This is a genomic window from Agromyces sp. NPDC058136 (genome assembly GCF_042884375.1).
Classification (GTDB): domain Bacteria; phylum Actinomycetota; class Actinomycetes; order Actinomycetales; family Microbacteriaceae; genus Agromyces.
The window spans coordinates 502519-712541 of the sequence record NZ_JBHVUA010000002.1; the positions used below are offsets into that span (position 1 = coordinate 502519).

A 210023-nucleotide genomic window follows, 5' to 3' on the forward strand; every position below is an offset into this window, starting at 1 on the left:
CGGCGGTGACGATCTCCTGGCCGTTCAGCGCGGCGACGGGCACGAGGCAGGCGTTGACCGCCGTCCAGGTGGTGCCTCCCTGCTCGTCGGGCGCGGCGACGAGCATCGCGCACGCGCCGCACTCGCCTTCGGCGCAGCCCTCTTTGCTGCCCGACAGGCCGTGCTCGCGGAGCCAGTCGAGGGCGGTGGTGTGTACGGGGGTGTCGTGGAGCGGGCGCGTCTGCCCGTTGACCGTGACGGCGATCTCGTCCATGGGATCTCCTCAGTTGCGGCGTCGGCTTCGACACCTGCGGCACCGGGGCCCCGGTGGCCCCACCTCGCGCCGCGCCTGCCTCGGGCAGTCACTTCGATAGTACTGCGCCGACGACAGAAAGTTCTTACGATTCGAAATCGTGATTCCGCACTGCGGATAACTCGGTCAGTGTGCGAGCCAGCGGAGCCCCGGCATCCGGCGGAGGAGGCGCGCGAGCGCACCCGGCCGGTCGACCCGTGCGGGCATGTGGATGTCGGGGTCGATCACGTTCGAGGCGGTGAAGGCGTACGGGCGGCGGGCGACGCCCGCGGCCTCCTGGTCGGCATGGTGCATCATCGTTCGCTCCTCTCCATCGAGACAAATTCCGAAATACGGAATTTGAATTCTGAACTGCGAAAAGAGTAAAGCGATTTCGGCGGTCGCGTCAAGGCCTCGGGCGGGATGCGGGGCGCGGCGGGGTGCGGAAAGGTGCGCGCGGCGAAGCGTGCGGCGGTGGCGCGGAAGGCGCGCGGAGAAGTGCGGCTGGCGACCGCCTCGGTCAGGCGGCGGCGGTGACGGCTGCGATCTCCTGCACCGCTTCGGTGAGCACGGGGATGGCCCGGGCGGCGAAGTCCTCGTCGACGCGGGCCACCGGGCCCGACACCGAGACGGCGGTCGGGATCGGTGCGCCGGGGACGGCCATGGCGTAGCAGCGCACGCCGATCTCCTGCTCGCCGTCGTCGATCGCGTAGCCGCGCTCGCGGATGACGGCGAGGTCGGCGAGCAGCGCGTCGAGCGTGGCGATCGAGTGCGGGGTCGACTGCGGCATCCCGGTGCGGGCGATGATCTCGCGCACCGTCTGGTCGTCGAGCGTCGCGAGGATGGCCTTGCCGACACCCGTCGCGTGGAGGTGCGAGCGCCGGCCGACCTCGGTGAACATGCGCATCGCGTGCGGCGACGGGGCCTGCGAGACGTAGATGACCTGGTCGCCGTCGAGCGTCGCGAGGTTCGCCGTCTCGCCGAGGCGGTCGACGAGTTCTTTCAGCTGCGGCTTCGCGAGCTGCCCGAACTGCCGGTTGGCGACCTCGCCGAGGCGCACGAGCCTCGGTCCGAGCGCGTAGCGGCGGTTGGCGAGCTGGCGGGCGTAGCCGAGTGCGACGAGCGTGCGGAGGAGGCGATGGATCGTCGGGAGCGGCAGCTCGGCCATCGCCGAGAGCTCGCTGAGCGTGACATCCCCGCCGGCGTCGGCGATCAGCTCCAGGAGGTCGAAGACCCTCGCAACGGACTTGACGCCTTCGGTCGGGCTCTCCGCCATCCGATGCTTCTCCTTCTTCGTCTTCATGGCAGCAGGTATCCGCAGAGCGGAAAACCTGCCGGATTCAGCCAAGATACCGCACCGACTGCCGAGAGGCGGCCGAATGGGCGGGCGACGGTGCGTCGCACCGAAGAAGCGGGTTGATTTTCCGAACTGTAGATATTAACCTCCGTAATACGGAAACCGCCGCGGGTGAAACACCGCGGGCAGTCAAGAAGGTCGATCAATGGCGAATCCCAGTCCCGGTTACTCCATCCAGCTCCGAGTCGAGGCGCCGGCCGGTGTCACGGCGACGAGCGAACTCGTCGTCGCGGCCGCCGACGCCGGCGCCGTCATCACGGCGGTCGACGTGAGCGAGTCCAGCACCGACCGCGTGCTCGTCGACCTCACCTGCTATGCCGTGAGCGCCGAGCACGCCGGCCAGGTGGCCGACGCGCTCGCCGCACGCGAGGGGGTCGTCGTGCACGACGTCGCCGACCGCACCTTCCGCCTCCACGCGGGCGGCAAGCTCGAGATCGTGCCGAAGACGCCGCTGCGCAACCGCGACGACCTCTCCCGCGCCTACACCCCGGGGGTCGCCCGCGTGTGCCTCGCGATCGCCGAGAACCCCGCCGACGCGAGGCGGCTCACGGTCAAGGGCAACACCATCGCGGTCGTCACCGACGGCTCCGCCGTGCTCGGCCTCGGCAACATCGGGGCGACCGCCTCCATCCCGGTGATGGAGGGCAAGGCCGCGCTGTTCAAGCAGTTCGCCGACGTCGACGCCTGGCCCGTCGCGCTCGACACCCAGGACACGGAAGAGATCATCTCCATCGTGAAGGCGCTCGCCCCGGTCTACGGCGGCATCAACCTCGAGGACATCGCGGCTCCCCGCTGCTTCGAGATCGAGCGTCGCCTCCGGGAGGAGCTCGACATCCCGGTCTTCCACGACGACCAGCACGGCACCGCGATCGTCACGCTCGCCGCGCTCATGAACGCGCTGCGCGTCGTGGGCAAGCGGCTCGACTCCGTGCGCATCGTCGTCTCGGGCGTCGGCGCAGCCGGCTCCGCGATCATCCAGCTGCTGCAGGCCGAGGGTGCGCGGCACATCGTCGCCTGCGGGCGCAACGGCGCGATCCACCACGGCGAGCAGTACGGCGACCCGCACCGCACCTGGATCGCCGAGCACACCAACGAGCGCGGGGTGAGCGGCAGCCTCTCCGAGATGCTCGTCGGGGCCGACGTGTTCATCGGCGTGAGCGCCCCCGACCTCATCGGGGAGCAGGAGATCCGAACCATGGCCGACGACGCCATCGTCTTCGCGATGGCCAACCCCGACCCAGAGGTCGACCCCGTCGTCGCCGCGCGGCACGCCGCCGTCGTCGCCACCGGCCGCAGCGACTTCCCCAACCAGATCAACAACGTGCTCGCGTTCCCCGGCTTCTTCCGGGGGCTCCTCGACGCGGGCGCCGTCGACATCACCCCCGCGATGCTGGTCGCCGCAGCCGAGGCGATCGCGTCGTGCGTGCGAGATGATGAGTTGAACGCGAGTTACATCATCCCGAGCGTCTTCGATCCCGATGTCGCCCGAGTCGTCGCCGAAGCCGTCGCCGATGCGGCCCACCGTGCGCCGGCCGAGCAGTCCACCGCCGTCGAGACGCAGGAAGGCGCCGCCGCATGAGCACCGACATCCGTTCCATCGAGATCACCCGCACCGCCGCCGTCGAGGGCGCCGACGAGATCCTGACGCCCGAGGCGCTCGACTTCGTCGCCGCGCTCCACCGCGAGTTCGACGGGCGTCGCCGCGAACTGATCGCGGCCCGCCACGAGAAGCGGGAGCGCATCGCTGCGGGGGGAACGCTCGACTTCCTCCCCGAGACGCGCGAGATCCGCGACGGCGACTGGCGCGTGGCGCCCGTGCCCGACGCCCTGCTCGACCGCAGGGTCGAGATCACCGGCCCTGCGGCGCCGCCGAAGATGGCGATCAACGCGCTGAACTCCGAGGCCCGAGTGTGGCTCGCCGACCTGGAGGACGCCACGAGCCCGACCTGGGAGAACGTCGTCGGCGGCGTGAAGAACCTCCGCGACGCGGCACGCGGCACGCTCGCCCACACCTCGCCCGCAGGCAAGGCGTACGCGCTCCGCACCGACGTGCGCCGGCCCACCGTCGTCACCCGTCCGCGCGGCTGGCACCTGCCCGAGCGGCACGTCCTCGTCGACGGCCGCGCGGGCAGCGGGTCGCTCGTCGACTTCGGCCTGCACTTCTTCCACACCGCGCAGCAGCTCATCGAGAACGGCGAGGGCCCGTACTACTACCTGCCCAAGCTCGAGAGCCACCTCGAGGCCCGGCTCTGGAACGACGTGTTCGTGTTCGCGCAGCAGGAGCTCGGCATCGCCCGCGGCACCGTGCGTGCGACCGTGCTCATCGAGACGATCCCGGCGGCGTTCGAGATGGACGAGATCCTCTACGAGCTGCGCGAGCACGCCTCCGGCCTGAACGCCGGTCGCTGGGACTACCTGTTCAGCCTGATCAAGGTCTTCCGCGACGCCGGCGAGGAGTTCATCCTGCCCGACCGTGCCGCCGTCTCGATGACCGCGCCGTTCATGCGCGCGTACACCGAACTGCTCGTGAAGACCTGCCACCGCCGCGGCGCCGCGGCGATGGGTGGCATGGCCGCGGTCGTGCCGAACCGCAACGACCTCGAGGTCACCCGCGCGGCGTTCGACAAGGTGCGGGCCGACAAGACGCGCGAGGCGAACGACGGCTTCGACGGTTCGTGGGTCGCGCACCCCGACCTGGTGCCCGTGTGCCGCGAGGTCTTCGACGAGGTGCTCGGCGACCGGCCGAACCAGCTCGACCGGCAGCGCCCCGAGGTCGAGGTCACGGCGGCGCAGCTGCTCGACGTCGCCTCGGCGGGCGGCGAGGTCACCGAGGCGGGGCTCCGCAACAACCTCTACGTCGCGGTCGCCTACACCGCGGTCTGGCTCTCGGGCAACGGCGCGGTCGCGATCCACAACCTCATGGAGGATGCTGCGACCGCCGAGATCTCGCGCTCGCAGGTGTGGCAGCAGCTGAAGAACGGCGTCGTGCTGGCCGACACCGGTCAGCGGATCACCCCCGAGCTCGTGCGGACCGTGCTGGCCGAAGAGGTCGAGCGGCTGCGCGGCGAGGTGGCGCCCGAGGCCTTCGCCGCGCACTACGAGCCCGCCGCGAAGCTCGTCGCCGACATCTGCCTATCTGGCGAGTACGTCGACTTCCTCACCCTGCCCGCCTACGAGCTGCTGGGCTGAGCATGGTGACCGGCAACATCTCGGGCGGCGTGCGCACCGCCCTCTCCGCGGCCGACCTCGCCCGGGTCGAGGAGCGGCTCGTCGCCACCGACGAGCTGCTCGCCACCGCCTACCCGGGCGACGACGGCTCACGCCAGCCGGTGCACACCGTGTACGTACCGGCCGACCGCTACACGCCCGAGCTGTCGACCATGTGGGGGCGGGCCGCGCTCGCCGCCGTCGAAGAGGCCGGCGGGCTCGAGGCGATCGCGGCCTCGGTGGGTCTCGACAGCGGGATCGCGGCCGCCGTGGTGCCGCGCGTTCGCGACAAGCTCGAACGGGAGCCGATCGAGGACCTGAGGATCGACTTCGAGGACGGGTACGGCGATCGCGGCGACGACGTCGAGGACGCCGATGCGGTACGAGCCGCCAAGCGGGTCGTCGCCGCCGCCGGCGCCGGATTCGCCCCGCCGTTCATCGGCATCCGCTTCAAGTGCTTCGAAGCGCCGACACGGGCGCGCGGCATCCGCACGCTCGACCTCTTCGTGACCGCCCTCGTCGAGCACGGCGGGCTGCCCGACGGTCTCGTGCTGACGCTGCCGAAGGTGTCGACGGTCGCGCAGGTCGAGGCGATGGCGGAGGTCGTGGGCGCCCTCGAACGCGCGCACGGCCTGCCCGACGGCCGGCTCAGGTTCGAGGTGCAGGTCGAGACGCCGCAGCTCATCCTCGGCGCCGACGGCACCTCGCCCGTCGCCCAGCTCGCGCTGGCGGCACCGGGCAGGATCAGCGCCCTGCACTACGGCACCTACGACTACAGCGCCTCGCTGCAGATCGCGGCGCGCTACCAGTCGATGGAGCATCCCGTCGCCGACCTCGCGAAAGAGGTGATGCAGCTCGCCGTCGCCGGAACCGGCATCCGCCTCTCCGACGGCTCGACCAACATCCTGCCGATCGGCGATCGCACCGAGGAGGCATGGCGGCTGCACGCGCGCCTCATCCGCCGGTCGCTCGAGCGCGGCTACTACCAGGGCTGGGATCTCCACGCCCACCAGCTGCCGACGCGGTACCTCGCCACGTACGCCTTCTTCCGCGAGGGCTGCCCCGAGGCATCCGGACGGCTGCGGAACTACCTCGAGCGCACCCCCGGCGCCGTGCTCGACGAGCCGGCGACGGCGCGCGCGCTCGCCGACTTCGTGCTGCGCGGCGTCGAGTGCGGCGCCGTCGGCGAGCGCGAGATCGTCGCCGACCTCGGCATCGATCGGCGTGCACTGACCCTGCTCGCGCATCCCAAGCTCGCGAAGGGCTGAGCGGATGCCACGACCCACCCCGAATCGCAAGGAACGAGCATGAGCTACTTCACCCCGCAGGGCGGTCTGCCGCCGCAGACCGAGCTGCTGACCGACCGCGCCGTCGTCAAGCAGGCGTACACCTTCATCCCGAAGGGCGTGCTGCGCGACATCGTCACGAGCAACCTGCCCGGATTCACGGACACCCGATCGTGGATCATCGCGCGACCCGTCGCGGGCGGCGCGACGACGTTCTCGCAGCTCATCGTCGAGATCGCCCCCGGCGGCGGTGCGGCGAGACCCGAGGCCGAGGCGGGCGTCGAGGGCGTCGTGTTCGTCACGACGGGGGCGCTGACGCTGACGCTCGAGGGCGAGCGGCACGTGCTCGAGGCGGGCGGCTACGCCTTCCTCGCCGCAGGCGCCGACTGGTCGCTCGCCAACGAGGGCGACGAGCTCACGAGCTTCCACTGGATCCGGAAGGCGTACGAGGTCCTCGAGGGCACCCCGCCGCCGGCCTCCTTCGTGACCCGCGACCAGGACATCGAGCCGGTGCCGATGCCCGACACCGACGGCGCATGGGCGACGACGCGGTTCACCGACTCGAACGACCTCGCGCACGACATGCAGGTGAACATCGTCACCTTCCAGCCGGGCGGCTCGATCCCGTTCGCCGAGACGCACGTCATGGAGCACGGACTGTTCGTGCTGCAGGGCAAGGCGGTCTACCGGCTCAACGACGACTGGGTCGAGTGCGAGGCCGGCGACTACATGCTGCTGCGCGCGTTCTGCCCGCAGGCGTGCTACGCGGGCGGCCCCGAGCCGTTCCGCTACCTGCTCTACAAGGACATGAACCGGCAGATCCGGCTCACCTGAACCTGCCGCGCGAGGCGACACCCTCGCGCGGCATGCGTGCGAAGCGCCCGGCGGCGAAGAGGTCCGTTGCCGGGCGCTTCGTCGTCTCCGGGGGGCTCTGCGACCGAGCGTTCGTCACAGGGTTGACGCGCCGAGTTTCACCACCTACGATTTCATCCAGCAAAAGAATTCTTCCGAATTACGGAAGTCAGCATCACGAAGTCAGTGAAGGAAGCCACGATGACGTACACGGTGAACTGCTCGATCCTCCTCACCGAGCTGCCCCTGCTCGAGCGCCCCGCCGCGGCCAAGGCCGCCGGCTTCGACGCCGTCGAGTTCTGGTGGCCGTTCGCCGAGTCGGTGCCCGCCGACCGCGACGTCGACGCCTTCATCGGCGCGATCCGCGACGCCGGCGTGCAGCTCACCGGGCTCAACTTCAACGCCGGCGACATGCCGGCCGGCGACCGCGGGCTCGTCTCCTGGCCGGCCCGCTCCGGCGAGTTCCTCGACAACATCGCCGTCGTCGCCGGCATCGGCGCTGCCCTCGGCACGAAGGGGTTCAACGCGCTCTACGGCCTCCGCCAGGACGGCGTCGACGCCGCCTCGCAGGACGCGGTCGCGATCGAGAACCTCGCCGCGGCGGCAGCAGGCGTCGCCGCGATCGGCGGCACCGTGCTGCTCGAGCCGGTCTCGGGCGCTCCGGCGTACCCGCTGAAGACCGCGGCCGACGCCCTGCGGGTGATCGAGGCCGTGCGCGAGGCATCCGGCACCTCGAACCTGAAGCTGCTCGCCGACTTCTACCACCTCGCCGTGAACGGCGACGACGTGGCCGCCGTCATCGAGGCGCACGCCGGCTCGTTCGGCCACATCCAGATCGCCGACGACCCCGGTCGCGGCGCGCCCGGCACGGGCGCACTTCCGCTCGACACCTGGATCGCCCGCAGCCGCGAACTCGGCTACGACGGCCCGATCGGCCTCGAGTACAAGGCCCCCATCGACTCCGCGTTCGCCTGGCTCGCCGCAGAACCCGCGGCCGCCGGCGACGCCCGCTGAGCGCGACGGCGACCCGCCGCCGCACCGCTCGACCCGACGCCCCCGGCATCCCCGGCGGGGCGTGAACACCGACTCTCAGAATCGAAGGACCCCACCATGACGAACATCGCTGTCATCGGACTCGGCATCATGGGCCTCCCCATGGCCGAGAACCTCATCAAGGCCGGCTACACCGTCGCCGGGTACAACCGTTCGCCCGAGCGCACCGAGCGGCTCACCGACGCGGGTGGGCGCGGCGCGACGAGCGTCGCCGACGCCGTGGCCGACGCGGACGTCATCATCACGATGGTGCCCGACTCGCCCGACGTCGTCGCGGTCGCGTCCGGCGCTGACGGCCTCATCGCCAACGCGAAGTCCGGCGCGATCTGGATCGACGCCTCGTCGATCCGTCCCGACATCGCCAAGCAGGTCGCCGAGGACGCACGCGCTGCGGGCCTCCGCCCGCTCGACGGCCCCGTCTCGGGCGGCGAGCAGGGCGCGATCGACGGCGTGCTGTCGATCATGGTCGGCGGCGAGGCATCCGACTTCGAGGCGGCGAAGCCCGTGCTCGAGGCCATCGGCAAGACCATCGTGCACGTCGGCCCCTCGGGCGCCGGCCAGACCGTCAAGGCCGCCAACCAGCTCATCGTCGCGGTCAACATCCAGGCGCTCGCCGAGGCGATCCTCTTCCTCGAGGCCTACGGGGTCGACACCGACGCCGCACTGCAGGTGCTCGGCGGCGGGCTCGCCGGCTCGAAGGTGCTCGAGCAGAAGGGGCGCAAGATGCTCGATCGCGACTTCGCCCCCGGGTTCCGGCTGGCCCTGCACAACAAGGACCTCGGCATCGTCACGAGCGCCGCCCGCGAGGCCGGCATCATCGTGCCGCTCGGCGCCCACGTCGCCCAGCTCGTCGGCTCGACCGTCGCCCGCGGCGACGGCGGCCTCGACCACTCGGGCCTCTTCAAGCTCACCCTCGACGCCGCCGGGCGCGAGTAGCCGCGCCGCGGCATCCACCCCACGTCTTCTCACACTCTCTCCGAAGGAGCACTCCCATGACTCGCATGCGAGCCGTCGACGCCATCGTGCAGATCCTGATCAAGGAGGGCGCCACCGAGGCGTTCGGCCTGCCAGGTGCCGCCATCAATCCCCTCTACTCCGCGATGCGCGCGAACGGCGGCATCCGGCACACGCTCGCCCGCCATGTCGAGGGCGCCTCGCACATGGCCGACGGCTACAGCCGCACGGCCGACGACCGCATCGGCATCTGCATCGGCACGTCGGGCCCCGCGGGCACCGACATGATCACCGGCCTGTACGCCGCGATCGCCGACTCCATCCCGATGCTGTGCATCACCGGCCAGGCGCCGGTCGCGAAGCTCGACAAGGAGGACTTCCAGGCCGTCGACATCGCCTCGATCGCGAAGCCCGTCACGAAGTTCGCGAAGACCGTGCTCGAGGGCGCGCAGGTCCCCGGCGTCTTCCAGTCGGCGTTCCAGATCATGCGCTCGGGCCGCCCAGGCCCCGTGCTCATCGACCTGCCGTTCGATGTGCAGATGACCGAGATCGAGTTCGACATCGACACCTACGAGCCGCTGCCGGTGGCGAAGCCGGTCGCGACCCGTGCACAGGCCGAGAAGGTGCTCGACCTGCTCACCGCCTCGAAGCACCCGGCGATCATCGCGGGCGGCGGCGTCGTGAACTCGGGCGCCTCGGCGAAGCTCGTCGAACTGGCCGAGACCCTCGGCGTGCCCGTGTTCCCGACCCTGATGGGCTGGGGCGCGATCGGCGACGACCACCCGCTGGCCGCGGGCCTCGTCGGCATCCAGACCTCGCAGCGCTACGGCAACGCGAGCTTCCTCGAGAGCGACTTCGTGCTCGGCATCGGCAACCGCTGGGCCAACCGTCACACCGGCGGCCTCGACACGTACCGCACGGGCCGCACCTTCGTCCACGTCGACATCGAGCCCACCCAGATCGGCCGCGTGTTCGCGCCCGACTACGGCGTCGTCTCCGACGCGGGCGCGTTCATCGACGCCCTCCTCGAGGCCGCCCGCGGCCGCGTCGCCGAGCTGCCCGACTACCACGGCTGGGCCGAGGAGTGCCGCGATCGCAAGGCGCGACTGCAGCGCAAGACGAACTTCGACGACGTGCCGATGAAGCCGCACCGCGTGTACCAGGAGATGCTCTCGGCGTTCGGCCACGACACCACCTACGTGACCACGATCGGCCTGTCGCAGATCGCCGGCGCGCAGCTGCTGCACGTGTACGAGCCCCGCCAGTGGATCAACGCCGGCCAGGCGGGCCCGCTGGGCTGGACGCTGCCCGCGGCGCTCGGCGTCGTGCGCGGCAAGCCCGATGCGAAGGTCGTCGCGCTCTCGGGCGACTACGACTTCCAGTTCATGGTCGAGGAGCTCGCCGTCGGCGCCCAGCACCAGCTGCCGTACGTCCACGTCGTGGTGAACAACAGCTACCTCGGGCTCATCCGCCAGTCGCAGCGCGGCTTCGAGATGGACTACGAGGTCTCGCTGGCCTTCGACAACGTCAACACCCCGCTCGACCCCGAGAGCGTCGCGACCGGGTACGGCGTCGACCACGTCAAGGTGGCCGAGGGACTCGGCTGCAAGGCGATCCGCATCGAACGCCCCGAGGACCTCGCGGCGGGCTTCGCCGAGGCCGAGCGGCTGAAGGCGGAGTTCCAGGTGCCGGTGGTCGTCGAGGTGATCCTCGAGCGCGTCACCAACATCGCGATGGGCGCCGACCTCGACACCATGAACGAGTTCGAGGACCTCGCGACGTCGCCGGCCGACGCGCCCGAGGCCGTCTACGCCCTGCTCGACTGAGTCGCGCCGGCCTCTGCCCCTTCCGCTCCGAACCGCCCGCAGAAAGACTGGGAACATGCGCATCGTGATCGCGCCCGACAAGTTCAAGGGGTCGCTCTCGGCTCCCGAGGTGGCCGCTCGCGTCGCCGAGGGCGCTCGCCGCGTCGATCCCGCGATCGAGATCGACGCGATCCCGGTGGCCGACGGCGGGGAGGGCACGCTCGACGCGGCCCTCGCCGCCGGGTTCGAGCGCCGGACGGCGCGCGTCACCGGCCCGCTGGGCGAGCCGGTCGACGCCGCCTTCGCGCTGCGGGGCGACGAGGCGGTGGTCGAGATGGCGCAGGCGTCGGGTCTCGACCTGGTCCCCTCGGGCGGGGCGGATGCCTCGGCCGCGACGAGCCTCGGCACCGGTCAGCTGCTCGTGGCCGCACTCGACGCGGGCGCGCGGCGCATCGTGCTCGGCATCGGCGGCAGCGCCTCGACCGACGGGGGAGCCGGGCTGCTGCGCGGGCTCGGTGCGCGCCTGCTCGACGGGTCGGGCAGCGAACTGCCCGACGGCGGCGGCGCCCTCGCCGGCCTCGCGCGCGTCGAGCTCGACGGGCTCGACCCGAGGCTCGCCGACACCGAGATCGTGCTCGCGAGCGACGTCGACAACCCCCTGCTCGGGCCGAGGGGCGCCGCTGCGGTCTTCGGCCCGCAGAAGGGGGCGACGCCCGACGAGGTCGTCCGGCTCGACGCCGCGCTCGGGAACCTCGTGGAGGCGCTCGCCGCCCACGACTCCGTGCCCGCGCGAGCGGCCGCCGAGCGCCAGGGCGCGGGCGCGGCCGGCGGCGTCGGCTTCGCCGCGCTCGCGGTGCTCGGCGCCGAGCGCCGGCCCGGCATCGACGTGGTGCTCGAGTTCACGGGCCTCGAGGCCCGGCTCGCGGGTGCCGACGCAGTGATCACCGGTGAGGGCAGCCTCGACGCGCAGAGCCTCATGGGCAAGACGCCGATCGGCGTCGCCCGTGCCGCGCGACGGGCGGGCGTGCCCGTCTACGCGGTGAGCGGCCGACGCCTGCTGAACGACGACGAGGTGCACGCGGCGGGGTTCGCGGGCGCCAGGGCGCTCGCCGAGCTCGAGCCCGATCCGGCACGCAGCATGGCCGAGGCATCCGATCTGCTCACCCGACTCGCGGAGGAACTCGTGACCGAACTCATCACCGACCAGGCGGCCGACCGCCCCGGCGCCGCGCCCGCGGCGTTCGACGTCGTCTTCCGCGCGGCGAGGGCGCTCGTCGCGGGCGAGGGCTCGCCCGTCGAACGCGCCGTGGAGATCGGCGTGCGCGACGGCCGGATCGTCGCGATCTCGCCGCTCGGCACGGGGCTCGCCGGCGCGGACGTCGTCGAGCTCGCCGCAGACGAGGTGCTGCTGCCCGGCCTCGTCGACACGCACGTCCACGTCAACGAGCCCGGCCGCACCGAGTGGGAGGGATTCGCCTCGGCGACCCGCGCCGCCGCGGCCGGCGGCGTCACCACGATCGTCGACATGCCGCTCAACAGCATCCCGCCGACGGTGTCGGTCGCGGCGCTCGACGAGAAGCGGGCCGCGGCGGAGGGGCAGACCTTCGTCGACGTCGGCTTCTGGGGCGGCGTCGTGCCGGGCAACCTCGACGAGCTCGCACCGCTCGTCGCCGAGGGCGTGTTCGGCTTCAAGTGCTTCCTCCTGCACTCGGGCGTCGACGAGTTCCCGCAGGTCACCGCCGACGAGATGGAGCAGGCGATGCGGGTCATCGCCGAGCACGACTCCATGCTCGTCGTGCACGCGGAGGACGCGCACGTCATCGACGCCGCGCCGCACACCGGCGGCCCCGGCTACGCCGACTTCCTCGCCTCGCGTCCGCACGAGGCCGAGGACACGGCGATCGCCGAGGTCATCGAACGAGCCGCGCGCACGGGCGCCCGCGCCCACATCCTGCACCTCTCCTCGGCGGACTCCCTCGGGCAGATCGCCGCGGCCAAGGCCGCGGGCACGGACCTCAGCGTCGAGACGTGCCCGCACTACCTCACCCTCTTCGCGGAGGACGTGCCGGCGGGGGCGACGGCGTTCAAGTGCTGCCCGCCCATCCGCGAGGACGCGAACCGCGACCAGCTCTGGGCGGGGCTCCGCAACGGGGTCGTCGACTTCGTCGTCTCCGACCACTCGCCGTCGACCCCCGAGATGAAGTACGCCGGCGACGGCGACTTCGAGCTCGCGTGGGGCGGCATCGCGAGCCTCCAGCTCGGCCTTCCGCTCATCTGGACCGAGGCGCAGGGGCGCGGCATCGGCCTCGATCGGGTCGTCGAGTGGATGGCGCAGAAGCCGGCCGAGCGGGTCGGCCTCACGTCGAAGGGCCGGATCGCGCCGGGCGCGGCCGCCGACCTCGTCGTGTTCGCGCCCGAGGACCGCTTCACCGTCGATGCCTCGCGACTCGAGCATCGACACCCCGTCACGCCGTACGACGGTCGCGAACTGATCGGCGGGGTGCGGCGCGCGTACCTCGCCGGCGCCCCGATCGACCGCGAACGGGCACAGGGCCGGATGCTCCGGAAAGGGAACGCGTAGCATCCCGGGGCGGCCGTGGGCCGGGCGGTCCGATATCGCTCCGGCCCCGGCCGCATCATCTCTTCCGAACCATCCACCCGTCGATCCACTGCCACTCGGCGGACCACGAGGCTTCCGCCGACCGATGAAACGGAGCACCGCATGATCAACTCGTCCGACGAACTCGAACCGGGCCAGCTCGCCCCCGACTTCGCGCTGCCCGACGGGCGGGGCGAGGAGCGCCGGCTCGGCGACCTCCGCGGCGCACCGGTGATCGTCTACTTCTACCCGGCGGCCTTCACGCCCGGCTGTACGACCGAGGCGTGCGACTTCCGCGAGAACCTCGCGTCGTTCCAGTCGGCCGGGTACACCGTGCTCGGCATCTCGCCCGACCCGGTCGCCCGGCTGGCGGAGTTCGCGGAGGCCGAGCAGCTGAGCTTCCCGCTCCTGTCCGACGCCGACGCCCAGGTCGCGCGGGCGTGGGGGGCGTGGGGGCAGAAGACGGTCGCCGGCCGCACCTTCGACGGCCTCATCCGCTCGACGGTCGTCGTCGACGCCGAAGGGCGCGTCGCGTCGGTCGAGTACAACGTCGACGCGAACGGCCACGTCGGCCGCCTGCGCGCCCAGTTGGGGCTCTGACGGGCCGGATGCCACGGGGCGGGTTTCCTCGGGAACGTTGCCTCCGTGGCATCCATTCGATAGAATTGTCGCATGCTGAAATAACAGTTCCACGATACGAAACAGCCGTCTCGTATTTCCATACGCCGTGGATGCCAGCAGAATGAGAAAGTGACTCAAGCGATGTTGCTTGAACAGTTCAACGGAGCGGATCGCACGGAGGCGATCGCGAGGCTCCGACCATGCATCGATGTGACGCGGTGGTGCGAACACCTCGCCGATCACCGACCGTACGGCTCGATCGACGAGCTCCTCCGCGAGGCCGGCGTCGCCGCGTCGCCGTTCACGGGCGACGAGGTCGCGCAGGCGCTCAGCCATCACCCGCGCATCGGGGAGCGCGCGAGCGGCGACAGCACCGAGGCGACGCTGTCGCGATCCGAACAGGCCGGCCTCGGCTCGGTCGACGACGAGATCGCGCAGGCGCTCGCAGAGGGCAACGCGGCCTACGACGCACGGTTCGGGCGGGTGTTCCTCATCCGCGCCGCCGGGCGTTCGCCGCGCGAGATCCTCGACCAGCTCACCGCGCGGCTCGGCAACGACGACGCCACCGAGGACGGCATCGTCGCCGAGCAGTTGCGGGAGATCGCCGTCCTCAGACTGAAGGGGATCCTCTCACCATGACCGTTTCGCAGATCACGACGCACGTGCTCGACGCCGTGAAGGGCCGACCAGCCGCCGGAGTTCCCGTCGAACTCCTGCAGCGCACGGGCGACACCTGGGCGAGCATCGGCACCGCCGTGACGGACGACGACGGGCGGGCGAAACAGCTCGGCCCCGAGACGATCCCGAACGGCGAGTACCGGCTCCGGTTCGACACCGGCGCCTACTTCGCCGCCACGCAGACCGACACCTTCTATCCCGAGATCCAGCTCACGTTCCTCGTCGCAGAGGAGGGACGGCACTACCACGTGCCGATCCTGCTGAGCCCCTTCGCCTATTCGACCTACCGAGGAAGTTAGATCCGACATGACCGACACTCTCATCAACACCGTGACCCTCAGCGACGGCGCCGAAGCCGGCTCGATCGTGCTCGGCCCGAACCAGTACGGCAAGGCCGAGGTCCGCGTCGTCAAGGTCACCCGCGACACCGACCGCCACGAGATCGAGGACCTGAACGTCACCTCGCAGCTGCGCGGCGACTTCGCCGGAGCACACCTCGACGGCGACAACGCCCACGTCGTCGCGACCGACACGCAGAAGAACACGATATTCGCGTTCGCCCGTGACGGCGTCGGCTCGCCCGAGGCGTTCCTGCTGCGCCTCGCCGACCACTTCGTCGGCTCGTTCGACTGGGTGACCGGCGGCCGCTGGCTCGCCGAGAGCTACGCCTGGGAGCGCATCATCGCCCACGGGAAGCCGCACGACCACTCGTTCGTGCGCAAGGGCCAGGAGATCCGCACGGCCGCGGTCGTCGCCGACGGCGAGGTGCGTCACGTGATCGCGGGCCTCAAGGACCTCACGGTGCTGAAGACCACCCAGTCGGGCTTCGAGGGCTACCCGAAGGACCGCTACACGACCCTGCAGGAGACGACGGACCGCATCCTCGCGACGAGCGTCGCCACCCGTTGGCGCTATCAGCCGGGCGCCGAGGTCGACTACAACGCCGTCTACGCCAGCGTGAAGGCGATCCTGCTCGAGGCGTTCACGGAGCACTACTCCGCAGCGCTGCAGACGACGCTCTTCGAGATGGGCCAGGCCGTGCTCGAGGCGCACCCCGAGATCGCCGAGATCCGCTTCTCGATGCCGAACAAGCACCACTTCGTCGTCGACCTCGCCCCGTTCGGCCTCGACAACCCGAACGAGGTGTTCTACGCCTCCGACCGCTCGTACGGCCTCATCGAGGCGACCGTCACGCGCGAGGGCCTCGCGCCCGCGCCCGGCGCGTGGGAGTCGACCGGCGCGTTCTGCTGATCGGCCCGTCTCGCCGACCCGCGCCCCGTCCGGCCTCGCCGGGCGGGGCGCTCGCGCATTAGCCTCGAGGCATGGACCACGACGTCTCCGGCGCTGCCGCCGCCGATCGCGCCGACCTCGCCGCGGGCGTCGTCACCCGCGAGGCCTCCGAGCACGAGATCACCGCGGTGCTCGAACGGTTCGAGGCGACGTGGGGCGAGGGGCGCGGCCCCGACGACGCGATGATCCGCGCGCTCCTGCACGCGGGCGCGACGGTGCTCGTCGCGGTCGTCGTCGACGAGGGCGGGGTTGATGCCTCGGCGACGCCGCCGTACGCGGCACCCGGCGAGCTGCTCGGGGCGACGCTCGGGTTCCTCGGGTGGAACGAGGGGCTCCACCTGCACTCGCACATGAACGCCGTCTCGCCCGCCGCCCGCGGGCACGGCATCGGGCTCGCGTTGAAGCTGCGCCAACGGGCGCTCGCGCTCGCCCACGGCGTCGACGAGATCCGGTGGACCTTCGACCCGCTCATCCGCCGCAACGCGCGCATGAACCTCGTGCGCCTCGGCGCCGAGGTCGCCGCCTACCTGCCCGAGTTCTACGGCGTCATCGGCGACGCGATCACCGGCGCCGACCGCAGCGACCGCTTCGAGGTGCGCTGGCGGCTCGACTCGGCGCGCGTCGCACGGGCGCTCGCGGGGGAGCCCGCACCGTCGTGGGCGGCGGAGCACGGCTTCGCGCTCGATGCCGACTTCGAGACGCTGCGCCGCGACGACCCGGTGGCGGCGTCGCGGCTCCGCGCCGCCTCGGTCGAGGCGTTCACCGCGATGGCGCGGCAGGGGCTCCGCCCCGAGCTCGACGCGCACGGCGACTACGTCTTCACCGCTGATGATGCCGACCGAACCGACGACCCCGACGACCCCGACCGCCCCGAACAGGAGACGAGATGAGCGAGACCGCGAGCCGCATCGAGGCGATCGAGCTGCACCGCATCGAGGTGCCGCTCGTGCGGCCCTTCGAGACGAGCTTCGGGCGCGAGACCGTGCGCGAGGCGCTGCTCGTGCACGTGCGAACCGACGCCGGCGAGGGCTGGGGGGAGTGCGTCGCCGGTCGCGACCCGTTCTACTCGGCGGAGTACGTCGACGGCGTGGCATCCGTCATCGAACGCTACCTGGGGCCCGCACTCCTCGACGCGCCGTCCGTGCACGCGGCGACGCTCGCGGACGTGGACGCCGAGGGGCCCGGCCGCCGCGGCGTCTCGCTGCCCCTCGCCCACTCGATCGCGGGCACCCTCGGCTTCGTCGCCGGGCACCGCATGGCGAAGGGCGCGCTCGAGGCGGCTGTGCTCGACGCCGAGCTGCGGGCGCAGGATCGCTCGATGGGCGAGGCGTTCGGCGCGGTGCGCGAGTGGGTGGACTGCGGCGTCTCCGTCGGCATCGCCCCCACCCTCGAAGAGCTGCTCGACGAGGTGACCGGCTACCTCGAGGCGGGCTACCGGCGCATCAAGCTGAAGATCAAGCCCGGCTGGGACATGGTGCCGGTCGGCGCCGTCCGCGAGCTCATGGGCCGCGCGGGGCTCCTGCAGGTCGACGCGAACACCGCGTACACGGCCGACGACATCCCGCTGCTCGCGAGCCTCGACGCCTTCGAGCTGCTGCTCATCGAACAGCCCTTCGCCGAGGAGGACCTCGCCACCCACGTCCGTCTCGCCGAGGCGTGCGAGACGCCGGTGTGCCTCGACGAGTCGGTCCTCGACGTCGCGACCGCGGTCGACGCGATCGACCGGGGCGCGACCTCGATCGTGAACATCAAGCCCGGGCGCATGGGCGGCTACCTCGAGGCGCTGCGGGTGCACGACGCGTGCCGCCGGCTCGACGTGCCGGTCTGGTGCGGCGGCATGCTCGAGACCGGGGTCGGGCGCGCCGCGAACGTCGCGCTCGCCGCCCTCCCCGGGTTCCTCCTCCCGGGCGACACCTCCGCATCCGACCGCTACTACGCCGAGGAGGTCACCGAACCGTTCGTGCTCGGCGAGGGCGAGCATCGCGGCCAGTTGAAGGTGCCGGATGCCCCGGGCACGGGGGTCACCGTGCGCACCGAGCTCGTGCGCGAGTGGGCGACCGGCGAGCCGGTGCTGCTCACCCGCTGACGCGGGCGAGGTTCAACCGGGCGAACCGGCCGAGCCGGGCGACCCGGGCGGATCGAGCAGCCCGAGCGCACGTTCGCCGATGCGGGCCGCGGTCTCGGCGTGCGCCGGGTCGTCGTCGAGCGAGAACCAGGTCGACGAGAGCGCGCACCACGCGACGAGCCACCGGGCGAAGCGGTCGGGCTCGAGGGGTGCGCCGGCGCGCGCGGTCGCGTCGAGCACCGCGGCGAACTGCCGTTCGAGGCGGCCCGGAGCGAGCGCGCGCTCGTGCGAGGGGTTGCAGAGCAGGTTGCAGTAGTCGAACGCCGCCTCGCCGAGGAGTCCCTTCGGGTCGATCGCGAGCCAGCCGCGCTCGCCGAAGTCGAGCACGTTGCCGTGGTGCACGTCGCCGTGCAGCACCCGTTCGTCGCGGGGCGACGCGAGCAGCCGCTCCGCGAACTCGGCGCCGCGGCGGTGCAGCGGCGCGAGTCCGTCGGCGTGCGCGAACAGCTCGTGGAACCACGTCGCGAGGGGCACGAGCAACGGCTCGCCCGACTCGGTGAGCAGGCTGCCGTTCCCGGCCGCGAGCTCCGCCGCCGGGAGGTGCAGCCGTGCCGCCGCCGCGCAGAGCACACGGGTCGCGTCGTCGTCGTAGCCCGCGAGCACGAGTCGCACGAGGTCGTTCGGGCCGGTCGCGCGTTCGAGCAGCATCGCCGCGCCCTCTCGACGCAGCACGCGGGCGACGCCCCGACCGTCGAGACGCTCGAGGAGTTCCCCGCCGCGCTCCTCCTCGTCGAGGTGGGCGAGCTTCAGCATGGCCGGTGCGCCGTCCGCCGTGCGGACCGGGATGAGCGTCGACGACGCCGTCGTGCGCACGTCGCCGTCGGCGCGCAACCGCCAGTGGTGCAGCCATTCGAGGTCGGCCCCGTGGCCGGGGTCGACGGGACCGAGGTCGCTCACGAGCGCCGCTCGGTCGCGGCGTCGTCGCCCGGGGCGGCGTCGCGGAAGCGCGCCCACGGGTCGTAGTCGACCTCGAGCGGCTCCTGCTCGGGGCGGTCGGGCTCCGGCACGTGCTGCAGGTTCACCCGGATGCGGTACCAGAGCGAGGAACTCCCGCGCATGCCGTCGACGAGCACGTCGGCCGGTTCGAGGTGCGACACGATCTCGGCGTGCCTGGCCTTCCACCGCCCGAGCCCGTCGAGGGCCTCCGCCTTGGTCTTCGCGCGGGCGATCTCGATGAGCGGCATCGTCGACTGCCGTCGGCCCGAACCGGTGCCGTTGCCGGTGCCGCGCGGCGGTTTCTCGGCGGGGCCGAGCTCGTCGGCGAGCCGCAGCAGCCCGTCGAGGCGGCCGACGGCGTCGTCGATGCCTGCGGCGGGGTCGCCGCGCTCGGCGTAGCGGGCGAGCACGGTCGGCACCGTGAAGCGTTCGGGGCGGCTGCCGGCCACCTCCGACCAGTCGAGCGGCGTCGAGACGCGGGCGTCGGGCAGCGGCCTGACGGAGTACGCCGAGGCGACCGTGCGGTCCTTCGCGTTCTGGTTGAAGTCGACGAAGACGCTCTCGCCGCGCTCCTCCTTCCACCACCTCGCCGAGGCGAGGCCGGGCGCGCGGTTCGCGACCTCGCGTGCGAGGGTCTCGGCGGCGAGGCGCACTTCGGCGTAGCTCCACTCGGGTGCGATGCGCACCGAGATGTGGATGCCACGTGAGCCCGACGTCTTCGGCCACCCGACGAGCCCGTGGTCGACGAGCACCTCCCGCGCGACGAATGCGACGTCGACGATCTGCGCCCAGTCGACGCCGGGCATCGGGTCGAGGTCGACGCGCAGTTCGTCGGGGTGCTCGAGGTCGCCCGCCCGTACGGGGTGCGGGTTGAGGTCGATGCAGCCGAGGTTGACGACCCACGCGAGCCCCGCGGCATCCGTGACGACCGCTTCTTCGGCGGAGTTGCCCGAGGCGTAGTGCAGCGTCGCGGTCTCGAGCCAGTCGGGCCGGTTCTCGGGGACGCGCTTCTGGAAGAACGCCTCCTGATCGATGCCCTTCACGAAGCGCTTCAGCACCATCGGCCGACCGCCCGCACCGCGGAGCGCCCCGTCGGCGACCGCGAGGTAGTAGCGCACGAGGTCGAGCTTCGTGAGGCCGGGCCCGGGGAACACGACCTTGTCGGGGTGCGAGACCCGCACCTCGCGGCCCTCGACCTCGATGACCTCCGCCGCACGCGCTGCCGGGCTCACCCCTTCACCCTACGGCGGCGCCCCCGCCCCCGAAACCCCCGCCCTGGTTCGGCCACCGTTCCTCAACCACCGGCCGCAGCGCGGATCCGCGATCGTTTCGCCCTCCTCCCCGTCCCACACCGCTCCTCGCGCGAGAGAGTGTCCTCGGGAGCGGCGCGGTACTTCGGTACTTCGGTACCGGTTCTGCGGAGGGAACGGTCGCTGACCGTGGACGACGAGGAGGCCGACATTCCCGAGAAGCCGATCAAGGTCGATCTCGCGACCGACGAACTCGTCAGTGAGCTCGCCTATCTCCTGAAGACGACCAAGAAGGCGGTCGTGCGCGAAGCCGTCATCGAGTTCGCCGAGTCACGACGACCCGATCGCGACGAAGGCGGACGCGTCGCGTATTCTGCGCTTCCGCTCGACGAGCGGCTCGCGCTGCGCCGCCCCGAACTCCTGCGACTGTTCGACAAGCACGGCGCCGCGAACCCCCGGGTGCTCGACGACGAGTACCGCGAGCACGCCGACCACCTCGTCCTGCTCGTCGAGACCGATCTCGCGATGGGCGGTGGCGCTGCCCCGTTCCTCGCCGAGCAGGTGCAGCGGATGCTCGGGTCGCCGGTCGAGGTGATCTCGGCGACGGGGCTCAGCCTGTTCAACCCGGCTGGGCTGACCCGCGCGATCGCGGAGTCACGTCCGCTGTGAGGAGGGCGCAGCCGCGGGCGTCAGTAGGATCGGCACATGTCGGACGACGCGGTGAAGCAGGCACAGGAGGCGGCGGCTGCGGCCGCCGCGGCGGCGAAGGCGCTGCAGGCGCAGGCCGAGGCGGCGATCAAGGCCGCCGAAGAGGCGGCGGCGCTCGCGCAGGCCGCCGCCGCTGCAGCCGCAGCGCAGACGGCGGCAGCACCCGCTCCCGCTCCCGCTCCCGCTCCCGCCCCGGCCGAGCCGGATGCCGCCGCACCGGCCGGCCCCGCGGCATCCGGCCCGCTCGAACCGGCCGAGGTCGATGCGGTGCGCGCCGGCTACGCCTTCGAGGGCCCCGCGCTCGAGATGGGAGCGCTCGTCAACGGCGAGGCGCTGCCGGATGTCCCGGTGCGCATCCCGCTCGCGATGACGAACCGGCACGGGCTCGTCGCCGGCGCAACGGGCACCGGCAAGACGCGCACGCTGCAGGTGCTCGCCGAGCAGCTCGCCGCGAACGGCGTCGCCGTGTTCGCCGCCGACATCAAGGGCGACCTCTCCGGCGTCGCGACGCCGGGCGAGGGCAACGAGAAGCTCCTGAAGCGCACCGAGGGCATCGGGCAGGCGTGGAGCGCCGCGAGCTTCCCGACCGAGTTCTTCTCGCTCGGCGGCGTCGGCCGCGGGGTGCCCATCCGTGCGACGATCTCGGGCTTCGGGCCGCTGCTGCTCTCGAAGGTGCTCGGCCTCAACGACACGCAGGAGTCGAGCCTCGGGCTCGTCTTCCACTACGCCAACAAGAACGGGCTCGCCCTCCTCGACCTCGACGACCTCCGCGCCGTGCTCGCCTACCTCGTGAGCGACGACGGCAAGCCCGAGCTCGAAGGCCTCGGCGGGCTGTCGAAGGCGACCGTCGGCGTCATCCTCCGCGAACTCATCACCTTCGCCGACCAGGGCGCCGACGTGTTCTTCGGCGAACCCGAGATCGACACCGCCGAGTTCCTGCGCACCGCCGCCGACGGCCGCGGCGTGATCAGCCTGCTCGAGGTGCCCGGGGTCGCCGACAAGCCGGCGCTGTACTCGACGTTCCTCATGTGGCTGCTCGCCGACCTGTACTCCGGCCTCCCCGAGGTCGGCGACCTCGACAAGCCCAAGCTCGTGTTCTTCTTCGACGAAGCGCACCTGCTCTTCGCGGACGCGTCGAAGGAGTTCCTCGCGCAGGTCGTGCAGACCGTGCGGCTCATCCGCTCGAAGGGCGTCGGCGTGTTCTTCGTCACGCAGACCCCGAAGGACGTGCCCGGCGACGTGCTCGCCCAGCTCGGCTCGCGCGTGCAGCACCAGCTGCGCGCCTTCACGCCCGACGACGCCAAGGCGCTGCGCGCGACCGTCTCGACCTACCCGACGTCGGGCTACGACCTCGAAGAGACCCTCACCGTGCTCGGCACGGGCGAGGCGATCGTCACCGTCATGAACGAGAAGGGCGCCCCCTCGCCCGTCGTGTGGACCCGCCTCCGTGCGCCCCAGGCCTCCATGTCGCCGAGCGCCGACGCCTCGATCGACGCCGCCGTCGCGGCATCCCCGCTGATGGCGAAGTACGGCACCGCCATCGACCGCGAATCGGCCCACGAACTGCTCACGAAGCGCATGGCCGACGCGGCGGCCGCAGCCGATGCCGCCGAGGCGGCCGAGGCCAAGGCGAAAGCCGATGCCGAGTACGCGAAGATGCAGGCGAAGATCCAGGCCGACGCGGCGAAGGCCGACAAGAAGGCGCAGGCCGAGTACGACCGGCTGCTGAAGAAGACCTCCGGCTCCGCGCGGGCGGGCGGCTCGCGGTCGCGTTCGTCGCAGCGCTCGACCCTCGAGCAGGTGCTCGGCTCGAAGTCGACGCAGAAGGTCATCACCCAGGTGCTGACCGGCATTTTCGGGATGGCGAAGCGCCGCTGAGCCCGCCCCTGCTCCGTCGGTCGAGGAGCGCCGCCGCAGGCGACGCGTCTCGAGACCCCTCACCGATCGGGAAAGATGGACACGTGTTCGAGATCCGCCCGTACCACCCCGACGACCGCGAGGATGTCGCGCTGATCTGCCTGCGCACCGCGGCGGCCGGCGGCGACGCGACGGGGGTGTACTCCGACGACACGCTCATGCCCGAGGTGTTCGCCCTGCCGTACGTCGAGTACGCGCCCGAACTCGCGTTCGTCGTGGCCGACACCGACACCGGCCGCGCCTACGGGTACGTGATGGCGATCGCCGACACCGCCGCCTTCGTCGAGTGGTGGCGGCGCGAGTGGGCGCCCGGCTTCGCGGCGAGGCATCCGGCCGCGGGCTCGCCCACCGTGCACGCGCCCGCGTTCACCGAGGCCGAACTCATCGACGCGGGCCTCCGACCCGAACGGATGCTCGTGCCCGAACTCGCCGAGTACCCCGCACACCTGCACATCGACCTGCTGCCCGATCTGCAGGGGCAGGGCTTCGGGCGACGGCTCATCGACACCGTCCGCGCCGAACTCGCCGCACGCGGCGTGCCGGCGCTCCACCTCGGGCTCGCCGCGGAGAACACCGCGGCACGGGCGTTCTACGACCGGCTGGGGTTCCACGAGCTGCCGTCGAGCACGCCGCAGTCGCCGCGGCTCGGCATCGCGACGAGCTGACGAGCCGCTCGCGACGAGCTGAGCTCAGGCGAGCAGCGAGCGCCGCTCGAACCAGTAGAGCAGCGACGGGTCGCTCTCGCGCAGCTCGGCGAGCGTCACCGGTTCGCTGCGGGTCGTCTCGTCGACACCGAGGGTCTCGGCGACGAGGTCCATCGTCGGTGCGTCCCAGAAACGGCCCCGCATGCGGAATCGGCCGCGCCCGCCTCGGCACACCACGAAGAGCTCGTCGGTGGTGTCGAGGCTGTTCGGCCGGTACAGCTGCAGGCGGAGCACTCGGGCGACGTCGCGCGCGGCGACCGTCGTCGTCGAGCCGAAGAACCCGCGCTCGACGATGCCGTACCGGCTGACCGACACGTGCGCGCGGCGATAGGCGACCCACGCGAGTCCGAGCACGACGCCGAGCATCGCCGCGGTGGCCGCGACGATGGGCCACGCCTTCTGCGGATCGAGGATCCACAGCTCGGCTGCGAGCAGCGGCACGACGAGTGCGGTGAGGGCGAGCCCGTAGCTCCAGCCCAGTGAGCGACGCGGCCTCAGGGTGATCACCCTGAGGCCGTCGCCCCCTGCTGCCGCGGTGCCGATGAAGGAGCCCCCTGCGTCCCCGCTCCTCGTGTTCATCGGTGCCGCTGACATCTCTCACATCATGCGCTGCATCGGGAGACACCGCTATTCCGCATTAATGAGGACACGGGATGCCTCGGGGTGCGCGCAGCGCGGAAATCCGGGTGAGAGCGGGGCTTCGCGGGGCGTGGCGACGGTGCGCGGGAGCGGGGCGGCGCCGGTGTCGTGGGGTCAACGAGGCTGCCGTCGTCTTCGTCGACACCTCGGGCCCTCACGACCCGGCTCAGGACAGCCTAGGCGGTTCCGCCGACGATGCAATCCACCCGGGGGAGGAGAAGCCGTTGCGCCTTCGGGCGCACCCGTGGCGCAGGGGCCGCGCGGGCCGATAGCATCCTCCTGATCCACCGCTCGAGCCGCGCTGTTGCGGCGGGCGTCCCACGCAACTCCACCCGAATGGAGCCGCATGTCGCAGCCTCCTGCGCCCATCGCCCCGCCTGAAACCGTCGACGCACGCACGATCCGACTGCTCGATGAACTCGTCGCCCTGCTCGACGACGCCGACCGGGCCGCATGGGCACGGAACCTCCGGTTCGAGAGCGAGCGGATGCGCAACGGCGAGAGCGCTGCAGCGGCGATGGCGCTGCGCCGCCTCTTCACCGATGAGCCGCGGCTGCTGGCGGTGCAGCTCTCCGACGCCGACGCCCAGCGCCGCTTCGAGTCGATGGTGATGCAGTTGCACGCGTTGCTCGACGAACGCGACACGCAGCGCGCGTGGGCGGAGGATCCGCGGCGGGAAGTGCCGGGCAAGACGCTCGGGATCGTCGGCTTCGTGCTGGCGCTCGTCGGCGGACTGAACCTCGTCGGCCTCATTCTCAGCTGGGTGGCGCTCGCCCAGTCGAAGAAGGCAGGAGTGAAGAACCCGCTGGCGCTGGCAGGCGTCATCATCGGGGGTGCGGGCGTACTGTGCGCCGTCATCCTGCTCGCGCTCGCCGCGGGGTCGTTCGTCGACCTCTTCCAGACCTGCGGTCGGCTCGGCTCGGGCGTGCACGAGATCGGCGACGCCGTCTACACCTGCACGCCGACCTCGGCGCACGTCAGCACCCGGCCGCAGTAGCCGCGAGCGGTACGAGAAAGCCCCTCTGCACCGAACAAGAATCGGTGGGAGGGGCTCAATCGGCTTGGCGGAGGATAGGGGATTCGAACCCCTGAGGGCTTTCACCCAACACGCTTTCCAAGCGTGCGCCATAGGCCACTAGGCGAATCCTCCAGTGACCCCCCACGCACCCGCCAGAGCCCGGTTACCCTTGCTGCGTTTCCGCCCTGGGGGAGTTGGCCTGGATGGCGCCACGTGGGGAGCCGCAGGCAAGTCTACCCGAGCGGAGGGGCGTCGATGAACCACGGTCGTCCGGGCGCGCGGCGGGGTAGCTTGGGCTGATGCCAGATCCCATCGTCACGGCCGATCCCGCCGTCGTCTTCGAGCGGGTGGCGGTTGCCCGGGCGGCGGCCGGTCGGCCGATCGTGGTCGGCGTCTCTGGCTTCTGCGGTGCGGGCAAGTCGACGCTCGCGCGCCCTCGTCGAACTCGGTGCCGGTGCGGGTGCGGGTGCGGGCGCCGGCGTCGCGCGGATGCGCGGCGACGACTTCCTCGATCCGGTGCGGTCGCACCTGCGGTCGAGCGACTGGGACGGGGTCGAGCGCGGCCGCCTCGCCGATGAGGTGCTGCGTCCGTTCCGCGAGGGGCGCCGCAGCGAGTTCCGCCCGTTCGACTGGAGTGCGCGGCGCCTCGGCGAGCCGCGCCCGTTGCCGAGTGCCGAGGTGCTCGTCGTCGACCTGATCGGGCTCTTCCACCCCGAGACGGTCGATCTGCTCGACCTCCGCGTCTGGGTCGATCTCGATCTCGAGACGGCCGCGCGGCGCGGCAAGGCGCGCGACGAAGCACTGGGGCGCCGCCACGATCGGCTCTGGGACGAGGTCTGGGTGCCGAACGAACGAGACTTCGCCAGGCGGTTCGGGCCGCGCGATCAGGCGCACCTCATCGTCGACACGCGTTGAGCCGGGCCCGATGCCCCGCACATTTCAGGACGAGACGGTCGATGGGGTCGCCTCTCACCGCAGCTGACGGCTGGTCCTGAGAAGCGCGAGCGAGTGGGATGCCTCGGAGTGCACGCCGCACGAGGCATCCGGCCCCTTCGCCCTACCCGCGCGCCGACTCGAGGCGCTCGTTCGCGAGCACCGGCCGGTACCGCAGGAACCCGACCCCGTCGCGTCGCGCACGTCATCCTCCCGACGGATGGCGCGGTCATGAGGATGGACCCCGGGTGCCACCACGACGGCACCCGACGCCGACGACACCGTGCAGTCGTGTTCCTAGCGTGGAATGATGCCCCACTCGAACGTCTCCCCGCCCACCGCACGCTGGCTCGGCGGCCCGACGGCGATGGCCCTGCGTCTCGTCGGCCCCGGCCTCGTCCTGCTCGCGCTCGGCATGATGTGGGCGGCGCGCATCGTCTTCCCCGGCAACACCTACGTGAGCGGGCTCGGCGCCGCCGGCGAGATCACCGCGACCGCGTTCAACCTCTCGCTCGGGCTGGTGGCGCTCGGCGGCGCCGCCTCGGCGATCGGGCTCTGGGGCATGCGCAGCGGGCGCGGGCTGTTCGGCGCATGGGCGGTGAGCACGAGCCTCATCGGCGCCAGCGCGATGTTCGCCGTCGGCGCGGCCGTGCCGTGCACGACGGGCTGTCCGATCCCGTTCAGCTCCGCCGCCGCCCCGCAGGACGCCGTGCACACCATCGCCGCCGTCACCGGCTTCGCCCTGGCGGGCGTGGCCATCATCCAGACCCTCCGGCTCGGGCGGGCCTATGCGGCCCTCGCCGCCCCGAGCATCCTGCTGGTCATCGCGACCTCGGCGACCGGCGGCATCCTCTCGCTCGCCGGCGTCGCGACCGACCTCGGCGGTTGGCTCGAACTCGTCGCGACGACGGCGGCGCTGCTGTGGCTCGCCGCCCTGTCCTGGCTGACGCAGCACCGCATCGTGACCGGGCGGCCGACTGACCGGAGACTCTCAGAACCGACGGCGCACACGCCGAATAGGCTGGGTGCGTGGCGCACAGCATCTACATCTGCTCGGCCGAGGGCAACACCGGCAAGTCCACCGTCGCCCTCGGGACGCTCGACACCCTGACCCACCGCGCGACGCGCGTCGGCGTGTTCAGGCCGATCGCCCGGTCGACCGCCGAGCGGGACTACGTGCTCGAACTGCTCCTCGCCCACGACGGCGTGGTGCCGCTCGACTACGACGAGGCGATCGGCGTCTCCTACGAAGAGGTGCACGCCGACCCCGACGCCGCCCTCGCGACGATCGTCCGTCGGTTCAAGGCCATCGAGGGACGTTGCGACGCGGTCGTCATCATCGGTTCCGACTTCACCGACGTCGGCAGCCCCACCGAGCTCGCCTACAACGCGCGCATCGCCGCGAACCTCGGCGCCCCCGTGCTGCTCGTGCTCGGCGGCCGCGTCGGCGAAGGCCAGGGGCGCGGGCGCAGCGAGCACCTCGGCGACACCGAGGCGCGCACCGCCGACGAGCTCGCCCAGCTCACCGAACTCGCGCTGGAGGAGCTCGAGCGCGAGCACGCCTCGCTCCTCGGCATCGTCGTGAACCGCGCCGACCCCGAGCACCTCGGCGAGATCGTGGGGGCGGTGCAGACCGCCTCTGAATCGGGGCGCGCCGGGGCGCCGGCCGCGCGGCCCGTGGGCGGGGCATCCGTCGCCGTCTGGGCGATCCCCGAAGACCAGTTCCTCGTCGCGCCCTCGATGCGCTCGATCATGCACGCCGTCGACGGCGAGCTGTACGCGGGCGACCCCGACCTGCTCGACCGCGAGGCGCTCGGCGTCGTGATCGCCGCGATGTCGATGGAGAACGTGCTCGCGCGCCTCATCGAGGGCAGTGTCGTGATCGTGCCGGGCGACCGCACCGAGGTGCTGCTCGGCGTGCTCACCGCGCATACCTCGGCGACGTTCCCGTCGATCTCGGGCATCGTGCTGAACGGCGGGTTCCCGCTCTCGGGCGACATGGAGCGCCTCATCGACGGGCTGAAGGCGGGCCTGCCGATCATCCGCACCCCGCTCTCGAGCTACGAGACGGCCCTCGCGATCACCCACACCCGCGGGCGCCTCGCCGCCGAGTCGCAGCGCAAGCGCGACACCGCGCTCGCCCTCTTCGAGCAGCACGTCGACGGCCCGGCGCTGCTCGACCGCCTCGAGATCGCTCGGCCCGAGGTCGTCACGCCCCTCATGTTCGAGTACGGCCTCCTCGAGCGTGCGCGCAGCGGGCGCAAGCACATCGTGCTGCCCGAGGGCGACGACGACCGCATCCTGCGGGCCGCGGCCACGCTCCTCGCCCGCGATGTCGCCGACCTCACCATCCTCGGCGAGGAGATCGAGGTGCGGTCGCGCGCGATCGGCCTCGGCCTCGACATCTCGCGGGCGCAGGTGCTGTCGAACCACGACTTCGTCTACGTGACCCGCTTCGCCGAGGAGTACCAGAAGCGTCGCGCGCACAAGGGCGTCACCCTCGAGCAGGCGCGCGAACGCGTGCAGGACGTGTCGTACTTCGGCACGATGATGGTCGAGCTCGGCTACGCCGACGGCATGGTCTCGGGGGCGGCGCATACGACCGCGCACACGATCCGCCCCTCCTTCGAGATCATCAAGACGAAGCCGGGCGTCGAGGTCGTGTCGAGCGTGTTCCTCATGGCGCTCGCCGACCGCGTGCTCGTCTACGGCGACTGCGCGATCGTGCCCGACCCGACGGCCGAGCAGCTCGCCGACATCGCGATCTCCTCGGCGGCCACCGCGGCCCAGTTCGGCATCGAGCCGCGCATCGCGATGCTCTCGTACTCGACGGGGGAGTCGGGCGCAGGCGCCGACGTCGACAAAGTGCGGCGCGCGACCGAGCTCGTGCGCGAGCGCGCGCCCGAGCTCGCGGTCGAGGGGCCGATCCAGTACGACGCCGCCGCCGACGCCGCGGTCGCGCGCACGAAGCTCCCCGATTCGGATGTCGCGGGGCGGGCGACGGTGTTCGTCTTCCCCGATCTCAACACGGGCAACAACACGTACAAGGCGGTGCAGCGCTCGGCGGGCGCCGTCGCGATCGGGCCCGTGCTGCAGGGCATGCGCAAGCCCGTCAACGACCTCTCGAGGGGGGCGCTCGTGCAGGACATCGTGAACACCGTGGCCATCACGGCGATCCAGGCGGCGGATGCCTCGTGAGCATCGTCCTCGTCATCAACTCGGGCTCGTCGTCGCTGAAGTACCAACTGGTCGACACCGCCTCGGGCGAGGCGGTCGCGAGCGGGCTCGTCGAACGCATCGGCCTCGAGGGCGGTCGGGCCAGACACCGCCACGAGGGGCCTGAGAACGACAGTCTCGCCACGACGTGGGACGCCGCGTTCGACGTCGCCGACCACTTCGCCGCGTTCGAGGTCATGCTCGAGGGCTTCGCCGCGCACGGTCCGTCGCTCGAACGGTACGCGCCGGTCGCGGTCGGCCACCGGGTGGTGCAGGGCGGCGCCCGCTTCTTCGAGCCGACGATCGTCACGCCCCTCGTGAAGATCAACATCGACGAGCTCTCGACGCTGGCACCGCTCCACAACCCGGCGAACCTCGCGGGAATCGAGGCGGCGCAGCGGGCGTTCCCCGAGGTGCCGCACGTGGCGGTGTTCGACACGGCGTTCCACCAGACGATGCCGGCGGCGGCCTACAGCTATGCGATCGACCGCGAGGTCGCGGCGAAGCACCGCATCCGCCGGTACGGGTTCCACGGCACCTCGCACCGCTACGTGTCGCGGGCCGCGGCCGCATTCGTCGGTCGCCCGGTGCAGGAGCTCGCGCAGATCGTGCTGCACCTCGGCAACGGCGCCTCCGCGTGCGCGGTCGCCGGTGGCGAGTCGGTCGACACGAGCATGGGCATGACGCCGCTCGAGGGGCTCGTCATGGGCACCCGCTCGGGCGACCTCGACCCGGCGATCCTGCTGCACTTGCAGCGGCGAGCAGGCTTCGACGCCGATGCGCTCGACGACCTGCTCAACCGGCGCAGCGGCATCCTCGGGCTCGGCGGTCACGCCGACATGCGCGACCTCGTCGCCGCCGCGGAGTCGGGCGACGAGAAGGCGACCCTCGCGCTCGAGGTGTACGCGCACCGCCTCAAGGCGTACATCGGGGCGTATCTCGCCCAGCTCGGCGGCGTCGACGTGATCTCGTTCACCGCAGGAGTGGGTGAGAACTCGGCGCCCGTGCGGGCGGCGGCGCTCGCCGGGCTCGAGCGGCTCGGCATCGAGCTCGACCCCGAGCGCAACGCCGAACACTCGGGGGAGACCCGGGTGATCTCGAGCGACGCCTCGGCCGTGACGGTCCTCGTCGTGCCGACGAACGAGGAGCTCGAGATCGCGCGCCAGACCCTCGAGGCCGTCTCCGCCTGAGCGCCGCTCACCTGGTTTCGAGACGCGTCCGACTCCGTCGGGCGCTCCTCAACCAGCGAACCCTTCCCGGTGGTTGAGGAGCGCCGGCGCGCAGCGCGACGCGTCTCGAAACCCGGTGAGGTGGTCTCGAGACGCGTGCTCCTTCGTCGCGCGCTCCTCGACCAACGGGATGCTCCTCGACCAGCAAGGAATTACGCAAGAAGTATTGTGCAAGAAGTCTTGCAGAGTTACGATCGACCTGTGAGCGAACACGAGAACTCGATCGGCCTGCACGACGCGGGCTCCATGCGCGCACTCGCGCACCCGCTGCGCCTGCGCATCCTCGGCCTCCTCCGCATGGACGGCCCGCACTCGGTCGGCATGCTCGCCGAGGCGACGGGCGCGGCATCCGGCTCGATCAGCTACCACCTGTCGACCCTTGCGAAGCACGGCTTCATCGAGCCGGCGCCCGAGCGCGAACGCGACGGCCGCGAGCGATGGTGGCGTGCGGCGCACGAGATGACGACGCTCGACGCCGGCGACTACCTCGGCGACCCCGAGCGGCGCGAAGCGGCCGAGGCGATGCGGCGCACCGTGCTCGACTCGTACCACCGCGACCTCGTCGCCGCGCTCGACGCCGAGCTCGGCCTCGACGACGCGTGGGTCGCCGCCTCCGACTCGAGCGACGGCGGCGGGCACCTCACCCTCGACGAGTTCCGCGAGCTCACCGCCGAGCTCGCGGCCGTGCGCGAGAAATGGCAGCGATACGGCCGCGAGCCCCGCGAGGGCACCCGAGCCGTGCGCTGGATCACCCACACCTTCCCGAGGAGCGAGGCATGAGCGAGACGCAGATCGACGGGCCTCGATACCGCGCTGGCGCGCCTACTCGACCGGCTGAGAGCGCCGGCGCGCCTGCTCGACCGGCTGGGAGCGAAGCACCGCGCCGTCGCCTGCCGCTCCTCGCGAACCTCGCCGCGGCCCTCTTCTCGATCGGCGGCAACGCGATCGCGCTCGTGGCGCTGCCGATCATCGCGCTGCAGCAGACGGGTTCGCCGCTCGCGGCGGGCGTCGTCGGCGTCTTCGCCACGGTGCCGATCGTCATCGGCGGCGCGCTCGGCGGAGTGCTCGTCGATCGCTTCGGCTACCGGCCGTCGTCGATCGTCGCCGACCTCGCGAGCGCGGTCACGGTGCTCGCGATCCCGCTGCTCCATGCGACCGTCGGCCTGCCGTTCGGCGCGATGCTCGCCCTCGTCTTCCTCGGCGGGCTCCTCGACCCGCCCGGCGACACGGCGAAGACGTCGATGACGCCCGACCTCGCGAAGCTCGCGCACTGGCCGATCGAACGGGCCGCGGGAGCCCAGTCGGCCGTGCAGCGCACGGCGATGATGCTCGGCGCGGGCACGGCGGGCGCGCTCGTCGCTTTCCTCGGCCCGATGCCGGCGCTCGTCGTCGACGCCGGCGGCTTCGTCGTCTCGGCGCTGCTCGTGCTCTGCTTCGTGCCGCGCCGCCTCGACGCGGAGCGAGCGCGGCCCGAGACCGCCGAGCCGCGGGAGGGCGCCCCGCGCGGCGGGTTCCTCGAGGGGCTCCGCTTCGTGGCATCCTCGCCCCTGCTGCGCTCGATCGTGCTGCTCGTGACCCTCACGAACGCGATCGACGCGGCCGGCATGACGGTGCTGAAGCCCCTCTATGCGACCGAGGTGCTCGGCGACCCGGCCATGCTCGGTTTCATGGTCGGATGCTTCGCCGCGGGCGCGCTGACCGGCTCGCTCCTCTTCGGGGCGATCGGGCACCGGTTCTCGGGGCGGCTCATGTTCGCCCTCTGCTTCACCTTCGCCGGCACGGTGCCGTACCTCGCGATGGCGCTCGGCGCTCCCGCGCCCGTGCTGCTGCCCGTGCTCGCCCTGTCGGGACTCGCGGCGGGGGCGATCAACCCGATGATCCAGACCGCGATGTACGGGCTCGTGCCCGACGGCATGCGGGCGCGCGTGTTCGGCGTGACGACGGCCGGCGTCGCCGCGACGATGCCGCTCGGCGCCCTGCTCGGCGGTCTCGCCGCCGAGCAGGCGGGGCTCGTGCCGACGGTCACAGTGTGCGCCGTCGTGTACCTCGTGCTCGCGACGAGCCCGCTCTACCTCCGGTCGTTCGGGGCGCTGCGCTCCGAACGGGCCGCGGCCTGAGGCATCCGGCCGCCGCTCATGGCGTTCGTACCCCCTACCGCGGTAGGGGGTGCGAATGGCTCAGCCGTGTGATGCGCCGCACGGAATGAGGTTCGTACGCTCACGGAGCGATCGGAAACCCCCGCCGGTCGAAGCCCCACGACGAGATGAGCGCACGTGAGCCTGCAGGTCGACGACCGCCCCGACACGAACCTGGGCACGTTGTCGCCCGTCATCCTCACGGCGGGCCGTCGCCGCGAGGACGCGGTCGATCCCGCGCAGAGCGGCTTCGCCCGGCTCTCGCGGCAGATCAAGGCCGAAGGGCTGCTCGACCGCTTCGTCGGGTTCTACGTCCGCAAGGCCGTGTTCTGGACCCTCGTGCTCGGCGCAGCGATCACCGCCTCAGTCCTGCTCGGCGACTCGTGGTGGCAGCTCGCCGTCGCGGCCGTGCTCGGCGTCGTGTTCACCCAGTTCGCCTTCATGGCGCACGAGGCCTCGCACCGGCAGATCCTCCGTTCGGGTCCTGCGAACGACTGGGCCGGGCTCTTCCTCGCCGACCTCGTCGTCGGCATCAGCTACAGCTGGTGGATGAACAAGCACACCCGCCACCACGGCAACCCCAACGTGATCGGTCGCGACCCCGACATCGCGAAGGACACGATCTCGTTCCTCGAAGAGGACGCCGCGGCGAGCCGGGGCCTCGTCAGGCTGATCACGCGCAAGCAGGGGTACCTGTTCTTCCCGCTGCTGCTGCTCGAGGGCCTCAACCTGCACGTGCACGGCATCCGGCACCTCGTCGACCGCCGCAACACCGTGAAGCGCCGCGGGCTCGAGCTCACGCTCGTCGCCGTGCGCCTCATCGCGGTCACCGCGATCGTGTTCTGGGCGTTCCCGCCGCTCCTGGCCGTCGCCTTCCTCGCCGTGCAGCTCGGCGTCTTCGGCGTCTACATGGGCGCCTCGTTCGCGCCGAACCACAAGGGCATGCCCCTCATCCCGCGGGGCGTCCGCGTCGACTTCCTCGAGCGTCAGGTGCTCACGAGCCGCAACATCCGCGGCGGGCGCTTCATGGACTCGCTCATGGGCGGGCTCAACTACCAGATCGAGCACCACCTCTTCCCGAGCATGGCGCGTCCGGCGCTCAAGCGCACGCAGGAGATCGTGCGCGAGTACTGCCGCGAGAACGACATCCCCTACACCGAGACCGGATTGTTCGAGTCGTACGGCATCGTCATCGCCTACCTCAACCGGGTCGGGCTCGCCGCGCGCGACCCCTTCGACTGCCCGATGATCCAGTCGTACCGACGGCGCGACTGAGGGCGCGCGGGCGCGGGGCGCGCGGGCGCTTGCGCTGCGTTCGCTGCGCGCTCAGCGCTCGAGGCGGGCGCAGTCGATGCAGAGCGTCGCAGTGGGGCGCGCGTCGAGGCGGGCGACCGTGATGCGCTTGCCGCATCGGCTGCACACCCCGTAGCTGCCGTCGGCGATGCGGGCGAGCGCGAGGTCGACCTCGGTGAGCTCGTGCTGGGCGTCGGCGAGCACGGCGGTGCGCTGCGACCACTCCTGCGTCATCGTCGGGCCCTCTGGGTCGTGCTCGTCGTCGGCGCTCGCGCCCGAACGGGCGGCGCGGACCTCGCCCATCACATCGCCGAACTCGGCGGCGCGCTCGGCGGCCTCCGCGCGTTCGGCCAGCAGACGGGCCTCGAATCGTGCGAGCTGAGCCGGAGTCATCGTCGTCACCGTGATCACGCTCCTTCCGTGCGTGCATAGTACGCCCGAGGCATCCGGAAGCGGTGTCGGACGCGGCAACTACGATTGATTCGTGGTCACCGCCCTATATCGCCGCTACCGGCCAGAGACGTTCGCCGAGATGATCGGCCAGTCCCAGGTGACGGAGCCGCTGATGACGGCGCTCCGCACCGATCGGGTCAATCACGCCTACCTGTTCAGCGGCCCGCGCGGCTGCGGCAAGACGACGTCGGCGCGCATCCTCGCGCGCTGCCTGAACTGCGCAGAAGGCCCGACGGATGCCCCGTGCGGGGTGTGCCCCAGCTGTGTCGAGCTGTCCCGCGGCGGGGGCGGGTCACTCGACGTCGTCGAGATCGACGCGGCCAGCCACGGCGGCGTCGACGATGCGCGCGACCTGCGCGAGCGAGCGATCTTCGCCCCGGCGCGCGACCGCTACAAGATCTTCATCATCGACGAGGCGCACATGGTGACCTCGGGCGGGTTCAACGCGCTCCTCAAGATCGTCGAAGAGCCGCCCGAGCACATCAAGTTCATCTTCGCGACGACCGAGCCCGACAAGGTGCTCGGCACCATCCGCTCGCGAACCCACCACTACCCGTTCCGGTTGGTGCCGCCCGCGCCGATGCTCGAGTACGTGCAGCAGCTCTGCACTGAAGAGGGCATCTCGGTCGAGCCGGGCGTGCTCGCACTCGTGGTGCGCGCCGGCGGCGGCTCGCCCCGTGACACGCTGTCGCTGCTCGACCAGCTGATCGCCGGCTCCGAAGGCTCGTCGATCGACTACGAGCGGGCGGTCGCCCTGCTCGGCTACACGCACGGCGCCCTCCTCGACGAGGTCATCGACGCGATCGGGGCGCATGACGCCGCCGGGGCGTTCGCCGCCGCCGACCGTGTCGTGCAGACGGGCCAGGACCCGCGCCGATTCGTCGAAGACCTGCTCGAGCGGCTGCGCGACCTTATCGTCGTCGCCGCATCGACACCCGAGGCGGCCGCCGCCGTGCTGCGCGGCGTGCCCGAAGACGAGCTCGCCCGCATGGCCGCCCAGGCCCGGGCCTTCGGCCCCGCCGAGCTGTCGCGTGTCGCCGATCTCGTCAGCCAGACCCTCACCGAGATGACCGGTGCCACCTCGCCGCGCCTGCACCTCGAGCTCATGCTCGCGCGGGTGCTCGTGCCCGCGAGCGACGACTCCGCGCGCGGCGCGCTCGCCCGCGTCGAGCGGCTCGAGCGGGCCGTCGAAGGCGGTGTCGTGGCGGCGGCGCCCGCACCGGCGACCGCGCCTCCAGCAGCCGCTGCCCGCGCGGCCGAGCCCGCGGCAGGTGTGCCCTCGGCACCGGCACCGGCACCGGGTCCCGCTCCGGCTTCCGCACCGGCACCGAGTCCCGCTCCGGCCCCCGCTCCGGCTTCCGCACCGGCTTCCGCACCGGCTTCCGCACCCGCCGAACCGGTCGCGGCCGAGTCGGCCCCGGTCGAGCCGGCACCGCGCTCGCGCCCGACCGGCCCCGTCACGGTGCAGCAGATGCGCGATGCGTGGCCCGAGGTGCTGAGCGTCCTCCAGCGGACGAAGCGCACCGCGTGGATGGCGGCGCTCGCCGCCCAGGTGCTCGAGTACCGCACCGACGAAGCCGTGCTCGTGCTCGGCTTCGCGAGCCCCGGCGACCTCAACGGGCTGCGCTCGGGCAGCGGCGGCCAGACCGCCGCCGATCTCCTCCGCACCGCGATCGCCGAGGTGCTCGGCGTGACGGTCAAGTTCGTGCCGCGGGTCATCGGCGGCGGCGGAGGGGGCGGCCAGAATGCGCCGGCGCCGGACCGACCGCCCGGAGGCGACGGGGGAGCGGCTTCGGCCCCGAGCGCGCCCGCGCCCGATGCGGGCGGAGCGAGCGCGACGGGTTCGTCGCCGACCTCGTCGGGGTCGACGACGGCGCCCGCCGCGTCGGCACCGGGCTCGGCTCCGGCCCCGAACTCCGCCTCGGCCGAGCGGCCGAGCGGCCCGGTCGACTCATGGGCGACCGTCGCGATCCCGCGCGACCCCGAGCCCGAGGGCTCCGGCGACACGGCAGCGGCGCCCGCCTCCGCGCGTACCGCGACGGCGCTCGCCGAGCGCCCCGTCCCCGAGCCCGGGCCGTCCGCGGCGACGGCACCGGGAGCTCCGGTGACACCTGCCGCCGAGCCGGCCGGCGGCATCCCCGAGTTCGTGCCCGACGACGCAGATGCGCCACCGCTCGACGAGGAACCGCCGTTCGACCCGGGCCCCGAGCCCGAGCCGTTCGATGCGCCTCCGCCCCCGGCCGACCGCGCTCGCACGGCCCCCGCCGGGCCTCCCGCTGCCTCGCCGCGCACGCCGCCCGCCGCCCCGCGCCGCGCCCCCTCGCGTCCGGTCGCGTCGACGACCGACGGCGGAATCCAGCGCTACGGCGAGGCCGTTGTACGCGAGGTGCTCGGGGCCGCCTTCCTCGAAGAGGTCGAGGCGCCCGTCCGCGGCTTCGGGGAGCGTGGCTAGACCATGTACGAAGGCATCGTCCAAGAACTGATCGACGAGCTCGGCCGCCTGCCCGGCATCGGGCCGAAGTCGGCGCAGCGCATCGCGTTCCACATCGTGCAGACCGAGCACTTCGACGTCTCCCGGCTCGCCGAGATCCTGTCGACCGTGCGCGACAAGGTGCGGTTCTGCGAGATCTGCGGCAACGTCAGCGAGCAGGCGACCTGCTCGATCTGCCGCGACCCGCGCCGCGACCCGTCGCTCATCTGCGTCGTCGAAGAGGCGAAAGACGTCGTCGCGATCGAACGCACCCGCGAGTTCCGCGGGCTGTACCACGTGCTCGGCGGCGCGATCAGCCCGATCGACGGCATCGGTCCCGACGAGCTCCGTATTCGTCAGCTCATGCAGCGGCTCGCCGACGGCACCGTCGTCGAGGTCATCATCGCGACCGACCCCAACCTCGAGGGCGAGGCGACGGCGACCTACCTCAGCCGGCTGCTCACCACCCTCGAGATCAAGGTCACGCGTCTCGCCTCGGGCCTGCCGGTCGGCGGCGACCTCGAGTACGCCGACGAGGTCACCCTCGGCCGCGCCTTCGAGGGGCGGCGCACGGTCGGCTGAGCGACGGCACCCCGTTGACGCGGCCGGCCGCGAGGCGTAGACCGGGGCGATGAGCGAAACCGCCGACGGCACCGCGAACCGCACCCCGAGCGACCGCACGACCGCGTGGGTCGACGGCTACCTCCGCGCGTGGCGAAGCAACGACCCCGCCGAGATCGGCGCCCTCTTCACCGACGACGCCGTCTACCTCACCGCGCCCGACGCCGCGCCGCGGCGCGGCCGGGCGGCGATCGTCGCGGGCTGGGTTGACGACGCCGACGCCCCGGGCGAGTGGAGCTTCGAGTGGCACCTCGTGCACGAGACATCCGCTCTCGCGATCGTGCAGGGCCGCACCGCCTACCCGGCCGAACGCGACTACCTCAACCTGTGGGTGATCCGCTTCGCGCCCGACGGGCGAGCGAGCGAGTTCACCGAGTGGTACATGCCGCGAGCGCACGAGGAGTGACGACCTCGACCCTCTCGGACGACGCGGAGTCCGCCTCCTTCACTCGTCGGGCCGGGTGTGGTTCGATGAAGACCATGGCCGCTCAGACGCCGAGGGGGAGCATGGACGGGCGCACACCGAATCGACGTCTCACTCGCAGTATCGCCGCGTTCGCGGCGGTTCTGCTCGCGAGCGGTGCCGCCCTGACGGTGGCCGCGTCGGCGGCGGCCGACGTCATCCGGGCGGACGCCCCCCTCCCGTTGTCGGTCACCTATGTCGCGAGGGTGTGCGACGAGTACACCGACGTGATGGCGAACAAGGCCCGCAACAACATCATGGAGTCGCTTCGCGACCTCGGCCCCGATTCGAACTACGACGTGGCCGACAGCGTCGACCCCGACTCCGAGGCCGCGGGCTCGCCGAACTGCCGTCCGCTGCAGGGCTGGACGTTCTCGCTCGGCCGTGGACTCACCGGAAAGACCGAGGCGGCGCACTACCTCAGCAAGGTCACCGGCCCCTTCATCGGCGGACCGCCGATCACGACCACGGCCTCCGTCCCGCGCCTCGATGAAGACGGGCAGCCCACCGGCGGCGAGATCGAGGGCGCCGTCACCGTCGGGCTCACTCCGGCCGAGGCCGAGTTCGTGCAGTCGGGCCGTCGGATCGTGGCGCAGGGCGGCGTGGGCGACGACACCCTCAACGGGCTGCAGACGAGCTTGGGGTTCGCCGCACTGCGCTGCTCGAACGATGCGCTCAACGGCGACAACGTCGACTACATCAGCTTCCCCTCCGGAGCGCGACACGTCTTCTGCTACTACTACGCGGTGGCGCCCCCGCCCGATGCCGGCACGATCACGATCAGGAAGCAGCTCGCCGACGGGACCGCCGCGGGACCGACGACGTTCTCGTTCGAAGGGTCGCTCTCGTACGACCACGTCGAGGGCGAACCGGGCCAGCTTCAGCTCACCGCCTCACCGGCGGCGGCCGGATCGGTCACCCTGGTGCGCGGGGCTGTCGGGCCCGGTGATGAACCGTGGACGCTCGAGGAACTGCCGCTCGCGGGGTGGTTGCTCGACGATCTCCAATGCACCGGCGGGGCGAGCACCTTCGACATCTCCGGCCCGAGGGTCGAGATCACCCTCGCGCCCGACGACGACGTCGTCTGCACGTACACGAACAGCCGAGTGCCGACCGGACCGGCCGCGCTCTACAAGGAGACCCTCGACGGCGTCGGCTCCTTCCCCTTCACCGTGTCCGGCCCGAGCAGCGTCACCGAGGCGACCGCGGTCACGACCGTGCCCGGTGCGCCCGTCGAGGTCGTCTCGACCGCCGGCGCCGCACCCGGCGTCTACACGGCGCAGGAGACCCTGCCGCCGCCGAACGGCGCCGGCAGGTGGACGCTCGAGGCCGTGAACTGCGACGACGGCGAGCTTGTACCGGTCGAGGGGCCCGGCGGCACCTGGTCGGCGTCCTACGAGATCGTCTCGGGGCAGTCGACGACCTGCCTGTTCACGAACCGGTTCATCCCGACGGCGTCGCTCTCGATCGAGAAGATCACCAACGGTGGAACCGGCCTGTTCGAGTACGACGTGGTCCCGGTCAACGCCGAGGGCGCGGCGATCCCGCGCGGCGCGGTGTTCACGACCTCGGCGACGACGACCGAAGAGGGCGTCGCGACCCCGGCCGAGGCGTCGCTCGTCGGGATCAACGTCTTCGAGCACCAGATGTACACGATCCTGGAGTCGCTGCCGGCACCGTCCTCCGAGGGGTTCTGGCGCATGACCGGTGCCGACTGCGGGGGCGCCGAGCTCGGCGTCGACGTGGCCCTCGCCTCCGCGACGGTCGCGGTGAACACCGAGACCCCGAACCCGGTCTGCACGTTCACCAACGAGTTCGTGCCGGCGGGCACGCTCACGATCACGAAGAACACGAGCGATGACGAGGCCCAGCGGCCCGACCCCGTCGTGCTGCGGCTCGACTGCGGCGTGGGCATCATCGACATCTCGATCGGTCCGGGAACGAGCACGGCGACGAGCTCGCCGTACCGCGTGCTGGACGATGACGAATGCACGCTCACCGAGATCGCCACGGGCGCCGCGGACGGCTGGTCCGTCGTGACCACGGCGACGATCAGCGTCAACGGCGGCCCGCCCGAGCCGTTCGACGAGCTCGGCACCTTCGCGGTCGGGCCGGCGCTGGACGTCGTGGTGATCGTCGACAACACCTTCAGTGCCGTACCCCCGCCGACGCCGACACCGACGCCGGGAGGCGACCCGTCACCCCCGTCGAGCAGTCTCGCGGAGAGCGGCGTCGAGGAGCCGACCGCGGCGCTCGCCGTCGGCCTCGCGATGCTGGTGCTGGGCGCCGCCCTGCTGGGGGCGGTGCGGCGTCGCCGCGCGGGCTGATCGGAGCGGGTCGGAGCACCCTCAGCGCAGCACCTCGATGAGCACGACCCACGAATAGAGGAGCGCCGAGGCGATCGCGAGGATCGTCGCGACGCCCACGAGCCACAGACCCGCGGCGGGCGCGCCGGCGATGAGCGCGACGCCGCCGGCGAGGTACGCGAGGATCGGGAGCCCGCCCGCGGCCGACTTCAGGAAGCGGTCCAGCGCGGTTCCGGCGTGCGCGGTCCTGTCGCGGCGGATGATCCGGATCGCGTGCGACTCGAACACCGCCGCGACCGCGGCCGCCACGAGCACTTCGAGACCGTACGCCCACAGCGGCTGGCCGGGGGCGAGGGCGAGCGCGGTCACCGCGATCGCGGCGACGAGGGTCGCGATCGACGCGGCCGCCCGGGCGGGCAGCGTCGCCGAATCGAGGATCGAGCGGATGTTCACCGACATCGCCACGATGAGGAGACCCGCGAGGGCCGCCGTGGCGCCGACCATCGCGACGTTGAACTCCGACCAGCTCTCGAGCAGCTCCGGCATGGCCGCATGCTACTCCCGAAGCGCCGACGGCCGCACCGGACGGCAACGGGGCCGCGGCAGTCGCCACGTGGCATCCGTGCACCCGTTCGTCACATGGCGGGGGCCGTATGCGGGCCGCCGTATGATGAAGACTCCGACGACGGGCCCGTCGGCCCGCGCGCGCCCAGAATCCCCGGGAGGCCACGTGAGCTTGATCGTGCAGAAGTTCGGCGGCTCGTCCGTCGCCGATGCCGAGAGCATCAAACGCGTCGCGAAGCGCATCGTCGAGACCCGCAAGGCGGGCAACGACGTCGTCGTGGCGGTCTCGGCGATGGGCGACACGACCGACGAGCTGCTCGACCTCGCGAACGAGGTGTCGCCGCTGCCGGCCCCCCGCGAGCTCGACATGCTGCTGTCGGCGGGCGAGCGCATCTCGATGGCGCTGCTCGCGATGGCGATCAAGAGCATGGGGCACGAGGCGCGCAGCTTCACGGGCAGCCAGGCCGGCATGATCACCGACGCGCAGCACGGTGCGGCCCGCATCGTCGACGTCACGCCGGTGCGTCTGCGCGAGGCGCTCGACGACGGCGCGATCGTCATCGTCGCCGGCTTCCAGGGCTTCAACCGCGACACCCGCGACATCACCACCCTCGGCCGCGGCGGCAGCGACACGACCGCCGTCGCCCTCGCAGCGGCCCTCGAGGCCGACGTGTGCGAGATCTACACCGACGTCGACGGCGTCTTCACCTCCGACCCGCGCGTCGTGAAGAAGGCCCGCAAGCTCGACCGGGTCACGAGCGAAGAGATGCTCGAGCTCGCCGCTTCGGGCGCGAAGGTCCTGCACATCCGTGCGGTCGAGTACGCGCGCCGTCACGGCGTCACCCTGCACGTCCGTTCGTCGTTCAACAACAGCGAGGGGACGATCGTCTACGACCCCTCGCGTCTTCCCGAAGGAGCAGCTGTGGAAGAGTCCGTCATCGCCGGAGTCGCGATCGACCTGTCCGAGGCGAAGATCACGGTCGTCGGCGTGCCCGACAAGCCGGGCGTCGCCGCGAAGATCTTCAAGATCGTCGCCGGCACGAACGCGAACGTCGACGTCATCGTGCAGAACGTCTCGGCCGCGGCCACCGGTCGCACCGACATCTCGTTCACCCTGCCCAAGGCCGACGGCGAGAAGGCGCTCACCGCCCTCGCCGGTTCACAGGACGCGATCGGCTTCGAGTCGCTCCAGTACGACGACCAGATCGGCAAGCTCTCCCTCGTCGGCAACGCGATGCGTTCGGCGACGGGCGTCTCCGCGCGGCTCTTCGAGGCGCTCTACGAGGCGGGCATCAACATCGAGATGATCTCGACGAGCGAGATCCGCATCTCGGTGGTCACGCGCGCCGACAGCGTGCAGGCCGCGGCGCAGGCCGTGCACACGGCGTTCGAGCTCGACGGCGACCAGGACGCCGTCGTGCACGCGGGCACCGGCCGCTAGGCGCAGCCGCCGCGGCGCGCGCCGCGAGGCATCCCGGCCTGAATTCAGGAGAAAGCTGCCAATTCAGGACGGATTCACCGACTACGCCCTGAGCGGCGTGCGAAGTCCTGCAGACTGAAATGAACTCGAAGATCAAGAGGGTGAAATGAGCAACGGTGTGAACATCGGCGTCGTCGGCGCCACCGGTCAGGTCGGCGCGGTCGTGCGCCGCCTCCTCGAGGAGCGAGACTTCCCGGTCGCGCAGATCCGCTTCTTCGCGTCCGCGCGTTCGGCGGGCACGACGCTGCCGTTCAAGGGCGAAGAGATCGTCGTCGAGGATGCCTCGACCGCCGACCCCTCGGGCCTCGACCTCGCGATCTTCTCGGCGGGTGCGACGCTCTCGAAGGCGCAGGCCCCGCGCTTCGCCGCCGCCGGCGTGACCGTCATTGACAACTCGAGCGGCTGGCGCATGGACCCCGAGGTCCCGCTCGTCGTGAGCGAGGTCAACCCGCATGCGATCGACGAGGCCGTGAAGGGCATCATCGCGAACCCGAACTGCACGACGATGGCCGCGATGCCCGTGCTGAAGGTGCTGCACGACGAGGCCGGTCTCGAGCGGCTCATCGTTTCGACCTACCAGGCCGTGTCGGGTGCGGGTCTCGCGGGCGGCGAAGAGCTCCTCGAGCAGGCGAAGGCCGCCGTCGCACAGGACACGATCGACCTCGTGCACGACGGCGCAGCGGTCGAGTTCCCCGAGCCGGTCAAGTTCCCGCGCCCGATCGCGTTCGACGTGATCCCGCTCGCGGGTTCGATCGTCGACGACGGCGACAACGAGACCGATGAAGAGAAGAAGCTCCGCAACGAGAGCCGCAAGATCCTCGAGCTGCCGGGCCTGCTCGTCGCGGGCACCTGCGTGCGCGTGCCGGTGTTCACCGGCCACTCCCTGTCGATCCACGCCGAGTTCGCGAACCCGATCACGCCCGAGCGCGCCACCGAGCTGCTCGCCGCAGCTCCCGGCGTCGAACTCAGCGACGTGCCCACCCCGCTGCAGGCGGCGGGCAACGACCCGAGCTACGTGGGCCGCATCCGCCAGGACCAGTCGGCCCCCGAGGGCAAGGGTCTCGTGCTCTTCGTCTCGAACGACAACCTCCGCAAGGGCGCAGCACTGAACGCGGTGCAGATCGCCGAGCTCGTCGCGGCGAAGGTGCCCGCGCGCGCGTAGCGCGCAGCTCTGCACGCACAACTGGATGCCCCGTGGCCGGTCGGTCACGGGGCATCCGTCGTTCTCGGGGCCGGAGTCGGTCGATTGGCGTGGTTTCGAGACGCGTCCGACTCCGTCGGGCGCTCCTCAACCAGCGAACCCTTCCCGGTGGTTGAGGAGCGCCGACGCGCAGCGTCGACGCGTCTCGAAACCACGCCGACTCGTCCGGCTGGAGGTGTGCCGTTGCGGGTTCGTGACACTTCAGACCTTGACGTGATTGAGTTTTGTATACAGAATAATGACGAGCATCCCCTCAACGCCGACCTCCCCAGTCGGCACCTCCTGCAATGACGAAAGAGGTAGCGGAATGGCCCGCGCGAACTCGAAGATGAGGCGTCTCCTGGCGATCGGCGCGGCAAGCGCCCTCGCCGTCGGACTGGCAGCGTGCAGCGGCGGGGGAGGTGCGAAGGACGAGAACACCGTCGTGTGGTCGACCTGGGGCACCGCCGACGAGCTGACCCGCTACAAGGAGTTCAACGAGGCGTTCATGGAGCGCCACCCCGACATCACCGTGAAGCTCCAGCCGGTCGCGAGCTACGAGGAGTACCACTCGAAGCTCCTCGCCCAGCTCGCGAGCAACACCGCACCCGATGTGTTCTACGTCGGCGACGACAAGATGGGCCAGTTCGTGGACTCCGGCCGGCTCATGGCGCTGAAGGACCTCATGGAGTCGAAGGACAGCGAGACGAAGCCCGACGACTTCTTCCCGGGCCTCTTCGGCGCAGCCGAGAAGGACGGCGAGTACTACGGCGCCCCCAACGACTCCAACCCCGACGTGCTCTGGTACGACAAGCAGGCGCTCGAGGCCGCGGGCATCACCGAGGACCCGGCCGCACTCGCCGAGAACGGCGAGTGGACGACCGCGAAGTACCTCGAGATGAACGACAAGCTGAAGGACGCCGGCCTCACCGGCTCGATGTTCTGGAACTACTGGGCGACCCACTGGAGCTGGCTGTCGTCGCAGGGCCTGCCCGCTCCGTACGACGAGTCGGGCGCCTTCGTCGCGAACACCGACCCCGCGAGCGTCGCGGCGATCGACGAGCTCGGCGAGAACTTCCAGGACGGCACCTTCGTGGTGGCCGACACCCTGCCCGACGGCGCCGGCGCCGACAGCGTGTTCGTGACGCACAAGGCCGGGTTCTTCGTCCAGGGTCGCTACACGATCGGCACGGTCGAGGCGACGGGCGAGCAGGACAGCTACGACATCGTGCGCTGGCCGACCCCCGACGGGCAGGCCGCCCCGACCGGCGTCGCGGTCTCGTTCCTCGCGATCAACGGCAAGACGCAGGCGGAGGACGCCGCGTTCACCTTCTGGACCGAGTTCCTCTCGGCCGAGGGCCAGACGTTCCGACTCGCGGGCGGCGGCAACGCGGTGCCCTCCATCAAGGGCGCCGACGAGGTCGTGCTCGACGGCGACTACCCGGCGCACGCCCAGACGTTCCTCGACATGCGCGACGTCGGCTTCACCAACTACGCCGCCGAGGCCCGCGTGCCGGGTCTGTCGATCGACATCAGCGACCAGTTCCTGAAGCTCTACGAGGGCAAGGCCGACGCTCAGCAGACCCTCGACGCGGCCGCCGATCTCGTCGCGGAGAAGTCGGGGAAGTAGCGTGACCGACCTCGCCACTGGCGAGCGGATGCCGCAGGCGCTGCCTGCGGCATCCGCCCCGCCCCCCGGACCCCGCAGGGAGTCGGCCTGGCGGCGGCGCGACCGCCGCTGGGGCTACGTGTTCGTCGCCCCGCAGCTCATCGGCATGGCGGTCTTCGTCATGCTGCCGTTCGCCGCGAGCCTCGTGCTGGCCTTCGCGAGCTGGGACGGCCTCGGCGAGCTCAGCTGGGTCGGCTTCGAGAACTTCACGGCGCAGTTCCAGGACGAGCTGCTCTGGCGTTCCATCGTCAACACGCTCATCATCGCGCTCATCACCGTGCCCATCGGGCTCGGGCTCGCGGTGGTCATCGCGGTGGCGCTCGAGAAGCTGAAGACCCGCACGCTGTACCTGATCCTGTTCTTCGCACCGGTGGTCACCTCGACCGTCGCGGTCGCGATGATCTGGCAGCAGATGTTCCGCGTCGACGGGGTGCTCTCGACGACCATCGCGACGGTGTTCGGCGTCGCCCCGCCCGACTGGCTCGGCGACCCGAGGCTCGCCCTCCTCGCGGTCTGCATCGTCACGATCTGGTCGTCGGTCGGCCTCAACGTCGTGATCTTCCTCGCGGGCCTGCAGAACATCTCGCCCTCGGTCATCGAGGCGGCCCGCATCGACGGCGCGGGCGCATGGCGGCTGTTCACGAGCATTCGACTGCCGCTGCTCTCGCCGATCGTGTTCTTCTCCTCGGTCGTCGCGTTCATCTCGTCGCTGCAGACCTTCGACACGGTCTACGTGCTCGTCTCGAACGCCGGCCCCGACAACGCGACGCGCACGATCGTCTACCACATCTACGATCTCGGCTTCGGGAAGTTCGAGATCGGTCCGTCGAGCGCGGCGAGCATGATCCTGCTCCTCCTGACGCTCGTGATCACGGCGATCCAGTTCGGCGCCCAGAAGAAGTTCGTGCACTACGAGGACGACGCCGCATGAGTCTCACGAATCCGCGCCTGGACGACGGCACCCAGACGCCGCCCACCGATTCGACGATCGCGCTCAGCGCACCCGGCTACCGGCCGCCGGCGCCGCGAACCGGCCGCGGTCGGCGCCGGCTGAGCGGGGCCGCCCTGCACGTCGCGCTCGTCGTCGCCGGCATCGCGATGGTGTTCCCGTTCGTCTGGATGCTGCTCACTTCGTTCAAGACGCTGCCGCAGCTGCTGCAGGACCCCCTGGCGTTCCTCCCGCAGCCGTGGACCCTCGACAACTACGCCGAGGCGTGGAACGCGGTGCCGTTCGGGCAGGCGTACCTGAACAGCATCTACATCGCGGTGCTCGTCGTGGCCGGCACGCTGCTCACCGCGTCGATGGCGGGCTACGCCTTCGCGCGCATCCGGTTCCGCGGGGCGAAGACGATCTTCATCGTGTTCCTCGCGACCCAGATGATCCCGAAGCAGGTCACGCTGATCCCGTTCTACCTGCTGATGACGCAGCTCGGCTGGGTCGACTCGCACCTCGCGCTCATCGTGCCGGGGCTCCTCGCGAACCCCTTCGCCGTGTTCCTCATGCGCCAGTTCGTGCTGTCGCTGCCGAAGGAGCTCGAGGAGGCCGCGCTCGTCGACGGCGCCGGCCGCTGGCGCATCTTCTGGAGCATCATCCTGCCGAACCTGAAGCCGGGTCTGGCCGCCCTCAGCATCATCGTCGCCCTCGACGTGTGGAACGCGTTCCTGTTCCCGCTCGTTCTGCTGAACACGCCCGACCTGTTCACGGTGCCGCTGCTGCTCTCGAGCTTCCAGGGCCAGTTCGGCTCGATCAACTACGGCCTCGTGATGGCGGCCAGCGCCATCTCGACGATCCCGATGCTCATCGTGTTCATCATCGGGCAGCGCCGGATCCTCAACAGCATGGCCGCCTCGGGATTGGGAGGACGATGATGTCGGCCGGTCGAGTAGGCGCGCAGCGCCGTATCGAGACCCCGGATGCCACCGGACTGGCGGCCCTCGCCGGCCGCCACCTCGACCTCGTGCAGGCTCCGTTCACCCTGCCGCGCTCGCGGGTGCTCGTCTTCCGGGAGGATCGCGCCGAGTGGGCCGAGCAGGACGGCACCGCGGGAGCGCCCCCGGCCACCGCGCTGCGGGTGCACACCTCCGAGTACGAGCGGTGGCTCGACGAGTGCCGGGTGATCGACGAGCTCAGGGTCGTGGATGCCTCGGGGCGGGCGCTGCCCGTCACCTCGGTGCTGCCGCACGCGATCGAGTTCGGTGGGGGAGCGGCGACGCTCACGTTCGCCGGGGCGGGCGCGCTGTCGATCGGCCTCGGTCGGTCGAGTAGCGAAGCGCATCGAGGCCACCACGCCGATGGTCTCGATACGGCGCTGCGCGCCTACTCGACCGACGGGATCGCGGTCGAGTGGACGACAGCCGACGGCGCGACCACGAGGGTCGGGCTCACGGCCGAGGCTCCCGCGGTGCGCCTCGAGGTCGACGCCGACCGCGGCGTCGCGCACGAGGCATCCGACTCGCACGACGACGACCTCGCCGCGACCGAGCGCCTCTGGCTCGACTGGTTCGCGAAGTGCCCGATCGTGCGCGGCGATCTGCAGCAGATGGCCGCGTTCTGCTGGTGGGTGCTCGGCGCGAACATCGTGGAGCTGCCCGCGCTCGGCGACGCCCGCGGCGTCGTGCCGTCGAAGATCGGCTACGTCGGCGTGTGGCAGTGGGACGCCTACTTCATCGCCGTCGGCCTCCGACACGGCGACCCGGCGCTCGCACGCGAGCAGCTCGGGATCGCGTTCCGCTTCGCGAGCGCCGACGGGCAGCTGCCCGACGTCGTGCACGAGGAGGGCGTGCTCGCCACGAGCGACGACCTGCCGCAGGCCGACCGCGACCGCTTGCGCCGCGCGGGCTCGCAGATCGCCGACCCCGGCGCGCCGGTGCCGCTCACGAAACCGCCGCTCGCGGCGTGGGCGCTGCGCAAGGTGCTCGAGGTCGAGGACGCCCCCGAGTGGGCGCGCGAGCAGCTCGCGATCGTGCGCCGCTCGCAGGACTGGTGGTTCGCGGGCAGCGACCTCGACGGCGACGGGATGCCCGAGTACGGGCACCCCTACTCATCGGGCCTCGACGACAGCCCCATCTTCGACGGCCCCCTGCCGACGACCGCGCCCGACCTCGGCGCCTACCTCGTGCTGCAGGACCTCGAGCTCGCCGCGCTCGCCGAACGATACGGGGCGGATGCCGCGGGCGACCCCCGCGGGCACCGCGAGCGCGCGGCGCGCACGCTCGACCTGCTGCTCGGGATGTGGGACGAGCCGAGCGGCCGGTTCCGCGCTCGCGCGGCGGGCGAGGAGGTTGCGAGCGACGCGATCGTCGGATTCATGCCGCTGCTCACCGGGCGTCTGCCGCGGAGCGTGGCCGACGCACTCTTCGCCGCGCTCGGCGACCCCGCGCGCTACGCCCTGCCGTGGTCGGTGCCCACGGTCTCGGCCGCCGATCCCGACTTCTCCGCCGAGCGGATGTGGCGCGGCCCCGTGTGGGTGAACACCAACGCGCTCATCGTCGAGGGGCTGAACGCCTCGGGGCATCCCGAGCTCGCGCGCGAACTCGCCGAACGCACCGTCGCGCTCGTCGTCCACGGCGGCGGGCCGCACGAGTACTTCAACCCGCTCACGGGGAGGAAGGCGCGCACGGCGACGACCGCGTTCGGATGGTCGGCGGCGCTCTTCATCGACCTCGCCGTCAGGCTCTCCACCTCGCCGGTCGAACGCTCGACTTCGCCGGTCGAGTAGCGCGCAGCGCGTATCGAGACCACCTTTCCGTGGTCTCGATATGGCGCTGCGCGCCTCCTCGACCGACCTCACCCAATGCAATTCCGACCAGACAAGGAAGTCCAGATGAGATCACGCACCCTGCTCGCCCCCATCGTCGCCCTCGGCGCGGCCGCGCTCCTCGCCGGTTGCGCCATGGGCGGCGGCCAGCCGACCGGCCAGGTCGTCCTCGACCCCGAGGCGAAGCTCGACGGCGAGATCACCGTGTGGTCGTGGGACGTCGCCGCGACCGCGCTGGACCGGCTCGGCGACGAGTTCGAGGCGGCGCACCCCGGCACGACCGTGAACGTCGTCGACGTCGGCTACGACAACGCCTACGACAAGCTCTCGGTGGGCCTCCAGGCCGGCAGCGGACTGCCCGACGTCGTCACGATCGAGACCGACCGGGCGCCCGGCTACATCAACGAGTTCCCCACCGGGCTCGTCGACCTCGACCCCGTGCTCGGCGACGACGAAGCCGACTTCGACCCGTTCAAGTGGCAGGCCCAGTCCGACGCCGACGGCGCGCTCAAGGTCGCGCCGTGGGACTCGGGCACGGTCGGGCTCTTCTACCGCACCGACTACTTCGCCGACGCCGGCGTCGACCCCGCCTCGATCGCCACGTGGGACGACCTCGTCGCCGCAGGCGAGGTCATCAAGGCGAAGACCGGCCACACCCTGCTCTCGCTCGACGTCGCCACGGGCGGCGGATTCCAGATGCTGCTGCAGCAGCAGGGGCAGGGCCTCTTCGACGAGAACGGCGACATCACCGTCAACTCGCCCGAGGCCGTCGAGGCGCTCACCCTGCTGCAGACCCTCAACCAGAAGGGCCTGCTGAAGAACGTCAAGGGCTGGGACGGCCGGGTCACGAGCGCGAAGGACGGCGACTCGGCCGTCACCCCCGAGGCGGTCTGGTGGATCGGCACCCTCCTCGGCGACGCTCCCGAGCTCTCGGGCACGTACGGCGTCACCGAACTGCCCGCATTCGAGGAGGGTGGCGTGCGCACCTCGAACAGCGGCGGCTCGGGCCTCGCGGTGCCGACGCAGGCGAAGAACCCGCAGCTCGCGGCCGCGTTCGTGGCGTTCGCGCTCGCCGATGCCGACAACCAGGTGTCGATGATGCAGAACGAGGGCCTGTTCCCCTCCTACCTGCCCGCGCTGCAGGCCGACTACTTCGCCGAGCCGCAGGAGTACTTCGGCGGCCAGCCGGTGTACGAGCTCTTCGCCGAGCAGACCGCGAACATCCCCGCGATCACCTTCACGACCGACAACGCCGAGGCGAGCGACATCGTGGCGAACGCCGTCGTCGCCGCCGTGCTGAACGGCGCCGACCCGCAGCAGGTGCTCGACGACGCGGCGCAGCAGATCGCGACCGCCACCGACCGCGAGATCGCCGAGTAGGCGGAGCCGACATGACCGCACCGACGCTCGCCGCAGGCGAGCGCGACGGTCGGGGCGCGAACCCGGGGCGCGGCATCCGTCGAAACGAGACGGATGCCGCCCCTCGCCGCTCCCGGACGCTGGGGCGCAGGCTCCAGCGTCCGGGAGCGTGGTTCGCGCTGCCCGCCGCAGCGCTCCTCGCGATCTTCTTCGCCTACCCGCTCGTCACCTCGCTCTGGCAGAGCTTCTTCGCCACCTCGGGCGGTGTCTCGACCTGGGTCGGGCTCGAACAGTACGCCCGCCTCTTCGAGGACCCGCTGATCGGCAAGAGCCTCGTCAACGCCGGGATCATCCTCGTCGTGCAGGTGCCGCTCATGATCGCGCTCGCGGTCGGACTCGCGTACCTGCTCAACCAGTCGTGGCTGCGCTTCCGCTCGGGGTTCCGGCTCCTCACGTTCCTGCCCGCCGTGACGACGCTCGTGGCCTACGCCGTGGTGTTCCGGGTGATGCTCGCGACCGACGGCGGCGCGGTGAACCAGATGCTCGCGCTCGTCGGCATCGCGCCCGTCGACTGGCTCAACAACGAGTGGTGGGCGCGCGTCGCCCTGATCGCGGCGATCACCTGGCGGTGGACCGGCTATAACATGGTCATCATCCTCGCCGGGCTGCAGGCGATCCCGGGGGAGCTCTACGAGGCGGCGCGCATCGACGGCGCCGGGCGCTGGCAGATCTTCACGAAGATCGTGATCCCGCAGCTGCGGCCCGTGCTCATCTTCACGACCGTCACCTCGACGATCGGCGCGCTGCAGCTCTTCGACGAGAACTGGATCCTCACCGAGGGCGGGCCGAACGACGCCACCCTCACCCCGGTGCTCCACCTGTACAAGGTCGGGTTCCGGCAGTTCGACTTCGGCTACGCCTCGGCCATCGCCTGGATGCTCGTGGCCATCACCGCCGTCATCGCCATCGTGCAGTTCCGCATCATGAGGGAGAAGCCATGACCGCGACGAGCGCCCTGACCGCCGTCAACCCCGTCGTCGGCGGCCCTCGCGAGCCGCGGCAGCGGGGCGCCCGTGCGGCGGCGCGACGAGGCATCCTGCACCTGCCCGTCTACCTGCTGCTCGCCGTCGCGAGCATCTTCTCGGTGCTGCCGTTCCTCTGGATGGTGATCGCCTCGACGCACACGACCGCCGACCTGTTCGGCACGCCGCTGCCGGTGCTGCCCGGCGGCGAGCTGTGGGAGAACCTCGCGCGACTGCAGGAGTCGGTGAACTTCAGCCGGGTCATGCTGAACAGCCTCGGCATCGCCGTGGTCTACACGGTGTTCTCGTCGATCGTGAGCGTCATGGCCGGGTATGGGCTCGCGACGTACCGTTTCCGTGGTCGCGGGGTCCTCCTCGGCGTCGTGCTCGTGACGATGATGATCCCGATGCAGGTGCTGCTCGTGCCGCTGTTCCAGATGATGGCGAGTGCGGGATGGATCGACAGCTACCAGGCCGTGATCCTGCCGTTCCTCGCGAACGCGTTCGGCATCTTCCTGATGCGGCAGGCGTTCCTCGACTTCCCGGTCACGCTGATCGAGGCGGCGCGCATCGACGGTGCGAGCGAACTGCGCACGTTCTACCGCATCGTGCTGCCGGTGGCCCGGCCGCAGATCGCCGCACTCGTCATCTACACCTTCATCAGCCAGTGGAACGCGTTCATCTGGCCGCTGCTCATGCTCAACACCGAGGACAACTACACGGTGCCGGTCGCGCTCAACACGATGATCGGCATGTCGCGCGTCGACTACTCGGGGCTCATGCTCGGATCGCTCCTCGCGACGCTGCCGCTCCTGCTGCTGTTCCTGGTCTTCCAGAAGCAGTTCGTGTCGGGGCTGCTCGGCGGCGCGGTCAAGGGCTAGGTCTCGGTCGGTCGGGCGCGCTCCGCGCCCGCTCGACCGGGCCCTACGCGGTGAAGTAGGGGCTCGAGGCGTTGTCGAGGATGCGCTGCATGCCGTGCATCCAGTTGACCTTGAGGGCGGCGATCGCGCCCGGCACGTCGCCGTCGGCGAGGCACGCGGCGATCGCGGCGTGCTCGGCGGCCACGCGTTCGACCATGACGTCGTTCGGCACGAGCAGCGACTCGTAGCGGTGGAACGAGCCGCGCACGCTCTCGATGACCTCGAGCAGGCGCCGGTTCGGGCAGGCCGAGAGCATGATGCCGTGCCACTCGTCGTCCTTGGTGACGACGAGGGAGTGCTCGACGACCTCCTGGTGGAATTCGGCGGCGAACGCCGAGAGCCGCTCGCCGATGGCGCGGAGCTCGTCGACCGGGCTGAGCTCGAGGGCGAGGCTCTCGAGCGCGGCCATCACGGGCGCGAGCTCCTGGAACTCGCTTGCGCTGAGCGGGACGAAGCGGAATCCCTTGCCGTTCTCGCTCTCGATCTGGCCTTCGCTCTCGAGGGCGATGAGCGCCTCGCGAAGCGGGGTGCGGCTGACGCCGAGCTCGCCGGCGAGCTGCACCTCGTTGATGCCCTCGCCGGGCTGCACCGCGCCGGCGCGCATGCGCGCGAGCAGTTCTTCGCGGACCTGCGAGCGCAGGTTCTTGCGTTCGATCGCCATGTTCTCGCCCTTCGGGCCGTTCGGCCGTCGCGGCAAGCCTAGGGCTCCGCCCGGGCTTGACCGCTTCCGGCATCCGGTTTACGGTGTCTGTATACAGAATACATTCTGCATCGCAGACATGTAATCCCCGCGCACACTCAGAGAGGAGCAGGTGTGACCGACGAGTCCCCACGCGCGATCCGCCTCGAGGCGCTCGCCTACGGCGGCGACTACAACCCCGACCAGTGGTCGGAGGAGGTCTGGCACGAGGACATCCGCCTCATGCAGGAGGCCGGCGTCAACATCGTGAGCCTTCCGGTGTTCTCGTGGCCGCAGCTCGAGACCGCGCCGGGCGTCTACGAATGGGGCTGGCTCGACCGCATCATCGACCTCCTGTGGGCGGCCGGCATCAAGGTCGACCTCGCGACCGCGACCGCGACCCCGCCTGCGTGGCTCATCCGCAGCCACCCCGAGATGCTGCCGTGGAACGAGGACGGCCAGCGCCTCGAGTTCGGCTCGCGCCAGGCGTACTGCCCGAGCTCCCCGGTGTGGCGCGACCACGTCGCGAGGATGACCCGCGCCATGGCCGACCGCTACGGCGACCACCCCGCGCTCGCCCTCTGGCACGTCTCGAACGAGTACGGCGACCACGTCTCGCGCTGCTGGTGCCCCGAGTCGTCGGCGCACTTCCGTCGGTGGCTCGAGGCGCGCTACGGCGACCTCGACGGACTCAACGAGGCGTGGGGCGTCAACGTCTGGGGGCAGCGCTACACCGACTGGGCGCACATCGAGGCGCCCCGGCGCTCGACCGGGCCGGTCAACCCCACGCAGCTCCTCGACTTCGAGCGGTTCTCGTCGGACGCGCTCCTCGAGCTCTTCCAGCTCGAGGTCGACCTCCTCCGCGAGGTCACGCCCGAGATCGGCGTGACGACGAACTTCATGTCGATCCTCCGCGACCTGAACTACTGGGACTTCGCCGCGGCCGAAGACCTCGTCACCGACGACGCCTACCCCGACCCCGCCGACCCGCTCGCCCACGTGCCCGCGGCGCTCAACTACGGGTACATGCGCTCGCTCAAGGGCGGGCAGCCGTGGCTCCTGCTCGAGCAGGCGCCGAGCGGCGTCAGCTGGCGCGACGTGAATGTGCCGAAGGCGCCCGGCCAGTACCGCATCGGCAGCCTGCAGGCGATCGCGCACGGCTCCGACGGGGCGATGGTGTTCCAATGGCGGCAGGCCAAGTACGGCCAGGAGAAGTTCCACTCGGCGATGGTCGGGCACCGCGGCGAGGCATCCCGCAGCTTCCAGGAGGCGAAGGCGTTCGGCGCCGAACTGCCGCACCTCGCGCCTGTGCGCGGCACGCGCGTTCGCTCGCGGGTCGCGCTCGTCGTCGACCACGACTCGTGGTGGGGCTCGTCGGCGACCGAGTCGCTGCCCTCGCAGCGCCTCCAATGGCTCGCGCAGGCCCGCGCCTGGCATGCAGCGCTGCACACGCTCGGCCACGCGGTCGACACGGTGCGCGCGTCCGGCCCGTTCGACGGCTACGACGTGGTCGCGGTGCCGAATCTCTACGTGACGGATGCCTCGCAGGCCGAGGCCCTCTCCGACTTCGTCGCCCGCGGAGGGCAGCTCGTGGTCGGCCCCTTCTCAGGCGTCGTCGACGCGACCGAGAAGGTGCACGACGGCGGCGCCCCCGGCCCGTTGCGGGGGCTCCTCGGGGTCGAGGTCGACGAGTACTGGCCCGTCGCCGACGGCCTCGCCGAGCGGGTGCGCTTCACCGAGGACGGCGCCGAGTTCGACGCCCCGACCTGGGGCGAATGGCTCGAGGTACCGGACGGCACCGAGGTGCTCGCACGCTACGCCTCGGGCGAGCTCGACGGCCGCGCGGCGATCACGCGTCGAGCGGCCGGGGCCGCGGCATCCGGCGCCGCCCGGTACGCGAGCTGCGTGCTCGAGCCCGCCGGCCTCATCGCGCTCTTCCGCGCGGTGCTCGCCGAGGCCGGCCTGCCGGCCCGCGAGCGCATCGACCTCGATCTCGAGGCCGTCACCCGCAGCGACGCCACGACCGACTACACCTTCGTGCTGAACCACGGCCGCCGCGAGCTCACGGTCGACGTGCCCGCGGGCGCGCGCGAGCTGCTCGGCGGTGCCGCGCCCCGGGGCACCACCCTCACCCTGCCGCGCTTCGGCGCCGCAGTGCTCGCGACCCCGCGGGCCGAGGCGCCGCCCTTCATCACCCTGTCCGACTCCACCGACACCACCGTCACGAACGACTGAGGCACCATGACCGACTCCTTCGTCCATCCGTACATCCCGAACACCGCGCCCGCGACGAAGCAGGCGATGCTCGACGCCGTCGGCGCGGCCTCGATCGACGAGTTCTACGCCGACGTGCCCGCGGAGCTGCGGCTCGGCCGTGCGCTCGAGTTGCCGGTCCCGCTCGTCGCCGAGCAGGACCTGGCGCGCCACGTGCGCGGTCTCCTCGCGAAGAACCGCTCGACCGACGAGCGCCTGAGCTTCCTCGGCCACGGCACCTACCACCACTACGTGCCCGCCGTCGTCGACGAGGTGATCAACCGCAGCGAGTTCCTCACGGCGTACGCCGGCGAGCCCTACGAGGACCACGGCCGATTCCAGGCGCTGTTCCAGTACCAGTCGCTCATGGCCGAACTGCTCGCGATGGACGTCGTGAACGTCCCCACCTACGACGGATACCAGGCGACCGCAACCGGTCTCGCGATGGCGGGCCGAATCACCGGCCGCCGCCGCGTGCTCGTCGCGAGCGACGTGCTGCCGGCGAAGTACTCGAAGGTGCTCGACTTCGTGCGCGTGCACCTCGATCTCGAGGCCGTTCCGACGGTGAACGGCACGGCGGATGTCACGGGGCTCGCCTCGCGGCTCGGCGACGACGTCGCCGCCGTGTGGGTCGAGACGCCGAGCGTCACCGGTGCGGTGGAGGCCTCGCTCCGGGCGATCGCCGACGCGGCGCACGCCGTCGGCGCCGTCCTCGTCGTCGGCACCGACCCGATCGGCTACGGCGTGCTGACGCCGCCCGCCGAGCAGGGGGCCGACATCGTGTGCGGCGACATCCAGTCGCTGGGCCTCCACCAGTGGTTCGGCGGCGCCCACGGCGGCTTCATCGCCGTCGCCGACGACCCGAGATTCATCATGGAGATGCCCTCGCGCCTCTTCGGCCTCGCGACGACCGACGTGCCAGGCGAGGTCGGCTTCGGGGACGTCGCCTACGAGCGCACCTCGTTCGCCCTGCGTGAAGAGGGCAAGGAGTGGGTCGGAACGGCCGCCGCCCTCTGGGGCATCGCCGCGGGCGTCTACCTCGCGCTGATGGGCCCGCAGGGCATGCGCGAACTCGGGGAGCTGCTCCTCGCCCGCACCCGCTACGCGCAGCAGCGGCTCGCCGCGATCCCGGGCGTCGCGCTCGGCGACGACGCGCTGCACCTGCGCGAGTTCACGATCGACGTCTCGGGCGCGGGGCTCACCGCCGCCGGCGTCGTCGCGGCGCTGCGCCTCGAGGGCATCGAACCCGGCGTGCCCCTCGGCGTGCACACACTCGCGGTGTGCGTCACCGAGCTCACCGGCCAGGCCGACATCGATCGGCTCGCGGCCGCCCTCGCGACCCTCGCGGTCGGCGCCGGCACCGAAGCATCCACCACCGTCACCGAGGAGACCCGAGCATGAGCCTGCCTCTCGCCCCCAAGCCCGCCGTCCGCCGCTTCCACCAGGCGAGCTGGGACGAACCCGTGATCTTCGAGCTCTCCACCCCGGGCGAGCGCGGCGTGCTCGTGACCCCGATCGAGCCGGGCGTGCGCGACGCCGTCGGCGACGTCGTCGCGCTGCCCGATGGGCTCCGCCGCGCGACGCCGCCCGCCCTCCCCGAGATGGGCCAGCAGCGGGTGCTCAAGCACTACCTCCGGCTCTCGCAGGAGAACCTCGGCGCCGACTTCAACGTCGACATCGGCCAGGGCACCTGCACGATGAAGTACTCGCCGAAGATCAACGACCAGCTGATCGGGGTGCCGCAGCTCACCGCGATGCACCCGCTGCAGGACCCGGCCGACGCGCAGGGCGTGCTCGAGATCACCTGGAACCTCGAGCGCATGCTCGCCGAGATCTCGGGCATGGCCGAGGTGTCGCTGCACACGCAGGGCGGGTCGGCCGCGATCTGGGCGAACATCGCCATGATCCGCGCGTACCACGAGGCCAACGGCGAGGGCGAGCAGCGTCGCGAGGTCATCACGACGATCTTCAGCCACCCGTCGAACGCGGCGGCGGCGAAGGCCGCCGGGTACGAGATCATCACGATCCACCCCGACGCCGAGGGCTACCCCGACCTCGCCGCCCTGAAGGCGGCGCTCTCGCCGCGCACCGCGGCGATCATGGTCACGAACCCCGAGGACACGGGCATCTACAACCCCGCGATCAAGCAGTGGGTGGATGCCGCGCACGAGGTCGGCGCTCTCGCCTCCTACGACCAGGCGAACGCGAACGGCATCCTCGGCATCACCCGGGCCCGCGACGCCGGCTTCGACGTCTGCCACTTCAACCTGCACAAGACGTTCTCGACGCCGCACGCCTGCGGCGGACCGGGCGCCGGGGCGAACGCCGTGAGCGAGGCGCTCGCGCCGTTCCTGCCGGGACCGCGGGTCGTCCGCTCGACCGATGCCTCGGGTGCGGTGTGCTTCGATGTGCAGGAGGCCGGGCCGCAGTCGATCGGCACGGTCGCGCCGTTCCATGGCGTCGTGCCGAACATCGTGCGCGCGTACTCGTGGATCATGGCGCTCGGCGCCGAGGGCCTGCTCGCCGCCGCCGAGATCGCGGTGCTCAACAACAACTACCTGCTCGCGAAGGTGCTCGAGATCCCCGGGGCCTCGGCGCCGTACGCCGAGGGCCGTCGGCGCATCGAGCAGGTGCGCTACTCGTGGCAGGAGCTCTTCGAGGAGACCGGCATCTCGTCGGAGGAGATCGGCATCCGCCTCTCCGACTTCGGCATGCACTACTGGACGAGCCACCACCCCTACGTCGTGCCGCAGCCGTTCACGCTCGAGCCGACCGAGTCGTACTCGATGGCCGAGATCGACGAGTACGTCGGCGCGCTCGCCGAGGTCGCCCGCGAGGCGCGCGAGACCCCCGAGGTCGTGCGCACGGCCCCGCACAACCAGACGGTGCACCACACCCACCACGACGACCTCGACGACCCCGAGCGCTGGGCGATCACCTGGCGCGCCTACCGCCGGAAGTACTTCGGCGAGGCCGCTCCCGCTGCGGTCGACGTCGCGGAGCCGGCCGCCTGAGCATGCTCGCCCTCGTCGTGAATCCCGTCGCCGGGGTCGGCGGGCCCGCCGGGCTCGCCGGCTCCGACGGCGCCGACGTGCAGGTCGAGGCCGCCGCGCGCGGCTCGCACCCGCGCGCGGCCGAGCGCGCCCGGCTCGCGCTCGAGGTCGTCGCGACGACGGCGGATGCCATGAGGCATCCCGTGCTCACGGCGGCGGGCCCGATGGGGGAGGACGCGGTGCGCGCCGCAGGCCTCGAGCCGCACGTGGTCTATCGACCGGGCGGCGACGACCCCGGGGCATCCGCCCCGGCGACGACCGCGGACGACACGACCGCTGCGGTGCGTGCACTCGTCGCCGCCGGGGCGACGCTCGTGCTCTTCGCCGGCGGCGACGGCACCGCCCGCGACGTCGCCGCCGGGCTCGGGGCGACCCCACCTGTCCCGTCCGTCGGCGCTCCGGTGCGGCGCGCCGCCGAACCCGCGACACCGCCCGGTGTGTCGGCCGCGGGTGCCGACGAACGGCACGGCGTCGCCGCGGCGCTCGGCATCCCCGCCGGCGTCAAGATGTACTCGCCCGTGTTCGCCGTGAGTCCGCGCGCGGCGGGCGCGCTCGCCGCGGCGTGGGCCGAGGCATCCCCGACGGCGCCCCTGCCCGTGCAGGAGCGCGAGGTGCTCGACGTCGACGAGGCCGCGATGCGCCGCGCCCGCGTCGAACCGCGGCTCTACGGCACCATGCCGGTGCCGTACCGGGCGGGCCGCACCCAGTCGCGCAAGGCGGCGACTCCGGTCAGCGAGCACGCCGCGGTCGCCGCCGCGGCGCGCGGCGCCGCGGGCGCGATGCGGCCGGGCGTCCGCTACCTGCTCGGGCCGGGCGGCACCATGGCCGAACTCGCACGCGAGCTCGGCGTCGCGAAGACTCCGCTCGGCGTCGACGTCGTGCTCGACGGCCGCGTCGTGCGGGCGGGAGCGAGCGAGCGCGAGCTCGTCGACGAGATCTCGCGCGGCCCCGCGAAGGCCGTGGTCAGCGTCATCGGCGGGCAGGGGTTCCTGCTCGGCCGCGGCAACCAGCAGCTCTCGGCGAGGGTGCTGCGCCTCCTCGGCGACGCGCCGCTCGTGGTCGTCGCCCCCGAGCAGAAGCTCATCGACCTCGGCGGGCGGCCCCTGCTCGTCGACACCGGCGACCCGCGCGTCGACGCCCGCATCGCGGGATTCGCGCGCGTGATCACCGGCCCCGGCGCATCCAGTTTCTATCCTGTCCACGCACCCGAAATCGAAGGAGAAGGCCATGCGCCTTGAGAACAAGCAGGCCATCGTCACCGGCGGCGCGGGCGGCATCGGCCGCGCGACGTCGCTCGCGCTCGCGGCCGAAGGCGCCGCCGTCGCGGTCGTCGACCTGAACGCCGAGGCCGCGCAGGCCGTCGCCGACGAGATCGTCGCGGCCGGTGGCCGGGCGATCGCGATCCCGGCGGACGTCTCGGCCGAGGCCGACATCGAACGCGTCGTCGCGGCGACGGTCGAGGCCTTCGGGGGTGTGAACGTCGTCTTCAACAACGCGGGCATCATCCGCCGCACGACCGCCGTCGAGACGACCGTCGAGGAGTGGGACCGCGTGTTCGGCGTGAACGTGCGTTCGATCTTCCTGATGTGCAAGCACGTCGTGCCGATCATGGAGGCCGCTGGCGGCGGCTCGATCGTCAACACCGGCTCGGGCTGGGGGCTCAAGGGCGGCGGACAGGCGATCTCGTACTGCGCCTCGAAGGGCGCCGTCGTCAACATGACCCGCGCGCTCGCGATCGACCACGGGCCGCAGGGCATCCGCGTGAACTCGGTGAACCCGGGCGATGTGAACACCGGGATGCTCCGCGAGGAGGCCCGCCAGCTCGGGCAGGCGGAGTCGGGGTTCCTCGCGGAGGCCGCCGACCGGCCGCTGCGCCGCATGGGCGAACCGCGCGAGATCGCCTCGGCGGTCGTGTGGCTCGCGAGCGACGAGTCGAGCTACGTGACGGGGTCGGCGCTCGTCGTCGACGGCGGCGGGATCGCGTAGCGCCCTCGCCGGTCGAGGAGCGCCGACGGAGTCGACGCGTCTCGAGACCTGATGCGTCGGTCTCGAGACGCGTCCTCCTCGGTCGGGCGCTCCTCGACCAGCGGGTGCGGGTCGGGCGCTCCTCGACCGACCGAGCGGGTCAGGCCTGCGGGATCGCGGCGACGACGTCGATCTCGACGAGGATGTTCGCGAGACGCGAGCCGACCGTCGTGCGCACGGGGTACGGCTCGGTGAAGAACTCGGCGTACGCCTCGTTGTACTCGGCGAAGTCGGCGAGGTCCTCGAGGTGCGCGGTGACCTTGACGACGTCGTCGTGGGTGAGGCCGTACTCCGCGAGCACGGCGCCGATGTTGCGCAGCACCTGGCGGGTCTGCTCCTTCACGCCGCCCTCGACCACGAGTCCGGTGGCCGGGTCCTGCGGGCCGAATCCGGCGGTGTACAGGAATCCGTTGGCGACGACGCCGTGGCTGTAGGGTCCGGCGGGCTTCGGCGCGTTCGAGAGCGTGACGGCGGTCTTGGACATGGGTTCCTCCTGTGTTTCGTGGGTGTCGTGGGTCGTGCAGGGCGGGCCGGATGCCACGGGGCGGACCCTGTGGCATCCGCTCACCCGAGTTCGCGGGCGATGAGCTCGGCGGTCTCGCGCATCGCGGGCAGTTCGGCCTTGAGCCGTTCGAGGTCGGCGACCATGCGGATCGCCGTGACCGACAGTGCGCCGACGACGCCCATCGGGCCGTGGATGGGCACGGCGATGCAGTTGACGAACGCCTCGAACTCGCGGTCGTCGACGGCGTAGCCGCGCGCCGCGGTGATCGCGAGCTCGCGGTCGAGCCGCTCGCGCGAGTCGATCGTGAGCTCGGTGTAGCGCTGCCAGACGACCCCGTCGAGCACAGCGTCGCGGCCCGAACGGTCGAGGTCGGCGAGGATCGCCTTGCCGACCGCCGAGCAGTAGGGGATCACGGCACGGCCGATGCGCGAGTACATGCGGACCCCCGACTCGTCCTCGGCCTTGTCGACGTAGACGATCGAACGGTCCATGAGGGCGGCGAGGTGCACGGTGTTGCCGGTGCGGCGCTGCAGGCGGCGCACGTGCTCGGCGCCGACCTCGCGCAGGTCGAGCGAGTCGAGCGCCTGCTTCGAGAGCGCCGCGAGCCGGGTGCCGAGGGTGTAGCGGCCCGAGCCGCGCTTGCGCACCCAGCCGACCTGTTCGAGCGCCTGCAGCTCGCGGAACATCGTCGATCGGTGCAGTCCGAACTCTTCGGCGAGTTCGGCGACGGTGCGCGGGTCGGCGGCGATCGCGTCGATGATGCGCGCGGCGCGGGTCACGCTCTGCGACATGTCAGTCCTCCCGTTCGGTCGGTCGATGGCGGATGCCGCGGCCCGGCGTCGCACCGGTGAGCTCGCCGTCCGCGAGCACCCGGACCCCGGCGACGAACACGTCGTCGACGCCGTCTGCGAGGGCGAGGGGCTCGGCGTACGATGCGCGGGCGCGCACCTCGCCCGGGTGGACGAGCACGAGGTCGGCGACGGCGCCCTCGCGCACGAGCCCCCGGTCGCCGAGCCCGAACCGGCGTGCCGCGCGGCCCGAGACGAGCGCCGAGGCATCCGGCCAGTCGATCGCCTGCTGCTCGCGCACGAGCAGTTCGAGGTACCGTGCGAACGAGCCGCGCGCCCGCGGGTGCGGGTGCCGCCCGAGGAAGATGCCGTCGGAGCCGCCCGTCGCCGCCGGGTGGGCGAGGATCGCGGCGAGCTCGGCGTCGCTGCGCTCGTGCTGCACGGCCATGACGACATTGACCTCGAGCCGCGAGGCGACGAGCACGTCGAGCGCGAAGTCGATCGCGTCGACACCGGCGCGCACCGCGCCTTCGGCGAGGGTGAGCCCGTGCGCCCAGTCGAACTCGGGCGCCGCGATGTGGGCGAGCGTGAGCATCGACGGCCAGTCGGGCCCGAGGCTCGCATACCCCGTGATCGTCGGGAACCAATCGGCCCGGAGCCGCGCCCGCTCGGCCGGATCGGCGAGCACGGCGAGCACCTCGTCGGCGGGCCGCACGGTGAGGGCGGCGGGCAGGATCGGCATCGCGAGGATCGAGCACCCCCGCGTGTACGGGTACGCGTCGAAGCTCGCGTCGACGCCCGCTGCCGCGAGCCGCTCGAGCTCGCCGTGCACGACCGCGGGAGTCGCGTGGAAGTGCGACACGTGCACGCGCACCCCGCTCGCGGCGGCGATCGCGGCGATCTCGTCGATGCCGGCGGCCGAGTTCGCCTCGTAGCCGCCGCGCATGTGCGTCACGTACACGCCGTCGGCGTCGGCGACGGGCCGGGCCAGTTCGGCGAGCTCCGCCGCGTCGGCGAAGACCCCGGGCACGTAGTCGAGTCCGGTCGAGAGGCCCGCAGCGCCGTCGGCGAGGCCGGATGCCACGAGCGCACGCATCTCGTCGAGCTCGTCCCGGGTCGGGGCCGCGGTGGAACGGCCCATGACCGCGAAGCGCACCGTGCCCGCCGGCACGAGCGTCGCGACGTTGAGCGGGGTGGTGCCGTCGTAGCCGGCGAGCAGCTCGGCGACGCCGCCGCCCGAGTAGCTCGGGTGGCGTCCGTTGATGGCGGCGAAGTACTCGGTGCCGTAGGCGCCGTCGCCGGGCGCGAAGCCGACGCCGTCCTGCCCGCCGATGACGGTCGTGACGCCCTGGCGCAGCAGCGCGCGCTGCACCTCGGGGTCGAAGACGGCGCCGTCGGCGTGCGAATGGGCGTCGATGAAGCCGGGCATCAGCAGGCGGCCGCGGGCGTCGACGACCTCCGCTGGTCGAGGAGCGCCCGACGAAGGAGGATCCTCCGCTGGTCGAGGAGCGCCCGACGAAGTCGGATCCTTCGGTGGTCGAGGAGCGCCCGACGAAGTCGGACGCGTCTCGAGACCGACCACCGGACGCGTCTCGAGACCCCCGCCCCCGGCCGCCGCGATCTCGATGATGCGCCCGCGCGCGAGCCGGACGTCGTGGAGCCCGGGCCGCTGACCCGTCTCGTCGACGATGCGCGCGTTCGTGATGAGGGTGGACACGGGCGCCTCAGAAGTGCGTGCGCACGAGGTCGACGACGAGGTCGCTGCCGCGGTGCTCGACGACGGGGATCCAGCGCCACTTGTCGAACGCGGTGCACGGGTGCGAGAGGCCGAGCGTCACCACCTCGCCGATCGCCACGGGGAGCGCGCCGCCCGCGTCGGCGCGGAGGTACGCGTGCTGGTCGTTCACGGCGGTGATGGATGCCCCGGCGAGCGGCCGCTCGCGGTCGGCCGCCCCGAGCTCGCTCGAGACGGCGAGCGGCACCGGCAGGCCCTCGTCGTACGGCAGGTCGCGCTTGCCGCCGTCGAGCAGGGCGAGGCCCGGTTCGGGGTGCGAGACGACGCGGGCGCAGGCCCGCATCGCCGAGGTCAGCGAACCGTGGATGGGGGAGATGCCCCGGTAGAAGCCGTCGTCGTGCACGAGCGAGGCGCCCGAGCGCAGCACCCAGCGGGTCGTGTGCGCCGCGCCCGCCGCTCCGGCCGCTCCGGCCTCGATCGCGGGGGCGAACACGTCGGCGACGAGATCGAGGTAGGCGCTGCCGCCCGCGGTGACGACGAGCGCGCCGTCGGCGGGGTCGGCGAGGGAGGCCGCCGCCTCATGCAGTTCGACGAGGTCGCCCAGATAGTCGCGCACCGCGGCGACCGCGACCGAGGAGCGGTCGTGCCCGAGGCTGCCCTCGTACCCGGCGACGCCCGCGAGGCGCAGCACCGGGGAGTCGGCCACGCGCCGGGCGACCGCGATCGCCGCGTCGAGGCCGCGTGCACCGGTGCGCCCGCCGCCTGCGCCGAGTTCGACGAGCACCGCGAGCGGGCGGACGAGGGCGGCGTCGCGCCCGGCGGATGCCGCGGCGAGGCCCCGCTCCATCGCCTCGACGGTCTCGACCGAGTCGACCCACGACCAGAACTCGAAGTCGGGGTCGTCGTGCTCGGCGGCGACCCAGGCGAGCGCGTCGGGGGCGACGAGCGCATTCGCCAGCATGATCGAGCGCACCCCGAACGCGCGCGCGGCGCGCACCTGGCCGGGCGTCGCGAGGGTGAGCCCGGTCGCGCCGCCGTCGAGCTGCAGCCGCCAGAGCGCGGGGGCCATCGTCGTCTTGCCGTGCGGCATGAGCTCGAAGCCGCGTTCGTCGCACCAGTGCTGGATCGTCTCCGCGTTGTGCTCGAGCGCGGCGCGGTCGAGCACGAGGAGCGGGGTCCAGAACTCGCCGAGCCGCGGGGCGGTGCCCAGGAACTCGCGCACCGTCAGCCCCGCGGCACGCGTGGGCAGACCCTTGTCTGCCGCGGTCAGGCGGGTGTCGGCGGACTCGGCGAGCGGGGCGAGGCGAGGCATCCGATGCTCACTTTCGATTGTTGCGTATTCTGCAACGCGTTTGCGCAGCAGTTGCACATCAGCCAGCATAGGCGCTGTGACCGACGCCCCGCATGCCGAACTCATCGCCATCGGCGAGACGATGGTGCTCGTCGTGCCCGCGCTCGCCGAACCCCTCGAGCACGCCGTCGACTTCCACCTCGACGCCGGCGGCGCAGAGGCGAACGTCGCCTCCCACCTCGCCGCGCTCGGTCACCCCGCCGCGTGGGCGGGCCGGGTCGGCGACGATGCGCTCGGCCGCAGGCTCGTCGCCCAGATCGCCGCCCGCGGCGTCGACGTCCGACTGGTCGAACGCGATGCGGAAGCGCCGACGGGGCTCTACGTGAAGAACCCCGGCAGCGGGGTGCAGTACTACCGCGCGGGCTCCGCCGCCTCGAAGATGTCGCCCGCGTTCGTCGACGCGCTGCCGCTCGACGGCGTCCGCATCGTGCACCTCAGCGGCATCACCGCCGCGCTCTCGGGCTCGTGCGACGCCGCGCTCGACGCCGCGATCGACCGTGCGCGGGCGAACGGCGTGCTCGTGAGCTTCGACGTGAACCACCGGGCGGCGCTCTGGCCGGCGCCGGGCGACGGCGATGCCGACGAGGCATCCGCGGCGCCCGACGCCCCGACCCGCCTGCGTGCGCTCGCCGAGCGCGCCGACCTCGTCTTCGTCGGCCTCGACGAGGCCGAGCGGCTGTGGGGCACCGCGACGCCCGCAGCGGTGCGGGCGCTGCTGCCCGGCCCCGCGCACCTCGTCGTGAAGGACGGCGACGTCGGGGCGACCGAGTTCGCACGCGAGGGCGACGCGCGAGGCGCCGACGGTCCCGACCTCGTCGCGCACGTCCCAGCCCACCGGGTCGAGGTCGTCGAGGCGGTCGGGGCGGGCGACGCGTTCGCGGCCGGGTACCTCGCCGCGCTCCTCGAGGGGCGCGACGCCCGCGAGCGGCTGCAGGCCGGACACGACCGCGCCGTGCTCGTCCTCCGCGAGACGAGCGACTTCCCGCGCGAACCGCGCACCGACTGACCGCCGTGCACCACCACTGAGAGGCCCGCCATGACCACGATCGACAACGCCGCATTCGACACCATGCTCGCGGGGCGCCCGCTGATGGCGATCTTCCGCGGGTTCGGCGTCGAACGCAGCCTCGCGCTCGCCGAGCAGGCGTGGAGCCTCGGCATCGACGTCGTCGAGCTGCCCATCCAGTCGGAAGCCGACCTCGAGGCGCTCGCCGCCGTCGCCGAGGCCGGCCGCGCCGCGGGGCGCATGGTCGGGGCGGGCACCGTCGTGTCGCTGCGGCACGTCGCGCAGGCCGCGGAGGCGGGGGCGGCGTTCACCGTGAGCCCCGGATTCGACGAGCGGGTCGCGCGCGCCTCGTTCGAGGCCGGCCTGCCGCCGCTGCCGGGCGTCGCCACGGCGACCGAGGTGCAGGCGGCGATGTCGATCGGGCTGACCTGGCTCAAGGCGTTCCCCGCAGCCCTCCTCGGGCCCGCCTGGTTCGGCGCGATGGCCGGGCCGTTCCCGGGTGCGCGATTCGTCGCCACTGGCGGCATGGATGCCACGAACGCGGGCGCGTTCCTCGCCCGCGGGGTGCGCACGGTCGCCGTCGGTGCGGCCCTCGAGGACCCCGAGCAGCTGCCCGCGCTCGCCGCACTTCTCGCGCGCTGACGCGCGAGGGCGCTCGTCACTGCCGAGCTCGTCACCACCGACTGAATCGAGTGGGCAGCGGTTGCTCCTCCCGCCGCGCTGCGGGTTCATCTGTGCCCACTCGATGCGTCGTTGTGGTGTGCCACGGGGCATCCGACGCGCAATTGAAATAGTTGTTTCCGATTAGTTCCCTTTCTGTTAGGGTCGCTTCCAGTAACGCCTGCACCGAGGTTCCTGCACGCGGCGTCACTGCTCTTCCCACGCAACGAAGCACTGAGAGGAAATGTCGGAACGATGATTCGATCCAAGCGCCGCATCGCGGTCGCGCTCGCCGCAGGAGCGGCAGCGCTCGCCCTCGGCCTGACGGGCTGCACGCCCTCCACCGGTTCGGACGGAGGCGGCGACTCCAGCGCGGCGCTTCGCGTCTGGGCCGGCAGCCAGACGCCGATCGTGGCGAACTTCAACCCCTACGCGCCGACCGTGCTGCACGCAGCGCTCGGCCCGATCTACGAGACGCTGTTCTTCTTCAACAAGACGGCCGACGAGGCGCCCACCGGGCTCGTGGGCGACAGCTACGAGTTCAACGAAGACGGCACCGTCATCACGGTCACCCTCAAGGAGGGCGTGAAGTGGAACGACGGTGAGGACTTCACCGCCGACGACGTCGCGTTCTCGTTCAACTACGAGGCGAACGACTTCGCGAACTCGCTCGGGCTCGTGAGCGCCGAGGCGAGCGACGACACCACCGTCGTGCTCACCTTCGCGACGCCGCAGTTCACGAACGAGTTCCGCATCCTCGGTGCGACGTGGATGATCCCCGAGCACGTGTGGAGCGAGGTCGACGACTTCACGACCTTCACCGACGAGCAGCCCGTCGGCACCGGCCCGTACGTCGTCGACTCCGTGACCGACGCCTCGTACACCGTCGTCGCGAACGAGCACTTCCGCGACGAGGGCAAGCCCGCCGTCAAGAAGGTGCAGTACGTCGGCCTCGACGCCAACCAGTCCGCGCAGGACCTGCTCACCGCGGGTGAGCTCGACTGGGCCGGCATGTTCGTGCCGAACCCCGACGACGTGACCGCGAACGGCATCATCTCGACGATCAACACCCCCCAGGACCCGACGGTGCTGTACACCTGCTCGAACGCGGCCCTCGGCTGCGTCGGCGAGCAGACCGACGTCGCGGTGCGCCAGGCGCTGAACCTCGCCGTCGACCGCGGCACCATCAAGGAGAAGGCGTTCGTCGACCTGACCGGCGAGATCTCGCCGACCTTCGCCCTGCTGCCGCGCGACGCGAAGTGGGTCGCCGACCCGGCCAACGAGGTCAGCCCGCAGTCGTCCGACGCGGCCGCCGCAGGCGCCGTGCTCGAAGCGGCCGGCTACGCCAAGGGCGCCGACGGCTTCTACGCGAAGGACGGCGCGACCATCGAGCTCGACCTCATCTCGGTCGACGGCTGGACCGACTACAACGACGCCGCGAAGCTGATCTCCGAGCAGGCCGCCGAGGCCGGCATCAAGGTCAACGCGACGACGGTGCAGTGGCAGGAGTTCTCGGACGCCCGCCAGACCGGCCAGTTCGAGCTCATCATGGGCGGCGTCATCGGCACCTCGGTCGCCGACCCGTACCAGATCTACAAGGACTGGTTCGCGGGCGGTTCGACGGTCGCCGTCGGCAGCGAGCTCGCACCCGGCACGTGGAACTTCTCGCGCTACAGCAACCCCGTCGTCGACGGTGCGGTGGCCGAGGCGGCCGCGACGAACGACGAGGCCGCGAAGCAGGCCGCGTACGCGACCATCCAGACCGAGATCGTGCGCGACCTGCCGTACATCCCGCTCGTGATCAACGCCACCCAGACCTTCTACAACTCGAAGGACTTCACGGGCTGGCCGACCGAGAGCGACCTGTACGCCTTCCCGCCCGCCTGGGGCGCGTCGGCCGCCGGTTTCGTGCTCGCGAACCTCGAGCCGGTGAAGTAACCGCACCCCCGCAGTCGGTCGAGTAGGCGCGCAGCGCCGTATCGAGGCCCGTCTCCGTGGTCTCGACACGGTCGCTCCGCTCCCTGCTCGACCGACGACCCGACCCCACTCAGGCCGAGCAGACAGGGAAGTCGCCGAAACGCCATGAAGTTCTATGCACGACGGATCACGTTCTACCTCGTGACCCTCTGGGCGACGATCTCGCTCAACTTCCTGCTGCCGAGGCTGATGCCCGGCAACCCGGCCGACATCATCATCGCGAAGATGCAGCGGCAGGGCGAGGTCTCCGAGACCACGATCCGCAACATCGAGCTCATGCTCGGCACCGGCGGCGACGAACCCCTCTGGGAGCAGTATCTCGCCTACTGGGGCCGCCTCTTCCAGGGCGACCTCGGCATCTCGGTGACGAAGTACCCCGCACCGGTCTCCGAGCTCATCGCGAACGCCCTGCCCTGGACGATCATCCTCGTCGGCGTCGCGACCGTCATCTCCTTCGTGCTCGGCGTCGCGATCGGCGCCTGGGTGGGCTGGCGTCGCGGCACGTGGGTCGACCACCTCGTGCCGTCCACGACGGTGCTGCAGTCGATCCCGTACTTCTGGCTGGCGCTCGTGCTCGTCGCGATCTTCGCGGTGAACCTCCGCTGGTTCCCGATCGTCGGCGGCTACGACGTCTTCGACTTCCCGAACGGGCCCGAGTGGAGCTGGGAGTTCTTCGTCGACGCGGTCGAGCACGCCACACTGCCCGCGATCACGATCGTCCTGAGCTCGGTCGGCGGCTGGCTGTTCGGAATGCGCAACATGATGGTGTCGACCCTCAGCGAGGACTACCTCGTCACCGCCGAGGCGAAGGGGCTCCGCCCGCGTCGCATCCTCAGCGCCTACGCCGCCCGCAACGCCGCGATCCCGTCGATCGCCGGCTTCTCGATCACGCTCGGCTTCGTGGTCGCCGGCTCCATCGTGATGGAGCAGGTGTTCACCTACCCGGGCGTCGGCAAACTCATGTTCCAGGCCGTGCAGAACAACGACTACGCGCTCATGCAGGGCGTGTTCCTCGTGATCACCATCACGGTGCTGGCCGCCAACTTCATCATGGACCTCGTGTACGGGTTCATCGACCCGAGGGCACGCCACAATGTCTGACACCGAACTCGCCGAGCGCGAGCACGAGCGCGAACTCGCGCGCGAGGTGGAGCGTGAGCTCCACGACGTCCAGGTCGCGGAGGTCATCACGCCGCTGACGGTCGCGAGCGCCGCCGTCGAAGACGCAGGGCGGCGGATGCCTCAGCAGAAGCCGCGCCGCGGCCTGCGCGCGCTCATGCCGCGCTGGTCGGGCAAGCTCGCCGTCGGCGTGGGCCTGCTCGTCGCGATCGTCGCCTTCGGCGTCCTCGGCCCGCTGTTCACCCAGGACCCGCGCGACAGCGACAACCCCTCGCTGCAGCCGCCGTCGCCCGAACACCTCCTCGGCACGACGAAGCTCGGCTACGACGTGCTCGCACAGCTCGCGCAGGGCACCCAGGGCTCGCTCATGATCGGGCTCGTCGCGGGCCTCATCGCCCTCGGCCTCTCGATCGTGTTCGGCATCCTCGCCGGCTACCTCGGCGGATGGGGCGACGAGGCGCTCTCGCTCGTGACGAACATCATGCTCGTGATCCCCGGGCTCCCGCTCGTCATGGTCATCGCGACGTACTTCCCGGCGCGCAGCTGGTTGCTCGTCGCCTTCGTGCTCGGCATCACGAGCTGGGCGGGCTCGGCGGTGGTGCTGCGCGCCCAGACGAGGTCGTTGCGCTCGCGGGACTACGTCTCGGCGGCCCGCGTCGCGGGGGAGCGCGCGCCCCGGGTCATCCTCGTCGAGGTACTGCCGAACCTGCTGCCGCTGCTCGCCGCGCAGTTCCTCTTCGCGATCATCTTCGCGATCCTCGGCGAAGCCGGCCTCTCCTATCTCGGCCTCGGCGCGACCGATTCGATCACCTGGGGCACGATCCTGAACGACGCCCAGACCGGGCAGGCGCTCGGCACCGGCGCCTGGTGGTGGTTCGTGCCGCCGGGGGTCATGATCGCGCTGCTCGGCTGCGGGCTCTCGCTCATCAACTTCTCGATCGACGAGATCATCAATCCGAAGCTCCGCATCGCGCCCGAGAACGCGCGACGGCAGCGCAAGGCGGCGAAGGCCGGCCGCGGCATCGCGGGGCCCGAGCTGGCGACGGCAGGGGAGGGTCGCGCATGACCGGCCACGAAGCATCCGCCCGGTTCGGCGAACCGGTGCTCACGGCACGCAACGTCTCGATCGAGTACGAGGTCGAGCCGCCCGTTCTCGCGGTGCGCGACGTGTCGCTCACCCTGCACCGCGGCGAGATCCTCGGGCTCGCGGGCGAGTCGGGTTGCGGCAAGACGACGCTCGCGTACGGGTTGAACCGGCTGCTGAAGCCGCCGGCGCTGCTCACCTCGGGCGAGATCGTGTTCCACGATCGCGACGGCGACGACATCGACGTGGTCGGGCTCTCCGACGAGAAGCTGCGCGCATTCCGGTGGAGCAAGCTGTCGATGGTGTTCCAGGGTGCGATGAACTCGCTGAACCCGGTGCTCAACATCCGGGCGCAGCTCGACGACGTGCTCCGCACCCACCGGCCCGGCATGAAGAAGGCCGACCGCCTCGCCCGCAGCCGCGAACTCCTCGAGCTCGTCGGCGTCGACCCCGATCGCATCTCGAGCTTCCCGCACGAACTGTCGGGCGGCATGCGGCAGCGCGTGATGATCGCGATGGCGCTCGCCCTCGACCCGCAGGTGATGATCATGGACGAGCCGACGACCGCGCTCGACGTCGTCGTGCAGCGCGGCATCATCCGCGAGATCATGCGCCTGCGCGAGCGGCTCGGCTTCGCGGTGATCTTCATCACGCACGACCTGCCGCTGCTCATCGAGATCAGCGACCGCATCGCGGTGATGCTCCGCGGCGAGATCGTCGAGCTCGACACCGCCGAGACCGTCTACCGCGATCCGCAGCACGAGTACACGAAACGGCTGCTGTCGAGCTTCCCGAGTCTGCGCGGCGAGCGCGGCGGGTTCCTCCGCGGCACCGGCACGAACCAGGAGGTCGCGTCATGAGCACGACGGTCGAGCAGCAGCCGGATGCCACGACGGCGGGCCGCCGGGAGGGCACGCGCGGGTCGCTGGAGGCGCGCAACCTCGTGAAGGACTTCCGCCTGCGCAGCGGGCTGAAGACGAGCACCCTGCACGCCGTGAAGGACGTCTCGTTCACCCTCGAGGCGGGTCGCACGATCGCGCTCGTCGGGGAGTCGGGCTCGGGCAAGTCGACCATCGCCCGCATGCTCGCGAAGCTCGAGACGCCGACCTCGGGCGGCGTCTACATCGACGGGGCGGCGAGCGGCAGCCGCGGGCGGGCGCTCGAGCGCTACCGCAGCGACGTGCAGATGGTCTTCCAGGACCCGTTCGCCTCGCTGAACCCGTTCCACTCGATCGCGCATCACCTCGAACGGCCGATCCGCCTACACGATCGCGGACTCGGGCGGGCGGAGGTCGCGGCGCGGGTCGAGGCCCTGCTCGAGCGGGTGCAGCTCTCGCCCGCGAGCCGGTACCTCGAGCGTCGCCCGCACGAGCTGTCGGGCGGGCAGCGGCAGCGCGTCGCCATCGCCCGGGCGCTCGCGCCGGGGGCGCGGTTCATCATCGCCGACGAGCCGGTGTCGATGCTCGACGTCTCGATCCGTCTCGGGGTGCTGAACCTGCTCGCCGAACTGCAGCGCGAAGCGCAGCTCGGGGTGCTGTACATCACGCACGATCTCGCGACGGCGAGGCACTTCTCCGACGAGATCCTCGTGATGTACCGCGGCGACATCGTCGAGCGAGGGCCCGCCGACGAGGTGATCCTGAACCCGCAGCACGAGTACACGATGCGCCTGCTCGAGGCGGCGGCCGACCCGGATCGGCATGGGGCGCTGCGCGACGAGGTGCGCGGCGCCGAATGAGCAGGATCTTTTAGTAAATAATCTTTTTAGATAAACTGGGTCGACCGCAGAGGAGGGGACACCATGCTGAACCAGAACGACGCCGGCACGCCGACGTGGCTCGCCGCGCACAACGACCGCGCGGCGTTCCGGCTGCTGCTCGAGCACGGGCCGCTCACCCGCAGCCAGCTCGGCGCGCTCTCGGGGGTGTCCAAGCCGACCGCCGGGCAGATGATCACCCGGCTCGAACGCGTCGGGCTCATCGGCCCGGCCGGCATCGTCTCAGGCGGCCGCGGGCCGAACGCCGTCAGCTACGGCGTCCGCATCGACCGCATCACCGGCGTCGCGGTGAGCATCACCGCCCGCAGCATCCAGGCGGTCGTCGTCGATGCAGCCGACACCGTGCACCCGGTCGCCGAGCTCGCCGCCGACGCGGAGACCCGCGGCCCCGAGGCCGACGTCCGTCGCGCGGTCGGCGCGGCCTGCGAGGCGGCCGGGGTCGGCGTCGACTCGGTCACGCTCGTCGTCGTCGGCGTGCAGGCGGCGGTGTTCATCGAGGGCGACGAGCTCTCGCACACCGACACCCTGCCCGGCTGGCCCGGCGTCGGCGCGCGCAAGCGCATCGAAGGCGCGCTCGGCCTCGACGTCGTCCTCGAGAACGACGCCAACCTCGCGGCCATGGCCGAACGCGTGGCGGGCATCGCGCAGGGCGCGTCGAGCTTCGTGCACTTCTGGATCGGCGAGGGCCTCGGCGTCGGCATCGACCTCGGCGGAGTCGTGCACCGCGGCGTCTCGGGCGGTGCGGGCGAGATCGGCTACCTCGAGGTCTCGCGCAGCGCGCTCGAGCTCGAGCCCGAGGCCGGCAACCTGACCCGACTCGTCGGCGGCCCGGCCGTCGTGCGGCTGCTCGGCGGCGAACCCGGTCAGCAGCTCGCCGAGGTGCTGCCGCGTCTCGCCGGCGACGACGCGGCGCTCGAGGCGGTCGCGACGCGCGCGGCGCTCGCGATCGAGCCGCTGCTCACCGTGCTCGACCCGGCGATGGTCGTGCTCGGCGGGCCGACCGGCATCGCCGGCGGTGAGCGCCTCGCCGAGCTCGTCGCCGAACGGGTCGACGCCGAGGCGCACCCGAAGCTCGTCGTCGCCACGAGCACCACCGGCGACGAGCCCGTGCTCCTCGGCGCCCGGCAGCTGCTCGTCCAGCAGATCCGCGAACGACTCGAGGCCGACATCACCCCGGCCGCGTAGCCGCAGCACCGGCGAGCGGCGCCGGCACGAGGCATCCGAACCGTTCGTCACCATCACCGACCGAACCGGCAGCGACGTTCGAGCGCGCCCGCGCGCCCGAACGCCGGATCGGCGCGCCCGAGACCCGGCTCGCGAACGCCCCACGCACCACGAAGAACGCACCACGCACAACGCACCACACGGAATGAGGACCTGATGAAGCTCGCCATCGTCGGCGGTGGATCCACCTACACCCCCGAACTCATCGACGGCTTCGCCCGGCTCCGCGGCACGCTGCCGATCGACGAGATCCGTCTCGTCGACCCCGACGCCGAGCGGCTCGCGCTCGTCGGGGGGATGTCGCGTCGCATGCTCGCGCACGCCGGCCACCCGGCGCGGGTCACCGGCACGAGCGATCTCGTCGCGGGCGTCTCCGACGCCGATGCGGTGCTCATCCAGCTGCGGGTCGGCGGGCAGGACGCCCGCCATGCCGATGAGACCTGGCCGCACGAGGTCGACTGCATCGGGCAGGAGACGACCGGGCCCGGCGGGCTCGCGAAGGCGCTGCGCACCGTGCCGGTGGTGCTGCGGATCGCCGAGGTCGTGCGGCGGCACGCGAAGCCCGACGCGTGGATCGTCGACTTCACGAACCCCGTCGGCATCGTGACCCGGGCTCTGCTGGAGCACGGCCATCGCGCGGTGGGGCTCTGCAACGTCGCCATCGGGTTCCAGCGGCGCTACGCCGCGCTCTTCGGCGTCGCGCACGACGAGGTGCAGCTCGGGCACGTCGGGCTCAACCACCTCACCTGGGAGCGCAGCGTCACGATCGCCGGAGAAGACCGGCTTCCGGGTCTCCTCGCCGACCACCTCGAGACCGTCGCCGGCGAGGTGCACCTCCCGCCCGAGCTGCTCGCGGGCCTCGGCGTCGTGCCCTCCTACTACCTGCGCTACTACTACGCCCACGACGAGGTGCTGCGCGAGCAGCGCACCGAGCCGAGCCGGGCCGAGGCGGTGCGGGCGATCGAGCGCGAGCTGCTCGGCCTCTACGCCGACGAATCGCAGCGGGAGAAGCCCGCCGCGCTCGAGGGCCGCGGCGGGGCGTTCTACTCGGAGGCCGCCATCGAGCTGCTCGCCGCCATGCAGGGCGGCGCCGACCGGGCTCGCGTGGTGAACCTCCAGAACGATGGCGTGCTGCCGTTCCTCCCGGACGATCACGTCATCGAGGTGCCGGCCGTGTTCCGCGACGGGGGATTCGTCGCGGAACCGGTCGCACCGCTCCCTCCGGATGTCGCGGGGCTCGTGTCGGCGGTCGCGGCCTACGAGCGGCTCGCGCTCGATGCGGCCGTGCACGGCGGGCGCGACCGGGTGCTGCAGGCCATGCGCGCGCACCCCCTCGTGCTGCAGCACGACCGGGCAGAGCGGCTCACCGACCTCCTGATGGCCGAGAACGCGCGCTTCCTGGAGTGGGCGTGAGCGGGGCGGCGCCGATCGGCGCGCCCGTCGTCGTCGGCGTCGACGGCGGCGGCTCGAAGACCGACGCGGTCGCGCTGACGCTCGACGGCGAGGTCGTCGCGCACCGTCGCGGGCCCGGGTCGAGCCCGCACTTCGAGGGCCTCGACGCGTCGGTGGGCGTCGTCGGCGCGCTCGTGCACGCGGTCGCGGGGGAGCACCCGGTGGTCCACGCCGGGCTCTACCTCTCGGGCCTCGACCTGCCGATCGAGGTCGAGCAATACCGGGCGGCGCTCGACGGCGTCGACTGGGCGGTGGGCGCGACCATCGAGAACGATCTCTTCGCCCTGCTGCGAGCGGGCACCGACTCGCCCGACGCGGTCGCCATCGTCTGCGGCACCGGGGTCAACGCGATCGGGGTGCGGGCCGACGGCGCGGTCGCCCGGTTCCCCTCGCTCGGGCCGCTCTCGGGGGACTGGGGCGGCGGCGCCGGGCTCGGCGAGCAGGTGCTCTGGCACGCCGCCCGTGCGATCGACGGGCGCGGCCCGGCGACGCTGCTCGTCGACGAGATCATCGTCAGGCTCGGCGTCGGCTCGGTCGGCGAACTCATCGAGGCGATCCATTTCGGGCGTCGGGATGCCTCGGAGCTGACCTCGCTCGCTCCGGCGGTCTTCGAGTCCGCCCGGGCGGGCGACGCCGTCGCGATCTCGCTCGTCGAGCGGCAGGCCGACGAGCTCGCCGACTTCGCGTGGGCGTGCCTGACCCGCCTCGGGCTCCTCGAACGCGAGGTTCCGATCGTGCTCGGCGGAGGCATCGCGACCGCGCGCGACGAGCGCCTGATCGGCGGGGTGCGCGACCGAATCGCGGGGTTCGCGCGCCACGCACGGCTGACGATCGCCGGGGAGGCGCCCATCGTCGGGGCCGGCCTGCTCGCCCTCGATGCGGCGGGCGCCTCGGCGTCGGCGCTCGCCCGCGCCCGCGTCGGGGTGGCCGCCGCGACCGCGGCGCCTGCGCTCGTGCGAGCGCGCTGAACGGTGCGAGCGCACTGAACAGACGCGTGACGGCGTCGGCCGTGAGGCGTACGCTCGGGCCCATGGGCATCCCGCAACGGTTCTCACTCGTGACCCTCGGCGTCGCCGACGTCGAAACGGCCACCGCGTTCTACCACCGGCTCGGTTGGCGCGAAGCGCGTTCCTCGGTCGCCGGCGAGATCACCTTCTTCGCGACCCCGGGCGGGGTCGTCGCCCTCTGGGAGACGGCGGAGCTCGCGAAGGACGCGGCGCTGCCGACGTTCCACGCGAACGCCCCCGGCTTCAGGGCGGTCGCGCTCGCCATCAACCTCGCCTCGCGCGAGGAGGTCGACGACGCCGTCGGCGACTGGGTGCTCGCCGGCGGTTCGATCGCGAAGGCCGCGGCCGAGACCGAGTGGGGCGGGTACAGCGGCTACGTCGCCGACCTCGACGGCAATCTCTGGGAGCTCGCTCACAATCCGGGTTGGCCGCTCGACGAGCGCGGCCTGCCGCAGCTGGGCTGAGCGCCCGACAGCACGGGCGAGCGGGCGGCGCGAGCGCGTGGCATCCCGAAATGGCCCGGTCAAGGGCACCCTCGCAGCGCATCTACACTGGAGACCGTGAATTCAGAGGAAACCGTCGACGTCGTTCTGATCGGCGGGGGCATCATGAGCGCGACGCTCGGCTCCCTCATCTCCCAATTGCAGCCCGACTGGTCGATCCGCGTCTACGAGCGTCTCGGCGAGGTCGCGCAGGAGTCGTCGAACGCGTGGAACAACGCGGGCACCGGTCACGCGGCGCTCTGCGAACTCAACTACATGCCCGAGAACGCCGACGGCACCGTCAGCGCGGCGAAGGCCGTCTCGATCAACGAGCAGTTCCAGGTGAGCCGCCAGTACTGGGCGTACCTCGTCGAGCAGGGTGTGCTGCCCGAGCCGCACAACTTCATCAACTCGACCCCGCACATGACCTTCGTCCGGGGCAAGGCGAACATCGAGTACCTGAAGAAGCGGGTCGCCGCGCTGAAGGACGAGGCGCTCTTCCCCGACCTCGAGTACACGGAGGACCTCGAGCGCATCGCCGAGTGGACCCCGCTCCTCGCGAAGAAGCGCAACCCGAAGGCGCGCGTCGCCGCGACCCGCATCGCCGCGGGCACGGACGTCGACTTCGGCGCGCTCACCAAGTACCTCATGCAGGGCATGGCCGCCGGCGGCGCGTCGATCCAGACGAACCACCACGTCACGTGGCTCAAGCGCCAGAAGGACGGCACGTGGAAGCTGCGGCTCCGCCACACCGTCGGCAACACCCCGAAGACGGTGCGGGCGCGCTTCGTGTTCGTCGGCGCCGGCGGCGGGGCGCTCGCCCTCCTGCAGCACTCGGGCATCCCCGAGATCAAGGGCTTCGGCGGGTTCCCGATCTCGGGCCAGTTCCTGCGCACCACGGACCCGAAGATCGTCGCCCAGCACCAGGCGAAGGTGTACGGCAAGGCCGCCGTGGGCGCTCCGCCGATGTCGGTGCCACACCTCGACACCCGCGTCGTCGACGGCGAGACGGCGCTGCTCTTCGGCCCGTATGCGGGCTTCACGCCGAAGTTCCTGAAGACGAGCACGTGGTTCGACCTGCCGTTCTCGATCCGCCTGCACAACATCTGGCCGATGATCCAGGTCGGCCTCAAGAACTTCGATCTCGTGAAGTACCTCGTCGGCGAGCTCATGGCGAACCGCGAGAAGAAGATGCAGGCGCTGCGGGAGTTCATGCCCACGGCGAAGACCGAGGACTGGGAGCTCATCACCGCCGGTCAGCGCGTGCAGGTCATGAAGAAGGACCCTGAGAAGGGCGGCATCCTGCAGTTCGGCACCGAGGTCATCACGGGCGCCGACGGCACGATCGCGGGCCTGCTCGGCGCCTCGCCGGGTGCCTCGACGGCCGCGCCGATCATGCTCGACGTGCTGTCGCGCTGCTTCCCCGACCGCATGGCCGAGTGGGAGCCGAAGCTCCGCGAGATGATCCCGAGCTACGGCACCGAGCTCTCGAGCGACCCCCCCGTCGCGGCCGCGTCGCTCGCGGCGACCGCGAAGGCGCTCGACCTCACGGCCTGAGCGTTCCCGCCGGTCGAGGAGCGCCGCGCGAAGCGCGACGCGTCTCGAGACCATTACCGGTTTCGCCTCGGATGCCCCGCCCGTGCTTGCACACCGGCGGGGCATCCTGCTATGGTCGTCCACGCTATGAAGTGAGTACACCCCCTCGTCCCGCGCCTGAGGCGCCGTTGACGTCGGGTGTGCACACGGTCCTGATCGACCCGTGCTGATCGCGACAGCGTTCGCGCGCACCCACGCCCGGCAATGCCCGGCGGGATTCATTCCGCTCCCGAACGGTCGCCGCATCCGCAGCGAACTGCGCGGGCCGGGCTGTCTCCGATGACGCCCCGGCACCGCCGGTGCACCGTCGGACCGCGTCGTCGCCGTGGCATCCGGCGGCCGTTCGGGGGCTTTCGCGGAAGGCGGCCCCCTTGGCTGTGCACCTTTCCTTCTCTGACCATCTGCGCGTCGACGGCCTGTCGGTCGCGTACTCGGATCGCCGGGTCTTCGCCGACCTCGGCTTCGCCGTGCCGCCGGGCGAACGCATCGGCCTCATCGGCGAGAACGGCGTCGGCAAGTCGACGCTGCTGCGAGTCCTCGCAGCAGCTGCGCGGGCGGATGCCACGACGGGCGAGCCTCTCAACGGGGCATCCGTCGACGGGGCGATCGTCGGCGGGCGCATCACGCGACCGCGTCGAACCGGGCTCCTCCTCCAGGAGGTGCCGTTCGCACCCGACGAGCGCATCGACCGGGTGCTCGAGCACGCTCTCGCCGGGGTGCGTGCGATCGAGCGCGAGCTCGACGAGGCGGCGGCCGGGCTCTCGCTCGGGGCGAGCGGCGCGGGCGACGCCCGCATCGCCGCCGACGCCGCGTCCGCGCGCTACGCAGCAGCCCTCGACGCAGCCGAGCGCGCCGAGGTCTGGACGGCCGAGGCGCGACGCGACGAGCTGCTCGACGGGCTCGGTGTGGCGGGGCTCGGACTCGATCGCCGCATCGACGAGCTCTCGGGCGGGCAGCGTTCGCGCTTCGCGCTCGCGGCGCTGCTGCTGTCGGCGCCCGAGGCATTGCTCCTCGACGAGCCGACGAACCACCTCGACGACGCTGCGGCCGAGTTCCTCGAAGGCCGGCTGCGCGCCTGGCGGGGTCCCGTGCTGTTCGCGAGCCACGACCGCGCGTTCCTCGACCGGGTGGCGACCGGACTGCTCGACCTCGACCCGGGGCAGCACGGGGCGTCGACGGTCTTCGGCGGCGGCTTCAGCGAGTTCCTCGGGGTGAAGGCCGACGAGCGCTCGCGCTGGCAGCGCCGCTACGAGGACGAGCAGCAGGAGCTCCGGCGTCTCCGCGAGACGGTCTCGGGGTCGGCGCGCAACGTCTCGCACGGTCGCGCGGCGACCGACAACGACAAGTTCCTCAAGTACTTCAAGGGCGAGAACGTCGAGCGCTCGATCGCCCGCCGGGTGCGCAACGCCGAACTCCGGCTCGCGACGCTCGAACGCGAGCAGGTGCGGAAGCCCCCGGCTCCGCTCGAGTTCGCGGGCATCCCGTCCGGGTCGCACGCCCTCGAGGAGTCGAGCGGGTTGCTCGTGCAGTTCGACGACGTCGAGGTCGCGGGCCGCCTGCGGCTGGGCCGCCTCCGGCTCGGCCCGCTCGCTCGGCTGCTCGTCACGGGCGCGAACGGCGCGGGCAAGTCGACCCTGCTCGGGGTGCTCGCAGGCCGGCTCGCCGCCGACGGCGGTTCGGTGCTGCGGCGCAAGGGCCTGCGGGTGCAGCTGCTCGAACAGGACGTCCGCTTCGCCGACGCGCTGGCGTCGCCGCGGGCGCTCTACGAGCGTGCGCTCGGCGAGCGTCGTGCCGAGCAGGTGCCGCTCGCGGGCCTCGGGCTCATCGCACCGCGCGATCTCGACCGACCGGTCGGGGCGCTCTCGGTCGGGCAGCAGCGCCGGCTCGCGCTCGCGCTCGTGATCGCCCGGCCGCCGCACGTGTTCCTCCTCGACGAGCCGACGAACCACCTCTCGCTCGCGCTCGCGACCGAGCTCGAGGAGGCGCTCGGCGGCTACCCCGGCGCGGTCGTCATCGCGAGCCACGACCGGTGGCTGCGCCGCCGCTGGGCGGGGGAGCGGCTCGAGCTGCACGCGGGCGCCGAGGTGCCCGCCGCAGTCGGGTAGGGCGGCGGGATGCCACGGGCACGCCCCGTGGCATCCCTCGCCCTGCTTGCGCGAGATTCGAACATGTGTTCGAATGTCAGGGTGAGATGGAGCGGGCAGGAGCTGGGGGTCGACCAGGTCGACGCGCTGCCCGGTCTCGCCCGGCTCAACAACCTCGTGCGTTCGGTGCAGACCCCCGAGTTCGCGGGCGTCACCTTCCACGAGGTGCTCGCGAAGTCGGCCCTCAACCGGGTGCCCGGCCAGTCGATGATGCCCTTCGGGTGGACGATCAACCCCTACCGGGGCTGCAGCCATGCTTGTGTCTACTGCCTGGACCCTGCGACGTCGATCACACTCGCGGACGGTCGGTCGAAGCCTTTGTCGGCCATCGAGGTCGGTGACGAGGTCATGGGCACGCGCGTCGTCGGCGATCTCCGGCGATACGTGCCGACCACTGTGCTCGCGAAGTGGTCGACGACGAAATCCGCGTATCGAGTCCGGCTCGCGAACGGCACGGAGATCATCGCGAGCGGCGATCATCGGTTCCTGACGGAGCGCGGCTGGAAGTATGTGACCGGCGCGATGATCGGCCGCGCGCGCCGCCCCCACCTCACACTCAACAACTCGTTGATCGGGTTCGGCGAGAGAGGAAGGAGAGCAGCCCCGTCGATCGAATCGTCCGAGTATCGCTCTGGGTACCTCACCGGAATGATCCGCGGCGACGCGATGATGCTGCGTCGTTCGTACGGCCGGGCGGGCGGAGGTTCATACCTCGCCCACAGGTTCCGGCTCGCGCTCGCGGACGAGGAAGCGCTGAGCCGTTCGCGTCGCTACCTCGATGCGATCGGAGTCCATACGACGACGTTCCAGTTCGCGCCTGAGACGCCGACGCGTCGAGAGATCACGGCGATCCGCACGTCGAAGGCCGCTGACTACTCGGCGATCCTCGGGGCGATCGCTTGGCCCGAGTCGCCGAGCGACGAGTGGCTCGCGGGGTACCTCGGCGGCGTCTTCGATGCGGAGGGCAGCTGCTCTCGTGGAGTGCTCCGGATCAGCAACTCCGACGAGTCGATACTCGCGATGATCGAGCTCGCTCTCGATCGGTTCGAGATCCCTCATGTTCGTGAGAAGGCTCGTGCCAACGGCGTCGCGGTGATTCGTGTTCGTGGAGGCCTCAACGCACGGAACAGGTTCTTCTCGATCAGCCAACCTGCGATCAGCCGCAAGCTCGCGCTCGCCGGCGCCGCCGTCAAGACGACGGCCGACCTCGGGGTCGTCGCGATCGAGCCGCTCGGGGTCGAGCTCGAGATGCTCGACATCACGACGTCGACGGGTGACTTCATCGCGAACGGGGTCGTCAGCCACAATTGCTTCGCCCGGCCGACGCACAGCTACCTCGACCTCGACGCGGGCGACGACTTCGATCGGCAGATCATCGTGAAGGTGAACGTCGCCGAGGTGCTGAAGCGCGAGCTCGTGCGCCCGTCGTGGCGGCACGAGCCGGTCGCGCTCGGCACGAACACCGACCCGTATCAGCGCGCCGAGGGTCGCTACGAACTCATGCCGGGCATCATCGACGCGCTCGCGACGAGCGGGACCCCGTTCAGCATCCTCACGAAGGGCACGCTGCTGCGCCGAGACCTGCCGCTCATCGCGGCGGCCGCCGAGCACGTGCCCGTCGACCTCGCGATGTCGATCGCCGTGCACGACCACGATCTGCAGCAGTCGATCGAGCCCGGCACTCCGTCGACCAAGGCGCGCCTCTCGACCGTCACCGCGGTGCGCGAGGCGGGGCTCGACTGCGCGGTGTTCCTCATGCCGGTGCTGCCGTACCTCACCGACACGCGGGCGCACCTCGACGAGGCGTTGCGCCAGGTGAAGGCGGCGGGGGCCACCAGCGTGCTCTACGCGGCGCTCCACCTCCGCGGTTCGGTGAAACCGTGGTTCATGCAATGGCTCGAGCGGGAGCACCCTGAGCTCGTGCCGAAGTACCGTTCGATGTACTACGGCAACAACGCCTACGCCCCGAAGGAGTACCGCCGCTGGCTCGCGCAGCGCATCCACCCGCTGATTCGCGCCCACGGGCTCGAGCGGGGCTTCGAAGACCCGGTCACCGGCGGAATCCGGTCGACCGCACCCGAAGCGGACACGCGGTGGGTGAGACCCGGCCGGGCCGCGCAGAGCGCGCGCTCGCGAGACGCGGCGAGCCCGCGGCATCCGGCCCTCGAACTGCCCGCCGAGCTCGGTGCGCTCGCCGACCCGGCCGCCCTCTTCTGACGCGGACTGCGTGAAAGGGTGCGCGCGCCGTGCGTGAAGATGCGCGGAAAGCCACCGGACTGAGATAATTCGCTGAGTCCGATCGGCTCGCGAAGGTCGGGCGCTGCTCGCGAGTGGAGGTTCACGATGAGCCTGGGGTTGCCGGGGCACCTCGCCCGCGACAGTCTGAGTCGCTCGCTCGCGTTCGCAGGGCACTGCGCCGCATTCGCGTGCCTGACGATCACGATCGTCGTCAGCCTCCTCGTCGCAGCAGTCGGCGACTACCCCGGCGGGTGGATCGGGGCGGGGCTCGCCGCAGTCATGGCGCTCGCGCTCGGCGCGGCCGCCGTGTTCCCGACGGTCACGCTCACCGTCGTCGCCCTCGTGGTCGGCACGGGGACGACCCTCGCCTACACGATGCTCGTCATGGAGCCCATCGGTTTCGCGACGACCAACAATGCGCTGCTCGCCCTTCCGCGCATCGCGCTGCTGCTCATCGGCGGCGCAGGCAGCGGGTCGCTCATCGCGATCGTGTGGGCCTCGCTCGGGTACGCGCTCGGTGAGGCGGCCACGTTCCTCGGGGTCGCGATCGTCGGGGGTGCCTACGCGCCGAGCACCGCGGCCGCCGCCGCATTCGGCATCCTCGTCGTCGTCCGACTCTTCGACGGCATCTCACGGCGCTCCGACCCTCGCCAGGAGACCGGACTGCACCGCGCGAGGCAGCAGACCCGCGAACTCGCCATCCGCCACGACTACGAACTGCGCGCGACCGCGCGACTGCACGACACCGCGCTGAGCCACCTCGTCGCGATCGCCGCGGCAGGGTCGGGTGCCGTCGACGAGCGGCTGCGCGCCGGGATCCGTCAGGACCTCGGGCTCATCGTCGGTCGCGACTGGGCGATCGACCACGCGGGCCAGCCGGCCGCCGACGGTGCGCGGAGCGCGGGCCGGGTCGCCGAGACCGCGGGCGACGCGGGTCGCCGTCAGTCGGCGCGAGGCCGGAGCCGGTTCGCCCGCCGCAGCGCGACCGGCCTCATGGCCGGGCCGGCGGCGAACGCCGAACCGGTCGAACCGTACCGCACCGGTGCGTCGATGCTCGTGCAGTCGTTCACCGCCGCGGCGAACGCGGGTCTCGAGGTGCGGGTCACGGGCGACCCCGAGATCCTGCAGGTGCTGGGGCCGGTGCGCGCGGAGGCCCTCGACGCCGCCGTCGCGCAGTGCCTCATCAACGTCGCCCGGCATGCGGGCGTGGCTGAGGCGGAGCTCGCGCTCGGGCTCGGCGGCGGCGAGGTGACGATCGCCGTGATGGACAGCGGCGCCGGTTTCGACGAGAGCGAGGTGCCCGACGACCGCATCGGCCTGCGCACCTCCATTCGTGCACGCATCGAGCAGCAGGACGGAGCCGTCAGGCTGTGGTCGACGAAGGGGATCGGCACGACGATCGTGCTCACCGTGCCGGAGGGCGGCGCATGATGCGGCTGACGCAGCAGGAGGCCGATCCGATCGGCGGAATCACTGCGGCCCCGATCGTGGTGATCGGGGCCGCGCTCTCGGTCGGCAGTGCCGTCGCGCTCACGTGGGTGCACCGCAGCGAGGTGGTGTCTCCCGCCGCGGCCGTCATCGCGATCCTCCTGGTCGCCGCGGCCGGGGCGGTCGCGGCGATCTCGTCGGCGCCGTCGCGGGCTCCCTTCACCGCCGAGCGGCTGTGGCTCGTCGTCACGCTCGCCGTGGGCGCGGCGATCGCCGAGTACATGAGCACGGTCGGCTCGAACAAGTACCTCTACGACGATTTCGGCCCGGTCGTGATCGGCATGCTCATCCTCTCGGTGGCTCCGTACTGCACGTGGGTGTCGCTCGCGCTCGCGGGCGTGCTCGCCTCGATCGTGCTGTCGATCCTCGTCGTGGGGGCGTCGAGCTACATCGCCGCCGATGCGCCCGTGGGCGCGCTCGTGGCGGTGAACGCGGCGCCGGTGATCGCGCTGGCGGCCGCGGCCGCCGGGTATGCGTACGCGATCGTCGCGGAGACGCTCGCATGGCAGCGCGAGGCGAATCGCGCGGCGCTGCACCGCGACACCGAGTTGCGCGCGGGCATCGCCCGATCGGTGCAGCAGAGCCGCGTGTCGGTGCTCGGGCGCGAGGTGCTGCCGTTCCTCGCGGGGGTGATGACGGCCGAGCGCATCACGGTCGCCGAGGCCGACCGGGCCCGCGAACTCGCCGAGGAGCTGCGTCGAGCGCTCCGCGCCGGCCTCGAGTCGACCTGGCTCGACGATCTCGCGGCGAACCTCCGGCTCGCGCGCGGCAGCGAGACCTACGTCGACGACCCCGCCGGTGCGGCGGATCTCCTCGACGACGACCAGCGTTCGGCGCTCACCGCGCTCATCACCTGGCTCGCCCAGCCCGCGCGTTCCGAGCGGGTCACGGTGTCGCTCGTGACCGATCTCGACGGGGGCCGGATCCTCATTCTGGCCGCCCCTGAGGGCCGTCCGCCGGCGAAGCGGGAGATCGATCGGTTCGTCGCGGTGGCCCGTGCGGTTTCGTTGGGTGCCGAATCGGCGATAACGCGCGAGAATGTAAGAGTGGAGTTGAGTTATGTCATCGACTGATGTGCCGGGCGCGCGGTACCGCCTCGCGATCCTCGACGACCACAGCCTGATCGTCGACGGTCTGGCGCGGTGGTTCGCCGACGGTGCGCCCGAGTTCGACGTGGTGGTTGCAGCGACCTCGTGGATGGATCTCGTGCGGAGCCCCGAGTTCCCGGTCGACCTCGTCCTGATGGACCTCCAGCTGCCCGACGGCGTTTCGATCGAGGCGCGGGTGCGGGCCTGCCGCGCGGCAGGTGCCCGCGTGATCGTGGTGACCGCGCTCGACGACGACGAGTCGCGCGAGCGCTGCATGGCCGCGGGTGCCGCCGGCTTCGTCTCGAAGACGCTGCCGGCCGAGGTGCTCGTCGACTACGCCCGCAGGGTCATGCGCGGCGAACGGCTGCCGCGCCCCGTTTCCCGTCTCGGCGCCTCCCGCGGCGACGAGTCCCGGGTCGGTGCGCCGGTTGCGACGATGTCGGGAGTGCACCTGAGTCCCGCCGAGGAGAAGGCCCTGCGGTACTACGCACAGGGCCTCAGCACGCTCGAGGTGGGCCAGCGCATGGACGTCGGGTACGAGACCGCGAAGACGTATCTGCGGCGGGTGCGTGAGAAGTACGCGAAGGCCGGCCGTCAGGCGAGCCGCAAGGCCGAGCTGATCCGGCGTGCGGCGGAGGACGGGTTTCTCGAGTAGATGGCGAAGCTGTATTTCCGTTACGGAGCGATGAACTCCGGCAAGTCGACGGCGCTGCTGCAGGCGGCATTCAACTACGAAGAGCGAGGCCATCGCGTGCTCCTCGCGAAGCCTGCGGTCGACACGAAGGGCGACCACGACATCGTGTCGCGCCTCGGTGTCGTGCGCGAGGTCGATTTCGTGATCGAGGCGGATGCCCCCGTGCTGGACCGCTTCCAGTCGCATCGCACGCGAGTCGTCGAGGAGTCGGGTCGCGACGTGAGCTGCCTGCTCGTCGACGAGGCGCAGTTCCTCACCTCCGAGCAGGTCGACGACCTGCTGCGCATCGCCCTCATCGACGGCATCCCGGTGCTCGCGTACGGCATCCGCACCGACTTCCAGACCGTGGCGTTCCCAGGCAGCAGGCGGCTGCTCGAGGTGTCGCACTCGCTCGAGGAGCTGAAGACGATCTGCCGGTGCGGCCGCAAGGCGATCTTCAACGGGCGCAGTGTCGACGGGCGTTTCATCTTCGACGGCGAGCAGGTCGCGATCGACGGCGTCGAGGTCGAGTACGAGTCGCTCTGCGGCGTCTGCTACCTGCAGGAGTCGGGCGGCGTGCTCAACGGGCGGCACTGAGCCGGTCGGACGTCTCGGGCGCGGGGCGGCCGCGTGAATGGTGCTGGTGCCGAGGACCCATCCGCGTGAAGATTGTGTGGAGGGGGTCGCTGCATGAGCGAGATCGTCGTCGGAGTCGGGGCCGCGCACGGCGCCGGTCTCTCTGCAGTGCGCTGGGCGGCTGAGCGAGCAGCGGCGAACGGTGCGAGCCTGCGGCTCGTGCACGTGGTCGACGACGCGATCGAAGCGAGCGGTGACGCCGATCTCCTGCTCGCGATACTCGACGCGGCCCGCGGATCGCTCGCGACGGCCGCCGACGTCGTGCGCACCGTCGACCCCGGGATCGAGGTGATCACCGAACTCGAGCAGGGCTCGCCGGTCTCGGTGTTCGAGGTGCGTTCGCGGGGCGCGGAGTCGGTCGTGGTCGCGAGCGACTGGCACGGCGGCAGGCGCCCGAGCGTGCGGGGGGTCAACAGCCTGCGCATCGCGGCCGCCAGCCACGCGCCCGTCGTCGTCGTGCCCGACATCGACGTCTCCGCACGATCCGGCGTCGCCGTCGGCGTCGACGGGTCCGACGTCGGGGCTCGGGCGCTCGAGTTCGCTGCGCGCGAGGCAGAGCGCCTCGGGTGCCCGCTCATCGCCGTCCACGCGTGGGATCTCGCGCTCATGGCCGGCGGGGAGTACGGCTACGGAGTCTCCGCATTCGCCACCGACGACCTCGCGCGCGCGGCCGAGGAGGTGCTCGTCGTGGCGCTCGCCCCCCTCGAGTCGACGCATCCAGGCCTCGAGATCGAGCGCCGGGTCGTCGCGGGCGACCCCGTCGGAACATTGGCCGATGCCGCCGCGTCGGCGGAACTGCTCGTCGTCGGAAGCCATGGTCGAGGCGCCCTCGCCCGGTTCCTGCTCGGGTCGGTCAGCCACGGAGTGCTCGCCCGCCTCGAAGCACCGACGGCCGTCGTCCGGTGACGATCGCGCCGGGCGTGCTCGTGCGCGACCGTCCTGCACCCCGGGTCGACGGCATCGACGCGGCACGCGGGCTCGCCCTCATCGGCATGTTCGTCGCCCATGTCGCGCCCGCCGCCGCGACGCCCGAGGCGGCCGAGCTCCTCGCGATCGCCGACGAGCGCCCGCGACTGCTGTTCGCGCTCACCGCCGGCTTCGGCCTCGGGTTCCTCACCGGCGGCACCCGACCGGTCGCCGAGGGTCGGGGCGCGATCTCCCGCCAACTGGCGATCCGCGCGATCATCCTCATCGCGCTCGGCCTCGTGATCGGGGCGACGCTGCGCCCGCTCGTGTTCATCATCCTCGACGTCTACGGCGTCGCATTCCTCCTCATGCTGCCGCTGCTGTTCGTGCCGGCTCGCGTCGCGCTCGTGCTCGGCACCGGCCTGCTCGCAGTGACGCCGGGGCTCGCAGCCGCCGCAGCCTACGATCCCGTGCTCGTCGACGCCCGCGGGGGCGAGTGGGGGCTGGTCCTCGACTGGGCGCTCACCGGCGCGTACCCCGTGATCGTGTGGGTGCCCGTCATGCTGATCGGTCTGGGGCTGGCGCGACTCGGGGCGTCCGAGCCGTCAGTGGTGCCGCGATACGCCCTCGCAGGGGCGCTGACCGCGGTGGTCATGCTTCCGCTCACGAGGGCGCTCCCCGCAGAGTCGGATGCCACGGCGTCGGTCTTCGAGCACGCGGTCTCCGCTTCGGCGCTCGCGCTCGGCAACGTCGGTCTCGGTCTCGTGATCGTCGCGGCGATGGTCCTGCTGACGGCGCTCGCACGACCCGCAGTGACCCGCGTCGCCGGGTGGGTGCTGTCGCCGGTCATCGCCATGGGGGCGATGCCGCTCACGATCTACACCCTGCACCTCGTCGTCATCTCCGCTGCCAAGCGCGTCGAAGGCGGCTTCATCACCGATGACTCGTGGGAGCTGACCGTCGGGCTGATCGTCGGCGGCATGCTGTTCGCCTGGTTCTGGCGGCGATATCTCGGCCGCGGCCCGCTCGAACGACTCCTGCGTGCAGCGAGCGGGCGCAGCAGAACGCGTGGTCTCGATCCGGTCGATCGCACGCCGCCGACCGCATGACCACTCGCCGACGTCACGATGAACGCTCGGTCGCGCGGGCGTGCTCCCGGCATCCGCGGAGCCGCATGCGGGAGAATGGGACTCCTCGGTTCGAAAGGGACGATCGATGCGCATCTCGGTGATCGGCTGCGGCTACCTCGGGGCGGTGCACGCCTCGGCGATGGCCGAACTCGGCCACCACGTCGTCGGCATCGACGTGGACGAGGCGAAGATCGCCGAGCTCGCGGGCGGGCGCCCACCGTTCTTCGAACCCGGGCTCGCCGAGATCCTCACCTCCGCGACGGCGACCGGGCGGCTGCGCTTCTCGACCGACATCGCCGACGCCGCCGACGCAGAGGTGCACTTCCTCGCGGTCGGCACCCCGCAGGCTGCCGACACGCAGGCCGCCGACCTGCGCTATGTCGATGCCGCGTTCGATGCGCTCGTCCCGCACCTCGCCGATGGCTCACTCGTGGTGGGCAAGAGCACGGTGCCGGTCGGCACGGCCGGGCGCCTCGCCGGGCGGCTCGCCGAACGCGCGCCCCACGCCGCCCTCGCCTGGAACCCCGAGTTCCTCCGGGAGGGCTTCGCCGTGCGCGACACCCTCGAGCCCGACCGGCTCGTCTACGGGGTCGGCGACGACCACGCCGCATCCGTGCTCGATCGGGTCTACCGCGCCGCGATCGAGGCGGGCACCCCGCGGATCGTCACCGACTATGCGACCGCCGAACTCGTGAAGGTCGCCGCGAACGCGTTCCTCGCGACGAAGATCAGCTTCATCAACGCGATGAGCGAGATCGCGGATGCCACGGGCGCCGACGTCACCGCCCTCGCCGACGCCATCGGCCACGACGCCCGAATCGGTCGACGGTTCCTCAACGCCGGCGTCGGTTTCGGCGGCGGCTGCCTCCCCAAAGACATCCGCGCCTTCTCGGCACGCGCCGAAGAGCTCGGCAAGGGCGAAGCCCTCGGATTCCTGCGCGAGGTCGACGCGATCAACCTGCGACAGCGGCGACGCGCCGTCGACCTCGCCGTCGCGGCGCTCGGCGGCAGTGTGCACCGCAAGCGCATCGCCGTGCTCGGAGTGACGTTCAAACCCGAGTCCGACGATGTGCGCGACTCGCCCGCGCTCGATGTGGCGGTGCAGCTCAAGGGCCTCGGCGCCGACGTCATCGCGACCGACCCCGAGGGCATCGGCAATGCCCGTGCGCGGCACCCGCAGCTCGAGTACCTCAGCTCGACGAGCGAGGCCCTGCGCGGCGCCGATCTCGTCATGCTCGTCACGGAATGGCGCGAGTACCGTGCGCTCGACCCCGTCGAGACCGCCCGCCTCGTCGCGGGCAGGCGAATCATCGACGGCCGCAATGTGCTCGACGCCGCAGCCTGGCGCGCGGCCGGCTGGGAGTACCGGGGGATCGGCCGCCCCTAGGGGCGCGGTGCGGGCGTACGTGCGATTCCACCACCACACGTACTCGAGGGGTGCCAGCTCGACCTGCTCGACTGTTCACCATGGTCCGTGCTGACGGATCAGTTCGGTCTTGTAGAGGTTGCTCATCGCTTCGGCGAGGGAATTGTCATAACAGTCGCCAACGGTCCCGGTCGATGGAATCGCACCGAGTTTCGACGACCCGGTCGGTGACCTTCCTTCGAGGCCGTGGTGGCGCGGGCGTCGTGCAGGTCGAAGGCGCCGGAGCATCCTCTAGCAGCCGCCCCTTTTCGGCCCGACGATCCAGTCGAGCGGCGCCGGTGGGAGAGGTAACAGCCCGTGGTCTCTGGCGCTCTATTTATCGGCTATGGTTGTAGAGGCCCGAAAGGGCAGCGGGGTGTGGCGCAGCTTGGTAGCGCGCGTCGTTCGGGACGACGAGGTCGCAGGTTCAAATCCTGTCACCCCGACTGTAGGTTGTAGGGCCCGCTGAGGCGGGCCTACAACTTACTCCCGCAGGCTCAGAGCATCCGACCTTGGGGCGCATGCCGGGGTCGCGGATGGTTCGGCTTTGAAGAGCGAGTTGAACGCTTCGGCCATTTCATTTTCATATGAATCGCCCGTGGTTCCGATGGATGCGACGGCGTCGGCTTCAGTGAGCCGCTCGGTGTAGCGAATCGCACGGTACTGCACGCCCATCTCGCTGTGATGGATCAGGCTGGTGATGTCTTGCCCGGCTCGGCGGCGTTCCCAGGCCCATGTCCAGGGCATCCAGGGCGAGGTCGGTGCGCATGTTCGTCGAGGTCTGCCAACCGACCGCGCGCCGTGAGTAGACGTCGAGGATGTACGACGCGTACACCCAGCCGGAATGCGAGCGAATGTCGGTGAAGTCCGCGACCCACAACCGGTTCGGGGCGCCCGCGACGAAGGCGCGCTTGGCGAGACCGGCAAGCTCGGCGATCTCCGCACTGTCGCCGTGCATCGAGCGGGTCGCCTTGTCGCGGCGGGTGCCTCGCTGCCCGGTCTGTCGCATCAACCGCTCGACCGTGCACCGGGCCACCACCACGCCCCCACGATTCAGTGCAGTGTGGATCGTCCTGCGCCGAGGGGACCGACCTCAATCAGACCGCGAGGCCTGCTCGGCGAGCCCGATTGACAGCATCAAGCCGCGACGAAGCATTCAGCACCCGGTACGCTTCGAACAGATGCCGTTTCACGGTGCCCTCGCGAATCCCGAGTTGAGTGCCAATCTGGTAGTTCGTCAATCCAGAGGCCACCATGCGAAGAACCTGTGTCTGTCGCGACGAGAGCCCCGAGCGATCTCGGCCCATCTCGTTTCCGTCGAGCAATTCGTTCGCGACGCAAATGAAGTCGCGCATTCCGATCGTCGTTGGCAGTAAGGCTCCAGTACCCGGGCGCGGAGGAAGGAACTCGTTCGGTACCGATCTGCTTCCAACGAGGCCAAGCAGTTTGAGGGGGGAAGCGCGCTGTGACAGGAGATTCCAGTTGTGGTGGTCGTGAGCATCCGCCGCATCAAGAACCCAAACCAAGAGATCGAGTGGCGTCGGACCTATGCGCGACGCAAGATCTGTCACACCAAAGGCAAGCGTGACTGACTGTACGTGGGCGCGCTCTACGAGCACCGTTTCGAGGGTTTCCGCGACGAGTTTCCACTTCGAGACGATTCCAACTCGGCGGAAAGGTTCGGCCAGGTGTGCCTCCATAAGTAGTAAACCTTCATGCTGGACTTCCTGACGCAGCCTAACAGATAAAGTCGGTCGCCCGGTATGTTTCTCGTGTCCTTCACGTGACGTGCGTTGCGTCGTGCGGATTGACCTTGGCCACCGTCCTGACCGCTCGTACATCAGCGGCTTTTGATAGCGGCGCAGCACCAGCTGACCGAGGAAGTGGGAAATCTCCCGAGCATGGGCCTCGAACGAGGAGCGCGAGGGTCTTGTCAGCCTGGCTCGACCCCTACAACCTGGACGGGGCCCGCCTCGGCATCGAAGGCGAGCCCCAATCGACCGAATCACTCACGATCGTGGTCAGTACAGCTGGAACCGAGATGCTCATCGATTCGAGACCGCGCCAGCGCTACGGTCAGGACCCCTCAATCCTTGAGCAGTCCCGAATGAGAGTCTCGTCGATTCGAATGATTGCCGAGGGAGGTGCTTCTTCGGAAGTACCACGTTCCGAAGAAGCACCTCTTGTCGGCCTCAGTCAGTGAAGAAAGCCAGACGAACCGCATGATTGAACCCAGCCCAGCTGTTCGAGCCCATGTCACCGTCGATCAGGCCACCGTACGCGCCGACACTCTTCGCCCAGCGCTGCATGGCCTTGAAGGTGTTGGTTCCGGGTACGCCATCGATGGGGCCACCGTAGTCGTAGTGAGCCGCGAGGTAGGCCTGCAGGCCTTTCCAGCTGTTGGTCCCCATGATGCCGTCTACCGGGCCGGTGTAGGTGAAGGCCTGCGAAGTCATCCGGGCAGGGCCTCCTTGGATCCGACACTGTGCTGTGCGGGTGAGGCTGGTGTCGTACGGGGCGCCGTCGTAGACGTGTGCCTGACAGTACGGGTCCCAGGTTGTCGCCGCTTGAGCGGGCGCAACGACGCCGCCGATCGCGAGTACAAGCCCGAATCCTGCCGCTGCCAGTCCGCTGACAATTTTCCTGTTCACGAGGTCTCCAACGCTCCGAGTCGAAAGGCTTCTTCTTAGAAGCTGCTGAGATTCCACCATTCGGTGAACAGAGCACGCCATGTGTCAAAGGTCGCACTATGGCGATTTGGGGTGCAACTGATATCTGCCGATGTGAGTTGAACGCCGGCGACCTGCAGGCTTGCCGTCCGTGCACCCAAAGACACATGTCAACAGCGTGGTTTTCGAAGTACTTTCGCTCTAGAAGAACCACCAGAGTCCACTCGGCGACGGACAGGCGCGCTCCGCGGCCGACTTGCGATTGATCAGTGATCGGATCGCAGTTCTGCTCGTCCGCGGGCCGAGGGATGGCGGGAGTCGTGTGGGGCGCGGCTCGGTGGACGGAGGAGTCTGTGTTCCTCTGTCCTGGCTTGCGCGACGTAGGGATGCACGTGGTGCCCCGACAGAAGGCCCGTGTAGTCGCTTAGTACGCAGATGGAACGAGGGTGACGAGCGTCGCCTCGGGCGGGCACGCGAATCGCACCGGAGCGAAGATCGAGGTGCCGAGCCCGGCGGAGACGTTGAGGAATGCCGAGCGGAGCCCGTGCCGCCAGACGCTCAGCCCCTTCACCTGCCGGCGGGGGATGTCGCAGTTCGTGACGAGTGCCCCGAACCCCGGCACGCAGACCTGGCCGCCGTGCGTGTGCCCGGCGAAGATGAGCTGCGCTCCGTGGTTCACGAAGGAGTTGAGCACCCGCTGGTACGGTGCGTGCGCGACGCCGATCGTCACCGTCGGGCGTGTGACGACCTCAGGGGTCTCATCGAGCCAGCTCTCGTCGCCCAGCGGGTCGTCGGCGCGGAGTTCGTCGATCGCCGCGGTGATGAGGTCGAGCCGATCGTACCCCTTGTGCGGGTCGTCGACGCCGAAGAGCTCGAAGTGCGTCCCCTTGAGGTCGAGGACGGCGGCGGTGTTGTCGAGGTCCTGCCAGCCGAGTTCTGCGAAGTAGGCGTGCAGGGCCGCGATGTCGAGCGATATCGCATCGGGGCGGTGGCGCGACGGCCCGGCGAAGTAGCGCAAGGGGTTCTTCACCACCGGCCCGAAGTAGTCGTTCGAGCCGTTGACGAAGACGCCGGGCGTGCCGGCGAACGGCTCGAAGGCGCGCTTGATCCCCTCGAGACCGCGCTCATGCCCGAGATTGTCGCCCGTGTCGACGATGAGGTCTGGCTCGAGCCGGGCGAGTTCTCGCACCCACTCCTGTTTGTCGTGCTGCCAGGGAGCCATGTGCAGGTCGGAGAGGTGCAGGACGCGGATCGGCGTCGCCCCGGTTGGGAGCACCGGCACCTCGACCCGGCGGAGGGTCCAGCGGGTCCGCTCGACGAGCGATCCCCATGCGAATGCGGCGGCGCCCGCCGCGCCGATCGCCAGGGCGATCGACGCGGCGGGCGAGAGACGGGTCTTCGACACGAATCAGCCGCTAGTCGTTGTCGGGTTGGCTGTTGCCGCCGAGCCCGAGCTTGCCCACGGTGATCGTGACCTGGTCGCCGGGCTTCGCGGCCCCGCCGCCGGCGGGGGTCTGCGAGAGCACCACCCCGACCTTGCTCGGATCGCTCGTGTCCTGGTTCTGGCGTTGCACCTTGAAGCCGGCTTGCTTCAGTGCGTCCTCGGCTTGGCGCTCGGTCATGCCGACGACGTTCGGGACACCGGTCATCGTTCCGTTGCTCGTGAAGACCCGGATGGTCGAACCGCGTCCGGCCTGGCCGGTGGGGTCGGTTCCGGAGACCTGGCCGGCGGGCAGGTTCGAGTCCTGCTGGCCGCCGTCCTCGACGACGAAGCCGGCGGCCTCGAGCGCCTTCTTCGCGGCGTCGAACGTGAGTCCGGCGACCTGTGGGATGTCGACGAGGACGTTCTTGAAGGCCGACTGGTCGGGCTCCGTGAAGTCGTCGCCGCCGTACTTGTTATCGGCGAGCTCCATGATCGCAGGCCAGATGCGGTGTCGGGCGGTCGCGGCGGCGCCACTGTCGAAGCGCACATCACGGAGGTTCTGCCGGTTGTTGCCGCCAGTGATGTTGCCCACCCAGACGGCGGTCGACGTGGTCTTGCTTGCACCGACCATCCAGGTGTCGAAGGCGTTGTCGGTCGTGCCGGTCTTGCCGATGTGCTCGACCCCGGTACCGGTGTTCGACGCATATGCGGTTCCATCGCCCTTGAAGGTCTGCTGCATCGCATACTGCATCGCGTAGGCGACCTGCGGGGTGACCGCTGCCGTGCACGTCGACTTCGGCGCCTCCACCGGGGTTCCGTCGGCGAGCGTGATCGAATCGATCGCGATCGGCGAGCACGCGACGCCGTCGTTCGCGATGCCCGCGAACGACACCGCCATGCTCAGCGGCGACACCTCTTCGGTACCGAGCACCGCGGACGGCTGGAACGTCTCATCGGGGTCGAGCGCCTGAGTGCCGTCGGGGTTGAGCACCGGGGTGCCGTCGTCGTTCCAGGCGTAGCGGGTGCCGAGCTCGAGACCGTCGGCGCGCTTGATGCCGAAGGCCTGCGCGGTCTCCTTCACGCCGCACAGCCGGAGCTGCTGCGCCATCGCCATGAACGAGGAGTTCACCGAGTACTTCGTCGCGTCGACCGCGTTGTTCGCCGTGCGTGCGTCGTCGTTCTTCGGGTTGAAGTTGCCCGACCAGGTGCTGCCGTCGCAGAGCCCGGGGAAGGTGGTGAAGGCACGTCGTGAGCCGTTGAACGACTCGAGCAGCGAATGCCCCTCGTTCAGCCATTCGCCGAGGGTGAACACCTTGAATGTCGAACCCGGCTGGAACCCGCTCGACCCGCCGTAGGCGAAATCAGTACTCAGATTGATCGCGCTGTATGAGCGATCCGCGGCGAGCACCTCGTCGGCCTGCGAGTAGTTCTTGTTCTGCGCCATGGCGAGGATCCGACCGGTGCCCGGCTGGACGGTGACCGCCGACGTGCCGACATCGAAGCGATCGTCGGTGTAGGGCACGTTCTCGGCCACAGCGGTTTCGGCACGGTTCTGCAGTTCGAGATCGATCGTCGTGTAGACCTGCAGACCGCCCTCTTCGAGCATCTTGCGTCCTTCGTTGACGTCGCCGGTGGTCGGGTCGTCGTAGTGGCGCAGAATGACGTTCTTGACGTAGTCGCAGAAGTACGCGCTGCCTTGCGCGGTCTGGCAGCCGGTGCTCGGCTCCGTGATGATCGGGGCGACCGGGGTCGCCACCGCAGCATCGTGCTCCTCCTGGGTGATCTTGCCGAGCTTCAGCATCTCGCCGAGGATGTAGTCGCGGCGGTCCTTGTTCGCCGCGTAGGGCGTCGGTTCGCCGGCCTCGTTCACCGAGGCGACGCCGTTCTCGGGGTCGTCGGGCTGATCGAGGCGGAACTTCTCGGGGTGGTTCACGATCGCGATGAGGCTCGCCGCCTCAGGGAGGGAGACCGTCGCCGCGGTCTTGCCGAAGTAGAACTGCGCGGCCGACTCGATACCGTAGACGCGCCCGCCGAACGCGGCGATGTTGAGGTAGCCGCTGAGGATGTCGTTCTTCTCGTACTTCTTCTCGAGCGCGATCGCGTACTTCATCTCCTTGAGCTTGCGCGAGATGCCCGCGTTGCCCGAGGACTCGGTCGCCGCCTCGTACGCGGCCTGCTTCTCCTCCTCGGTCTTCGCAGCCTGTACACCGTTGTTGATGAGCACGTTCTTCACGTACTGCTGCGTGATCGAGGAGCCGCCCTGCGTGTCGCCACCGATGATGAGCTCGTTCATCACGGCACGCGTCGTGCCTTGGATGTCGATGCCCGCGTGGTCGTAGAACCGCGGGTCCTCACCTGAGACCGCGGCGTCCTTCACGTACTGGCTGATCGCCTCGAACGACACGACCTCGCGGTTCTCGCTGAAGAACGAGGCGAGGGGCACGTGCGAGCCGTCGGGCTGCGTGGCGTAGATGTCGGTCTTCGCCGAGAGCTGCGTGATCTCGAGGTAGTCGGGGATGTTCTCGAACATCGCGATGCTGTTGTTCGCAGCCATACCGGTGACGGCGAGTGCAGGGGTCACCGCGGCAGTGACGAGCACGCCGGCGAGAGCGCTCATGCCGACGAAACCGAGGATCCCGGAGCCGACGTCGCTCATCGTACGTTTTTGGGCAGACATATAGTGGAGATTAGCGGAGAAGGCTGGCAAATCCCGATACGTGCGCTGGGCGTCGCATCCGGGTACGACACGCCGAGAACCGTGATCCTGCACGCATCGTGCACGAGACATCCATCGAGGGAGCCCACATGCCGGCCTGGGAGTACATCACCACTCCGCTGCTCATCCACAACACCGCCGCGATCCTCAACAACTGGGGTTCGGAGGGCTGGGAGCTCGTGCAGATCGTGCAGGGCCCCGAGGGCGGTCTCGTCGCGTACCTGAAGCGCCCGAAGGGCGGCGAGAGCTCGGCGGCGGCGTCGGCAGGTGCCGCAGCCGCCGCGCAGGCGGCGAAGCAGTTCGAGGGCGACGCCTGATGGCCGGCTTCGAAGCGCGCCTCGCCGAGCTCGGCATCGAGCTGCCGGGCGTCGCCGCACCGGTCGCGGCCTACGTGCCCGCCGTCGCCACGGGCTCGTACGTGTACACCTCGGGCCAGCTGCCCTTCGTCGCCGGCGCACTGCCCGCGACGGGCAAGGTCGGCGACGGCCACGGTCTCGTTCCCGCCGACGACGCGAAGGCGTACGCGCGCACCTGCGTGCTCAACGCACTCGCCGCGGTGCGCGCCGAGATCGGTTCGCTCGACCGCGTCACCCGCATCGTGAAGCTGGTCGGCTTCGTCGCGAGCGACCCGGCGTTCACGGGTCAGCCCGGCGTCATCAACGGCGCGTCCGAGGTGCTCGGCGAGGTCTTCGGCGACGCGGGTCGCCACGCGCGTTCGGCGGTCGGCGTCGCCGTGCTGCCGCTCGACTCGCCCGTCGAGCTCGAGCTCGTCGTCGAGTTCGCGTAGTCTCACCGCACAACGAAACAGGATGCCTCGGCGGGAATCATTCCCGCCGAGGCATCCGTCGTTCTGCGCCCTGACTGCGGCGGCTACTTCACCTGCTCGCTGATGATCTGCATGATCGAGGTGTCGGCCAGCGTCGTGGTGTCGCCGATCTGGCGGCCCTCCGCGAGGTCGCGCAGCAGTCGCCGCATGATCTTGCCCGAACGGGTCTTCGGCAGCTCGTTGACGATGAACACCTGACGCGGGCGGGCGATCGCGCCGATCTGGGTCGCGACGTGCTTGCGCAGTTCCTCCGACGCGGCGGCGACGTCGTCGCCGTGCGCGGCCTGGCTCGCCTTGAGGATGACGAACGCGACGACCGCCTGACCCGTCGTCTCGTCGGAGGCGCCGACCACGGCGGCCTCGGCCGTCCAGGGGTGGGCGACGAGCGACGACTCGATCTCGGCCGTCGAGAGGCGGTGACCCGAGACGTTCATGACGTCGTCGACCCGGCCGAGCAGCCAGATGTCGCCGTCCTCGTCGTGACGGGCGCCGTCGCCGGCGAAGTACTTGTCGCCGAACTTCTCCCAGTAGGTCTCCTTGAAGCGCTCGGGATCGCCCCAGATGCCGCGGAGCATCGACGGCCACGGCTCGGAGACGACGAGGAGGCCGCCCTCCTCGCCCTGCACGGGCTCGCCGTCGTCGGTGAGGATGTCGATCGAGACGCCGGGCACGGCGACCTGCGCCGACCCCGGCTTGAGGTCGGTGACGCCCGGCAGCGCCGAGATCATGATCGCCCCGGTCTCCGTCTGCCACCACGTGTCGACCACGGGGATCGAGCCGCCGCCGATGACGTGGCGGTACCAGATCCAGGCCTCGGGGTTGATCGGTTCGCCGACCGAGCCGAGCAGGCGCAGCGAACGCAGGTTGAACTGCTGCGGGATCTGCCGGCCGAGCTTCATGAAGGAGCGGATCGCAGTGGGCGCGGTGTAGAGGATCGAGACCTTGTACTTCTCGACGATCTCCCACCAGCGACCCGGGTGCGGGGTGTCGGGGGTGCCCTCGTAGACGACCTGCGTCGCACCGTTCGCGAGCGGGCCGTAGACGACGTACGAGTGGCCGGTGATCCAGCCGATGTCGGCCGTGCACCAGTAGACGTCGGTCTCGGGGTGCAGGTCGAACACGTTCTTGTGCGTGAACGCCGCCTGCGTGAGGTAGCCGCCGCTCGAGTGCACGACGCCCTTCGGCTTGCCGGTCGTGCCGCTCGTGTAGAGGATGAACAGCGGGTGCTCGGCGTTGAACGCCGCGGCCTCGTGCTCGGCGGACGCCTCGGCGACGCTCTCGTGCCACCAGACGTCGCGGCCGGCCTCGACCTCGACCTCGTTGCCGGTGCGCTTGACGACGAGGACCTTCTCGACCGAACCGGCGGTCTTCGCGATGGCCTCGTCGACCGTCGGCTTCAGCGGGAAGACGCGGCCCTTGCGGTAACCGCCGTCGGCGGTGATGACGAGCTTCGCCTCGGCATCGTCGATGCGCGAGGCGAGGCTGTCGGAGGAGAAGCCGCCGAACACCACCGAGTGGATCGCGCCGATGCGCGCGACGGCGAGCATCGAGACGATCGCCTCGGGGATCATCGGCAGGTAGATCGCGACGCGGTCGCCCTCGCCGACGCCGAGGCCTTCGAGCACGTTCGCGGCGCGCTTCACCTCGTCGGTGAGTTCGGCGTAGGTGATGTCGCGGCTGTCGCCGGGTTCGCCCTCGAAGTGGATGGCGACGCGGTCGCCGAGGCCGGCCTCCACGTGGCGGTCGAGGCAGTTGACGGCGACGTTGAGCTCGCCGTCGTCGAACCACTTCGCGAAGGGCGGGTTCGACCAGTCGAGTGTGCGGGTGAACGGTTTCTGCCAGGTGAGGAGCTCGCGGGCCTGCTCGGCCCAGAAGCCGAGACGGTCGGCGCGGGCCTGTTCGTAGAGCTCTTCACCGGCGACGGCTTGGGCGGCGAACTCGGGGCTCGGACGGAAGCGCCTGATCTCCTCGAGTGCGTGATCGATCTGAACGGTCATGGTTCTCCGGTCGCTCCTTCGCGATCTGTTTCATCGGTTGGGTCGCCTGCCCCAAGCAGCACACTACCCCGGGCTCGCCGCTCGTTCCGACGCGCTTCGAAACACATCGTCCGTTTGCTCTTCCGTGCACGCAATGTAGGGATTACTGTGCCTTTGCGCAGAGAAATCTGTATGTCCGCACAAATGAGGACAAAAATGCTTGCGCATCCTTTCTGAGGCCCTACACTGAATACCGCCCGAACACTGCGTTTCGAGGCCTGCAGCGCTCGCGATTCCCCCCAATCCTTGCGCTGCCGAGGCGGCACCTGTTCCCCCCAATGGGTGCCGCCCCCTTTCGTTAACAGCATCCGCGGGTGCCATGAGTCCTCCTCCACAACGGCGTGGAGGAGGACTTCTTCGTTCTCTCCTCCAACCGGATGCCACGGGGCGGGCGCCGCTCCCTACGCTCGCCGCATGTCCATCCCCACCGCGGCGACCTCCTTCGGGTCGACCGCCGCCCCGCCGACGCCCTTCGTGGCGTCGCCCTCCTGGTCGGCGGCAGCGCCGGCAGTGCCCGCCGGTGCGTCGTCGCGGTCGCCTCGGCCGTCGGCGGCCGAGACCGAGCAGCGATTCGCGGAAGTCCTCTCGGGCTTCGACTCCGCGGCCGAGCCGGGGCCGTCCACATCGCACCCGGCGGCCCAGGCCCGGCCCGACCTCGCAATGCCCGACCTCGCCGTGCTCGACCTGCTCGCGCCCTTCGCCGCCGACGGGCCCGTCACCGATCTCTTCGTCAACGGCGCAGCCGGCCTCTGGGTGGATCGGGGCGAGGGAGCCCGCCGTGAGCCGGGCTGGGAGTGCGATGAGGCCGTGGTGCGCGCGCTCGCGGTGAAGCTCATCGCCCGCGGCGGTCGACACGTCGACGAGGCGACCCCGACGGTCGACGTCCGGCTGGGGCTCGGAATCCGGGTGCACGTCGTGCTGCCGCCGGTCTCGACCGCGGGAACGCTCATCTCGGTGCGCATCCCGAGGGCCGCCGGCCGCTCGCTCGCCGAACTGGCCGGCACCGGCATGCTCGACGACGCCCAGCGGGCGACGCTCGAGCAGGCGGTCGCCGAGCGCCGCAACCTCCTCGTGACGGGGGCCGGCGGCACCGGCAAGACGACGATGCTCGCCGCGATGCTGAGCGGCGCGCCCGCGCACGAACGGATCGTCGTGATCGAGGACGTCGCCGAGCTTCGTCTCTCGCACCCGCACGTCGTGTCGCTCGAGGCGCGGCAGGCGAACCTCGAGGGCAGCGGGCGCATCGGGCTCGACGCCCTGCTGCGCGAGGCGCTGCGCATGCGTCCCGACCGGCTCGTGGTCGGCGAGTGCCGCGGCGCCGAGCTCCGCGAGCTCCTCGCCGCGCTCAACACCGGCCACGACGGGGGTGCGGGCACCCTGCACGCGAACTCGCTCGCCGACGTCCCCGCGCGGCTCGAGGCACTCGGTGCGACCGCCGGCCTCACGCCCGACGCGGTGGCGAGGCAGACCGCGAGCGCCTTCGACCTCGTGCTGCACCTCGAACGCGTCGGCGGCCGCCGACGGCTCGCGAGCATCGGCCGTTTCGTACTCGGCGACGACCGCCTCGGGGTCGAACCGCTGTGAACCTCGTGTCGAAGCTGAGACGTCGACGCCCGACCGACCCGGGCGCTGCCGTCGACGCGATCGCGGCGATCAGCGAACGCCTCGCGGTGCTGCTCGCCGCGGGGGTTCCGGCCTCGAGCGCGTGGCAGCACGTGTCGGCGGGTCGGGAGGCCGCTCCGGCCGATGCACTGGTGCTCACCGCGGCGGCGGGCGCCGCGGCGCAGGGGGAGTCGGTCGCCGATGCCATCGCCGCGGCGCGAGGCGCCCACCCCGGGGCATCCGTCGCCTGGCCGGTGCTCGCCGCCGCATGGTCGGTGGCAGCCGAGTCGGGTGCGCCGCTCGCCGCGAGCCTGCGCAACCTCGCGGTGGTGCTGCGCGACGAGGCCCAGCTGCGTCGAGACGTCGGCACCGCGCTCGCGGGCCCCGCCGCGAGCGCCCGGCTCGTGACGGCCCTGCCCGTCATCGCGCTGGTGTTCGGCGCCACCCTCGGGTTCGACACCGTCGGCGTGCTGCTCGGCAATCCGATCGGTGTCGGGTGCCTCGTCGGCGGGGCGCTCCTGCTCTGGGCCGGAGCCCGGTGGAACCGCCGTCTCGCCCGCGCGGCCTCGGTGTCGCAGGCCGACGCCGGGCTCGAACTCGAACTGCTCGCGATCGCCATGTCGAGCGGTGCGTCGATCGAGCGGGCCAGGGCGCTCGTCCGCGAGACCGTCCGCGCGCACGTGCCGCACTCGGGCGACGGCCGGGCCGTCGACGAGGTCGTCGGGCTCGCCGCGCGCGCCGGGGCGCCCGTCGCCGAACTCCTGCGAGCGGAGTCGTTCAGGGTGCGCAGGGCGGCCCGCTCGGCCGGGGCCGCGCGTGCGGCCGCGCTCGGCGTGCGGCTCATGCTGCCCCTCGGTCTGTGCGTGCTCCCGGCCTTCGTGCTGCTCGGCGTCGCACCGCTCATGATCTCCGTCGTCACCGGCACCCTCGGCGGTGCCTCGTGACGCCCCAGACCTCGTGCCGCCGATCCGCCGGCCACCCGGCACCACCGAAAGGAACCCCATGCAGAGCACTGAACCCCGCCCCGACGCGGAGCGACCCGCGCAGCACGCACCGCACCGCTCGCCCGCCCGTCGTGCAGCCCGTCTTCTCCTCCGCAGGCTCGCCGGAGAACGCGGCGCCGCCACCGCCGAGTACGCCGTCGCGACGATGGCCGCGGTCGGCTTCGCCGGCCTCCTCGTCGTCATCCTCCGAGGCGACGAGGTGCGCGGCATCCTCACCGATCTCGTGCGGAATGCGCTCACGGTGGGCTGACCGCGAGCGGGGCAGCGTGACGGCGGAGTTCGCCGTCGCGCTGCCTGCGATCGCACTCGTGCTCGCCGGTTGCCTCGCCGCCGTGCTGCTCTCGGCGCAGCAGGTCCGGCTCACGGATGCCGCGGCCGACGCCGCACGCGCGCTCGGGCGCGGCGAGTCCAGTGCGGCGGCGCAGGCCATCGCCGTGCGGGTGGCGGGTGCGGTGTCGCTCGAGACCGCGGCCGACGGCGAGTTCGTCTGCGCCCGGCTCAGCGCCTCGGGCGACGGGTTGCTCGCGGCCGTCCGGTTGAGCGCCGAGTCGTGCGCGGTCGGGGGCGGCCGATGAGCGGCCGCGGTCGAGGCATCCGACGCATGGAGCCGTCGGGCCGCGACGGCCGCGACGGCCGTGACGACCGCGACGACCGGGGCGCCGCCTCGGTCGTCGCACTGGGCCTCGTCGGCGCGGTCGTCGGGCTCACCGCACTCATGGTGCCCGCGCTCGGCGCGTTCGTGGGTTCGCAGCGGGCGGCGAACGCCGCCGACGCCGCCGCGCTCGCCGCCGCCGACGTCTCGAGCGGCGCGGTGCCGGGGGTGCCGTGCGCGCTGGCCGCCGCGATCACCGCGCGCAACGGCGCCGAACTCGCGTCGTGCGAACTCGACGGACCGGTGGCCGAGGTGCTGGTGCGCGTCGGGGTGCTCGGCTTCACGGTCGACGCCCGGGCCCGCGCCGGACCGCCCGGATGGACCGGGTGAAGGGCATGAGCTCGCAGAGCAGTGCCGCCGCGGTGGGGCGCGGCCGCGGCTCAGTCGAAGACGGTCTCGATGAAGCGGTAGTCGACCGCCGATGGGCGGGAGTCACCCGGCGTCTCGAATTCGAGGCCGGCCGCGCGGGAGTAGACGTAGTGCTTGCCCGCGTCGGTGTTGAGTTCGAGGCGCGGCCTGGGGTCGCCGGAATCGAGGAAGGCCGTCGCGACGGTCTTGCCCTCGAGCGGCCCGTCGATCAGTTTGGCCGTGTACGAGCCGTGAGATGACGTGTCCATGCCGCCATTCTCCTCCCGGCCCAAAGAAGCGCAAGGGGTGCGCGGCGAGTCGCCGCGCACCGACTCGACGCGGTGGAGTGGGCGTACTCCCGGTGGGGGTGTGTATCGTGTGGCTGTCGGCGGAGCGTTCCGCCGGCCATGGCACACCGCTCGGGGGCGCGGCAAGCGAATGTGCGTTCTCGTCTCATTAAGTGGAACAAGAGGAGTCTGGTGTCAGGCGCGAAGAAATTGGTCATCGTTGAGTCGCCGACCAAGATGAAGTCGATCGCCCAGTATCTGGGTGACGGGTACGAGGTGCTGTCCTCGGTCGGCCACATCCGCGATCTGATCGAGCCGAAGAATCTCCCGGCCGAGCTCAAGAAGGGCCCGCTCGGCAAGTTCTCGGTCGATGTCGACAACGGCTTCGAGCCGTACTACGTCGTCTCCGATGCGAAGAAGAAGACGGTCGCCGAGCTCAAGCGCGCGCTGAAGAACGCCGACGAACTCCTGCTCGCCACCGATGAGGACCGCGAGGGCGAGGCCATCGCGTGGCACCTCCTCCAGGAGCTGAAGCCCAAGGTCCCCGTTCGCCGCATGGTCTTCCACGAGATCACGAAGGACGCGATCCAGAAGGCGAAGGACAACACCCGCGAGCTCGACACCGCACTCGTCGACGCGCAGGAGACCCGCCGGATCCTCGACCGTCTCTACGGCTACGAGGTCTCGCCGGTGCTCTGGCGCAAGGTCGGCCCCGGCCTCTCGGCCGGGCGCGTGCAGTCGGCCGCGACCCGCCTCGTCGTCGACCGCGAGCGCGAGCGTCTCGCCTTCGTCGCCGCCGGGTACTGGGACCTGATCGGCACCTTCGCCACGGATGCCGCCGGGAGCGCGTTCGACGCGAAGCTCGTGCGCGTCGGGGGTCAGCGCGTCGCGACCGGTCGCGACTTCGACGACTCCGGAAAGCTGACCTCGAAGGCCGTCGTCATCGACGAGGCGACCGCGCAGGCGCTCGCCGCGGCGCTCCGCGACGACACCGTCGCCCGCCGGGTCTCGAAGCTCGAGCAGAAGCCCTACTCGCGCCGTCCGGCGGCGCCGTTCACGACCTCGACCCTCCAGCAGGAGGCCGCGCGCAAGCTCCGCCTCTCCGCGAAGGACACGATGCGGGTGGCGCAGTCGCTCTACGAGAACGGCTACATCACCTATATGCGTACCGACTCGAACTCGCTCTCGCAGCAGGCGATCTCGGCGGCACGGGCGCAGGCGACCTCGCTGTACGGCGCCGACTCGATTCCCGACAAGCCGCGCGTCTACGCGGGCAAGTCGAAGAACGCCCAGGAGGCGCACGAGGCGATCCGCCCGTCGGGCGAGGTGTTCCGCACGCCGTCGTCGCTGCAGGGCGCCCTCCGCGGTCGCGAGTTCGAGCTCTACGACCTCATCTGGAAGCGCACGGTCGCATCGCAGATGGCCGACGCGAAGGGGCAGACCGCGACGGTCACGATCGAGGTCGGCCCCACGGATGCCTCGGCGCCGGCGCCGGCCGAAGCGACGACGAAGATCGGCGGCACGATCGCCGAGTTCACCGCGAGCGGCACGGTCATCACCTTCCGCGGCTTCCTCGCCGCCTATGAAGAGGGCCGTGACGAGGAGCGCAACCGCGACGACGCCTCCGGCGACGCGAAGCTGCCGCAGCTCTCGGAGGGTCAGGAGCTCTCGCTCGACGAGCTCGAGGCCAAGGGCCACGAGACGAGCCCGCCGCCGCGCTACACCGAGGCCAGCCTCGTGAAGCGCCTGGAGGAGCTCGGCATCGGCCGTCCGTCGACGTTCGCCTCGATCATCTCGACGATCATCGACCGCGGCTACGTCACGCAGCGGGGTCAGGCGCTCGTGCCGAGCTGGGTCGCGTTCTCGGTCGTGCGCCTCCTGGAGGAGCACTTCGGCGACCTCGTACAGTACGACTTCACCGCCGAGATGGAGGACGACCTCGACCACATCGCCGCGGGCGAGGCCGACCGGGTCGACTGGCTCTCGAGCTTCTACTTCGGGTCCGACAAGCACCGCGGCCTCCGCCAGGTGGTCGACAACCTCGGCGACATCGACGCCCGTGAGATCAACTCGGTGGCGATCGCCCCCGACATCACGCTCCGCATCGGCAAGTACGGCCCGTACCTCGAGACCGTCGACCCCGACGCCGCACCGTCGGCGACGGGCGAGCCCACGCCCCGCCGGGTGAACCTGCCCGAGGGGCTCGCCCCCGACGAACTCACCGAGGCGAAGGCCCGTGAGCTCATCGAGGCGCCCGTGCAGAGCGACCGCGTGCTCGGCGTGAACCCCGCCAACGGCAAGCAGGTCGTCGCGAAGGACGGCCGCTTCGGCCCGTACGTCACCGAGCTCGAGCCCGAGCCCGAGGCGCCCGCAGCGGTGGTCGACCCGGCCACCGGCGAGGTCGTCGAACCTGAGAAGCCCAAGCGCGGCGCGAAGAAACCCGCCGCGGTCAAGCCGCGCACCGCGTCGCTCTTCAAGAGCATGCACCCCGAGGAGATCGACCTCGAGACGGCGCTGAAGCTCCTCGACCTGCCGCGCGTCGTCGGCGCCGACCCCGAGTCGGGCGTGGAGATCACCGCGCAGAACGGCCGCTACGGCCCGTACCTCAAGAAGGACGCCGACACCCGCACCCTGCCGAGCGAGGATGCGATCTTCGACATCGACCTCGCCGGCGCACTCGAGCTGTTCGCGCAGCCGAAGTACGGTGCGCGCCGCGCGTCGAGCGCGCTCAAGGAGTTCGACAACGACCCGGTGAGCGGCAAGCCGATCAAGGTGAAGGACGGCCGTTTCGGGCCGTACGTCACCGACGGCACGACGAACGCGACGATCCCGCGGGCCGAGTCGGTCGAGGACATCACCTTCGAGCGTGCCGTCGAGCTGCTGCAGATCAAGCGCGACAAGGGGCCCGCAGCTCCCCGCAAGAAGGCTCCCGCGAAGAAGCCGGCGGCCAAGAAGCCGGCCGCGAAGAAGCCCGCTGCGAAGAAGTCGGCGCCGAAGGAGTGAGCGACACCGGCCTCTTCATCACGCTCGAGGGCGGCGACGGTTCGGGCAAGACCACGCAGGCCGAACTGCTCGGCGAATGGCTCGCAGGGGAGGGACGCACGGTCGTGCGCACCCGTGAGCCCGGCGGCACCGACGTCGGCGTGGAGGTGCGCGAGATCGTGCTGCACCACCGCGGCGACATCGCCCCGCGCGCCGAGGCGCTGCTCTACGCCGCCGACCGGGCGCATCACATCGCGACGGTCGTCCGGCCAGCGCTCGCGCGCGGCGAGGTGGTGCTGCAGGACCGCTTCATCGACTCCTCGGTGGCGTACCAGGGTGCCGGGCGCGTGCTCGACGCCGATGAGGTGCGCAGCCTCTCCGAGTGGGCGACGGAGGGACTCGTGCCCGACCTCACCGTGCTGCTCGACCTCGATGCCGCCGCGGCGCGCGGCCGGCTCGACGAGGCGCGCACGCGATACGACCGGCTCGAGGCCGAGGCATCCGAGTTCCACGACCGCGTGCGTGCCGCCTACCTCGAGCTCGCCGCGGCCGAACCCGGGCGGTTCCTCGTCGTCGATGCGGCGCAACCGGTTGACGTGATCGCGCTGGCGATCCGCGAGCGCGTCGCCGCGGTGCTGGGCGCCCGCTGAGTCCGCCGTCGGCGGCGGAGGGTAGCGTGGAATCGTGAGCGTGTGGAATGAGCTGACCGGCCAGGACGCGGCGATCGCCGTGTTCCGTGCGGCGGCCGAGGCCGCGCGCGGCGGCGGCGCCGAGGCATCCGCCGGTGCTTCGCAGCAGATGACCCATTCATGGCTCGTGACCGGCCCGCCCGGCTCGGGGCGCTCGAACCTCGCGTACGCCTTCGCGACCGCGCTCATCTCGGGCGACCCCGACGGCGACGACGTGACCCGAGCCCAGGTCGACGCGCGCAGCCATCCCGACCTGCACGTGCTCGCGACCGAGGGCGTCATCATCAAGCGCGACGACGTGCGCGACATCGTCAAGCGCTCGCACTACGCGCCGTCGATCGGGCGGCACCGCGTCATCATCGTCGAAGACGCCGATCGCATGACCGAGCAGACCTCGAACTTCCTCCTCAAAGAACTCGAGGAGCCGCCCGAGCGCACCGTGTGGATCCTCTGCGCGCCGAGCGAGGCCGACCTGATCCCGACGATCCGATCGCGGGTGCGCTCGGTGCGCCTGCAGGTGCCGAGCGTCGCCGACGTGGCCGAACTGCTCGTCCGGCGCGACGGCGTCGACCCCGAGCTCGCCGAGCGGGCCGCTCGCGAGGCGCAGAGCCACATCGGCATGGCGCACCGCCTCGCGACGAACGAGGAGGCCCGCGCCCGGCGCGCCGAGACCCTCGAGCTCGCGCTGCGGGTGCGTTCGACCGCGAGCGCCGTGATGACGGCCGCGCGGTACCTCGAGATCGCCGGCGACGACGCGAAGGCCATCACCGAACTGCGCGACGCGGAGGAGCGCGAGCACGCGCTGCACTCGCTCGGCATCGCGCCGGGCCAGGCCGTACCGCCCGCGCTGCGGCCGCAGATCAAGGCCCTCGAAGACGACCAGAAGCGGCGGGCGACGCGAAGCCTGCGCGACGGCATCGACCGGATCCTCGTCGACCTCGCCTCGCTGTACCGCGACGTCCTGCTCGTGCAGCTCGATGCCGACGTCGCCCTCGTCAATCGCGAGCTGCTCGCGCAGATCGAGGCCGCCGCAGCGGCCGCGACGCCCGCACGGACGCTCGCGACGCTCGACGCCATCCAGACCGCACGCACCCGCATCGAGGGCAACGTGCAGCCCGCGCTCGCGCTCGAGGCCATGCTGGTCTCCGCCGTGCGCCGCCCCGACCACGAACGAGGAGCCGCATGAGCGCACCGAGCACCGCCCGACGAGCGAATGGCCGAGAGCCCGACGGGCGGAGGCCCCGCGGCCGCCGTCTTGCGGCCGTCGGCGCCGCGCTGGCCGCCGTGCTCGTGCTGAGCGGATGCGTGCCCTCGTTCCTCGAGCAGAAGCCGGTGGTGTCGACGCCCACGGGCGAAGAGGTCTCGGCCGAACTCGAGCCGTTCTACACGCAGGTGCTCGAGTGGGAGCGCTGCGGCGACGGCATGGGCTGCACGACCGCGACGGCGCCCCTCGACTGGAACGACCCGGCGGCCGGCGAGATCGAGCTGGCGCTCGTGCGCCACGTCGCGAGCGGCGACAAGCTGGGTTCGCTGCTCGTGAACCCGGGCGGCCCCGGCGGCTCGGGCTACGACTTCGTGCTCGACTCGCTCGACTACGCGGTCGGCGAGCCGCTGCAGGAGCGGTTCGATGTCGTGGGCTTCGACCCGCGGGGTGTGGGGCGCTCGTCGTCGGTGGCGTGCTACGAGCCCGCCGAGATGGACGACTACCTCTACGGCATCATCCCCGAGGAGCGCGGCAGCGACGCGTGGATCGAGGCGGTCGGCGACTCGGCGGGCGACTTCGGCGCGGCCTGCGACGAGAACACGGGCGAACTGCTCGCGAACGTCGACACGGTGAGCGCCGCGCGAGACATGGACCTGCTGCGCGCCGTCCTCGGCGACGAGCAGCTCAACTACCTCGGTTTCTCGTACGGCACCTTCCTCGGCGCCACGTACGCCGACCTCTACCCCGAGAAGGTCGGCCGGCTCGTGCTCGACGGCGCGATCGATCCCTCGGCGAGCGACTTCGAGGTCTCGAAGGCGCAGTCGGTGGGCTTCGAGGGTGCGATCGACGCCTACCTCGAAGACTGCCTGAGCTCGGCCGACTGCCCGTTCGAGGGCACCGTCGCCGACGCCCGCGACGAGATCGGGCGACTGCTCGACTCGGTCGACCAGAGCCCGCTCCGCGGCAGCGACGGCCGTATGGTCGGGGCCGACACGCTGCTCACGGCGATCATCTACCCGCTCTACAGCGCCGACTCGTGGCCGTACCTCAGCGACATGCTCGAGTCGACCATGTTCGGCGACGCCGACCCCGCCCTCGCCTTCGCCGACGGGTACAACGGCCGCAACGCCGACGGCACGTACCTGGACAACTCGACCGAGGCGTTCCGGGCGATCAACTGCCTCGACTACACGTACCAGTCCGATGTCGCGGTCATGCGCGACAAGGCGGCACAGATCGCCGAGGCCGCGCCGCTCATCGGCAAGTACATGGGCTACGGCGACCTCAGCTGCGTCAACTGGCCGTACCAGTCCGACCGCGAGCGGGCGGAGATCCACGCCGAGGGCGCCGCACCGATCATGGTCGTCGGCACGACCGGCGACCCGGCGACGCCGTACGAGTGGGCCGTCGCGCTCGCCGATCAGCTCGAGAGCGGTGTGCTCGTGAGCTACGAGGGCGAGGGGCACACCGCCTACAACAAGTCGAACTCGTGCGTGAACGGCGCGGTCGAGTCCTACCTCATCGACGGAACGGTGCCCGCGAGCGATCCCGACTGCTGAGCGGATGCCGCGTGGCGGGCCCGCTGCGCGGCATCCACCACGTGGCATCCGACCCTCACGACCCGATGTGGTCATCGAGAGCCTCCGGCATCCGCTACTATGGATTCTCGTGCCAGTCGGTGCGCATCGCGCATCGATCGTCACGCCGCCTTAGCTCAGTCGGCAGAGCGTCTCACTCGTAATGAGAAGGTCGTGGGTTCGATTCCCACAGGCGGCTCCACTCGAAGGCCCGGACACTGTCCGGGCCTTCGGCGTCTGCGGAGATCTCGAAGAAGCGGAGCGCGCGATGACGGCAGCCGAGGCGATCACGGCGGGCAAGTACGTGTCGCTCACCACCTTCCGCAAGGACGGCACGCCGGTCGCGACGCCAGTCTGGTTCGCGCTCGACGGCGATCGGATCGTCGTGCAGACTCCTGCGGGCACCGGCAAGCTGAAGCGGCTGCGACGCGACACGAGGGTGCTCGTCGCGCCGTGCGACCTGCGTGGGCGGGTGCGGGCCGGCGCGCCCCGGGGGCACGGCACCGCCGAGATCATCGGCGACGAGGCCGAGTCGACCCGCCTGCAGGGCCTGCTGCGCCGCCGCTACGGACTCGTCTACGCGCTCGCGAGCGCGGTGATCCGGCCGCGGGGCGGCGCGGCCGCGGACGTGCTCCTGCGCATCACGCTCGAGTGAGCGCCGGGGCGACGAGCGTCACCCGAGCGCCGGCGCGATGAGCGTCGCGTAGTTGGCGTAGCCCGTCGCGTTCGGGTGGAACGCGGCGGTCGTGTTGAAGATGCTGAAGCCGTTGATCCACGGCGAAGGACTGCCGATGCCGTGCCCGGTGAATGCCGCCTCCACGTCGACGAAGGTCGCGCCGTTCGCGACCGAGGCCGCCTCGACCTGGTCGTTCAGCAGACTCGTGTCGGTGTTGACGCGCGACGCGTAGGCGTACTGCGACGGCAGGTGGAAGAGCTGCGGGTAGCCGGCGACGACGATCTTCGCCTGCGGGCCGACCATCGCGCGGACGGCCTGGACGAGCGACGCGACGCGGGCGTACATGGTGCCGTCGCTCACCATGGCCTCGGCCGTCGCGAGGTTCGCCTCGCAGCTCGACGTCGACACGAACACGAAGCAGTTCTGCATGACCGTGGCGAAGCCGACGTCGTTGCCGCCGATCGTCAGGGTCACCCGCTGCGTGCCCGCGGGAATCGCCGGTACCTGCGAGGCGAGCGCGTCGAGCGTCGACGACCCGGCGCAGGCCGGGAACGCGGTGAGCTTCAGCGTGCGCGAGGCGTCGAGCTTCTTCGGGTAGCCGTTGTTGCTGCGATAGCAGCTCGTGTCGAGGTAGCTGCCGCCGCCCTGACCCGCGGCGAAGGAGTCGCCGAGCGCGACGTAGGCGAGCTCCTTGCCGCCGCCTCCACCGCCCCCGCCGGGCTTGCCCGGGCCCTTCGCGGCGAACGCCGGGGCCGCGCCCGAGAGCGCGAGCGCCGTGATGACGACCGCTGCCGCAGCACCCGCGAGCAGCTTCCGCGCGTTCACGACCCGGCCGCGACGAGGTAGGCCGCGAAGACGGCGTCGGTGTACGCGGCGTAGCCGGCCGCGTTCGGGTGCAGGAAGCTCACCGGGTCGCCCGGGTTCTGGCCGAGCCACGGGTCCGAGCCGCCGGCGCCGTGGCCCGCGAACGCGAGCGTGACGTCGACGTAGCCGACCGGGGCGACGGGTACGAGCTGCGCGACGGCGCCGCCGAGTTGCGCGTTCAGCGCCGCGACCGCCGCGTTGACCGTCGTCGCGAGGCCCGGCACCTGCGGGTCGAACGGGATCGGGTACCCGGTCACGAGGATGTCGGCCCTCGGCGATCGCTCGTGCACGGCGGTGACGAGCCCGGCGAGGCGGACCCCGATCTGCCCCGATTGGAGCAGCGCGGTCGCCGCGCCGACGGCCTGGGCGCAGGCCGGGGTGTTCGGATCCGGGATGCACGCGGCGTAGACCGCGCCGATCCCGAGGTCGCCCGCGCCGGCGGTGATCGTGACGAGCGTCGTGCCGCGGTTGATCTGGCCGAGCTGCGTCGCGGCGACGTCGCCGATCGTGGCGCCGCTGCAGCCGGCGTTGCGGAGGAGGTTCATGCGGGGGAGTGCATCGATGCCGTTCGCGTAGCCGGCGCCGGTGCGCCCGCAGTCGTCGAGCGGGGCGCCGTTGCCCTGGCCTGCGGCGAGCGAGTCGCCGAGGGCGACGTACTTCGCGACGGGGAGCTCGGGGGGTGCTGCCTGGGCGGGCAGTGCGATACCGATGGGGATCGCGAGGAGGGCGACTGCGGTCGCGGCGGCGGCGATGCCGTGGCGGACCTTTCGGGTTGAAAGCACGCTCATGCGCCAACGCTAGAGCGAAACTGAGGAATGCACAGCTACCCAGATGTGGGGGTGCCGCGGGGACGACCACCGCGAAGGGCCGAGCTCTCCGATCTCGCCGTACTCGCCGCTTCGCCGTATTCTGGGCCGATGACCGACTCACTGCGCTGGGGCATTCTCGCAACCGGCGGCATCGCCCGTCTCTTCGTCAACGACCTGAAGCTCAACGGATTCGACGTGCGGGCCGTGGGCTCGCGCAGCGAGGAATCGGCGGCGCGCTTCGCCGCGGAGTTCGGGATCCCGAACGTGCACGGCAGCTACGAGTCGCTCGTCGCCGACCCCGAGGTCGACGCGATCTACGTCGCGACCCCGCACCCCATGCACGCCGCGAACGCGACGCTCGCCCTCGAGGCGGGCAAGCACGTCCTCGTCGAGAAGGCGTTCACCCTCAACGCCCGGGAGGCGCACGAGATCGCCGACCTCGCCGAGGCCCGCGGGCTCGTCGCGCTCGAAGCCATGTGGACCAGGTACCTGCCGCACATGATCCGGATCCGCGAGCTCATCGCCGCAGGCGCGATCGGCGAACCGCGCAGCCTCGTCGCCGACCACACCCAGCTCCTCCCCGAGGACCCGGCGCACCGGCTCAACGCACTCGAGCTCGGCGGCGGAGCACTCCTCGACCTCGGCATCTACCCGATCTCGTTCGCGTGGGACCTTTTCGGCGCCCCCGCCGAGGTGAAGGCCTCCGCGACGTTCAAGCCGACCGGCGCCGATGCGCAGGTCGCGACGATCTTCACCTACGGCGACGGCCGCATCGCGACGACCCTGTCGGCGTCGAACACGCGCGGCCCGAACAGCGCGGTCGTGCTCGGCACCGAGGCCCGGATCGAGATCGACGCCGTCTGGTACTCGCCGACGACGTTCCGCCTCGTGCGCCCCGACGGCGAGGTGATCGAGACGTACGTCTCCGAGGTGCACGGCCGCGGCATGCACTACCAGGCGGCGGCCCTCGAGCAGGCCGTCGCCGGCGGCCGGCTCGACGGCGGGGACATCCTGCCGACGCGCGAGAGCGTCGCCATCATGGAGACCCTCGACCGCATTCGCGAGCAGATCGGCCTGCGCTACCCGGGGGAGTGAGCGCGACTCGGGGTTCACCCTGATTCGACCCCGAGTGGTACCGGGAACCCACCCGGAATCATCCCCAGGGCGGATGGTGTCGCGTGCATTCGCGCGGATAGGCTCACCGCAGCGTCGCCCTGCCGACGCTGTACGCGACCGCGCCGGCGGTCGCCCGACGCGGGATCCCCGCGCACCCGACCCGAAGGAGTCCCCGTGTCCGCACGCCGCCCTGTCCTCGGTTTCACCGCCCTCGCCGCCGTCGCCGTGCTCTCGCTCGCCGGCTGCAGCGGCGGCCCCGGCGGCAGCGAGAAGCTGAGCTACGAGGACAGCCCGCTCTCGAAGTACCTCGAGGTCGTGAACGGCTCGTGGGACGAGGAGAAGATGGCCGCCGACCAGAAGAAGGCCGAGGAGTTCAAGGCCGAGTGCATGGCGGAGGAGGGCTTCGAGTACACCCCCGTCGACCAGTCGCAGTACATGACCTCATTCGGCGAGGAGGAGATGGCCGAGCGCGAGACCGAGGAGTGGGTCGCGGCGAACGGCTGGGGCTTCGTGCAGACGCAGGCGGAGATGGACGCCCAGCAGGCCGAGGCCGAGGAGATCACCGACCCGAACCAGCCCTACATCGAGTCGCTCTCGCCGACCGAGCAGGAGGCGTACTACGCCACCCTCTACGGCGTGCCGCCGACCGAGGAGGAGATCGGCGAGGACGGTAGCTACGAGTACAACTGGGAGACCTCGGGCTGCGAGGGCGCGGCGCAGCACGAGATCCAGGGCGAGAACTACTGGGAGGACGAGGAGTTCTCCGACCTCACCGAGGCGATGTCGACACTCTGGGAGGAGCAGTCGAAGCACCCCGACGTCGTGGCGCTCGACGAGAAGTGGTCGGCGTGCATGGCCGACGCCGAGTACCCCGACCTGAAGTCCCGCAGCGACGCGCAGACCATCATCATGGACAAGCAGAACGAGTTCTGGAACGGCGAGAACGCCGAGGGCCCGAGCGAGGAGCAGCTCGCCGAGCTCAAGCAGGAGGAGATCGACCTCGCGCTCGCGGACTTCCGCTGCGGCAAGAAGCTCGACTACCAGAACGTGCAGCTGCGGGCGCAGTTCGACCTCGAGGAGCAGTTCATCGAGGATCACAAGTCGGAGCTCGACGCGCTCGTCGCCGCCTACGCCAAGGGCGAGGAGTGATCCGCAGGCGTCGCGCGGGGGCCGACGGCGGCGATCCGGTCGGCGAGGCGACGGTCGGCGAGCCGACGGTCGGCGACGAGGTCGACGGGGCGGATGCCGCGGGGCGCGGTTTCGACGCACTCGTCGCCCCCGAGGCATCCGAACCGACGGCCGACGAGGCGATCGAGCCCGCCGACCCCGCGGTGCAGGGCTGGCGGCGCGTGCTGCGCGGCAACCGCGTGCTGTGGGTGCTCGCGGCCGTCGCGATCGCCTCGCTCGTCGCGGGCGTCGGCCTCAGCTTCCTCATCGTCTCGCCCGGGCAGGCCGCCGCCGACGCGGCAGCCCCCGACGCGGGCCCCATCACGGTGCCCGTCGAGCTCAAGGCGCTCTCGAACGACGTCACCATTCGCGGCGACGCGGCGTTCGCCGACTCGGTCGAGGTGAAGCTCGAGACCGGCGACATCGGGGGCCCGGCGGTCGTCACCGGGCGCGTGCCCGAGGTCGGCACCACGCTCGGGCCCGCGGCGATCGCGCTCGAGGTCACCGGACGCCCCGTCATCGTGCTGCCGGGCGAACTCCCCGGCTACCGCACCCTCCGCGCGGGGCTCTCCGGGCCCGACGTGACGCAGCTCAAGCAGGCGCTGCAGGCGATCGGCATCGACCCCGGCGACCTCAGCTCGAACGTCTACGACTCGGCGACCGCCGCGGCCGTGGCCGCGCTCTACGACCGCGTCGGCTACCCGCTGCCCGAGGCGCCCGACGGCTCCGCCGATTCGGTGCGCTCGGCTCGCGAGGCGGTGAGCGGCGCCGAGGCGTCGGTGGCCTCCGCCGAGCAGGCGCTCGCCGTGGCGGCGTCCGGTCCGAGCTCGGTCGAACGGGTGCAGCTCGACAACGCCGTGCGCTCGGCCGAACGCGCCCTCGCCGCGGCGCAGGCCACCGGCGACCCCGTCGCGATCGGCGACGCCGAGGACGCGCTCAACCTGGCGCGGGTCCAGCGCGATGCGGGCCTCGCGGCACGCGACGCGAGCGCCGAACGGGCCGCACTCGACTCGGCGCGCTCGCAGCGCGACGCCGCCTACGAGCTCCTCGAGGAGGCCGAGACCGGTCGCCTCGCGTTCCTCCCCGTGAGCGAGGTGCTCTACCTGCAGGACCTGCCGCGCCGGGTCGACGAGGTCATGGTCCAGCGGGGCACGATCGTGCAGTCGGCCGCGATGCTCGTGTCGGGCGCGACGCTCGCCATCAAGGCGTCCGCGGCCGAGAGCGACGCGAAGCTCCTGAAGGCCGGCGACGTCGCCTCGCTCGCGATGCCCGACGGCTCCGAGCTCTCGGCGACGGTGACCTCGGTCGAGCCGCGCAAGGCCGCGGGCGGCGAGTCCGCCGAGGCGGGTCCGCGCTACGACGTGGTGCTCGCACCGGTGAAGCCCACCGACGCGCAGGTCGAGGCGCTCCGCGGGCAGAACGTGCGGGTGAAGATCTCGATCGGTGCGACCGAGGGCGAGGTGCTCGCGGTCCCGCTCGCGGCGCTCACCGCTGGGCCGGGCGGCGAATCGCGACTCGAGGTGCAGGAGGGGTCCGAGACCCGCATCGTCGAGGTGACGACGGGTCTCGCCGCGGGTGGATTCGTCGAGATCACGGGCGAGGTCGCCGAGGGCGACCTGGTCGTGGTCGGCCGATGAGCCCCACCCCGGTGGTCGAGCTCGTCGATGTCACCCGCTCCTTCCCCGGCCCTCCCGAGGTGCAGGCGCTCAAGGGCGTGAACCTCACGATCGGTCGGGGCGACTACCTCTCGATCGTGGGCCCGAGCGGTTCGGGCAAGTCGACGCTGCTCAACGTGCTCGGCCTCCTCGACCGGCCGACGGTGGGCGACTACCGGCTCGGCGGGGTGTCGACGGCCGCGCTCGACGAGGAGGCGCGGGCGGGGCTGCGTGCGCGCACCATCGGCTTCGTCTTCCAGGCTTTCCACCTGCTGCCGCGCCGCACGGTGCTCGACAACGTGCTGCTCGCCACCCTCTACAGCGGGGTGCCGCGTCGCGAGCGGATGCCACGCGCCAAGGCCGCACTCGAGCGGGTCGGGCTCGCGCACCGCATGGACTTCCTGCCGACCACACTCTCGGGCGGCGAACGCCAGCGGGTCGCCGTGGCGCGTGCCGTGATGGCCTCGCCCGAGCTGATCCTCGCCGACGAGCCGACCGGCAACCTCGACCAGCAGACCTCCGGCGAGGTCATGGACCTCTTCGAAGAGCTCAACGCCGATGGGCTGAGTCTCGTCGTCATCACGCACGACCAGCACGTCGCCGATCGGGCGGCGCGGAGCATCCGCATCGCCGACGGGCGGGTGAGCGAGCTGTGACGCGGGGCTTCCTCCGTCGCTTCCGCCGCGGTGCGGCCGACGGCGGCCCGGCGGCCGAGGCGACCGTCGAAGGCGCGGCCGCGGCCGCGACCGACGCGGACGCGGCGATCCCCGCGATCCCGCGTGCCGATCGATTCACGACGCAGGACCTCCTCGTCGAGGTGAGCCACGGCATCGGCGGGCACACCGGGCGCCTCGTGATGACGACCCTCGGCACCGTGCTCGGCATCGCCTCGCTCGTCGTCACCATCGGGTTCGCACAGACCGCTGCGGGCCAGATCAGCCGCCAGTTCGACGCGGTCGCGGCGACGCAGGCGGTCGTGAAGCCCGAGACGTCGAACACGATGGGCGGCAAGGAGATCGCGAACACGACCCTGCCGTGGGACTCGCCCGAGCGCGTCGAACGCCTGAACGGCGTCGAGCGCGCCGGGCTCATCGGCGAGGTGCCGATCGGCGAGCTCCAGATCACGGCCGTGCCGATCAACGACCCCTCCGCGCCCGAGACGCTGAGCCCGACCCTGCTCGCGACCTCGCCCGGGCTCCTCGACGCCGTGCGCGGCGAGGTCGCCGTGGGCCGGTACTTCGACGCGGGCCACGACGCCCGGGCCGACCGGGTCGCCGTCGTCGGCGAGCGGGCGGCCGAGAAGCTCGGCATCAACCGCGTCGACAGCCAACCCTCGATCTTCATCGGCGAGCGGCCGTACACCGTCATCGGCATCGTCGGGGGCATGGAGCGCCGGGCCGACCTCCTCGACTCGGTGATCCTCCCGCTCGGCACGGCGCGGGCCGACTTCGGGCTCCGCAGCGCGAGCGAGCTGCAGTTGCGCATCGATGCGGGCGCCGGCCCGCTCGTCGCGAAGCAGGCCCCCGTCGCGCTCGACCCGAACGCGCCCGAGAACTTCGACGTCCAGGCGCCGCGCTCGGGCTCCGACCTGCAGGAGAGCGTGCAGGCCGACATCAACGTCGTCTTCCTCATCCTCGGGGTCATCGCGCTGCTCGCGGGCGGCCTCGGGATCGCGAACGTGACCCTGCTGTCGGTGTCTGAGCGCACGGGCGAGATCGGGCTGCGGCGCGCGCTCGGCGCGACGAGACGGCAGATCGCCCGCCAGTTCATGCTCGAGTCGGTCGTCATCGGCCTGCTCGGCGGGCTCATCGGGGCGGCGGTCGGCGTCTTCGCGGTCGTGCTCGTGGCGCTCGTGCAGCAGTGGACGCCCATCATCGACCTGCCGATGGTGTTCGGCGCCGCGATCCTCGGCGCGGTCGTCGGGCTCGCGGCGGGCGCGTATCCGGCGCGCAAGGCGTCGAGCATCGAGCCGATCGCCGCGCTCCGCGCCGGCGTCTGAGCGCCGCTTCCTGAACGGGGCTCCAAGGAAGGGGCGCGTAAGATGCCCGCGTGAACGAAGAACCGGATGCCGCGAGCTCGGCCCCGCCCGAACAGGGCGGCCCCGTGGCATCCGTGCTCGCGTTCATCAGGCGGCATCGCCTGCCGCTCGCGATCGTCGGCGGCGTGCTCGTGTTCGCGCTGCTCGCAACGGGTGCGGTCGCCCTCGGCGCCGCGAGCGCTCCGACCGCGGCGCCCGCGGCGGTGAAGCCGAGCAGCACGCCGACCCCGACGGCCGAGGCGCGCCCGGTTCCCGCCGTGGTCGCGCCGGCGAGCCGGTTCCGCACCTGCTCGGTGGCGGCGGCCGCCGCCGACCCCCGCCTCGCGAACCTGCAGGCGCAGGTGATGAAGGCGTCGACCGGCGAGGTGCTCTACGACCGCGGCGGCACGACGCCGTCGCGCACGGCGAGCGTCATGAAGGTGTTGACCTCGGCGGCTGCGCTCTCGGTGCTCGGCCCCGAATACCGCGCGGCGACGACCGTGGTGAAGGGCAGCGAGCCCGGTTCGGTCGTGCTCGTCGGCGGCGGCGACGTGACGCTCTCGCGCACCGCCTCGGGCAACGAGACCGCGTACCCCGGCGCCGCGCATCTCGACGAGCTCGCCGCGCAGGTGCGGGCGGCGTGGGCGGCCGACCCGGCGAACCCGCCGATCACGAAGCTCATCCTCGACGCGAGCTACTTCGGCGGCGACGAGTGGCAGCCGAGCTGGGACCTCGTCGAGCGCGAGGACGGCTACATGTCGAACATCACGGCGCTCATGGTCGACGGCGACCGCAACGACCCGTACTCGAACACCTCGGCGCGCAGCGCCGATCCGATCGGGCGTGCGGGGGAGGCCTTCGCCGACGAGCTCAGCGGCGGGCTCACGATCGAACGCGGCACGGCGCCCGCGGGAGCCGCACAGCTCGGTCAGGTGCTCTCGCCGCCGGTGTCGGCGCTCGTGGACAAGGCGCTCGTCGTCTCCGACAACACGGTCGCCGAGATGCTCGCCCGGCTCGTGGCGATCGAGACGGGCTCGGGCAACGACTTCGCGGCGATCAACGCGGGCGTGCTCGCGGGGCTCGCGCCGTACGGCGTCGACACGACGGGCGTCGTGGTCGTCGACGGTTCGGGACTCTCGAACGACAACGCCGTGCCGCCGTCGTACCTCACCCGCCTCTTCGTGAAGGTCAACGCCCGCGAGGCGAACCTCGGGTACCTGCTCGACTCGCTGCCCGTCTCGGGCGAGCGGGGCTCGCTCGCCTACGACGACCGCTTCTGGGGTGACAACGCGGTCGCCGACGGCCGCGTCATCGCGAAGACGGGGTGGATCAACACGGGCTACACGCTGAGCGGCGTCATCCGCGCCGAGGACGGCACCGACCTCACGTTCGCGATCTACGCCCTCGGCGACGTGACCGACGACGCGAAGACCGCGATCGACACCCTCGCGACCGCGTTCTTCCACTGCGGCGACAACCTCTCGAACCAGTGACGCCTGCGGTCGACGGGTTGCCGTCGCCGCGCACGGGGTGACAATGGAGGCATGACCCGCGCGCTGTTCATCATCGACGTCCAGAACGACTTCACCGAGGGGGGTGCGCTCGGCGTCGACGGCGGTGCTGCGGTCGCCGCGGGCGTGAGCGAGCTCCTCGCCCGCCACCGCGGCGCCTACGAACTCATCGTCGCCTCCCGCGACTGGCACTCGGCCGAGGGCGACAACGGGGGGCACTTCGCGACCGAGGCCGAACCCGATTTCGTCGACACCTGGCCCGTGCACTGCGTCGCCGGCACCGCGGGCGCCGAGTACCACTCCGCCCTCGCCGTCGACGAGGTCGACGTGCACATCCGCAAGGGGCAGGGGGTTCCGGCGTACTCGATCTACGAGGGCACCGACGACGCGGGCGACCGGATCAGCGAGCTGCTCGGACGCCACGGCATCACCGACGTCGACGTCGTCGGCATCGCGACCGACTACTGCGTGCGCGCGAGCGTGCTCGACGCGCTCGAGCACGGGCAGCACGTGCGGGTGCTCACCGACCTCGTCGCGGGCGTCGCGGCCGAGTCGTCGGCCGCGGCGCTCGCAGAGCTCGGCCACGCCGGCGCGCTCATCGTGACGTCGAGCGTCGTCGCCGAGGCATCCGGGGCCGCCGAATGATCGCGACGGAGGCCACGCGCCCGCCGCTGCTGCACGCGGAGAGCGCCGACGGGGTGCTCATCGGCTACCGCGTGCACCGCGCACCCGGTCGCGATGCGTCGCTGCCGCCCGTGCTGCTCGTGCACGGCTTCGCCTCGGACGCGCGCATCACGTGGGAGGGCACCGGCTGGGCGAAGGCCCTCACCGACGCCGGGCGCGAGGTCGTCACCGTCGACCTCCGCGGCCACGGCGACAGCGACAAGCCCGTCGATGCGGCCGACTACGCGCCGATCCGGCTCGGCGCCGACCTCGCCGCCGTGCTCGATTCGGCGGGCGTGCCCGTCGCCGACGCGGTCGGGTACTCGATGGGATGCCGCGTGGTTTCGGCCCTGGCGACCATCGCCCCCGAACGGCTGCGCCGGGTCGTGCTCGGCGGGGCAGGGCCGAACGAGCTCTTCGCGACGTGGGCTCTCGACGAGGTGCGCGCCCTGCTCCTCGACGACCGGCCGACCGCGAACCGGGTCATCGAGCAGGTGCTCCGGCCCGCGATCGAGGCGGGTGCCGACCGCGAGGCGCTGCTCGCGGTCGTCGAGGGAGTGTCGGGGGCGCCGCTCGGCATCCCGGGCAGCATCCCGACGCTGCTCGTCGCCGGCGAGAACGACCCCGTGCCCGTGGGGGTGCAGCAGCTCGCGCTCGACTGGGGCGTCGACCTCGTCACGGTGCCGGGTCGCGACCACGTCTCGACGCTCACCTCGCGGGCGTTCAAGGACGCGGCGATCGGGTTCCTGCGCGACTGAGGGCGAACGGGCGGCGCGGCGCGGTCGTGCGGATGCTCGCACCGGGTGCCGCGACCTCGCTGTACAAGATGTACAGCTCGAATCGGATCGGGCCGTGAAGATCGAGCACCTTGTCGGGTGCACGGACGTCGCTTTGCCGCCCCATCGTCATCCTCCCTAGGCTGCGGATCGTCAGCGGCGACGGGCGCCGTGCGATGACCCACGAGGAAGTAGGGACATGATCCACCAGCGCGACGTCATCGGCCGGCTCCCCGTCTACAAGCCGGGCCGGCCCGCCGCGCAGGGCGCCGTCAAGCTCTCCTCGAACGAGAACCCGTTCCCGCCCCTGCCCTCCGTCGTCGCGGCCGTCGCCGCCGGGCTCGAGTCGATCCAGCGGTACCCCGACCTCGGCGCCGCCGAGCTCACCCTTCGACTCGCCGAGCACTACGACGTCGACCCCGGTGAGATCGCCCTCGGCGCGGGTTCGGTGGAGGTCGCCTCGCAGCTCATCCACGCGAGCGCGGGCGACGGCGACGAGGTCGTCTTCGCGTGGCGTTCCTTCGAGGCGTACCCGATCCTCGTGCAGGTCGCCGGGGCGACGCCCGTGCCGGTGCCGCTCACCGCCGACGAACGTCATGACCTCGGCGCCATGGCCGACGCGATCACGCCGCGCACCCGCCTCGTGTTCGTCTGCAACCCGAACAACCCGACCGGGGCCACCGTCACCGCCGAGGAGCTCACCGCGTTCCTCGCGAAGGTGCCCGCCGAGGTGCTCGTCGTCATCGACGAGGCCTACGTGCACTTCGACGACGACCCCCGCTCGGCGAACGGGCTCGAGTTCTTCCGCAGCCACCCGAACGTCGCCGTGCTGCACACCTTCTCGAAGGCGTACGGGCTCGCCGGGCTCCGCGTCGGGTACGCGATCGCGCCAGCCGCGATCGCCGCGAACCTCCGACGCGTCGCCGTGCCCTTCGCCGTGAGCGACCTCGGCCAGCGCGCCGCGATCGCCTCGCTCGACGCCGAGTCCGAGCTCGAGGTGCGCATCCGCGAGATCGTCGCCGAGCGCGCCCGCGTCACCGCCGGGCTGCGGGAGACCGGCTGGCAGCTCGTCGACTCCTTCGGCAACTTCGTCTGGCTCCGCACCGGCGAGGAGACCGAACGCGTCGAGGGCGTGCTGCAGGCGCACGGCGTCGTCGCGCGCGCCTTCGCGGGCGAGGGGATCCGCGTCACGATCGGCTCGCCCGAGGCGAACGACCGGTTCCTGGCCGCCGCGGCCGAGGCGCACGCGGGGGCCGCAGCCCCCGCGCCCGTCGGCTGACGCGCCCGCACCGACGCCCCGCGCCACCCGCCCCAACCCACCCGGGGCGGCCGCTCCCTGCGGCCGTGCCCGCCCCAGAGACCTGCGCCCCGCGCACGGAACCCCGCACCACGGACCTGAGGAGGATCCCGACGATGAGAACCCACTCGAAGCTCACCGGACTCGCACTGCTCGCCACCGGCGCGCTCGCGCTCACGGGCTGCGCGACGGACGGCGGCGACGCCGGAGCATCCGCCGACCAGATCTCGATCGGCATCAGCCAGATCGTGCAGCACCCCGCGCTCGACGCGACCCGTGAGGGCTTCAAGCAGGCCTTCGCCGACGCCGGCTACGTCGAGGGCGAAGACATCGTCTTCGACGAGCAGAACGCGCAGGGCGAGCAGGCCACCGCCACCACCATCGCCGCGAAGTTCCAGACCGACGGCGTCGACCTCGTGCTCGCCATCGCCACCCCGACCGCGCAGGCCGCCGCCCAGTCGATCGTCGACATCCCCGTGCTCTTCACCGCCGTCACCGAGCCTGCAGAGGCCGGCCTCGTCGACAGCTGGGAGAAGCCCGGCGGCAACGTCACCGGCACGAGCGACCTCAACCCGGTCGAGCAGCAGCTCGAGCTCGTCACCCAGGTCGTGCCCGACGCGAAGACCGTGGGCATCGTGTACAGCTCGGGCGAGGTGAACTCGGAGGTGCAGGTCGAACTCGCCAAGGAGGCCGCCGACAAGCTCGGCCTCGAGATCAAGGAGGCGACCGTCACCAACTCGAGCGAGGTCGCCCAGGCCACCGAGTCGCTCGGCGACGTCGACGCGATCTACATCCCGACCGACAACCGCGTCACCGAGGGCCTCGAAGCGGTCGTGCAGATCGCCGAGCAGAAGCAGATCCCGCTGTTCGGCGCCGAAGGCGGCCAGGTCGAGCGCGGCGCCATCGCCACGTTCGGCATCGACTACACCGAGCTCGGCTACCAGACCGGCAAGATGGCGATCGAGATCCTCGAGAACGGCGCCGACCCCGCCGAGATGCCCGTCGAGACCCTCGACGAGCTCTCGCTCATCATCAACCCCGGCGCAGCCGAGCGCCAGGGCGTCACCCTCCCCGAAGACCTGGTCGCCAAGGCCGACCAGACCATCGAATAAGACGCCCACGGGACATCCGGAAGGCCCTGCATGAACGCCGCACTCGAACTCGGCCTGCTCTACGGGATCATGGCGCTCGGTGTGTACCTCACATTCCGCGTGCTCAACTTCCCCGACCTCACGGTCGACGGCAGCTTCACCACCGGCGCCGCCGTCGCGGCCTCGCTCATCGTGCAGGGCGTGCCCGCCCCCGTCGCCACCCTCGCAGGGGCGGCGTCGGGGGCGGTCGCCGGCATCGTCACCGGGGTGCTCTACACGAAGGGCCGAATCGACGGCCTCCTCGCCGGCATCCTGACCATGATCGCGTTGTGGTCGATCAACCTCAGGATCATGGGCAAATCGAACCTCCCGTTGCTCAGGGAGGACACCGTGATGACGCCGCTGCGCGACAACGGCCTCCTCGGAGGTCCCTGGAGCATCCTCATCTTCGCGATCTTCGCCCTCGTGCTGAAGTTCGCCATCGACTGGTTCCTCTCCACCGACCTCGGCCTCTCCATCCAGGCGACCGGCAACAACGAGCAGATGATCCGCTCCTTCGGCGTGAACACCCACTTCACGACGATCCTGACGCTCGCGATCTCGAACGCGCTCGTCGCGCTCTGCGGCGCGCTCGTCGCGCAGTACCAGGGCTTCGCGGATGTCTCGATGGGCATCGGCCTCATCCTCGTCGGCCTCGCCTCGGTGATCATCGGCCAGGCGATCATCGCCGGACGCTCGGTGTGGGTCGCCACCTTCGCTGTGCTCGTCGGCGCGATCGTCTACCGCCTCGTGATCTTCCTGGCACTGGCCGCGGGCCTCAACCCGAACGACATGAAACTCATCTCCGCCGTGCTCGTCGTCGCCGCGCTGCTGCTGCCGCGCTGGGGCTTCCTGAAGCGCGTCCCGAGTTTCAAGCAGCTCAACCGCCGCGCGGTCAGGGCCTGAGAGGAGCGACGACCATGCTCACCATCGATCACGTCACGAAGACCTTCTTCCCGGGCACCGTCAACGAGCGCGTCGCGCTCAACGACGTGTCGCTCCACCTCGACGAGGGCGACTTCGTCACCGTCATCGGCTCGAACGGCGCCGGCAAGTCGACGCTGCTCAACATCATCGCGGGCAAGATCGCCGTCGACTCCGGGGAACTCCTCATCGACGAGCGCTCCGTCAAGAAGATGAAGGACTACCAGCGCGCCGCGTACATCGGCCGGGTCTTCCAGGACCCGATGGCCGGCACCGCGCCCGACCTCACCATCGAGCAGAACCTCGCGCTCGCGCTCAAGCGCGGGCAGCGCCGCGGCTTCCACCTCGGGGTGACGAAGGCCCGTCGCGAGCGGTTCCAGGAGGAGCTCCTCGCCCTCGAGCTCGGCCTCGAGAAGCGGCTCAAGGCGCGTGTGGGCCTCCTCTCGGGCGGTCAGCGCCAGGCGCTGTCGCTCCTCATGGCGAGTTTCACGCAGCCGCGCATCCTGCTGCTCGACGAGCACACCGCCGCCCTCGACCCGCAACGGGCCGACCTCGTCACCCGCCTCACCAAGTCGGTCGTCGAACGCGACAGGCTCACGACCCTCATGGTCACCCACAACATGGAGCAGGCGCTCCGCGTGGGCAACCGGCTCATCATGATGCACGAGGGGCGGATCATCCTCGACCTGCCAGAGGCGGAGAAGCGGAAGATGACCGTCCAGGGGCTCCTCGCGGAGTTCGCGAAGATCAAGGGCGCGGCCCTCGACGACCGCGCGATGCTCGGCTGAGCGGGATCGGAGCCCGCGCAGGGGAGCGGGCGGGCGCGGGGTCGTCCGCCCGCTCCCCGCATGCTTCGCCGGCGTCGCCTGCTCGTCCCTCTCCCCGCGAACGCCCGCGTACGCTGGATACGGGGGAGGTTCCGATGCCCATCGATCGACTGGACGCACGACTCGTCGCGCTGTTCGCCGACGAACCCCGCATCGGCGTGTACGAGGCGTCGCGGCGCCTCGGCGTCGCCCGCGGCACCGTGCAGGCCCGCCTCGACCGGCTGCAACGGCTCGGCATCATCACCGGGTTCGGCCCCGACATCGACACCGCGGCGCTCGGCTACCCCGTGACGACGTTCGTCGAGATCGAGATCGCGCAGGGTTCGCGCAGCGACCTCATGCTCGACGAGCTCCGAGGCATCCCCGAGGTCATCGAGGCGCACACCATCACCGGCCGCAGCGACCTGCTCGTGCGCGTCGTCGCCGCCTCGAACCGAGACCTCCAGCGCGTCGTCGACCAGCTCGTGCGGGTGCCCGGCATCGAACGCACCTCGACGCTCGTCGTGCTCGACACCCCCATCCCGCACCGCGTGATCCCGCTCGTCGAGGCGACGCCGGCCGACTGAGCGCCGCGCTCGCGGGCCGGCGGTGCGCGCGGCGACGGTCGTCGTCCAGAATGGACGCATGAACCAAACGCCCGAAGTCCCCGCCGCGGCCGGAGCGACGGGCGGGCGCCGCACGCGTTCGCCCGCGGGCACGGTGCGTCTCGCCGAGGTCGCGGCGATCGCCGGGGTCAGCGAGGCGACCGTGAGCCGGGTGCTGAACCGCAAGTACGGGGTCTCGGCGTCGACCCGCGAGCAGGTCGAACGCGCGCTGCAGCAGATCGGCTACGAGCGGCCGGTCAAGGGCGAGATCGTGCTGATCCTCGTGCCCGGACTGAAGACGCCGGTGTTCGCCGCCATGGTGACGGCGATCGAGAGCGAGCTCACGCCGCACGGGCTGCGGGCGTTCGTCTGCCCGGTCGTGCCGGGCTCCGTGATCGAGCGCGACTACATCGAGCCGATGCTCGACGCCGGCATCGCCGCGGCGGTGTTCCTCTCGGCGAGCAACACGCTGCGCAACGCCGACCCGATGGCCCGGCAGCTGCTCGAGGGCCGCGGCATCCCCTACGTGAGCGTCAACGGCGGGTTCCCCGAGGCGGCGACCCCCGTGGTCTCGACCGACGACTGGCGTGCGGCCGAGCTCGCGGTCTCGCACCTCTACGACCTCGGGCACCGCCGGATCGGGATGTGCGCGGGCCCCGTCGGCAACACCCCGGCCGATCGCCGGGTCGAGGGGTTCCTCGACGCGATGGACGCCCGCGGTCTCACCGACGCGGAGGACTACGTCGTGCGCCACCACTACAGCGTCGACGGCGGCCGCCACGCCGCCGACGAGCTGCTGCCGCTCGGGGTCACCGCCATCGTCGCCTCGAGCGACGACATGGCGCTCGGGGCGATGCGGGCGGCGACCCGTCGAGGCCTCGAAGTGCCGAAGGACGTCTCGGTCATCGGCTACGACGACTCCTACCTGCTCGACTTCACCGACCCGCCGCTCACGACCGTGCGCCAGCCCGTCGAGAGCCTCGCCGAGACCTCGGTGCGCACCCTGATCACGATGATCCAGAACCGCGGCGTGCACGCGGGCGAGGTGCTCATCGACCCCGAGCTGCGCCTGCGCCAGTCGACCGGGCCCGCGCCGCGGTAGCCTCCCGGTCGAGATCGGCGGCGTCGGGGACCGTGCGCCGCTCGCCGGGCCGCACCCGGACGAGGTCGCCCTCGCCCGCGGCGACGGCGAGGTGCGGGTCGCGGAACCGACGGTCGCGGCCGCGGTGCGGGCTCCAGAGGATCTCGTCGGGCGTCCGGTTCTCGAGCCAGTGGCCCTCGCCCTCGGCCCAGCCGATGTCGAGGACGCCCTGCCGGAACGGCACGCCGCTCGCCACCAGCCGGTGGACGCCGGCGGGGAGCGCCGGCCGAGTCGAGATGCGTCGCGATCCGGCATCGGGTTCGAGCCCGAGCAGCCCCGCGACGAGGTGCCCGACGAGCGCGAACGCGAGCTCGGGATAGTCGCCGTTCGCGCCCTGCTGCTGGACCTCGTGGAGGTCGTCGCGGCGCGCGTGGATCTCGCGCATCCAGGCGTAGGCGGCGTCGGCCCGGCCGTGACGGAGGAAGACGTCGGGCAGGTAGCTCAGCGCCTCGATGTTGCTCGGGGCGGTGGCCGCGTCGCGGCACGCGGCGTCGATCTCGTCGAGCACGGCGTCGCGCCTGGCGTCGTCCTCGGTGAGCAGTCCCTTCAACGGCAGGAACCAGGTGGCCTCGCGGAGCCACTCGGCGACCGGCCGACCATCGGCGAGCCAGGCCGACACGAGTCCGTCGAACGCCGAGACGGCCCTGCCGCCGGATGAGGCCGGACCCGTCACGGTCGGCGCGCGCCCCCAGCGTGCGGTGAATTCCGCGGCGAGCGCCTCGGCCGCGTGCGCGAAACCGCGGGCGGTCGCCGCGTCGCCGAGCGCGGCCTCGAGGGCCGCGGCGTGCCGCAGGGCGGCGTACTGCGCGGCGATGCCGTCGCCGGCCTCGAGGAGGTGCGAGCCCGGCCGCTCGTTGTAGCTCGCCGCACCGTCGAAGATCCCGGGGCCGCCCGCCTCGGCGACCCCGTTCGGGCGCAGGGCGTCCCGCTCGGCGACGAACTCGCCGAGCGTGCGCCGCCAGTGCTCCCGGTGACTCCCGAGGGTCCGGTCGCCGCTCCACCGGTACAGCACGTGGACGAGTTCGACGAGCTCGAACGCAGCGGGGAGTTCGCGGACGAAACGATCGGGCCCGTGATAGTCGATCGCGAGCGGGGTGACGCCGTCGAAGTTGAGCGCCCACACGGGCCATCCGCCGTGCTCGGGCGTGGCGGTGCGGATGAACGAATCGAGCATGGAACGGTTCTCGTGGCCGAGCCCCAGCAGCTGTGCACCGACCGCCTGGTGCGCGAAGTCGCGCAGGTAGTACCCGCTGCGGAAGACGTACCCCGCGTGATAGCCCGGCCGGTACACCGCCTGCCGGTACGGCGGCCGGGTCGCCTCCGAGACGTCGATCGGGCCGGTCGTGCCGGCCTCCACGACGAATCGGCGAGCGGTGCTCGTCGCCCACGCGAACATCTCCGCGAGCGCCGCGTCGTCGGTCTCGATGCGGAGCGTGCTCATCGGGCGGCGCCTTCGGCACGGGCGGCGCCTTCGGCACCGGCGCCTTCGGCACGGGCGGCGCCTTCGGCACCCACGGCGACGAGTTCGACGAGCCCGGCCTCCTGCGGCCGGAGCGCGGGCGTCGGCAGTCCGGCCGCCATCAGCACGGCCCCCGGAATCACGGCGCCGTCGGTCCACCACACGGGCTGCGCCCGTCGGGCGGTGACGTCGACGGAACCCTCCGGGCGGATGCGCCGTACCCGGTAGCTCGCGTCGGGGTCGAGCCCGCGCAGCCGCACGGCCGGCCCGGGCAGGTGGGTGGGCGTGTCGATCGAGGCGAGGGTGACGATCGCGTGACGGCGGTCGTCGGAGACCACGCTCTGCGCGACGAGGGAGGGCTGCGCCTCGAGGCGGAGCAGGACGCCCCGCTCGATGAGCGGGCGGAGCCGCACGAACTCGTCGATCCACGCGGCGAGCTCGTCGAGCTCGTCATCCGCCGCCTCGCGCAGGTCCCACTCGATGCCGAAGCTGCCGACCATCGCGGTGATCGCCCGATAGGCGAGCGAGCTGGTGCGGCCCGAGGTGTGCGCTGTGGCGGGCCCGACGTGCGCGCCGAGGAGTTCGGGCGGCATCAGCAGGCTCGTCCAGCGCTGGATGCGCTGGCGCTCGAGCGGGTCGTTCGAGTCGCTCGTCCAGAACCGGTCGGTGTGTTCGACCACCCCGAGGTCGATCCGGCCCCCGCCGGCCGAGCAGGACTCGATCTCGAGCCACGGGCAGGCCGCCCGCACGGCGTCCATGAGCCGGTAGACGGCGAGGGTCTGCGCGTGCACGCCGGCGCGGCCGTTCGTGCGGTCGATCGGTTCGACGAGGTCGCGGTTGTGGTCCCACTTGATGTAGTCGATGCGGTGCTCGGTGACGACGTCGACGATCCGCTCGAGGAGGTGGGCGAAGGCGTCGGGGTGACCGACGTTGAGCACGAGCTGCTGGCGGGCGAGCGGGGCGTCCCGATGCCGCGGGCCGAGGATCCACTCGGGGTGCTCGCGGGCGAGGTCGGAGTCGGGATTCACCATCTCGGGCTCGAACCAGATGCCGAACTGCATGCCGAACTCGCGCACGGTGCCGACGAGCGGGCCGAGCCCGTCGGGCCACGCCTCGGGCGAGACCGTCCAGTCGCCGAGCCCTGCTCGATCGTGGCGACGGGCGCCGAACCAGCCGTCGTCGAGCACGAAGCGCTCGACGCCGACGCGGGCGGCGAGCTCGGCGAGCTCGACGAGCGGCTCGAGGCGGTGGTCGAAGTACACGGCCTCCCAGGTGTTGAGGGTGACCGGGCGTCCGACCGGCGGATGCTGCGGTCGCGCCCGCAGCGTGCGGTGGATCCGGGCGGACGCGGCGTCGAGGCCCTCGCCGTAGCTCGCGTACAGCCAGGGAGACCGGTACGAGGCGCCGGGGGCGAGGGGGAGCTCGCCCGGGAGGAGCAGCTCGCCGCCGCCGAGGACGGTGCGTCCGCCGTTCGAGCGGTGGGCCCACATGCGCTGGTTCCCCGACCATCCGAGGTGGGTCGCCCACACCTCGCCGCGATCGACGTCGAAGCCCGGGGTCCCTGCCGCGAGGAGGGTCGCGGCATCCTGGCCGGTGCGGCCGCGCCGAGCCTCGCGGAGGTGGGTGCCGTCGACGAGTTCGCGACGCTGGGGACGGCGCTCGCCGTTGTGGCGCCCGGTGAAGTCGAGCAGTTCGCTCGCCCGGCCGGGAACGGGGAGCGCGAGGTCGAGCCCGTCGAGCCGGTACCCGGCCGTTCCGTCGTTCCGCACGGTCGCCGAGGTGCGTACGAGGCCGGAGACGAGCAGCTCGATCTCGATCGTGATCGCGAGCCCGCCATCGACCTCGGTGCCGGTCGACACGAGTCGTTCGGCGACGACGGGGGAGTCGACGCGGGTGCGCTCGGTGCTCACCCGGTCGAACTCGGGGAACGCACCGGTGCCGTCCTCCCGGTGCACCGAGAGGCCCTGCGGGCCCATCCAGGCCTGCCGTGCCTCGGTGACGACGCCGAGTCCGCGCGGCACGTCGAGTTCGTTGCCCACCCGGATGCCGCGGGCGAGCTCTGCGACCGAGGCGAGCCCCTGGTCGTCGAGCGCGCCGAGCCATGCTCCCCAGTAGTGCACCACCGGCAGGGTCGACGTCGTGGTCTCGATGACGAGGCTGACTCCGGCGGCGTAGAGGTGGTGAAGTTCCGTGTTCACGCGTTGCTCCTTTGCAAACTTGCAACCATGTACTGCATATATACGGATAATATGTTACTGTCACCATCGTCGCGGATGACGCGATGCACCGGAGCATCACCGAGAAAGGACTGCGAACAATGAGGTTCACCCCCACGAGGCAGGCGTTGCGCATCGCCGCGGCCGCAGCCGCGGTCACGACCGCCGCGGCGCTCGCCGGCTGCTCGAACGCCGCCGACGGTCAGCCGGCCGCCGAAGGCGAAGTCGGCGGGAAGATCACGATCTGGACGTGGAACGCGCCCGGCGACGGCCTCGAGGCCGCGATCCCGGCGTTCCAGAAGCTCTACCCCGACGTCGAGGTCGACGTGCAGGACGTCGGCAATCCGGCGATCTGGGAGAAGATCACGACCGGCATGGCCGCCGGCGGCCAGGGGCTGCCCGACGTCCTGAACATCGGCATCGACTACATGGGCAACTACGTCGAGAAGTTCCCGGGCCAGCTCGTGGACCTCCGCGACTTCGGCGCGGAGTCGCTCGAGTCCGAGTTCCCCTCCGGCGCGTGGAAGAGCGGCTCGGGAGCCGACGGCGCCGTCTACGGCATTCCCTACGAGGTCAACGCCACCGGCTTCTTCTACCGCAGCGACCTCTTCGAACAGGCCGGCATCGACATCGACTCGATCGAGACGTGGGACCAGCTCATCGACGCCGGCGTCACCATCAAGGAGAAGACGGGCGTCCCGCTCTACAACCAGGACAAGGCGGCGACCGAGGCCGACTCCGCCGGGCTCTGGCAGCTCCAGACCGCACTGCAGGATTCGTTCTACTTCGACGAGAAGGGCGACATCACGATGAACGGCGAGGCCGGCGTGCACTCGCTCGAGCTCATCAAGAAGGCCAACGACCTCGGCATCGTCGGCGACGTCCAGGGCAGCTGGGACAACCTGCTCGCGCAGCTGCGCGGCGAGAAGCCCACGGCGATCATGCCCGCCGGCGGCTGGATGGCCGGCGTCATGGAGAACGAGGCCCCCGAGATGGCGGGCAAGTGGGGCGTGCGGCTCCCTCCGTCGGTCGAGCCGGGCGGCATCACCGCGGCCGTGAACGGCGGCACCTACCTGTCGATCCCGACGGCGAGCAAGAACCAGAAGACCGCGTGGGAGTTCGTGAACTTCGCGCTCGGCACACTCGAGGGCCAGAAGCTCGTCTACGAGGGCGGCGGTATGTTCCCCGGCTACAAGCCGATGCTCGAGTCCGAGGGCTTCGCCGCGCCGAGCGAGTACTTCGGCGGACAGTCGCCGAACGCGATCTTCATCGCCGAGCTCGCGCAGGACACGCCCGTCCTGAACTACACGAGCGACTACGCGCGTGCGCTGAAGGCCTACACCGACGCGCAGACGCGGGTGCTGCTCTCGGGGGCCGACCCCCAGCAGGCGCTCGACGAGGCGGCCGACCAGGTCGCCCAGCAGACCGGCCGCAAGCTGGCCGACTGACGGACGGGGCGCGTCGGCTCGCGAGGTCCAGCGGCCTCGCGAGCCGGCGCGCCCTCCCAAGGAGCGAACACACATGAGCGTCTTGTCCTCGACCGCCGGCCCCGCTGCCCGCCCCACCACGGATGCGGCACCGATCGCGGACGCCCCGCGGCCGCCGCGGCGTCGCCGCCGATCCTCGATCGGCCATCCGCGGATCACCCCGTACCTCTTCCTGCTGCCGACGATCGTGCTGTTCCTCGGCTTCAAGCTCTACCCCTACCTCTCCGCGTTCTGGACGAGCCTCACCTCGAACATCGGCGGGGTCATCACCTTCGTCGGGCTCGACAACTACGCGCGCCTGCTGCAGGACCCGCTCTTCTACACCGCACTCGGCAACACCGCGCTCATCCTCGTGGTGCAGGTGCCCCTCATGCTCGGGCTCGGCATCGTGCTCTCGGTCGCCTTCAACTCGCTGCTGTTGAAGGGTCGCGGATTCTTCCGCATGGCCTACTTCGTGCCGATCGTCATGGGCCTCGTCGCCTACGGCATCCTCTTCAGCGCACTCTTCGACTCGAGCGCCGGAATCGTGAACGAGATCCTGGGCTACGTCGGCATCGGCCCGATCCCATGGCTCGTCGATCCGTTCTGGGCGAAGATCTCGATCGTGCTGGCGATGACCTGGCACTACACCGGCCAGAACGCGATCATCTACCTCGCGCAGCTGCAGTCGATCCCCGGCGAGCTCTACGAGGCGGCGCAGGTCGACGGGGCCAACGCATGGCAGCGCTTCCGCAACGTCACGCTGCCCGGGCTCCGCCCCGCACTGCTCCTGACCGTCATCCTCTCGACGATCGGCACACTCCAGCTCTTCGACGAGCCCTACGTGCTGACGAACGGCGGGCCCGACAACGCCACGCTCACGGTCGGGATGTACCTCTACCAGAACGGCTTCAAGTACTTCGACTTCGGGTACGCCTCGGCCATCGGCTACGCACTGACGGTCATCATCGCCGTGGTCTCGCTCATCCAGTTCCGGCTCTTCCGCGAACGGACGCCGAAGCCGGTGTCCCCGAAGAAGCCGGCGTCCCCGAAGAAGTCGATGTCCACGAAGGAGAAGACGCGATGACCGAGTCGCTCATCGGCGTGCGCGGGCGCCGCACCAAGTCGCTCGTGCTCACCACGGCGATCGCCGCGGGCGCCGTGGTGATGCTGCTGCCCTTCTACTGGCTCATCATCGCCACCACGTACCCGTCGCGCGAGATCTTCGCGTCGCCGCCGAACGTGCTCCCGGGGCCGGCGTTCTTCGACAACCTCTCGGGGCTCCTGAGCGACACGCTCTTCGGGCGTGCGATCGGCAACTCGGTGCTCGTGGCCTCGGTCTACACGCTGCTCGGCCTCGTCGTCTGCACGGCCGCGGGCTACGCCTTCGCGAAGTTCGAGTTCCGCGGGCGCAACGTCCTGTTCGGCGCCGTGCTCGTCACCCTCGCGCTGCCCTCGCAGGTCACCCTCGTACCGCTGTTCCAGATCATGGTGACGCTCGGCTGGCTCGACACCTACCAGGCGCTCATCCTGCCGAACCTCGCCCTGCCGTTCGGCATCTTCCTCATGCGCCAGACCATGCAGGCGGTGCCCGACGAGCTGCTGCAGGCGGCGCGGGTCGACGGCGCGGGGGAGTTCCGCGTGTTCTCCCGGATCGTGCTGCCGACCGTCCGGCCCGCGCTCGCGGCGCTCGCGATCTTCCTCTTCCTCGCGCAGTGGAACGAGTTCGTCTACCCGCTCGTCGTGCTCCGCACGCCCGAGTCCTTCACCATCCCCGTCTCGCTCGCCTCGTTGCAGGGCATCGGCACGACCGACTACGGCCAGCTCATGACCGGCACCCTGCTGTCGGTGCTGCCGATCCTCGTGCTGTTCCTCTTCCTGCAACGTCACTTCGTCGCCGGCATCCTCGCCGGTGCGGTCAAGCAATAGGAGTCCTTCACCGTGCTACTCGAAGACCACCAACTCTCGCTCGTCGACTGGGTCGACCTGCCGCGGGCCATCCGGCTGGGCACCGGCGGCGGATGCCGCGTGCTCGGCACCGATGACGACGGTGAGGTGCTCAGGGTCCGCCTCGCGGTCCGCGCGGGCGGTCAGGTGATCCTGCAGTCGCCGCTCGGGGACGCGGCGGGGTACTGGTACCCGGGGCTCGACGGCGTTCGGGGGCTCCCGGCCGACTGGGCGGGGAGCGATCGCTACAGCGCGATCCGCTCGGCGCCGATCGGCGCGCTGTACGACGCCGACGGCACGAGTCGGCTCGCCTTCGGCCTCGACTGGACCATCGGCGAGGGGGAGGTCCAGTTCGGCGTCTCCGAGGAGGAGAAGAACTTCGTCGTCCGTCTGCCGATCGACGACCGCCTCGTCGCGCGCACGGAGGAGGTCGAGCTCGTGATCGCGCGTTCGCCCGAACCGTTCCCGCGCGCCATCGGGCGCGTCGCCGACGTGCTGTTCGGCAGCGCGCCGGTGCGACCCGCCTCGGCGGCGGCCCTCGAGCCCGTGTACTCGACTTGGTACGCGTACTCGCAGCGGATCTCCGACGAGATCGTCTCGCGCGACCTGCCGGTCGCGGCCGAGCTCGGGTTCCGCTCGGTGTTCCTCGACGACGGCTGGCAGCGCTTCGGCGACGGTCGCTGGTACGCCGGCTGCGGCGACTGGGTGCCCGACACCGAGAAGTTCGCCGACCTCGCCGGATTCGTCGAGCGGGCCCACGGGCACGGGCTCGACGTGGTGCTGTGGCTCGCGCCGCTGCTCATCGGCGAGCAGAGCGAGGCGTTCGAGCGGCTCGCGCCGTACGCGACCGAGTACTCCACGGGCCTTCGGGCCTGGGTGCTCGACCCGCGCCACCGCGAGGTGCGCGAGCATCTCGTCGAGACCTGCGCGCGACTCGTGCGCGACTACGGGCTCGACGGCCTGAAGATCGACTTCCTGAACAACGCGATGGTCTACGCGGACACGCCGAGCACCGGCGACCTCGACGACATCGGGTTCGCGATGGTCGAGCTGCTCCGCGGGGTCGCCGACGCGGTCGACCTCGTCCGTCCCGGGGCGCTCATCGAGTTCCGCCAGCCCTACGTGTCGCCGACCGTGGCGGCGTTCGCCGACGTCGTGCGTGCGAACGACTGCCCGGCCGACGCCGACCAGAACCGCCTCTCGGTGCTCGACCTGCGGCTGCTCTCGCGCGGCCAGGTCGTGCACGCCGATCCCATCATGTGGGCGCCCGAGGCCGACGCCGATGCGGTGCGCCGCCAGTTGTTCGGCGGGTTCTTCGGTGTGCCGCAGGTCTCGATGCCGCTCGCCGAGCTCTCCGAGCTGCACCGGGAGGTGGTCTCGAACTCGCTCGAGCTGTGGCGGTCGCTCCGCGAGGTCCTGCTCGGGGGCGAGCTCGAGCTCGGCCTGCCGGCCCGCGGCTATCCGGCCGCGCAGGCACGACGCGACGGCACCCTCCTCGTCGTCGACTACGAGTCGGTGCTCGTCGAGCTCGACCTCTCGGGCGTCGCCGAGCTGATCGTCGTGAATGCCTCCTCGGTCGGCGGCGTGCCCTACCGGGTGACCGCCGGCCGCGCCCCGGCGCTCGGCGGCGAGGGGATCCTCGACGTCCCGGCGTGGGGGACCGCCCGCCTCGGCCTGGCCTGAGGATCGGCCCGGATGCCCCGGGCGCCGCGTCGCGCGATGTATTGGGTGACGTGCGGCGCGCCGCCCGGGGCATCCGGCCGCCGACGTCGAGCCGGCGCACGACCACCGCGCCGTCAGACGCGGACAGGGGCCCCGGGCGGATCCGCCCGGGCCCCCTGTCCGTCACGCGCGAGGCCGCGCGCGACTCAGAGCGTGTTGCCGAGCTTGAAGCCCCGCTCCTCGTCGCCCTGGCGGGTGTACGAGAAGCCGTCGGCGCCGATCGTCACGGCCATCTCCGAGGAGTCGGTGCGTGCGACGACGGGCTTCGGGTTGCCGTCGAGGTCGAGCACGAGCGAGGCCTCGGTGTACCACGACGGCACGACCGGGTTGCCCCACCAGTCGCGGCGCTGGTTGTCGTGCACGTCCCACGTGACGACGGGGTTGTCGGGGTCGCCCGTGTAGTAGTCCTGCGTGTAGATCTCGACGCGGTGGCCGTCGGGGTCGCGCAGGTACAGGTAGAACGCGTTCGAGACGCCGTGACGGCCCGGCCCGCGCTCGATCGCGTCGGAGCGGCGGAGCGCCCCGAGCTTGTCGCAGATCGCGAGGATGTTGTGCTTCTCGTGCGTCGCGAAGGCGACGTGGTGCATGCGGGGGCCGTCGCCACCGGTCATGGCGGTGTCGTGCACGGTGGGCTTGCGGCGCATCCACGCGGCGTACACCGTGCCCTCCTCGTCCTGGATGTCCTCCGTCACGCGGAACCCGAGCGACTGCATGAAGTTCACCGCTCGCGGCACGTCGGGCGTGACCTGGTTGAAGTGGTCGAGGCGCACGAGCTCGCCCGGCGTGTGCAGGTCGTAGCGCCACGAGAGGCGCTCGACGTGCTCGGCCTGGAAGAAGAACTCGTACGGGAAGCCCAGCGGGTCCTCGACCCGCACCGAGTCGCCGATGCCCTTGGTGAAGCCGTCCGCGCGGCGCTCGACGCGGCATCCGAGCTCGGAGTAGAACGCGACCGCCTTGTCGAGGTCCTCGGGCGTGCGCACGCGGTAGCTGAACGCGGCGACCGCCGCGACCGCGCCCTGGCGCAGCACGAGGTTGTGGTGGATGAACTCCTCGGTCGAGCGGAGGTAGATCGCCTCGTCGTCCTCCGAGGTCACGTAGAGGCCCAGCACGTCGACGTAGAACACGCGGGAGGCCGCGAGGTCGGTGACGACGAGCTCCATGTACGCGCAGCGCAGGATGTCGGGGGCCGGCACGCTCGGCGTCGGCACGGGGTTGTCGGAATGGATGGGGGCTTCCTGCGAGACCCAGAAACCCGAGGAGGTGAGGGTCATGTCGTCGCGGTGGCTCATGTCAGCGTCCTTGCTCTGTGATGGGGCCTGTGATTGCGGATGCCACGGGGCGGATGCCGCGGCTCACGCCTTGCCGAAGGTGGGGTTGTGGGGCGCGCCGAGCGTGATGTGCACGCTCTGCTGGTCGGTGTAGAAGTCGATCGAGCGGTAGCCGCCCTCGTGGCCGAGGCCCGAGGCCTTGACGCCGCCGAACGGGGTGCGGAGGTCGCGCACGTTGTTCGAGTTGAGCCACACCATGCCCGCCTCGACGGCCTGGGCGAAGTTGTGGGCGCGCTTGAGGTCGTTCGTCCAGATGTAGGCGGCGAGGCCGTACTTCGTGTTGTTCGCGAGGGCGAGCGCCTCCTCCTCGGTGTCGAAGGGCGTGATCGCGACGACGGGGCCGAAGATCTCCTCCTGGAAGATCCGGGCGTCGGGGCTGACATCGGCGAACACCGTGGGGGCGACGTAGTTGCCGGTCGGGAAGCCCTCGGGTCGCCCGCCGCCCGCGACGAGCCGGCCCTCGGTCTTGCCGAGCTCGACGTAGCTCATCACCTTGTCGTAGTGCTCGGGGTGCACCAGCGCGCCGACCTCGGTGGCGGGGTCGTGCGGGTGGCCTACCTTCACGCGCTTCGCCTGCGCGGCGTAGCGCTCGACGAACTCGTCGTAGACCTCGCGCTGCACGAGGATGCGGCTGCCCGCGGTGCACCGCTCGCCGTTCAGCGAGAACACGCCGAAGATGCACGCGTCGATGGCGATGTCGAGATCGGCGTCGGCGAACACGACGGCGGGGCTCTTGCCGCCGAGCTCCATCGAGAGGCCCTTGAGGAACGGGGCGGCGTTGCCGAAGATCAGCTGACCGGTGCTCGACTCGCCCGTGAAGGAGATGAGCGGCACGTCGGGGTGCTTCACGAGCGCGTCGCCCGCGTCCTCGCCGAGGCCGTTGACGAGGTTGAACACACCCTTGGGCAGGCCCGCCTCCTCGAAGATGCCGGCCCACAGCGAGGCCGACAGCGGGGTGAACTCGGCCGGCTTCAGCACGACCGTGTTGCCGGTGGCGAGGGCGGGACCGAGCTTCCACGACTCGAGCATGAACGGGGTGTTCCACGGGGTGATGAGGCCCGCGACGCCGATCGGCTTGCGGTTCACGTAGTTCATCTGCTTGCCCGGCACCTTGAAGGCGTCGTCGGACTGCGCGACGATCAGGTCGGCGAAGAAGCGGAAGTTCTCGGCGGCCCGACGCGCCTGACCGAGCGCCTGCGTGATCGGCAGGCCCGAGTCGAACGACTCGAGCTCGGCGAGGCGCTGGTCGCGCGACTCGACGAGGTCGGCGATCTTGTGCAGCACGCGCGAGCGCTCGCGCGGCAGCATCCGGGGCCACGGCCCGTCGGTGAAGGCGCGGCGCGCGGCGGCGACGGCGCGATCGACGTCGGCCTTCTTGCCCGCGGCGGCGTGCACGTAGGTCTCGTTCGTGACGGGGTTCAGCACCTCGAAGGTGTCGCCGTCGATCGAGTCGACGAACTCGCCGTCGATGTAGTGGCGGATGCGGTCGGGCAGGCCCTCGGGCCGGTAGTAGGTCATCGTGGTTCTTTCCGTTCTGCGTTGGTCAGGCGGTGAGACGGTCGGGCGATCAGGTGTTCGTCGGATGCTTGTGCTCGGCCTGGTAGGCGAGCACGGCGTCGAGGGTCGCGGTGCGGTGGGCGCGCGCGACGAGCTCGATCTCGAGCGGTTCGGCGCCCCGCTCGATGAGGTCGAGGATGCGCTCGTGCTCGGCGACCGACTCGTGCGCGCGGCCCGGCACGAAGCTGAACGAGGAGTCGCGCAGCACCTTCATGCGGCTCCAGCCGCGGTGCACGAGATCGAGGATGTGCGGGTTCGGGCACTCCTCGAAGAGCACCGCGTGGAACTCGAGGTTCAGCTCGGTGAATCGGTGCGGCTCGAAGTCGTCGAGCGTGCGGCGCATGCGCTCGTTCACCGCGCGGGCGCGGCCCAGCTGCTCGGCGGTGAGGGTCGGCGCCGACAGTGCGGTCGCCGCGCCCTCGACGAGCGCGAGGGTCTGCATGGTGTGCAGGTACTCGGTCTCCTTGATGAGGGCGACCTGGGCGCCGACGTTGCGCTCGAAGGTCACGAGCCCCTCGGCCTCGAGCCGGCGGATCGCCTCGCGCACGGGCACCACGCTCACGTCGAGCTCGGCGGCGATCGCACCGAGCACGAGCCGGTAGCCGGGCACGTAGCGGCCGTCGTCGATGCGCTCGCGGATGAAGCCGTACGCGCGCTGCGACTTCGAGACGGCCGCGGTGGTCGTGTTCATCTCGCCCCCTCGGATGCCCCGGCGCCGGTCTCCGCCCGGTAGCGGGCGAGCCACTCGGCGTTCATCGGGAACAGCCCGTCGACCGCCGCGCCGGCGGCGACCTGCCGGGCGACGTACGCGTCCTGCCGCTCCTGCTCGGCCGCCTCGGCGGCGACCTCCGCGACGAGCTGCGGCGGGATCACGATGACGCCGTCGCCGTCACCGATGATGACGTCGCCCGGCTGCACCGCTGCGCCGCCGCAGGCGATCGTGACGTCGACCTCCCACGGCACGTGGCGACGGCCGAGCACGCTCGGGTGCGGCCCCTGCGAGAACACCGGGATGTCGAACTGCGCGACCGCGTCGAAGTCGCGCACGCCGCCGTCGGTGACGATGCCGGCGGCGCCGCGCACCTGGGCGCGCAGCGCCAGCACGTCGCCCACGGTGCCCGTGCCGCGCTCGCCGCGGGCCTCGACCACGAGGACCTCGCCGGGGCGCACCGTGTCGAACGCGAGCTTCTGCGCGTTGAAGCCGCCGCCGTGCGAGGCGAACAGGTCGGGACGGAACGGGATGAAGCGGAGCGTCTTCGCGAGCCCGAGGATGCGGTCGCCCGGGTGGTTCGCCCGCACGCCCTCGATGAAGATGTCGTGGTAGCCGCGCTTGCGGAGCGCGACGGAGAGGGTCGCGACGGCGACGCCGTCGAGGAGGGCGCGCACCTCCTCGGTGAGCACGGTCGGTTCGGGAGCCGAGGAGGGCGTCGCGCCCGTGGCATCCGCACCGCCGTCGGCGACCGCGTCGAGCGCGCTCGCGAACCCGGCCGCGACCGCGGCGGCGTGCTCGGCCTCGCTGCCCCAGGCCTCGATGCGCTGCGCGTCGTCGATCGCGGGCTTCGTGCCGAAGTCGCCGAAGGGCACGGTGCCCTGCGTCACGGTCGTGACGAGGCGGCCCGTGCTCGGCGCGCCGGGCGCGCCCGGGGCGTCGACCTCGACCTCGACGACGTCGCCGGGCACGACGACGGAGGATCCGGCCGGCGTGCCCGTGAGGATGACGTCGCCCGGTTCGAGGGTGAGGTGCTGGGAGAGGTCGGCGACGAGCCGGCCGAACGGGAAGAGCAGGGTGTCGCTCGTGTCCTCCTGCACGAGGGCGCCGTTCACCCAGGTGCGCACACGCCAGCCGTCTTCGCCCGCGAGGCTCGCGGGGAGTGCGGCCGGGCCGAGCGGGGTGAAGCCGTCGCCGCCCTTGTTGCGCACGTTCGAACCCTTGTCGGCTGCGCGCAGGTCGTAGACGCCGAAGTCGTTCGCCGCGGTGACCTGCGCGATGCAGCGCCAGCCGTCGGCGGGGGAGACGTGGCGGGCGCGCTCGCCGACGATGATCGCGATCTCGCCCTCGAAGGCGAGGAGTTCGGTGCCGGCGGGGCGCTCGACGGTGCCGCCCGTGCCGGCGAGGGAGGAGGCGGGCTTGAAGAAGTAGCTCGGCTGCGCGGGCGTGCGACCCCGCTGCGCGGCCCTCGACGGGTAGTTGAGGTGCACGGCGATGATCTTGCCGGGGGTGGCGATGGCCTCGTTCGTCATTGACGTCCTCGTCTCGTGATATTTGAAATGATATACGATCTGCGCGTGCGATGGGGGCGGTCGGCGGATGTCACGGGGTCGATCCGCTGGACCGGGGCGCTGCGGGCCTCAGTAGCTCGTGCGTGGGGCGCCCGTGGCATCCGTGTCGCCGCGCGACCCGATGAAGCGCTCGGCGAGCGCCTCGGACGCGCGGGCGAGGAGCGCGACGTCGGCGCCGACGGCGACGAACGAGGCGCCGGCGGCGAGATACCGCTCGGCGTCGGCCGGCACGAAGGCGTTGACGCCGACGGGCTTGCCCGCCGCTCGCACCGCCTCGATCGTGCTGAGCACCGCGTCGACCACCTCGGGGCGGTTCGGCTGCCCGACGAGCCCCATCGACGCGGCCAGGTCGGCCGGGCCGATGAACACCGCGTCGACGCCGTCGACCGCCGCGATCTCGGCGGCCGCCCCGACCGCCTCGGCCGACTCGATCTGCACGATCAGGCTGATCGTCGACGAGGCGGTGCCGAGGTAGCCCTCCACGCGGTTCCACCGGGAGGAGCGGGCGAGCGCGGCGCCCACGCCCCGCTCCCCGCCGTCGGCGCCGTCGGGGTAGCGGACCGCGCGCACGAGCTCGGCGGCCTGGGCGGCCGAGTGCACCATCGGCACGAGCAGGTTCTGCACGCCGAGGTCGAGGTACTGCTTGATCACGACGGTGTCGCCGATCGGCGGCCGCACCACCGGGGCGACGGGGTAGCCCGAGACGGCGTAGAGCTGGTGCAGGATCGTCTGCAGGTCGTTGGGGGAGTGCTCGGCGTCGATGAGCACCCAGTCGAGGCCGCTGCCTGCGGCGATCTCGGCGACGAGCGGGCTCGCCGAGCACACCCACATGCCGATCTGCGGGCGGTCCGACTCCGCGATGCGGGCGGTGAGGGTCGCGGGGAGGTTCATTCGAATCGGCATGAGATCGTCCCGAGCTGTCCGTAGTCGGCGTGCACGGTGTCGCCGCGCTCGACCCACATGGGGCGGGTGAAGGAGCCGGCGAGGATGATCTCGCCGGCGCCGAGCGACTGGCCGTGCGCGGCGAGCTTGTTCGCGAGCCACGCGACGCCCATCGCGGGGTGGCCGAGCACCGCGGCGGCGACGCCCGACTCCTCGATGGTCTGGTTGCGGGAGAGCAGCGCCCCGACCCAGCGCAGGTCGACCTGGTCGACCTTCACCGGGCGGCCGCCGAGCACCATCGCGCCCATCGCGGCGTTGTCGCTGATCGTGTCGACGATCGTGCGGCCCTGCAGCTCGATGTGGGAATTCAGGATCTCGAGCGCGGGCACCACGTAGGCGGTCGCGTCGAGCACGTCGAAGATCGTGGTGTTCGGGCCGGTGAGCGGCTTCGCGAGCACGAAGGCGAGCTCGACCTCGATGCGCACGTTCGAGAAGCGGTCGAACTCGACCGAGGCGCCCGACTCGATGACCATGTCGTCGAGGATCACCCCGTAGTCGGGTTCGGTGATGCCGGTGGCGACCTGCATGACCTTCGAGGTGAGGCCGATCTTGCGGCCGACGAGCCGGGCACCGGCCGCGATGCGCCGTTCGGCCCAGACGCGCTGCACGGCGTAGGCGTCGTCGACGCTCATGCCGGGGTGGCGCGCGGTGAGCAGCGGGACGGTCGTTCGGTCGCGGTCGGCGGCGACGAGTTCGTCGGCGATCGCATCGATCACGGGCTGGTCGAGCACAGGCACTCCACTTCGTCGAGGCTCCATACGGGAGGTCGGGCGCCGCGAGGATGCCGGTGGTCGGCGACGGCGCGTGACATCCATGATCGTATACGATCTGGGGCGGCAGGCGTGCGACGCTCAAGGCGCCGGGTCCTGCATCGCCGCCATCGAGGTGACACGACTGGTCGTTCGGGTGGCTCGCGAAGCGACCGTTCGCGTCACCTCGACGCATGAGCGGCGGGTTGGATGACACGGGCCGCCGTGCGGGTGTACTTTCAGCCCGAGAGGGGGCCCACATGACTGAGACGATCTCCTTGGCGGCTGAGACGCCGGGGCCCGCGCAGCCGAGCAGGCGCAACGAGTCCGAGGCGGTGTTCGCCGCGCTGGCCGCGGGCGCGGTGGGCGCGCTCTACGGGTTCATCATCGCGATGGTCGTGCCCGTGCTGACCCTCGCCGGCGAGAACGACTCGCTCGGCACGTGGGCCGCGATCGCCGCGGGCATCGTCGCCGCCGCGGCCTCCGCCGTCTCGTACTGGCGTGCGCGTTCGTTGCCAGAGCAGCAGTGGCGCCGCACGCTGCCGTCGTGGACGTTCTCGGTCAACGCCGTCTCGGTCTCGGTCGCCCACGGGGCGCTCGCCCTCGTCGCCGTGTTCGCCCTGTTCCGCGTGCTCTCGCTCGGGTTCATCGGGCTGCCGCTGTCGAACTTCTGGGCGGTCGTGCTTTCGGCCGTGACGATCGGGCTCTCGGCGTACCTCGCGTACCTGTCGGCCTCGCAGACGACGACGCAGCGCATGTCGTCGCTGATGCTGTCGTTCATCGCGATCGGCACCCTCACGGCGATGGTCACGACCCCCGACCCGAACTGGTGGACCTACCACTTCAGCCAGCTCGGCACCTACGACGAGCTGTCGAGCTGGGTGTTCAACGGCACCCTGATCTGCGCCGGCCTGCTCGTGACGACGTTCGCCGTCTACGTCGCGCGCGACCTGCAGGTACTCGCGGCGCAGCGCGGCGAGGAGAACGCCCCGCGCGTGCGGATCGTGCCGGCCCTGTTCGTCGTGATGGGCGTCATGCTCGCGTGCGTGGGCGTCTTCCCGGTCGACGTGCACCTGCTGCTCCACAACCTCTCGGCCTCGGGCATGGCGCTCGTATTCCTCGTGATGCTGTTCGGGGGCCACTGGCTGTTCCGCGGACTCCCGCGCACCTACTTCGTCTCGGCGTGGGTCTTCGCCGGGGCGATGGTGGCCTCGGTCGTGCTCTTCGCTGTCGGCTACTTCGCCCTGACCGCCTTCGAGATCATCGTCTTCGCGCTCATCTTCGGGTGGATCGCGGTGTTCATCCGATTCCTCCGCGTCGCGGCGCAGCTCAGCGCGAGTTCACCCGGATGATCTCCTCCTGGTACGGCGCGACGACCGTGCCCGAGATGCGGCAGTCGAGCAGCAGGAAGCGGCGTTCGGCGACGGGCGTCGCCGCCCAGTCGGCGAGCCGGTCGAGGGCGGCGAGCTCGCGCACCACGACCCCCTCGGCGCCGAACGCCGCCGCGGCCGCCGCGAAGTCGGCCTCGGGGATGAGCATGGGCGCCTCGGCGAGCCCCTTCAGGCCGTAGAGGTTCACCTCGGCGCCGTACGCCGCGTCGTTCCAGATGACGGCGATGCCGCGGCCGCCCGCGGTGCGCACCGCGGTCTCGAGATCGGCGAGCGCCATGAGGCCGCCGCCGTCGCCGCTCGTCAGCACGATCGTCGACCCGGGCCTCGCCGCAGCGGCGCCCGCGACGCTCGGGAAGCCCTGCCCGATCGACTGGAACGCCGTGCCGACCATCATCATGCGGTCGGGTGAGGCGACCGGCCAGTACATGTTCGCCCAGCCGATGAAGTGCCCGCCGTCGGAGACGACGACCCGGTCCTCGGGGAGGAGCTCGGCGAGTCGTGCGGCGACCGCCCGCGGGTCGAGGCGCCCGTCGTCGGCGAGGCCGTCGGCGCGTTCGGGCAGCTCGTAGGCGCGGAGCGCCGTGGCATCCACCCGATCGCGCCAGCCCGAGGGCGTCGCCCGCACCGCTGCGAGCTCGGCGACGAGCGCGCGCGCGACGACGGCGGCGTCGCCGCGCAGATAGCCGCCGACGTGGGGGTGCGTCGCCGACGGGGCGACGTCGATCTGGAACACCTTCGTGCCGGGCGCGAAGAGTTCGCCGAAGCGCATCGTGAACTGGTTGAGCGACGCGCCGAACACGACGGCGACGTCGGCCTCGCGCACGAGCCCCATCGCACCCTCGGCGCCGAAACCGCCGGTCACGCCGAGATCGAAGCGGTTCTCGGGGAAGATGCCGCGGCCGAGCGCCGTCGACGCGGTGATCGCCCCGGTCGCCGCGGCGAGCTCGCCGAGCGCCTCGCCCGCGTCGGCGAGCCACGCTCCGCGACCGGCGAGGAGGAACGGTCGCTCCGCGCCCGCGAGGGCGGCGGCGAGTTCGGCGAACACGCCGGTCGCGAACTCCCCGCTGAGCGCGAGGGGCGCCGGATGCCGCGGGGCGGGCGCCTCGACGAACGGACCGGCCTCGGCCGCGGCGACGTCGTAGGGGAGCGCCAGCACGACCGGCACCCGGTAGCTCAGCGCGTGCTCGATCGCGATGACCGTCGTCGCCGGGGCATCCGTGCGCCCGACCGTGTAGGTGCGCGCGCCGACCGCGGAGGCGAGCGCGATCTGGTCGACGTCCCACGGGCGGCGGCCCGAGGTCGGCTCGTCGCCGACGACGAGCACGAGGGGTACCCGGGCCTGCGCGGCTTCGGCGAGCGAGGTGAGCGTGTTCGTGAACCCCGCCCCGTAGGTCGAGGTGGCCGCAGCGAGCCGCTTCGACGCCCGATAGTGCGCGTCGGCGGCCACGACACCGCCCGCCTCGTGCCGCACGGCCGTGAATGCGGCATCCGTCTCGCGCTCGAGCGCGTCGAGGAAGTACGCGTTGCCGTTGCCCATCACGCCGAAGACGTGGTCGACGTGGGCGGCGAGGGTGCGCGCGACGTGCGCGGCGACGGTGGTGTTCGAGGGTGCGGGCATGGCGGAGCCTTTCGAGACGTGAACGGATGAGGGATTCCGTATGTGTCTCGCGGCAGTGGCCCGCTTCGTGCCCATTTTTCGAGCACCGGCGCGGCGGGTCGAAACCCTGCGGCGCGCCTGGACGAGGTCGAGTATACGACGATGCCGGGCGTGATGACGTCGGGGCCCGACCGGGCCGGGGCCCGACCGGGCCGGAGCCCGCCCGCATCGCGCGGGCGGGCCCCGGCCGTCAGCTCAGCGCCTCAGCAGCTCAGAGGCGCTCCTGCTTCGGGGCGAGCGGCGTCGGCTCCATCGGCTGGTCGTTCGCGGTGAGGTCGATGCCGAGGTCGCGCGCGTAGACCACGCGGGTCGCGACGCTGACGTCGTCGCCCGACTCGGTGAGCTCGAACACGCGGCCGCCGCGCATGCGGTTGCGGTCGGCGCCCGGCAGGCCGTACGCGCCGAAGCCGGTGCCGGGCGCGTAGCCGAGCAGCACGCCGTAGTAGTCGCCGACGTAGTCGTTCACGTGGTCGTGGCCGACGAAGACGCCCTTGACGTCGCCGCGCTCGAGGATCGCGTTGTACATGCCCGAGTTGATGGGGCCGGGGCACTCGTCCTCGTTGCGCTCGCCGACGATCGAGTGGCGGGCCTTGCCGCGCGCGGCGTCGGCTGCGGTGCGGGTGTCGACGCCGCCCCACCACATGAAGCGGTGCTCCCACAGGGCGATGTGGATGAACATGAGGCCCGGGAGCTTCCGCCCGAGCTTCTTCTCGAGCTGCATCGACTCCTCGCGGTACCAGGCGACCTGGTCCATGCGCAGCCAGTCCCAGGTCGGGTAGCCGGCGAAGTTCTGCCCGTTGATCGTGCCGGGAGCGTAGCGGCCCGAGTCGAGCAGCCACAGCGCGAAGGCCTCGCGGTTCTTCTTCGTCGAGGAGCCGACGGGCACGATCGTGTTGCCCGTGCCGGTGACGCCGGCGATGTTCTCGGCGTTCATGTTGTAGTCGTACGAGCGGTAGAAGTCGAGCATGCCGGCCTCGTCGACGCCCGACTGGGGCAGCGAGTCCTCATCGTGGTTGCCGTAGGTGACGGCCCACGGGATGCCGCGGCTCTCCATCGGCCAGACGACGTTGTTGATGGCCTGCTTCACCGCGAGTCGCGTCTCGCAGCCGCCCGTGATCACGTCGCCGTTGATGAGCACGAAGTCGGGCTGCTCCTGGTCGAGGGTCTTCTCGATGAGCTCGACGGTGCGGCGGTCGGTGAGCTCGTCGTCCTGGGTGTCGTTGAACTGCACCACCTTGAAGGTGCCGTCTGCGTGGAACCGCAGCTTCGGCCCGTTCGCGCGCGGGCTGCCGGCGGGGGAGCGTCGCGGGTCGGCGGGGGCCGCGTTCGCGGCGCCGACGGGCAGCGCGGCGCCGACGGCGCCGAGCGCTCCGGCGGTGATCACGGCGCGGCGGCTCACGGGAAGTCGGTCGGGCATGTCTGGTCTCCTCATCGTCGGCGACGGTCGCCGGGTGCGACGGTAGGGCGGCCGGATGACTCGGGCGCGACCAGCGGGTGAACGTTGGCCCGCTCCGCCACGGCATGATGGACGCATGAAGACCGTGCAGTTGCGCCGCTACCAGATCGTCCCCGGCGAGTACGAGGCGTTCGTCTCGTGGTTCGAGGAGCGGATGCCGGCGGTGCGTCGCGCGACCGGCTTCGAGGTCGAGTTCGCCTACGGCGTGCCGGCGGCGAACGAGTTCGTGTGGGCGGTGAGCGTCGCGGGCGACCGCGCCGAGTTCGAGCGCGTCGAGGCCGCGTATGTGGTGTCGCCCGAGCGTGCGGCGGCGTTCGACGGCATCCCCGATCGCATCGCCGAGAAGGAGATCTCGTACGTCGACGACGTGGCCATCGGCCGCGACGAGCCGCACGCCGGCTGACGACGGGCGCGGTCGCCGTCAGGCGGCGATCGCCCGTGCCCTGACGCCGGTCGGCGCCTCGCCGAACTCGGCGCGGAACGCACGGCTGAAGTGCGCGGCGTCCCGGAACCCCCACCGCGCCGCGATCTGCGCGACCGGGCGGTGCGCCGACAGCGGGTCGACGAGTTCGCGACGGCATCGATCGAGGCGGCGGGCGCGGATCCAGCTGGAGACGGTCAGGCCCTCCTCGTGGAAGACGGCGTGCAGGTGCCGCGTCGAGATGAAGTGGGCGGCGGCGATGCTCGTGGGATTGAGCTCGGGCGAGCCGAGGTGCTCGTCGATGTACGCCTGGATGCGACGCAGCATCGGCCGGTGGGGCTTGTCGGCGTCGCGGGCGACGTCGAGCTGCTGCGCGTACATCGTCGTCACCAGGTCGACGGCGTTGCGCGCGAGCCTCGCGCCGACCGGCCCGTCGAGCTGGTCGAGCTGCCCGGCGAGACCGCCGAGGAACCCCGAGACCACGCGCGCGAGCCCCTCGTCGCCCGAGAGAGTCGTCGCGGTCATGCCGCGCACCGCCTCCGTCGGCAGCTCGATCAACCGGTGCGGCACCATGAGCACCGCCGTCGTGAAGCGCTCCTCGAACACCAGCGAGTACGGGGTGTTCGTGTCGTAGATGGCCAGGTCGCCGGGGCGCACCACCGCCTCGCGCCCGTCCTGGATGAGCAGGCCGCTGCCCGAGAGCTGCAGGCCGAGCTTGAAGAAGCGCGCCTCCTTGCCGGCCACCAGCTCGGGCGTCCGCCGGATCTCGTGCGCGTCGGCGGTCACGACCGAGAGGTGCACCTCGTCGGATGACGCGGTGCGGAGCCCGCCGCGGAAGGAGTCGGGTCGCTCGGGGTGCACGCGCAACGGCACGAACGATCGCGACACGAGGCCGGCGAACTGCGCGAAGTCGAGTGGCGCGGCGGTGTCGGCGGCGGGGGATGTGCCGAGCGAGTGCTCCACGGGGTCACCTCAGTCTCTCTCCGGACGTCCTCGTCCGGCACGGGTGCGGTTATTCTACGCACGTAGTGCGAAGACCGACAGTGGGACGTGCACCGGAGGGCAAGGGCCGTTCACGCAGCGACAACCCGCCACGGCGGGAGAGGGGTGATGATGACGGGCATCGTGCGAGGCCGTCGGGGTCTCGCGCACCCGGACGAAGGACCTCTGCCATGACCTCAACGTCGACAACGTCGCCGACGACGACCAGCGGTGCGCTCGGTCGACGCCGCCTCGGCGTGCCCTCCATCACCCTCATGATCATCGCGGCGTCCGCGCCGCTCACCGTCGTCGCCGGCGGGGTCACCAGCACCTTCGCCGTGACCGGGGTCATCGGCGTGCCCCTCGCGTTCCTCCTGCTCGCCGCCGCGCTCGCCGTCTTCGCCGTCGGATACGCGGCCATGAGCCGGTTCGTCACGAACGCCGGGGCGTTCTACGCGTACATCGCGCAGGGGCTCGGCCGGCCGTTCGGCGTCGGCGCCTCGCTCGTGGCGCTCGTCGCCTACAACGCCATGCAGATCGGCATCTACGGGCTCTTCGGATTCCAGCTCTCCATGTTCCTCGAGGCGAAGCTCGGCATCTCTACGCCGTGGTGGCTCTGGATCTTCGTCTGCATCATCGTGGTGGGCGTGCTCGGCGTGAACCGCGTCGACCTGTCCGCGAAGGTGCTCGGCACGCTCGTCGCCCTCGAGTTCGCCGCGGTGCTCGTGTTCGACCTCGTCGCGCTCGCCGTGGCGCCCGAGGGCGTGAGCACCGCCGCGCTCGAGCCGTCGAGCCTCTTCGTGCCCGGCATCGGCGCCGTGCTCTCGTTCTGCATCGCGGCCTTCATGGGCTTCGAGTCGGCCGCCATCTACGGTGAGGAGGCGAAGAACCCGAAGCGCACGGTCGCGCGCGCGACCTACGCCGCCGTCGCGATCATCGGCGTGTTCTACGCGTTCAGCGCGTGGGCGTTCACGGTCGGCGTCGGGCCGTCGCAGATCGTCGAGGCGTCGGCGACCTTCGGGCCCGACCTGATGTTCGTCTTCATGGGCGAGCACGCCCCCGTCATCATCAGCGACATCATGCAGGTGCTGTTCCTGACGAGCCTCTTCGCGGCCCTCCAGTCGTTCCACAACGCCGTCGCCCGCTACCTCTACTCGCTCGGTCGCGAGGGCGTCCTGCACCGCGGCCTCGGGGCGGTCCGGCAGGCCTCCCGTGCGCCCTGGGCGGGGTCGGTCGTGCAGAGCGTGATCGCGATCGTCGTGACGCTCGGGTTCGTCGTCGCGGGCGAGGGCATGGGGCTGAAGAACGACTTCGCGCCGGTCGAGTTCCTCTACCCGGTGCTCACGATGTTCACGTGGCTCACCAACACGGGGGCGATGGGGCTCGTGCTCCTCATGGGCATCGTGGCGATCTCGGTCATCGGCTTCTTCCGTCGTGATCGGCGCGGCGTGAGCACGTGGGCTGCCGTCGTGGCGCCGTCGATCGCCGCGGTCGTGCTGTTCACGGTGTTCGTGCTGATCGTGGCGAACTTCGACGTGCTGCTCGGCCAGGCCGAGACCACGCCGGCGACCTTCGTGCTGCCGGCCCTGCTCATCGTCCCCGGCATCCTCGGCGTCGTATGGGCGTTCGCGCTGCGCCGTCGCGATCCCGCGCTGTACCAGCGCATCGGTCACGGGGTCGACGAGGCGGAGGCCGCCGTGCACGGCTCGGAGCCGCACCGCGGGATCTGAGGCGCACGTGGCGCGGTCGCGTCGGTCGCTCGCTCAGGCGAGCGCGGCGACGACGCCCGGCACGGCCATGGCGGCGAGCATGAGCGACGTGCTCGCCGCCTCGGCCGCGTGCCGGAGGCGCCGCGCGTCGTCGGCGCGCAGCTCTCTGGCCACGAGGCATCCGCCGAACACGGTCATGGTGAGCGCGGCCAGCGCGAAGGCGACGCCGCCGCTGCCGTGCGCGTGGGTCGAGGCGGCGGCGCCGGCGGCCGCCGGCAGCGCGAACGCCCAGCCGCCGACGATGAACGTCAGTGCGCGGTGCAGCAGGCGCAGGTGCTCCGGTGGGAGGATCCGCGTCCCGCGTGCGGCCCGTCCGGTGCGCAGGCGCACCCCGAGTGCGAGTCCGATGCCGACGAGCGCCATCGTCCAGGCGAGCGGGGGAGCCAGGCGGGTGAGCGCCATGTCGCACATCGCGAGGAGCATGACGGCGGAGGCCGCGAGGTCGAGCGCCGCACGGCGGGTCGTCACCGCGCACCCCGCGCCGGTGAGCGCGCCGACGAGCATCGCGCCGTGGGCGAATTCGTTCATCTCGGGACTTCCCTGTCTCGTGGATGCAGGCTAATGTATCTCAACATTCGTAGAGAAAACGAGGATCCAGCATGACAACGACGTCGGCCCAGCACTCGCACCACGCGAGCCCGTCACCCATCGACACCCTCCCGTCGCCCCTGCGCGACACCGACCCGCTGCGCGGCCTCGCCGCCGAGGAGATCGTCGCGACGCGCGAGATCCTCGCCGCCGCCGGGCTCGTGCGCGAGACCACCCGGTTCGTGTACGTGGGCGTCGACGAGCCCGCGAAGGCCGAGGTCCTCGCCGGGATCGAGCTGCCCCGCGTCATCCGTGCCCTGCTGCTCGACCAGGCCACCGGCGCCTCGCACGACGCACGCGTCTCACTGACCGCCCGCGAGGTCGTCCGCGTCGACGAGATCGACGGGGCGAACGGCCAGGTGCCGATCCTCGACGTCGAGTTCGAGGCGATCTACGACCTGCTCGGCCGCGAGGACGAGTGGCACGCCGCGCTCGCCAAGCGCGGCATCACCCACGAGCAGGTCGCGCTCGCGCCGCTTTCGGCGGGCCAGTACGGCTTCGAGAACGAGCGGGGGCGCCGCGTCATCCGCGTGCTCGCCTTCATGCGGCAGTACGAGCAGGACCACTGCTGGGCGCACCCGGTGGACGGGCTCTGCGCCTACGTCGACATGGTCGAGGGCCGCATGTTCGAGCTCGTCGACCACAAGGTCTTCCCCATCCCCGCCGAGGGCGGCAACTTCGACGACCCCGAGGTGCAGGGCGCACCGCTCGACACCCTGAAGCCCATCGCGATCACCCAGCCCGAGGGGCCGAGCTTCACCGTCGACGGCGACGAGGTGTCGTGGGCGAACTGGCGCTTCTCGCTCGCGTTCGACGCCCGCGAGGGGCTCGTGCTGCGGCGCATCCGCTTCGTCGACGCCGACCAGGGCGGCGCCGAGCGCGACATCGTCTACCGCGCCTCGATCGCCGAGATGGTCGTGCCCTACGGCGACCCGTCGCCCGCGCGCTTCTGGCAGAACTACTTCGACACCGGCGAGTACGTGTTCGGCCGCTACGCGAACTCGCTCGTGCTGGGCTGCGACTGCCTCGGCGAGATCCACTACTTCGACGCCACGCTCGCCGATGAGCTCGGCAACCCCCGGGTCATCCCGAACGCGATCTGCATGCACGAGGAGGACTACGGCACCCTCTGGAAGCACACCGACATCTACACCGGCTCGAACGAGGTGCGCCGCCAGCGCCGCCTCGTCATCAGCTTCTTCACCACCGTCGGCAACTACGACTACGGCTTCTACTGGTACCTCTACCTCGACGGCACCATCGAGTGCGAGGCCAAGCTCACGGGCGTCCTCTTCACCTCGGCGTACGACCCCGAGGCCGGCGACCACGCGAGCGAGGTCGCGCCGGGCCTCGGCGCCCCGTACCACCAGCACCTGTTCAGCGCACGACTCGACATGATGGTCGACGGCGTCGCGAACGCGGTCGACGAGGTCGACGCGGTGCGCCTGCCGATGGGCGAGGGCAACGAGTACGGCAACGCGTTCACCAAACGGACGACGCGCCTCCGCACCGAGTCGGAGGGCGTGCGCGACGCCGACCTCGCGGTCGGCCGGGCCTGGCACATCGTCAACACCGAGAAGCAGAACCGCCTGGGCCGGCCGGTCGCCTACGAACTGCTCGCGCAGGGGCTCCCGACGCTCATGGCCGACCCCGAGTCGGTCATCGCCAAGCGCGCGGGCTTCACCCGCAACCACCTCTGGGTCACGCGGTACGCGCAGGACGAGCGGTACCCGGCCGGCGACCTCGTGAACCAGAACCCCGGCGGCGACGGCCTGCCGCGCTACACCGCGGCCGACCGCTCGATCGACGGCGAGGACATCGTGCTCTGGCACACCTTCGGCCCCACGCACTTCCCGCGCGTCGAGGACTGGCCGGTCATGCCCGTCGACTACGCGAAGTTCACCCTGAAGCCCTACGGCTTCTTCGACCGCAACCCCGCGCTCGACGTGCCGTCGTCGGCGTCGATGGGCATGGCCTGCCACACCGATGCCGCGGCGCACGGTGCGCACGGCGGGTGCGGCTGCGCCGCGGGCTCGTGCACCTGCTCGGGGCACGCGCACTGAGCGACGCCTCGAGGGCACGAGCGGTCGGAGGTCGCGTCGGCGACGTCCGGCCGCCCGTCGCCGTCGCCCGCCGGGATCAGCGCAGCAGCTCGAGGTAGCCGTCGAGCATGCGGGTGAGCCGCTCGGGCCCCGAGGTGCCGGGCGACACGACCGCGACCACCTGCACGCCGTCGAGCAGGGCCATGAAGAGGTCGGTGACGAGGGCGACCTCGACGTCGTCGCGGATCTCGCCGAGCCGCTTCGCCGTCTCGAGGTGGCCCGTGATCTCGACGCGCCAGCGCTGCATGGTGCGCTCGTGGAGCTCGAGCAGCTCGGGCTCGTTGGCCGCGTACTCCCAGAACGGGATCACGATACGGGCTTCGAGGAGTCGTTCGTCGTCGATCGGGAAGATCTGCAGCATGAGCGCGCGCAGCGCAGCGAGCCCCTCGGCATCGGCGCGGACGGCCGCGAAGCGCTCGTTCGTCGCCTCGAAGACGTGCTCGAAGGTCGCGCCGAGCAGTTCCTCCTTGTTGCGGAAGTAGGGGAACAGGCCCCCGTTGGCCACGCCCGACTCCTTCGCGATCTCGCGCATGGTCGTCGCACGGAACCCCTTCGCCGCGATGAGGCGCCAGGTCGCGTGCACGATCGCGAGACGACGTTCGTCGTGGTCGACGATCTTCGGCATTGACCCTCCAGGGTGACGGCGGTGCGTTCGCTCCACGATACGCGGCGGCGCACCTGACACGGCGATGGCCGGGCGGGAGTCCTCCCGCCCGGCCATCGCCGTCGCGTGCGCGCGTCAGCCGTTGACGACCTGCGGCACGGCGAGCGCCTTGAGCCCCTCGACCCCGAACTCGAGGCCGTAGCCCGACTGCTTCGCCCCGCCGAACGGCACCATCGGGTGGACCACGCCGTGGGCGTTGATCCAGACGGTGCCCGACTGGATGCGGGACGCGACCTCGCGGGCGGCGTCGCGGTCGGACGACCAGACGGAGGCGCCGAGGCCGACGTCGACGCCGTTGGCCATCTCGATCGCCTCGTCGAGGTCGCGATACCGGATGATCGGGAGCGCCGGGCCGAACTGCTCCTCCGCCACCAGCGGGTGGTCGTTGTCGATGTCGGCGATCAGCGTCGTCGGGTAGAAGTAGCCCGGCTGCTCGCGGTCGGGCTCGCCGCCGAGCACGACGCGTGCGCCGGACGCCTTGGCCGACTCGACGAGCCGGTCGACGATGTCGAACTGCTGCTTGTTCTGCAGCGGCCCGAGCACGTTCTGCTCGTCGATGCCGACGCCCATCGGCATGGCGCCGGCGACCTCGGCGAGCGCCGCGACGACCTCGTCGTAGACGTCGTCGTGCACGTAGAGGCGCTTCAGCGCGGCGCAGGTCTGGCCCGTGTTGATGAACGCACCCCAGAACAGCCCCTCGGCGATCGCCGTCGGGTCGACGTCGGGCAGCACGATGCCGGCGTCGTTGCCGCCGAGCTCGAGGGTGAGGCGCTTGACCGTGTCGGCCGAGCTCCGGATGATCGCCTTGCCGGTGGCGGTCGAGCCGGTGAACATGACCTTCCCGACCTCGGGGTGGCTCGAGAGCGCGGCGCCGACCTCGCGGCCGCCGCTGACGATGTGCAGCACGCCCTCGGGGAGCACGGTGTTGATCACCTGCACGAGCGCGAGCACGCTGAGCGGCGTGTACTCCGAGGGCTTCACCACCACGGTGTTGCCCATGCGCAGTGCCGGGGCGATCTGCCACACGGTGATCATCTGCGGCCAGTTCCACGGACCGATGGCCCCCACCACGCCGATGGGGCGGTAGTGCAGCTCGGCGTGGGTCTCGCCGTCGTCGAACACGACCTCGGCCTCGAGCGGCGTCGCGGCGGCGGCTCGCATCCAGCCGGATGCCCCGCCCACCTCGAAGCGCGCGTTCGGGCCGTTGAGCGGCTTGCCCTGCTCGCGCGAGAGCAGGTGGGCGAGCGCCTCGGCGTTCGCGTCGATCGCGTCGGCGGCCTGCAGGAGCAGTTCGCTGCGGCGCTCGTGGCCGAGTGCGGCCCATGCCGGCTGCGCGGCCTTCGCGGCGGCGACGGCACGGTCGAGATCGTCGACCGTGTGCACCGGGGCGTGGCCGACCACGGCGCCCGTCGCGGGGTCGAGGACCTCGCGGCGTTCGCCGCCGTCCGGGGTGATCTCCGCGAGGAGCGCGGCGTGCGCCTCCTCGAGGACGGGGGTCTGGGTGTCGATGGTCATGGCTCCTCCACGTCGAGTCGTGACCATCCACGCTAGGAGCGCACGGCGACGTCGCGTTGTCTGCGCGCGCGGGGCGCTTGACCCGGAGCGCAGGCGACCGAGTCCATGCCGGCGACCGCCTGCGCGAATCCCCGGTGGCCGCGCGTGGTGAACGCCCCGATGAGGTTCGCGACGGCGAGGAGGAACCCGAGCAGTGCGAGCGGCCCCGGCAGCAGCGTCGCGATCGAGTAGCCGCCGATGCCGGCGGCGAAGCGGACGATTCGGCGCAGCGGCCGCGCGCCGTCCGGTTCGACCGCCTCGATGAGCACGACGCGCTCTCCGATGGTGACGCCGCCCAGGAGGACGGAGACGGCCTGCGCGGCGACTGCGATCAGGCTCATCGCCGCCATTGCGGCGACCGGGTCCAGCCACTCGGGCTTGTCGTCCGCCAGCAGGAAGACGACGGCGACCGTCGCCATCGCGAGCACGTAGCCGGTGAGCCCGACGACGATGAGGTCGACGAGCATGGCGAGCAGGCGCCGACCGGCCGTCACCGGGGCGACCGCCGCCACGCCCTCCTCCTGCGGGCGACGCCGCCACGGGCTGAGCACCGCGGCGGCGGTCACCGAACCGAGCACGGCGCCGACGGTGTTGGTCACGAGGTCGCCCGTGTCGAAGAGCCGGTAGGCGCACGGGAACAGTCCCCAGACGCCCGTGACCTGCGTCAGTTCGATCGCGAGCGAGACAAGGGCGCCCGTCGCGGCCGCGACGAGCACGCCGCGGGCGAACAGGGCTCTGACGAGGAACCCGAGCGGCAGGAAGAGCACGAGGTTCAGCGTGAACTGCTGGAACGCGGCGTTCCGCAGTAGTGAGCCGCCTGCTTCCGCCTGCAGGTGGGCGATGTCGGTGACCACGGCGATCGGGTCGAGCTGGACGCCGACGCACGAGTAGGGACCGTCCGGCACCGGCAGGAGCGTGTACGCCCAGAGGCCCATGACGTAGAAGATGAGCGCGATCCAGCCGAGCAGGCGTGCGCTCGAGAACCCGCCGCGTCGGCGGTAGCTCAGGGCGACGAGCGGCACGAAGGCGACGGCGAGGACTCCGGAGCCCACGACGACCGCGATGACTCCCGGCATGATGCGATCCACGTGACAGCAGTCTAGGGAAGCGCGCCGTCGCCCAGGCGTCGCGCCGTGATGCATCCGTTCGACGTCACGTACAGCAACTGCGCATGAATGTCTAGATATGATCGAGACATCCCCGGAAAGAATGCGGCCAGAGCTGCCCATCGGCAGCCGCTGTCGCACGACCCTGGTCGACGACGCCCACGTACGCTCGGCCGAGAGAGAAGACCGTGAGCCAAGAGTTCGACGCCCGCCGTGCTGAATGGATCGCCAAGGAAGAGCTCGCCGAGCGGATGATTCCGCTCATCGGCGGCCTCTACCGTGACCACGGGGTCGTGACCTCGATCCACGGTCGCCGCCTCATCAACCGCTCCGCCGTCGAACTCCTGAAGGCGCACCGCTTCGCCCGCCAGGCCGGCGACGTCGAGCTCGACCTCCTCGACACCATGCGCGTGCTCGAGGTGCTGCGCACGATCGCCCCCGGCCCCGCGTCGATCGACGTCGCCCGCATCGTGAGCCGCTACAACGACGCCGTCGGCGAGGGCGAGGCCCGCGAGCTCGTCGACTTCGTGCGCGACGAGATCGCCCCTGTCATCGCCGAGCACGGCGCCCCCGAGGCATCCGGCACCGATGTCGTGCTCTACGGATTCGGCCGTATCGGCCGCCTCCTCGCGCGCATCCTCATCGCCCACCAGGGTGGCGGCCAGGGCCTGCGACTCCGGGCGATCGTCGTGCGCAAGGGCGCCGAGAACGACCTCGTGAAGCGCGCGAGCCTCCTCCGCCGAGACTCGGTGCACGGCCCCTTCGCGGGCACGATCGAGGTCGACGAGCAGGCGAACACGATCCTCGCGAACGGCACGCTCATCCAGGTCATCTACTCGGACGACCCCGCAGCGATCGACTACACCGCCTACGGCATCGACGACGCGATCGTCGTCGACAACACCGGCCGCTGGCGCGACGAGGCCGGCCTCAGCCAGCACCTGCAGTCGAAGGGCGTCGCCCGCGTGCTCCTCACCGCTCCCGGCAAGGGCGCGATCAAGAACATCGTGCACGGCATCAACACCGACGACATCACCGACGCCGACCGCATCCTCTCGGCCGCGTCGTGCACGACGAACGCGATCACGCCGGTGCTCAAGGCCGTCGACGACGCCTACGGCGTGGTGCGCGGTCACGTCGAGACGGTGCACTCGTTCACGAACGACCAGAACCTCATCGACAACTTCCACAAGGGCGACCGCCGCGGCCGCTCGGCCGTGCTGAACATGGTCATCGCCGAGACGGGTGCCGCGAAGGCCGTGTCGAAGGCGCTGCCCGCCCTCGAGGGCAAGCTCACCGGTTCGGCGATCCGCGTGCCGACGCCCGACGTGTCGCTCGCGATCCTGAACCTCCAGTTCGAGCGGCCCGCGACGAAGGTCGAGCTGAACAAGTACCTCCGTCAGACCTCGCTCACCTCGCCGCTGCGCCAGCAGATCGACTACATCGAGTCGCCGGAGGTCGTGTCGACCGACTTCGTCGGCAACAACCGTGCGGGCATCGTCGACGGTCTCGCGACCATCGCCGACGGCACCGACGCGGTGCTGTACGTCTGGTACGACAACGAGTACGGCTACTCCTGCCAGGTGGTGCGCGTCATCGAGGCGATGGCGGGATCGCACCCGATCGTGCTGCCCGAGCGCCAGCCCGTCGTGCTCGCCCGCGAGCCCGAGCCGGTCGGCTGATCCCTCGAGACGGTTTCTTCGAGAACGAGACGGATGCCCCGTGCGCACGCGTGCGCACGGGGCATCCGTCGTTTCTCGTACCAAGCGAGCGCTTGGCTGGCTCTAGGCTGGGGGCATGAGCACTGAAGCCGTCATCGTCGACGTCATCCGCACGCCCGTGGGGCGCGGCAAGCCCGGGGGCCTCCTGTCCGGGGTGCACCCCGTCGACCTGCTCGCGGGGGTGCTCGACGCCCTCGTCAATCGCAACGACCTCGACCCGGCGCTCGTCGACGACGTCATCGGCGGCTGCGTCAGCCAGATCGGCGAGCAGAGCTACAACCTCACCCGCAACGCGGTGCTCGCTGCGGGCTTCCCCGAGCACGTGCCCGGCACGACGATCGACCGGCAGTGCGGCTCGAGCCAGCAGGCGGCGACCTTCGCGGCGCAGGCGGTGCTGTCGGGCCAGGCCGACATCGTGATCGCGTGCGGGGTCGAGTCGATGAGCCGCGTGCCGCTCGGCTCGAGCGCCGCGGGCGCCGACCCGTACGGCTCGCGCATCCGCACCCGCTACCCCGAGGGGCTCGTCAATCAGGGCGTCTCGGCCGAGCTCATCGCGGCGAAGTGGGGCTTCTCGCGCGACGAGCTCGACGCCTTCGCCGCCCGCTCGCACGAGCTCGCCGCCGCCGCGCAGCAGGCGGGGTCGTTCGCGAGCGAGGTCGTGCCGGTTCCGGGCGTCGACGGGCTCACCGACGAGACGGTGCGCCCCGGGACATCCGTGGAATCGCTCGCGGGCCTGAACCCGGCGTTCCGCACCGACCGGCTCGCCGAGCGGTTCCCCGAGCTCGACTGGCGAGTCACGCCCGGCAACTCCTCGCCGCTCACCGACGGCGCCTCGGCGGCGCTCATCATGAGCGCGTCGAAGGCCGAGCAGCTGGGGCTCACCCCGCGGGCCAGGTTCCGCTCGTTCTCGGTCGTCGGCAGCGACCCGCTGTACATGCTCACGGGCGTCATCCCCGCGACGGCGAAGGTGCTCGAGCGCGCCGGGCTCACGCACGACGACATCGACGCGTACGAGGTCAATGAGGCGTTCGCCTCGGTTCCGCTCGCCTGGCTCGCCGACACCGGGGCGGATGCCGCGAAGCTCAACCCGCGCGGCGGCGCCATCGCCCTCGGGCACGCGCTCGGCTCTTCGGGCACGCGCCTGCTGACGACCCTCGTGAACCAGCTCGAGGCGACGGGCGGCCGTTACGGCCTGCAGACGATGTGCGAGGGCGGCGGCATGGCCAACGCCACCGTCATCGAACGCATCTGACCTCGCCCAGCTCCCTCACCACCTTCCTCAGCTTTCCTCACCACACCCCACCACCCCGCCCGCTCGCCGAGATGACGCAAATCGTCGGATACGGCGGCTGGGAAACGACCATTCGCGTCACCTCGACGCCGCGACAGGAGAAGGAACCCGCACATGGAACTCAACGGAACCTCGGCGCTCGTCACCGGCGGGGCCTCGGGCCTCGGGCGCGCCACCGCACGCATGCTGCTCGACGCGGGCGCCTCGGTCGTGCTCGTCGACCTGCCCGGCCCCCGCGGCGAGGAAGCCGCCTCGGAGCTCGGCGACCGCGCGCACTTCGTCGCCGCCGATGTCGCGAACGAGGCGGAGGTCCAGGCCGCCGTCGACGCCGCCTCGGCGCTCGGCCCGCTCCGCGTCGCCGTCAACTGCGCGGGCATCGCGACGGGCAACCGCACGGTCGGCCGCGAGGGGCCCGCTCCGCTCGACGTGTTCGAGCGCACCATCCGCGTGAACCTCATCGGCACCTTCAACGTCACCCGGCTCGCCGCAGCGGCCATGGCGCAGACGGAGCCCACGACGGGCGCGGTCCCCGGGGGGCCGGCGACCGCGGAGCGCGGCGTCATCGTCAACACCGCCTCGGTCGCCGCGTTCGACGGCCAGATCGGCCAGGCCGCCTACTCGGCGTCGAAGGGCGGCGTCGCCGCGATGACGCTGCCGCTCGCGCGCGACCTGTCGAAGCTCCTCATCCGCGTCGTCACGATCGCCCCGGGCATCTTCGAGACGCCCATGATGGCGAACATGGCGCAGGAGGTGCAGGATTCCCTCGCCGCCCAGATCCCGCACCCGTCGCGCTTCGGCTCGCCGGCCGAGTACGCCGCGCTCGTGCGATCGATCGTCGCCAACCCGATGCTGAACGGTGAGACGATCCGCCTCGACGGCGGGATCCGCATGGGGCCGAAGTAGTCGGTCCAGGACCGGATGCCTCGGGGCCGACGATCGCTCGATCGCCGGCCCCGAGGCATCCGTGCCGTGCCTGACGGAATCGCCGCGCGCTCAGGCCCCGGTGCGACGAGGGCTGCGGTTGCCCGGGAAGTCGAGGGTGCCCCGCCCGCCGCCGCGGGCCGCCTTGACGATGCCGTCGATCGAGTCCCAGGCGCAGACCGCGGCGATGCCGCCGACGAAGAGCACCGACAGCACCCGCTCGGCGTCGGCGTCGAGGTGCGGCTCGATCAGGGCGAGGAAGTCGGGGCTCAGGAGCATCCCGTTGACGAAGAGCCAGATCACGGGGATCGCGAAGGCCGCGTTGAGCGCGAGGTTCACGAGGGCGTTGACCCAGTTCCAGTCGCTGCGGTAGATCCAGTAGGCGAACCCCGCCTCGAGCACGATGAGCACGAACAGGTACGGCAGCCAGAACGACCACAGCTCGGGGTCGAGCAGCGGGATCTTCGCGACCTCGCCCCCGAACCACACGATGCCGAACTGCTGCCAGACGAGGAACGCCGCGGCGATCGCGAGCCAGACGAGACTCGCGATGAGGTCGGCGCGGCGGTGCGGGCGGCGCGCCTCGGGCAGCTGCGGGAGCTGGTCGGGGGTCCACGCGAGCAGCTCGTCGGCGTCGACCGCGCCCGTGTCGTACCGCTCGATGAGTGCGAAGACGAGGGTCACCCAGAACGCCACGTGCACCGCGACGGTGATGCCGATGCCGACGGCGGAGCCGATGACCTCCCACCCGCCGCCGGCGAGTACGAGGCCGAGCGCAGCTGCCGCAGCGGCCGTCGCGGGCACGAACGATTCGAGGAGGAGCAGCAGCCGCCGCCAGATGAGGTAGTAGCGCGGGCCGATGAGCACGAGCGGCCGGTCGCTGTAGCTCGCCGCGAGCACCGAGGGATTGCCGAGCTCGACGAGGGCGTCGCGTTCGGCGGACTCGGGGGTCGAGGCTCCGGACTCGACCCGGGAGTCGATCGTGTCGGCGATGCGTTCGGCGAGGTCGCGCGAGAGCTCGTCGCGCTGTGCGGCCGGGACGTTGCGCGTCGCGGCGAAGAGGTAGCGCTCGGTCAGGGTGCTGGTGGTCATGATGCGTCTCCGTCGGTGAGGCCGGCGAGGGCATCGTCGATGCGTCGCCAGTCGGTCATGAGCGCGTCGGCGAGCAGCTCGCCTGCGGGGCTCGTGCGGTAGAACTTGCGGGGGCGGGCCTCGTCGGTGTTCCACTCGCTCGCGAGGAGGCCCTGCTTCTCGAGCCGGCGCAGCAGCGGGTAGAGCGTGTTCGCGTCGACGAGGATGCCCTGCGCATTGAGCGACTCGAGCAGGGCGTAGCCGTAGTCGGGCGTGCGCAGACGGATCAGGCACGCGAGCACGACGGTGCCGCGGCGCAGCTCTTGCAGGTGCCCGGCGGTCGTCTCATCGTGGTTCATGACTCACACGATACTGTGCGTCACACACTATTGCAAGAGAAACATTATTGGCCTGCGTGCGCCTCCAGGAACTCGTACACCGAAGCGTCGTCGACCCCGGGGAAGGTGCCCGACGGCAGCGGCGAGAGCACATGGGCGTGCAGCCGCGCGCTCGGCCACGCCTGCCCGGCCCACCGCTCGGCGAGCCCGTTGGGCGCGCTGCGGCAGCACGACTCGTCGGGGCAGGTCGACACCGCCCGCAGCGTCGTCTCGCGACCGCGGAACCACTTGGCCTGCGCGAACGGCACCCCCACGGTGATCGAGAACTCGTCGGCATCGGTGCGGCCGGTCTGCGTCGCGCACCAGAAGGTGCCCGCCGGCGTGTCGGTGTACTGGTAGTTCTCGGTCGTGCGGTTGGTGTGGCCGAACGCGGTGCGTGCGCTCCACTTCTTGCACACCCACTGGCCCTCGATCGAGCCGGTCACATCGGTCGGCAGCGGCAGGCCGTCGTTCTCGTAGCCCTTCAGCAGCGCACCGTCGCCCGCCACCCGCAGGAAGTGCAGGGTCATGTCGAGGTGCGAGGTCGCGAGGTTCGTGAACCGCAGCGCCGCAGCCTCGTGGGTCACGCCGAACGCGTCGCGGAAGTCCTCGATCGCGAGCCGCTTCTCCTTCTTCGCCTCCTGCAGGAACGCGACCGACGCGTCCTGCGGCATGAGGCACGCGGCGGCGAAGTAGTTGATCTCGAGCCGCTGCCAGAGGAACTCGGTGTAGCTCGCCGGGGGAGTGTGCCCGAGCAGGCGGTGCGCCATCGCCTGCAGCGCCATCGAACGCAGGCCGTGCCCGCCGGGGATGGAGGCGGGCGGGAGGTAGATGCGTCCGTTCGCGAGGTCGGTGATCGACCGCGTCGAGTCGGGCAGGTCGTCGACGTAGATGAGCTGGAATCCGAGCCGCTCGGCCATGACGCTCACCTCGCGGTGGGTCACGGCACCCGAACGGTGCCCCGAGGCGCGCACCTGCTCCTCGGCGAGGGTCTCGATGTCGGGGAGGTAGTTCGCCCGCTCGCGCATGCGCTCGCGCAGTTCGGTGTTCGCCCGCCGCGCCTCCTCGGGCGTCGCGATCGCCTCGCTCGCGCGCCGCTGCAGCTCGCGGTGGAGGCCGACGACCGCCTCGAGCGTGTCGTCGGTGATGCCGCGCGACGCCTTGATCGGCGGCAGGCCGAGGCTCGCGTACAGCTGGCTCGCCTGGGCGCGGCCGAGCTCGAGCTCGAGCGCCGCGCGACGGCTCGGCGCCTCCCGCGAGAGCAGCTCGGCGAGCTCGACGTCGAGCGCCGCCGCGAGCGCGTCGAGCGTCGACAGTTTCGGCTCGCGCTTGCCGTTCTCGATGAGCGAGAGCTGACTGCCCGCCATGCCGACGGCGTCGCCGAGCTGGTCGAGGGTGAGGCCGCGCTCGCCGCGGAAGTGGCGGATGCGGTGGCCGAGGGTCGCGAGGTCGGGGGAGCCTGCCTTCATGGGTTAAGAATATCGAAAGATCGATGATTCTTAACCGCTGATTTGGTCAGATGGATGCCACGAAACGCTGCATTCTGGAAACACGAACCACTCCGGCGCCCAGCCGGGAACCCATCTGGAAGGGACGACGATGACCATCTCCGAGTTCTCGATCGGCACCGAGGCATCCGACTCTGCATCGCACGCCCAGCGCGGCACGACCGACGCCGCCCTGCGCGCCTGGGTCGACGAGATCGCGGGCCTCACGAAGCCCGACGAGATCGTCTGGGTCGACGGCTCGCAGCACGAGGCCGACCTGCTCGAGAAGCAGCTCGTCGCCGAGGGCAAGCTCATCAAGCTCAACCCCGAATGGCGCCCCAACAGCTACCTCGCGCGCACCGACCCCTCCGACGTCGCGCGCGTCGAGGACCGCACCTTCATCTGCTCGACCTACGAAGAGGACGCGGGCCCCACGAACAACTGGCGGGACCCCCGCGAGATGCGCGCCGAGCTCACCGAGGTCTTCGACGGCTCCATGAAGGGCCGCACGATGTACGTCGTGCCGTTCTCGATGGGCCCCCTCGGCGGCCCCATCTCGCAGCTCGGCGTCGAGATCACCGACTCGCCCTACGTCGTGCTCTCCATGGGCATCATGACCCGCATGGGCGAGCAGGTCTACCGCCTCATCGAGGCCGGCGAGCCGTGGGTGCGCACCGTGCACTCGGTCGGCTACCCCCTCGTCGACGGCGTCGGCCGTCGTCGCGCCGAGATCGAATGGCCCTGCAACGACGAGAAGTACATCGTGCAGTTCCCCGACTCGCGCGAGATCTGGTCGTTCGGCTCGGGCTACGGCGGCAACGCGCTGCTCGCGAAGAAGTGCTTCGCGCTGCGCATCGCGAGCGTCATGGCCCGCGACGAGGGCTGGCTCGCCGAGCACATGCTGCTCATCAAGGTCACCTCGCCCGAGGGCAAGTCGTACCACGTGGCCGCGGCGTTCCCGTCGGCGTGCGGCAAGACGAACCTCGCGATGCTCCGTCCGACCATCCCCGGCTGGACGGTCGAGACCATCGGCGACGACATCGCCTGGATGCGCCCCGGCGACGACGGCCGTCTCTACGCGATCAACCCCGAGGCCGGCTTCTTCGGCGTCGCACCCGGCACGGGCGAGACGACGAACCCGACCGCCGTGCAGACCCTCTGGGGCAACACGATCTTCACGAACGTGGCGCTCCGCCCCGACGGCGACGTCTGGTGGGAGGGCCTGACCGACGAGATCCCCGAGGAGCTCACCGACTGGCAGGGCAACCCCTGGACGCCCGCGTCCGGCCGCCCCGCCGCGCACCCGAACTCGCGCTTCACGGTCGCCGCCGCGCAGTGCCCGCAGATCTCCGACGACTGGGACGCCCACGACGGCGTGCCGATCGACGCGATCCTCTTCGGCGGCCGCCGCGCGACGAACGTCCCGCTCGTCGCCGAGGCCCGCTCGTGGAAGCACGGCGTCTTCATGGGCGCGACCATCTCGTCCGAGAAGACCGCCGCCGCCGAGGGCACCGTCGGGGAGCTCCGCCGCGACCCCTTCGCGATGCTGCCCTTCTGCGGCTACAACATGGCCGACTACTGGGGTCACTGGGTCAAGATGGGCCGCGTCCTCGGCACGAACGCGCCGAAGATCTTCCAGGTCAACTGGTTCCGCAAGGGCGCCGACGGCTCGTTCCTCTGGCCCGGGTTCGGCGAGAACTCGCGTGTGCTCGAGTGGATCGTCGGCCGCATCGAGGGTGGCGCCGACAGCGTCGAGACGCCGATCGGCCTCCTCCCCGGCGAAGGCGCGCTGAACCTCGACGGCCTCGAGATGACCGACGAGGCGCTCGAGCAGCTCTTCGACGTCGACCGCGACTCGTGGCTCGCCGAGTGCGCGCTGACCGACGAGTACTTCGCCCAGTTCGGCGACCGCGTGCCGGCCGCCCTCAAGGCCGAGCTCGCGAGCCTGCGCTACCACCTCGAGCACGCCTCGGCACCCGTCGCCGAGTAGCACGCACCGGACCTCCGGTCGCGAAGGGCGGATGCCTCCCCACGCCACTCCACACATCGCTTCGCGATGCGCGGAGCCTCAGGCGTGTGGGCCCAGGCATCCGCCCTTCGCTGTCGCCGCCGCCCTCGCCGCATCCGCGCCACGCGGGCGGCATCGGCCCCGAGCCGCACTGCCGGGTCTAGCGTGAGCGGCAGGAGGGCCCCATGGAGTTCGGCCAGATCATCACGCGGGCTGGCGAGGTCATCGACGTCATCGGTGTGCTCGCGATCGTCATCGGCGTGCTCTATGCGATGGTGGACGCCGCGATCCGGCGCATCCGCAGGACCGGACCGGTCTACGAGCGGTTCCGCCGGGTGCTCGGGCGGGGCATCCTGATCGGCCTGGAACTGCTCGTCGCGGCCGACATCATCCGGACGGTGGCGGTGACGCCGACGCTCGAGTCGGTCGGCGTGCTCGGCCTCATCGTGCTCATCCGGACCTTCCTCAGCTGGTCGCTCGCCGTCGAGATCACGGGGCGGTGGCCCTGGCAGCGATCGCACGCGCAGGACCGCGACGACGAGGCCGACGTCGGTGGCACCGCGCGGGAGGCGGCGCCGCTGCAGTAGCCACCGAGCCGCCGGCACCGCGCGAAGCAGTGCTGGATAGACTCGCCGGATGGCGCGCTACGTCGTCGTGCTCCCGCTCACGCCGCTCGCCGTCGGCGACGAGTTCACGGTCGCGCAGTGGCCGCTGCACGTGACCCTGGTCGAGCCGTTCTCCACCGAGCTCGACGCCGACGTCCTCTGCGAGGCGCTCGCCGCGCTCGCGAGCGGACCGGACGAGCGGCCGATCTCGGTCGCCGTCGGCGACGACGCGATGTTCGGGCCCCGGCGCGACATCCTCGTGTCGCTCGTGCGCGATGGCGGTGAGATCGCCGCCCTCCGCAGCGGCGCGATCGCGAGGCTCCGCGACGCCGGCGTGGGCGAGCTCCGGCCGCGGGCCGACTTCCGGCCGCACGTGACGGCGAAGCGCCACGGGCGGGTACGACGCGGCGACCGGATCGAGCTCGGCACCCTCGCGCTCGTGCGGCTGAGGCCGCCCGAGACCTCGCACCACGGCCGGATCCTGGGATCCTGGCCGTTCGGCGGGCCCACCGCGGTCGGCGACTGAACGGCGGCTCAGTCGAAGGTGTGCGGGTCGTCGAGGTGGCCGAGCACCCGCAGCAGCGCCGCAGGCGCGTAGCGGAACTCGATCGTGCCGCTCGCCCCGGCCTCGCCCGGGCCGATCCACGTGCTCGAACCCTCGTGCACACGCACCCAGCCGTGCTCGAAGAGCAGGTCGGTGCCGATGACGAACGCCATCGCCGGGGTGTCGCCCTGGCGCACGGCGATCGAACCCTCGAAGGACTGCGAGGCGGTCGCGTCGACGTCGGCCCGGCACTGCACGCCCACGAGCGGGCGCACGAGCGGCGTCGCGAACCCCGGCGTCTGGAACGGGCTGCGCTTGGCCGCGTCCGGCACGATGCCGAAGTTGACGCTCGTCGAGGCGAGGCTGAGCTCGGCCTGCCCGTCGAGCACGAGCCGGCTCGCCGCGCTGAAGCGGTAGTAGAGGCGCCCCGCCTCGCGTGCGGGCGGCAGCACGGCGACGCTCGCCCAGTTGCGCGACCATGCGAGCGGCCCGCCGGCGCGGTTCGGCCGGTCGTAGAGGCTCGCGGTGAGGCGCACGGCGCCGTCGGGGCGGGTGGGCGCGGACTGCAGCGAGCTGCGTCCGCGGTCGTCGTCGGGCATCACGTCGCGCACCGCGGTGAACGCGGGCAGTTGCAGCGGCTCCCAGTGGCGGAGCCACCCCTGGAGCTCGGACTGCACGCGGTCGAACGAGTTGCCGAGGCCGAAGCGGCGGGCCGGCGAGGCGTCGTCGGCGGCGTCGGGAAGTTCGTCGATGAGGTCGACGGGAAGTTCGTCGAAGCGGCTGAGATCGCGCGCATCCGACATCGTCGCGATGGTCATGGTGGTCCTCCGTGGGGCATGGGCGTCGGGCACCCGGAGTGCCGGATGCGGGTTCCCACGCTACGAAGCCTGCGCGCGCGATCCATCCGAGGGAGCACTGAGGTTCGCTCGGGTCCAACCCTGAGCGCGGCACCGATCGGTGCGCCCCGAATGCTGCGCAGGGCGGATGCCTCGCGGCCGGCGCCGGCCGCGAGGCATCCGCCCGCTCAGACGAGGAGCTGGTGCTCGGCGAGCTCGCGGTAGAGGGGCACGGTCGTGACGAGCTCGGCGTGGGTGCCCTCCCCGATGACGCGGCCGTCGTCGAGCACGACGATGCGGTCGGAGTCGACGACCGTCGAGAGCCGGTGCGCGATGACGATGAGGGTGCGCCCCGCGGCGACGGCGTCGATCGCCTCGCGCATCATGCGCTCGTTCACACCGTCGAGCGACGACGTCGACTCGTCGAGCAGCAGGATGGGGGGCGCGGCGAGCAGTGCCCGCGCGATCGCGAGCCGCTGGCGTTCGCCGCCCGAGAGCATGATGCCGTCCTCGCCGACGGCCGCGCCGAGGCCCGCCGGATCGCGGTCGAGCACCGGCCCCAGGTTCACGGCGCGCAGCACGTGCTCGCACTCGACGTCGCTCGCGTCGGGGGAGCCGAGCAGCAGGTTGTCGCGGAGGGTGCCGGCCAGTACGGGGGCATCCTGTTCGACGTAGCCGATCTGCGCACGCAGCTCGTGCCGGTCGAGCGAGCGGAGGTCGAGCCCGCCGAGCCGCACCTGCCCGACGGAGGGGTCGTAGAACCGCTCGATGAGGGCGAGGATCGTCGACTTGCCCGCGCCCGAGGGGCCGACGAGCGCGATGCGCTGCCCGCGGGGCACGTCGAACGAGACGCCGCGCAGCACGGGCTGGCGCTCGGTGACGTCGGGCTCGGGCAGGTGCTCGTCGGGGGAGTCGTTGCCCGGGTCGGCCGGATCCTGCTTCGTCGACGCGTACGCGAAGTGCACGTCGTCGAAGGCGATCGCGGGCGCATCGGGAAGCAGCCCCTCGTTCGCGTCGCCCACGAGGAGGGCGAGCGGCGCGAGCTGACGGTCGTGCGCGTCCTCGTCGGGGAGGTCGAGGATCTCCTGGATGCGGCCGAGCGCGCCGAGCGCCTGGTTCACGGAGGTGATCGCGCCGAACGCCTGCCCGAGCGGCAGGATCATCATGAAGAGGAAGAGGATGAACGCGACGAGGTTCGCGACCGTGATCGCCCCGGATGCCACGCGGAACCCGCCCACACCCAGCACGACGAGGAACGACACCTGCATCGCGATGCCCGCGATCGGCACGATGAGCGCCGAGATCTTCGCGACGTCGACGCCCTTCTGCCAGGCGCCCTCGGCCTCGGCCTCGACGGTGCGCGCCTCGCGATCGGTGGCGCCGGCGGCGCGGATCGTGCGGACGGAGGAGATGGCCCGCTCGACCGAGGCGGCGACGTCGCCCACCTTCGCCTGCGCGGCGTGCGAGGCCTCGCGCACCCGCTGCGACAGCAGGGTGACCGTGGTGATCGCGACGGCGATGACGAGCACGGTGAGCCCGAGCAGCACGGGGTCGATGATGAGCATCGCGATGAGTGCGCCGACGAAGGTCACGGTGCCGCCGACGGCCTCGACGAGGCCCTGGGTGAGCACGGCGCGGAGCATCGTCGTGTCGCTGCCGACGCGCGAGACGAGGTCGCCGGTGCGGCGGGTGTCGAACTCGGCGATCGGCAGGTGCAGCAGTTTCTGGATGAGTCGCTTGCGGCTCGATAGCACGATGCCCTCGCCGGTGCGCTGCAGCAGGTAGTGCTGGTACCCCGAGATCACGCCGCTCACGATCACGAGGGCGACGAGCGCCCACACGATGCCGCCGAGCGGGTCGCCGGCCTCGACGATGTTGATGACCTGGCTGACGAGCAGCGGCTGGGCGAGGTTCGCGAGCGCGCCCACGATCGAGAGCGCCGCGACCCAGATGAGCACGGGTCGGTGCTCGAAGATGAAGGGCAGCAGTTGCCGGAAGGTCGCGCGCGGCCCCTCGGGCTCGTCGCCGCGGCCGCGGCGGCCGAACGGCGAGGTGCGGCGCGTCGGCTGGGTGCGGCGCGCGGGTCGTGCGTTGCGCGCGGCGCGCTCTTCGCGGCGGGTTCGGGGCTCGCTGGTGCTCATGCTCGCTCTCTCGGTCGTCGGCGGTGTCAGGGCGATCGGATGCCTCGCGCCCCCGCCGCTCGCATCACCGCCGCATTGCAGCCTACGCGTCTCAGCTGCGCCCGTACTTCTTGTGCACCGCCTGCTTCGACACCCCGAGGGCGAGCGCGATGAGCTGCCAGCTCGATCCGGCCGCGCGGGCGCGGCGGACGGCGAGGGATTCGGCGCGGTCGAGGTCGCGGGTGAGCTCGACCCTCGCGCGATGGAGTTCGCGGAGCGCCCGGTACGGGTCGCCGCCGTCGGCTGCGGCGATGGCGGTGCGGAGGTTGCGGTCGTCCATGGCGTCAACCGTAGTTGACGAACGTGCGCTCGTCAATCTCGGTTGACGGTCCCGCGGTGCATCAGTGCATCAGGAGGTCGCGCCCGGCGCTGTGAGGACCGCGGCGGCCGTGGCATGACCGGCGAGGGCCGCCGCCGACGGCGCAAGCCCCGCCAGTCGTGCGGCGAGGAATCCGGCGGCGAAGGCGTCGCCGGCGCCCGTGAGGTCCCGCGCGCCCGGCACCGGCTCCACGGGCACGTCCGCGATCAGCCGGCCGCCCTCGAAGACCTGCGTCGGCAGGGGACCGTGCTTCACGACGACGGTCGCCGCGACCCCGGCCGTGAGCGGACCGCCCTCGCCGAGACCGAGGAGCGCTGCCTCGGTCTCGTTCGCGACGAGCACGTCGGGCCCGAGCGATCGGTAGAGCGCGAGCACCGCGTCCACCCCGAGCGCCGAGAGCAACCCGGTCGACGAGGCGTCGATCGAGAGACCCGCGCCCCGGCGCCGGCCCTCGGCGACGAGCGCGAGCACGGCCGATCGCGCCGGTTCCCGTTCGAAGCCGTAGCTCGGCACGTGCAACCACGCGACGCCGTCCAGCCACGCCGGCTCGACCGCCTCGAGCAGTGCGCTCGCACCGCGGTCGGGGAACATCGTCCGCTCGCCGTCGGGGTCGACCACGAGCACCACGGCGCCCGTCGTGCCGCGCCGCTGCACGCGCACCTCGACGCCGCGGCCCTCGAGCTCCGTGACGAGCGCCTCACCCGCGGCGTCGGCCCCGACGCAGCCGATGAAGCGGGTGGCGACGAGCGGGGCCGCGAGCGCCGCGACGTTCCCCGCGCTGCCGCCGCGCGTGCGGAACACCCGGGCGGCGGTGTCGGTGCCGTGCCGCACCGGCTCGGACGCCCACACCACGACGTCCTCGACGAGATCGCCCACGACCGCGAGCATCGGGGGGCGCGAGGCATCCATCGCGGGATCAGCCGGCGAGCTCACGCGCGATCGCCGCCCCGAGCGCGACGTTGCCGCGATAGACCTCGAGGTTCACCTCGAGGCTCGCGCCGCCCGTCTCGCGCTGGAACCGCTCGAGCAGGAACGGCGTGGTGTCGTGGCCCGTCACCCCGGCGGCGGCGGCCGCCGCGAGCGACTCGGCGAGCACCCGGTCGTGCAGCACGGGGTCGAGCTGCCGCTCGGGTGCGACCGGGTTGGCGACGAGCACCGCGGCGCGCTGCCCGAGCTCGTCGCGCGCCCGCGCGAGCGCCGCCGCCTCGGCGGGGGAGTCGACCCGGTAGTCGAGGGCGAAGCCCGAATCGGTGACGGTGAATGCCGGAAACCGGTTCGTGCGGTACCCGACGACGGGGACCGAGAGCGTCTCGAGGCGTTCGAGCGTCGCCGCGATGTCGAGGATCGACTTGACGCCGGCGCTCACGAGCGTGATCGGGGTCTCGGCGAGCAGCGGCAGGTCGGCCGACTCGTCGAAGCTCTCACCGGCGCCCCGGTGCACCCCGCCGAGGCCGCCGGTCGACATCACCCGGATTCCGGCCCTGGCGGCGAGCCAGCCCGTCGCGGCGACCGTCGTGCCGGCATCGAGGAGCTTCGCCCGGGCGATCGGCAGGTCGCGCACGCTCGCCTTCACCACCCCCTCGGCCGTGCAGAGGTGCTCGAGCTCGGCGGCGGCGAGGCCGACGACCGCGACGCCGGCGACGACGCCGATCGTCGCCGGCACGACCCCCGCCGCCCGCACCTCGGCCTCGCTGCGGAGCGCGACCTCGAGATTCCGCGGCCGCGGCAGCCCGTGCGTGAGGATCGTCGACTCGAGCGCGAGCACGGGCCGCCCCTCGGCGAGCGCGGTTCGCACCTCGTCGGAGACGCGGATGGCGGGGTGGGCGGGGCCGGGCAGCACGTCGACGGGCATGCCGCCATGTTAGGGGCGGGCGGGCTCGGACCGCGGCCAGGCACGGCGAAGGGCGGATGCCCCGTCCGGCACGCCGGCCGAGGCATCCGCCCTCAGGGGGTCGCGGGCGCTGCTACAGCACCGCCGACGACTCGAGCCCGGCCTCGTCGAAGTCGACGTCGCGGGTCTCCTTCGAGACGAGCAGCGCGATGAGCGTCAGCACCGCCATGACCGAGAGGTAGACGCCCACCCAGAACGGGCTGCCGCCGCCGGCCTGCCACAGGGCGACCGCGATGAACGGGGCGACCGCGGCGCCGAGGATCGACGACACGTTGTACGAGATGCCGGAACCCGTGTAGCGCACGTTCGTCGGGAACAGCTCGGGCAGGAGCGCCCCCATCGGCCCGAACGTCATGCCCATGAGGGAGAAGCCGATGATGAGCCACGCCATCACGCCGACGAAGCCCGCGCCGAGCAGCGGCACCCACGCGAGGCCGAACACGATGATGCCGATCGTGACCCAGATGAGCGTCTTGCGGCGACCCCAGCGGTCGGCCCAGGGGCCCGACAGCAGGGTGAAGACACCGAAGAACACGACGCCGCCGATGAGCATGAGCACGAAGGTGTTGTACGAGTAGCCGAGGCCGGGCAGCGCGCCGTCGGCGGGCTCGACCGCTGCACGGCCGTAGCTCAGCGAGAACGTGGTCATCAGGTAGAAGAGCACGTAGGTGGCGAGCATGAAGAAGGTGCCGAGGATGAGCTGCTTCCAGTAGTGCTTGAAGACGCTCGCGAGCGGCAGGCGGGTGAGCTTGCCGCGCTTGGACGCCGACTGGAAGGCGGTCGACTCGACGAGGCGCAGACGCACCCAGAGGCCGACGGCCACCATCACGATGGAGAACAGGAACGGGATGCGCCAACCCCAGTCGAGGAACGCCTGCGACGGCATCGTCGGGTCGTCGGAGGGCAGCAGCGCCGCGATGACGAGGAACAGGCCGTTCGCGATGATGAAGCCGATCGGCGCACCCAGCTGCGGGAAGGTGCCGTACCAGGCGCGCTTGCCGGCCGGGGCGTTCTCGGTCGCGACGAGCGCCGCACCCGACCACTCGCCGCCGAGGGCGAAGCCCTGCGCGATGCGCAGGACCACGAGGAGGAGCGGGGCCAGCCAGCCGACCGCCTCGTAGGTCGGCAGCGCGCCGATGAGGAAGGTCGCGATGCCCATCGTGAGGAGGGCGCCGACGAGCGTCGCCTTGCGGCCGTGCTTGTCGCCCAGGTGGCCGAACACGATCGCGCCGAGCGGACGGGCGACCATCGCGGCGCCGAACACGGCGAACGAGGAGAGGAGGGCGGTCGTCGGGTCGCCCGTCGGGAAGAACAGGTGCGGGAAGACGAGCACCGCCGCGGTCGCGTAGACGTAGAAGTCGTAGAACTCGATCGTCGTGCCGATGAGGCTCGCGAGGATCACGCGACTGCGCGGATTGGCCGGGGCGGCCGGAGTGGTGGAACCGGTGGATGCGGCCGGGGCCGCGGGTGTTGCTGACATCGCTGGCGAAGACTCCAGAGGTTGCGAGAAGACCTGCACTCGGGGCACGTCGGTCTGGCGTCAAGCCGTGAGGCAGTGGGTGGAATCGTCGCTTGTGGCAACCCGTCCACACTACGCCCGGTTCGCGCCGCGACCCCCCGTGAGGGGGTCGCGCGTGCGACGAACGGCGGCGATGCTGCGATGAACGGCGGATGCCCCGGGCCGAGGTCGGCCCGGGGCATCCGGAGTGGTACGTGCGCGCGCTATCGCCAGATGACCGCGATCGCCGCGTTGAGGGCGGTGAGCAGGCCGATCGACCAGAAGATCCCGGGCGGCACCTTGCCGTGCTTGCGCTGGCGCCCCATGCCGATGCCGATGAGGGCGCCGATCGCGACGAGCACGACGAGCTTGATGCCGATCTTCATGTAGTTCAGCTCGGACTCGATGCCCCACGGCGCCGCGAGCGCGAGACCCGCGAGCCCCGCGATGAGGAGGCCGACGTTCATGAGACGGGTCACCTGGTAGCGACGGTTCACCGCCTCGACGACCCAGGCGCCGAAGAGCACGGCGAAACCGATGAGGTGGATGAACACGACGACGTGGCGGAGGGTCTCCATGCTGCCGAGTGTAGTCGGTTCTACGCCGCGTCGAAGTCGAATTCCGAACGGCGGTCGGTCAGAGTGCGCGCAGCACCCTCGCCGTCGCGATCGCCGCCTCGGCGGCCTCTCGACCCTTGTCCTCCTTCGAGCCGGGGAGCCCTGCCCGGTCGAGGCCCTGCTGCTCGTCGTCGAGGGTGAGCACGCCGAAGCCGACGGGCTTGCCCGTGTCGAGGGCGACCCGTGTGAGGCCGTCGGTCGCGGCCGCCGAGACGTACTCGAAGTGCGGGGTGCCGCCGCGGATGATGACGCCGAGCGCCACGACCGCGTCGGCGCCCGCCTCGAGGGCGGCCTTCGCCACCACGGGCAGCTCGAAGCTGCCCGGGACCCGCACGAGCGAGAACGACGCGCCCGCCGACTCGAGGGTGCGCGTGGCCCCCGCGATCAGCCCGTTCGTGATCTCGTCGTGCCAGCTGCCCGCGACGATGACGACGTCGAGGCCCGAGCCGTCGATGTCGAGGGTGGGGGAGCCGTGACCGCTCATGATGCGTGTCCTTCCAGGAGGGTTTCAGCGGCCGCGTCGGCGAGCTGCTGGTCTTCGATGGCGTGGCCCATGCGGCGACGCTTGGTGTCGAGGTAGCCGGTGTTGACCGTCCCGACCCCGACGACGAGCGGCAGCCGCTCGGCGACCTCGATGCCGTGCGCCTCGAGCTGGCGCACCTTGTCGGGGTTGTTCGTGAGGAGGCGCACCCGCGACACCCCGAGGTCGGCGAGGATCGCCGAGGCCGCCGTGTAGTCGCGCGCATCGATCGGCAGGCCGAGCGCGACGTTCGCGTCGAGGGTGTCGAGGCCGTCCTCCTGCAGTCGGTACGCCCGCAGCTTGTTGATGAGGCCGATGCCGCGCCCCTCATGACCCCGCAGGTAGATGACGACGCCGCCGCGGCGCTGGATCTCCTCGAGTGCGGCGTCGAGCTGCGGCCCGCACTCGCACTTCAACGAGCCGAACGCCTCGCCCGTCAGGCACTCCGAGTGCACGCGCACGATCGCACCGCGCTCGTCGGCACCGGGGTCGCCGACGATGATCGCGACGTGGTCGGCGCCCGTGCCGCGGTCGCGGTAGGCCCGTACGCGGAAGTCGCCGTGCTCGGTCGGCAGCGTCGTCTCGACCTCGAACGCGACGGGCGACGACTCGGGCACGGCGGCGGCGTCGCCGCCGGGCAGCACGCCCTCGGGCTGCTCGCGCAGCCAGTCGACGAGCGCGGCGACGGTCGTCACCGGCAGGCCCTCGCGCTCGCCGAGCGCGATGAGCCCGGGCAGGCGCATCATCTCGCCGTCGTCCTCGACGAGTTCGCCGATGACGCCGACGGGTGCGAGCCCCGCGAGGCGCATCAGGTCGACCGCGGCCTCGGTGTGGCCCGCACGTTCGCGCACACCGCCGTCGACGGCGCGCAGCGGGATCACGTGACCCGGTCGGATCAGCCGCTCGGGCGTCGAACCGGGGTCGGCCAGCACACGCAGGGTGTGCGCGCGGTCGGCGGCGCTGATGCCCGTCGAGACCCGGTCGGCGGCGTCGACCGAGATCGTGTACGCCGTGCCCCGGGCGTCCTCGTTGCGGTCGACCATGAGCGGCAGCTCGAGCCGGTCTGCGACCGCGTTCGGCATGGGAGCGCAGAGGTAGCCGCTCGTGTTGCGCACCATCCACGCGATCCACTCCTGCGTGGCGAACTCGGCCGCCATGATCGCGTCGCCCTCGTTCTCGCGGGCTTCGTCGTCGGCGACGATGACGGGCTTGCCCGCGCGCAGCGCGTCGAGCACTTCGGGAATCGTGGCGAGGCTCATGCGAGCCCTCCGTTCGTCGAGGGGGCGGATGCCGCGGGCACGGACGACGGCAGCGTGCGGTGCTCGTCGAAGCGGAGCATCCGGGCCACCTGCCGCGCGAGGATGTCGGTCTCGAGGTTCACCGCATCGCCGACCGCGCGCTCGCCGAGCGTGGTCGCGGCGAGCGTCTCGGGGATGAGGGACACCTCGAACCAGTCGCCCGACGCGTCCGCGCCGACGGCGCTCACCGTGAGCGAGACCCCGTCGACCGCGATCGAGCCCTTGTCGACGACGAGCGGCGCGTGCGCGGTGTCGAGCGAGAAGCGGATGACCCGCCACGCCTCGCCCGGGCGGATCTCGAGCACCTTCGCGGTGCCGTCGATGTGCCCCTGCACGATGTGCCCGCCGATGCGGTCGCCGACCTTCGCCGCGCGCTCGAGGTTCACCGCGAGCCCGTCGCGCACCGCGTCGAGCGTCGACATCGCGAGCGTCTGCGCCATCACGTCGGCGGTGAAGCGCTCGGCGTCGAAGTCGACGACGGTGAGGCACACGCCCGACACCGCGATCGAGTCGCCGTGCTTCACGCCCTCGACCGCGAGCGGGCCGCGCACCGTGAGCCGCGCGGCGTCGGCGGTGCGTTCGACGCGTTCGATGCGCCCGAGCTCCTCGATGATTCCGGTGAACATGTCAGTTGCCTTCCTGTGAACCGGCGGGTGCCGGGTGGGCGACGAGCAGGAGATCGTCGCCGAGCCGCTCGACGGCGGCGAAGTCGAAACGGCGGGCGTCGGCGATCGTCGAGATGCCGAGCTCGCCGAGGGCGAGGCCCGGCCCGCCGATGAGGGCGGGCGCGAGGTAGACGAGCAGTTCGTCGGCGAAGCCGGCGGCGATGAAGGCGCTCGCGAGGGTCGGGCCGCCCTCGACGAAGAGCGAGCGGATGCCACGGCGCTGCAGCGCCTCGAGATCGGCCCCGAGCTCGGTGCCGTCCACGAACACGGGTTCGTGGGGGTGCGCGCGCAGCGCGGCATCGGCCGGCACGGGGCGGCGCCCGAAGACGACCGGCACGGGCTGCGCCTCGAGCAGGCGACCGGCGTCGTCGCGGGCGGTGAGCGCGGGGTCGTCGGCGAGCACGGTGCCGGTGCCGACGGCGATCGCGTCGGCCGCGGCCCGGCGGCGGTGCACGTCGCGGCGGGCGGCGGGGCCGGTGATCCACTGGCTCGTGCCGTCGGCCGCGGCCGCGCGGCCGTCGAGGCTCGACGCCCACTTGACGGTGACGTGCGGGCGGCGGTGCCGTGCGGCGAAGAGCCAGTCGTCGAGGAGCGCCTCGACCTCGTCGGCGAGCACGCCGCCCGAGACCTCGACGCCGGCCTCGCGCAGGCGTTCGGCGCCTCCGGCAGAGTGGTCGCCCGGATCGCCGACCGCGTAGACGACCCGCGCGACGCCGGCCTCGATGAGGGCGAGCGCGCACGGCCCGGTGCGGCCGGTGTGGTTGCAGGGCTCGAGGGTGACGACGGCCGTCGCACCGTGCGCGGCGCCCGGTGCGAGCTTCGACAGCGCGTCGACCTCGGCGTGCGCGGTGCCGGCACCGCGGTGCCAGCCCTCGGCGAGCACCTCGCCCGCGGGGGAGAGGAGGACGCAGCCGACGCGCGGGTTCACCCCGTGGGCGGGGCCCAGGTCGGCGAGTTCGAGCGCGCGGCGCATCGCCGTGGCATCCGCCTCGCCGTGCCCGTGCGCATCGGGCCGATCTGCTGCCGTCGTCATCCCTCGTCCTCGTGTCCAAGGCTCCGGGGAATGCTCGGCTGGTCGCGCGGCGTCGCCACCGCGTCGTCGGCGGCGCACAGCGCAGCCGACACGTGCCGCCTCCCATCCGGACTTTCACCGTCGGTACTGGAGTTTCACCAGTTCAACCGTGCGCATTCGATCTCGCGATCGAACGCGCCCGGCTCGCGGACTGTTACCGCCGGCTCGGAATTACACCGACCCCGGAGCACGTTTCTCGTGTCGATTGTAGGTCAACGCATCGCGCGCCGCCCTATTCCCGTTGCGCCGTGAGACCCGCCGCGGCGTGCCGCCCTGCGTCTCCTTTCAATCGAGTGGGCAGATATGAACCTTCAGCGCGTCGGGAAGGTGCATATCTGCCCACTCGATGGAGCAGCGGCGTGCCGGTCAGTCGGCGGGCTGCTCGACGAGCGCGCGGGCGGTGCTCTCGTCGACGATGAGGTCGGTGATGAGGCCCGCCGCGAGCGCGCCGCGGAGGCCGGCGAGCTTCGCCCGACCCGAGACGACGCAGATGCGCCGCGGCGCACGCCGGAGCGTCTGGAAGTCGGGGCCGGTGGCGCGGGCGTTCAGGGCGATGCCGTCGGTCGAGCCGTCGGCCCGGTAGAACACCGTCGCGACGTCGCCGACCGCGCCGTCGCGGCTGAGGTCCTCGTAGTCGGCCCGCTCGAGGTAGCCGCCCTGGTAGACGTGGCTCGGCACCTCGGCGAAGGGCGAGCCGATGCCGAAGAGCGCGAGGTCGAGCCGGCCCTGGAGGTCGAGGAGGCGCTGCGTCGAGCGTTCGCGCCAGAAGGCCTGCTTCGTGGCGGGTTCGTCGAAGAACGCGGGCACCGGGAACTGCTGCACGCGCGCGCCGAACGCGTCGCCGAAGCGGCGCAGCAGCTCGCTCGCGTAGACGATGCCGGTCGTGCGCAGGTTGCCGGCGCCGTTCAGCTGCACGATCTCGGAGTTGTGGGTGGCCTTCGGCACGAGGTGCCGGCTCATGGCGCCCATCGTCGAGCCCCAGGCGATGCCGACGGTGAGGTTCGAGTCGATGAAGCGTCCGAGAATCCGTGCAGCCGAGAGCGCGACGCGGTCGAGTCGATCGACGTCGCTCGCGTGGTCGGGCACCGGGATGACGTGCGCCTGCACCTCGAAGCGTTCGAGGATCTCCTGCTCGATCCGGCTCGGCAGGTCGAGCGGGGAGTGGATCGAGATCTCGACGAGCCCGCTCGCACGGGCGTGGCTGAGCAGCCGTGATACCGAGGATCGCGAGGTGTGCAGCTCGTGCGCGATGGCGTCCATCGTGAGGTCCTGCATGTAGTACAGGTGCGCCGCCCGCAGCGCGTCGCGCGTCTTGCCGGGCACCGCCTCGTCGACGTCGACCGTCGCGAGCATCTCCTTGTCGATCATGACCCCTACTCTGCACATATGTTCACGCGGCTTGCAAGTTCGTGCTGGCGTGTTCACGATGTATTCATCCACACCCGGCAGGCTCACGCAAGCCCTGCCGCAGTTCTTCCGAGAGGACAGCGATGTCAACGCAATCGACGAACCAGCACAGCCGTCAGCACCCCGGCGGCGCTCCGTCGACCCGGGAGGAGGTCACCGCGCTCCAGGCCCGCCCCGAGGCATCCGTCGTCATCATCGGCGCCGGCATCAACGGCATCGCGACCTTCCGCGACCTCGCCCTCCAGGGCGTCGACGTCGTCCTCGTCGAACGCGGCGACTTCGTCTCGGGCGCCTCGGCGGCCTCGTCGCACATGATCCACGGCGGCATCCGCTACCTCGAGAACGGCGAGTTCCGCCTCGTCAAAGAATCGGTGGAGGAGCGCAACAGCCTCATCCGCATCGCCCCCCACTACGTGAAGCCCCTCGAGACGACCGTGCCGATCTTCTCGACCTTCTCCGGCATCCTCTCCGCCCCCATGCGGTTCCTCACGCACAAGTCGGGCAAGCCCACCGAGCGCGGCGCCGCGCTCATCAAGGCCGGCCTCACCATGTACGACTCGTTCTCGCGCGACGGCGGCCAGGTGCCCCGCCACCGCTTCCACGGTGCGAAGCGCTCGCTCGCCGAGCTCCCCGCGCTGAACCCCGGCGTGAAGTACACCGCCACCTACTACGACGCGAGCATGCACGACCCCGAGCGGCTCGCGCTCGACGTGCTCTTCGACGGCCTCGCCGCAGGCCCCCACGCCCGGGCCGTGAACTACGTCGAGGCGATCGGCCACGACGCCTCCGGCGTGCGCCTCCGCGACACCGCGACCGGCGAGGAGTTCTCGATCGCCGCCGACGTGGTCGTGAACACCTCGGGCCCCTGGACCGACCTCACGAACGCCGAACTCGGCAACGCGACCCGCTTCATGGGCGGCACCAAGGGCTCGCACATCGTGCTCGACCACCCAGAGCTGCACGCCGCGACGGCCGGCCGCGAGATCTTCTTCGAGCACGAGGACGGCCGCATCGTCCTCATCTACCCGCTCAAGGGCAAGGTCATGGTCGGCACGACCGACCTCGAGCACGACATGCGCCAGCCCGCGATCTGCACCGAGGAGGAGGTCGACTACTTCTTCGATCTCATCGCGCACGTTTTCCCAGGCGTCGCCGTCGACCGTTCGCAGATCGTCTACCGCTTCTCGGGCGTGCGCCCGCTGCCGCGTCACGACGACACGCAGCCGGGCTTCGTCTCCCGCGACTACCGCATCGAACGGGCGGATGCCACGGGCCGCCCCGGCACGCAGGTGCTGAGCCTCGTCGGGGGCAAGTGGACCACCTTCCGCGCGCTCGCCGAACACCTCTCGAACGAGGTGCTCGAACTGCTCGGGCGCGAGCGCACGGTGTCGACGAAGGGCCTCGCGATCGGCGGCGGCAAGGGCTACCCCGCCAACGACGACGCGCGTCGGGTCTGGCTCGTCTCGCACGGCGACGAGGTCGGCCGTGCCCGGGCCGACGAACTCCTCGAGCGCTACGGCACCCGCGCCGCGGCCTTCCTCACCGAGGTCGAGGGCGAGCAGGAGGAGCGGCTCACGCACCACGCCGACTACAGCAGGCAGGAGCTCGGCTGGCTCGTGCGCGGCGAGCGCGTCGTGCACCTGCAGGACGTCGTGCTGCGCCGCACGAGCATCGCCTTCACGGGCGCGCTCACGGCCGAACTGCTCGGCGAGCTCGCCGCGATCACGGGCGAGGTGCTCGGCTGGAGCGAGGAGCGCCGCGCCGAGGAGATCGCCGCGACCCGCGCCCTGCTGGCCGAGCGCCACGGCGTCGCGCTCGGCGAGCTCGCGACGCTCGGGTAGCGCTCGCGCTGGTCGAGGACGCCACTCCCGCCGGTCGAGGAGCGCCCGACGCAGTCGGACGCGTCTCGAGACCCCGTGACGGGTCTCGAGACGCGTGCTCCTTCGTCGCGCGCTCCTCGACCACCGGCGATGGTCCTCCTTCGTCGCGCTCCTCGGCCGCCGGGTCCCGAAACTGAACGGATGTGCACGCCGAAACGCCCGATTGCGGGCGTTTCGGCGGATACGTTTCATCGGGGCCGATCGGCTCGCTCTCTCAGAAAGAAGGTCAACGTGGACAATCTCGGTCTCGTGTTCCTGTCGGAAGTCGTCGGCACGGCGATGCTCGTCCTCCTCGGTTGCGGTGTCGTCGCGAACGTCGCCCTCGCGAAGACCAAGGGCAACAACGGCGGATTCCTCATGGTGAACATCGGCTGGGGCCTCGCGGTCTTCGCCGGCGTCATCGTGTCGTACTCCTCGGGCGCGCACCTGAACCCGGCGGTCACCCTCGGCCTCGTGGCGAACGGCGCCACCGAGTTCGGTTCGGGCGTCCCGGTCAACGCCGTCTCGGTGCTCACCTACATCGCCGCGCAGATGGTCGGCGCGTTCCTCGGCGCGGTCTTCTGCTGGCTCGCGTACAAGCAGCACTTCGACGCCGAGCCCGAGGCCGCGAACAAGCTCGGCGTGTTCTCGACCGGCCCGGCGATCCGCTCGTACGGCTGGAACCTCGTCACCGAGATCATCGGCACCTTCGTGCTCGTGTTCGTCATCATCGGCTTCACGAACGGCGGGACCCCGGCCGAACTCGGCGCGATCCCCGTCGCGTTCCTCGTGATCGTGATCGGCACGTCGCTCGGCGGCCCGACCGGCTACGCGATCAACCCCGCCCGCGACCTCGGCCCCCGCATCGCGCACGCCATCCTCCCGATCAAGGGCAAGGGCGGCAGCGACTGGTCGTACTCGTGGGTTCCGGTCGTCGGCCCCATCATCGGCGGTGTCCTCGCCGGCCTCGCCGCGACGCCGCTCCTCCCGATCCTCGGCTGACCCCGCGGCATCCGAACCACCACCCACCACTCACTGACAGCAACGGAGTTCTCAGATGGCTGACTACGTACTCGCGATCGACCAGGGCACGACCTCGTCGCGCGCGATCATCTTCGACAAGGCCGGCTCGATCGTGTCGACCGGGCAGCTCGAGCACGAGCAGATCTTCCCGAAGGCGGGCTGGGTCGAGCACGACCCCGCCGAGATCTGGCGCAACACGGGCGAGGTGATCGGCCAGGCCCTCGGCAAGGCGAAGCTCACCCGCCACGACATCGCTGCCGTGGGTATCACGAACCAGCGCGAGACCGCGGTCGTGTGGGACAAGAACACCGGCGAGCCCGTGTACAACGCGATCGTGTGGCAGGACACCCGCACCCAGTCGATCGTCGACCGCCTGGCGGCCGACGGCGGCGTGGAGCGCTTCAAGGAGCGGGTCGGGCTGCCGCTCGCGACGTACTTCTCGGGCACGAAGATCGTCTGGATCCTCGAGAACGTGCCCGGCGCACGCGAGAAGGCCGAGGCCGGCGACCTCCTGTTCGGCACGACCGACACCTGGGTGCTGTGGAACCTGACGGGCGGCGTCGACGGCGGCGTGCACGCGACGGATGTCACGAACGCGAGCCGCACGATGTTCATGGACCTCGAGACCCTGCAGTGGGACGACGAGATCCTCGCCGCGTTCGGCGTGCCCCGCTCGATGCTCCCCGAGATCAAGAGCTCCTCCGAGGTCTACGGTCACGCGAACCAGCACTCGCTGCTCCGCGAGACCCCCATCTCGGGCATCCTCGGCGACCAGCAGGCCGCGACCTTCGGCCAGGCGGCGTTCGCGACCGGCGAGGCGAAGAACACCTACGGCACCGGCAACTTCCTCATCTTCAACACGGGCGAGGAGATCGTCCACTCGAAGAACGGCCTCCTGACGACGGTCGGCTACAAGCTCGGCGACCAGCCCGTGCACTACGCGCTCGAGGGCTCGATCGCGGTGACCGGTTCGCTGATCCAGTGGCTGCGCGACAACCTCGGCCTCATCTCGAGCGCCGCAGAGGTCGAGGAGCTCGCGAAGTCCGTCGAGGACAACGGCGGCGCCTACTTCGTGCCGGCGTTCTCGGGCCTGTTCGCGCCGTACTGGCGCCCCGACGCCCGCGGCGCGCTCGTCGGCCTCACCCGCTTCGTGAACAAGGGGCACATCGCCCGCGCGGCACTCGAGGCGATCGCCTTCCAGACGCGCGACGTCATCGAGGCCGTGAACGCCGACGCCGGCGTCGACCTCACCGAGCTGCGCGTCGACGGCGGGGCGACCGCGAACGACACGCTGCTGCAGTTCCAGGCCGACATCCTCGGCGTGCCGGTCGTGCGGCCGGTCGTCGCGGAGACGACGGCGCTCGGCGCGGCCTACGCGGCCGGCCTCGCGGTCGGCTTCTGGTCGAGCCTCGACGAGCTCGCGCAGAACTGGCAGGAGGACAAGCGCTGGACCCCGTCGATGGACGAGGCCGAGCGTGCACGCCTCGACCGCAACTGGAAGAAGGCCGTCACGAAGACCCTCGACTGGGTCGACGACGACGTGATCTGAACGAGAAGGACTCCACCGCGGGTTACGGTGGAAACCTGGGCCGGGCGCATGGGGGTGCGCTCGGCCCGTTCTCGTTCTCGGACGGGAATCGTCGCGAAGCGTGCGCGAGCGTGCGATTCGAGCGGGCGGATGCCCCGCCTCAGCCGAGCAGGCGCGGCACGAGTGCGTCGGCGAGCGCGTCGAGGGAGTCGATCTCGATGACGCCGAGCTCCGCCGCGGCCGCGGCCTCGTCGGCGTCGGGCACCGTGCCGAAGCGGTTCACCCACACGCCGAGGAGCCCCGCGCGAGCGGCGCCGATCGCGTCGGTCGCGAGGCGGTCGCCGACGTACGCGGCCGCAGAGACCGGATGCTCCGCCGCGAAGCGGTCGAGGGCGAGCCGGAAGATCGCGGGGTCGGGCTTCGTCACGCCGACCGCGCCCGAGGCGACGACGTGGGCGAAGCGCCCCGTCAGCCCCAGGCGTTCGAGCTTCGCCGCCTGGAAGTCGGGCTCGCCGTTCGTGATGATGCCGAGCCGCACCCCGGGCAGCTCGGCCTCGAGCCGGTCGAGGGCGGGGAGCGCGTCGGCGTGCACACCCCACGAGTCGCGGTAGCGCTCGAAGTAGCGGTCGAACCAGGCGCCGGCGGCGAGGTCGTCGAGCTCCTCGCCGTGGGCCAGGGCGAAGTCGCGGGCACGGGCCCGCCGCTGGCCCTCGAAGCTCAACCGGCCGGCGAGGTACTCGTGGTAGTGCTGCTCTTCGAGCTCGTGCCAGAGTCGCTGCGCAGCCGTGAGCGCGTCGCCGGCGGGGCCGGCGAGGGTGTCGCTCGTCGCGTCGTATGCGCGTTCGCGCATGTGCAGCACGATCCCGGCGGCCACCGCCTCGCGGTGCGCCATGAGCGTGTCGTCGAGGTCGAAGAGCACGATCGGCGTCGGGGCCGTCGCCTCGTCGCCCGAGCGGCGGTTCGAGGTCGTCACACGGCACCGCCGAGGAGCGGCACCCAGCTCTCGTACGCGCCGGGGTCGGGGGTCGCCCCGCGCTCGCCCGACCAACCGTCGAGATCGGCGCCGTCGCGGCCGGGGACCGTCGTCTCGGGCGTCGTCGTGCTGCGGAACCCGGCGGCACGCGCGACCATCGCCGAGGCGAGGTTGCCCGCGTTGGCCCGCCAGGTCACCGTCTCGGTACCCGGAAGTTCGGCGAACGCCCACTCGCAGACGGCGAGCAGCGCCTCGGTCATGTAGGCAGAGCCGCGATGCTCAGCGCCGAGCCAGTAGCCGATCTCGCGGGTGGGCAGGCGCAGGCCGATCACGCCCATCAGCGGCTCGCCCGAGGCGCTGCGGATCGCCCAGGTGAGCTCGGTGGCCGAACGCCACGAGCCGGGCACATACTCCGTGAGGAATCCACGGGCGTGCGCCTCGGTGTACGGCCACGGCGTGGTGAGGTACGCCTCGAAGAGCGGGTCGGTGCAGTACTCGGCGACGCGCGCGACATCTCCCTCGACCGGGAGGTCGAGCACGAGTCGAGCGGTGCGCAGGGCGACGGGCTGCATGGTCAGCGTGCGCGCCTGAGGAAGCCGATGCGGTCGTAGACCGTCGCGAGGGTGGCCTCGGCGACCTCGCTCGCGCGGTCGGCGTTGACGCCCAGCAGGCGGTCGAGCTCGGCGGGGTCGTCGAGCAGTTCGAGCGCCCGTGCCCGGATGGGTTCGAACTCGTCGACCACGACCTCGGCGAGCGCCTTCTTGAAGTCGCCGTAGCCGCGGCCAGCGAACTCCTGCTCGAGCTCGGGGATGCTGCGGTTCGAGAGCACCGAGAAGATCGTGAGCAGGTTCGAGACGCCGGGCTTGTGCTCGCGGTCGAAGCGGACCTCGCCGTCGGTGTCGGTGACGGCGCGCATGATCTTCTTCGCGGTGACCGAGGGCTCGTCGAGCATCCACAGGATGCCCGCCGGCGTGTCGCCCGACTTCGACATCTTCGACGTGGGGTTCTGCAGGTCGTAGATGCGTGCGGTCTCGCGCTGGATCGCCGGCTCGGGCAGCACGAAGGTGTCGGCGCCGAAGCGGGCGTTGAACCGGGTGGCGAGGTCGCGGGTGAGTTCGACGTGCTGCTTCTGGTCGTCGCCGACGGGGACGATCTCGGTCTGGTACAGCAGGATGTCGGCCGCCATCAGGACGGGGTAGGCGAAGAGGCCGACGCTCGTCGCGTCAGCACCCTGCTTCTGCGACTTGTCCTTGAACTGGGTCATGCGCCCGGCCTCGCCGAAGCCCGTGATGGTGTTGAGCACCCAGGCCAGCTCGGCGTGCGCGGGCACGTGCGACTGCACGTACAGGGTCGAGCTCGACGGGTCGATGCCGGCGGCGATGTACTGCGCTGCCGTGCGGCGGGTCTTCTCACGGAGTTCGGCGGGGTCTTGCGCCACGGTGATGGCGTGCATGTCGACGACCGAGAAGAAGGCGTCGTGCGTGGACTGCAGCTCCTTCCACTGGAGGAGGGCGCCGATGTAGTTGCCGGCGTGAAGCGAGTCGGCGGAGGGCTGCATGCCCGAGTAGAGGCGGGGCTTCTGCGTCATGGGGTGTTCCTTCGAAGTGTGCGGCCGCGGTGCGGCAGGGTCAGATGGCGTAGTCGACGACCACGGGGGCGTGATCGGACCATCGCTCGTCGTAGGCGGCGGCACGGTCGACGGTGTACGAGACGACCGTGTCGGCGAGGGCCTGCGTCGCGAGCTGGTAGTCGATGCGCCAGCCGGTGTCGGTGTCGAAGGCCTTGCCGCGCTGCGACCACCAGGTGTACGGGCCGGGCACCTCGCCGGCGTCGCGGCGGCCGAGGTCGACCCAGCCGAGACCGGCGCCGGCGTTGTAGGCCTCGTCGCCCTCTGCGCCGAGGAAGCGGTCGAAGTACTCGCGCTCGGCGGGCAGGAACCCGGCGCGCTTGACGTTGCCCTTCCAGTTCTTGATGTCGAGCGTGCGGTGCCCGACGTTGAGGTCGCCGACGACGACCGCGAGCTCGGAGTGCTCGGCGAGCTGGGGGAGGCGCTCGACCATCGCGTCGAGGAACTTGAACTTCTCGACCTGCTTGGGGGTGTCGACCTCGCCCGAGTGCACGTACGCCGAGACGACGGTGACGACGCGGTCGCCGACCTCGTAGTCGGCCTCGAGCCAGCGGCCCGCGGTGTCGAAGTCGGCCGCGCCGAGCTCGACCCGGTGGAGGTGGGCGCGGCGGCGGCTCGCGATCGCGACGCCGGCGCGGCCCTTGGCGGTCGCCGCGTCGTGCAGGATGTCCCATTCGGAGCCCAGCAGGCCCTGCAGGTCTTCGGTCGAGGCGCGCACCTCTTGGAGGGCGAGGATGTCGACGTCGCGCGCGGCGAGCCAGTCGCCCATGCCCTTGCGGAATGCGGCCCGCACCCCGTTGACGTTGACACTGGCGAGACGGAGGGGCTTCGCGGAGGGCATGCCCTCGATCCTACGGGAGCCCTCCGACGCGCTCGGTCGTGCCGCGCTCGGCTCGCTGGCGCGCCTCGAGGTCGGCGAGGTCCTGCTCGGCGCGGGTGAGGCGCCGCTTCGCGGGCAGCCGGTCGAACCACTTCGACCTGGCGAGCGCGCCCCGCGCGTCGCGCACGCGGACCTGCGCGGCGGTCAGCAGCGCCTCGCGCTCGCGCTCGCGCGCCTCGGCCTCGAGCTGCTCGGGAGTCACCTTCCGAAGCGTCTCGTGCGCATCCGCGGCCTCGACGGCGATCCAGCTCGCGGCGACGAGGATCACGATGCTCGCGAGGTGGAACCAGAGGAGCAGTGCGATGAAGACGGCGAACGTCGCGAGCAGCGGGTTGCGGCTCGCGCTCGACACGAGCAGCCCGCTGAGCATCTGCATCGCGGAGAGCGCACCGGAGCCGAGGAGCGAGCCGACCCACATCCGGCGCCACGGCATCGCCGCACCGGAGAGGAACCGGAACATCACCGCGAGGGCGAGCGTGTCGATCACGAACACGACGACGATCGCGCCCGCCTGCACGAGGAACGCCTCCCAGCCGCCCGCGTCCTCGATGCCGAGCGAACTGAACACCCATGAGATGAACGAGGTGGTCGCCACCGACAGCACGGAGGCGAAGATGAGCACTGCGCCGAAGCCGAATCCGGCCAGGAAGTCCCTCGCCTTGAGCAGCACGTACGCCCGGGTGTCCTTCGGCAGCCCGAAGATCGAGCGCACCGAGAGCCTGGCGTAGGTGATCCAGCCGATGGCCGTCCAGATGAGGCCGATGACGGCGATGGCACCGGTCCACCCCAGCACTCCCGCGCTCGCCTGCGCGATCTGGGTGAGCTCGTCGTCGGAGATGACGGCCTCGTCGCCGGAGCCGACGAGCCCGGGCGCATAGGTGTTCACCAGGGTGATGAACGCATCCATCGTCTCCTGGTTGCTCGTGAGCCAGATGCCGGCGACCGCGAAGACGACGTAGATCGCGGCGAAGCTCGCGAACAGCGCCTGGTAGCTCAGCCCGGCGGAGAGGATGAACCCGTTGCGCGCGAGGAAGTGCCGCCAGACGCGCACCGGGAACAGCGCCATCGTCTTCTTCGTGATCGTGTTGACCCGGCTGATCGGTTCCTCGAATCGATCGAGGAACGGCTGGCTCGCCGCTTCGAAGCGCGCCTTCGCCGAGCGGTTCACGTCGTCGAGCTCGGCGTGCACCTCGTGCACCGGCTCGGACTCGCGCGAGCGGCGGGCGTCGGCGCCGGCGCGCGTCGAACTGCGCGTCTCCGGGCCTGGTCGCTCGCTCACGTTCCCAGAGTAGCGAGGTGCATCCGGATGCCACGCGGTGCCGCCGTGCGCCACGCGGGAGCGGTCGCGAGAACACCCTCAGGGGCTGCCCTGAGCCCTGGTCGGGGTGTCCCCCGAATCGGCGTTTCGCCGTACCCCGAGTTCGGGGGGTAATAACTGAGGAATCCTTGAGGATGGCGGATGCGTGAGAGGAGACTTGCGGCGCTGACCCGAACCATGAGCCGGCGCCGTCGTCACGGAAGTGGGAGAGCCATGTATCTGCGCACACGAACTCGATCCGGATCCCGAGTGGGGAACCGGGGGACTGGCGTGAGGCGGGCGAACGGTGCACTCGCCGCGCTCCTCGCCGGGGCGCTCGTGATCGTCGGCGCCCCGACGATCGCAGCGGCCGAGGCGCTCGAGCCCGATCCGGCGGTCGCGAGCGAAGCGGCGGAGCCCGCGCCGGAGGCGACGCCCCCGGCGCCCGAGCCCGAGGCGGAGCCGGCACCGGAGCCGGCGCCCGCACCGGAGCCCGAGCCGGTCGTCGAGCCCGAGCCTGCAGCAGAGCCCGAGTCCGTACCCGAGCCGGTGCCGGCGCCTGAGGCGGTCGCACCGATCGCGGTGCCCGAGGCCGTGCCGGTCGACTGCGAGGCGATCCCGATCGCGAACGACGACCGCAGCGCGCGCGACGCGTGTCTGGAGACGCAGCAGGCAGGGATGCGCGCATTCGCCGACGACGGATTCGACCCCTCGACTCCGAACCCCGACCTGCCCAACAGCTGCGGGCTCGACTTCGCGCTGATCCTCGACAAGTCGGCCTCGATCGGTTCCGGCGGCATGGCGAACCTCAAGGCCGCCGCGAACGCGTTCACGAACGCGTTGAAGGACACGGGGTCCCAGGTCTCGGTCACGGCCTTCGACCAGGATGCGGGAGTGCTGAAGACCGCCACCGATCTCACGACGGCGAACCTCGCCGCGATCCAGGGTTCGTACTCGGGTCTGGTGTCCGACGGATGGACCAACTGGACGCGCGGGCTCGAGGTCGGGCGCGGCACCTTCGGCGGCTTCGCGGACACTCCCGTGGAGCTCACGATCGTCATCACCGACGGCAACCCGAACACGGTCGACCCGGACAACGGCGGGGAGTTCCCCGACGGTTCGCCGGGTGCCGTGAACCCCGCGATCGCGCAGGCGAACGCGATCAAGGCGACCTCCTCGCACGTGTTCGTGGTCGCGGTCGGTGACATCGACCTCGGTCCGATCCAGGCGATCTCGGGCGGCGAGGAGTTCACCGGCTCGAACATCTCCACAGCCGACTACATGCAGAGCGACGACTACGCGAGCCTCGCCGACGACCTGAAGGTCGTGGCAGAAGCGCTCTGCGGCGGGAACGTGATCATCCACAAGCAGGTGGGCCCGGCGTTCCCGGGCGATCCGGGCGGCGTGGGATGGCAGTACACGACCGCGACGAGCGACGTCTCGCCTGCGTCGGGCACGACGGATGCCACGAGCCAGACCGAGCCGTTCGCGGTGACCGGCTTCGCGGTCGGCCAGAACCCGCCGGCCCGTCAGGTGGTCTTCACCGAGACGGTCGACCCGATGGGCAGCGCCCTCACGGGTGTCAGGTGCGGCACGACGTCGAACCTCGCCGATGCGAGCGCGGTGCCGTTCAGCACGCCCGACCGGAACTTCACCGCGACCGTCTCGAAGAAGGGCACCACGCACTGCTGGGTGCTCAACACGCTCGCGCCGAAATGGCTCGCGTGGAAGACGGTGAACCCCGCCGACGGCACGACCGTCGAGCCCGGCCAGAACGTGACCTACACGCTGCACGCCAAGAACGACGGCGCGATTCCGGTGACCGGTGCGACCCTCGTCGACGACCTGAGCGATGTGCTCGATGACGCGACGCTGCAGATGCCGTTGCCGGCGGGTCTCGTGCTGAACGGCGATGAGCTGAAGTGGTCGATCCCGACGCTCGGCCTGGGTGCCGAGGCCACGGTCTCGTTCATGGTCACCGTGAAGGACGACGCGTTCGACCGGGTGCTGTACAACGTCGTGACTCCGAGCGACCACGGTCACTGCCCGACGGACGTCGAGAAGACGACGCCGACGCATCCGGCCGACGACTGCGAGACGACGAACCCGACACCCGACATCGCCATCGACAAGGAGGTCGACGTGGTCGACCTCAACCCGGCGAGCGGCGAGTGGACCATCGGCTACACGCTCGATGTCGAGAACACCGGCGAGGTCGACACGAAGTACGACCTCTCCGATGCGATCGACTTCGGCGATGACATGACGATCTGGTCGTTCAAGTACTGGGCGCCCGGTGAGGATCCCGACGTCGACCCCGGCGTCGAGCTCGCAGCCCCGGGCCCGAACCCGCCGACCGGCGAGTACCTCATCGACGAGGACGTGCCCATCGCCGTCGGCGCGACCGACAGTTGGTACGTGCGGGTCATCGCGACGATCGACGACGAGGGTGAGCCCGAGTACGGCTGCGACGGCGAGGAGGGCGGCGGGTTCTCGAACACCGGCATCGTCACGATCGGCACCGGTGTCCGCGAGGACACCGACTGCGACGCCCCGGCGCGGCTCACGCTCGTCAAGGAGGTCGACAACACGAAGGCCGAGGACATCCCGGACTTCCCGCTGGCGGTGCCGAGCGACTGGCTGCTGAAGGCCGAGGGAGAGACGGTCACGGTCGAGGATCCCGGAGTCAGCGACCCGGGTCGCACGTACCTCGTCCCGTCGGGCTGGTACGACGTCAGCGAGCGTCCGAACCCCGACTCCGACAACCCCTACATCGATGACGGCACCTACGTGCCGGGCGAGTGGGACTGCGTGACCGACGGCCCGGTGCTCGCGAAGCACTCGGATCCCACGGACAACGTCTACGTCCCGAGCGGCGGTGAGGCCACCTGCACCATCGTGAACACCGCCGACCCGGCCGACCTCGGCATCGTCAAGGAGTACGAGCTGCCGGAGGGCGTCGAGGCCATCGACAACACCGACCCCGAGGCATCCGAGTTCTGGTTCACCCTGACGGTGACGAACCACGGACCGGACGTGCCCGGCGCGCTCGTGACGGACACGCTGCCCGACACGCTCGAGGTGATCAGCGGCATCGAGATCGACCCCGTCGATCCCAACTGGAACGCGTCCTTCGCGGGCAACGAGTTCACGGCCGAGTACAGCGGCGTGTACGCCGCAGGCGAGGTGACCGAGTTCCGGTTCCAGGTGCGGTTCCTCGGCGATCCCGTCGTGCCGATTCCCGAGAACCCCGAGACACCGCCCGAGCCGGTGCCGGCGGAGCCGGTCGTGAACGAGGCGTGCGTCGAGATCGTCGTCCCCGACGACGACGTCCCCGAGCTGCTCCCGTCCGAGAAGCTGGAGGAGCCGTCGCTGCCGACGAACGACCTCAACCCCGACAACGACTGCGACGACACCACGGTGCCGACGAAGGCGATCGAGGCGAACGCGTACGTGCAGTGCATCAACGACGTGCCGTGGCTGTACCACAACGTGATGACGGCGGGGCCGGTGACGCCCTCCGACATCACGGTCACCTGGACGCCCGACCCGGTGTTCTACCCCGACGCGGAGCCGATCGTCATGACGATCCCGTGGGAGGAGCGGAACGGGCGGCTGCTGTGGCCGTACGGCGAGGTGAACGACGAGGGCATCTCGATCGGCTGGCCGGGATGGCGCCTGGCCGAACCGGGGGACGTCGTCGGAGAGGGCACGATCGTCGACTCGTGGGAGAACATGGTGAAGGACTCGTCGCTCCCGAGCTACGCGTTCGCCGACCAGCTCCACCCGATGACGATCACCTTCGAGATCAACCCGAGCCAGTCGGTGCTCGCGGTCTACCCGCAGGCGACGCCGGCGTGCGCGGTCACCCGTGACGCCCACCCCGAGATCGTGAAGACCTCGAGCGTGACCTCGGCGAAGCCGGGCGCGACGTTCGACTACACGCTCTCGATCACGAACCCGGGTCTCGGCGCCACCAAGGCGATGGAGCTCTTCGACGAGATCCCCGCGGGTCTCAAGGTGAACTCGATCACCACGGCACCGGCCCCCGCGTTCCCCCGCTGGGACGGCTGCGAGGTCACCGGCAAGGACTCGGCCGGGTACGGCGGCGTGCTGCACTGCACGCTCAACGGGCAGATCGGCGGCACGCGGCCGGATGCCCCGGACGTCGTGCTCTCCGTCACGCTGAATCCGAAGTCGACCGCGTCGAGCGTCGTCAACACCGGTGAGATCTGCTGGAACGACCTGCCCGACGATGAGACGGCGGCCGCGGCGGAGGGGGCGATCCCGCTCGATCCTGCCGAACCGGTCCTGTGCGACGACTCGGCAGTGACCGTGACGATTCCGCAGCCCGGATCCTCGATCGCGAGCACCGGTTTCGCGGGCGGTCCCGTCGGCTGGGTCGCGGCGGGCATGCTGCTCCTCGGGGCGATGGCCGTCGCGTACACGGTGGTGCGGCGCCGCCGTCTCGGTGACGGGTAGCCCGCGGGGGCCGAACGGCCCGGGCTGAGACAGGGGGATGCCGCGACGCGAGATGCGTCGCGGCATCACCCGTTTCGGGGTTCGACTCTTCGGGGCGGTCGCGGTCAGAGGTGCGCACCGCCGCCGCGAAGGCTGAGCAACGATCGGATGCCCCGTCGGAGGCCGTTCCGGCGGGGCATCCCCGTCGTTGTACCCCGAAAACCGGTATTCGCGCAAGAATCTGTACCCCAAAGGCGAAGATACCCCCGTATTGGTGCCAATTTCGGGGTATCACGCAAGATTCGAGCGATGGAAGGATGAGCGCGAACGTGCACCCGTGCGTTCGACGGCTCGCCTCGACGGGCCGATGGGGGACGTACCCGCGAACCCCGTGGCCCGACCACCGGACCGCAATACAGCCGGAAGCCGCCCGCTTCCGAAACCCGAAGGCTGATGATGAACGTCACGCGATCGAACCGCAATCGTTCCACCGAGCAGGCGACCGGCCGCAGGTCGCTGAGGATCCAGGCGAGGCGAGCGCGCATGCGCCTCCTCAGCGCGCTCACCATCACCGGCCTGCTCGCCACGGGCGGCGCCGTGTTCATGGCGGTCGCGCCGGCGACGTCGGCCAGTGCGGCCGACCTTTCGAACGGCGTCAAGACCTCGTTCGAGATCGACGGCGACACCGCCGGGGCGAACGACTGGGTGGGCGTCGTCGGCTCGACGCCGAAGTCGGCCTACACGACCGCCTCAGGGCACCAGTCGAGCGGCATCGTCGACGCGCAGCGCACGTCGGACAGTGGGGCCGACTACGCAGCCCACACCTGCGGGGCCGCTGAGACGCTGAGCGTGTTCCCCGGCGGGGCGAAGATCAACGACAACCCGTGGAAGACGTTGATCACGAACTCCGCGAACGCCAAGGGCGATGCATGCACCGGCGGTTCGGCGTACGAACTCGTCAACGTCGGCGGCGTCGAGCACATGATCTTCTACGCGTACTGGACGCGGCTCTCGGGCAACGGCGACATGACCTCCTATCAGGTGCTGGAGGGGCCGAACCCGGGTCGTGGCGACGACTTCCTCATCGAGTTCAACTACGACCCCTCGGGCAACCCGAAGACCGACATCAACCTCCTCGGCTGGAACGGCTCCTCGTGGGTCGACACCGGCACCACGGTGTACTTCCAGGCGGCGGTCGGTGCGAACACCGACACCAACTCCTCGGCGGGCGACAACGACACCTTCGGCGAGTTCGCGATCGACCTCACCGCTTCCGGGCTGCTGCCCACTGACGGAAGCTGCCGAACGCTCGTCGAGTCGGGCTTCATCACCCGTACCGGAAACAAGGACACCGCGACGCTGCAGGACAAGCTGGTCTCGAGCGATCCGCTGTCGCTCTCGAACTGCGGCAACCTCGTCGTCAAGAAGATCGGCGGCACCGGCCCCGACGCGACGTTCGGCTACACGGTCGCGCGGACCGGCGCAGGCAAGGTGCACGACACCACGCTCACCGGGCCGACCGACACCGTGCCCGGTGACAACGGACTCGGCGCCGCGATCAAGATCGGCGACACGCACACCTGGACCAACGTCTTCGCGGGCAACGACTACAAGCTCACCGAGACGACGCCGCCGGCGCCGTGGGTGTTCAAGCAGACGAGCTGTACCGTGACGAACCCGACGACGGGCCAGGTCGAGTCGGCGACCGACGGCAGCTTCAAGATGTACGTCGGCGCCACCACCACCTGCACCATCGAGAACGTCACCTCGGGCGTGAAGATCACGAAGGTCGCGCAGGGCGACCCCGCCACCTTCGACTTCACCGTCACCGGGCAGCCGGGCAACGTCCAGGTGCCGGGCAACTCGAGCTCGCAGGTCTTCTACTACACGCCGGGATCCGACGTCACCATCAAGGAGATCGCCGAGCCGGGAACCCCGGAGTGGAGCCTGCAGTCGATCGTCTGCGCCCCGGCCGGGACCATCGACGCTCCCCAGGCGACGGCGACGGTGAAGACCGTCGCCGGCCAGGTCGCCGAGTGCACGTTCACCAACCGGCAGGACGGCGCGATCAAGATCATCAAGAACGTCGCCGGTGCGAACGGCACCTTCACGTTCACGACGACGGGCGCCGACATCGCGGGCTTCGACCTGACGACGGTCGGCGGCACGGCGACGAAGGACTTCACGAGCGTCACCCCTGGCCAGTACACCGTGACCGAGACGACCCCCGCCCCGGCCTACGACCTCACGAACCTGAGCTGCGTCGAAGACGTGACGAACGACTCGGTCGTCTCCATCGTCGACGGCAAGGCGACGATCAACGTGCAGCCGGGCGAGCTCGTCACCTGCACCTACACGAACACGCAGCGCGGCAACATCATCGTGAAGAAGGAGACGAACCCCGACAAGTCGAGTGCGGTGTTCGACTTCACGCTCACCGGCCAGCCCGGCTTCACGCTCAGCGACGGCGGCGAGAAGGCGTTCAACAACCTCAAGCCCGGCGCCTTCACGCTCGCCGAGCTCGCGAAGGCGGGCTGGGATGTCACGAGCATGACCTGCACCGGCGAGACGCCGACGACCGACTCGCCCATCGCGATCACGCTCTCGGCCGGCGAGACCGTCGTGTGCACCGTCCTCAACACCGCCACGAAGGGCAAGGTGCAGGTCACGAAGACCGCGGTCGGCGCCGCAGACTGGGCCTTCGACATCTCGATCAGCCCGACTCCCGGCGGCCAGGACGGCACCAAGACCGTGAGCGACGAGTCCCCGACCGTCGCCTGGGACGACCTCGACGTCGGCACCCAGTACACGCTGCAGGAGACGGGCCAGGCCGGATGGGACGAAGGCCCCATCGTCTGCACCGGCCTCACCGACGAGAAGCCCGACGTCGACGGCTTCCAGTTCACGGTGACGCCCGGTCTCGACCTGAAGTGCACGGTCGAGAACATCGCCCAGCCCGGCAAGGTGACGGTCACGAAGACCGTCGAGGGCGTGGCATCCGGCACCGCCTGGAGCTTCGACCTCACCATCGACCCCTCGGCCGGGGTGGTGCCGGGCGCGACCCAGCAGGTCACGAACGCCGACCCGACCGTCGAGTGGACGAAGCTGAAGGTCGACGAGACGTACACGATCACCGAGACCCTGCCCGCCGGCTGGACGGGCGGTCAGGTGGTCTGCGGTGCGCTCGTCGACCTCGAGCCGAACGAACCCGGCTTCACGTTCAAGGCCACGCCCGGCCTCTCGCTCGACTGCACGGTGAAGAACACCGCGAAGCCGGCGACGGCGAAGATCACGAAGACCGCGGTCGGCGAGGGCGGCACCTTCATCTTCGTGCTCGACCCCATCGCCCCCGACGGCCCCGCCGTCGAGCAGTCGGTCGTCATCGGCGCCGGCGGCGGTCAGGGCGACACCACCTTCACCGGTCTCGTCCCGGGAACGAAGTACTCGATCGCCGAGAAGGACCCGGGCTCGCACTGGGTGAAGGGAACCCTCGTCTGCACCGTCAAGCACGCCGACGGCTCCACCGCGGGCGTCGACGAGAGCGGCTTCACCGTCGAACCCGGTGACACCTTCGACTGCTCGATCACCAACACCGCCAAGGGCACGATCGTGATCGTGAAGAACATCGACGGCGCCGACGGCACCTTCAACTTCACCGGCACGTGGCTCGACCCGCAGGCGTTCAGCATCACCACCGTGGGCGGCACGAAGTCGAACACCTCCCTGAACGTGCTCGCCGGCAAGTACACGGTGACCGAGCTCCTGACGAACACCCACATCGGCTCGTTGCAGTGCACCGACCCCGACGGCGGCTCGTCGGTCGCCAAGCTGGTCGGCACGATCGACCTCGACCCGGGTGAGACGGTGACCTGCACCTACTCGAACACCGAGCTCGGCAAGATCATCGTCGACAAGAACGTGACGTTCGCGAGCGACCAGGAGTTCGACTTCGACTACTTCGACGACCATGACAACAAGACCTCGTTCTCGCTGACCGGCACGGCGACGCCGTGGGAGTCGGGCCTCATCGAGCCGGGCACGTACACCGTGAAGGAGCTCGGCGAGGCGAACTGGAAGCTGCAGAGCCTCCAGTGCACCGGGTCCGACGGGGTCAGCTACGACGGCCCGCTCGCGACGATCGTGCTGAAGGCCGGCGAGGTCGTCACCTGCACCTACGTCAACGCCCCCGACACGGGCGACGTGACCGTGCGCAAGATCGTCGACGGGGTGCCGCAGGGCTACCCGTTCGACTTCGCGATCACGATCTCCCCGGCCGTCGTCGGCCAGGACGCCACTCAGCACGTCACCCAGGCGGACTCGAGCGTGAGCTGGAACACCCTCGTGGTGGGTCAGAGCTACACCCTCACCGAGGGTGACGAAGCAGGCTGGAACGAGGGGGCCTTCGTCTGCAACGGCGGCGCCCTCGCCGACGCGGATCCCGCGCTCGCCGGGTTCCAGTTCACGGTGACACCCGGTCTCTCGATCAGCTGCACGGTGACGAACACCGCCGTGCCCGGCAAGGTCACCGTCACGAAGAAGGTGAGCGGCGTGCCCGACGGGCTCGAGTGGTCGTTCCCGCTGACGATCTCGCCGGCCGACGGCGTCGCGCCGGTCACCGACCCGATCGGTCAGCAGACCGTCTCGGGCACCGGGAACGTCACCGACACGGTCACGTGGACGAACCTCAAGATCGGCACCGTCTACACGGTGACCGAGGGCACGCTGCCCCTGGGTTGGTCGGGCGGCACGGTCACCTGCACCGACGCCGACCCGCAGACCGCGGGCAACCAGTTCACGGCGACGCCCGGTGCGAGCCTCTCCTGCGAGGTCACGAACGCGGTGGTCCCGCCGACCGGCGAGATCACCAAGGAGCTCACCTCGATCTCGCAGAACGCACAGGGCACGTGGGATCTCGTCTACGAGGTGAAGGTGAAGAACCTGAGCCCGGTGGCCCCGCTGGTCTACGACCTCAGCGACCAGCCGTTCTTCGGCTCCGGCATCGTGATCAACACGGCGTCGGCCGCGGGGCCGTCCGACGCAGCGGACGACTGGGACCCGAAGGCCTCCGTCTACACGCTCGCCGATGACGAGTCGGTCCCCGCAGCGGCCACCGACACCTACACGATCACGATCAACGCGACCGCCGCGGAGGTGGTGTTCGACACCTCGCAGCACCTCTGCCAGCCGGGGGAGACCACTCCCGGCGGGTTCCGCAACACCGCATGGCTGAAGGTCGGCGACGGCGCCCTGCAGCCGGCCACCGCGTGCGGCGGGCCCGGCAAGGCGATCGTCGACAAGGAGCTCATCGGTTCCCCGGTGCTGGGTGCCGACGGCGACTGGACGGTCACCTACGAGGTGAATGTCACCAACGAGAGCGCCGTGCACGAGCTGTACTACGACCTCGAGGACGACCTCGGGTTCCCCGGGGGGGTCGAGATCGTCACGGCCACCGCGACGAACGACGCGAGCGTCGACACGACCGGGTGGAACGGCCAGACCGAGACGACGCTCGCGGACGACGTGAAGATCGCGAAGTCGGCCGTGCACACGTACACGATCGTCGTCGTCGCCGACGTCGACCAGATCGTCGAGATCGACGACGCGATGTGCCTCGAGACGACGAGCGGTCACGGCTTCTTCAACGAGGCCGTGCTCACGAACGGCAAGATCGAGACCCGCGACAGCGACTGCGACACCATCCCGATCGGTCGCCTGACGCTCGAGAAGCACGTCGACCTCTCGGCGTTCGAGGGCTACACGCCCGAGGACTTCGGGCTCGACCCCGAGGCCTTCGAGCACCTCGCGTCGAAGGACTGGCTGCTGACCGGTGACGGCGCCGACGCGAAGGTCGCGGTGCTCGGCGACGCCGGGACGGTGTTCACGGTTCCGATCGGTGACTACGCGCTCGCCGAGGAGCCCACCGTCGAGGGCGCCGCGCACCCGCTCCTCGAGTACTTCTTCAGTCAGGGCTGGCGCTGCGAGGTCGGCGGCGACGATCCCGCGGAGACCGACACGGCGACCGTCGAACTCGGTGAGCTCACGAGCTGCGAGCTCACGAACAAGGCCGAGCTCGTCGACGTCGGCATCGAGAAGGACTACGACCTCAGCGGCCTTCCCGATGACGCGATCGAGGGCGGCGACGAGTTCGAGTACGTGCTCACGGTGACGAACCACTCGAGCATCGAGGTGGCCGACCTCGACGTCACCGACGTCGTCGACCCGGCCCTCGAGGTCACCGGCCCCGCGAGCTTCGAGGGCGACGGCACGTGGACCGAGCAACCGACGATCGGCGACAACGCCTTCGCCGCGCACGGTGTCGGGCCGTTCGAGCCGGGCAGCGTCACCACGATCCGGATCCCGGTGAAGCTGCCGATGCCCGAGCCCGTCGAGGGCGGCATCGTCGGACCCGACGACCCCGCCCCGCCGACCCCCGAGATCGAGCTCGGCGACGTGCCGAACGAAGCATGCGTGAAGATCACCGAGGGCGAAGGCGTCCTGCCCGACCTCGTGAAGGCGAACGACTGCGACGACGTCGAGGTGCCCAGGAAGGCGATCGACCCGGCCGCCTACGTGCGCTGCATCGCGGATGTCCCGTGGCTGTACTTCAACGTCGCAGCCAGCGAGCACGTCGAGCCCGGCGACATCACCGTCACCTGGACGAGCGCCGACGGCACGCTGACCAAGGTGGAGACGGTCGCCTGGGAGGACCGCAACGACCGGCTCCTCTGGCCCGGAGCCGCGGTCGACGAGAACGGCATCCCGTTCGAGTTCCCGGGCTGGCGCCCGATCACCGAGGAGGACCTCACGAACCCGCCCACGCCGGGCACCCGGTTCGGCGACCTGATCCTCGACGAGACCGTGCCGACCTACCCCTGGCGCGACATGGAGAACCCGGCGACGATCACGTTCTCGGTGAACCCCTCGCAGTCGGTGCTCGCGGTCTACCCGCAGGCGCTGCCCAGCTGCGAGATCGAACGCGAACCGCTCGTCGACATCCTGAAGACGTCGTCCGTCACCGACGCGAAGCCGGGCACGGACTTCGAGTACACGCTCGAGGTGACCGCGACGGGCGTCGGCACCGCCGACCCGGTCGAGGTGTTCGACGAGATCCCGTCGCAGCTCCGCGTCGACGCGATCACGACGGCCCCGTCCCCGGCGTTCCCGCGTTGGGAGAACTGCGAGGTCACCGGCAAGGATGCCTCGGGCTACGGCGGTCTCCTGCACTGCGAGCTGCTCGGGGTGCTCGGCCCGAACTTCCCCGCAGCGCCGCCGATCGTGCTCGACGTGCACCTCAACGAGGCGACGAAGTCGACGAGCGTCGAGAACACCGGCGAGGTGTGCTGGCAGAACGCCGACGACACCTCCGAGGATCCGGTGGTCGTCTGCGACGACTCGAAGGTGACCGTGCGGGTGCCGCAGCCGATGGCGGTGACCGGCTTCGCCGGACAGCCGTTCGTCTGGGGGGCCGCGGGCCTCGTGCTCCTCGGCGGGCTGCTCGTCGCCGCGGGCATCGCGATCCGCCGTCGCAAGCAGGGCGAGCACACCGCCTGAGGCGGGTCCGCGAACGCGGACGCACCACTACCGGGGTCGGGCCGAACAGGCCCGGCCCCGGTTGTCGTTTGCAGCAACGAGTCGACGACGTGTCCCCCGAATGGGGTGGGTCGAGCGATTCTCGACTACCCCGCATTCGGGGGACGACGCGGTAAAGATGCTGATGAATCCGGGGATCTGCTCGATCGGTGCCCCCCGTTTTGGTGCCACCCGTGCCCTGTTGTGTACCCCGAACTCTCTGATTGACTCGGCGCAATTGCGAGATTCTGTCACCCGAGCGTCATCACCCGATCACGAAGGTTCGACAACCATGGACAGCTTGTTCCACCCGCGCCGCTCCGACCCGAAGCCCGAAGGGCGCCGTGATCGACGCCTCCGGCTCGAACGCCGCAGGCACACCGTCCGCGCGACGATCGCCGCGGTCACCGCCGGCGCGATGCTCGCGCTGGGGCTGCCGACGATGGCGCTCGCCGTGGGCGAGGCGGCCGAGCCCGACGCGCCCGAGACGACGCAGTCGACGAGCGAGCTGCTCGAGGAGCCGGCGACGGGGGAGAGCACGGAGCCGAGCGAGGAGCCCGCGGCGGAGGAACCGCCCGCTGAGGAGCCGCCGGCCGAGGAGCCGCCGGCTGAGGAGCCGCCGGCCGAGGAGCCGCCCGCGAAGCCGGCGCCGGCAGCGCCGGAGACCGCTCCCGAGGCCACGGAGCAGCTCATCGCGCCGATGGCGATCTTCCCGGCCGACACCGCGGACTGTACGACGAACTGCGGCAACCTCTCCATCACCAACGTCGTCTCCGGCGGACCGGCGACGGCGGGCCAGTGGACGCTGCACGCGGTCCGTTCGAGCAACAGCGACAACTACAACTTCACCTCGGGGCAGACCCGGCCGGTGCCGCGCAACGACACGTACACGCTCTTCGCCGACAGCGGGCCGGCGAACTACACGGCGAGCTTCTCGTGCGCCACGGGCGGATCGGGCAACAACGACCCCGACTGGGACGAGGGTGACCGCACGGTCACATTCAGCAACACGAACGGCAACCCGACCCAGAAGTTCGCGAATTGCACGTTCACCCAGACCTACACGGGTCCCGCGACCATCAACGTCCAGGTCGGCGGGGCACGCACCGGCATCTCGAGCGTCGGGGGTCTCGGCGGAGTGACCCTGCAGCTCTACACCGACAATGCCGGCAGCTTCGGCTCGATCATCAACCAGCCCTGGGCGACCTGCACGTCGACCGCCGCCGGCGTCTGCAGCTTCGTCGTGCCGAACGCCAACAACTCCAACTTCTGGGTCGCGCAGGCGACTCCCGGCGTCCCGGCCGGCTGGTTCTCGAACGACACGCTCGCGACCGGCACCTCGCCCACCTCCGCGGACTACCGATTCCGCATCGCCGACGTCGACGCAGGCGAGACCCTCAGTTCGCTGAGCGACTTCATGATCGCCACGGGCAACACCGCGAACAACGCCTCCGGCGGCATCTGGCAGAACTCGCTCGCGAATCCGACCAGGGCCCAGCAGTGCGGCGTGCGGATCGCGCTCGTCATCGACCTCTCCGGCTCCGTGGAGCCCAACTTCGCCGACCTGAAGGACGCCGCCAAGGGCTTCGTCACCGCCCTGCAGGGCACCCCCTCGCAGGTCGGCATCTTCACCTTCAACAACGTCGCGCCGGCGAGCGTCGGCGGCAACCTGGGTATCACGCCGGTCTCGACGGTCGGCGGTGCGAACACGGTGCGCAACCACATCGACAGCTTCGGCACCCCCAGCGGCGCGACGAACTGGGACCGCGGTATCTACCAGGTCGCAACGAGCGGCACGCAGTACGACATCGCACTCGTGCTCACCGACGGCAACCCCACGGTCTACGCGAACAACGAGGGCCCGGGCAACCGCACTCGATTCCGTGAGGTCGAGAACGGGGTCTTCTCCGCCAATGCCGTGAAAGCGCTCGGCACGCGTGTCATCGCCTTCGGCGTCGGCAGCGGCGTCGGGGGCTCGCCCGATAACCTCGTGGCCATCTCCGGCAGCCAACTGAACTCCGACTACTTCCAGTCCGCGAGCTACGACCAGGCAGGAACGATCCTCCGCAACCTCGCGCTCGGCGCATGCCAGGGATCGGTCTCGGTCGTCAAGCAGGTCGTCTCGAACACGAGCACGGGCGAGCAGAAGACGGGCCAGACCCCGGCCGGCGGCTGGACCTTCACCGCCCAGCCCACCACGGGCGGCATCACCCCCGCCTCGCAGTCGGGCGTGACGGCGGCCGGCACCGGCGCTGTGAACCTCCCGCTCACCTTCGCGGGCGGCACGACCTCGGGCACCGTCAAGGTCACGGAGAATCCGCAGGGCCACAGCATCGTCACGACGAGCGGCAAGAACGCCGTCTGCACGGATGTCGCGACCGGCAACGCGATCACGGTGACGAACGAGACGGACGGCTTCTCGGTCCCCGTGAGCTCCACGCAGGCCGTCACCTGTACGGTCTGGAACCGACCACCGCTGCCGCAGTCGACGTACAGCGTCAACAAGGTCTGGGTCGTGAACGGCGTGACCTATCAGAACGGCCAGCAGCCGATCGGCCTCACGGCTCAGCTCACCGTCGGCGGAGCGAACGCGCCGTGGGTGACGCCGCAGGGACCGGTCCCGGCCAACACCGTCGTGTCGCTGAACGAGACCACGAGCGTCGGTTCGCGCGATCTCTGCCGCATCACCGACAGCAAGGTGACGCTCGCGAACGGCAGCGCACCGGCCAACGGGGCCCTGCCGTACAGCGCCACGCTGCAACCGGGCGACAACACCTACACGATCACGAACACCGTCACCTGCGACTCGCAGCTCACGCTGAAGAAGACCGTCTCGAACGGCCCGGCCGATCCGTCGGCGTGGAACCTCGACGCGGTGGCCCCCGGCGGGGCGCTCGCCGGACCGAACGGCGCCACCGGCACCCCTGGGGCGACCGCACTCGTGACCCCGAATGTCACCTACCCGCTCGTGGAGACGGGTGACCCGCGGTACGTGCAGACGCTCGGGCTGAACGCCGTGCCGATCCCGCCCGCCAAGGGCAGCTGGGACTGCGTGCAGGTGAACGCGGGCGGCACGGTCGTCCCCGGCTTCGCCGACGGCCTGAACGGCGGCGTCACGGTGCCGCTGGGCTTCCGGGTGCAGTGCACCGCGGTCAACCAGACCGCGCAGGTCCAGCTCCTCAAGGTCGTCGACGACAGCAACGGCGGCGACGCCGAACCCGCCGACTGGGACCTCCGCACCACGCCGGCGAGCACCGCGAACGGCGAGGTGACGACGACCGTGAAGAGCGGTTCGACGATCTACCTCCGTCCCGGCAGCACGTACAACCTGTCCGAGCTCAACGGCCCGACGGGCTACACGCAGCTGTCGCTCAAGTGCAACACCGGACCGGGCGACTCCTACGTCGACGTGACGAGCATCACGCTCACCGCGTTGCAGTCGAAGATCTGCGTGTTCACGAACATCGCGACGTTGCCGAAGCTCTCGCTCGACAAGGTCGTCTCGCCCGCCGGCGTGGCGGACAAGACCTCGTGGACGCTGAGCGCGTCTCGCACCGACAACGCGCAGGTCGTCGCGAGCGGCGCGGGCGGCACGAGCGGGCAGGTGAACGTGCCCGCGGGCGTCGCGTTCGACCTCACCGAGACGGGCGGGCCGGCGAACGCCGGCGAGTTCCAGGCCGGCACCTGGCAGTGCACGGTGAACGGCAACGCCGCCCCGGTCGGTCCGGCCCTCGCCGCCCTCAACCCGGGTGACGTCGCATCGTGCGTCGTCACGAACACGCTGAAGCCGATCGTGCCGAGCATCACGAAGACGGCGGCGATCCCGACGCCCAACGCGAACGGCACGTGGACCATCGGTTACGACATCATCGTGACGAACCCGAGCAACTTCCAGGGCCTCACGTACTCGCTCACCGACCAGCTCAAGTTCGGCAGCAGCGTCACCGTGAACAGCGCGAGCTACCAGCGCACCCTGCCGGCCCCCGAAGGCTCCGTGAACAACTGGACCGAGCCGTTCGCGGACGTGCAGGCGTTCGTCGGTGAGCCGGCGCTCGCCAAGAACTCGTCGCACACCTGGCACGTGACCGTGAACGCCACGGTCGCACCCGGGGCGGACTTCGGCGGCACGAGCCCGACCGCGTGCGACGCGGGCACCCCGGGCACGGTCGGGTTCCTCAACTCGGCGACGATGACCGTCGACGGCAAGGACTACACCGCCCAGGACTGCGCGGTCCCGGTCAAGCCGACGATCACCAAGGTCGGCGGGACGGCCGTGAGCAACGGCGACGGCACGTGGACCCTCCCGTACACGATCACCGTGACGAACCCGTCGGCCACGACCGGCGTCGTCTACGACCTGAAGGACGAACTGAAGCTGCCGGCCTCGGCCGAACAGGTCGGCACCCCGACGGTCGTGTCCAAGCCCGCGGGCGTCACGACGGTCCCGACGTGGTCCGGCGCTGCTCCGAACACGCTGCTCGCCGATGACGTCGCCCTCGCGGGCGGTGCCGCGGCGCACGTCTACCAGATCTCGGTCACGGTGAAGATCGGGGCGGATGACCCGGCCTACACCTGCCCGAGCGCCGGCGGCCTGAACAACACCGCCACGCTCGTCTCGGGCAACCAGACGACGGATGCCACGGGCTGCGTGACGGTCGACTCGCCGACGATCACCCACACGAAGACGGTCGTCCCCGGCTCGGTCGCACAGGCCGCCGACGGCACCTGGACCATCGCCTACGACCTCGTCGTGACGAACACAGGCGCCGTGGGCGGGGTCTACGACCTCGTCGACACGACGCACTTCGGAACGGGGGTGACGGGTGGCGTCTACTCCGCGACGAAGAACGGATCGCCGATCGCCGGATGGACGAGCGGCAGCCCCCTCGCCACCGGCGCGTACCTCGCGGCCGGGGACCCCGACCCGAAGGACACGTACCGCGTCACTGTGACCGGCATCGTGCTCACCGGGCCCGACCTGACGCCGGCGCAGACGGCGTGCCCGGCGGGCAGTGCGAGCGGCGCGTTCAACAACACCGCGAGCCTGACGGTCGCGGGCGTCACGACCGACAAGTCGGCCTGCGACAGCCCGAGCGCCCCGAAGATCGACAAGTCGGGGGCGACGGCGGTCCAGAACCCCGACGGCACGTGGAACGTGACCTACACGCTCAAGGTGTCGAACACCGAAGCGGGTGCGAAGCCGTCGTTCTACACGCTGAGCGACGATCCGGCCTTCCCGACCGGTGTCGCCTACCTCAGCTACAAGATCGACGCCAACCCCGCGGTCACGCCGTATGACGGATCGCCGTTCACGGTGGTCGCGAACAAGCCGATCGCGGCAGGTGCCACCGACACCTACACGGTCGTGCTGAACGTCGATGTCGACGTGGCATCCATCCCGTCGGCCCAGCTGGACTGCAAGTCGGTCGACAACCCGACCGGCGTGGGCTTCCTGAACAACGCGACGGCGACCTCCGGCCAGATCGTCCGCACCGACGACGACTGCACGAACATCAGCAAGGGCGGTCAGCCGTCGGTCGACAAGAGCAACCCGACGGTGGTCCAGGGGTCCGACGGGGTCTGGACGGCCACGTACACGATCACGGTGACGGGCAACCCGACCTACGTGTCGCGCTACACGCTGAAGGACACGCTGCGCTTCGGCCCGGCGGTCGAGATCGTCTCGGCGACCTGGACCGGTGCGACGAGCGGTGAGTGGCCCGGCCCGGTTGGCGGTCCGCCCAGCAGCCCGACGGCCGACCTGGTTCCCACGAACAAGACCATCGCGGCCAACGCCACGCAGGTGTACACCGTCACGGTGAAGGCGAAGGTCTCCAAGGCCGCGTTCACCGACCCGAAGACCACGACCTGCGCGTTCACGGATGCGGACCCGAATGTGGGCTTCCTCAACGAGGCGGCTCTCACGTCGAACGGCATCACGACGAAGGACACCGGCTGCGGCGTCCCGGCACAGCCGAAGATCGTGAAGGCTGCCGTCGGCCCGGTCACGAAGGTCGGCGACCACTGGGAGGCGAGCTACCAGATCCAGGTGTTCAACCTGGGCCTGCAGGCACTGGTCTACGACCTCTCCGACACGCCGGACTTCGCGGGTGGCGTCACCATCACCGACCGCACGGTCACGAGTTCGGACGTCACGGTGAACCCCGCGTGGAGCGGTTCCTCGCCCTCGACCGATGTGATCGTCAGCGACAAGGTGCTCCCGCCGACGGCGACGCACACGTTCAACGTCGTGGTCTCGTTCACGGTGGCTGACGCCGACGGCAGCCCGGCGCTGCTCTGCGACGGCGACGGCGGCAAGGGCCTCCTGAACTCGGCGACGGTCACCTCGGGTGACACATACACCGACGACGCCTGCCTCGACGTTCCCGTGGTCGTCGACGTGCACAAGCAGTGGGTCATCAACGGCGGTGCGCCGATCGCGTGGGACAGCGCTTCGCTGCCCGCCGGGTTCACCGCGCAGGCGACCCTCGGCGGCCAGCCGATCGCGTGGGACAGCGAGCAGGGTCCGTACAAGCTGAACGACCAGGTACTCGTCGGCGAGACCGGCGTGGTCGTGCCCAAGGGCTGTACCCTCACCGGTTCGACGGGTCTCGGCACGCAGACGCTGGTCGACACGCACAACACGTTCACGGTGACGAACAACGTCACCTGCACGCAGACGGTCACGCTGACCAAGGAGGTCGAGAACCCGAACGGCGGCAGCGCCGTCCCGACCGATTGGACGCTGAGCGGCGAGAACACCGGTAACCCGGCCGACACGTTCTCGGGCACGGGCACCGCGTCCGGTCCCGTGAAGGTCAACGTGGGCTACAAGCTCAACGAGGTCTCGACGGTCTGGGAGAACGACGTCGAGTACGAGGTGAAGGCGACCTGGACCTGCTCGTCCACGAGCGGAGCCGACGCGTTCGCACTCGTGAGCACGCCGGGTTCGGTGAATGCGACGCTCACGGTCAAGCAGCTCGGCGCGAGCGTCGACTGCAAGATCGTCAACACCGACATCGCGCCGACGCTCGAGCTCGAGAAGATCGTCGAGCCCGCCGAGGTCGCGGAGGACTTCCCGCCGAACCTCTGGACGCTCACCGCCAGCGATGACGGCACTCCGGTCGTCACCGGTGACGGCGAGGCCTCGGGCGAGGTCGAGTCGAACACGCCGTACGACCTCTCGGAGTCCGCGGACTTCGCCGAGGCCGACGAGTTCGACCCGAGCGACTGGACGTGTCTCGTGACGAGCGAGGACCCGGCGGTGCCGGCGCTCCTCGACGACGCCGCGGTCACGCTCCTGCCCGGTCAGGTCGTGCACTGCGAGATCACGAACACGGCGAAGCCCGCCACGTACGACGTGAAGAAGACGGTCACGAGTGCGGAGCAGCAGCCCGACGGCACCTGGAGCATCGACTACGAGATCACGGTGCAGAACACGAGCGGTGTCTCGCCGCTCGAGTACGACCTCACCGACGACCTCTCGAAGTTCGGGGCCGGCATCACGATCGAACAGGCCGAGTGGACGGCCGACAACGGTCTGCCGGGCGGCGAATGGGACGGGCTCGATGAGGACCCGCCGGTGCTCCAGGAGACGCTGGCGACCGAGCAGCCGCTCGCGGCGGGCACGACCGACACCTATGAGGTGACGGTGACGGCGACCGTGAGCGAGGAGGCGTGGACCGACGAGACCACGATCTGCTCGGAGCCCGGCACGACCGAGCAGGGCGGCTTCCGCAACGTGGCGACCGTCACGATCGACGGGCTCCCGACGGTGCGCACGATCTGCGACGAGCCCGGCCGGGCGACCGCGGCGAAGGCGCTCCTCGACGACGAGCAGCCGACGCTCAACGGCGACGGCACGTTCACGGTCGAGTACCGGATCGACGTGACGAACGCCAGCGGGAAGGACGTCTACTACGACCTGAGCGACACCCCGGCGTTCCCCGCCGGCACGACGTTCACAGCGTCGGCCCTCGACCCCGAGGGCAACCCCGTTGCAGGTTGGACGGGCGTCGATCCCGCAACGACGCTCGCCGATGACCGGCTCATCCCGGCCGCGACCGACGGCGGGCCGACGGTCGAGACGTGGTTGATCACGGCCGTGGCCGACGTCGACGCGATCACCGAGATCGACGACGTGCAGTGCGTCGCGACCACCGAGGGCAAGGGCTTCTTCAACGGCGGCGTCTTCTCGTCGGGCAAGATCGAGACCGATCTGGAAGCCTGCGTCGACATCCCCGTCGCGAAGCTCACCCTCGTGAAGCACGTCGACAACTCGGCCATCGAGGATCTGCCGTCCCTCACGGGCGGTGTCGCGAGCGACTGGAATCTCTACGCCGACGGCGAGTCGACCCAGGTCGGCGTCGTCGGCAACGAGGACGGCGTCTCCACGATCGTCCCGATCGGTGAGTTCACCCTCTCCGAGGCGGCGATTGCGGATCCCTCGAGCCCGCTCGTTCCCGACTACTACGACGCATCCGACTGGACCTGCGAGCCGGTCGGGGCCGAGGGCGGCGGCGACACGCCGACGACCCTCGCGCTCGCGATCGGCGACGACGTGACGTGCGAGATCACGAACACGCTGGTCCCGGTCGACGTCGGCATCGAGAAGACGGCCGAGCTGCCCGAGGGCGTGACCGCGGTCGACGACACGGGCGACAACACCTTCGAGTGGGTGCTCACGGTCACGAACCACGGCCGTCCGGTCGCGAACCTCGAGGTGACCGACCTCATCGACGACCAGCTCGAGATCACCGGTCCGGCGACCTTCGAGCCGGCCGACAACTGGACCGAGAGCACGACGGGCAACGCGTTCAGCGCCACCTACGCGGGCGTCTACGAGGCCGGACAGGTCACGCAGATCCGCATCCCGGTGAAGCTGCCTGCGCCGCCGCCCATCGACACGGGTGATGCGGTGGGTCCTGACGACCCGGTGCCCCCGACGCCGGTGCTCGGGGCGGACACGATCCCGAACGAGGCGTGCGTCGCCATCGTCGGTTCCGAGATCGATCGTGCGGCCGCGGGGCCGGGCGGCGAGGTCCGCGACCTCGACGATCTGAACCCCGACAACGACTGCGCCGACGCCGAGGTGCCGGTCAAGAAGATCCAGCCGGCCGCCTACGTGCGATGCATCGCGGATGTCCCGTGGCTGTACTACGACGTCGCGACGACCGAGAACGTCACCCCCGGTGACATCACGGTCACCTGGACCTCGGCCGACGGCACGCTCACCGAGGTGCAGACGATTCCGTGGGACGAGCGCCAGGGCCGGCTCCTCTGGCCGGGCGCCGCGGTCGACGCGGACGGCATCCCGTACGCGTTCCCGGGCTGGCGCCCGATCACCGAAGCGGACCTCGCGGATCCCGGCTCGGTGGTGCCCGGCACCAGGTTCCTCGACCTGATCCTCGACGAGACGGTCGAGACGTACCCGTGGCGCGACATGGACAACCCGGCGACGATCACCTTCTCGGTGAACCCGAGCCAGAGCGTCCTGGCCGTGTATCCGCAGGCACTCCCGAGCTGCGAGATCGACCGACCGGCCGAGCTCCAGATCGAGAAGACCGCGAGCGTCACGACCACGAAGGCGGGCGGCGACTTCAGCTACTCGCTGCAGGTGACGTCGGTCGGCACCGGTGCGACGGATCCGACCGAGGTGTTCGACGAGATCCCGGCGAACCTCCGGGTCGACGAGATCACGACGGCGCCGGCGCCCGAGTTCCCGCGTTGGGAGGACTGCGAGGTCACCGGAACCGACTCGAGCGGCTACGGCGGAACGCTGCACTGCACGCTGCTCGGGCAGCTCGGTCCGAACTTCACGTCCGCCCCGGTGATCGAGCTGGCGGTGCACGTGAAGGAGGGCACGAAGCCCTCGAGCATCGACAACACCGGTGAGGTCTGCTGGCAGACTGCCGATGACGCGGAGCCGGCGACGGAGTGCGCCGACGACACCGTCACCGTGACCGTGCTCGGAGGGACGGCCGTGACCGGCTTCGCGGGCGGTCCGTGGATCTGGGGGGCCGCGGGGCTCATCGCCCTCGGCGGACTGGCCGTGGTCTGGACCATCACCCGCCGGCGACGGGAGGCGGCCGCCGGCGATTGAGCCGCGGCGGCTCGGCGGGGAGTGACC

At 71.1% G+C, this 210023-nt stretch carries 166 protein-coding genes, 3 tRNA genes, 1 other RNA gene, 1 pseudogene and 1 riboswitch (1 of these 172 running past the window's edge); of the genes and pseudogenes, 112 read left to right on the forward strand and 59 right to left on the reverse strand.

Annotated elements, in window-relative coordinates; genetic code table 11:
- The 3 genes from ACFVTX_RS08665 to ACFVTX_RS08675 all read right to left on the reverse strand — a co-directional run.
- Positions 1-253, reverse strand: partial view of a xanthine dehydrogenase small subunit gene (locus tag ACFVTX_RS08665; RefSeq protein WP_386899192.1) — the 5' portion only. 1223 nt of this gene lie to the left of the window's left edge; the window shows 253 of its 1476 coding nt (coding positions 1-253); it begins with the start codon at positions 251-253; its stop codon lies off the left edge, out of view.
- 165 nt (positions 254-418) lie between these two features.
- Positions 419-589, reverse strand: coding sequence for a hypothetical protein (locus ACFVTX_RS08670; RefSeq protein ID WP_386899193.1), 171 nt, complete (start codon positions 587-589; stop codon positions 419-421).
- A gap of 202 nt (positions 590-791) precedes the next feature.
- Positions 792-1547 (reverse strand): IclR family transcriptional regulator, encoded by a 756-nt coding sequence (locus tag ACFVTX_RS08675; RefSeq protein WP_386899194.1) that lies wholly within the window; start codon positions 1545-1547, stop codon positions 792-794.
- 226 nt (positions 1548-1773) lie between these two features.
- Here ACFVTX_RS08675 and ACFVTX_RS08680 point away from each other — a divergent pair, with 226 nt between their 5' ends.
- The 14 genes and pseudogenes from ACFVTX_RS08680 (at position 1774) to menC (ending at position 18059) form a co-directional block, all read left to right on the forward strand.
- Positions 1774-3207 (forward strand): NAD-dependent malic enzyme, encoded by a 1434-nt coding sequence (locus tag ACFVTX_RS08680; protein WP_386899195.1) that lies wholly within the window; start codon positions 1774-1776, stop codon positions 3205-3207.
- Entirely contained in the window at positions 3204-4817 is a 1614-nt protein-coding gene (gene aceB / locus ACFVTX_RS08685) for a malate synthase A (RefSeq protein ID WP_386899196.1), read from the forward strand. The genes ACFVTX_RS08680 and aceB overlap by 4 nt, the downstream gene beginning before the upstream one ends.
- Positions 4818-4819: 2 nt before the next feature.
- Positions 4820-6103 (forward strand): DUF6986 family protein, encoded by a 1284-nt coding sequence (locus ACFVTX_RS08690; RefSeq protein ID WP_386899197.1) that lies wholly within the window; start codon positions 4820-4822, stop codon positions 6101-6103.
- A 39-nt stretch (positions 6104-6142) separates the two neighbouring features.
- Positions 6143-6955, forward strand: coding sequence for a bifunctional allantoicase/(S)-ureidoglycine aminohydrolase (locus tag ACFVTX_RS08695; RefSeq protein WP_386899198.1), 813 nt, complete (start codon positions 6143-6145; stop codon positions 6953-6955).
- Between the two features lie 219 nt (positions 6956-7174).
- The gene (locus ACFVTX_RS08700; protein WP_386899199.1) at positions 7175-7987 is read left to right on the forward strand and encodes a hydroxypyruvate isomerase family protein; all 813 of its coding nucleotides are present in this window, start codon (positions 7175-7177) and stop codon (positions 7985-7987) included.
- A gap of 93 nt (positions 7988-8080) precedes the next feature.
- A pseudogene (locus ACFVTX_RS08705) lies at positions 8081-8962 on the forward strand (2-hydroxy-3-oxopropionate reductase); the annotation flags it as partial.
- A 56-nt stretch (positions 8963-9018) separates the two neighbouring features.
- Entirely contained in the window at positions 9019-10806 is a 1788-nt protein-coding gene (gene gcl, locus ACFVTX_RS08710; protein ID WP_386899200.1) for a glyoxylate carboligase, read from the forward strand.
- Positions 10807-10861: 55 nt separating this feature from the next.
- Positions 10862-13366 carry an allantoinase AllB gene (allB, locus tag ACFVTX_RS08715; RefSeq protein WP_386899201.1) on the forward strand — a complete coding sequence of 835 codons (2505 nt, stop codon included), beginning with the start codon at positions 10862-10864 and terminating at the stop codon, positions 13364-13366.
- 141 nt (positions 13367-13507) lie between these two features.
- The gene (gene bcp, locus ACFVTX_RS08720) at positions 13508-13984 is read left to right on the forward strand and encodes a thioredoxin-dependent thiol peroxidase (protein WP_386899202.1); all 477 of its coding nucleotides are present in this window, start codon (positions 13508-13510) and stop codon (positions 13982-13984) included.
- Positions 13985-14146: 162 nt separating this feature from the next.
- Positions 14147-14644, forward strand: a complete 498-nt coding sequence (gene uraD, locus ACFVTX_RS08725; protein WP_386899203.1) for a 2-oxo-4-hydroxy-4-carboxy-5-ureidoimidazoline decarboxylase — start codon at positions 14147-14149, stop codon at positions 14642-14644.
- On the forward strand, positions 14641-14982 hold the full coding sequence (gene uraH / locus ACFVTX_RS08730) for a hydroxyisourate hydrolase (RefSeq protein ID WP_386899204.1): 342 nt from the start codon (positions 14641-14643) through the stop codon (positions 14980-14982). Before uraD ends, uraH begins: the two co-directional genes overlap by 4 nt.
- Before the next feature lie 7 nt (positions 14983-14989).
- Positions 14990-15934: a factor-independent urate hydroxylase gene (pucL, locus tag ACFVTX_RS08735; protein ID WP_386899205.1), complete on the forward strand. Its 945-nt coding sequence runs from the start codon at positions 14990-14992 to the stop codon at positions 15932-15934.
- Between the two features lie 71 nt (positions 15935-16005).
- Positions 16006-16863: a hypothetical protein gene (locus tag ACFVTX_RS08740; RefSeq protein ID WP_386899206.1), complete on the forward strand. Its 858-nt coding sequence runs from the start codon at positions 16006-16008 to the stop codon at positions 16861-16863.
- The gene (menC, locus tag ACFVTX_RS08745; protein WP_386899207.1) at positions 16860-18059 is read left to right on the forward strand and encodes an o-succinylbenzoate synthase; all 1200 of its coding nucleotides are present in this window, start codon (positions 16860-16862) and stop codon (positions 18057-18059) included. The genes ACFVTX_RS08740 and menC overlap by 4 nt, the downstream gene beginning before the upstream one ends.
- 12 nt (positions 18060-18071) lie before the next feature.
- Here menC and ACFVTX_RS08750 read toward each other — a convergent pair whose 3' ends face one another.
- Together ACFVTX_RS08750 and ACFVTX_RS08755 are read right to left on the reverse strand one after the other, a co-directional pair.
- Complete coding sequence (locus ACFVTX_RS08750; protein WP_386899208.1) at positions 18072-18995, reverse strand: aminoglycoside phosphotransferase family protein; 924 nt, start codon at positions 18993-18995, stop codon at positions 18072-18074.
- Positions 18992-20266: a DNA polymerase domain-containing protein gene (locus ACFVTX_RS08755; RefSeq protein WP_386899209.1), complete on the reverse strand. Its 1275-nt coding sequence runs from the start codon at positions 20264-20266 to the stop codon at positions 18992-18994. The genes ACFVTX_RS08750 and ACFVTX_RS08755 overlap by 4 nt, the downstream gene beginning before the upstream one ends.
- 207 nt (positions 20267-20473) lie before the next feature.
- Between ACFVTX_RS08755 and ACFVTX_RS08760 the strand changes: the two genes are divergently transcribed.
- From ACFVTX_RS08760 to ACFVTX_RS08770, 3 genes are all read left to right on the forward strand, one after another.
- Positions 20474-20953: a hypothetical protein gene (locus tag ACFVTX_RS08760; RefSeq protein ID WP_386899210.1), complete on the forward strand. Its 480-nt coding sequence runs from the start codon at positions 20474-20476 to the stop codon at positions 20951-20953.
- 36 nt (positions 20954-20989) lie between these two features.
- On the forward strand, positions 20990-22870 hold the full coding sequence (locus ACFVTX_RS08765) for a helicase HerA-like domain-containing protein (RefSeq protein WP_386899211.1): 1881 nt from the start codon (positions 20990-20992) through the stop codon (positions 22868-22870).
- Between the two features lie 83 nt (positions 22871-22953).
- Positions 22954-23574: a GNAT family N-acetyltransferase gene (locus tag ACFVTX_RS08770; protein ID WP_386899212.1), complete on the forward strand. Its 621-nt coding sequence runs from the start codon at positions 22954-22956 to the stop codon at positions 23572-23574.
- 24 nt (positions 23575-23598) lie between these two features.
- Here the strand turns inward: ACFVTX_RS08770 and ACFVTX_RS08775 are convergent, their stop codons facing one another.
- Positions 23599-24207 carry a hypothetical protein gene (locus tag ACFVTX_RS08775; protein ID WP_386899213.1) on the reverse strand — a complete coding sequence of 203 codons (609 nt, stop codon included), beginning with the start codon at positions 24205-24207 and terminating at the stop codon, positions 23599-23601.
- A gap of 391 nt (positions 24208-24598) precedes the next feature.
- Between ACFVTX_RS08775 and ACFVTX_RS08780 the strand changes: the two genes are divergently transcribed.
- Complete coding sequence (locus ACFVTX_RS08780) at positions 24599-25249, forward strand: DUF4190 domain-containing protein (RefSeq protein ID WP_386899214.1); 651 nt, start codon at positions 24599-24601, stop codon at positions 25247-25249.
- 65 nt (positions 25250-25314) lie between these two features.
- Here ACFVTX_RS08780 and ACFVTX_RS08785 read toward each other — a convergent pair.
- Positions 25315-25402, reverse strand: a tRNA-Ser gene (locus ACFVTX_RS08785).
- An RNA gene (gene ffs, locus ACFVTX_RS08790) (signal recognition particle sRNA small type) lies at positions 25400-25496 on the reverse strand. Before ffs ends, ACFVTX_RS08785 begins: the two co-directional genes overlap by 3 nt.
- Positions 25497-25678: 182 nt before the next feature.
- On the opposite strand from ffs, the gene ACFVTX_RS08795 reads away from it, so the two are divergent.
- The 7 genes from ACFVTX_RS08795 to ACFVTX_RS08825 all read left to right on the forward strand — a co-directional run bounded on the left by ACFVTX_RS08795 (position 25679) and on the right by ACFVTX_RS08825 (position 34058).
- The gene (locus ACFVTX_RS08795; protein WP_386899215.1) at positions 25679-26185 is read left to right on the forward strand and encodes a uridine kinase; all 507 of its coding nucleotides are present in this window, start codon (positions 25679-25681) and stop codon (positions 26183-26185) included.
- Positions 26186-26513: 328 nt separating this feature from the next.
- Positions 26514-27314 (forward strand): DUF998 domain-containing protein, encoded by an 801-nt coding sequence (locus tag ACFVTX_RS08800; RefSeq protein WP_386899216.1) that lies wholly within the window; start codon positions 26514-26516, stop codon positions 27312-27314.
- Positions 27233-29401 (forward strand): phosphate acetyltransferase, encoded by a 2169-nt coding sequence (gene pta / locus ACFVTX_RS08805; protein ID WP_386899217.1) that lies wholly within the window; start codon positions 27233-27235, stop codon positions 29399-29401. The genes ACFVTX_RS08800 and pta overlap by 82 nt, the downstream gene beginning before the upstream one ends.
- A complete protein-coding gene (locus ACFVTX_RS08810) occupies positions 29398-30609 on the forward strand; it encodes an acetate/propionate family kinase (protein WP_386899218.1) in 1212 nt (403 codons plus the stop codon). The genes pta and ACFVTX_RS08810 overlap by 4 nt, the downstream gene beginning before the upstream one ends.
- A gap of 240 nt (positions 30610-30849) precedes the next feature.
- On the forward strand, positions 30850-31428 hold the full coding sequence (locus tag ACFVTX_RS08815; RefSeq protein ID WP_386899219.1) for a helix-turn-helix domain-containing protein: 579 nt from the start codon (positions 30850-30852) through the stop codon (positions 31426-31428).
- Positions 31425-32765: an MFS transporter gene (locus tag ACFVTX_RS08820; RefSeq protein ID WP_386899220.1), complete on the forward strand. Its 1341-nt coding sequence runs from the start codon at positions 31425-31427 to the stop codon at positions 32763-32765. The genes ACFVTX_RS08815 and ACFVTX_RS08820 overlap by 4 nt, the downstream gene beginning before the upstream one ends.
- Before the next feature lie 156 nt (positions 32766-32921).
- Positions 32922-34058 carry a fatty acid desaturase family protein gene (locus ACFVTX_RS08825; protein ID WP_386899221.1) on the forward strand — a complete coding sequence of 379 codons (1137 nt, stop codon included), beginning with the start codon at positions 32922-32924 and terminating at the stop codon, positions 34056-34058.
- A gap of 51 nt (positions 34059-34109) precedes the next feature.
- On the opposite strand, the gene ACFVTX_RS08830 is transcribed toward ACFVTX_RS08825, so the two are convergent.
- The gene (locus tag ACFVTX_RS08830) at positions 34110-34487 is read right to left on the reverse strand and encodes a TraR/DksA family transcriptional regulator (protein ID WP_386899222.1); all 378 of its coding nucleotides are present in this window, start codon (positions 34485-34487) and stop codon (positions 34110-34112) included.
- Between the two features lie 73 nt (positions 34488-34560).
- On the opposite strand from ACFVTX_RS08830, the gene ACFVTX_RS08835 reads away from it, so the two are divergent.
- From ACFVTX_RS08835 to ACFVTX_RS08850, 4 genes are all read left to right on the forward strand, one after another.
- Positions 34561-36981: a DNA polymerase III subunit gamma and tau gene (locus ACFVTX_RS08835; protein WP_386899223.1), complete on the forward strand. Its 2421-nt coding sequence runs from the start codon at positions 34561-34563 to the stop codon at positions 36979-36981.
- A gap of 3 nt (positions 36982-36984) precedes the next feature.
- Complete coding sequence (gene recR, locus ACFVTX_RS08840) at positions 36985-37581, forward strand: recombination mediator RecR (protein ID WP_386899224.1); 597 nt, start codon at positions 36985-36987, stop codon at positions 37579-37581.
- A gap of 49 nt (positions 37582-37630) precedes the next feature.
- On the forward strand, positions 37631-38026 hold the full coding sequence (locus ACFVTX_RS08845) for a nuclear transport factor 2 family protein (RefSeq protein ID WP_386899225.1): 396 nt from the start codon (positions 37631-37633) through the stop codon (positions 38024-38026).
- Positions 38027-38127: 101 nt separating this feature from the next.
- Complete coding sequence (locus tag ACFVTX_RS08850) at positions 38128-40410, forward strand: hypothetical protein (RefSeq protein WP_386899226.1); 2283 nt, start codon at positions 38128-38130, stop codon at positions 40408-40410.
- A 21-nt stretch (positions 40411-40431) separates the two neighbouring features.
- Here the strand turns inward: ACFVTX_RS08850 and ACFVTX_RS08855 are convergent, their stop codons facing one another.
- Positions 40432-40935: a hypothetical protein gene (locus ACFVTX_RS08855; RefSeq protein ID WP_386899227.1), complete on the reverse strand. Its 504-nt coding sequence runs from the start codon at positions 40933-40935 to the stop codon at positions 40432-40434.
- Positions 40936-41119: 184 nt separating this feature from the next.
- Between ACFVTX_RS08855 and ACFVTX_RS08860 the strand changes: the two genes are divergently transcribed.
- From ACFVTX_RS08860 to ACFVTX_RS08900, 9 genes are all read left to right on the forward strand, one after another.
- Positions 41120-42394 (forward strand): aspartate kinase, encoded by a 1275-nt coding sequence (locus ACFVTX_RS08860; protein WP_386899228.1) that lies wholly within the window; start codon positions 41120-41122, stop codon positions 42392-42394.
- 145 nt (positions 42395-42539) lie between these two features.
- Entirely contained in the window at positions 42540-43595 is a 1056-nt protein-coding gene (locus tag ACFVTX_RS08865) for an aspartate-semialdehyde dehydrogenase (protein WP_386899229.1), read from the forward strand.
- Positions 43596-43941: 346 nt separating this feature from the next.
- Positions 43942-45243: an ABC transporter substrate-binding protein gene (locus ACFVTX_RS08870; protein ID WP_386899230.1), complete on the forward strand. Its 1302-nt coding sequence runs from the start codon at positions 43942-43944 to the stop codon at positions 45241-45243.
- A gap of 1 nt (position 45244) precedes the next feature.
- Positions 45245-46213, forward strand: a complete 969-nt coding sequence (locus tag ACFVTX_RS08875; RefSeq protein WP_386899231.1) for a carbohydrate ABC transporter permease — start codon at positions 45245-45247, stop codon at positions 46211-46213.
- The gene (locus ACFVTX_RS08880) at positions 46210-47151 is read left to right on the forward strand and encodes a carbohydrate ABC transporter permease (protein ID WP_386899232.1); all 942 of its coding nucleotides are present in this window, start codon (positions 46210-46212) and stop codon (positions 47149-47151) included. The genes ACFVTX_RS08875 and ACFVTX_RS08880 overlap by 4 nt, the downstream gene beginning before the upstream one ends.
- Complete coding sequence (locus ACFVTX_RS08885) at positions 47151-49001, forward strand: hypothetical protein (protein ID WP_386899233.1); 1851 nt, start codon at positions 47151-47153, stop codon at positions 48999-49001. Before ACFVTX_RS08880 ends, ACFVTX_RS08885 begins: the two co-directional genes overlap by 1 nt.
- Positions 49002-49106: 105 nt before the next feature.
- Entirely contained in the window at positions 49107-50420 is a 1314-nt protein-coding gene (locus ACFVTX_RS08890) for an ABC transporter substrate-binding protein (RefSeq protein ID WP_386899234.1), read from the forward strand.
- A gap of 11 nt (positions 50421-50431) precedes the next feature.
- A complete protein-coding gene (locus ACFVTX_RS08895) occupies positions 50432-51400 on the forward strand; it encodes a carbohydrate ABC transporter permease (protein WP_386899235.1) in 969 nt (322 codons plus the stop codon).
- A complete protein-coding gene (locus ACFVTX_RS08900) occupies positions 51397-52302 on the forward strand; it encodes a carbohydrate ABC transporter permease (RefSeq protein WP_386899236.1) in 906 nt (301 codons plus the stop codon). The genes ACFVTX_RS08895 and ACFVTX_RS08900 overlap by 4 nt, the downstream gene beginning before the upstream one ends.
- A 43-nt stretch (positions 52303-52345) precedes the next feature.
- Here ACFVTX_RS08900 and ACFVTX_RS08905 read toward each other — a convergent pair whose 3' ends face one another.
- A complete protein-coding gene (locus ACFVTX_RS08905; RefSeq protein WP_386899237.1) occupies positions 52346-53002 on the reverse strand; it encodes a GntR family transcriptional regulator in 657 nt (218 codons plus the stop codon).
- 153 nt (positions 53003-53155) lie between these two features.
- On the opposite strand from ACFVTX_RS08905, the gene ACFVTX_RS08910 reads away from it, so the two are divergent.
- Genes ACFVTX_RS08910 through ACFVTX_RS08930 form a run of 5 tightly spaced genes read left to right on the forward strand, consistent with a single transcriptional unit; the run spans position 53156 to position 60312 of the window.
- Positions 53156-55255: a beta-galactosidase gene (locus ACFVTX_RS08910; RefSeq protein ID WP_386899238.1), complete on the forward strand. Its 2100-nt coding sequence runs from the start codon at positions 53156-53158 to the stop codon at positions 55253-55255.
- Positions 55256-55261: 6 nt separating this feature from the next.
- Positions 55262-56674, forward strand: coding sequence for an aminomethyl-transferring glycine dehydrogenase subunit GcvPA (gene gcvPA, locus ACFVTX_RS08915; RefSeq protein WP_386899239.1), 1413 nt, complete (start codon positions 55262-55264; stop codon positions 56672-56674).
- On the forward strand, positions 56671-58287 hold the full coding sequence (gcvPB, locus tag ACFVTX_RS08920) for an aminomethyl-transferring glycine dehydrogenase subunit GcvPB (RefSeq protein ID WP_386899240.1): 1617 nt from the start codon (positions 56671-56673) through the stop codon (positions 58285-58287). The genes gcvPA and gcvPB overlap by 4 nt, the downstream gene beginning before the upstream one ends.
- 2 nt (positions 58288-58289) lie before the next feature.
- Entirely contained in the window at positions 58290-59564 is a 1275-nt protein-coding gene (locus tag ACFVTX_RS08925) for an ATP-NAD kinase family protein (RefSeq protein WP_386899241.1), read from the forward strand.
- The gene (locus tag ACFVTX_RS08930; protein WP_386899242.1) at positions 59554-60312 is read left to right on the forward strand and encodes an SDR family NAD(P)-dependent oxidoreductase; all 759 of its coding nucleotides are present in this window, start codon (positions 59554-59556) and stop codon (positions 60310-60312) included. Before ACFVTX_RS08925 ends, ACFVTX_RS08930 begins: the two co-directional genes overlap by 11 nt.
- A 139-nt stretch (positions 60313-60451) precedes the next feature.
- Here the strand turns inward: ACFVTX_RS08930 and ACFVTX_RS08935 are convergent, their stop codons facing one another.
- The 4 genes from ACFVTX_RS08935 to ACFVTX_RS08950 form a co-directional block, all read right to left on the reverse strand.
- On the reverse strand, positions 60452-60835 hold the full coding sequence (locus ACFVTX_RS08935) for a RidA family protein (RefSeq protein ID WP_157422311.1): 384 nt from the start codon (positions 60833-60835) through the stop codon (positions 60452-60454).
- Between the two features lie 80 nt (positions 60836-60915).
- A complete protein-coding gene (locus ACFVTX_RS08940) occupies positions 60916-61647 on the reverse strand; it encodes an IclR family transcriptional regulator (protein ID WP_386899243.1) in 732 nt (243 codons plus the stop codon).
- Position 61648: 1 nt separating this feature from the next.
- On the reverse strand, positions 61649-63361 hold the full coding sequence (locus tag ACFVTX_RS08945; protein ID WP_386899244.1) for an amidohydrolase family protein: 1713 nt from the start codon (positions 63359-63361) through the stop codon (positions 61649-61651).
- Positions 63362-63368: 7 nt separating this feature from the next.
- Positions 63369-64691, reverse strand: coding sequence for an amino acid aldolase (locus tag ACFVTX_RS08950; protein WP_386899245.1), 1323 nt, complete (start codon positions 64689-64691; stop codon positions 63369-63371).
- 76 nt (positions 64692-64767) lie between these two features.
- On the opposite strand from ACFVTX_RS08950, the gene ACFVTX_RS08955 reads away from it, so the two are divergent.
- From ACFVTX_RS08955 to ACFVTX_RS09060, 22 genes are all read left to right on the forward strand, one after another.
- Complete coding sequence (locus ACFVTX_RS08955) at positions 64768-65736, forward strand: sugar kinase (protein ID WP_386899246.1); 969 nt, start codon at positions 64768-64770, stop codon at positions 65734-65736.
- A gap of 30 nt (positions 65737-65766) precedes the next feature.
- Positions 65767-66378: a bifunctional 4-hydroxy-2-oxoglutarate aldolase/2-dehydro-3-deoxy-phosphogluconate aldolase gene (locus ACFVTX_RS08960; RefSeq protein WP_386899247.1), complete on the forward strand. Its 612-nt coding sequence runs from the start codon at positions 65767-65769 to the stop codon at positions 66376-66378.
- A gap of 273 nt (positions 66379-66651) precedes the next feature.
- Entirely contained in the window at positions 66652-68334 is a 1683-nt protein-coding gene (locus tag ACFVTX_RS08965; protein ID WP_386899248.1) for an ABC transporter substrate-binding protein, read from the forward strand.
- Between the two features lie 144 nt (positions 68335-68478).
- Positions 68479-69474 (forward strand): ABC transporter permease, encoded by a 996-nt coding sequence (locus tag ACFVTX_RS08970; RefSeq protein WP_386899249.1) that lies wholly within the window; start codon positions 68479-68481, stop codon positions 69472-69474.
- A complete protein-coding gene (locus ACFVTX_RS08975) occupies positions 69467-70558 on the forward strand; it encodes an ABC transporter permease (RefSeq protein ID WP_386899250.1) in 1092 nt (363 codons plus the stop codon). The genes ACFVTX_RS08970 and ACFVTX_RS08975 overlap by 8 nt, the downstream gene beginning before the upstream one ends.
- A complete protein-coding gene (locus ACFVTX_RS08980; RefSeq protein ID WP_386899251.1) occupies positions 70555-71436 on the forward strand; it encodes an ABC transporter ATP-binding protein in 882 nt (293 codons plus the stop codon). Before ACFVTX_RS08975 ends, ACFVTX_RS08980 begins: the two co-directional genes overlap by 4 nt.
- A complete protein-coding gene (locus ACFVTX_RS08985; protein WP_386899252.1) occupies positions 71433-72314 on the forward strand; it encodes an ABC transporter ATP-binding protein in 882 nt (293 codons plus the stop codon). Before ACFVTX_RS08980 ends, ACFVTX_RS08985 begins: the two co-directional genes overlap by 4 nt.
- A 63-nt stretch (positions 72315-72377) precedes the next feature.
- Positions 72378-73538 (forward strand): ROK family protein, encoded by a 1161-nt coding sequence (locus ACFVTX_RS08990; RefSeq protein WP_386899253.1) that lies wholly within the window; start codon positions 72378-72380, stop codon positions 73536-73538.
- A gap of 195 nt (positions 73539-73733) precedes the next feature.
- Positions 73734-74990, forward strand: a complete 1257-nt coding sequence (locus tag ACFVTX_RS08995; RefSeq protein ID WP_386899254.1) for a 6-phospho-beta-glucosidase — start codon at positions 73734-73736, stop codon at positions 74988-74990.
- On the forward strand, positions 74987-75997 hold the full coding sequence (locus ACFVTX_RS09000) for an N-acetylglucosamine kinase (RefSeq protein WP_386899255.1): 1011 nt from the start codon (positions 74987-74989) through the stop codon (positions 75995-75997). The genes ACFVTX_RS08995 and ACFVTX_RS09000 overlap by 4 nt, the downstream gene beginning before the upstream one ends.
- A gap of 62 nt (positions 75998-76059) precedes the next feature.
- The gene (locus ACFVTX_RS09005) at positions 76060-76500 is read left to right on the forward strand and encodes a VOC family protein (protein WP_386899256.1); all 441 of its coding nucleotides are present in this window, start codon (positions 76060-76062) and stop codon (positions 76498-76500) included.
- Between the two features lie 96 nt (positions 76501-76596).
- Complete coding sequence (locus ACFVTX_RS09010; protein ID WP_386899257.1) at positions 76597-78075, forward strand: malate:quinone oxidoreductase; 1479 nt, start codon at positions 76597-76599, stop codon at positions 78073-78075.
- A gap of 416 nt (positions 78076-78491) precedes the next feature.
- Complete coding sequence (locus ACFVTX_RS09015; protein WP_386899418.1) at positions 78492-80219, forward strand: ATP-binding cassette domain-containing protein; 1728 nt, start codon at positions 78492-78494, stop codon at positions 80217-80219.
- 81 nt (positions 80220-80300) lie between these two features.
- Positions 80301-82475 carry an intein-containing Rv2578c family radical SAM protein gene (locus ACFVTX_RS09020; protein WP_386899258.1) on the forward strand — a complete coding sequence of 725 codons (2175 nt, stop codon included), beginning with the start codon at positions 80301-80303 and terminating at the stop codon, positions 82473-82475.
- Positions 82476-82601: 126 nt separating this feature from the next.
- Positions 82602-83927, forward strand: coding sequence for a sensor histidine kinase (locus ACFVTX_RS09025; RefSeq protein ID WP_386899259.1), 1326 nt, complete (start codon positions 82602-82604; stop codon positions 83925-83927).
- Entirely contained in the window at positions 83924-85057 is a 1134-nt protein-coding gene (locus ACFVTX_RS09030) for a hypothetical protein (protein ID WP_386899260.1), read from the forward strand. Before ACFVTX_RS09025 ends, ACFVTX_RS09030 begins: the two co-directional genes overlap by 4 nt.
- Entirely contained in the window at positions 85044-85727 is a 684-nt protein-coding gene (locus tag ACFVTX_RS09035) for a response regulator (RefSeq protein ID WP_386899261.1), read from the forward strand. The genes ACFVTX_RS09030 and ACFVTX_RS09035 overlap by 14 nt, the downstream gene beginning before the upstream one ends.
- Positions 85728-86342: a thymidine kinase gene (locus ACFVTX_RS09040; RefSeq protein ID WP_386899262.1), complete on the forward strand. Its 615-nt coding sequence runs from the start codon at positions 85728-85730 to the stop codon at positions 86340-86342.
- A gap of 93 nt (positions 86343-86435) precedes the next feature.
- A complete protein-coding gene (locus tag ACFVTX_RS09045; RefSeq protein WP_386899263.1) occupies positions 86436-87287 on the forward strand; it encodes a universal stress protein in 852 nt (283 codons plus the stop codon).
- Complete coding sequence (locus ACFVTX_RS09050) at positions 87284-88396, forward strand: heparan-alpha-glucosaminide N-acetyltransferase domain-containing protein (protein WP_386899264.1); 1113 nt, start codon at positions 87284-87286, stop codon at positions 88394-88396. The genes ACFVTX_RS09045 and ACFVTX_RS09050 overlap by 4 nt, the downstream gene beginning before the upstream one ends.
- Before the next feature lie 106 nt (positions 88397-88502).
- Positions 88503-89804 (forward strand): UDP-glucose dehydrogenase family protein, encoded by a 1302-nt coding sequence (locus tag ACFVTX_RS09055; protein WP_386899265.1) that lies wholly within the window; start codon positions 88503-88505, stop codon positions 89802-89804.
- A gap of 390 nt (positions 89805-90194) precedes the next feature.
- Positions 90195-90268: transfer RNA gene (locus ACFVTX_RS09060), tRNA-Pro, on the forward strand.
- Positions 90269-90450: 182 nt separating this feature from the next.
- Here the strand turns inward: ACFVTX_RS09060 and ACFVTX_RS09065 are convergent.
- The 5 genes from ACFVTX_RS09065 to ACFVTX_RS09085 all read right to left on the reverse strand — a co-directional run bounded on the left by ACFVTX_RS09065 (position 90451) and on the right by ACFVTX_RS09085 (position 96570).
- Positions 90451-90864: a DDE-type integrase/transposase/recombinase gene (locus ACFVTX_RS09065; RefSeq protein ID WP_386899266.1), complete on the reverse strand. Its 414-nt coding sequence runs from the start codon at positions 90862-90864 to the stop codon at positions 90451-90453.
- Positions 90865-90919: 55 nt separating this feature from the next.
- On the reverse strand, positions 90920-91522 hold the full coding sequence (locus tag ACFVTX_RS09070) for a response regulator transcription factor (protein WP_386899267.1): 603 nt from the start codon (positions 91520-91522) through the stop codon (positions 90920-90922).
- 492 nt (positions 91523-92014) lie between these two features.
- Positions 92015-92278 carry a hypothetical protein gene (locus ACFVTX_RS09075; RefSeq protein WP_386899268.1) on the reverse strand — a complete coding sequence of 88 codons (264 nt, stop codon included), beginning with the start codon at positions 92276-92278 and terminating at the stop codon, positions 92015-92017.
- A gap of 637 nt (positions 92279-92915) precedes the next feature.
- Complete coding sequence (locus tag ACFVTX_RS09080) at positions 92916-93896, reverse strand: metallophosphoesterase (protein WP_386899269.1); 981 nt, start codon at positions 93894-93896, stop codon at positions 92916-92918.
- A gap of 10 nt (positions 93897-93906) precedes the next feature.
- A complete protein-coding gene (locus tag ACFVTX_RS09085; protein ID WP_386899270.1) occupies positions 93907-96570 on the reverse strand; it encodes a transglycosylase domain-containing protein in 2664 nt (887 codons plus the stop codon).
- Positions 96571-96719: 149 nt separating this feature from the next.
- Here ACFVTX_RS09085 and ACFVTX_RS09090 point away from each other — a divergent pair, with 149 nt between their 5' ends.
- Complete coding sequence (locus ACFVTX_RS09090; RefSeq protein ID WP_386899271.1) at positions 96720-96947, forward strand: hypothetical protein; 228 nt, start codon at positions 96720-96722, stop codon at positions 96945-96947.
- A complete protein-coding gene (locus ACFVTX_RS09095; protein WP_386899272.1) occupies positions 96947-97417 on the forward strand; it encodes a RidA family protein in 471 nt (156 codons plus the stop codon). The genes ACFVTX_RS09090 and ACFVTX_RS09095 overlap by 1 nt, the downstream gene beginning before the upstream one ends.
- Positions 97418-97500: 83 nt before the next feature.
- Here the strand turns inward: ACFVTX_RS09095 and acs are convergent, their stop codons facing one another.
- Positions 97501-99453 (reverse strand): acetate--CoA ligase, encoded by a 1953-nt coding sequence (gene acs, locus ACFVTX_RS09100; RefSeq protein ID WP_386899273.1) that lies wholly within the window; start codon positions 99451-99453, stop codon positions 97501-97503.
- 453 nt (positions 99454-99906) lie between these two features.
- Here acs and ACFVTX_RS09105 point away from each other — a divergent pair, with 453 nt between their 5' ends.
- Genes ACFVTX_RS09105 through ACFVTX_RS09125 form a run of 5 tightly spaced genes read left to right on the forward strand, consistent with a single transcriptional unit; the run spans position 99907 to position 103080 of the window.
- A complete protein-coding gene (locus ACFVTX_RS09105) occupies positions 99907-101076 on the forward strand; it encodes a TadA family conjugal transfer-associated ATPase (protein ID WP_386899274.1) in 1170 nt (389 codons plus the stop codon).
- 5 nt (positions 101077-101081) lie between these two features.
- Complete coding sequence (locus ACFVTX_RS09110; RefSeq protein WP_386899275.1) at positions 101082-102038, forward strand: type II secretion system F family protein; 957 nt, start codon at positions 101082-101084, stop codon at positions 102036-102038.
- Positions 102039-102096: 58 nt separating this feature from the next.
- The gene (locus ACFVTX_RS09115; RefSeq protein ID WP_386899276.1) at positions 102097-102348 is read left to right on the forward strand and encodes a DUF4244 domain-containing protein; all 252 of its coding nucleotides are present in this window, start codon (positions 102097-102099) and stop codon (positions 102346-102348) included.
- Between the two features lie 16 nt (positions 102349-102364).
- A complete protein-coding gene (locus ACFVTX_RS09120; protein ID WP_386899277.1) occupies positions 102365-102673 on the forward strand; it encodes a TadE family type IV pilus minor pilin in 309 nt (102 codons plus the stop codon).
- Positions 102674-102699: 26 nt separating this feature from the next.
- The gene (locus ACFVTX_RS09125; protein ID WP_386899278.1) at positions 102700-103080 is read left to right on the forward strand and encodes an Rv3654c family TadE-like protein; all 381 of its coding nucleotides are present in this window, start codon (positions 102700-102702) and stop codon (positions 103078-103080) included.
- Positions 103081-103130: 50 nt separating this feature from the next.
- On the opposite strand, the gene ACFVTX_RS09130 is transcribed toward ACFVTX_RS09125, so the two are convergent.
- Entirely contained in the window at positions 103131-103367 is a 237-nt protein-coding gene (locus tag ACFVTX_RS09130) for a hypothetical protein (protein WP_386899279.1), read from the reverse strand.
- A 210-nt stretch (positions 103368-103577) separates the two neighbouring features.
- Here ACFVTX_RS09130 and topA point away from each other — a divergent pair, with 210 nt between their 5' ends.
- The 6 genes from topA to ACFVTX_RS09160 all read left to right on the forward strand — a co-directional run bounded on the left by topA (position 103578) and on the right by ACFVTX_RS09160 (position 110492).
- Entirely contained in the window at positions 103578-106388 is a 2811-nt protein-coding gene (topA, locus tag ACFVTX_RS09135; protein ID WP_386899280.1) for a type I DNA topoisomerase, read from the forward strand.
- On the forward strand, positions 106385-107017 hold the full coding sequence (gene tmk / locus ACFVTX_RS09140) for a dTMP kinase (protein ID WP_386899281.1): 633 nt from the start codon (positions 106385-106387) through the stop codon (positions 107015-107017). Before topA ends, tmk begins: the two co-directional genes overlap by 4 nt.
- A gap of 34 nt (positions 107018-107051) precedes the next feature.
- Positions 107052-108242 carry a DNA polymerase III subunit delta' gene (locus ACFVTX_RS09145; protein WP_386899282.1) on the forward strand — a complete coding sequence of 397 codons (1191 nt, stop codon included), beginning with the start codon at positions 107052-107054 and terminating at the stop codon, positions 108240-108242.
- On the forward strand, positions 108239-109819 hold the full coding sequence (locus tag ACFVTX_RS09150; protein ID WP_386899283.1) for an alpha/beta hydrolase: 1581 nt from the start codon (positions 108239-108241) through the stop codon (positions 109817-109819). Before ACFVTX_RS09145 ends, ACFVTX_RS09150 begins: the two co-directional genes overlap by 4 nt.
- A gap of 144 nt (positions 109820-109963) precedes the next feature.
- Positions 109964-110039, forward strand: a tRNA-Thr gene (locus ACFVTX_RS09155).
- A 66-nt stretch (positions 110040-110105) separates the two neighbouring features.
- Positions 110106-110492: a PPOX class F420-dependent oxidoreductase gene (locus tag ACFVTX_RS09160; protein ID WP_386899284.1), complete on the forward strand. Its 387-nt coding sequence runs from the start codon at positions 110106-110108 to the stop codon at positions 110490-110492.
- 18 nt (positions 110493-110510) lie between these two features.
- On the opposite strand, the gene ACFVTX_RS09165 is transcribed toward ACFVTX_RS09160, so the two are convergent.
- Both ACFVTX_RS09165 and ACFVTX_RS09170 read right to left on the reverse strand, forming a co-directional pair.
- Positions 110511-111338, reverse strand: coding sequence for an SGNH/GDSL hydrolase family protein (locus ACFVTX_RS09165; protein ID WP_386899285.1), 828 nt, complete (start codon positions 111336-111338; stop codon positions 110511-110513).
- On the reverse strand, positions 111335-112165 hold the full coding sequence (locus ACFVTX_RS09170) for an SGNH/GDSL hydrolase family protein (RefSeq protein WP_386899286.1): 831 nt from the start codon (positions 112163-112165) through the stop codon (positions 111335-111337). The genes ACFVTX_RS09165 and ACFVTX_RS09170 overlap by 4 nt, the downstream gene beginning before the upstream one ends.
- Before the next feature lie 129 nt (positions 112166-112294).
- On the opposite strand from ACFVTX_RS09170, the gene ACFVTX_RS09175 reads away from it, so the two are divergent.
- The 14 genes from ACFVTX_RS09175 (at position 112295) to ACFVTX_RS09240 (ending at position 126955) form a co-directional block, all read left to right on the forward strand.
- Positions 112295-113281: a Gfo/Idh/MocA family protein gene (locus ACFVTX_RS09175; RefSeq protein WP_386899287.1), complete on the forward strand. Its 987-nt coding sequence runs from the start codon at positions 112295-112297 to the stop codon at positions 113279-113281.
- A 195-nt stretch (positions 113282-113476) separates the two neighbouring features.
- Complete coding sequence (locus ACFVTX_RS09180) at positions 113477-114451, forward strand: hypothetical protein (protein WP_386899288.1); 975 nt, start codon at positions 113477-113479, stop codon at positions 114449-114451.
- The gene (locus tag ACFVTX_RS09185) at positions 114448-116106 is read left to right on the forward strand and encodes a hypothetical protein (protein ID WP_386899289.1); all 1659 of its coding nucleotides are present in this window, start codon (positions 114448-114450) and stop codon (positions 116104-116106) included. Before ACFVTX_RS09180 ends, ACFVTX_RS09185 begins: the two co-directional genes overlap by 4 nt.
- Positions 116103-116780, forward strand: coding sequence for an ABC transporter ATP-binding protein (locus ACFVTX_RS09190; protein ID WP_386899290.1), 678 nt, complete (start codon positions 116103-116105; stop codon positions 116778-116780). The genes ACFVTX_RS09185 and ACFVTX_RS09190 overlap by 4 nt, the downstream gene beginning before the upstream one ends.
- Entirely contained in the window at positions 116777-118123 is a 1347-nt protein-coding gene (locus ACFVTX_RS09195; protein ID WP_386899291.1) for an ABC transporter permease, read from the forward strand. Before ACFVTX_RS09190 ends, ACFVTX_RS09195 begins: the two co-directional genes overlap by 4 nt.
- 50 nt (positions 118124-118173) lie before the next feature.
- Complete coding sequence (locus ACFVTX_RS09200; protein WP_386899292.1) at positions 118174-119634, forward strand: D-alanyl-D-alanine carboxypeptidase/D-alanyl-D-alanine-endopeptidase; 1461 nt, start codon at positions 118174-118176, stop codon at positions 119632-119634.
- Between the two features lie 51 nt (positions 119635-119685).
- Entirely contained in the window at positions 119686-120297 is a 612-nt protein-coding gene (locus ACFVTX_RS09205) for an isochorismatase family protein (RefSeq protein WP_386899293.1), read from the forward strand.
- The gene (locus tag ACFVTX_RS09210; protein ID WP_386899294.1) at positions 120294-121073 is read left to right on the forward strand and encodes an alpha/beta fold hydrolase; all 780 of its coding nucleotides are present in this window, start codon (positions 120294-120296) and stop codon (positions 121071-121073) included. Before ACFVTX_RS09205 ends, ACFVTX_RS09210 begins: the two co-directional genes overlap by 4 nt.
- Before the next feature lie 217 nt (positions 121074-121290).
- Positions 121291-122370, forward strand: coding sequence for a histidinol-phosphate transaminase (gene hisC / locus ACFVTX_RS09215; RefSeq protein ID WP_386899295.1), 1080 nt, complete (start codon positions 121291-121293; stop codon positions 122368-122370).
- 134 nt (positions 122371-122504) lie between these two features.
- On the forward strand, positions 122505-123500 hold the full coding sequence (locus ACFVTX_RS09220; RefSeq protein WP_386899296.1) for an ABC transporter substrate-binding protein: 996 nt from the start codon (positions 122505-122507) through the stop codon (positions 123498-123500).
- Between the two features lie 30 nt (positions 123501-123530).
- Complete coding sequence (locus tag ACFVTX_RS09225) at positions 123531-124424, forward strand: ABC transporter permease (protein WP_386899297.1); 894 nt, start codon at positions 123531-123533, stop codon at positions 124422-124424.
- A 14-nt stretch (positions 124425-124438) separates the two neighbouring features.
- Positions 124439-125230, forward strand: coding sequence for an ABC transporter ATP-binding protein (locus ACFVTX_RS09230; RefSeq protein WP_386899298.1), 792 nt, complete (start codon positions 124439-124441; stop codon positions 125228-125230).
- A gap of 134 nt (positions 125231-125364) precedes the next feature.
- Positions 125365-125835: an Lrp/AsnC family transcriptional regulator gene (locus ACFVTX_RS09235; RefSeq protein WP_376941181.1), complete on the forward strand. Its 471-nt coding sequence runs from the start codon at positions 125365-125367 to the stop codon at positions 125833-125835.
- A 58-nt stretch (positions 125836-125893) separates the two neighbouring features.
- A complete protein-coding gene (locus ACFVTX_RS09240) occupies positions 125894-126955 on the forward strand; it encodes a LacI family DNA-binding transcriptional regulator (protein ID WP_386899299.1) in 1062 nt (353 codons plus the stop codon).
- On the opposite strand, the gene ACFVTX_RS09245 is transcribed toward ACFVTX_RS09240, so the two are convergent.
- Both ACFVTX_RS09245 and ACFVTX_RS09250 read right to left on the reverse strand, forming a co-directional pair.
- Positions 126903-128435, reverse strand: a complete 1533-nt coding sequence (locus ACFVTX_RS09245) for a hypothetical protein (protein ID WP_386899300.1) — start codon at positions 128433-128435, stop codon at positions 126903-126905. The two genes, ACFVTX_RS09240 and ACFVTX_RS09245, sit on opposite strands and share 53 nt — an antisense overlap.
- Positions 128432-130651 (reverse strand): alpha-galactosidase, encoded by a 2220-nt coding sequence (locus ACFVTX_RS09250; protein ID WP_386899301.1) that lies wholly within the window; start codon positions 130649-130651, stop codon positions 128432-128434. Before ACFVTX_RS09250 ends, ACFVTX_RS09245 begins: the two co-directional genes overlap by 4 nt.
- 119 nt (positions 130652-130770) lie before the next feature.
- On the opposite strand from ACFVTX_RS09250, the gene ACFVTX_RS09255 reads away from it, so the two are divergent.
- From ACFVTX_RS09255 to ACFVTX_RS09270, 4 genes are all read left to right on the forward strand, one after another.
- On the forward strand, positions 130771-132117 hold the full coding sequence (locus ACFVTX_RS09255) for an ABC transporter substrate-binding protein (RefSeq protein ID WP_386899302.1): 1347 nt from the start codon (positions 130771-130773) through the stop codon (positions 132115-132117).
- A gap of 73 nt (positions 132118-132190) precedes the next feature.
- The gene (locus tag ACFVTX_RS09260) at positions 132191-133222 is read left to right on the forward strand and encodes a carbohydrate ABC transporter permease (protein ID WP_386899303.1); all 1032 of its coding nucleotides are present in this window, start codon (positions 132191-132193) and stop codon (positions 133220-133222) included.
- A complete protein-coding gene (locus ACFVTX_RS09265) occupies positions 133219-134064 on the forward strand; it encodes a carbohydrate ABC transporter permease (RefSeq protein WP_386899304.1) in 846 nt (281 codons plus the stop codon). The genes ACFVTX_RS09260 and ACFVTX_RS09265 overlap by 4 nt, the downstream gene beginning before the upstream one ends.
- Positions 134065-134076: 12 nt before the next feature.
- On the forward strand, positions 134077-135765 hold the full coding sequence (locus ACFVTX_RS09270) for a glycoside hydrolase family 36 protein (RefSeq protein WP_386899305.1): 1689 nt from the start codon (positions 134077-134079) through the stop codon (positions 135763-135765).
- Between the two features lie 185 nt (positions 135766-135950).
- On the opposite strand, the gene hpaD is transcribed toward ACFVTX_RS09270, so the two are convergent.
- The 6 genes from hpaD to hpaH form a co-directional block, all read right to left on the reverse strand.
- Positions 135951-137093, reverse strand: coding sequence for a 3,4-dihydroxyphenylacetate 2,3-dioxygenase (gene hpaD / locus ACFVTX_RS09275; protein ID WP_386899306.1), 1143 nt, complete (start codon positions 137091-137093; stop codon positions 135951-135953).
- Between the two features lie 63 nt (positions 137094-137156).
- Complete coding sequence (gene hpaE / locus ACFVTX_RS09280) at positions 137157-138650, reverse strand: 5-carboxymethyl-2-hydroxymuconate semialdehyde dehydrogenase (protein ID WP_386899309.1); 1494 nt, start codon at positions 138648-138650, stop codon at positions 137157-137159.
- A 49-nt stretch (positions 138651-138699) separates the two neighbouring features.
- Entirely contained in the window at positions 138700-139380 is a 681-nt protein-coding gene (locus ACFVTX_RS09285) for a GntR family transcriptional regulator (protein WP_386899311.1), read from the reverse strand.
- Complete coding sequence (locus ACFVTX_RS09290; protein ID WP_386899313.1) at positions 139377-140930, reverse strand: fumarylacetoacetate hydrolase family protein; 1554 nt, start codon at positions 140928-140930, stop codon at positions 139377-139379. Before ACFVTX_RS09290 ends, ACFVTX_RS09285 begins: the two co-directional genes overlap by 4 nt.
- Positions 140931-141038: 108 nt before the next feature.
- Complete coding sequence (locus tag ACFVTX_RS09295; RefSeq protein ID WP_386899315.1) at positions 141039-141872, reverse strand: aldolase/citrate lyase family protein; 834 nt, start codon at positions 141870-141872, stop codon at positions 141039-141041.
- Positions 141857-142642, reverse strand: a complete 786-nt coding sequence (gene hpaH, locus ACFVTX_RS09300) for a 2-oxo-hept-4-ene-1,7-dioate hydratase (protein WP_386899420.1) — start codon at positions 142640-142642, stop codon at positions 141857-141859. The genes ACFVTX_RS09295 and hpaH overlap by 16 nt, the downstream gene beginning before the upstream one ends.
- A gap of 278 nt (positions 142643-142920) precedes the next feature.
- On the opposite strand from hpaH, the gene ACFVTX_RS09305 reads away from it, so the two are divergent.
- On the forward strand, positions 142921-144012 hold the full coding sequence (locus ACFVTX_RS09305; RefSeq protein ID WP_386899317.1) for a DUF998 domain-containing protein: 1092 nt from the start codon (positions 142921-142923) through the stop codon (positions 144010-144012).
- Here ACFVTX_RS09305 and ACFVTX_RS09310 read toward each other — a convergent pair.
- Both ACFVTX_RS09310 and ACFVTX_RS09315 read right to left on the reverse strand, forming a co-directional pair.
- Complete coding sequence (locus ACFVTX_RS09310; protein ID WP_386899319.1) at positions 143990-145669, reverse strand: thiamine pyrophosphate-binding protein; 1680 nt, start codon at positions 145667-145669, stop codon at positions 143990-143992. The genes ACFVTX_RS09305 and ACFVTX_RS09310 overlap by 23 nt on opposite strands.
- Positions 145670-145919: 250 nt before the next feature.
- The gene (locus ACFVTX_RS09315; RefSeq protein WP_386899321.1) at positions 145920-147125 is read right to left on the reverse strand and encodes a metallophosphoesterase family protein; all 1206 of its coding nucleotides are present in this window, start codon (positions 147123-147125) and stop codon (positions 145920-145922) included.
- Between the two features lie 115 nt (positions 147126-147240).
- Here ACFVTX_RS09315 and ACFVTX_RS09320 point away from each other — a divergent pair, with 115 nt between their 5' ends.
- Positions 147241-147567, forward strand: a complete 327-nt coding sequence (locus ACFVTX_RS09320) for a hypothetical protein (protein ID WP_386899323.1) — start codon at positions 147241-147243, stop codon at positions 147565-147567.
- A gap of 18 nt (positions 147568-147585) precedes the next feature.
- Here ACFVTX_RS09320 and ACFVTX_RS09325 read toward each other — a convergent pair whose 3' ends face one another.
- Positions 147586-148548 carry a helix-turn-helix domain-containing protein gene (locus ACFVTX_RS09325; RefSeq protein ID WP_386899325.1) on the reverse strand — a complete coding sequence of 321 codons (963 nt, stop codon included), beginning with the start codon at positions 148546-148548 and terminating at the stop codon, positions 147586-147588.
- 209 nt (positions 148549-148757) lie between these two features.
- On the opposite strand from ACFVTX_RS09325, the gene ACFVTX_RS09330 reads away from it, so the two are divergent.
- A complete protein-coding gene (locus ACFVTX_RS09330; RefSeq protein ID WP_386899327.1) occupies positions 148758-150296 on the forward strand; it encodes an APC family permease in 1539 nt (512 codons plus the stop codon).
- Positions 150297-150329: 33 nt separating this feature from the next.
- On the opposite strand, the gene ACFVTX_RS09335 is transcribed toward ACFVTX_RS09330, so the two are convergent.
- Positions 150330-150863, reverse strand: coding sequence for a hypothetical protein (locus ACFVTX_RS09335; RefSeq protein ID WP_386899329.1), 534 nt, complete (start codon positions 150861-150863; stop codon positions 150330-150332).
- Positions 150864-150934: 71 nt separating this feature from the next.
- Between ACFVTX_RS09335 and ACFVTX_RS09340 the strand changes: the two genes are divergently transcribed.
- Entirely contained in the window at positions 150935-152986 is a 2052-nt protein-coding gene (locus ACFVTX_RS09340) for a primary-amine oxidase (protein WP_386899330.1), read from the forward strand.
- Between the two features lie 76 nt (positions 152987-153062).
- On the opposite strand, the gene ACFVTX_RS09345 is transcribed toward ACFVTX_RS09340, so the two are convergent.
- The 3 genes from ACFVTX_RS09345 to ACFVTX_RS09355 form a co-directional block, all read right to left on the reverse strand.
- Positions 153063-153650, reverse strand: a complete 588-nt coding sequence (locus ACFVTX_RS09345; RefSeq protein WP_386899332.1) for a TetR/AcrR family transcriptional regulator — start codon at positions 153648-153650, stop codon at positions 153063-153065.
- 114 nt (positions 153651-153764) lie between these two features.
- Positions 153765-155204 (reverse strand): aldehyde dehydrogenase family protein, encoded by a 1440-nt coding sequence (locus tag ACFVTX_RS09350; RefSeq protein ID WP_386899334.1) that lies wholly within the window; start codon positions 155202-155204, stop codon positions 153765-153767.
- A gap of 32 nt (positions 155205-155236) precedes the next feature.
- Positions 155237-156331: a VanZ family protein gene (locus ACFVTX_RS09355; RefSeq protein ID WP_386899336.1), complete on the reverse strand. Its 1095-nt coding sequence runs from the start codon at positions 156329-156331 to the stop codon at positions 155237-155239.
- Between the two features lie 269 nt (positions 156332-156600).
- Between ACFVTX_RS09355 and ACFVTX_RS09360 the strand changes: the two genes are divergently transcribed.
- From ACFVTX_RS09360 to ACFVTX_RS09370, 3 genes are all read left to right on the forward strand, one after another.
- A complete protein-coding gene (locus ACFVTX_RS09360; protein WP_386899421.1) occupies positions 156601-158031 on the forward strand; it encodes a glyceraldehyde-3-phosphate dehydrogenase in 1431 nt (476 codons plus the stop codon).
- A gap of 115 nt (positions 158032-158146) precedes the next feature.
- On the forward strand, positions 158147-159322 hold the full coding sequence (locus ACFVTX_RS09365) for a thiolase family protein (protein WP_386899338.1): 1176 nt from the start codon (positions 158147-158149) through the stop codon (positions 159320-159322).
- A gap of 153 nt (positions 159323-159475) precedes the next feature.
- Complete coding sequence (locus ACFVTX_RS09370; protein WP_386899340.1) at positions 159476-160264, forward strand: 3-hydroxyacyl-CoA dehydrogenase; 789 nt, start codon at positions 159476-159478, stop codon at positions 160262-160264.
- A 90-nt stretch (positions 160265-160354) separates the two neighbouring features.
- Here the strand turns inward: ACFVTX_RS09370 and ACFVTX_RS09375 are convergent, their stop codons facing one another.
- From ACFVTX_RS09375 to ACFVTX_RS09385, 3 genes are read right to left on the reverse strand one after another with little or no spacing between them, the layout of a single operon-like run.
- Positions 160355-161374, reverse strand: a complete 1020-nt coding sequence (locus ACFVTX_RS09375; RefSeq protein WP_386899342.1) for a permease prefix domain 1-containing protein — start codon at positions 161372-161374, stop codon at positions 160355-160357.
- The gene (locus ACFVTX_RS09380; RefSeq protein ID WP_386899344.1) at positions 161371-161712 is read right to left on the reverse strand and encodes a PadR family transcriptional regulator; all 342 of its coding nucleotides are present in this window, start codon (positions 161710-161712) and stop codon (positions 161371-161373) included. Before ACFVTX_RS09380 ends, ACFVTX_RS09375 begins: the two co-directional genes overlap by 4 nt.
- A 44-nt stretch (positions 161713-161756) precedes the next feature.
- Complete coding sequence (locus tag ACFVTX_RS09385; RefSeq protein ID WP_386899346.1) at positions 161757-163199, reverse strand: helix-turn-helix domain-containing protein; 1443 nt, start codon at positions 163197-163199, stop codon at positions 161757-161759.
- Positions 163200-163329: 130 nt separating this feature from the next.
- On the opposite strand from ACFVTX_RS09385, the gene ACFVTX_RS09390 reads away from it, so the two are divergent.
- From ACFVTX_RS09390 to ACFVTX_RS09400, 3 genes are all read left to right on the forward strand, one after another.
- A complete protein-coding gene (locus ACFVTX_RS09390) occupies positions 163330-165207 on the forward strand; it encodes a phosphoenolpyruvate carboxykinase (GTP) (protein WP_386899348.1) in 1878 nt (625 codons plus the stop codon).
- Between the two features lie 203 nt (positions 165208-165410).
- Entirely contained in the window at positions 165411-165812 is a 402-nt protein-coding gene (locus tag ACFVTX_RS09395; protein ID WP_386899351.1) for a DUF1622 domain-containing protein, read from the forward strand.
- A gap of 49 nt (positions 165813-165861) precedes the next feature.
- Complete coding sequence (locus tag ACFVTX_RS09400) at positions 165862-166356, forward strand: 2'-5' RNA ligase family protein (protein WP_386899352.1); 495 nt, start codon at positions 165862-165864, stop codon at positions 166354-166356.
- Positions 166357-166364: 8 nt separating this feature from the next.
- On the opposite strand, the gene ACFVTX_RS09405 is transcribed toward ACFVTX_RS09400, so the two are convergent.
- From ACFVTX_RS09405 to ACFVTX_RS09460, 12 genes are all read right to left on the reverse strand, one after another.
- Positions 166365-167192 (reverse strand): hypothetical protein, encoded by an 828-nt coding sequence (locus ACFVTX_RS09405; RefSeq protein WP_386899354.1) that lies wholly within the window; start codon positions 167190-167192, stop codon positions 166365-166367.
- Positions 167193-167398: 206 nt separating this feature from the next.
- Entirely contained in the window at positions 167399-169351 is a 1953-nt protein-coding gene (locus ACFVTX_RS09410) for an ABC transporter ATP-binding protein (protein WP_386899356.1), read from the reverse strand.
- Between the two features lie 91 nt (positions 169352-169442).
- Positions 169443-169670: a hypothetical protein gene (locus ACFVTX_RS09415; RefSeq protein ID WP_386899358.1), complete on the reverse strand. Its 228-nt coding sequence runs from the start codon at positions 169668-169670 to the stop codon at positions 169443-169445.
- Positions 169671-169739: 69 nt separating this feature from the next.
- Complete coding sequence (locus ACFVTX_RS09420) at positions 169740-170618, reverse strand: carbohydrate kinase family protein (protein WP_386899360.1); 879 nt, start codon at positions 170616-170618, stop codon at positions 169740-169742.
- A 7-nt stretch (positions 170619-170625) separates the two neighbouring features.
- Positions 170626-171561 carry a pseudouridine-5'-phosphate glycosidase gene (locus ACFVTX_RS09425; RefSeq protein ID WP_386899362.1) on the reverse strand — a complete coding sequence of 312 codons (936 nt, stop codon included), beginning with the start codon at positions 171559-171561 and terminating at the stop codon, positions 170626-170628.
- A gap of 112 nt (positions 171562-171673) precedes the next feature.
- Positions 171674-173080, reverse strand: coding sequence for an MFS transporter (locus tag ACFVTX_RS09430; protein ID WP_386899364.1), 1407 nt, complete (start codon positions 173078-173080; stop codon positions 171674-171676).
- A 242-nt stretch (positions 173081-173322) separates the two neighbouring features.
- Positions 173323-173676, reverse strand: coding sequence for a Fe-S protein (locus ACFVTX_RS09435; protein WP_386899366.1), 354 nt, complete (start codon positions 173674-173676; stop codon positions 173323-173325).
- A gap of 58 nt (positions 173677-173734) precedes the next feature.
- Positions 173735-174199 carry a 6,7-dimethyl-8-ribityllumazine synthase gene (gene ribH, locus ACFVTX_RS09440; protein WP_386899368.1) on the reverse strand — a complete coding sequence of 155 codons (465 nt, stop codon included), beginning with the start codon at positions 174197-174199 and terminating at the stop codon, positions 173735-173737.
- The gene (gene ribA, locus ACFVTX_RS09445) at positions 174196-175494 is read right to left on the reverse strand and encodes a GTP cyclohydrolase II (protein WP_386899370.1); all 1299 of its coding nucleotides are present in this window, start codon (positions 175492-175494) and stop codon (positions 174196-174198) included. Before ribA ends, ribH begins: the two co-directional genes overlap by 4 nt.
- On the reverse strand, positions 175491-176159 hold the full coding sequence (locus tag ACFVTX_RS09450; RefSeq protein ID WP_386899372.1) for a riboflavin synthase: 669 nt from the start codon (positions 176157-176159) through the stop codon (positions 175491-175493). The genes ribA and ACFVTX_RS09450 overlap by 4 nt, the downstream gene beginning before the upstream one ends.
- 1 nt (position 176160) lies before the next feature.
- The gene (gene ribD / locus ACFVTX_RS09455; RefSeq protein ID WP_386899374.1) at positions 176161-177231 is read right to left on the reverse strand and encodes a bifunctional diaminohydroxyphosphoribosylaminopyrimidine deaminase/5-amino-6-(5-phosphoribosylamino)uracil reductase RibD; all 1071 of its coding nucleotides are present in this window, start codon (positions 177229-177231) and stop codon (positions 176161-176163) included.
- 88 nt (positions 177232-177319) lie between these two features.
- A riboswitch (FMN riboswitch) is annotated at positions 177320-177465 on the reverse strand.
- A gap of 171 nt (positions 177466-177636) precedes the next feature.
- The gene (locus tag ACFVTX_RS09460; RefSeq protein WP_386899376.1) at positions 177637-178638 is read right to left on the reverse strand and encodes a sugar-binding transcriptional regulator; all 1002 of its coding nucleotides are present in this window, start codon (positions 178636-178638) and stop codon (positions 177637-177639) included.
- 122 nt (positions 178639-178760) lie between these two features.
- On the opposite strand from ACFVTX_RS09460, the gene ACFVTX_RS09465 reads away from it, so the two are divergent.
- From ACFVTX_RS09465 to glpK, 3 genes are all read left to right on the forward strand, one after another.
- Positions 178761-180518 carry an FAD-dependent oxidoreductase gene (locus ACFVTX_RS09465; RefSeq protein ID WP_386899378.1) on the forward strand — a complete coding sequence of 586 codons (1758 nt, stop codon included), beginning with the start codon at positions 178761-178763 and terminating at the stop codon, positions 180516-180518.
- A 270-nt stretch (positions 180519-180788) separates the two neighbouring features.
- Positions 180789-181538 (forward strand): MIP/aquaporin family protein, encoded by a 750-nt coding sequence (locus tag ACFVTX_RS09470; RefSeq protein ID WP_386899380.1) that lies wholly within the window; start codon positions 180789-180791, stop codon positions 181536-181538.
- Between the two features lie 55 nt (positions 181539-181593).
- Positions 181594-183108, forward strand: a complete 1515-nt coding sequence (gene glpK / locus ACFVTX_RS09475; RefSeq protein ID WP_386899382.1) for a glycerol kinase GlpK — start codon at positions 181594-181596, stop codon at positions 183106-183108.
- Positions 183109-183247: 139 nt separating this feature from the next.
- Here the strand turns inward: glpK and ACFVTX_RS09480 are convergent, their stop codons facing one another.
- The 5 genes from ACFVTX_RS09480 to ACFVTX_RS09500 are packed head-to-tail and all read right to left on the reverse strand — an operon-like array spanning position 183248 to position 187846.
- Positions 183248-184060: an HAD family hydrolase gene (locus ACFVTX_RS09480; protein ID WP_386899383.1), complete on the reverse strand. Its 813-nt coding sequence runs from the start codon at positions 184058-184060 to the stop codon at positions 183248-183250.
- Positions 184057-184632, reverse strand: a complete 576-nt coding sequence (locus ACFVTX_RS09485; protein ID WP_386899385.1) for a GNAT family N-acetyltransferase — start codon at positions 184630-184632, stop codon at positions 184057-184059. Before ACFVTX_RS09485 ends, ACFVTX_RS09480 begins: the two co-directional genes overlap by 4 nt.
- A 2-nt stretch (positions 184633-184634) precedes the next feature.
- Positions 184635-185648, reverse strand: a complete 1014-nt coding sequence (trpS, locus tag ACFVTX_RS09490; protein WP_386899387.1) for a tryptophan--tRNA ligase — start codon at positions 185646-185648, stop codon at positions 184635-184637.
- 40 nt (positions 185649-185688) lie between these two features.
- Positions 185689-186528 (reverse strand): exodeoxyribonuclease III, encoded by an 840-nt coding sequence (locus ACFVTX_RS09495; RefSeq protein WP_386899389.1) that lies wholly within the window; start codon positions 186526-186528, stop codon positions 185689-185691.
- A gap of 10 nt (positions 186529-186538) precedes the next feature.
- Positions 186539-187846 carry a YihY/virulence factor BrkB family protein gene (locus ACFVTX_RS09500; RefSeq protein ID WP_386899391.1) on the reverse strand — a complete coding sequence of 436 codons (1308 nt, stop codon included), beginning with the start codon at positions 187844-187846 and terminating at the stop codon, positions 186539-186541.
- 309 nt (positions 187847-188155) lie between these two features.
- On the opposite strand from ACFVTX_RS09500, the gene ACFVTX_RS09505 reads away from it, so the two are divergent.
- The 3 genes from ACFVTX_RS09505 (at position 188156) to ACFVTX_RS09515 (ending at position 209996) form a co-directional block, all read left to right on the forward strand.
- Positions 188156-192346 (forward strand): VWA domain-containing protein, encoded by a 4191-nt coding sequence (locus ACFVTX_RS09505; RefSeq protein WP_386899393.1) that lies wholly within the window; start codon positions 188156-188158, stop codon positions 192344-192346.
- A 522-nt stretch (positions 192347-192868) separates the two neighbouring features.
- Positions 192869-199876 (forward strand): collagen binding domain-containing protein, encoded by a 7008-nt coding sequence (locus ACFVTX_RS09510; protein WP_386899395.1) that lies wholly within the window; start codon positions 192869-192871, stop codon positions 199874-199876.
- Between the two features lie 310 nt (positions 199877-200186).
- Positions 200187-209996, forward strand: a complete 9810-nt coding sequence (locus ACFVTX_RS09515) for a hypothetical protein (RefSeq protein ID WP_386899397.1) — start codon at positions 200187-200189, stop codon at positions 209994-209996.
- The last annotated feature ends 27 nt before the right edge of the window (positions 209997-210023 follow it).

What these genes read in the sequence shown, in the direction of transcription:
- ACFVTX_RS08670 (WP_386899193.1), bottom strand. Translation starts at nt 589, where the DNA reads ATGATGCACCATGCCGACCAGGAGGCCGCGGGCGTCGCCCGCCGCCCG.
- ACFVTX_RS08675 (WP_386899194.1), bottom strand. Translation starts at nt 1,547, where the DNA reads ATGGCGGAGAGCCCGACCGAAGGCGTCAAGTCCGTTGCGAGGGTCTTC.
- ACFVTX_RS08680 (WP_386899195.1), top strand. Translation starts at nt 1,774, where the DNA reads ATGGCGAATCCCAGTCCCGGTTACTCCATCCAGCTCCGAGTCGAGGCG.
- aceB (WP_386899196.1), top strand. Translation starts at nt 3,204, where the DNA reads ATGAGCACCGACATCCGTTCCATCGAGATCACCCGCACCGCCGCCGTC.
- ACFVTX_RS08690 (WP_386899197.1), top strand. Translation starts at nt 4,820, where the DNA reads ATGGTGACCGGCAACATCTCGGGCGGCGTGCGCACCGCCCTCTCCGCG.
- ACFVTX_RS08695 (WP_386899198.1), top strand. Translation starts at nt 6,143, where the DNA reads ATGAGCTACTTCACCCCGCAGGGCGGTCTGCCGCCGCAGACCGAGCTG.
- ACFVTX_RS08700 (WP_386899199.1), top strand. Translation starts at nt 7,175, where the DNA reads ATGACGTACACGGTGAACTGCTCGATCCTCCTCACCGAGCTGCCCCTG.
- gcl (WP_386899200.1), top strand. Translation starts at nt 9,019, where the DNA reads ATGACTCGCATGCGAGCCGTCGACGCCATCGTGCAGATCCTGATCAAG.
- allB (WP_386899201.1), top strand. Translation starts at nt 10,862, where the DNA reads ATGCGCATCGTGATCGCGCCCGACAAGTTCAAGGGGTCGCTCTCGGCT.
- bcp (WP_386899202.1), top strand. Translation starts at nt 13,508, where the DNA reads ATGATCAACTCGTCCGACGAACTCGAACCGGGCCAGCTCGCCCCCGAC.
- uraD (WP_386899203.1), top strand. Translation starts at nt 14,147, where the DNA reads ATGTTGCTTGAACAGTTCAACGGAGCGGATCGCACGGAGGCGATCGCG.
- uraH (WP_386899204.1), top strand. Translation starts at nt 14,641, where the DNA reads ATGACCGTTTCGCAGATCACGACGCACGTGCTCGACGCCGTGAAGGGC.
- pucL (WP_386899205.1), top strand. Translation starts at nt 14,990, where the DNA reads ATGACCGACACTCTCATCAACACCGTGACCCTCAGCGACGGCGCCGAA.
- ACFVTX_RS08740 (WP_386899206.1), top strand. Translation starts at nt 16,006, where the DNA reads ATGGACCACGACGTCTCCGGCGCTGCCGCCGCCGATCGCGCCGACCTC.
- menC (WP_386899207.1), top strand. Translation starts at nt 16,860, where the DNA reads ATGAGCGAGACCGCGAGCCGCATCGAGGCGATCGAGCTGCACCGCATC.
- ACFVTX_RS08765 (WP_386899211.1), top strand. Translation starts at nt 20,990, where the DNA reads ATGTCGGACGACGCGGTGAAGCAGGCACAGGAGGCGGCGGCTGCGGCC.
- ACFVTX_RS08775 (WP_386899213.1), bottom strand. Translation starts at nt 24,207, where the DNA reads ATGTCAGCGGCACCGATGAACACGAGGAGCGGGGACGCAGGGGGCTCC.
- ACFVTX_RS08780 (WP_386899214.1), top strand. Translation starts at nt 24,599, where the DNA reads ATGTCGCAGCCTCCTGCGCCCATCGCCCCGCCTGAAACCGTCGACGCA.
- ACFVTX_RS08800 (WP_386899216.1), top strand. Translation starts at nt 26,514, where the DNA reads ATGCCCCACTCGAACGTCTCCCCGCCCACCGCACGCTGGCTCGGCGGC.
- ACFVTX_RS08820 (WP_386899220.1), top strand. Translation starts at nt 31,425, where the DNA reads ATGAGCGAGACGCAGATCGACGGGCCTCGATACCGCGCTGGCGCGCCT.
- recR (WP_386899224.1), top strand. Translation starts at nt 36,985, where the DNA reads ATGTACGAAGGCATCGTCCAAGAACTGATCGACGAGCTCGGCCGCCTG.
- ACFVTX_RS08845 (WP_386899225.1), top strand. Translation starts at nt 37,631, where the DNA reads ATGAGCGAAACCGCCGACGGCACCGCGAACCGCACCCCGAGCGACCGC.
- ACFVTX_RS08850 (WP_386899226.1), top strand. Translation starts at nt 38,128, where the DNA reads ATGGACGGGCGCACACCGAATCGACGTCTCACTCGCAGTATCGCCGCG.
- ACFVTX_RS08855 (WP_386899227.1), bottom strand. Translation starts at nt 40,935, where the DNA reads ATGCCGGAGCTGCTCGAGAGCTGGTCGGAGTTCAACGTCGCGATGGTC.
- ACFVTX_RS08865 (WP_386899229.1), top strand. Translation starts at nt 42,540, where the DNA reads ATGAGCAACGGTGTGAACATCGGCGTCGTCGGCGCCACCGGTCAGGTC.
- ACFVTX_RS08870 (WP_386899230.1), top strand. Translation starts at nt 43,942, where the DNA reads ATGGCCCGCGCGAACTCGAAGATGAGGCGTCTCCTGGCGATCGGCGCG.
- ACFVTX_RS08880 (WP_386899232.1), top strand. Translation starts at nt 46,210, where the DNA reads ATGAGTCTCACGAATCCGCGCCTGGACGACGGCACCCAGACGCCGCCC.
- ACFVTX_RS08885 (WP_386899233.1), top strand. Translation starts at nt 47,151, where the DNA reads ATGTCGGCCGGTCGAGTAGGCGCGCAGCGCCGTATCGAGACCCCGGAT.
- ACFVTX_RS08890 (WP_386899234.1), top strand. Translation starts at nt 49,107, where the DNA reads ATGAGATCACGCACCCTGCTCGCCCCCATCGTCGCCCTCGGCGCGGCC.
- ACFVTX_RS08895 (WP_386899235.1), top strand. Translation starts at nt 50,432, where the DNA reads ATGACCGCACCGACGCTCGCCGCAGGCGAGCGCGACGGTCGGGGCGCG.
- ACFVTX_RS08900 (WP_386899236.1), top strand. Translation starts at nt 51,397, where the DNA reads ATGACCGCGACGAGCGCCCTGACCGCCGTCAACCCCGTCGTCGGCGGC.
- ACFVTX_RS08905 (WP_386899237.1), bottom strand. Translation starts at nt 53,002, where the DNA reads ATGGCGATCGAACGCAAGAACCTGCGCTCGCAGGTCCGCGAAGAACTG.
- gcvPA (WP_386899239.1), top strand. Translation starts at nt 55,262, where the DNA reads ATGACCGACTCCTTCGTCCATCCGTACATCCCGAACACCGCGCCCGCG.
- gcvPB (WP_386899240.1), top strand. Translation starts at nt 56,671, where the DNA reads ATGAGCCTGCCTCTCGCCCCCAAGCCCGCCGTCCGCCGCTTCCACCAG.
- ACFVTX_RS08925 (WP_386899241.1), top strand. Translation starts at nt 58,290, where the DNA reads ATGCTCGCCCTCGTCGTGAATCCCGTCGCCGGGGTCGGCGGGCCCGCC.
- ACFVTX_RS08930 (WP_386899242.1), top strand. Translation starts at nt 59,554, where the DNA reads ATGCGCCTTGAGAACAAGCAGGCCATCGTCACCGGCGGCGCGGGCGGC.
- ACFVTX_RS08935 (WP_157422311.1), bottom strand. Translation starts at nt 60,835, where the DNA reads ATGTCCAAGACCGCCGTCACGCTCTCGAACGCGCCGAAGCCCGCCGGA.
- ACFVTX_RS08940 (WP_386899243.1), bottom strand. Translation starts at nt 61,647, where the DNA reads ATGTCGCAGAGCGTGACCCGCGCCGCGCGCATCATCGACGCGATCGCC.
- ACFVTX_RS08950 (WP_386899245.1), bottom strand. Translation starts at nt 64,691, where the DNA reads ATGCCTCGCCTCGCCCCGCTCGCCGAGTCCGCCGACACCCGCCTGACC.
- ACFVTX_RS08960 (WP_386899247.1), top strand. Translation starts at nt 65,767, where the DNA reads ATGACCACGATCGACAACGCCGCATTCGACACCATGCTCGCGGGGCGC.
- ACFVTX_RS08965 (WP_386899248.1), top strand. Translation starts at nt 66,652, where the DNA reads ATGATTCGATCCAAGCGCCGCATCGCGGTCGCGCTCGCCGCAGGAGCG.
- ACFVTX_RS08970 (WP_386899249.1), top strand. Translation starts at nt 68,479, where the DNA reads ATGAAGTTCTATGCACGACGGATCACGTTCTACCTCGTGACCCTCTGG.
- ACFVTX_RS08975 (WP_386899250.1), top strand. Translation starts at nt 69,467, where the DNA reads ATGTCTGACACCGAACTCGCCGAGCGCGAGCACGAGCGCGAACTCGCG.
- ACFVTX_RS08980 (WP_386899251.1), top strand. Translation starts at nt 70,555, where the DNA reads ATGACCGGCCACGAAGCATCCGCCCGGTTCGGCGAACCGGTGCTCACG.
- ACFVTX_RS08985 (WP_386899252.1), top strand. Translation starts at nt 71,433, where the DNA reads ATGAGCACGACGGTCGAGCAGCAGCCGGATGCCACGACGGCGGGCCGC.
- ACFVTX_RS08990 (WP_386899253.1), top strand. Translation starts at nt 72,378, where the DNA reads ATGCTGAACCAGAACGACGCCGGCACGCCGACGTGGCTCGCCGCGCAC.
- ACFVTX_RS08995 (WP_386899254.1), top strand. Translation starts at nt 73,734, where the DNA reads ATGAAGCTCGCCATCGTCGGCGGTGGATCCACCTACACCCCCGAACTC.
- ACFVTX_RS09005 (WP_386899256.1), top strand. Translation starts at nt 76,060, where the DNA reads ATGGGCATCCCGCAACGGTTCTCACTCGTGACCCTCGGCGTCGCCGAC.
- ACFVTX_RS09025 (WP_386899259.1), top strand. Translation starts at nt 82,602, where the DNA reads ATGAGCCTGGGGTTGCCGGGGCACCTCGCCCGCGACAGTCTGAGTCGC.
- ACFVTX_RS09030 (WP_386899260.1), top strand. Translation starts at nt 83,924, where the DNA reads ATGATGCGGCTGACGCAGCAGGAGGCCGATCCGATCGGCGGAATCACT.
- ACFVTX_RS09035 (WP_386899261.1), top strand. Translation starts at nt 85,044, where the DNA reads ATGTCATCGACTGATGTGCCGGGCGCGCGGTACCGCCTCGCGATCCTC.
- ACFVTX_RS09040 (WP_386899262.1), top strand. Translation starts at nt 85,728, where the DNA reads ATGGCGAAGCTGTATTTCCGTTACGGAGCGATGAACTCCGGCAAGTCG.
- ACFVTX_RS09045 (WP_386899263.1), top strand. Translation starts at nt 86,436, where the DNA reads ATGAGCGAGATCGTCGTCGGAGTCGGGGCCGCGCACGGCGCCGGTCTC.
- ACFVTX_RS09055 (WP_386899265.1), top strand. Translation starts at nt 88,503, where the DNA reads ATGCGCATCTCGGTGATCGGCTGCGGCTACCTCGGGGCGGTGCACGCC.
- ACFVTX_RS09070 (WP_386899267.1), bottom strand. Translation starts at nt 91,522, where the DNA reads ATGGAGGCACACCTGGCCGAACCTTTCCGCCGAGTTGGAATCGTCTCG.
- ACFVTX_RS09075 (WP_386899268.1), bottom strand. Translation starts at nt 92,278, where the DNA reads ATGACTTCGCAGGCCTTCACCTACACCGGCCCGGTAGACGGCATCATG.
- ACFVTX_RS09085 (WP_386899270.1), bottom strand. Translation starts at nt 96,570, where the DNA reads ATGAGCGACGTCGGCTCCGGGATCCTCGGTTTCGTCGGCATGAGCGCT.
- ACFVTX_RS09090 (WP_386899271.1), top strand. Translation starts at nt 96,720, where the DNA reads ATGCCGGCCTGGGAGTACATCACCACTCCGCTGCTCATCCACAACACC.
- ACFVTX_RS09095 (WP_386899272.1), top strand. Translation starts at nt 96,947, where the DNA reads ATGGCCGGCTTCGAAGCGCGCCTCGCCGAGCTCGGCATCGAGCTGCCG.
- acs (WP_386899273.1), bottom strand. Translation starts at nt 99,453, where the DNA reads ATGACCGTTCAGATCGATCACGCACTCGAGGAGATCAGGCGCTTCCGT.
- ACFVTX_RS09105 (WP_386899274.1), top strand. Translation starts at nt 99,907, where the DNA reads ATGTCCATCCCCACCGCGGCGACCTCCTTCGGGTCGACCGCCGCCCCG.
- ACFVTX_RS09115 (WP_386899276.1), top strand. Translation starts at nt 102,097, where the DNA reads ATGCAGAGCACTGAACCCCGCCCCGACGCGGAGCGACCCGCGCAGCAC.
- ACFVTX_RS09125 (WP_386899278.1), top strand. Translation starts at nt 102,700, where the DNA reads ATGGAGCCGTCGGGCCGCGACGGCCGCGACGGCCGTGACGACCGCGAC.
- ACFVTX_RS09130 (WP_386899279.1), bottom strand. Translation starts at nt 103,367, where the DNA reads ATGGACACGTCATCTCACGGCTCGTACACGGCCAAACTGATCGACGGG.
- ACFVTX_RS09150 (WP_386899283.1), top strand. Translation starts at nt 108,239, where the DNA reads ATGAGCGCACCGAGCACCGCCCGACGAGCGAATGGCCGAGAGCCCGAC.
- ACFVTX_RS09160 (WP_386899284.1), top strand. Translation starts at nt 110,106, where the DNA reads ATGACGGCAGCCGAGGCGATCACGGCGGGCAAGTACGTGTCGCTCACC.
- ACFVTX_RS09170 (WP_386899286.1), bottom strand. Translation starts at nt 112,165, where the DNA reads ATGAGCGTGCTTTCAACCCGAAAGGTCCGCCACGGCATCGCCGCCGCC.
- ACFVTX_RS09175 (WP_386899287.1), top strand. Translation starts at nt 112,295, where the DNA reads ATGACCGACTCACTGCGCTGGGGCATTCTCGCAACCGGCGGCATCGCC.
- ACFVTX_RS09190 (WP_386899290.1), top strand. Translation starts at nt 116,103, where the DNA reads ATGAGCCCCACCCCGGTGGTCGAGCTCGTCGATGTCACCCGCTCCTTC.
- ACFVTX_RS09205 (WP_386899293.1), top strand. Translation starts at nt 119,686, where the DNA reads ATGACCCGCGCGCTGTTCATCATCGACGTCCAGAACGACTTCACCGAG.
- ACFVTX_RS09210 (WP_386899294.1), top strand. Translation starts at nt 120,294, where the DNA reads ATGATCGCGACGGAGGCCACGCGCCCGCCGCTGCTGCACGCGGAGAGC.
- hisC (WP_386899295.1), top strand. Translation starts at nt 121,291, where the DNA reads ATGATCCACCAGCGCGACGTCATCGGCCGGCTCCCCGTCTACAAGCCG.
- ACFVTX_RS09220 (WP_386899296.1), top strand. Translation starts at nt 122,505, where the DNA reads ATGAGAACCCACTCGAAGCTCACCGGACTCGCACTGCTCGCCACCGGC.
- ACFVTX_RS09225 (WP_386899297.1), top strand. Translation starts at nt 123,531, where the DNA reads ATGAACGCCGCACTCGAACTCGGCCTGCTCTACGGGATCATGGCGCTC.
- ACFVTX_RS09230 (WP_386899298.1), top strand. Translation starts at nt 124,439, where the DNA reads ATGCTCACCATCGATCACGTCACGAAGACCTTCTTCCCGGGCACCGTC.
- ACFVTX_RS09235 (WP_376941181.1), top strand. Translation starts at nt 125,365, where the DNA reads ATGCCCATCGATCGACTGGACGCACGACTCGTCGCGCTGTTCGCCGAC.
- ACFVTX_RS09240 (WP_386899299.1), top strand. Translation starts at nt 125,894, where the DNA reads ATGAACCAAACGCCCGAAGTCCCCGCCGCGGCCGGAGCGACGGGCGGG.
- ACFVTX_RS09245 (WP_386899300.1), bottom strand. Translation starts at nt 128,435, where the DNA reads ATGAGCACGCTCCGCATCGAGACCGACGACGCGGCGCTCGCGGAGATG.
- ACFVTX_RS09255 (WP_386899302.1), top strand. Translation starts at nt 130,771, where the DNA reads ATGAGGTTCACCCCCACGAGGCAGGCGTTGCGCATCGCCGCGGCCGCA.
- ACFVTX_RS09260 (WP_386899303.1), top strand. Translation starts at nt 132,191, where the DNA reads ATGAGCGTCTTGTCCTCGACCGCCGGCCCCGCTGCCCGCCCCACCACG.
- ACFVTX_RS09265 (WP_386899304.1), top strand. Translation starts at nt 133,219, where the DNA reads ATGACCGAGTCGCTCATCGGCGTGCGCGGGCGCCGCACCAAGTCGCTC.
- hpaD (WP_386899306.1), bottom strand. Translation starts at nt 137,093, where the DNA reads ATGAGCCACCGCGACGACATGACCCTCACCTCCTCGGGTTTCTGGGTC.
- hpaE (WP_386899309.1), bottom strand. Translation starts at nt 138,650, where the DNA reads ATGACCTACTACCGGCCCGAGGGCCTGCCCGACCGCATCCGCCACTAC.
- ACFVTX_RS09285 (WP_386899311.1), bottom strand. Translation starts at nt 139,380, where the DNA reads ATGAACACGACCACCGCGGCCGTCTCGAAGTCGCAGCGCGCGTACGGC.
- ACFVTX_RS09290 (WP_386899313.1), bottom strand. Translation starts at nt 140,930, where the DNA reads ATGACGAACGAGGCCATCGCCACCCCCGGCAAGATCATCGCCGTGCAC.
- ACFVTX_RS09295 (WP_386899315.1), bottom strand. Translation starts at nt 141,872, where the DNA reads ATGCCGATTCGAATGAACCTCCCCGCGACCCTCACCGCCCGCATCGCG.
- ACFVTX_RS09305 (WP_386899317.1), top strand. Translation starts at nt 142,921, where the DNA reads ATGACTGAGACGATCTCCTTGGCGGCTGAGACGCCGGGGCCCGCGCAG.
- ACFVTX_RS09310 (WP_386899319.1), bottom strand. Translation starts at nt 145,669, where the DNA reads ATGCCCGCACCCTCGAACACCACCGTCGCCGCGCACGTCGCGCGCACC.
- ACFVTX_RS09315 (WP_386899321.1), bottom strand. Translation starts at nt 147,125, where the DNA reads ATGCCCGACCGACTTCCCGTGAGCCGCCGCGCCGTGATCACCGCCGGA.
- ACFVTX_RS09320 (WP_386899323.1), top strand. Translation starts at nt 147,241, where the DNA reads ATGAAGACCGTGCAGTTGCGCCGCTACCAGATCGTCCCCGGCGAGTAC.
- ACFVTX_RS09330 (WP_386899327.1), top strand. Translation starts at nt 148,758, where the DNA reads ATGACCTCAACGTCGACAACGTCGCCGACGACGACCAGCGGTGCGCTC.
- ACFVTX_RS09335 (WP_386899329.1), bottom strand. Translation starts at nt 150,863, where the DNA reads ATGAACGAATTCGCCCACGGCGCGATGCTCGTCGGCGCGCTCACCGGC.
- ACFVTX_RS09340 (WP_386899330.1), top strand. Translation starts at nt 150,935, where the DNA reads ATGACAACGACGTCGGCCCAGCACTCGCACCACGCGAGCCCGTCACCC.
- ACFVTX_RS09345 (WP_386899332.1), bottom strand. Translation starts at nt 153,650, where the DNA reads ATGCCGAAGATCGTCGACCACGACGAACGTCGTCTCGCGATCGTGCAC.
- ACFVTX_RS09350 (WP_386899334.1), bottom strand. Translation starts at nt 155,204, where the DNA reads ATGACCATCGACACCCAGACCCCCGTCCTCGAGGAGGCGCACGCCGCG.
- ACFVTX_RS09360 (WP_386899421.1), top strand. Translation starts at nt 156,601, where the DNA reads ATGATTCCGCTCATCGGCGGCCTCTACCGTGACCACGGGGTCGTGACC.
- ACFVTX_RS09365 (WP_386899338.1), top strand. Translation starts at nt 158,147, where the DNA reads ATGAGCACTGAAGCCGTCATCGTCGACGTCATCCGCACGCCCGTGGGG.
- ACFVTX_RS09370 (WP_386899340.1), top strand. Translation starts at nt 159,476, where the DNA reads ATGGAACTCAACGGAACCTCGGCGCTCGTCACCGGCGGGGCCTCGGGC.
- ACFVTX_RS09375 (WP_386899342.1), bottom strand. Translation starts at nt 161,374, where the DNA reads ATGACCACCAGCACCCTGACCGAGCGCTACCTCTTCGCCGCGACGCGC.
- ACFVTX_RS09380 (WP_386899344.1), bottom strand. Translation starts at nt 161,712, where the DNA reads ATGAACCACGATGAGACGACCGCCGGGCACCTGCAAGAGCTGCGCCGC.
- ACFVTX_RS09385 (WP_386899346.1), bottom strand. Translation starts at nt 163,199, where the DNA reads ATGAAGGCAGGCTCCCCCGACCTCGCGACCCTCGGCCACCGCATCCGC.
- ACFVTX_RS09390 (WP_386899348.1), top strand. Translation starts at nt 163,330, where the DNA reads ATGACCATCTCCGAGTTCTCGATCGGCACCGAGGCATCCGACTCTGCA.
- ACFVTX_RS09395 (WP_386899351.1), top strand. Translation starts at nt 165,411, where the DNA reads ATGGAGTTCGGCCAGATCATCACGCGGGCTGGCGAGGTCATCGACGTC.
- ACFVTX_RS09400 (WP_386899352.1), top strand. Translation starts at nt 165,862, where the DNA reads ATGGCGCGCTACGTCGTCGTGCTCCCGCTCACGCCGCTCGCCGTCGGC.
- ACFVTX_RS09405 (WP_386899354.1), bottom strand. Translation starts at nt 167,192, where the DNA reads ATGACCATCGCGACGATGTCGGATGCGCGCGATCTCAGCCGCTTCGAC.
- ACFVTX_RS09410 (WP_386899356.1), bottom strand. Translation starts at nt 169,351, where the DNA reads ATGAGCACCAGCGAGCCCCGAACCCGCCGCGAAGAGCGCGCCGCGCGC.
- ACFVTX_RS09415 (WP_386899358.1), bottom strand. Translation starts at nt 169,670, where the DNA reads ATGGACGACCGCAACCTCCGCACCGCCATCGCCGCAGCCGACGGCGGC.
- ACFVTX_RS09420 (WP_386899360.1), bottom strand. Translation starts at nt 170,618, where the DNA reads ATGGATGCCTCGCGCCCCCCGATGCTCGCGGTCGTGGGCGATCTCGTC.
- ACFVTX_RS09425 (WP_386899362.1), bottom strand. Translation starts at nt 171,561, where the DNA reads ATGCCCGTCGACGTGCTGCCCGGCCCCGCCCACCCCGCCATCCGCGTC.
- ACFVTX_RS09430 (WP_386899364.1), bottom strand. Translation starts at nt 173,080, where the DNA reads ATGTCAGCAACACCCGCGGCCCCGGCCGCATCCACCGGTTCCACCACT.
- ACFVTX_RS09435 (WP_386899366.1), bottom strand. Translation starts at nt 173,676, where the DNA reads ATGGAGACCCTCCGCCACGTCGTCGTGTTCATCCACCTCATCGGTTTC.
- ribH (WP_386899368.1), bottom strand. Translation starts at nt 174,199, where the DNA reads ATGAGCGGTCACGGCTCCCCCACCCTCGACATCGACGGCTCGGGCCTC.
- ribA (WP_386899370.1), bottom strand. Translation starts at nt 175,494, where the DNA reads ATGAGCCTCGCCACGATTCCCGAAGTGCTCGACGCGCTGCGCGCGGGC.
- ACFVTX_RS09450 (WP_386899372.1), bottom strand. Translation starts at nt 176,159, where the DNA reads ATGTTCACCGGAATCATCGAGGAGCTCGGGCGCATCGAACGCGTCGAA.
- ribD (WP_386899374.1), bottom strand. Translation starts at nt 177,231, where the DNA reads ATGACGACGGCAGCAGATCGGCCCGATGCGCACGGGCACGGCGAGGCG.
- ACFVTX_RS09460 (WP_386899376.1), bottom strand. Translation starts at nt 178,638, where the DNA reads ATGATCGACAAGGAGATGCTCGCGACGGTCGACGTCGACGAGGCGGTG.
- ACFVTX_RS09465 (WP_386899378.1), top strand. Translation starts at nt 178,761, where the DNA reads ATGTCAACGCAATCGACGAACCAGCACAGCCGTCAGCACCCCGGCGGC.
- glpK (WP_386899382.1), top strand. Translation starts at nt 181,594, where the DNA reads ATGGCTGACTACGTACTCGCGATCGACCAGGGCACGACCTCGTCGCGC.
- ACFVTX_RS09485 (WP_386899385.1), bottom strand. Translation starts at nt 184,632, where the DNA reads ATGCAGCCCGTCGCCCTGCGCACCGCTCGACTCGTGCTCGACCTCCCG.
- trpS (WP_386899387.1), bottom strand. Translation starts at nt 185,648, where the DNA reads ATGACGCAGAAGCCCCGCCTCTACTCGGGCATGCAGCCCTCCGCCGAC.
- ACFVTX_RS09495 (WP_386899389.1), bottom strand. Translation starts at nt 186,528, where the DNA reads ATGCCCTCCGCGAAGCCCCTCCGTCTCGCCAGTGTCAACGTCAACGGG.
- ACFVTX_RS09510 (WP_386899395.1), top strand. Translation starts at nt 192,869, where the DNA reads ATGCGCCTCCTCAGCGCGCTCACCATCACCGGCCTGCTCGCCACGGGC.
- ACFVTX_RS09515 (WP_386899397.1), top strand. Translation starts at nt 200,187, where the DNA reads ATGGACAGCTTGTTCCACCCGCGCCGCTCCGACCCGAAGCCCGAAGGG.